Source organism: Streptomyces sp. DSM 42067 (assembly GCF_055792885.1).
In genome coordinates, this window is record NZ_CM147706.1 from 7,760,805 (window position 1) to 7,991,490 (window position 230,686).

Here is a 230,686-nt window from a genome sequence, read left to right on the forward strand (position 1 = left end):
CGTGCTCGACGGCTCGGACGGAGCGCCCTGACGCCCATCCGTCGCTCCGGTACGCCGCTCCGCACCGCCGATGACGCCGGTGCGGAGCGGCGGCCGACGGGTCGGGCGTCCGGCACAGTCAGTGGGCCGAGACCTGTGCGCGGCGCACATGGCTGCCCCCCGGAAGTTGTCTAAGGTGCCGCCACCCTCGATGCGAGGGGTGAGCGTAGCCGTGGCGAGGCCCCTGGAGGACAGTCGATGAGCGTGATACGAGGAGCGGTGCCAGGTGCAGAAGCAGGCCCTCGTGCGCAGCGCAGCGTCGGGCTGATCCGAATCATGGCCTGACAAGCACCGGGGGCCAGGTCCCGGCGGCCTCCCTCGGCGACCATGCCCAGCCCACCGGTCTGCTCGCCCTCGGCACCCTCGACCACCCCGACAACTCCCCGCCGTGGGCGCACTTGGCCGCCGTTGCCGGGTTGCGGCCGAGGTGGGTTGGCGGCGGTTGCCGGCTGAAGGGCGCCGAGGACGTTCCTGTGGGTGACGATGAGCACCGGCACCGACGGCTTCAAGCCTGAACGAGTGCGGTGATGCGGGTGGTGCCGCACCGCTTCGGTGGCGAGAAAACCAGTCGCGCCGCGTGAGGTGAGCCGTTAACTTCCCCCCGATCGCGGCGAGTACGAGCTGCGACCGCGAAGGGAGCCAGGCATGGAGATCGAGCGCGCGCGGACCGACCGTTTGGGCTTACTGCTCGACCAGTTCGACAAAGCCAGGGAGGCGGCCCAGGTGCGGCTGACGGGGCTCAGCGACGAGGAGTACCTGTGGGAGCCGGTGCCCGGTTGCTGGTCGATGCGGCGCCGGGGCGAGGCGGTGACGCCCAGGGCGTTCGGGCCGGGCGAGTGGGTGCTCGACTTGGGTGCCCCGGACATCCCGGCCAGCGAGTACGCCGAGGTTGCCCGGCAGGCCGCCGACGGCATGACCGTCGCCAAGATTGCCGAGGACTGGAGCGTGAGCGTCGAGCGGGTCGAGCAGGTCCTCGCCCACACCGGTGAGCCGGAGCCCGACGAAACGTCGGTCACGACCATCGCGTGGCGGCTGGGACACCTGCACTACCAATTCGCGGGCGAATGGGAGTGGACCTTCGGTGAGCGGCGGCGGGACCCCAAACAGCTGGTCGACTTCACCCCCTCCGCCGCCTTGGCACTCGAGCAATTCTGGGCGGTGATCGACCGCTGGCGCGACAGCGTGGCTGCCGTCACCGAGGAGCAGCTCGACACGGTCGGCTTCTCCCAGTACCCGTACGGCTCCGCCCCCGACGACCCGTATGTCTCGGTGCTGTGGGGGTCCAACCTCGAATTCATCCACCACATGGCCGAGATCGCGTTGCTCCGCGACCTGTGGCAGGCCCGCTTCACCACTCCCGGGTAGGCACGGGTGCGCGGCGACATCCCCGTCGCTGTCCTGCCGTATCTGAACTCGGCCCAGGCAGCCCACCCCGCGTACCGCCAGGTGGAGCTGCCCGGGCTGCGCGCGAGGGAGCGATGGAGCTGGGTCCCTATGCGAGCGCAAGGCCGCACTCTCACGCAAGGCCGCACTCTCACCGCCCCCCGGGACTGCCGTCGCAGCGTGGTGCCGAGCGCGCTGCGCTCGGAAACCGCACGCCACGGCACACGACGGCGGAAGATGTCTTCCCGCTCACCCCTGCCGCGGGCTCGGCTTGAGTACCGCGAAGACCGCACCGGCGGTGTCCGCCAGCCACGCGATCGTGCCGACTTCCGGTACGTCCTCCGCCGGCATCAGGACCGAGCCGCCGTTCTCCTCCGTCTTCCTGACGGTCTCGTCGGCGTCCGCGACCGCGAAGTACGGCACCCAGCTCGGCCCGCGACCGCCCTCCTGGAGCGCGGCCACCCCGCCGAAGGACGTGTCCTGCTGGTCCCCGTGCTCGAGGCTGAGCACCCGGTACGTCATTCCGGGCGCCTGCATCTCCTGCGAGCGCCAGCCGAACAGGCCGTGGTAGAAGCCGATCCCGGCCACCGGGTCGGGTACGTGGAGCTCCACCCACACCAGAGTGCCGTCCTCGGACGCCTTCTCCAGCCCTCCCTGCGTCGTGCCCGGCTGCAACACCGCGAACTGCGCCCCCTGCTGGTCGGTGAACTGGGCCATCCACCCCTCGCCCATGACCTGCATGGGCGCCACCCGCACCGTGCCGCCGCCCTGCTCGGCGGCCTTGGTCGTGGCCTGGACGTCATCGGTCCGGAAGTACACCGTCCAGGCGCTCGTCGCGCCCTCCTCGGTGAGCTGCCCCAGTGCGGCGACGGTCTTGCCGTCCTTCTGGAAGAACCCGTACCCGCCGGCCTCGGGCCCGGCAGAGAGGAACTGCCAGCCGAAGACGCCGCCGTAGAAGGCGGCCGCCCGGGTGGTGTCCGGACTGCCGAGGTCGATCCAGATGGGTGATCCGTGGGTGAAGTCTGTGCCGAGCATGCGCGCCCTCCATCGGCTCCGCGGGACCACCGCTCCGCGGCCCCGTATGACCCCGGCAACGATGCCCATGTCCGCCCGTCCCACCCTGGCACCCGGCGCGGCGGGCAGCCGGATTCACACTTTGGGGTGACGCGCAACCAGAAGCCAACTCGCAGGCGAGCAGGCGTCAGCGGTCCTTCAAGGCCTGACGAGCCGCCGACCGGAGAAGCCGCGCAACACCGAGTGCGTACCGGGGCCGTGAGGTCGCAAATTCGTTGGACAACGCGCACACCCATGGTGATCGTTGGCGGCATGGATCAGGAGCAGATCTGGGACGTCGATGCCGCCCAGCGCTATGACACGCCGGGCACAGGCATGTTCGCGCCGGAGGTCTTGGGGCCGACCGTAGACCGCCTCGCTGAACTCGCAGGCGACGGGCGGGCGCTCGAGTTCGCCATCGGAACCGGGCGCGTGGCCGTTCCGCTCGCGGAGCGAGGGGTCGCCGTGACCGGTATCGAGATGTCACTCCCGATGATCGACCGGCTGCGAACGAAGGCGGATGAAGCGACGATCCCATTGATCGTCGGTGACATGGCGACTGCCCTCGCCCCGGGCAAGTACACGCTCGTGTATCTCGTCTACAACACCATCTCCAACCTGCTCACCCAAGCCGAGCAGGTCGCGTGCTTCCGCAATGCAGCCCGCCACCTCACACCCGGCGGTCGGTTCGTGATCGAGCTCTGGGTGCCTGACCTGCGCAGGCTCCCACCGGGTCAGCAAGCGACGGTCTGGGGTTCCGAGCCCGGCTACATCGGCTTGGACACGTACGACGTTCTGCGGCAGCACGTCGTATCGCACCACTTCAGGTTCGATGAGAGCCGGCAAGCTCAGCTGTTCCGCAGCCCACACCGCTACATCTGGCCGGCCGAGCTCGACCTCATGGCTCAGTTGGCCGGGTTCGAGCTGGAGACCAGGCACGCGGACTGGACCGGATCCGACTTCACTGTCGAGTCGCGTTCCCACGTTTCCGTTTACCGGATCCCGCCGGATCAGTAGGCAGTTTCGTTTGGATCACCGGGCGGAGCAGAGACAAGGGCCCGGGCGTGTAGTCGGGCCCGAACGGTCGCCCGTAGATGCCGCGACATCGGGCAGCATTGCCGGATGTGGCCGTGTCCCACGCGCGTCAACACCGACGCCACTGGGCGGGTACGGGAGCAGGCGGTGGCGCTGTTGGCGTCGGGCACCGTGTTACAGCAACGAGCAGCGTGACGACGATCCCGCCGGCCACGACGAACAGCGTGGTGCGGATCCCGTCTGCGGTTGCGATCCGCAGGCGCTCGCCGGTGAGGTCATCGAGACCCGCGGTGGCTACCAGGACAAGGATGGCGAGGCCCACCGCGGCTCCGACCCCGGAGCCCGTGGAGGCGACCCCTGAGGCGATGCCCTGGTCCCGGTCCGACACTCCAGTCGCGGCGGTGATGAACATGGTGGTGAACACCACGCCGTCACCGATGCTGAGCGCCACGAGTCCTGGGATCAGTTCGACGTACGAGCCGTCCGGCGAGATCGCCAGGCCGAGCGCCACGGCGCCGACCGCCCCTATGCCAAGTGCGGCCACCAGCGTGGCTCTGAGTCCCATGCGCGTCACAATCTGGCCCGCCATCGTTGAGCCTGCCACCACCACCGCTGTGGGGATCAAGAATCCGGCGCCGGTTTGCAGGGCGTCGTAGCCGAGGATCTCTTGAAAGTAGAGCGACAGGAAGTAGAGAACAGAGCCGAAGGTCGCCATGAACATGAATGCGATGACGACGCCAGTGATGAGATTTCGGTTCGAGAGCAGCCGAGGGGGCATCAGAGGGTCGGAGCTGCGGCGCTCGATTACCGCGAAGGCTCCGACGAGTAGCAGACCGGCCACTGCGCTGATGAGAATGCCAGGCGAAAGCCAGCCCAGCCCGGGTCCTTGAACCAGAGCGAATACGAGCAAGGTGACGCCCAGAGTGACACTCAGCGCGCCAGGCAGATCGAACTTGCGGCCCTTCTCGCGTTCACCGTCGGGCGGAATCAGTACGAACGCAAGCAGCAGCGCCGGACCCGCCAAGGCGACGTTGACCAGGAAGACCGCTTCCCAGCCGAAAGCCCGAGTCAGTAGTCCACCGAGCAACACGCCGATCACAAGGCCGGCCGCGCCCGCACCGCCCCAGATACCCAACGCACGGTTGCGCACCTGACCTTCCGGGAACGTGGTGTTGACAAGCGCCAGAGTGGTGGGGAAAACCAAGGCTCCACCAAGTCCTTGAATCGCGCGGGCAGCGAGCAACACGCCCGGCCCGGTGGCGAGCCCACCCGCAAGTGACGCTCCGGCATAGAGAACAAGCCCGGTCGCCAGGATCCTGCGCCGCCCGAGCAGGTCCGCCGCACGACCGCCGAACAGCAGGAAGCCGGCCGAGGCCACCGAGTAAGCGCTGATCACCGTTTGGAGCGTTTGCGCTGAGTAGCCCAAATCGCGTGCGATGTCAGGCAGCGCCACCACCACGATGTACTGGTCCAGCGAGACGATCAGCATCGCGAAGGACAGCAGCGCCAGTGTCGCGGTCTCACGGTTCCAGCCAAGACTGCCCGGCGCTGATGAGGCTTCGGTAGATGGCAAGGCGGCACTCCTGATTGACCGAGCACGTACGTTCCTGCCCCGGCTTCGGACATTCGGCCGAGCGGGCACCTACCACTTCTGGGGCGGTGCCCAACGAGCACGAGCACCAAGACCATAAGGACCGTGGGTACCAGTTGAGTCAGCGACACCCCATGTGAACCAAATCGGCCACGCAGGTCCGTAGGGGCTCCGAGCGGTTCCAGCGCCTGCGCGGTCGCGGTGCGCGGCGGCGGCGGGCGTCGCTTCGTCGTCCGCCGCGAGCGCCGTCAGCTGATGTCGGACCCGTACACGTGGTCGACCGTCATCGTGATGAGCACCCTGCGGTCGGACACCATCACCGACCGATGCTCGGCGTCATCCCTTGACAACCCCCAGCGGGAGCAGACGGGCGACCAGCCGGGCCAGCCCCGCGCCTTCGGTGGCGATGGCGACCGCGTCGACGTCCTTGTAAGCGCCGGGTGCCTCTTCGGCCAGTCCCCGCCAGGAGGACGGTCGTACCGCGATGCCCTGCGACTCCAGCTCGCTGCGGAGTTCCTCACCGCGGACTCGGCGCAGTGCCTGGTGGCGGCTCCACACCCGCCCCGCGCCGTGGCAGGCCGACAGGAACGCGTCGTTCCCGGGGGTGCCGACCATCACGTACGAGGCGGTGCCCATGGTGCCCGGGACCAGTACGGGCTGTCCGGCGCCTGCAAGATCCTCCGGCAGGCTCGGGTCGCCGGGCGGCAGCGCCCGCGTCGCGCCCTTGCGGTGGACGCAGAGCCGGCGCTGCACGCCGTCCACCTCATGGGTTTCGATCTTCGCGGTGTTGTGGGAGATGTCGTACACCAGGTCCACGTCCACCCCCGCCGCGACGGCGAAGGCATGGCGTGCGGCCTCGGCGAGCAGCTGACGGTTGGCGCGCCCGTAGTTGGCGGCCGCTGCCATCGCCCCGAGATACGCACGGCCGGGCGGCGAGACGACCGGCACGCAGGCCAGCTGCCGGTCCGGGATACGGATGCCGTAGGCCCGCAGCGACTGGTCCATGACGCGGACGTGGTCGGTGCACACCTGGTGCCCCAGGCCCCGCGAGCCGCAGTGGATCATCACACAGACCTGGTCGGGCCGAAGGCCGAAGGCGGCCGCCGCCTCGGCGTCGTACACCCGCTCCACGGCCTGCACCTCCAGGAAGTGGTTGCCCGAGCCCAGGCTCCCCACCTGCTGAAGCCCCCGCTCCACCGCCCGCTGCCCGACCTGTGACGGATCGGCCCCGTCCAGCACTCCGTAGTCCTCGCAGCGCACCAGGTCGCGCGGCACACCGTGGCCGCTCTCGACCGCGTACCGGGCGCCGCCGACCAGCAGCTCCTCCATCTGCGGACGGCCCTTGAGCTTCCACAGCCCGCCGCGTCCCATGCCGCGCGGGATCGTGTCGCCGAGGATGTCCATCAGCGTCCGCATGTTCGGGGCCAGCGGATCACGCTCGATGTCGGCGGCGAGCAGCCGGACGCCGCAGGAGATGTCGAATCCCACCCCGCCCGGCGACACCACCCCGGCGTCGTCGATGTCCGTGGCGGCCACACCGCCGATCGGGAAGCCGTAACCCCAGTGCACGTCCGGCATGGCGAAGGAGGCCCGGACGATGCCGGGCAGCGTCGCCACGTTCGCCACCTGCTCCAGCGCCTTGTCCCCGGCGGCCTGCGGCAACAGGTCGCGCGTGGCGAAGACGACCCCGGGCACCCGCATCGGATCCTGCTGGTCGATACGGAAACGGAACGGGCCGTCCTGGACCAGCGTGATGTCCATACGTCGAGCGTACGTGCGACGCTGTCGCCGAAGCACCCGTTGGATCAGGGAAAGCCGTACCGCCCCCGCAGACGTACAAAACGGGCCGCCGTCAGCAGCCGCCCCTCGTCCAGCCCGCAAGCCGTGCGCCGGAACGACATGACCTCCTCATCGCCGCCGTGACCGATGGGCTGCACGAGGCGGCCCCCGAGCCGCAACTGTTCGATCAGCGGCGCGGGGACCTCGGGGAAAGCGGCGGACACGATGACGGCGTCGTACGGAGCACGGTCGGGCACGCCGCCGCTGCCGTCCCCGACCCGCAGTTCCACGTTCCGGATGCCCTGGCCTGCCAGGTTGCGCTCGGCCTGGGCAGCGACGTCCGGCCACATCTCGATGCTCACCACGTCGGCGGCCAACCGGGCGAGCAGCGCGGTCTGGAAGCCGAGACCGGTACCGACCTCCAGTACGTGCTCGTCCCCACCCAGCTCGAGGCTCTCGATCATCATGGCCGACAGCGACGGCTGCGTGGTCACCTGCTCATGACCGATCGATACGGGTACGTCGTCGTAGGCCGCAGCCGCACGGCCGCTGGGGACGAAATACTCTCGCGGCGTCGTACGCACGGCCTCGAGCAGACGTTCATCAGTGATCCCTGCCGCGCGGAGGGCCCGTACGAGATCCTCCGGAGTACGAGCAGGATCCCGCGAGTGCACTGGGGGGCGGACCGGGATCAGGCGTGATCGACCAGCTGCGAGAACCCCTGCTGGCGGGCGCAGTGCGCGCAGCAGAAGAACTGCCCGTCGCTCTGCAGCCCGTGACCGAGGATGCGGCACTGACAGTTCACGCACGTCGGGGCCATCCGTTGGGCCGCGCACTCGATGCTGTCGAAGACGTGGACGGCTCCCTGCGCCCGTACCTCGAACGACATCTCGTAGTCGTTGTTGCAGACCTCGCACACTGCCATGAAGGTTCACTCCTTGATGTACTGCGGTCATCGGGCCGCACTCGGCTCGCCCGGGCTCGGCTCCCGCTCGGAAAAGGTTGCTCGCGATCCGTCTTCCACGGGCCAGGAGTGCGGATGCGCTCCGTGCTCAGGGATCACACGGCTGGGGCGGCAGATGCCACCGTGCGCAGGGCTCAGGGCACTCATACGTCGAGCGGGCACTCACACGTCGAGCGGGCCCTCACACGTCGAGCGTCACGGAGCAGGTCCAGCCTTCGGGGCCGTGAGCGAAGTCCAGGTCGTGCAGCGTGACCGCCTTGGGAGCCGCGCCCGTCACGGGAAGTGATGAGGCGTCAGCCATATGCAGACAGGCTCGCAGACCGTCGGCCGTCTCGGTGAGCTCCACGTCGACCGGTACCTCGTCGGCGGTGTCGAGCCAGTACACGACCTCCTCCAGCAGGGCCACCAGCAGGTCCGCGTCACTGTCCGCCCGCACCACCACGTCCCGCCTGCGGACACCGGTCGCGCCCGCCCCCGACAGATCCAGGAACGACTCGCAGACACCCCGCACCGCGTGCGCCAGACACTCCTCGCGGGTCGGGGCCCACGCCTCCACCCGCAGGTCCGCGGTGTGCGGCACACCGCGGTGTCCGGCGCGCCGTGCGCCGTCTTCCGGATGCATCACCCAGCTCCCCGCCACGATTGCCTGCTCTGTACCTCCCATCGTCGCCCCTTCACCGGGATGTCACACTCGCCGCCCGGCAGGCCCTCTTGGACGGCGAAGACACCCCAGAACTGAGAGGAAAGCCAGTGAAGCTCGTCGTTTTCGGAGCGAATGGTCCGACCGGACGGCAGGTCGCCCAACAGGCCATCGCCGAAGGACACACGGTCACCGCCGTCACACGCCGGCCCGACGCCTTCCCGCTGGAGGACCCGCGCCTGCACGTGGTACGCGCGGACGTGCTCGATCCGGCTGCGGTCGAACGGGCCGTGGCCGGTCAGGACGCGATGATCTCGGCCCTCGGCGTCCCCTACAGCCGGGACCCCGTCACGGTGTACTCGGAAGGCATCACCCACATCACGCAGGCGATGACGAAACAGGGCGTCCGGCGCCTGGTCTGCGTGACGTCGACCGTGCTGTTCGGCGTCGCAGCGCCCGGGGAAGGCTTCTTCTTCCGCAAGGTGCTGGAGCCGTTCATCGTGCGCTTTCCCGGGCGCACGGTGTACGACGACATGCGGCGCATGGAGGAGATCGTGCGCGACTGCGACTGCGACCGCGACTGGACGGTCATCCGTCCCGCCGGTCTCTTCGACACGACCGCCGTCAGCGACTACCAGGTCGCCGACGCGCGCCTTCCCGGCCGGTTCACCTCGCGTGCGGATCTCGCGAACGCGCTGCTGCGCCGGGCAGTGGACGGCGGTCATGTGCGTACGTTCATCGATGTGCGCACCACGGAAGGGACACCGAGCCTCCTCGACCTTCTCCGGAAGGAGGCGGTCGGCGGCAGGAAGAAGGAGGCGGAAGCCGGCAGGAAGAAGGAGGCGGTCGGCGGCAAGAAGTAGGTGCGCCGACGCTGCTCAGAGGCCGTCCACTGAACGTCGGAACAGCCGAGGCAGACTGCCCGCCAGCGGCAGATGGATCCATCCCTCGATCTCGGCGGCGGTCCGGTCCTCGCCCTCGGGCAGCGCGGTGAGTCCGAGCGCGGCGGCCCGCGCCACCAGTGCCGCGATCAGCGCGTCGAAGGCGTGCTCGCTGCGGTCGTACAGCTCCCGGACGCCCGGATCGCACCGGAGCTGCGGTACCGCACCCAGCAGGACCTCCATGGAGCGTGGGCTGCCGAGACCCCAGCGGAGCCGGGCAGCGGCGGGGTAGACCTCCACGACGCTGCCCGCGCCTGTCCGCTCCACCTCCAGCCCCCGGGCGGCGAGCGCGTCGGCAAGGTGCGCCCAGCGGGCGGTGGTGGCGCCGAGCCGGTCGAAGGACACGGACAGCGGCGGACGGGCCCCGGCTCCCAGTGCCCGGTGGGTCAACAGGTCGGTACGGCGAAGGCGCAGCGTGGCCCGGTGCGTGGTGCTGTCGGTGCCGCGCCCCGGCCACGGCCTCCCGGCGGCATGAGCCGAGACGGCCTCCACGAAGGGGATCGGCCAGCCGAAGGGACAGTCGACCCCCGCACGGTCACCAGGCTGGAGCCCGCCGAGGAGCCCGAGCAGATCCTCGTCGGTGCACCGCAGCCGCGGAGGCTCGACGACGGCGGTCGACCCTTCCCAGACGACCACGGCGGCCGCGGTGGTCCGGGGGCCGGCGGCGAGGTCGATGCCGAGGGTTCGCACGAGGTCATCATGACGGAGACTACGGTCGGTGTGGCGGGCTGGCAGGGTCCTCATCCGGCCGGGCAGCGGGGCGCTTGCCGAGTGACGTGGCGGCCCGGCGGGTTACGGGCGGTTGTTGGGCGGTCGGGTGGTCGGCCGGTCTGAGTGTTCGTCCACTGTTCATCTGTGCCAGCAGCAGGGGCTCAGGGTTCGTCGACGATGCTTGTCTCGAGTTTCTTGCGGTCAACTCGATGCGCGTCGCACTCAATGTAGTGGAATCCGCTGTTCCATGTTCCCTTCGGTGGAGCCACACTCAGCATGTTGACGGTTGTGGTGCTGTAATCGGGAAATCTTGGCGCGCAAAAATCCTCCTTTGGGTTCAGCGCGGTTTCATGGCTCATTTCAGGTGGAAGTTTGACGAATCCGACGTTCTGAGAATCATGTGGAGCGTCACAATCCGCAAGATATGAAACGATCTTCTTTTCCGTCTCCTTCGTGTTGTAGCAGTCCCCGATTGATGAATTCATCGGGCTGACTCGATCGCCGGTCTTACGAAACTCCGCAACAGGCCCTGAAAGCGATGTCGACTCGTTGAAAAGCAAGCATGCAATGTCGTAAACGCCCTTTTCCCAACCTTGCTGGGTGGGTGGCAGCGCGTACGAGCGGGCATCCGCCATTGCGTCCACCGTGTCTGTCGACGCGGATGCGCAGCGATCTTCGCCGTTGATCCGGGCGTCCCCCGGGGAGGTTGCTGCCTCGGATCTGATGACCTGACCGTCAGGGTTCGGCGAGCAGCCGACGGTTTGCAGGTGTGGCGTGTTCTCGAACTTCTCTCCGCTCCAGGAAGCCGCTACGCAATCGCCGGGCCGAAGTTCCTCGGTGAGGCCAACAGCGCCTCCGTAGGGCATCACTTGGCGAGTTGCCGTCGTGTGCGGGGTGGGCTTGAGGGAGGGTTCGGTGGGGGGCATTTCTGGGCCGACGAGACCGGTCACTGCGGCCCACGCGCCGATGCCGGCCAGCACTGCTGCGGCCACGGTCAAAGCGATGCGCTGCTTGGACAGATGAGGTCGAGGGAGTTTGTGAGTCGTTGTTCCAGAAAGCCCTGTGATTGCGCTGGGGAGCTTGGGGGCTGTGGCCTTGCGGGTCCGTGGCGGTTGGGGCTGTCGCCGATGGGGCTTCTGAGTTCGAGGAGGGGGAGGAGATTCTGCAACGGGCGGCTGCTTGACGGGCGGCCGCTGCATATCCGTGAGAGTCGTCTGCCGCGACCGAGGACGGGCTTCTCGTGCGAGCGGGATGAGTATTTGCTTAGCCGCTTCGGCGCTGATTCTGTATGCCGGATCCTTGTCCAGCAGTCTCCACAGAATCGGTGTGAGATCACGTGCTCGCCGGGGTGGTGTGGGATCTTCGGTGAGTAGCGCGGTGAAAACGGATTGATCAGAGGGACGATCGAAGGGGCCGTGTCCTTCGACCGCGTAATAGAGAGTGGCGCCCAGCGAGAAGAGGTCTGACGCTTCCGTGGGACTCTGGTCACGTGCCCGTTCGGGGGCCAGGTAACCCGGAGTGCCGAGGAGTCCGGACTGTGTGGTGAGCCGTGGCTCATCGGCGTCTTGTTGGATCGAGATGCCGTAATCGGTGAGCAGCACTCGTTCGGTGCCCGGATGTTGGGAATCCCGGGCCTCGGGGCTCGCCAGGAGGACGTTGGAGGGTTTGACGTCCCGGTGCAGAATCCCCAGTTGGTGGCCGGCGGTGAGCGCGTCGAGGAGAGCGACCCCGATCTTTGCCGTTGCGGCCGGGGACAGGGTTCCTCCTTCGCGTACGACTTCCTCCAGGTTCCGCGCTCCGGGAACGTATTCCATGACGATCCACGGAAGACCCTCGTCGACGACCAGGTCGTAGACCGTCATCACGTGTGGGTGGCTGCGCAACCGGGCGGTATGCCGTGCCTCCCTGCGGGCTCTGGCAATGCGTCGGTTCCGTTGACGCTCCGAAAGGTGTGCCGGCATGGCGAGCTCCTTGAGCGCGACGGGGCATTCCAGCACCTCGTCATGGGCGAGCCAGACGCGGCCCATACCACCGGACCCGAGACTGCGCACCAACCGGTAGCGGCCGGCGACAACACGCCCACTGGCATCATCCGGCCCTGCCACGACGGCCTCCCTCCCGGGCAAGTTCAGGTTCATGTCGAACCAAACGTCGAAGGCTCGGAGCCATGAAGAGCGCGATCACCATCGCAGGACTAACCGAACCCTCAAGTTTAGCCAGCATGAGCACGCCGGAGGCGGTGTCGTGATCACGCGTCCGGCGTCACGGGCGGGGGGAGGGGGACCGGCGGTGGCTGCCGGGCTCCCGAACACTCCGGTCCCCCGGCGGCACCTTCGCGGCCTCTTATCCGACGCCCCCGGCACCGTCAAGTCCCGAGTTCTCGGCGCGTGACACTGCTGTGCCCATCAGACCTACTGGACGTGCGGGCCTCACCGGATAAGGACACGAGGCCGCACGGCGAAGCGGAAATCCGCAGCGAGGATTCTCTCTCACCAATCCGCCGGCCATCCCGGCACGGTGGTACCGGTCGTAACCGATCCACCGCCCCCACCCCGCACTCCCGAGGCCGGGCAGAAAACCCCCTCGGTATCGAATCAAAAGGAAAAGACCCATGATCCACGATGTCCACACCCGCACCGCAGGCCAGCCCAAGCGGCAGGTCACCCGCATCGCGATGGTCGTCGCCTCGGCCGCGCTGATCTCCGGGGGCGTCATCCTTCCGGCATCCGCCGCGACCTCGGCCCCGAACCACCCCACGGCGGCCGCGCCGACTGTCGTCACCGACGACGACGAATACAACGAAGGCGACTACACCGATGACGCCGTTACTGACGGCGGCGCCGACCCCTTCGGCCCCGGCGACGACGAATACACCGAAGGCGACTACACCGATGACGCCGTCACCGCCCCCGGCGACGACGAAGATGTTGACAGCCTCATCGACGACGAGCTCTGACCACCCCACGCCGGGCCCGGATCAGCTTCCCGGCGGCGGGCCCGTCGAGGACGGCGTCACAGCCGCGCCACACGGCGCCCATGCCGTCCTGCCTGAGCTCCTCGCAGGTTCGTAACGTCCAGCGATCGCCTGCAACGACAGCGCCTGACAATGAGAGTGCCCCGGCTGCTGCCGCTGATCGCCGCAGCAGCCGGGGCACACCCCGGTTCGTTTCACCAGCAGTGCGGTCGGATCAGCTGGCCCCATCCGGTGCACTCCACGGGCTGCACCGGCATCTCCGCCGGCTTCGCCTGCTTGATCCGTTCAGCAGTTCAGTGCTCCAGGATCTCTTCACGGGATGCGTCCTGGTGGTCGGCCGTCAAACTCACCGGCACCGAGCGCCCCGGCGAAGGTGTCGTACCGCGTTCCGTCGAGGAAGTCCGGGCGGCGCTGCTCAGGTTCCGCTGCTCGGGTTCAACGGGCCGGACGTGCCGTACGTCGTACGCGACGGCGACTCTGAGGGCGCCGACCTGGTGGCGGAGTGGCGGATCCGGGAGCCTGCCTGGCATACCTTCTTCGCCCGGACCCGGCTGAGCCGGGCCCTTCAGGTCGCAAGCGATCGTCTGCCTCACCTGTCGGTGATCCTGGAGAGCCAAGCCTCGTCGTCCGGGCCCGGCTCGTCAGGGCTGGTCTCGGGGAGCCGACGCACGTCGCCCGTGCGCAGGGCGACCGTGGCCCGCGGCCGCATCGGCCCGTCGCCCCTGCGCGACAGCAGGACGAGCTCCCAGACCGTCGCCGTCATGGCGTCGAGCCGGGCAGCACAGTCGGCGGTGACTTGCCGCGGATCCCGGGTACGGCCCAGGGACAGGTGCGGGGTGAAGCCCTTCGCGGGCCCGCGACAGCGCGGAAACCGCTGCTGCAGCGAGTGGTACAGGTTTGCCCACGGCGCGTCCCCGGCCGCCGCAGGGTCGAGCCACACGGTGGAGTACGGCCGGTGCCGGAACGTGCGCACCCCGTCCAGCCGCGCGGTGAAGACCGGCGTCTCGGCCGCCGCCGCGGCGAGCAGCGGGGCCGTCCGCTCGAAGTCGGACTCCGGCACGAAACCGAAGAGCACATTGACGTGCGGCGGCCAACGGTGGATCTGCGGATCGTAATCCCGGCGGATGTCCTGGATCGGCGGCCACAGCTCAGCAGGCGGGATCCAGGCCACCGCCGTGCGGGCCGTCGGGGGCACCTCGAGGACGGCGGTGGGCTCGCTCCGCCCGAAGCTCGGTTCGCAGCTCAGGTCGGCTTCCACACTGCAATGATCCGATGGGTACCAGCCCTCCGGGGCCTGCAGGCGGCGCGGGCCCCGCACCCGGCCGGCGTTCGACGTGTCGATGCGGTCCACACCCGTGGCCCGGTCCCAGACCACCTCGCCGTCCGCCTCGATGAACATCACTCGGTGCCATGGGATGTCGCCCCCGGGTACGAAGGAGGTCAGCGCGATGCGCTTGGGGGCGTCCCCGCGCTGGCTGATTCCCAGCACGAACCGGGCCGGGTCGAACCGCGGGTCCCAGCGGACCCGGTGATAGATCTCGTCGCTGGTCCGCATCACGCCTCCTCTCCCGCCCACACACCTTCTTTTCCTCCAGAGTGCCGTCCCCACCGTCTCCCCGGTGCCGTCGCCGCCCGGCTCACGCTCCGCCGGTGCCCGCGCGGCCCCGAAGGTTGCCGTACCCGCCGTCCGTACTCGGCTGTCTTCCCCATCTCGGCGCCCTGTCGTTCCGGGCCCGGCATGCCTGCCTTGGCCGGTAACGTGGGCAGCGGAGACGGAGCCCTGCGAAAGGCCAGAGCGGGAAACCATGCGGATGATCTTCAATCCCGCGGAGGAGAACGAGTACGAGGCGGCCTGTGGTCTCCTTGTCCATCGGTTCGACCGATGGGCCAGGGAGAACGGCATCGACGCCGATCCGTTCGCCGCCGAAGCCGCGCTGGAATACCGCCATCTCGGCACGCCGGACGGCAGGCTGGGACTGTGGGACCAGCGGCACATCGAGGAGTTCCTGCTCGACTGGGTCCCGCGGACGGTGACCGTACTTCCCGACGAGGAGCCCGTCGACGCGCCGGGAACTCTGCGGGCCCTGCTGCGGTATCTGGACGCCGTCCACCTCGCGGATCCTCGAGGGGCGTCCCTGGCCGAGGGGCTGGAGACCGTCGACGCGACGGCGCCCCGCTATGAGCAGGCGATGGCCGACCGCAGCCGCTGGGGCCTGGCGAAGTTCTGGATCACCACCGCAGCGGAGCAGGGCGTCGACGTCCACGACGAGCAGGCGTTGCAGGACTTCGTGGGGCGGGCACAGCGCGAAGAGGTGCCCTTCGACTCCGAGGTGCTTCAGGCCATCGTGGAGCGGCAGATGCGGAGTTCCGGGCCTGTACGGTCCGAGCCGCAGCTCCCGGTCGCGCTCCCGGGCGACGACGTCCTGCGGGAGCAGGCCGACCGCTCACCGCTCCTGCGGCAGCTGCGAGACCTGGCCGAGTGGGCGGGGCGCGACGGCCGGACGCTCACCGGTTCAGGGAGGCTGCGCCTGTCCGACGCCCGGGAACTCGTAGAGCGGCTGAACACCGGAGACGGCACCGACTCGGTTCGCTCGTCCGCGGACCTGCCGCGCCTCGGCCTCGTACTGGAGTGGGCGAAGACGGCCAGGCTGGTACGGGTCGCCAAGGGACGGCTGTATGCGGTGGCCAAGGCCGAGCCGCTGCTGAGGGACCCCCTCGCACTGTGGCGGCGTGCTTTCGAAGCGCTCTTGGAACTGCGCAGGCCACTGATCGGCCCGCGCAGCGGTTGGCATGTGGAATCCATGCTCTTCGACGCCTACGACGACGTCCTGCCCGATGTCCTGGCCACCCTCTACAGCCTGCCGCACCCCATGCCGTGGCCCCGGCTGCGGGACTCCGTGCACCTCGCCTACCGGACGGGCTTCCAGCTGGGCGGCTTCGGCGGGCACTCGATATGGTCCGAACACGCCGACCGCGATCTGCGGACGGTGCTGGCAGCACTGGAGGACCTGGGAGCCGTCGCACGCCACCGGGACATGGCCGACCCGGTGTTCCTGGACGTGTCGCTGGACGTGCCTCTGGACGAGGAGATCCCCGAGCTGCCGCCCGCCGGGATGCCGCTGGAGCTCGCGCAGCTACTCGGCGCCGCCGCCCCGGACGAGGGTGCCGCTGCCGAGCAGGCCGAGGAGTTGAAAGCCGAACTGACCGCGGGGCCGGTCGAGTTGATTCAGCTCACCGAGCTCGGAACGGAATCCGTACGCCGGCGGCTGCTGGCGGAAGGGCGGGACGCCCCGCTGGTCGGAGAACTCACTCAGGCGCCCGCGGCGGGTCTGCTGGGCGTCCTCGTCGACCACTACGACCCTGAATCGGCCCGCGCGGAGCTAGCCGCGTGGATCGCGGCCCACTGCGACTCTCAGGCAGCGGGCGACTCGCAGGCAGCGGGAGATCCGCGTGCAGCGGGGGGTCCACAGGCAGCGGGGGGTCCACGCGCAGCGGGCGATCCACGTGCAACAGCGGTGGAGCAGCTCACCGATGCGGTACGGGCCATGCCGTTCCGCACCCGCGCCGAAGCCATGCTGGACGCCCTCGTCGAGGCGCTCGACGACGGCGAGACCCTGCTGCGAAGCCTGCGTACGGATCCGTCGCTGGCCCCCACCGCACTGAGCGTCCTGGTACGCCGGGACATCCTCGACGCAGAGGACCTGACCGAGCCGGAGGCGCGGCTCATGGTCGCCGAGAGCCTGCTCCAGCTCCTTGAAGCGGCCGGTCCCGACGGGGTGACCGAGATGCTGCGCAGCCAGGGCCCACAGGCCCGGGACACTCTCGAGGCAGCCCTGGCCGCCGGCCATCCGGACGGGGTGGGCATAGCGGAACTCAGGGCCGTCGCCGGCCGCGCGCTGCGCAAGCCGAGTGCACACATCGGCCGCATGGTCCAGCAGGGGCCGCACGGCAGGGGCCGGGGGGCACGAAAAGGGGGCAGGAGGCGCCGTTGACCGGCCGAGTGGGCCACCGTTGGTTGCTGGGAGGGGCGGGAGCCGACGAATTTCCGGCAGGCGTCAGCACACTCCGCCCATGCGACCTGAATCCCGGGCGCCCTTTGCCTCACCTGTCGGTGCTACCTGACCGGCGCCCGGTTGGCCGAGGCGATCGAGGCCGCTGCCGAAGCCGCAGGGTGCGAGTCGGCGGACCTGTTAGCCGGCAAGCCGAAGCAGGCCAAGAAGTACGCGACGCTGGTGCCGATGGTGCATCAGAAGGGCGAGCGGCATCGGCTGCAGGTCCACTCCCTGCACCGCATCGCCCACGCGGCCGGGCTTGCCGTCGCCCGGGAGGCCGGTGCGTCAACAGGGGCCCGGGGTGCTGTACGAGGCCGTGTTCCAGCCGCCGTCGGTGACGCCGTCGCTCGCGACGCGGCGGAACTGGTAGGCGCCGTTGGACTTCACCCGCAGGAACTGCACGGTGTGGGCCCGGCCCCGGTACTCGACGAGCTGGGTGGCGGTGTTGTAGTCGCCGATAAGGACGAGGTTGTTGTCGGCGCGGCCGAGCGTGAGGGGGCCGACGTAGCCGTCGGCCTCCAGGCCCCAGCGGTTCTGCAGGTCCTGGGTGGCGATCCGCGTGCCGGAGCCGAAGTCGCAGTCGATCCACTGCTTCTGGAACGGCGTGACGATCGAGCCGGCGCCGCCGACAGGGTAGTAGGCGCCCTCCGCGTACAGGATGCGCTGCCACAGCCCGACGGCGTAGGTGGTCCGGTAGTTGTACATGGACAGTGTGCCCTCGTTGTACCAGTCGTCGGTCACCGTGCCGGAGCCGCTGATGTAGCCCTGGGACGGGGTGGCGGAGGCGGGGGTGGTGCAGGTGGCGGCGGTGACGACGGCGAGGGCGGCTGCCGTGAGGGACCTGCGGAGGGCGTGCTTGAGCGTAGACACCGTTCTCCCTTAGGAATGCCGGGGCCTGACTCCGCGAGGCGGATGAGCGGGAGGCCTGTGGCTGCTGAGTGCGAATCCTATGGACGTGAGCTGATCAGCTGTCAAGGTCTGTACCTGAGTGATCGGTTGCGACTGGCGTGCCGCGGCGTCCGGCAGCTTGCTGCGGGACCGTTGGCAGGATGCTGCCGGGGCGCGCCCTCTTTTACGGCGGCTGCCGGGGCGGCAGACCTTGTTCCGGAACGGCGTCCCGGAACGGCTCCCTCCGAGGTCAGCGGCGCTTGCCGCCAGCGCCACGTTCATCGCGTCTGCGAGCCCCACTCCCTCACCGCGGTGCACCCGCGTACCCGGGCATGGGAACAAGCCGCCCCGTTCCCAGACCACGTTCAAGGCCATCCGCCGGGCACCCCAACGGCAGCCGACATGCCGACCCGCCGAAGCCGGACCCCGAGTAGCCTCGGACGCGGACCGGCGGCCGAGAGCCCGGTACCCATGCCCGATGCGGACCGCCAGCCGAGAGCCCCGCACCTATGCCCGATGCAGACCGGCAAGGCGTTCGGCCAGGAACTCGCGCTCAGCGTCGTTCCCGGTCAACTCCAGCGCCTGGCGGTAGGCGATCGAGGCCTCCTCCGAGCGGCCGAGCCGGTGCAGGAGGTCGGCCTTGACCGCCGGTAGGTACTGGTATCTCGCGAGCCGGCCGTCCTTCTCCAACTCCGCGACCTCTGCCAGTGCCTGCGCCGGACCGGAGACCATCGACACCGCCACCGTGCGGTTCAACGCCACCACCGGTGACGGCCACACCGACAGCAGCTCGTCGTACAGGGTCACGATCTGTGGCCAATCCGTCTGGTCGTAGGACGGCGCCTCGGCGTAGAGCGAGGCGATCGCTGCCTGCAGGACATAGCGCCCCGGGCGCCCGCCGCGCAGCCCGTCCACGATCAGGTCGTGCGCCTCGGCCATCGCCGAACGGTCCCAGAGCGACCGGTCCTGGTCCTCCAGTCGCAGCAGGCGACCGTCGGCGTCGACCCGGGTGGCGCGCCGGGCGTCGGTGACCAGCAGCAGGGCGAGCAGTCCCCGCACCTCCCGCTCGTCGGGCATCAGCTCCCGCAGCATTCGGGCCAGCCTCAGCGACTGGTCCACCAGGTCCGTACGCACCAGCGATGCGCCGGACGGCGCGGTGTGCCCGGCGGTGAACAGCAGGTGGATCACGCCGAGCACCGCACGCAGTCGATCCGGCAGCTCAGCCGCTCCCGGCAGCCGGAAGGGGATCCGCGCAGCGGAGATCTTCTTCTTCGCCCGGGTCATCCGGGCGGCCATCGTCGGCTCCGACACCAGCAGCGCCCGGGCGATATCGGCGGTTGCCACCCCGCACACCAGCCGCAGCGTGAGTGCCAGCTGCGCCTCCTGCGCCAGTGCCGGATGGCAGCACATGAAGATCAGTCGCAACCGCTCGTCCGGTACCACGTCCTCCGGCTCGACGGAGGCCGGTTCGACCGGTTCGTCGATGGCCACCTCGTCCTCCGTCTCCTCGGGCTCCACCAGCAACGGGAGTTTCGAGCGGAACGTCTGCTCGCGCCGAAGCGCGTCCATCGCGCGGCGCTTGGCCGCGGTGGTGAGCCAGGCGTCCGGGTTGTCCGGGATGCCGTCGCGGGCCCAGCTCGTCAGGGCCGCGGCATACGCCTCCTGCACGCACTCCTCGGCCAGGTCCAGGTCGCGCGCGACGCGCGCCGTCGCGGCGAGCACCAGGGCCCACCCGCGACGGTGCGCGTCAGCGACCGCCGTCTCGACGTCTGCCGGGGGCGTCATGCCGCGGCGGGCCGATCCGCGATGAAGCCGCCTTCGACGGGCCGCACCTCGACACCGCCGCCCTGCTGGGTGGCGGGATTGGCCCGAGCGATCTTCAAAGCGGCGTCCAGGTCGGGCGCCTCGATGATGGCGAACCCGGCGATGACCTCCTTGGCATCGACGAACGGTCCGTCCGTCACCACGTCGCCGCGGATCGAGGTCGCCGTGTCGGCGGCGGGCTGCAGCGCGAACGCCGCGACCAGGGCACCGGACTCCACCATGTCCTCGAAGTGGCGGTCATGGGCCTCCCGTGCCCCGGGAATCACCTCGGCCTCGTCGACGTGAGCCTTGGCGTAGATGAGGATGGCGTACTGAGCCATGGTGGCTGTCCTTCCAGGCGGTTGTTGTTGCCTTACACCCCTACGTCGAACGGTCGGCCCGGATTCGACAGCCCTCCTCGACATTTCTTCGGCCGATACCGCCCAACGTGACGATCACATCCTGGGGCCTGGCCTTCCCCGGCCGAGCACCGGTCGTCAGTGATCGGCCACATTCGCTGGGCACTGGGGACGCACGCCCCCGATCATCGATGCCGGGCCCTGTCACCCCCCTCCCGCTCGGATGCCCCAACACGGATTCGTGTCAGGGACATTGACTCGGCATTGGAAACGTTTTAATTTCCTCTCGCTCCGAGTCACGCGAATAGGGGGACCGGTGGACGTCGCGTTGCACGAACGCAGAGATCAGCGAGCAGAGCAGCCTGCGAAGGATCCTGAGAAGCCTGCTCGACCGGCACGAAAACGTTTTAACGGCTGGGCGTTGGCCCTGCTCATGCTGCCCGGCCTCGCCTACTTCCTGCTCTTTCACTACGGCGCCCTCGTCGGCAACGTCATCGCCTTCAAGGACTACGTGCCCTTCGACGGCATGTGGGGCAGTCAGTGGACCGGCCTCGCGAACTTCCAACGGATGTTCGGCGACAGTGACTTCTGGGCGGCCGTCCTCAACACGCTCTGGATCTCGGTCCTCCAGCTCGTCTTCTACTTCCCCGTGCCGCTCGCCCTTGCCGTGCTGCTGCACACCCTGACCTGGAGCACCGTCCGGCGGTTCGTGCAGTCGGTCGCGTATCTGCCGCACTTCATCTCTTGGGTGATCGTCGTCGCCCTCTTCCAGCAGGTTCTCGGCGACACCGGCCTGGTCAACGGCTATCTCGGCGACGCCGGCCTGCACAGCGTCGACATCATCGGCAACCCCGACGCGTTCAAGCCGCTCGTCGTCGCCCAGGTGATCTGGAAGGACGCCGGCTGGGGCACGATCATCTTCCTCGCCGCGCTCTCCCAGGTGGACGAGCAGCAGTACGAGGCCGCCGCCATCGATGGCGCGGGGCCCTGGCGGCGCTTCTGGCACGTCACGTTGCCGGCCATCCGGCCCGTCGTCATCCTTCTGCTGATCATGCGGCTCGGCGACATCCTCTCCGTCGGGTTCGAGCAGATGCTGCTGCAGCGCGACGCCGTCGGCCCCGAGGCCGCGGAGATCATCGACACCTTCGTGTACTACCAGGGCATCGTCGGCGGCGACTACGGATTCGCCGCGGCCGCGGGCCTGTTCAAGGGCGTCATCGGGGCGCTCCTCGTCTACGCGGCTAACAAGGTCGCCCACCGCCTCGGTGAACAGGGGGTCTACAAGTGACGGCGACACGAGCGGCACTGGCAGCACGAGCGACGCGTGCGCCACGCCCCGCCTGGATGGAGAAGCCCCGACCCCTCACCCAGGCCGCCAAAGCCCTGGCCCTCGTCACCGTCGTCCTTCTCGTCTGCGTGCCGTTCCTCGTCATCCTCTCGACGTCCCTCGCCTCGACCGACGAGGTCGTCGCCAACGGCGGCTGGGTGCTGTGGCCCGAGGAGCCCACCCTCAAGGCGTACCGGGACATCCTCGACGGCGGCATCGTCCCCCACGCCCTCGGCGTCAGCGCGGGCGTGACCGTCATCGGCACGCTGCTCAGCCTCGCCTGCACCATCGGACTCGCCTACGCCCTTTCGCGCCCCAGGACCTTCGGCCGCAAGCCCGTCCTGCTGCTCGTCCTCTTCACGTTCCTCTTCCCGCCCGGCATGATCCCCAGCTTTCTGCTGGTCAAGGGGCTGGGCCTGCTGGACACCTACGCCTCGCTGATCCTCCCCGTACTGATCAACGTCTTCAATCTGGTGGTCCTGCGCGGCTTCTTCCAGTCGGTACCCGAGGAGTTGTACGAGGCGGCGCGGCTGGACGGGGCCGGTGAGTGGCGGGTGCTCGTGTCGGTCGTGCTGCCGCTGTCCAAGGCGGCGCTCGCCGTCGTCGGGCTGTTCTACGCGGTGGCGTACTGGAACTCCTGGTTCTACGCCTCTCTCTACCTGGAGAGCGACCACTGGCCGCTCCAGCAGGTGCTCCGCACCTATGTCGTGGCCGGGTCGGGGCTCACCGACATCACCACCGGCGAGGGCACGGTCACCGCGCCGCAGACCGTGCAGATGGCGGTCCTGGTGATCGCCACCGTGCCGATCCTGCTCGTCTACCCCTTCCTCCAGAAGTACTTCACCAAGGGCGTCCTCACCGGCGCCATCAAGAGCTAGTCAGCCGCCATCAAGAGCTAGTCAGCACAACACAGCTCAGCGCAGTCAGTCAGCACGCCCGTCAACCAAGACCAGTCCCCAAACACCTGGGAGTCCCCGCATGTCCGGTTCCTCAATGTCGAGGCGCACCCTCCTGCGGTCCATCGCCGTCGGCGGCGCCGCCCTCGCCGCCCCCTCCGTCCTGACGGCCTGCTCCTCCTCCGACTCCGGCGGCGGCGGGGTCTCCAACGCCGGCAAGAAGCTGGCGCCCTGGCCCTCGTACGTGCCCTTCTCCGGGCCGAAGCCCGACCTCGCGCCCACCGAGCAGGGCGTGCAGGCCGGTTACACCGCCTACCCGTCCGACCTGGTGAAGTCGGTCGCCGACACCCCAGGTGACGGCTCCACCATCCAGGTGATGTCGGTGTCCTTCGGCACGCCGCCCAAGGCCGCCTCTTCGAACAAGTTCTGGCAGGCCGTGGAGAAGGCGCTCGGCGTGAAGATCGACTACACGGTCATCTCGCAGACCGACTACCAGAAGAAGATGGCCACCGTGATGACCGGCGAGGCGGGTGAACTGCCCGACATCATCAACATCTTCTCCGGGTTCACGCTGCCCCGCGAAGCCCAGTTCGTGCAGCGCCGTGCCGAGGACCTCACCCCGTATCTCTCCGGCGACGCGGTCAAGGAATACCCGAACCTCGCGAACATCCCCACTCACGCCTGGCGTGACATGGGCCGGATCGGCGGCCGTATCTACGGCATCCCCCTGGAGCGGCCGCTGCCCGGTTCCACGCTCTGGCTCAACCAGGACTACTTCGAGGCCGCCGGGATGACGGTGGGCGATGCCTGGACGTCGGAGGAGTTCGCCGCGGTCGCGAAGAAGGGAACCAGCGGCAAGAAGTACGCGCTCGGGGCTGCCGTCGGGTCGCTCTTCGGCAACGCCGTGCACTCCGCGGCCCACGGTGCCCCGCAGGGCTGGGCCGTCGACAAGGACGGCACCTTCCTGCCGGGCGCAGCCGACGAGCGCTACAAGGCGGCCATCGCCTACCAGCTCCAGCTGCGCAAGGCGGGCTCCTACCACCCCGACGCCACCTCGATCTCGCAGCCCGACCTCTACGGCCTCTACCTCGGCGGAACCGTCGGCTCCATGCAGGACGGCTTCGGCGCCTACCTGCCCAAGTACCTCGACTCGGAAGGCAAGTTCACGCCCGCCGCGGCCCTCCCGTACAGCGTCGGCGGGACACCGGGCGGGATCGTCGCGGCCCGCCGGTCCTTCGGCTACACCGTGCTGAAGAAGGCCAAGAAGGAGCGCATCCAGCTGCTGCTGCGCGTGCTCGACTACCTGGCCGCGCCGTTCGGCACCGAGGAGTGGGAGCTCGTCCACTACGGCGTCGAAGGCACCCACTTCACCCGCGGCAAGGACGGCTCACCCGTACCCAACGACCTCGGCAAGGTCGAGAACAACACCAACCTGCCGTTGAAGTACCTCGCCGAAGGACCACAGGTGCTGTTCGTGCCGAACATGCCCGATGCCGTACGCGCCCTGCATGCGTGGCAGCAGAAGGTGGTGCCCGTCGCCATCCGTAACGCGTCGTACGGGCTGCAGTCCGAGACGCAGACCGCGCAGGGGACCACCCTCAAGGCCATGCTCGACGACACGGTCACCGGCATCATCGCGGGCCGGACCCCGTTGTCCGAGTGGGACGCGGCGGTGAAGAAGTGGCGCAGCCGGGGTGGCGACAGAATTGCCGAGGAGCTGGCCAAGGACTACGCCGCCAACCACTGATCAGCGACCGGGAAACCACTGACGGGGGCGGCACGAAGGAGAGCGGACGGGGATGGGGAAGAACACGGGGGCCGAGGCCGCCGGTCAGGGACGTCGGGTCACTATTCGCGAGGTCGCCGACCGCGCGGGGGTGTCCATCGCGACCGTCTCGCGCGTCCTGAGCGGCAACTACGAGACCCCCGCGGCCACCAGAGCCCGCGTGCTCCGGGCGGCCCGCGAGCTCGACTACGTGGCCAACGCGCACGCGCGGGCGCTGGTCGGGGCCGGACGCAAGATGGTCGCCGTGGTCGTACGGCAGGTGACCAGCCCGTTCTATGCGCAGGTCGCCGAGGGGGTGGAGGCGGAAGCTGCCACCCACGGGTGGCTCTGCCTCGTTGCCGCCACCGGGGGCGACGCACAGCGGGAGCTGGAGATAGTGCAGCTCATGCGGGAGGAAGGGGCCCGGCTGGTCGTCCTCGTCGGCGGTGTCGTCGAGGACGAGGCATACCGGGAACGGGTGGCGCACTATGCGCAGGCCCTCGATGCGTCCGGGGCGCGCCTGGTGCTGTGCGGGCGCCCGGCCCCCGTTCCGGACATCCCGGCCCTCGTCGTGGAGTTCGACAACGAGACGGGAGCCCACGCGATCACCTCGCACCTGCTGTCGGCCGGGCACCGCCGGATCGTGTTCGTCGGGGCGCTGCCCGGCAACACCGCCCTGGACGCCCGCGTCGCGGGCTACCGGGCGGCGCTCGCCGAACACGGACTGCCGCCCGAGGCCGCCCACATCGTCGACTGCGGTCTCGGCCGGTCGGCCGGACTGCGGGCCATGACCGCCCTGTTGAAGGAGAGCGGCGGCGCCCCGGACTTCACAGCCGTCTTCGCCGGGGACGACATGGTCGCCGCCGGTGTCCTGCGGGCCGTCGCCGACGCGGGGCTGCGCGTTCCCGAGGACATCTCCGTCGTCGGCTACAACGACGTACCGCTCGCCGAGGACTTCGACCCGCCCCTCACCACGGTCCGCACCCCCGCCGAGGAACTCGGGCGGGCCGCCGTACGGCTGGCCCTGCGCGACCCCGAGCACGCCGCCGGCACCCATCACCTGCTCGGCACCCACATCGTCGTACGCGACAGCGTTCAGCCACCCCCGCCGGGGCCCGCCCCCGCACTGCCCGACGGAGGATCTCCCACCGCATGACCGCACGCACCGCATCCCATCTGCCGAACCCGCCCGCCGTCAGCAACCTGCCGGGCCTTCCGCCCGAGGACCGCCTCCGTTCGCCCGTCACCGGCTGGACCCGGGCGCACTGGGAGGCCGTCGCCGACCGGCTCCTCGACGCCCTCGTCCCGTACGCAACCCCCGGCTTCGCCCAGTACCGGCTGCCCGGACCGGCCAGCCACTCCGGTCCACTCTCCGACGGCCTCGAGGGCTACGCCCGCTCCTTCATGCTGGCCGCCTTCCGGATCGCGGGCGCGGGCGGCGAGGCGGACGCGTCCCTCATCGAGCGGTACGCCGCAGGACTTGCCGCAGGCACCGATCCCTACGGCCCCGAGGCGTGGCCGCCCATCGAGGACCGGGCCCAGCCGATGGTCGAGGCCGCGTCCATCGCCATCGCCCTGCACGAGACCCGCCCCTGGCTCTGGGACCGGCTGGACGACGCGGTGCGCGCCCGCGTCGCCGACTGGCTCGGCGGATTCGTCGGCAAGCAGGCGAACGACTCCAACTGGCGCCTGTTCCAGGTCGTCACGGAGGAGTTCCTGGCCTCGGTCGGGGCCCCGCACTCCCGCGCGGAGATCGACGGCGGGCTCGACCGGATCGAGGACTGGTACCGGGGCGGCGGCTGGTACAGCGACGGCGACGGCCGCAAGTTCGACTACTACAACGGCTGGGCGATGCACCTGTACCCGCTGCTGTGGGCACGCATCGCAGGCCCGCGCGCCGACCCCTCCCGCGTCGCCTCCTACCGCGCCCGCCTGCGCGAATTCCTCACCACCTACCAGTACTTCTTCGGCTCCGACGGCGCACCCGTGCACCAGGGCCGCTCCCTCACCTACCGCTTCGCCACGGCCGCACCCCTGTGGGCGGGTGCCCTGGCCGACGCCACACCACTGCCTCCGGGCCGTACCCGCCGCATCGCCTCCGGCGCGCTCCGCCACTTCGCCGAGCGCGGCGTCCCCGACGAACGCGGGCTGCTGACGCTCGGCTGGTACGGCGCGTTCGAGCCGGTCACGCAGCGGTACTCCGGACCCGCGTCGCCGTACTGGGCGAGCAAGGCGTTCCTCGGCCTGCTGCTGCCCGAGGACCATCCCGCGTGGACGGCCGTCGAGGAGCCGAGCCCGGTCGACACCGCCGACGCGTGCCTGGCCCTGCCCGAACCGGGCTGGCTGCTGCACTCCACGGCCGCCGACGGGATCGTACGGCTGGTCAACCACGGCAGCGACCGGCTCCGCCCGTTGCCGGCCAAGGCCGAGGACAACCCGCACTACGCGAAGTTCGGGTACGCGACGGCGGCCGCGCCGGACACGGGAGAGGCGGCCTGGGCGGCGGGCATCGACAACCACATCGCGCTTGTCGACGCGCACGGAGTCCCCACCCGGCGGGGCCGCATCCATCCGCTGGGGACAGCCGGGCGGCGCGCCGCGTCCTGGCACGCCCCCGCCGAAGGCAGCCGTATCGAGACGACGAGTGTGGTGCACGGCCCCTGGGAGGTGCGCGTGCACCGTGTCGAAGGGGCGGCGGGTGAGGGCATACGGGAGGGCGGATGGGCGCTGGCCGACGCCGACGTCCCTGTCACCGACTCGGGTCCCGGCTGGGCCCTGGCCCGCCGCGCGGACGGTCTGACCAGCGCGATCGTCGGTCTGCACGGCTGGGACTCCGCGACCGGCGCGGTCGTCCACGGGACGGACGCGAACGCCTACGGCCGCCACTCGGCGACCCCGTATCTCTCCCTGCCCGTGCTCGGGGGCGGCAGCGGGCCGTTCGGGCCCATACCTGCGCGCACCAGTGGGCTGTTCGTCTCCCTGGTCGTGCTGACCCGCGACGACACCGACGGGCCGAGCACCGCGGAGTCCCTACGAGCCGCAGTGACGGCACACGTCACGGATCACGGTGAGGGCAACGGCACTGTCGTCGTCGTGCGCTTCCGTGACGGGACGAAGGAGGAGGTGGTGGTCTGACCGGCTGCAGCCGCCGAGGCACATCGCCACGGTTCGGGGCGCCCTCGCTCCCCACAGCCACCTGATGTCGCGTGCAAAGGACCAGGTGAGCAGGGACAGGGCCGCGAGGACCACCGCGAAGGCCGGAACGGCGGGAAGGATTCCGGCGCCGGCCACGAGTAGGACGATGCCCTGCAACGCCGCTACCGCCTTCCGTGCCGTACTCGTAGGCAACTCCCCCCGCAGCCAAGGCAGCACCCACGCCGCCGCCACGAACGCGTACCGCATCGCGCCGATCAGCAGTACCCACGCACCCAGTGACATGGCGACGTACACACTCAGCACCAGGATGAGGAAGGCGTCGACCTCCATGTCGAAGCGGGCGCCCAGTGGGGTCGCCGTGCCTGTGCGGCGGGCCACCTTGCCGTCCACCGCGTCCAGGATCAGGGCGACTGCCGTGAGGGTGACCAGGGTGGTGACCGGGGGCGGGCTCTCGAAGGAGTCCGCCACCAGGGCGGTTACGCCGCCGACGAGCGTCGCCCTGCCGAGAGTGACGCGGTTGGCAGGCCCGAACGACCGCGGGCGCGACCGGTGCAGGGCCCTGGTCAGCACCGCCCACGTGGCGACCGCGAAGGCCAGGCCCGTCAGCCAGCCTGCCGGGCCCAGGCCGATCGCCGTGCCGAGCAGGGTCAGCAGGAGGACCTGCGCGCCGGCTCCGACCGCGGTCTCCTGCCGCACCAACCTCATGTCGTACGTGCTGTTCAGGGCCACCGTGCACCTTCCGGCTGTCTGGCGTGTAGCGCTGTTTGGCGTGTGACGCTGTCTGTCGTGTTGCGCTGCTTGACGTGTGACGCTGTATGGCGGCGTCGAACAGGGCCACGTACGGTGTTCGCGGCCTCCAGTGATCAATACGTGTGTCGCCTTCCGGTTGTTCAGCCCGATTTTTCATGCCTTCAGGAGCTCGCTGATGAAGCATGCCGCCCACGCCTTTTGGCTCAACTCTCCCGGTCACGGTGAGATACGAGAGGTCACCCTGTCCGAGCCCGCCTCCGACGAGGTCCTGGTGCGTTCCCTCTTCTCCGGGGTGAGCCGCGGGACGGAGACGCTCGTCTTCCGCGGTGGCGTACCGGAGAGTCAGTACGCCGCCATGCGGGCGCCGTTCCAGGACGGCGAGTTCCCCGGGCCCGTCAAGTACGGCTATCTCAGCGTCGGCGTCGTCGAGGACGGTCCGGTGTCGTTGCTCGGGCGTACCGTCTTCTGCCTCTATCCGCATCAGACCCGGTACGTCGTCCCGGCGAGCGCCGTGACACCTGTGCCCGACTCCGTTCCCGCCGCGCGTGCCGTGCTGGCCGGGACCGTCGAGACCGCCGTGAACGCTCTGTGGGACGCCGCGCCGCTGATCGGCGACCGGATCGCCGTGGTCGGTGCGGGGATGGTGGGATCCTCCGTCGCGGCCCTGCTCGCCCGCTATCCGGCCGTCCGCGTACAGCTCGTCGACGCCGATCCCGCGCGCGCATGCATCGCCGCCGCGCTCGGCGTCGACTTCGCGTTGCCCGAGGACGCCCTCGGCGACTGCGACCTCGTCGTGCATGCCAGTGCCACCGACGGCGGACTCGCGCGCTCACTGGAACTCCTCGCTCCGGAGGGGATGGTTCTCGAGATGAGCTGGTACGGCGACCGGCGGGTCAGCGTGCCGTTGGGGGAGGCGTTTCACTCGCGCCGCCTCGTCGTGCGCAGCAGTCAGGTGGGGGCCGTGTCCCCGGCGCGGCGTTCCCGGCGGACCTTCGCCGATCGGCTCGCTCTCGCGCTCGAGTTGCTCGCCGATCCCGCCTTCGACGCGCTTGTCACCAGCGAATGCGCCTTCGAGGAGCTGCCGGACGCGATGCCCAGGATCGCCGCCGGCGAACTCCCCGGGTTGTGCCATCGCGTCGCCTACTCATCCGATTGAACGAGATCAGCCGACCGCTCGTACTACACGGCAAGCCCCGGCCGAGGGGCCCGACGCCGCACCTGGAGGGTCGCCGTTGTTCAGCATCACCGTCCGCGAACACCTCATGATCGCTCACAGCTTCCGTGGAGAGGTCTTCGGGCCCGCGCAGCGCCTGCACGGAGCGACATACCTGGTGGACGCCACCTTCCGGCGCGCCGAGCTGGACGCCGACAACATCGTCGTCGACATCGGTCTTGCCACCCAGGAACTCAAGGAGGTGGTGGGGGAGTTCACCTACCGTAATCTCGACGACGAACCGGACTTCGCCGGGATCAACACCTCCACGGAGTTCCTCGCCAAGGTGATCGCCGACCGCCTCGCCGCGCGCGTGCAGGCCGGGAAGCTGGGCGAGGGCGCCCGCGGCCTGGCCGGTATCACCGTCACACTCCACGAGTCGCACATCGCGTGGGCGAGTTACGAGCGTGCCCTGTGAACCGCGTAGCCGATGTCGATGCCGATGCCGATGCCGATGCCGATGTGGATTCCGAGAGCATTTCGAGGACGGTCCCGAGGACCGTTCCGGGGATCATCCCGATGTCCCTGAGCTCGGTGCACTTCGTCATGCCCGGCGGCGTCGACGATCCCGCCGCACCGAGCGGCGGCAACACCTACGACCGCCGGGTCTCACTGGATCTGCGCGCCTTCGGCTGGCACGTGCACAAGCACGCCGTGGCGGGCACCTGGCCGCAGCCCGAAGCAGCCGCCCGCACGGAACTTGCCCGGCTGCTCAGCGGGTTGGCGGACGACAGCGTCGTCCTCCTCGACGGACTCGTCGCCTGCGCCGTGCCCGACGTCGTCGTTCCCGCGGCAGAGCGGCTGCGGCTGGCGGTGCTGGTGCACCTGCCGCTGGGCGACGAGACGGGACTCGCCCCGGGACCGGCCGCGGAACTGGACGCACGTGAGCGAACGACGCTGCGCGCCGTCCCGGCGGTCGTCGCGACCAGCGACTGGGCGGCGCGCAGGCTCGTGGACCACCACGGCCTCGCCCCCGCACGGGTCCATGTCGCCGCGCCCGGCGCCGACATCGCGCCGCTGGCGTCCGGGACCGACGGCGCCTCGCGGTTGCTCTGTGTCGCCTCGGTGACCCCGCGCAAGGGCCAGCACCTGCTCGTGGACGCTCTTGCGGCCGTCGCCGACGGGCCGTGGGAATGCCTGTGCGTCGGTGGGCTGAGCCAGAATCCCCGTTATGTGGCCCGGCTACGGGAGCAGATCGGTGTGGCAGTCCTGGACGACCGGCTGAGGCTCGCGGGCCCGCAGGCCGGTGCGGACCTGGACGCGAGCTACGCCGCCGCCGACCTCATGGTGCTCCCCTCGTACGCCGAGACCTACGGCATGGCCGTGACCGAGGCGCTCGCCCGTGGAATTCCCGTACTGGCAACGAATGCCGGGGGACTCCCCGAAGCGGTCGGACGCACGCCCGACGGTGACGTGCCCGGCATCCTCGTACCGCCGGGAGACCGGGCGGCACTCACGGCGGCTCTGCGCGGTTGGTTCCGCGACCCCGACCTGCGCCGCCGGCTGAGGTCGGCCGCACGACGTCGGCGGGGCGCACTCGACGGATGGGCGACGACGGCGCGGAGTCTCGCCGGGGTGCTGGGAGGGCTCGGCCGGGAGCCCGGGAGGGCCACATGACGACGACGGACGCGCCTCGTTACGCCCCCGAGTGGCTGGCCCTGCGCGAGGGCGCGGACGCCGCCGCCCGCGCACCGGAACTCGTCGACCGGCTGCTGCGCCGGCCGGCTGATCTGCCGCGGCGCCGCGGCACGGGACTTGTGATCCGTGACCTCGGGTGCGGCAGCGGCTCCATGGGGCGCTGGCTCGCCCCCCGGCTCGCGTCCCGCGTCGCCGGCGCACAGCACTGGGTCCTGCACGACCGCGACCCGGAACTGCTCGCCCTGGCCTCCGCCAGCATGCTCCGCATGGCCGGCTTGCCACGCATGCCCGGCGTGCCCGGCATGCTGCCCCGCACGGCCGACGCGGCCGCGCAGCCGGGCGTGGCTGGGCGCGCCGATACGGGTGACGGCAGCGCCATCACAGTCGCCACCGTACGCGGAGACATCACCAGGGTGACCGCAGCCGACCTCGCGCTCACCTCGCTGGTCACGGCCTCCGCCCTGCTGGACCTGCTCACCCGCGAGGAGGTGGACCGGCTCGCCGCGGCCTGCACCGAAGCCGGCTGCCCTGCGCTGCTGGCCCTGTCGGTGGTGGGGCGCGTCGAGATCACCCCGGCCGACCCGCTCGACGCCGCGATCGCCGACGCGTTCAACGCCCATCAGCGCCGCAGCGACCGGGGGCGCCGCCTGCTCGGGCCCGACGCCGTCACGGCGGCCTGCGAGGCCTTCGCCCGCCGGGGTGCGACCGTACTGGTTCACCCCAGCCCCTGGCGGCTGGGCCCCGACGACTCCGCACTCAGCGCGGAGTGGTTGCGGGGGTGGGTAGGCGCGGCGTGCGAACAGAGGCCGGAGCTCGCGCCGCGCGCCGACGCCTATCTGCGGGGGCGCTTGGCGGCGTGCGCGGCGGGGGAGTTGCGGGTGGTGGTGCACCACAGCGATGTGCTGGCGGTGCCCAGGAACGGGAACGGGAACGGGGATAGGTACGGGTACGAGGACGGGGACGGGGGCGAGGCCCCATGACGGCGCCCGCGGCACGAAAGCAGCTCCCCGTACTCGCCGGAGCCGGCATCCTCGCTCTGCTGATGTGGCGGCTCGGCACGGGCCCCTTCCTGGACGGGTTCCACCGGATCGACGGCCTCACCCTCCTGGCCGCCCTCGCCATCGGACTGCTCACCACCGTCCTCAGCGCCTGGCGCTGGTGCCTGGTTGCCCGTGGCCTGGGCATCCGGCTGCCGCTGGGCCGCGCCGTCGCCGACTACTACCGCGCCCTGTTCCTCAACGCGGCGCTGCCCGGCGGCGTACTCGGTGATGTGCATCGCGCCGTACGGCACGGTCAGAGCGCCGGTGACATCGGCCGGGGCGTCCGCGCGGTCGTTCTCGAGCGGGTCGCGGGTCAGGTGGTTCTCGTCGTGGCCGGGGTGGCGATCCTGTGCGCGCGGCCGATATCAGGGCTCCCTGCGCTCCCGGGGCTCGGACGTACGGCCCATCTGTCCATGACGCCGGGCGCCGCCCTGGGACTATCCCTGTCGTTGGCCCTGTTCGTGCTTTCCGGGCTCATGATCGCGGTCGCCGTCCGTCCTCGACGCCGACCTCGCCGGGAGCCGGCCCCCGGCCCATCACGATGGCACCGTGCGCTCCGCGCCACACTCGCCGAGGCACGCTCCGCGCTGTTCGCGCGCGGTGTCTGGCCGGGCGTGGCCGTCTCGTCGGCCCTCGTGGTGGCAGGGCACGTGGCCATGTTCCTGGTCGCCGCCCGAGCCACGGGCGCGACGGCGCCGACCGCCGACTTGGTGCCCCTGGCCGTGCTGGCACTGATCGCCATGGCCCTGCCGCTGAACGTCGGAGGCTGGGGGCCCAGGGAAGGCGTCACCGCCTGGGCCTTCGGCGCCGCGGGCCTAGGCGCGACCCAGGGGCTGACTGTCGCCGTGGTGTACGGAGTGCTCGCCTTCGCGGCCGGTCTTCCCGGTGCCGGGGTGCTCCTCGGCAGGTGGCTCGCCGGAGTGGGTACGCCCCGGTCGCTCGCCGCAGCACGCATTCGCCGACCGTTCGGCAGGCCGCTCAACAACCGTCCGTTCGCCGGAGCAGTGCTCGTCGGCCGCCGTCGGCTCGCCCGACTGCGGCGTGCCCAGGTCGAGTTCGTACAGCGTGTCCTCGCCGAGGACCGTACGTCGGACGGGCGGACGGAGTGCGTCCCGCATCACCACAGGGCCGGGGAAGCGGAGCCCCGGGACGCCGTCGCCGAGGAGGACCGGTGCCACCGTGACGTAGAGCCGGTGCAGCGCGTGCTCGTGCAGGAAGCGCGACACGGTGACGCCTCCGCCCTCGATCAGCAGACGGCCCAGGCCGCGTCGCGCGAAGGTCTGCACAAGGCGCGCGGGAGCGAAGGCGTCACGGTCGGGCAGGCTGAGTATGTCGACCCCGTCCGGAACGGCGGATCGCTCGCGGTCGTGGCCGGCGCCCACCACCCACAGGGTGGGGGCTGATCCGTCCATGAACACGCGTCGCTTCAGCGGAACCCGGCCCTGCGGATCCAGGACGATACGCACGGGGTTGCGCCCCGCGCAGGCACGCACCGTCAGCTGCGGGTCGTCCGCGACGGCGGTGCCGGCCCCGACGACCACCGCGTCCGCGAGCGCCCGCAGGCGGTGCAGATGACGGCGGTCGTCCTCGCCCGTGACGTAGTCGGCGTCGCCGGTACGGGTCGCTATGAAACCGTCCAGACTCTGCCCGAGCTGCGCGAACGTGACGTGTGGGCCGACCAGGCACAGCGGCACGTAGAAGTCGGCGAGTCGGTCTGCTTCGGGTGTTGCGTCCTGCCGCCACTGCCACGCAGGGCCGGCTTTCGCACCGCCGACCACGAGTCCGGCGGCCTCGGCGTCCGCCCAGGACCGTATGGCGAGCAGCCGCTCCCAAGCCTCTGCCGCGTCCAGTACGTGGTGGTCCGGCTTCCGTTCGGCACGGGCCGTCATCGGGTCCCCCTCGCATTCGGTGTGTTCGGTGTAACGACAGAGACGTACTCGGCGAACGAATCGACCAGTCCGGCGAGCAGTTCCTTACCCTTCACGGCGGACGCCAATGAAGGAGTGCCGATGACACCGGACTCCGTATAAGCCGGCATACCCAGAGTGAGGAGATGCCGACGGTCATCGGCAAGAAAATCGGCGGATTCATATCCGGGGCGGACCAGTTCCGGATGGGCGTGCAGCAGGATGGAGGTCTCCACCTCGCCCGCATGCATATCGCTGTGTGAGGAGGTCCGTACTCCGGCCCTTGCGCGGGCAGCGTCCCAGTCCGCCGTCCCCGGAAATAGCGCCATGCGCGTACCAGTCCCTTCGGATTCCTGAACCACGTTGCGGAGTACGTAATTTCCGCCGTGGCCGTTCACCAGAATGAGGGCCGAGATGCCGGACCTGCGGAGCGATTCGGCGATGTCCCGTACGACGGCGTACAGGGTGACCGCGGAAATGCTGACCGTGCCCGGCCAGGCGGCGTGCTCGTGCGAGCAGGAGATCGTCAGCGGTGGGAGGAGAAGTACGGGATGAGCTGCGGCGATCTCCCGGGCGATGGTGCAGGCGACGACCGTGTCGGTCACCAGGGGGAGAAAAGCGCCGTGTTGCTCGAAGCTGCCGATGGGCAGGACGGCGACATCGGCCTGTTGTGCCTTCACGTCCTCTGTCGTGTTCAACGGCAGGACGCCGTAGGGAGTCGCTTGTGTTTCCGCACCGCTCATGTCTTTCCTCTCCGCCTCCGCGCCTTTCGAACCCGGCGATTTCGGCAGTCCGTTGATGCTGGTTCGTCATTTTCGCGCACACCGCGGTCACATACCAGCTAGGGTCGGTCCATGGCAGAAAGTGACTGGACGTTCGACGGCGGCCAGGCCCGCCCGTCAGGTGTCGAACGAGTGGTGAATGTCCACCTGTCCACGGTGTACGGCGATTTTCTCGCCGTCGGCTACCTGGACCGCAATCGCGGTGACGAACAAATGGCGCTGATCTACGGCGTGACAGAAGGCGACATCGGTGACGGCGACATCGGTGACAGTGGCATCGGTGACGGCGACATCCGTGATGGCGGCATTGGTGATAGCGACATGGGTGATGGCGAACTCGTTCAAGGTGGCCCCGGTGACGGCGTCGGCGGTGACGGAATGCTCACCCGCGTCCATTCGGAGTGTCTGACCGGTGACGCCTTCGGCTCCAAGCACTGCGAGTGCGGAGAGCAACTGTCCGCGGCACTGCACGCCATCGCGAGCGAAGGACGCGGCGTTCTGCTCTACCTCCGCGGTCACGAAGGGCGCGGAATAGGTCTGCTGGGCAAACTCCGGGCGATGAAGCTCCAGCAGGAGGGGCTTGACACGGTCGAGGCGAATCTCGCCCTGGGCTTCCCGGCCGACGCCCGCGACTACGAGGTCGCGGCGGACATCCTGCACGACCTGGGCGTGCGATCGGTGCGGCTGCTGTCCAACAACCCGCGCAAGAGCGAGGCGCTCATGCGGCACGGGATCAAGGTCACCGAACATGTCCCCCTGTTGACACCGCCGCGCCCGGAGAACATCACGTATCTGCGGACCAAGCGCGAACGCCTCGACCATCACCTGCCGCACCTGGATCGCGGTCCTGACCGAGACCCCGAGCTGGCCATGGATCTGCATGGCGCGGCCGACTGGTCGTAAAGGGCTGTCCCACCATCTCGGGCCGCCTGTTCCCGAGGGCTAGTCACGAGTGCGGCGCGCACGCTGGCCGGACCGGCGAGTTCCCCTGCGTGCGGGGCGGAAATCAGCCCGGCATCACGGTCCTGGACAGCTCCGGTCACCGGCAGGGACCCCCGTTGCTTCGGCAGGCTGGTCGCGATGGTCGCGATGGTCCGCGACGAAGGCGTCGATGTGAGACGTCGGCTTGCGTTTGCGACGGGTACGCCGCAGCGCCTTCGGAGAGAATCAGAGACACTTGCTCTCGCCTGTCAGCAGGAGTCGCCTATGTCCATCCGCCGGGTCAGGCCCGACATCCGATCAGAGGCCATGGAGGAGAGCCGGGACTTCTACGGCCTCCTGGGGTTCGAGGAGGTCATGAACCTTGGCTGGGTCATGACGCTCGCCTCTCCTTCCAACCCCACGGCGCAAGTCACCTTCATGAGCTACGACAAGACCGCGCCAGTCGTTCCCGACATGAGCGTCGAGGTGGACGATGTGGATGCGGCCTATGCAGTGATGCAAGAGAGCGGCGCGGAGATCGTGCACCCCTTGCAGGACGAGGAGTGGGGAGTGCGCCGGTTCTTCGTCCGTGACCCCAACGGCCGGGTGATCAACGTGCTGAGCCACCGATGACCCCCCTCTTGTCGAATGTCGGCGGCCGACCGCCGCGGGAGCTGGAACCTTGCGGTTGCGGGACTGATCGACCTCGTCCGGGATGGTGCAGCGGATGCCGCGTCTCTGGTTTGACGTGTTTGCGTCCACCGCTGTGATGAGGGCCGAGGCCGCGCCACAGCGAGGACCCTCGTTATGCTGCACGAATGGACGGGGAGGCGATGAGCGAGGCGCAGGAGCACCAGGAGAATCCCGAGGCGGGGGAGCGGGCCGAGCATGGTCCGGCCGCGCGGGAGATCGATCAGCCCGCGCCCATCGAGGGTGCCCTGGAGCGGGCGATCGCGGTGCAGGTGCGTCGGTATCGCCAGGCCATCGGGCTGACCGTCGGTGACATGGCGACGCGCGCCGGGATCTCCAAGGCGATGCTGTCGAAGATCGAGAACGCCCAGACCTCCTGCAGCCTCACCACGCTGGCCCGGCTCGCCGCCGCCCTGGATGTGCCGGTGACGGCCTTGTTCCGGGGCGCCGACGCCGAGCGGGAGGCGGTGTTCACCCCGGCGGGGTCAGGGGCCCGCATCGTGCAGCGTGGGACACGGGTCGGCCATGACTACACGCTCCTCGGAGCCCTGCGCGGACCGCACAAGCGGATGGAGGCCCACCTCGTCACGCTGACCGAGCAGAGCGAGGTGTTCCCGCTCTTCCAGCACCCCGGCACCGAGCTCATCTTCATGCTTGAGGGCGAGATGGTGTACGGGCACAGCGACTCCAGCTACCGGATGCACCCCGGCGACGCCCTCCAGCTCGACGGCGAGGGTGTGCACGGCCCGCAGGAGCTGGTGAAGCTGCCGATCCGCTTCCTCTCCGTGGTGGCATACGGAGACATCGAGCCCTGACGCCACCGCGAGGTGACACAGTGGCAGATGGTGCTCCCTCCCGCCTTGCCGTGGGGCAACACGTTCTTTATCCAGCGCACCGCGTCCCGTAACACCGATCGTCCACTGTCTCTCAACATTGGTTCTCTTCAGGAGACAGGACGGCAGGCGGCACCGGCCGTCGCCCGATCTGGAGGACGACGACAGCATGGACGCAGCAAGTACCGCATGGATTCTCGCCTCCTTCACGGCGGTGAGCCTGATGGTGCCCGGCCTCGCGCTCTTCTACGGCGGCATGGTCGGCTCCAGGAGCATGCTCAACATGATCATGATGGTGTTCGGCGCCGTTGCCGCCGGAGCCGTCGTCTGGACCCTGTACGGCTACTCCGCGGTGTTCGGTGACTCCTACGGCGGCCTCGGCCTCCTCGGTGACATCACCGAACACGCGGGGCTCACAGACGTACTCAAGGGGGACGAGGAAGCGGCCATTCCCCCTGCCCTGTTCGCGGCGTTCCAGGCGCTGTTCGCGGCGCTCACAGTGGGGATCATCGCCGGCGCACTCGTCGACCGCGTCCGCTTCGGGGCGTGGCTGGTGTTCTCGGCCCTGTGGGTCACCCTCGTCTATCTGCCCATCGGTCACTGGGTGTTCTCACTCAGCGCCGAGGACGGCTCAACCGTGGGCGGGTGGATCCTCAACGAGCTCGGCGCCGTCGACTTCGCGGGCGGAACCGCCGTGCACATCAACTCCGGTGTCGCCGGTCTCGCCGCCGTACTGGCCCTCGGGGCCCGGCGAGGATGGCCGCGGCAGCCGCGCCCGAACAGCATCCCGTTCACCGTGTTGGGCGGCGGCATCCTGTTCTTCGGCTGGTTCGGCTTCAACGGTGGCTCGGCGCTCGCATCGGGCAACAGCGCCTCGGTGGTCGTCCTCGTCACGATGAACGCCGCCTTCGCCGCCATGCTGGCCTGGTGCCTCGTCGAAGGGATCATGGACAAGCACGCCACCGCACTGGGCGCGGTCTCGGGCCTCATCGCCGGTCTCGTCGCGATCACTCCAGCCTGCGGCGCCGTGTCCCCGATGGGCTCGCTCGCGGTCGGTGCGATCGCGGGTGTCCTGTGCCCGCTCGCCATCCGGCTCAAGTACAAGCTTGGATACGACGACTCGCTCGACGTCGTCGGCGTCCACCTGGTCGGCGGCATCGCCGGAACCCTCCTGGTGGGACTCCTCGCGACGCCGGACGGACCGAGCGCGGCGACCGGCCTGTTCTACGGCGGCGGCTTCCGTCTGCTCGGCGTCCAGACCGTGGCGGCGCTGGCGGTCCTCACATACTCATTCATCGTCACCTGGCTCCTCGTCAAGGCGATCGACAAGACGATGGGCATGCGGCTGGAGGCGGAAGCCGAGGAGAACGGCGTCGACGTGACCGTCCACGGCGAGGTCGCCTGGGATCTGGAGGGCGCCATGTACGGACCCGCGCCCAAGCTTGACGAACGCAGCCGCGAGGTCGTCGAGTCCGCGGAGGCGCTGACCTCGGCGGCGGCCGACGGAGGCAAGGGCTGAGGCCACCCCACCGCACCACTCCCGCCTTCCCGGCACTCGACCGGGACCGAACCCGGCTCCGTACCCCAACGGCGCCGGGTTCGCCGCGAGTTGGCCAGGTGGCAGTCGTAACAGGCTTTAACGGCTGGTTAACCACTGCTTGTTTCCTCTGGGGATACGGTATTTCACCGTAGGACATCGGAAGGTGGGTCCGTATGGCACTGTCTCCGTCACCGTCCCGATCCCGACTGTCTCTGCCCGGACTCATCCCACGCGAGCGGGGACTTGAGACCTACTGGGTACGCCCGGGCGGCGTCACCGGCATACGACTACGTCCGGGCGACCGGATCGATGTGATCGACCGGCACGGCAGGCAACCGGCCGAACTGACCGTCCTGGACCGGGCGGGCTGCAGCGGCTCCGCCCTCGGGATCACCCTGGACTCCCCGGCGACCGTACTGCGTGGGACCGACGTACCGGCGGCCACCTCCACCGTTCCGGTCGCCTCCACCCTCCCGGCCGAGTACGGCGTCGATCCGGAACAGGCCATGGCCGTAAGGCTGTTCGATGGTGTCTGGTCGCCCGCCGGGGCCCGCGAGTCCTTCTCCGCCACCTGCGACGCCGTCGTTCTGGTCGCGGCCCCCGCCGTACCGATGAGCGTGGACGACGAGGCGGCCAACCCGCCATCCGATCTGCTCCTCGAGATCCGCCGCGCCGCGCCTCGCCCCGCACAGGAACCCCGGCTTCCGGAGCCGCTGGCCGAGCCCGCACTCGATCTGCGGATCGACGCGGCGACGGCCCGCAGCTACGAGGTCAAGAAGGGCCAGTACATCCAGGTGATCGACGTGGAAGGCCGGCAGTGTTCCGACTATCTCGCCTTCGACGCCCGGCGGTTGCACAACGGCATCGAGCGCGGCCTGGACGCGACCACCACCCGCTACTTCACGGGCCGCGCCTATCCGCAGCCGGGGCTGCACGGGAAGTTCTACGACCAGGACGCCCAGCCGCTGGTGGAGATCGTCCGCGACACCGTCGGGCGGCACGACACCTTCGGGCCCGCCTGCAACGCCAAGTACTACGAGGACATGGGCTATCCGGGCCACGCCAACTGCACGGACAACTTCAACGCCCAGCTGGACGGTTACGGCATCGCCGCCCGCACGGCCTGGCCCGCGCTGAACCTCTTCTACAACACGGTTTTCGACGACTCCCAGCTTCTCGTCTTCGACGAGCCCTGGTCGCGGCCCGGCGACTACGTCCTGATGCGGGCCATGACGGACCTCGTCTGCGCCTCCTCCGCGTGCCCCGACGACATCGACCCGTCCAACGCCTGGGTGCCCACGGACATCCACATCCGCGTGTACGACGCGAGGAGGACCTTCTCCATGGCCATGGCCCACCGGGTCACTCCGGACGCCGAGCCGACACTGACCAAGCCGACCGCGTTCGCGCACCGGACCGAGAAGCTGACCCGCCAGTTCACCGAGTACCGCGGGTACTGGCTGCCGGACAGCTACGACAACCACGGCCCGCAGGAGGAGTACTGGGCCTGCCGCGAGCGCGCCGCGGTCATGGACCTGTCCCCGCTGCGCAAGTTCGAGGTGCTCGGACCTGACGCGGAAGCCCTCCTCCAGGCCACCCTCACCCGCAACGTCCGCAAGCTGTCGCACGGCCAGGTCGTCTATTCGGCCCTGTGCAACGAGACCGGCGGCATGATCGACGACTGCACCGTCTTCCGGCTCGGCGACACCAACTTCCGCTTCGTCGGCGGTGACGATTACGACGGCATATGGCTGCGCGAGCAGGCTGAGCGGCTCGGCCTGGACCGGGTCTTGGTCAAGCCGTCGACCGACCAGTTGCACAACATCGCCGTTCAGGGTCCCGCCAGCCGCGATCTGCTCGCGGAGATCATCTGGACCCCGTCCACCCAGCCCGCCTTCACCGAACTCGGCTGGTTCCGCTTCGCGATCGGCCGGCTCGGCGGCCACCAGGGCACCCCGCTGCTGGTCTCCCGTACGGGCTACTCGGGCGAGCTCGGCTACGAGATATGGGTCCACCCGCAGCACGCGACGGCGCTGTGGGACGCGGTGTGGGAGGCGGGCAAGCCGTACGGCCTGACGCCACTCGGCCTGGCCGCGCTCGACATGCTCCGCATCGAGGCCGGACTGGTCTTCGCCGGATACGACTTCTCCGACCAGACCGACCCCTTCGAGGCGGGCATCGGCTTCACCGTGCCGTTGAAGACGAAGCAGGACGACTTCGTGGGCCGGGAGGCACTCCTCGCCCGCAAGGCCAGTCCTCAGCGGACGCTCGTCGGCCTGGAACTGGAGGGCAACGAACCCGCCCGGCACGGTGACTGCGTCCACGTCGGCCGCTCCCAGGTCGGCGTGGTGACGAGCGCGACGCGCTCGCCGCTCCTGCGCAAGAACATCGCGCTGTGCCGGATCGCCGTCCAGTACGCCGATCCCGGCACGTACGTCGAGGTCGGCAAGCTCGACGGTCACCTCAAGCGCATCCCGGCGCAGGTCGTGCGCTTCCCGTTCTACGACCCGGACAAGACCCGTCCGCGTTCCTGAACCACCACCCCACCGCGTTCCGCCCTACCTACAGGAGGATCCCCATGCCCCGTGTCGCCGTCGTCGGAGCCGGTCCCAGCGGACTCGCCCAGCTGCACGCCTTCGAACAGGCCAGGCTGGCCGGCGCCGACGTCCCCGAGGTCGTCTGTTTCGAGAAGCAGAGCGACTGGGGCGGTCTATGGAACTACACCTGGCGCACCGGCCTGGACGAGCACGGCGAGCCCGTGCACGGCAGCATGTACCGCTATCTGTGGTCGAACGGCCCCAAGGAGTGCCTGGAGTTCGCCGACTACACCTTCGACGAGCACTTCGGCGGGGCGATCCCGTCGTTCCCGCCCCGCGAGGTGCTCTACGACTACATCACCGGCCGGGCGAAGAAGAGCGGCGTCCGGCAGTACATCCACTTCGACACGGCCGTGCGCTGGATCGCGTACCACGAGGCCCGCGGGCTGTTCGAGGTGACGGTGGAGTCGCGTGCCGACGGGACCACGCGGACCGAGGAGTTCGACTGGGTGATCGTGGGCACGGGGCACTTCTCGACGCCGAACTTCCCCGAGTACCCGGGCTTTTCGACCTTCCCCGGACGCGTACTGCACTCCCACGACTTCCGTGACGCGGGCGAGTTCACGGGCAAGAAACTGCTGATCCTCGGCAGCAGCTACTCCGCCGAGGACATAGCGCTGCAGTCGCTCAAGTACGGCGCCGAGTCGGTCACCATCTCGTACCGGACCAGCCCGATGGGCTTCGGCTGGCCCGAGGGGATCAGCGAGGTGCCGGGGCTCGACCGGGTCGAGGGGCGGACCGCGCACTTCGCCGACGGATCGTCGCGCGACGTCGAGGCGATCGTGCTGTGCACCGGCTACCAGCACCACTTCCCCTTCATCGAGGAGGCGCTGCGGCTGCGTACGGGCAACCAGCTGTACCCGGAGAAGCTCTACAAGGGCGTCGTCTGGACGCCCAACCCGAAGCTGATGTACCTGGCGATGCAGGACCAGTACTACACCTTCTCGATGTTCGACGCGCAGGCGTTCTATGTGCGCGATGTGATCCTCGGGCGGATCGCGCTGCCCGAGCCGGACGCGATGGAGGCCGACATCGCCTCCTGGCGCGCCCGCCAGGACACCCTCGCCGGACCGATGGACGACATCGGCTTCCAGACCGACTACCTGCGCGACCTGATGAAGCCGACCGACTACCCGGCCTTCGATCTCGAGCTGGCGCGGCAGCACTTCGCGACCTGGGAGCACCACAAGGAGGAGAGCATCACCGGCTACCGGGACCGCTCCTTCGCGTCGTCCTGCACCGGCACAGTGGCCCCGCTGCACCACACCCCGTGGTGGGAGGAGCTCGACGACTCGCTGGCCACGTTCCTCGGTTCCGGGCGCGACAGCGGCGACGTCAACTGATGTGCCCGTAACACGCGTTCACGGCTGCGTAACCTACCGAGAGTTTCCTCGTATGACACTGGATTTCACGATAGGATACGAGCAAGGAGGGCGAGGATGACCACGACCGAAGGCGCGATCCTCAAAGTGCAGGACGGTGCCGCCAACCTCCCGAGCATGAACGTCGAGGGCTCCAAGGCGTTCATCGGCGACGCGTTCGCCAACCCCGGCGGTGCGGTGATCTGCTCGGGGTTCTTCGAGCTCTTCCACTCCGAGCCGCTCGTCTACGAGTACACCTACGACGAGACCAAGTTCGTCGTCGAGGGGGAGTTCACGCTCACCGACATGGCGACCGGCCAGGTCGTCCACGCGGCCAAGGGGGACGTGCTGTTCTTCCCCAAGGGCACCACCGTCAAGTTCGAGACGCCGGACCACGCCGTCGGCTTCTACGCCGGCCACCGCAGCTTCGCTCCCTGACATGGGTCTCCAGCACACGAGTGTTCCGCGCTGGCCGACGGCCGATCCGGGTGTGGACCGGACCGGCCGCGCGTATGCGGTGATGTCCTTCGGGCCGGATGCGGCCCCCGTCGCGGCGGGCTGGCGGCGCGAGCTGTACGCCATCGGACGGCCGGTGTGGTCATGGCACGGCGAGGCGGCCACCGACGAGGGCCTTGTCGCGATCCGCCGGCAGGTCGAGTCCGCCACCGTCGGATGGCGGCTGATGCTGGTCGGTCCGCAGTGCGACGTACTGCGGGCGCACGCCGAGGCGCTCGCCGGCGGAGTGCTGGAGGCCGAGGTCACCGTGCTGGTCACCGACCAGTCGGGCACCCGCGTGTGGTGCGCCCACTGCGGGGCGACGACTCTCGCCGACGAGGCCATAGGCGAGGTCACCGGGTGCTCGGGGTGCGGACGGTCCCTGTACGTCTACCACCACGTGTCCCGGCGTAGCGGCACCCACCTGGGGTTCATGGTCGACGCGGAGGAGCTGGGATGACGGAGGAGCGGTCATGACGGAGGCGCCGGCATGACGCTGAAGCTTGTTGTCCGGCGCAGCACGGAGATCGCCGAGGGTATCCGCGAGATCGTCATGAGTCGGCCCGACGATGGACCACTGCCCGCTCATCCGCCGGGCAGCCATGTCGTCGTCCACTGCGGCGCACAGCGCAACGCCTATTCGCTGACGAACTGCGGTATCGACCCGTACGAGTACACCGTCGCCGTCCTGCGCCGCCCGACCGCGGACGGCGGCCGAGGCGGCTCCGAGCAGATGCACCGATTCCAGCCCGGCGAGCGGGCCGCCGTGTCGACGCCGCGGAGCGCCTTTGCGCCGGTGTCCACCGCGCGCCGGCATCTGCTGATCGGGGGCGGCATCGGCATCACGCCCATGCTCAGCCATGCCCGCAACGCGATGCGCTGGGGAGGGGACGTACGGCTGCTGTATGTGCACCGCTCGGGGGCTGGGGCGTACGCCGGTGAGCTCGCCGAACTGCTCGGCGAGCGCATGCAACGCACCACGAGCAGAGGGGAGTTCGGTGTGCTACTGCAGCAGGCGCTGGTCTCTCAGCCGATGGGAAGCCATCTGTACGTCTGCGGCCCGGCGACGTTGATGGACCGGGTGGTGGAGGAGGCCGCGGCGGCCGGGTGGCCACCGCAGCGGGTGCATCTGGAGCGGTTCACGCCCGCCGAGCTCGATGCGGGGCAGCCGTTCACGGCGCGGCTCGGACGCTCGGGGCGCCAGGTGGCCGTACCGGCGGGGACGAGTCTGCTCGACGCGCTGGAGAAGGCTGGTGTCCAGGTTCCGAACATGTGCCGACAGGGGGTGTGCGGCGAATGCCGGGTTCCTGTGCTCGCCGGACGGCCGATGCACCGCGACGAGTACCTGTCCGAGGACGAGCGGGCGGCGGGCGACAGCGTCATGTGCTGTGTCTCCCGCAGTGAGACCGAGACCCTGGAGGTGGACCTGTGACGACTGCTGCCGCACTGCCCTCTGCCGCGACGCCCTCGCGGATCGCCGGCTTCCCCTTCCCCTTCCGCGCCGACACCTACCGCTACTCCACCAACGTCGAGCCCGCCCGGGTGCCGGTCGCCACCGAGGCCGGGAGCTGGGGCGTCGGCATCCTCGACATCGACGGCGAGTACGCGTCCGAACTGGCCGAGCGGCAGCGGATCCTGGCTGCCGATCCGACCCGGCTCACCGTCCTGCCTCACATGCGCCCGGCTTGCTGGGACGCGCTGCGCACGCTGCTGCGCGAGCTCGCCGCACAGCACCCGGAGGTGATGGAGCTACGCCGGGACGGCGACGAACTGATCTGGCGCAACGACCTGCTGGGCATCGAACAGCGCTTGCGGGACGGCGACGACGACAGCCTGCCCGGCGGCCCGCTCGGGTTCCTCGGCAGCCAGATCCAGGACGACATCGTGCTGCTCGACCAGCGCGAGGGCTCGCTGTGGGCCGACGCCGGTCTGGTTACCTTCGCCGCCGACTGGTCGCTGCGCTTCGACGTCGGCATGCGCTTCCTCGAAGTGCACGGTCCCGTGCCGCGTGTCCACGAGGAGGGCGTCATCACGCGTGCCGAGCGGTTCCTGATGCGGCTGCAGCCGGGCCAGGAGTACCGGCGCACGAACTGGACCATGTCGGTGGACCGGCGGCTCGACCAGTCGACCGAGGTCTACCCGTTGTGGGGCAGGGACCGACGGCTGATCGCCGAGGCGCCGGCGGACGAGCTCGCGGAGCGGCTGCAGCTGCGCGTCGAGGTCCAGCACCTCATCCGGCTCGGTGCCTCGGGTGCCGTGCTGTTCCTCATCCGCACCTATCTGCTGTCGCTCGCCGAACTGGCGCAGGTACCGGCCTGGCGGACACGGTTCGGCCGCGTGCTGGCCGAACTGCCCGACGACATGGCCGAGTACAAGGGCCTGACCCGGTTCCGCCGGGCCGCGGCGGACTGGCTGCTCACCGACTCCTCACCCACTTCAGCCCTGTCTCCTCAGATCTCCTCCTGACCGACTCCTGCCCTGTCTCCTCGGACGTCCCTCCTGGCCGACTTCTGCCTTGCCTCGCATCACATCTCCTCCTGACCACCGCCCGACCCGGAATCTGGAGCCCCCATGACCGTTGATGTCTCCACGCCACCAGCCGAAGCCGCCCAGGACGAGGCCCTTCTGGACCTCGCCACGCGCGCCCGTGCCGACGGTGTGAGGTTCCTGCTGGCCCTCTTCGTCGATCTGACGGGCAAGCCGTGCGCCAAGCTCGTCCCGGTCGAGGCCGCTGACGAACTCCAGCACGAGGGCGTCGGATTCGCGGGCTACGCCGTGGGGGCGATGGGGCAGCAGCCCAGCGACCCCGACCTCATCGCGCTCCCGGACCTCGCCTCGTACGCCCCGCTGCCCTGGGTGCGGGAGGGGCTGGCGCTCGTGCACTGCGACCCGCACGTCGAGGGCAAGCCGTGGCCGTACGCGCCGCGCGTGATCCTCAAGACGCTGCTGGAGCGCGCCCGGGCGCAGCAGCTGGAGCTGTTCGCGGGCGCGGAGGTCGAGTACTTCCTCGTCTCGCGCGACGCCGACGGCCGGATCGCACCCGCGGACGCCAAGGACACCAGCGCCCAGCCGTGTTACGACGCACGCGGGCTGACCCGGATGTACGAGCACCTCACCGCCGTCTCGACGGCGATGAACGCCCTCGGCTGGGCCAACTACGCCAACGACCACGAGGACGGAAACGGGCAGTTCGAGCAGAACTTCGCCTACGCGGACGCGCTGACCACCGCCGATCGCGTCATCACCGCCCGCTATCTCATCTCCGTGCTCGCCGAACAGCGCGGCATGACGGCCACGTTCATGCCGAAGCCGTTCAGCGACCGCACCGGAAGCGGCATGCATCTGCATCTGTCGCTGTGGCGGGACGGTGCCGCGCTGTTCCCCGACAGCGCCGACGAGCGTGCGCTCGGGCTGTCGGAGGTCGCGTACTCGTTCCTGGCCGGGATCCTCGAACATGCGCCGGGGCTGCAGGCCGTGTTGGCCCCGACCGTCAACTCGTACAAGCGCACAGGCGCGGTCTCGACTCGCTCGGGCGCCACCTGGTCGCCCCGGCACGCAAGCTACGGGGGTAACGACCGTACGCACTTCATACGTGTCCCGGACGGCAACCGCATCGAGATGCGTGGCGGCGACGGCTCCGCGAACCCGTACCTTGCGCTGGCCGCCGCGCTGGCCGCGGGCCTCGACGGGATCGAGCGCGGCCTGGACCCGGGTTCGCCCGGAGCGGACGACGGGACGAAGCGCCCCGAACTGCCGCTGACCCTGCTGCACGCGGTGGACGCACTGGCCACCGACCCCGTGGTGGGCGGGGCTCTGGACGCCGCCGGGCCGGGGGTCTGCGACTACTTCGCCGGGCTGAAGCGCGAGGAGTTCTTCGCCTGGCACAACACGGTCGGCTCGTGGGAGGTCGACCGCTACCTCACCGCTTTCTGAACCTCGAACGCTGCACGACCAATGAGCTGCACGAACGAAAGGGGATGTGCCGATGTGCGGGATCGTCGGTCTTCATCTGCGTGACTCCGGACTGCATCCGCAGCTGGGCACCCTGCTGGAAGCCATGCTTGGCCAGATCGTCGAACGCGGCCCGGACTCGGCCGGTGTCGCCGTCTACGGCGACCGGCGCCGCTGCCCGGAGGGCCATGCCGCGGTGTCGGTCATCGGAGCACTGCCGGACGCATTCCCCGGCCTGCCCGAGGTCTTGGTGACCAAAGCGGGCGACACCACGATCGTCGCCGCGCCGGTCGCACCCGACGTACTGGCGGCGGCCGTCCGTAAGGCCGCGCCGGACGCCTTGATCGTCGGCACCGGCACCGATCTGACCGTCTACAAGGGCACCGGGAACCCGCGGGACCTCGCCGCGACCTACGGTCTGGCAGAAGCCCACGGCTGGCAGGGCCTCGCCCACACCCGCATGGCGACCGAGTCGGCCGTCACCCCGGAAGGCTGCCACCCCTTCTCCGTGGGCGACGACCAGTGCCTCGTGCACAACGGATCGTTCGCCAACCACGCCACCATCCGCCGGGAACTGGCCGCTGAGGGCGTGGAGTTCGACAGTGAGAACGACTCGGAGGTCGGCGCCCGCTTCGTCGCCGCGCGGCTCGCGCAGGGCGAGGACCTGGAGAAGGCGCTGCGCGCGTTGTGCGAGCGCTTCGACGGCTTCTACACGTTGCTCGTCACGAACGGCGAGGGGTTCGCCGTCGTCCGCGACGCCATCGCCTGCAAGCCCGCGATCATCGCCGAGACGGACGCCTGGGTGGCGATGGCCTCGGAGTTCCGCGCCCTGGCCGTGCTGCCGGGCATCGACACCGCCCGTATCTACGAGCCCGAGCCGGAGAGGGTCTACGCATGGAGCCGCTGACGACAGATCCGGTGACCACACAACCGCTGACCACGCGTATCGACCTGGACACCAGCCCCGTGCGCGACCTCAACGCGAAGCTGCACACCGGCTCCGTCGAGGCCTGCGAGGTGCTCAACCCACAAGGCAAGCACGCCCTCGCGGTCGGCCTGCGCCACCCGGTGACCGTCGACGTGCGCGGCCACGCCGGCTACTACTGCGCGGGCATGAACGACGGCGGCACGGTGACCGTCCACGGCAGCGCCGGGGTCGGCGTCGCCGAGAACATGATGTCCGGGACCGTCCGCGTGAAGGGCGACGCCTCGCAGTCGGCCGGTGCCACCGGGCGCGGCGGGCTGCTGGTGATCGAGGGCAGCGCCTCCATGCGCTGCGGCATCTCGATGAAGGGCATCGACATCGTCGTGGGCGGCGACATCGGGCCGATGAGCGCGTTCATGGCGCAGGCGGGCCGGCTGGTGGTGTGCGGTGACGCGGGCGAGGCGCTCGGCGACTCGGTCTACGAGGCCCGCCTGTACGTACGCGGCTCGGTGGCGTCGCTCGGCGCGGACTGCGTCGAGAAGCCGATGCGCGACGAACACCGCGCCGAACTCGCCGAGTTGCTGGCCGCTGCCGGGCTCGACCACGACCCGGCCGATTTCCGCCGCTACGGCTCCGCCCGCACCCTGTACCACTTCGCGGCCGCCAACTCCGCCGCGTACTGAGGAGGACTTCTGCCATGACCACCGAACATCTGCGGGAGTCCGCCACCTTCGACCGGGCCACCATCGCCGCGATCCAGCGCGCCGCCGAGACCGGCGTGTACGACATCCGCGGCTGGGGCGCCAAGCGGCCGCTCCCGCACTTCGACGACCTGCTGTTCCTCGGCGCGAGCATGTCGCGCTACCCGCTGGAGGGCTACCGCGAGAAGTGCGGCACCGACGTCGTGCTGGGCGACCGCCACGCCGCATTCCCGCTCCACCTCGACATCCCCGTCACCGTCGCCGGCATGAGCTTCGGAGCGCTCTCAGCACAGGCCAAGGAGGCGCTGGGGCGCGGTGCCAGCGAGGTCGGTACGTCCACGACCACGGGCGACGGCGGCATGACGCCGGAGGAGCGCGGCCAGTCCAAACACCTCGTCTACCAGTACCTTCCGTCGCGCTACGGCATGAACCTCGAGGACCTCCTCAAGGCAGACGCCATCGAGATCGTGCTCGGCCAGGGCGCCAAGCCGGGCGGCGGCGGCATGCTGCTCGGCCAGAAGATCAGCGACCGGGTGGCCGGGATGCGGACGCTCCCGCCCGGCATCGACCAGCGCAGCGCCTGCCGCCACCCGGACTGGACCGGCCCCGACGACCTCGCCATCAAGATCCTCGAACTGCGCGAGATCACCGACTGGGAGAAGCCGGTCTACGTCAAGGTCGGCGCCACACGGACGTATTACGACGTGAAGCTCGCCGTCGCGGCCGGCGCGGACGTGGTCGTGGTGGACGGCATGCAGGGCGGCACCGCCGCCACGCAGGACGTGTTCATCGAACACGTCGGCATCCCGACCCTGGCCGCGATCCCGCAGGCCGTCCTGGCCCTTCAGGAACTGGGCCTGCACCGCAAGGTCCAACTGATCGTCTCCGGAGGCATCCGCACCGGCGCCGACGTGGCGAAGGCGATGGCGCTCGGTGCCGACGCGGTCGCGATCGGCACCGCCGCGCTCATCGCGCTGGGCGACAACCATCCGCGGTACGCGGGGGAGTACGAGCAGCTCGGCTCCGCCGCCGGGTTCTACGACGACTTCCAGGACGGCCGCGACCCGGCCGGGATCACCACGCAGGACCCCGAACTGGCCGCGCGGCTCGACCCGGTGGAGGGCGGCCGCCGTATAGCCAACTACCTGCGCGTCCTCACGATGGAGGCGCAGACCCTGGCCCGCGCCTGCGGCAAGGCGCACCTGCGCCACCTCGAGCCGGAGGACCTGGTGGCGCTGACGATCGAGGCGGCGGCGATGGCGCGGGTGCCGCTGGCCGGTACGTCCTGGATCCCCGGGGGTGGGCTGTGACGGGCACCGCTGATGTGGTCATCGTCGGCGGCGGCATAGAAGGAGCCGCCACGGCCTGGGCGCTGGCCCGGCGCGGCGTCACGGACGTCGTCGTCTGCGAGCGCGACACCGTCGGCTCAGGCGGGACCGGCAAGTCCAGCGGAGTGGTGCGCTGCCACTACGGCGTGCCCTCGCTGGCGGCGATGGCCTGGAAGGGCCTGCACCTCTTCGAGAACGCCGAGGACGTCCTGGGCGAGGACATCGGCTTCCACCAGACCGGCTATGTGGTCGGGGTCGGCGAGCAGAACGTCGACGCGCTGGAGGCCAACCTCAAGGCGCAGCGCGCCCTCGGCATCGAGACGGGGACGATCTCCCGCGAAGAGGTGGCCGAGCTGTGGCCCGTCGCCGAACTGGGGGACTTCGCGGCGTTCGGCTGGGAGCCCCGGGGCGGGTACGGGGACGCGTACCGGACGGCCCAGGCCTTCGCCGCGGCGGCCCGCCGGGACGGCGTACGGATCCGGCAGGGGACCGCGGTCGCTGACGTGCTCGCCGGGGACGGCGGGGTACGCGGGGTCCGGCTGGCGGACGGGGAGGAGATCGCCACCCGCTCGGTGGTGGTCGCGGCCGGGCCGTGGTCGGTGGGGCTGCTCGCGCCACTGGGTGTCGACCTGCCCATCACTGTGCACCGCGAGCAGATCGTGCTCATATCCCCAGGCCAAGGGGTGGATCCCTTCTTCGACGCCGCCAAGGTCCCGGTCTTCTCCGACCTGGTGTCGCTGCAGTACATACGGGCCGAGACGGCAGGCGAACTCCTCTTCGGCAACAGCGATCTGAGCCGGCCCGAACCCGCCGACCCCGACCGCTACGCCAACCACGCCGACCCGGACTTCCTCGAGGCCGCGGTCACCAAGATCGCGCATCGACTGCCCGGCCTGCCGGACGCCGCGGTGTCCAGCACCTACGCGGGCTGCTACGACGTGACCCCCGACTTCAACCCGGTCATCGGCTCCACTGGCATCGAGGGGCTCATCGTCGCCGCCGGTTTCAGCGGCCACGGCTTCAAGATCTCTCCAGCCGTGGGAGAACTGCTCGCTGACCTCGTCATCGACGGCCGCTCGAACGACCCGGCCGTCCCGGCGGACGACTTCCGGCTCAGCCGCTTCGCCGAACAGCAGCCACTCGTCAGCCCACACCCGTACATCGGAGCGGGCGAGATGCGCTGAGCGAGCCACCGTGCGGCCGCGGCGAGCTCACACCACACCATCCCGGCGCAGGGCCTCCGCGTCCTGCTCCGGGATGCCGAGCTCGGCGAGGATCTTCGCCGTGTGCTCGCCCACGTCCGGGACGGGGTCCATCCGCGGCGAGGGATCGACGAGCCCCGGAGGGGCGAGTGCCGGAAGCGGTCCGGCCGGTGAGCCCACGTTGTGCCACCGGCCGCGGGCGGCGAGCTGGGGGTGGTTCCATACATCGGCCAGGGTGTTGACGCGGGCATGCGCGACGGGAACGGCCTCGAGGAGCGCGCTCGCCTCGTCGCCGGTCAGTACCGCGAACCGCTCGGCGATGATCCGGCCGAGCGCCTCACGGTGGGTGTTGCGGTTCGCGTTGCCCGCGTAGTCCGGGTGCTCGGCGAGGTCGGGCCGACCGAGGAACCGGTCGCAGAAGCCCCGCCACTCCCGCTCGTTCTGGATGCTCATCATGACGACCTTGCCGTCGCCCGCCTCGAACGGGCCGTAGGGGTAGATCGTCGCGTGGGCCGCCCCGGCCCGCGGCGGCGGCTCGGCGCCGTCGTACGCGTAGTACAGAGGGAAGCCCATCCACTCGACGGTCGCCTCGAGCATCGACACATCGACATGGGCGCCCTTGCCGGTGGTGGACCGTTCGAGCAGCGCGGCGAGGATCGAGCTGTAGGCGTACATCCCGGCGGCGATGTCGGAGACCGCGATGCCGACCTTGGCCATGTCGTCACCGGACCCGGTGACGGACAGCAGCCCCGCCTCGCTCTGCACCAACGCGTCGTACGCCTTCATCGACTCGTAGGGGCCGCCCTGCCCGTACCCGGAGATGTCGCACACGATCAGCCGGGGGTGAGCCGCCTGCAGCTCGGCGGCGCTCAGGCCCATGCGGGCGGTCGCGCCCGGTGCCAGGTTCTGGAGGAAGACGTCGGCGGTCGAGAGCAGCCGGCGCAGGACGGCCAGGCCGCGGGGGTCCTTGATGTCGAGGGTGAGCGACTCCTTGTTGCGGTTGACCCAGACGAAGTGCGAGCTCAGGCCCTTGACGCGGGTGTCGTAATGGCGCGCGAAGTCGCCCGCCCCCGGCCGCTCGACCTTGATCACGCGGGCCCCGAGGTCGGCGAGCTGCCGGCTGGCGTACGGCCCCGCGATGGCCTGCTCGAGGGACACGACGGTCAGTCCGCGGAGGGGTTGCACGGGTTCTCCTTGCGTCGGGCGGTCGGCGGTTCCGGTGGCCGGCGGTTCCGTGTCTATCAGCCGACGGTGGCTGCGTATACGAGGGCCCTGGCCCGTAGGGCGGTGGATGTGGGCCGGCTGTGGGCATGCGAGGGCGGGCGGCGACGGAAACCGGCTGTTTCGTACGGCTGTCTCGTACCGCGGTGTTGACGAGCTCGCGGGCGCGCATGGACTGTAATGAACATGGCGAAGATGGGCTTGCGTCGTCTCATCGGTGTCCTCGCGCTGATCGGCGGGTTCCTGACCGCGGCAGGTGTCCCGCCCTCCGCAGGGGAGGCCGTCGCCGCCGACGCCCTCCCCGGCTCCCTCTGGTTCGACGGGCCGGCCGCCGCCACGCTCACGGCGGACGACGGCCGTTTCGCCGACGGCCTCGGCCGCGAGGTCGTGCTGCGTGGCTACAACGTCTCGGGCGAGACCAAGCTGGCGGAGAACGGCGGCCTGCCGTTCGCGTCCGTCGCCGACGCCCGGAAGTCCGCGGTCGCGCTGCGGGCGCTCGGCGGCGGCAACACCGTGCGCTTCCTGCTGTCCTGGGCGTACGCCGAACCCGTCCGCGGCCAGGTCGACACCGCGTATCTCGCCGCCGCCACCGACCAGATGCAGGCCTTCCTCGACGCCGGGATCCGCGTCTTCCCCGACTTCCACCAAGATCTCCACTCGCGCTATCTCTTCGACAAGGACAGCTGGTACACGGGGGACGGTGCACCGAAGTGGGTCGTGGAGGCGGGCGACTACCCGGACGAGTTCTGCGGGATCTGCCTCTTCTGGGGTCAGAACATCACCCAGAACGATGCGGTGAAGCAGGCGTCGTACGACTTCTGGCACAACGCGGGCGGCGTCCAGGACGCGTTCCTCGGCACCGCACAGACCACGATGACCTACCTCGCCCAGCACCTCACCGCCGACCAGTTCGCCCGCGTCGCGGGATTCGACCCGTACAACGAGCCGCACGCCGGCACATACGACTCCGGGCAGACCAGCCGCACGTGGGAGCGCGACGTGCTGTGGCCGTTCTACGTGAAGTTCCGCGACCGCATGGACAAGGCCGGGTGGCAGGACAAGCCGGCCTTCGTCGAGCCGAACCTCTTCTGGAACGCCAACCTCGCCTTCCAGAAGCAGGAGGGCGGTCTCCTCGACGCGGGAACGCTCGGTCCGCGCTACGTCTTCAACACCCACTTCTACGACCAGAGAGCGATCTCAGGCGTCTTCATGCCCGGCAAGGCGGGCGACGGCCAGTACGCCACCGACTTCGCCGCCGTCCGCGACCGTGCCGATGCCACCGGTACGGCGGCGGTCGTCAGCGAGTTCGGCCACCCGCTGTCCGGAGCCGTCTCCGACAAGGCGCCGACCGTCCTCAAGGCCATGTACCAGGCGCTCGACTCCCGTCTGCCCGGCGCCGACTGGTGGTCTCGGCCCACCGACTCGGGAGCGGTTCTGTCCGGCACGCAGTGGCAGTGGGACATCTACAACGGGCGGCACCACGAGCTGAAGAACGGCAACCCCGACAAGGTGCTCACCGACGGCGACGCCTGGAACGACGAAGACCTGTCCGCGGTCCACCTCGACGACTCGGGCACGGCGGTGCTGCGCCAGGACGCCCGTCTGCTGGACCGCCTCTACCCGAGCGCCACCGCGGGCCGCACCGTGGCCTTCGCCTACGAGGACCGCTCCCGCGACGGCTCCACCACCCTGACCTGGAACCCGGTACCGGATTCCCTTCCCCACGTCGCCGAGCTGGTGGGCTCGGGCCAGTACGGCCTGCTGCTCTGGCGCTCGGACGGCGACCGCGCACCCACGGAGCTGCACCTCCCGGCGTCCTTCCCCACCTCCGCCACCACCGTCGTCTCCGACCTGGGCACGGTGACCGGCCCGCCCGCCTACGCAGAGAGCGCTCCCATCGCCGTCGCCCCCGAACCGGGCGGCACCGGAAGCCGCCGTCTCCTGCTCACCGCCCCGGACTCGGGCACCCTGCACTACGCGCTGATCACCAACGGCACGACGGCCCCGCCCGCCGCCCTGCTGGCCGCGGCCCGGGCCGAACTGGCCTCCTGGGCCGCGGCTCACGCCTGACGCGCCCGGCCACCCGGGGTCGCCCAGCCACCGGGGTCGCCCAGCCACCCCGGGTCGCCGCCATCTTGGGTGTCAGGCGATCTCGAACCCGTCCCACAAGCGCCCGCCCGCGCTCTCCAGCACCTCGTCGACCAGGGCGACCAGCGCGTCTGGGCGGGCCTCGAGAGCGTCGCGCACCGCCGGATCAAGGCGCTCGGCGAGGCCGGGCTCGGCGGCCTGCAGGCGTCGGGCCAGCCACTTCCCGCCGCCGAGCCAGCGCCCGCGGACGAGCAGCGCCAGTTCGGCGGCGCGCTGCGCCAGCGCCGTGACGATGAAGAGGCGCTCGGCCGGATCGGCGCAACCGGCGAGATCATCGAGGAGATCAGTCAGGACGTACCGGCGGTGCTCCAGCTCCTCCGGGACGGCCGGCGGTGGGCCGGCCGCGAGCCGCTCCCTGGCCTCCGCGGCGAGCCGGGCCCCCGAGCCGTCGTGGTCGAGGAGCAATTCACCGTGGGCGCACATGAAGAGCAGCGGCGAGCTTCGACCGGCCGTCTCGCGCTCCACGAAGTCGTGCCAGGTCTCGTCGGTGTGCACGAACATCTCCACCGGCCAGCCGGCTTCGACGAAGCTGCTGCGGTAGGGGGCGGGCGCGCCGTCCAGCATCACCACGAGGTCGAGGTCCGAGTACGCGGTGCGGTGCTCGGTGAGCACGCTTCCGCAGACGAAGGCGGCCAGGGCCTCCGGGTGGCGCTGTCGCGCGATCCGTCGTGCGGCTTCCACGGGTCCGAGTCTGGTCATGCCTCGTCATCTTCGCGGAGCGCACCGGCCGAGGCACGCGCATTTGTTCTCGTGCCCGGGAAGCGCCCTGCCGGGGACGCGAGGGACAATGCCCGGATGACGGACTCCGCGGCTCCCGCGTCCTCCAACGGGCGAATCTCCAGCAGAGGTAGCGAGAGAACCCCGCTGCGCGACTTCCTGAGGACGGAGACCGGCAGCGCCGTGGTGCTGCTGGCCGCCACCCTCGTCGCCCTGGTGTGGGCCAACATCGCGCACACCTCGTACGAGAGTTTCTGGCACACCCGGCTGTCGATCACGGTCGGGGACCAGGGCGTTGCGCTGCCGCTGCGGGAGTGGGTGAACGCCGGGCTGATGACGTTGTTCTTCTTCGTCGTCGGTCTTGAGGCGCGCCGCGAGTTCGACATGGGGGAGCTGCGTGACCGGCGGGCGCTGTCGCTGCCGGCGATCGCGGGACTGTGCGGCATGATCGTGCCGATCGTGGTCTACCTCGCCATCAACGCCGGCCGCTCCTCGGTGCACGGCTGGGGCGCCGCGATGTCCACGGACACCGCGTTCGCCCTCGGCATGCTCGCCCTGCTCGGTTCGCGGTTCCCGGACCGCCTGCGCACCTTCATCCTCACGGTGGCGGTCGTCGACGACTTCCTCGCGCTCGTGGTGATCGCGGTTTTCTACAGTGAGGACATCGACCTGCCCGCGCTGCTCGCCGCCCTGGGCATCTTCGGCGTGATCCTCCTGGTGCGCGCGGCTGGGGTGCGCCACGGCTGGGCGTACGCGCTGCTCGGCGCTGCCGCCTGGGTGGCGGCGGTGAAGTCCGGCGTGGACCCGGTAGTGGTGGGCCTGGCACTCGGACTGCTCACGTACGCGTACCCTGCGTCGCGCAGCGAGCTGGAACGGGCCACCGGCCTGTTCCGGGCCTTCCGCGAACAGCCGACGCCCGAACTTGAGCGGTCGGTACGCCAGGGGCTCAGATCGGCGATGTCGCCCAACGACCGGCTGTTGCAGATGCACCACCCCTGGAGCAGCTATGTGATCGTGCCGCTGTTCGCGCTGGCGAACATGGGCATCGCCATCAGCGGCGACCTGCTGGCCCGCGCCTATACCTCCCCGGTGACGCTGGGCATCCTGTGCGGCTTCGTGCTGGGCAAACCGATCGGCATCGTCGGCGCCGCGTGGCTGGCCAACCGCCTCAGCCGCGGCCGTATGAGGCCGCAGGTCGGCTGGGGGTCCGTGGTGGGCGGCGGCACGATCGCCGGTGTCGGCTTCACGGTGTCCCTGCTGATCGTCACCCTCGCCTTCGAAGGCGACCAGCTCGAGGAGGCGAAGATCGGCATTCTCAGCGCGGTCGTCGGCGCCTTCGCCGCCACCTGGGTGGTCGCCCTGGTCATCAGGGCCCTCCCTCCACGCCGCCGGGCGCGGGCCCTGCTCGGTACTGCCGAGACGATGATCGACCTCGCCGTCCCGGTCGACCCGGATCGCGACCATGTGCGAGGGCCCGCCGAGGCGCCGGTGACCATCGTCGAGTACGGCGACTTCGAGTGCCCCTACTGCGGGCAGGCCGAACCGGTCGTCCGCGAGCTCCTCGCCGGCCACGCGTCCGTGCGGTACGTCTGGCGGCACCTGCCGCTGACCGACGTCCACCCGCATGCCCAGCTGGCCGCCGAGGCAGCTGAGTGCGCGGCCCAGCAAGGCGCCTTCTGGGAGATGCACGACCTGCTCTTCGACCATCAGGGCGCTCTGGAAGTCCGCGACCTCGTGCGTTACGCGGAGCAGCTCGGCCTGGACACGGAGCTCTTCCGGCAGGCCCTGCGCGAGCGTGCCGGGGCCGCCAGGGTGGCGGAGGACGTCGAGTCCGCGGACCTGAGCGGCGTCTCCGGCACACCCACCTTCTTCATCAACGACCGCCGCCACCTGGGTGCCTACGACATCGATGCCCTCTCCGCCGCCGTACGCGCGGCGAAGACGCGCGCGGTGCTCAGGGCGGGGTGACGGGCTGCGCCGCCCGCTCGAGCCGCAGCATCTCAAGCAGCAGCAGCAGCCGTCGGCGGACGCCGCACCGCGAACCCGGTGACGCGGAAGTGGCTCCATACCGTGCGGAAGGCGAAGTGGCCGCTCGTGTACGGCTCCGGGTCCGTGTAGTCGAAGACCAGCCGGCCGTTGTTCCACCACTGCACCGTCGAGCCGTCCGAGACGATCCGCACGTGGTTCGGCTCGTTCGCGACGAGCAGCGGCTCCGTGTAGTCGTGGATCAGCGGGCGGACGCCCGGCTCACCGACGTAGCGCCGCAGGCGTGTCGTGGTGTTGTAGTTGGCGCCGTAGCCCGCGTAGTACGTCGTGAGGTAGTCGTACTCGGCGAGGGTGCCGCCCCGCTGCGTGGCGAAGAGGTCGTCGGGGGAGCGGACGTCGGTCGCGTTCCAGAAGTTGTTGAGGTCGGAGACACGGTCGTTGGCGCCGCCCGCCGAGACCGGTGTCGCGGTGTACTCGAGGACGTAGGGGCCGTGGAGCCTCTCCCGGAACCAGACGGTCGCACCGCCCGGCACGTCGATGTCGAGCACGCCGCGCTCGGCGGTGACGCTGCCGCCGCTCTCCAGCTCGACCGCCCACTTGCCGAGGCCGTGGCGGAAGTCGTCGTGAGCGATGCGGCGTCCGTGGCGCGGACGTGCCGCGGCGGTCGTCGTCGGCAGGAGGCCGGACAGAGCAACTCCGGTGGCCAGAGCGGCGAAAGCTCTCCGTGACGGCGTCATGAGGTGAGGGCTCCCTGCTGGTGCGTAGGTCGTCTGGAACGATTCAACGGCCCACACCTTCCCTTGTGCGCGACACAAGCGCAAGGTTCCGCACACGTTCCAACAGGTGCACCTCGTGGGTGAGTTCGGGGTCAGGCGCCGTAGAAGGCGAAGGCCCCCCATGCCGCGGCGCTGGGGAACACCCGCTGAAGGTAGCCGTCGCCAGCCGAGGCCAGGTGCCGTTGCCCCCACCAGTCGGAGGCCTGGCCTTCCGGTGTCGTCCCCTCGACGCCGCCGGAGTGGGCGGACCAGCGGTCGTACTCTCCGTGGTTGCCCGCCCTGCGGTGGGCGAAGGCCAGTGCGGCGAAGCTCAGACGGTCGGTGTCGGCGGACCGTCCGGGCGACTCCAGCCGGGAGCACGCCCAGTCGATCAGGTCGGCGGCGGTCCACGAGGCCATCCGGCGCTGGGCACCGGCCAGCGAGCCCGCGACGGTGTCCGCGTCCCAGGCCGGTTCGGAGGCCAGCGCCTCGTAGAACAGCGACATCAGGATCGCCGCGTCACGGTCCACCACCGGCCACATGCTCACGACCAGCCCGCGCGCCCCGGCGGACAGGAGCGCGCGCCCGAGCCCGACCAGCTCGTCCCGCTGCCGCACCTGGTGGCGGCCGCTGCTGCAGGCGCTCAGGGTGACCAGCGCGCCCGTCCAGTCCATGGCGGCCAGGCGTTCGGTCCGCACGACCTCGGTCGTGGCGGATCCGGCGGTTCCGGCGGGTCCGGCGAGGAACAACCCGCTGCGTTCGGGCCGCTGCTCGTCGAACATGCCGTGACAGGCGAGATGGACCAGGGAGAGCCGGTCCGCCGAATTGACCGCCGTCTCCAGCCAGTCGGCGGTGGCCGCCTCGTCGAACTGCGCGGTGCCGCCGAGCCGGTCGACGACCTCGGCGCATTCGCCGCGGTAGTACGTGAGCTTCCTGGAGCCGGTCCCCGGAAAGCCCCCGGCCAGAACCGTTCCGTCCCGGTGCCACGCGCCACCGCCGGTCCTGAGCAGGGACGCGGACGGGAGGTATCGCGTGGGCCGGCTCCGCCGGTCCGGCCCGGGCTGCGTCTCCTGGGCGTTCGACGGCAGATGCAGCGGCACCGTGTGCAGCAGACCGTGGGGAACGACCAGAACCGGGGTGCCTGGGCCGCCCGCGTCCTCCACCACGTCCCGCACCGCCCTGTGCAGCGGACTGCGCACGATCGTGTCGAGGGCCGCCGACTGGTCCTCCACCGAGCTCGCCCCGAGCAGAGCGCGTACCTCGTCGGCGTACTGCTGTCGGCCCAGCGCCTCGTGGCCGCCCAGCGACACCAGCACGGGCTCGGTCCGTCCCGCCTCCAGCACGAACGCGTACAGCGCCTCGTGGCCGACCCAGAACTCGACCAGTGCGGAGGCACCGGAGCGGCCGAGCAGGCGCACCGCCTCCGCCGCGGTGATCGGCTCGGCCATCCGGTGGACGCGCACTTCCGGGTACTCGGCAGACAGCCGCTCCCAGAGCCCTGTGAGCTCCTGACGCACCTCCTCCAGGCGCTGTTCCCATCCGACCAGGCGCCGTACCCGAGCCTCGGTGTCCTCGCCCGCGGGACGCGCCGACAGTTCCGCGCGCAGCGCGCGCTGCCTCTGCCACAGCTCCTGCTCCCGGGCAAGCAAGCCGTGGTCGCTGCTGTCGACGGCGGCCGCCGATTCGGTGTGCCGTACGGCGTCCAGCAGCGACCGGCCCTTCGCCCGTTCCACCAGGTCGAACGCCTGGACGACGTGGCCGAGCGCAAGGGCGGTCTCGACCGCCTCCGCGTACGGCGGGGACAGGAACGTGCGGAAGTCGGCCAGCGGACCGAGGTCGAGGGCCCTCCGGCGCAGTTCTTCGTACGCGTCGCACGCCGCCACCAGGTGGTCGAGCAGAGCGGGGCTGCGCTCCCCGGTCTCGAACCGGTACCAGCCGATCGCCGTGTGCGTCGTCATCAGCGTCTGGTCGTCCGGCCGGCGGTCACCGAGCGCGGCGAGCCGCTCCATGGTCTCGGCCGCGGCCTCGGTCCGTCCGGTCTCCTTGAGGATCCGCAGCCGGACGGCCAGCCGGACCGCGAGCCGGTGCGAGAAGCGCTCCTCTGCCCGTTCGGCGGCGGCCAGGGCGCGCTCGCTGTAGGTGTCGGCGAGCTCCCAGGCTCCGTAATCAGCGCATATCTGGGCGAGCTTGCCGTCGATCACTCCGCCGTCGATCAGGATCCCGCCGTCAGGAAGGGCCTCGTCCGGCAGATCCGGGGCGACCTGTGCGAGCCGTCGCCGCGCCGCGAATCCGCTCAGCGCACGCGCCCGCAGGAGCAGACCGAGCTCCTCCTCCTCACCGAGCCCGAACCGGCTTCTGACCATGGCCAGATGCCTCAGCGCGAAGCACTCCCGCATGGCATCGCCGAGGGCGTGGGCCAGATGCCGGGAGCGGGAGAGTACCGACAGTGCGTGGTCGGGCGCTCCCGCGTAGAGGTGGACCAGGCCCAGCAGATTCCACACCTGGGGCATGCAGTGCGCCGCCCGCAACTGCTCCCAGTGGCTCTCTGCACGGAGCAGCAGCGCCTCCGCGGCGGCCAGGTCGCCCTCCTCGAACCGCTGTTCCGCCGTGTCGACGAGCCGGCGCCCCATGGTCGCGTTGAGGCCGATCTCCAGGGCGAGGTCGGCTTCCGAGGAGATCTGCTCACGCAGGTGGGTCTCGGTGAGCGCCTCGATCTGCGCGATCCGTTCGTCGTGCAGACGCCCGTAGTGCTCGCCGTCGACGTGGTCATGGATCCGCTTGAGCAGGTCGTGGGCGTGGGTGAAGGCCCTCCCGCTCTCGGCCTCGCGGCCTGCTTGCCGGCTGATGTCCGCCAGATGTCTCCACGCCTTGACGGCGTCCAGTTCGGCGCCCGCGTCGGTGAGTGTCCGCGCCGCCTGGGCCGCCAGTTCCGCGGCTTCGTCGAGCCGGCCCTGGCGGGCGAGTTCGTGCGCGAGATTGTCGGTGATGACGCCACGCAGGGAAGCGCTGATCCCCTGTACGGCCAGGGCGCGGCGCAGCGGTTCCTCGGCGCCTTCGAGACCGTGGGCGGTGACGATGTTGGCGTGGTTCTGCAGTACTGCCGCGTAGCCCGCGGAGTCTCCGGCGGCGTGGGCCGCCTCGGCCGCGTCCCCGAACAGGCGAACGGCTCGCTTCAGTCTGCCCTCCGCCGCAGCCGTCAGGGCAAGTCCCTCCAGCGCGGCACTTTTCAGGGCCTCGTTGTCCGCGATCTCCCGGCATTTCTCGTAGTGGGCGGTCGCGTCGGCCAGGCGGCCCTCCGAGCGTGCCGTCTGGCCGAGCAGCCGATGGAGCATGAAGTGCAGTTGGACGTCGGCGACATGCGCGGACGCTGCTTCCACTGCGAGGAGCACACGCTGGGCTTCCGACAATCGGCCCTGGGCCAGAAGCCCATGGGCGTACATCAATCCCTCTAAGAGGCCCGCGAGTTCCGCGTCGTCGGACATCGTCCCTCCCCCTGTTCCCGGACCCCGGAATGCTACCCATACACCGGGTCACGCCAGACATACTGGAGCGCATGGACACCTCCGACAACGCCGAGCCCGCGATCGGTGCCACGCGCATCGGCAGCGACGGCGCACTGCAGCACTGGGACGGCCGTCAGTGGCTTCCGTACAAGCGGCAGGTCGAGGCCGAGGAACACACGTTCCGTCACGAAGAGGACCCGGAAGACTGTTGACCTCCTTCCTCCCCTCACCTCCTCAGGAGCCCGCCGACCCCGTCGCCACCGGGCCCGCAGACGCGGTCGCCGATCTCCGCACCACCGCCCGCTGGACGATCGCCGCCGTCGCGGGGGTGGGCGCGCTCCTGGTCGGGGGCGGCCCGTTGACCGCCGTCGGCAGGATCGACGACTGGGGCGACACCTTCGCCGCGTTCGGCGGGCTGGCGTTGACGGTGCTGGGTGTCGGCTGGGCCATCTGGCAGACGGGTGAGGCGCTGACCCCGTGTCTGGCCACGCTCGACGACCTCGACGCGCCGGAGATGGGCTCCCTGCGGGCGGCGATCGCGCGCAACCCGGCCGCGTACTACGGCCCCTACCGTTCCCTACGCGAACTGCGCACGCAGCGCCGCCTGCACGAGGCGGTCGTCGCGGACCTCGCGGTGAAGCTCGCGCGCGAACAGGACCCGGTGCGGACCAAGCTCTTCGAACAGGGCCTCGCGGACGCCCGCGCCAACGCCGAGGAGGCTCGTCGGCTGCAGCACCGGCTCCTCACGCTGATCCACGCCTGGTCCGTGCGCCACGCCGTACGCCGAGCCCGGCTGCACACCCTCGCGGCGTTCGGGCTCGTCGCCTTGGGGGCGGTCCTCTTTCTCACCGCGACCGGCGACAAGGCCGCCGATCCGCCTGCCAAACAGGCGGGTTCGGCATCCGCTGCCCCGCATGGCGCTGGTCTCGCACAGACGGCAGACCGACCAACGGAGAACCGACCGGGCCGCTGAGCGGGCACGGACGCGGGCCGATTGCGCTGCCGCTGTCCGGTAGAGAACCGCGCCGCTACCCCATCATCTGCCGTCGCACCAGCTCATGGAGCCGCCCGCCAGTGTCGGCGAGCAGCTCCGCGGGCGGCCCCTGCTGCACGATCCGGCCCTCCGCCATCACGATCACGCGGTCGGCGTCCATGACCGTGGACAGCCGGTGGGCGATCACGATGCGGGTGGCCTGCAGACGGCGGGTGCTCTCGATCACCGTGCGCTGGGTCTCGTTGTCCAGCGCGCTCGTGGCCTCGTCGAAGAACAGGATCCGCGGACGGCGTATGAGGGCTTGGGCGATCATCAGGCGCTGGCGCTGCCCGCCCGAGACGGAACTGCCGCCGGCGACGATGGTGTGCATGCCCATGGGCATGCGCTTGATGTCCTCGGCCAGGCCCGCCAGTTCGGCCGCCTCCCACGCCTCCTCCAACGTGAACGGCTCGGCGCCGCAGATGCAGTCCAGGATCGAGCCGGTAAGGGGCTGCGCGTGCTGCAGGACGACGCCGCACTGGCGGCGGACCGCGGCCTGATCCAGGGCGGCCAGGTCCTGACCGTCGTACAGCACACTGCCCGAGACCGGCTTGTCGAAGCCGATGAGCAGCCTCAGCAGCGTCGACTTGCCGCAGCCGCTCGGGCCGACGACCGCCACGAACTCGCCGGGCCGCACCTCGAAGGTCACGTCGTCGAGGACCAGCGGCCCGTCGTCGGTGTAGCGGAAGGACAGCTTGCGGGCCTCGATGCCTCCCGACAGGACGCCGGGCTGGGTACTGGCACCACGCACCTCCGGGGTCGCATCGAGGACCGGCTTGATCTCCTCGAACATCGGCAGCGCGGCGGCGGCCGAGACCAGCGCGCCCGTGAGCTGGGTGGCCGAGGTCAGCATCATGGTCATCGCGGTGTTGAACGTCAGGAACGCGCTGGCCGACAGGGAGCCGCGGGCCGGGCCCGCCAGCAGCATGAACATGATGAGGGAGCAGAGCGGCAGATAGACCGCACCGAGCACCGTCGTCAGGTTCTTGATACGGCCGACGCGCTGCTGCAGCTCCCGGCTGCGCGCGAACTCCTTGGCCCAGGACGCGTACGCGTAGTTCTCGGCCGCCGCGACCCGCAGCTTGGGCAGGCCGCGCAGGGTCTGGAACGCCTGGTTGTTGAGCTTGTTGCTGAGCACGACCAGCCGACGCTGCCAGCGCACCTGCCACAGCCCCATGCCGAGGAAGACGGCCGCGATCACCAGCAGCAGCCCCATGGCCGCGAGCGCCAGCGGCACGCTGTAGAGAAGCAGCAGGACGAGGTTCATCGCACCGACCGTGCCCGCCTGGACGACGACCGGGCCCACGCCCGCCAGCAGCCGGCGGATGGCGCTGATCCCCATCGCCGCACTGGCCAGCTCGCCGGTGGAGCGGCCGGTGAAGAACTTCGTCGGCAGCCGCAGCAACCGGTCCCAGACGGCCGGCTGCAGCGTGGCCTCGATCCGCCCCTCCATCCGCAGGATGGTCAGGTTCTGCATCAGCATGAACGCGGCCGAGACGATGCTGGCGACCATGATCGCCAGGCACACCTGGACGATCAGGCTCTTCTCGGCGTCCGGTACGAAGGAACCGAGCACCTGGCCGGTCGCGATCGGCACCAGCGCGCCGAGCAGGACCGTCACCAATCCGCTGAGTAGCAGGTTGCGCATGTCGCCGTTCGTGCCGCGCAGACTGAACCGCATCAGCCGCAGCGGGCTCATCGAGCGCTCCGGCAGCGGACGGTAGAACATGATCGCGCGCGGCTCGAACTCCTCCGCGTTGTCCTCGTCGACGCGGATGCTGCTGCCGGTCGCGGGGTTCCGCGCCACGTACCCGCCGCGCCGCCACAACAGCGCGACTGGCGCGCCGGACGCGGCCCGATAACCCACCAGCGGGCCGGTGTTCTCCCGCCACCAGCGCCCGTCGAGCCGGACCGGGCGGGTACGGATCCGCGAGGCCACGGCGATGCGCTCGACCGGGTCGAGCCGCTCGTTCTGCGCGCCGCTCTTCGACGGCTCCGTCAACGTGATACCGGCCGCCCCGGCCACCACGCCGCAGACGGCGTACGTGGCGTCGTCACCCCCGGCAGTGGTGCGGGAGGACTTCGAGGAGCGGCGGCGCATGGAGTCGAGCAGCGCCTGATCGGCCTCGGCACGGACGGCCTCACCAGCCTTGATACCGGCCGCCGTCCGGTCCTCGTGAGAGCGCTCCAGCTGCTCGATCCAGCGGTCGAGCGAGGACAGCAGCCGGTACTGCTGGTCGACCATCCCCTGCCACACGGCCGGATCGATGAGCAGGTCGGCCGCCGCATCGGCGCTCACCGATGCGCCGTACTGCACGCTGCCCGGCGGCACCTGCATCCACAGGATGTCGTCGTCGGCCGCCATCCCGGCGTCCGCGGTCCGGCCGTCCAGCGGCGCCTGGAAGAGGATGCCCATGCTGCGCCCCACACCGAGCGCGAACGCGTACTCCAGCGGGCTCGGGGCGGCCTGGGCCTGCGCCTGGTAGTCGTACGACTGGACGCCCGTGTCGTACATGCCGGCGCCGTAAGGGTCGGTGGCGTACGGGTCGTGCGACCACGTGTCGGTGAACTCCGGCCGGTACAGCTGCCGCAGCGGGATCCGCCGCAGCACGCACTCCCGCAGCGGCCGGCCGACGAGGGTGTGCTGCGGTCCTTCCACGGGGCCGAGCAGCAGCGATCCCGCTTCGAGGCGGCCGAGGAAGTGCCAGTGACCCTCCTGCACCGCGTCGACCGCGAACAGGTCCATGGCGCCCGCCGCGACGAGCCACAGCACGTGCGGCCCCTCCAGCGGAAGACGGGTCAGACCGCTGCAGTCGAGCGGCGTCCCGAGGCCCCCGAGGGCGCCGAGCACGAGGTCGCCCTCTGCGGCACCGGTGGCGGCGTGCTGATGGACGGAGGTCATCTCAACGCTCCTTGACCAGTTCGGCGTACGGGCCTCCGGAGGCGACCAGCACGTCATGGCGCCCGCGCTCGACGACCGTGCCGTGGTGCAGCACCACGATCTCGTCGCTGTCGCGGACTGTGCTCAGCCGGTGGGCGATCACGACGCAGGCGCAGCCGCGCCGCCGCAGATTGTCGATGATGACCTGCTCGGTCTCCGCGTCGAGCGCACTGGTCACCTCGTCGAGTACCAGGATGCTGGGCTTGCGGACCAACGCGCGGGCGATCTCGAGGCGTTGGCGCTGGCCACCGGAGAAGTTGCGCCCGTCCTGTTCGACCCGGCTGTGGATGCCGCCGGGGCGGCGCACCACCACGTCGTACAGCGCCGCGTCCTGCAGCGCGGCGATCACCGCGTCGTCCGGGATCGACGGGTCCCACAGCGCCACGTTGTCCCGCACCGTGCCTTCGAAGAGGAAGACGTCCTGGTCGACGAAGGACACGGACGCGGCCAGTGCACCCCGCGGAATGTCCTCCAGCCGCTGCCCGTCGATGCGGATCACGCCCTCCCACGGCGCGTACAGCCCGGATATCAGCCGGGACACCGTGGACTTGCCGCTGCCGGATCCGCCGACCAGCGCCACCTGCTGACCCGGGCCCACCGACAGCGAGAACCCGGTGAGCAGCGGCTTGTCGAGCGGGCTGTAGCCGAACGTGATGTTCTCCAGCGTCACATGGCCCTTGAGCCTGCGCGTGCTCGACGCCCCGTCGGGGCGGGCGTAGAGGGAGTCCGCCGGGAAGTTCTCGACGTCCTTCAGGCGCGCCACGTCGGCGGCGAAGTCCTGGATGCGGCCGGTGACACCGTTGAGCCGGGTGATCGGCGCGGTGAAGCGGGTCACCAGCGCCTGGAAGGCGACCAGCAGACCGATCGAGATATGACCGTCCACCGCACGCAGACCACCGATCCACAGGATCAGCGCGCTGTTCAGCGTGGCCAGCGTCGGCGCGACGACACCGAGCCACGCGGCCGGCACGCCGAGCCGCTGCTGCTCCTCCAGCGTCGTCGCATGCTGCCCGGCCCAGCGGCGGAAGTAACCGTTCTCCCCACCGGTGGCCTTCAGCGTCTCGATCATCTGCAGACCGGTGTACGCGGTGGTGGTCAGCCGGGCGTTGTCGGCGCGCAGCTTCTGCGTACGGGTGGCCCGCAGGCGCACCACCACCCGCATCGCCACGACGTTGAGCAGCGCGACCAGCACACCGATGACGGTCAGCTGAGGGTCGTACGACCAGAGCAGGACCGCGTAAAGGATCACGACGACCGCGTCGACACCGGCCGCGGCGAGGTCGCGGGCCAGCGTCTCCGCCACCGCGTCGTTGGACTGCAGCCGCTGCACGAGGTCGGCGGGGCTGCGCTGGGCGAAGAACGTGACCGGCAGCCGCAGCAGATGCCGCAGGAACCTGGCGCTGCTGAGCGTCGACGAGATGATGCGGCCGTGCAGCAGGTTCGACTGCTGCAGCCAGGTCAGCACGGCCGTGAGCAGCACCGTGGCGCCCATCGACGCGAACAGGACCCCGAGCAGCGAGGTCTGGCCGCCGATCAGGAACATGTCGATGTACGTACGGCTGAGGGCGGGCACGGCCGCGCCGACGGCGACCAGCATCAGGCTGGCGAGCACAGCGGCCGGCATCGTGCCCGACGTGCCGCGCAGGCGCGCGGGCATGGCGCCGAGGACGCCCGGCTTGCGTCCGCCGCGCCGGAAGCCCTCACCGGGCTCGAAGACCAGCACGACACCGGTGAAGCTGGTGTCGAAGTCCTCCATCGGAATGAAACGGCGGCCCTTGCCCGGGTCGTTGATGTACACACCGCGCCGTCCGAGACGGCGCCCTATGCCGTCGTAGACGACGTAGTGGTTGAACTCCCAGAACAGGATGGCCGGTCCGGGCACGCCTTCGAGGGCCGCCAGATCCATCTGCATGCCCTTGGCCTGCAGACCGTAACTGCGTGCCGCCTTGAGGAGGTTGCTGGCCCGCGAGCCGTCACGGGAGACACCGCAGGCGATCCGGAGCTCCTCCAGCGGCACATGCTTGCCGTAGTGGCCGAGGACCATGGCCAGCGAGGCGGCGCCGCACTCCACGGCCTCCATCTGCAGCACGGTGGGGCTGCGGACGGTCTTCGGCTTCTTGACCTTCGGCTTCGACCTCGACTTGGACCTTGGGTTGGAGCGCGGGTTCGACCGGGGGTTCGACTTCGACTCGGGCCGGTGCCGGCGGCGGACCGGCGGCGGTGGTAGCTCTGTCACGGAAGCAGCCAATCGATCGGGCGCTGCTCGGCCAGCCGGATGGCGCCGTTGGCCTGAGTCATGGAGTCGAGTGCGTACGGCGGGCCGTCGGCGGTGGACCACCTGTAGCCGGACTTCGTGGCGGAGGACCGGTCGAGACGCACCAGCACCGCCACCGGCCGGCCCTGCTGCGAGAACTGCGCGCCGAGCTGGCTGTCGCCGAGGAACGCGGTGATCTGCTGCTGCGTCTCCGCAGTCCGGCCGACGGCCTTCACACGACCGCGCAACACGCCGTACTCATCCTTGGGCACCGATTGGACGGTGAGGTCGACGGACGCACCCACCGGTACGGTCGACGCGCTGTCGGCCGACACGTACACCACCGCCATCAGGGGATCGGACGCGTCATCAGTCCGCTCGAGAGTTGCGACGTTCGCTCCGGTGGTGACGACCGCGCCGATCGTGGCCAGCAGGGTGGTCACACGGCCAGCGGCGATGGTGCGGACGATCTGGTCGCCCTGCTGCGTACGGACCTTCAGCAGGGGGGAGTTGGCGTCAAGCCGTTCGCCCTCCTTGGCGAGGACGGCGGTGACCTGGCCCGCGACGGGGCTCTGCAGGACGTAACTGCCCTGCGCGTGCGTCAGGATCGCGGAGGCCTTCAGCGTGGACGACACGCTGCCGGTCACGGCCCAGAAGGAGGCCGCCGCCATGACGACCACGGTGACGATCAGGACCAGACGGCCCTGCGGCCGGGCGAAGCGCACCGGCAGATCGAGCTCTTCGGGCGACTGCAGCTTGGAAAGGGCCTTCTGGCGGAACTGCACGGGACTCTTCCCTCAACTGCGAAACGTGATGGTAGGGGCAGGCCGGGGCCGGGTGGCGGCTGATAGCCGGTCAAGAAGGCCAGCCTAGTGGCCGGGAGCCGGGAGCCGGGAGCCGGGAGCCGGATGGTCGGCGGCTGGGGGCCTGCGGGCACCCGTGAGTCCCGGAACCGGCTGGTTCCGGGACTCACGGAGCAAGAAGCCTCAGAGGCCGGCGGTCAGGCCCGACACGGCGCCGGTGACCGGGGCGGTGCTGATGCCGGTGGTGGCCTCAACGGTGCTCACCAGGCCGGACACGGTGCCGGTGACCGGGTAGATGGAGTCAACGGTGCCCGTGACGTTGGAGACCAGCTCGCCGACGAGGCCGCCGGAAACGTTGTCCAGGTCGGCGTCGGAAATCTCGAGGGTCTCAACCTGGGGGGTGAAGTTCATGATGTGAGCTTCCCTTTCCTGTGGATATTTCTTCAAAGTGGCGGCCGGCGCTGCTGGCATGCGGACAGGCCGTCCCGCGGGTGTCTGACGCTTGAACGAGAACGTTCGTGCAACTCCCGCAGTGCGCAGGATCAAAGCACGTCAGCGCTCCACGCAGCCAATCCTCCGAGCATCGGTTCGACTCTGTTCGACGCCTCAACTGCCTTTGCGTGCAGGCCCGTCCACGGCTTGGTGGCCGCTTCTTCACAAGATCCTCCAGGGGTGTTCCCCTGCTTCGATTCAGCCGTGAGAGCCAAATAGGACACTCCCGCACCAATGGCAGGACAAGGTGTCAGTCCTGCCGCACCCGTGTGGCGTGCCGTGCCTGGGCTGGGTAATCGGTGTGCAGATTTGCTGAAGGCGCGATTCGAGCCCGGCCTTATGAACGCGCGGTAACCGGACATTGCAGAGCGCATTCGGATGACGTTTCTTCATGGAGGAACGGGACATTACTGCTGTCGCTGCGGTATTCGGGGATATATATCGCGGGCATCCGGTCATGAAAGCGCGCCACGCGGCACGTACAGCACGAAGGCCGGCCCGTGAGGGGCCGGCCTTCGGTCGTTCGGTACGCGCTGCTGTGCGCGCCTCGCTTACTTGCGGAGCAGCAGGATCACTCCGGCGACCACGGCGCCGAGTACGACGGCGGCGATCCCGTAGCCGAGCCGGTGCGCACGCAGGCCGGGGAGGAGCCGGTCGAACGCGTAGCGGCCCGGGCCGGTCAGGGCGAGGGACGCCGCCGCGACGGTCAGCACGAGTTCGTACTCCACGCCGTCGGGGGCGAAGAAGCCGCCACCCCACTTCACCGCGAGAGCGTTGATCATGGTGCCGAAGACGGCGGCGCCGGCCAGCGGGGTGAGCAGACCGAGTGCGAGGCCCAGACCGCCGAGGGTCTCGGTGAGGCCGGCCACGGCCGCCATGGTCTTGCCGGACGGGTAGCCGCTCATCGTGAAGAACTGGCCGGTGCCCTCGAGGCCCCCGCCGCCGAACCAGCCGAAGAGCTTCTGGGTGCCGTGGGCGGCCATGGTGAGGCCGACAGCCAGGCGGAGCAGGAGGAGGCCGACGTCGTAGGCGTGCAGGGAGGGCTGCCGGGTGGTGTCGGGCGAGGTGAAACGGGTGGTCGTAGAGGTGGTCACGAGCGTTCTCTCCTGTGTAGGGGTTCGGGCCAGCTTTGCCACAGGCCGCCCAGGAAGATGCTTGAGCTTTCAAGCTCGGGGGTCCCTATGCTACCCCTGATGCTTGAGGTTTCAACATTTGGAGCTGGTCCTGCGGGCGGGTCTGCGGGCGAGCTTTGCGGGCCAGGTCCACTGGACCCGGCCCGTTCCCGCCGAGGCGACGGGCACTTCCCGCCGGGTCGGTCCCCGCCGGCGGGGGCCGTGGGGACCCCTCAGCTGCCGTCCGCGGCCGGTGCCTCGTCGTCGTACGGATTGCTCGGCTCGTGGATCTTCCGGACGGCGCTCGCGTCGAGGGCCGGCTCCGCCGCCTCGGAGCCTGGCGCCCCGGTCGGGCGCCAGACGCCGGTCACGGTCACCCACGTGTGGGCGTCGAGTGCCGTCACCCCGTGGATCTCCACCTTGAACACCTGCGCGTCGGCCGCACAGCAGCCGACCACGAGGCGGCTGAGATACCAGGTGCCTCGTCACCGCCGTCACCCGGCGATACGAATCCCGTCAGCAGGACGGTCCGGTGCTTGAGGGCAGCCAGCCGACGCGAGGGCCGTGGGAGTGCGCGTGACCCCGCTCATGCACCGCGTCTTCGGTGTGACCCTCCGCGTGCCCCGTAGCTGACGGGTCTGCAAGGCGGCGCGGCAAGGGCTGACAACGACGTATGTCGAAAACCCCGCTGAATGCCGTGCATCAAAGAGGAAAAGGATGCACCACGGGGTGTCGGCCCGATGTTCGGGCCGGCACCCCGTGACGGGAACTCAGTGCCCCCGGGCGATCCACTCCTCCAAGTGCGGCGCCTCGTCCCCGATCGTCGTCGACTCGCCGTGTCCGGTGAGCACGCGCGTGTCGGCGGGCAGGGTCAGCAGCCGGTCCCGGATGGAGTCGATGATGGTGCCGAAATCGCTGAAGGACCGGCCCGTGGCGCCGGGGCCGCCGTGGAAGAGGGTGTCGCCGGTGAACACCGTCTCCAGCTCGGGTGCGTAGAAGCACACCGCGCCGGGGGCGTGGCCCGGTGTGTGCAGGACCTGAAGGTCGGTGCCCGCGACGGTGAACACGTCGCCGTCCTTCAACTCCCGCTCCGGGGAACGGTCCCTGTGGGTCAGCCGCCATACGGGCAGGTCGTCGGCGTGCAGCAGAATCGGTGCGCCGAAGCGGTCGGCCAGCTCCGGGGCGACCCGTACATGGTCGTCGTGCGCGTGCGTCGCGAGGACGGCAAGCAGCCGGCGCTCGCCGATCGCGTCCGCGATCACCGACGCGTCGTGCGGGGCGTCGATCACGACGCACTCACTGTCGTCGCCGACGATCCACACGTTGTTGTCGACGTCGAAGGTCTGGCCGTCCAGGCTGAACGTGCCCGAGGTGACCAGATGATCGATACGCGCCGTCATCACGCACCCGCCTTGTCCAGCACGACCACCGAGCGCAGCACATCGCCGTGGTGCATCTTCGTGAACGCGCTCTCGACCTCGTCCAGGCCGATCGTCTCCGACACGAAGCCGTCGAGGTCGAACCTGCCCTGCCGGTAGAGGTCGATGAGCATCGGGAAGTCGCGGCTCGGCAGACAGTCGCCGTACCAGGACGACTTGAGCGCGCCGCCGCGGCCGAAGATCTCGATCAGCGGCAACGTCACCTTCATGTCCGGTGTCGGCACGCCGACCAGGACCACCGTGCCCGCCAGGTCCCGGGCGTAGAAGGCCTGTTCATACGTCTCGGGACGGCCGACCGCCTCCACCACGACGTCCGCGCCGAAGCCGCCGGTCAGCTCGCGCACCCGCTCCACGACGTCCTCGGTGCGCCCGTTGACCGTGTGTGTGGCGCCGAAGCCGCGTGCCCACTCCAGCTTCCGGTCGTCGACGTCCACGGCGATCACCTTGGACGCCCCGGCCAGCACCGCACCGGCGATGGCGGCGTTGCCGACGCCGCCGCAGCCGATCACCGCCACGGAGTCGCCGCGGGACACCCCGCCGGTGTTGACCGCGGCACCGAAGCCCGCCATCACTCCGCAGCCCAGCAGTCCGGCCGCGGCGGCCGGCGCCTCCGGGTCGACCTTGGTGCACTGCCCGGAGTGGACCAGCGTCTTCTCCGCGAACGCGCCGATGCCCAGGGCCGGGGACAGCTCCGTGCCGTCGGCGAGGGTCATCTTCTGTGCGGCGTTGTGCGTGTTGAAGCAGTACCAGGGCTTGCCCTTGGCGCATGCGCGGCACTGTCCGCACACCGCCCGCCAGTTGAGGATCACGAAGTCGCCCGGCGCCACGTTCGTGACGCCCTCGCCGACCTCGGAAACGATCCCGGCCGCCTCGTGCCCGAGCAGGAACGGGAACTCGTCGTTGATCCCGCCCTCGCGGTAGTGCAGATCGGTGTGGCACACCCCGCACGCCTGTACGTCCACGACGGCCTCGCCGGGGCCCGGGTCGGGCACCACCACATCCGTAAGCTCCACCGGGGCACCCTTGGCCCTGGCGACAACGCCCTTCACCGTGTGCGGCATCTTCCCACCTCCGGATCGTCCTGACCGCCACCCTAACCGTGGAGGTGGATCAACGAGAGGGGCACGGCGACAGGTGGGTCATCCTCGGATGCGAGGCGGGTGCCGTGGGTACGACCTCACGCCCAGGGCCGGTACGGCTCGTCCATGAGCTGGAACAACGGCTCCCTGCGGACCGGGTCCTCGGCCCTGGAGAGCTGCACCCGGTCACCGGGGTGGATCGCGGCGGGCGGGCCGAGCACCCGGCCCCGCACGGTGAACCCCTCGGCCATCTCGATGAGCGACTCGTTGCGGGCCGACGGGGTGCCCCGGTGGAGCACCGTGGTACGGCGCACGACCCCCCTGCCCTCGCTGCGCTCGGTCCGCAGGTCGCTGGAGGCGCAGACCGGGCAGAGCAGGCGGTGGAAGGAGGGGGTGCCGCACCATTCGCAGCGCTGGAAGCACAGGCCGTCGAAGGCCGGGGCGTCGATGGGTGCGGTGGTGCCGTTCTCAGCCGTGGAAGCGTCGAGCACGCTCTCGGCGATCGCTGTCAACCCTGTCCCTGGGTGAAACACGATGTCATCTCCCTGCACTCGTGCCGGAATCTGATGTGCTCGGAGCGCCGTGCACGAAGCCAGAGTATGGCACTCAGTGTCATGAGTAAAGGCACTCCGTACCCTGAATCGGCAAAGAGCCTCCGCGGGGGCGAGCCTCAGTCGTGCCGGAGAGTGGATTCGATCTCCCGGACCACGCGCCACATCGGCGTTCCCCGCTTCGAGATGACGACGACCACGTCCTCCGGTTCCTCCGGCGCGGGAGCGGCGATGCCGGTTCCCTTCGCGCCGAAGGTGTCACGGACATGGCCGAGCGCATGGTCGACCGCGGCGGCCGCGTCGCCCTGTCCGTCCGAACGGAGCCAGGAGCGAAGACCGTTGTTGTGCGCGGCCACCACCGCCGCGGCGATCACGTCCGCGTGCAGGGTGCCGTCACGGCGCCCCACGAAGCGCACACGCAGATACTCGGCGAGGGCGCGCTCGTACCGCCACACCACCGACAGTTCGTACGCGCGCAGCCCGGGGACCTTCCGCGTGAGGCGGTAGCGCTGCACGGAGAACGTCGGGTTCTCGGCGTACATGCGCAGCACGAGCCGGGCGGCGTCGCAGACCCGCTCCACCGGGTCGTCCTCGTCCGTGCCCGAGCTCAGGAACTCCGTCATGTCGGCCAGGCAGCGCTCGTGGTCCGGGAAGACCACGTCCTCCTTGGACGGGAAGTACCGGAAGAACGACCGGCGTCCGACCCCCGCCAGCGTCACGATGTCGTCGACCGTGGTCTGCTCGTACCCGTGCTCGAGGAAGAGCTGGAAGGCCGCCGCGACGAGGGAGTCCCGTATGGGCGGCTTCGGGGGTGTCGCATCGGATGCCGGGCCGCGACGGGGTGCCTCGCTCATGAGGGCGAACCTAGCATCGGGCAGAGGAAATGGCACTCAGTGTGCATACTGGAGGGTACTGAGTGCCATGAGCGCAGTATCCGTTCGGCGTCATCCCGTTCGGCGTTCGGCATCATCCCTGTTCAAGCGGACTGGAGCCCCCGACCGATGAATCAGCATTTCGATCTGTACCGGCCGTCGGAAGAGCACGACATGCTCCGGGAGACGGTGCGTTCGCTCGCCGAGGCGAAGATCGCCCCGTATGCGGCGGCGGTGGACGAGGAGGCGCGGTTCCCGCAGGAGGCGCTGGATGCGCTGGTGGCCTCGGAGCTGGGCGCGGTGCACGTGCCGGAGGAGTACGGGGGTGCGGGTGCGGACGCGCTGGCCACGGTGATCGTGATCGAGGAGGTGGCGCGGGTGTGCGCGTCCTCGTCGCTGATCCCGGCGGTGAACAAGCTGGGCTCGCTGCCGGTGATCCTGTCCGGCTCGGAGGAGCTGAAGAAGAAGTACCTGGGCCCGCTGGCCAAGGGTGACGCGATGTTCTCGTACTGCCTGTCGGAGCCGGACGCGGGTTCGGACGCGGCGGGGATGAAGACCAAGGCGGTCCGGGACGGTGACCACTTCGTGCTGAACGGTGTGAAGCGGTGGATCACCAACGCGGGTGTGTCGGAGTACTACACGGTGATGGCCGTCACGGATCCGGAGAAGCGGTCGAAGGGCATCTCCGCGTTCGTGGTGGAGAAGTCGGACGAGGGTGTGTCGTTCGGTGCGCCGGAGAAGAAGCTGGGCATCAAGGGCTCGCCGACCCGTGAGGTGTACCTGGACAACGTGCGGATCCCGGCCGACCGGATGATCGGTGCGGAGGGTACCGGGTTCGCGACGGCGATGCGGACCCTGGACCACACGCGGATCACGATCGCCGCGCAGGCGCTGGGCATCGCGCAGGGTGCGCTGGACTATGCCAAGGGCTATGTCCAGGAGCGCAAGCAGTTCGGCAAGCCGATCGCGGACTTCCAGGGCATCCAGTTCATGCTGGCGGACATGGCGATGAAGATCGAGGCGGCCCGTCAGCTGACGTATGCGGCGGCGGCGAAGTCGGAGCGGGGCGATGGCGACCTGACCTTCCAGGGCGCGGCCGCGAAGTGCTTCGCCTCGGACGTGGCGATGGAGGTCACCACGGACGCGGTGCAGCTGCTTGGCGGGTACGGCTACACCCGTGACTACCCGGTCGAGCGGATGATGCGCGACGCGAAGATCACCCAGATCTACGAGGGCACCAACCAGGTCCAGCGCATCGTGATGGCCCGCAACCTGCCGTAAACCGACGTCCTGCCTGACTGGGCGACCCGGTCAGGCAGGACAGCGCCGTAGTCCACGCCTCAGCCCAGGCGCAGAACCACCTCGCCCGTACCCTCCACCGAGGCACCACCCGGCACCTCCACACGGAACGCCCTGTCCGTGCCATGCGCGGTGACCCGCAGCACCTCGCCCTCCCGCACGGCGCGGTACGTCGCCGCAGGGGCCCCGGTGTGGTCGGGCACCGTGACCTCGGCCTCGTACGCGGGGGAGCCGGCGGGGTGGACGCGCAGGGTCAGGCCGTCCAGCCAGTCGCCGTCCGGGCGCTGGTCGTCCGCACCGAGCGGAAGTACGGCTCCCTCGCGCACGTACAGCGGCAGGCTGTCGAAGCCGTGCTTCTCGCTGCGCCACACAGGGCCGGTGACGGTCTCGCCGGTCAGCAGATGCGTCCACGTGCCTGCCGGCAGGTAGTACTCGACATCGCCCTCCGCGGTGAAGACCGGCGCCACCAGCAGATCCGGGCCGAGCATGTACTGGCGGTCCAGGGCGCGGCACGTCGGGTCCTGCGGGAACTCCAGCAGCATCGGCCGCATCATGGGGACGCCGGTGCGGTGCGCCTCGCCAGCGGCACCGTACAGATACGGCATCAGCCGGTGCTTCAGCAGCGTGAACTGCCGCGCCACGTCGACCGCTTCGTCACCGAACGCCCACGGCACCCGGTACGACGACGACCCGTGCAGCCGGCTGTGCGAGGACAGCAGACCGAACGCCAGCCAGCGCTTGAAGACCTCCGGATCCGGCGTGCCCTCGAACCCGCCGATGTCGTGGCTCCAGAAACCGAAGCCCGACAGGCCCAGCGACAGGCCGCCGCGCAGCGACTCGGCCATGGCTTCGAAGGAGGCCCAGCAGTCGCCGCCCCAATGGACGGGGAACTGCTGTCCGCCGGCCGTGGCGGAGCGGGCGAAGAGGACGGCCTCGCCCTGGCCGCGCTCCTTCTCCAGGAGTTCGAAGACGGTGCGGTTGTAGAGCTGGGTGTAGTAGTTGTGCATGCGCTCCGGGTCGGAGCCGTCGTGCCACACCACATCGGTGGGGATGCGCTCGCCGAAGTCCGTCTTGAACCCGTCGACGCCCTGGTCGAGAAGCACCTTCAGCTTCGACTGGAACCAGGCGCAGGCCTCCGGGTTGGTGAAGTCCACGAGGCCCATGCCGGCCTGCCACAGGTCCCACTGCCAGATGTCGCCGTCGGCGGTGCGCACCAGATAGCCCTTCTCGGCGGCCTCGTCGAAGAGCGCGGACTTCTGTGCGATGTACGGATTGATCCAGAGGCAGATCCGCAGGCCGCGCTCCTTGAGCCGCGCGAGCATCCCGGCCGGGTCGGGGAAGACCTCCGGGTCCCACTCGAAGTCGGACCACTGGTACTCGCGCATCCAGAAGCAGTCGAAGTGGAACACGGTCAGCGGGATGCCGCGCTCGGCCATGCCGTCCACGAAGGACGTGACCGTCTCCTCGTCGTACGACGTGGTGAACGAGGTCGTCAGCCACAGCCCGAACGACCAGGCCGGCGGCAGCGCGGCGCGGCCGGTGAGCGCCGTGTACCGGCTGAGCACGTCCTTCGGTGACGGCCCGGCGACGACGTAGTACTCGAGCGACTGGTCCTCGACGCTGAACTGCACCTGGCCGACGGACTCGGAGCCGACCTCGAAGGAGACCTTCCCCGGGTGGTTGACGAAGACGCCGTAGCCGCGCGAGGAGAGGTAGAAGGGGATGTTCTTGTACGCCTGCTCGCTGCTGGTGCCGCCGTCGGCCTGCCACATGTCGACGACCTGGCCGTTCTTCACATACGGGGTGAAGCGCTCGCCGAGGCCGTAGACGTTCTCTCCGACACCCAGGGCGAGCTGGGCCAGCATGTGGTGGGAGCCGTCGCCGGTGGTGGCGAAGCCGGTGCCCCGGTGACCGGCGGAGGTCAGTTCGCGGCCGTCCTCGCCGAGGAAGGTGAGGGCCCAGGGTGCCGCCGTGTCCAGCCGCAGGGTGAGAGGGCCGCTGACGAGCTCGGTCACCGATCCGTCGCGCTGCACCCGTCCCGCGGCCCCGTCCGTGTCCGCTCCGGGCAGCTCGAAGTCCGGTCCGCGATGACGCCGTCCGGCGTGGTGCGTGACGCGTACCCCGATCACGCCCTCGGCCGGTGAGAAGCAGTCGACGGTGATCAGGGCCGAGTTGAGGGTGTCGCCCCGGCGCTGCACCCGCTTGACGGAGGCGTACGCCGTGAAACGGTCGGCGGTGGCGCGCACGTCGCGCACCTCGGTGGCGTATGAGGCGCGGACGCCGTCACGCATGAGCCAGAAGCCGTCGGTGAACTTCATGATCGTCCTCGGTTGGGCGTGGCAGGTGCGGCCGAGGAGGGATACGGCGCTCGCTTTTCGGTGGCGTGGTGGCGTACCCGGACTTCCTGCCAACGGGTTTGGTCGTGCTCAGAAAAATCGCAGGGCAATGCAGGGCAATGCTCAGAACAAATCGCAGGGCGATGGACAGTCTTTGGCCCTGGTCGCGGATCACAGGCAGCGTGCCCTGACTGCGGGCGACGCTATCAGCGTCGGAGTCTTCTGTCGAAGCGCTTCGATTCTGTCTCTGCTCCTCTATCACAAGGCAGCGTGTCTGACTGTGACGACGGTATCAGCGTTGGGGTCTGGTGTCGAAGCGCTTCGATGACCTATTAGTAATCGATGTAAACAAACGAAGAACCGGCTGGATCGGTCGCCTGCCCGTTCTTCGCCGCCCCCCATCCGTCGACCCAGCGCCGTGCGGAACTGCCGGAGCCGCACGCGCGCAGACACCCACCCGCCGGGACACGGGCGTCCCCGCAGGCCGGCACTCCTCCCACGCAAGGGCACCACCGTGACAGCACACCCTCAGGCCGCCGCGCGCCCACCGCAGCGGCGTTCCAGGCGGGCTCTGGTCCCGCTCACCGTCGTCTCCGCGCTCGTCGCCACCGCCGCGCTCACCGGCTGCGGACAGCAACGGGACGACAACGTCTACACGCTTCTGAACTCGTCGACCGACGAGTCGTACCACCGCTGGGACGGCGACACGCTCGCCCGCTGCAGCAAACAGCTCGGCGTGACCATCGAGCAGCAGAGCGTCCCGGCCCCTCAGGTCATGACGAAGGCGCTGCGCATGGCGTCCTCGAAGTCGCTGCCGGACATCGTCCAGTTCGACGGCTCCGAAATGCCCACCTTCGCCGAGACCGGCGGGCTGATGGACCTCGAGAAGCTCGGTGTGTCCACCGAGGACATCCCGCAGGGCATCGTCGACTACGGCTCGTACGACGGCACCTACTACGGCGCCGCGCGCACGGTGAACACCCTTGCGCTGTTCTACAACAAGGACATCCTCGACAAGGCCGGCCTCGAGGTGCCCACCACGTGGGACGAGATGCGGGAGACCGCCAAGAAGCTCACTCAGGGCAGCCAGTACGGCATCGCGCTGAGCGCGGGCGGCGCGGAGGACGGCGTCTACCAGTTCACGCCGTTCATGTGGTCCAACGGCGGCGACGAGACCGACCTGGACAGCCCCGAGGTGATCCAGGCGCTGGACTACTGGAAGGCCCTGATCGGGGACGGTTCGCTGTCCAAGTCCACGGTCAACTGGACCCAGGCGGACGTCAACGACCAGTTCATGGCCGGCAACGCCGCCATGATGATCAACGGCCCGTGGCAGGTCGAGACCCTCAACACCAAGAAGGACCTGAACTGGGGCATCGCCCAGATCCCGGTCCCGCAGAAGGGCGACGACTCCGTGGGGCCGCTGGGCGGCGGCATGCTGACCATCCCCAACATCGGTGACACCGAGCGGGAGAAGATGTCCGCCCGGATCATCACCTGCATGACCAGTGAGCAGGAGGAGATCACCTACGCGCTGAACAGCTGGATGATCCCGGCCAACCAGAAGGCCGCCGACACCTGGCGCGAGAAGGTCCCCGAGCTGAGCTCCCTGGCCGACCAGGTGGCCACTGCGCGGTCGCGCACCGCCAAGCTCGGCGCCGGCTGGTCCTCCGTGTCGCTCGCGCTGCAGAGCGCTTTCCAGGGGGCCCTCACCGGCCAGGACAGCGAAGCCGTCCTGAAGAAGGCCCAGCAGCGTGTCGAGAGCGGGAACTGAGGTACGTACAGATGTCGACCACCACTGCTGCTGCCCGACCCGTCGCTTCCGCGCCGGAGACCACCGACCGGAAAATCAGGCCCGCGAGCGTCAAGCGCCGCCGGACGATCGCCCAGTGGGGGTTCGTCGCCCCCGCGGTGATCTTCATGGTGCTGTTCTTCGGGTATCCGCTCGTCCGCAACATCGTGATGAGCTTCCAGGACTACTCCCCGTCCACGTTCTTCACAGGTGAGGCTCCCTTCAACGGGTTCGACAACTGGAAGAACGTCTTCCAGGACGATCTCTTCGGCAAGGCCCTCTGGCAGACCATCGCCTTCACGATCGGCTCGCTGCTCGGCCAGTTCTGCATCGGCCTGGCTCTCGCCGTCTTCTTCAACCGCCACTTCCCGCTCGGTGGCCTGCTGCGCTCGCTGATCCTGTTGCCGTGGCTGGTCCCCATGGTCGTCTCCGGCATCGTCTGGCGGCGCATCCTCGACCAGGACACCGGCGTCCTCAACTCGTTCCTCGGCCTGTTCGGACTGGGGGACACGCCCTGGCTGACCAGCACGAGTGTGGCGCTGGTCGCGGTCGTCCTGGTCAACATCTGGATCGGTATCCCGTTCAACATGGTGATCCTCTACGGCGGCCTCCAGGAGATCCCGAAGGAGCTCTACGAGGCGGCCTCGCTGGACGGGGCTTCCGCCTGGCGGACCTTCCGCTCCATCACCCTGCCGCTGCTGAAGCCCGTCATCACCGTGGTCCTGGTGCTCGGCTTCATGTCGACGGTCAAGATCCTCGACCTGATCCTCGCCCTCACCGACGGCGGCCCCGCCGACTCCACCCAGACCCTGGGCACGCTCACGTACCAGAACTCCTTCGTCCAGCTGGACTTCGGAGCCGGTGCCGTGGTCGGCAACGTCCTGATCCTGATCTCCGCCGTCTTCGCGGTGTTCTACCTGCGGGCCAACCGCAACGAGGGGAAGTGACCGGCATGGCGACCATCACCCGCACCCCCGCCGTCCCGCCCACGGCCGTCAACAAGCCGAAGCGCCGCTGGGGCGCCACCGCGTTCGGCGTCGTCGTGCTGTGCGTGATGCTGTTCCCGCTGTACTGGATGGTCAACACCGCGCTGCAGCCCGAGGCCGGACTGCTCGAAGTGGATCCGTTCCCGGGCGGCCTGGACCTGTCCGGCTTCAGCTCCGCCATCACCGAGCAGGGCACCAACCTGCTGACCTCGCTCGCCGTCGCACTCGGCGCCGTCGCCATCTGCCTGGCGATCTCCGCGCCCGCCGCCTACGGACTCGCCCAGTTCCGGCTGCCCGGCACCAAGGCGATCGTCTTCGGCACGCTCATCACTCAGATGGTGCCGGGCATCGTCATCGCCAACGCGCTCTACAGCGCGTACGTCGACCTCGGCCTTGTCAACTCGTACTTCGGTCTGATGCTGGCGGACGCCTCGCTGGGCATCCCGTTCGCGATCGTGCTGATGCGGTCCTTCATGGTGGCCATCCCCAGGGAGATCATCGAGGCCGCGCAGGTCGACGGTGCCGGCCGGCTCCGCACCTTCGTCCAGGTGGTGCTGCCGATGAGCCGCAACTCCCTGATCACCGCAGGCCTGTTCTCCTTCCTGTACGCGTGGAGCGACTTCATGTTCGCCCTGACGCTGAACACCACGGACGACGTGAAGCCGATCACGCTGGGCATCTACCAGTACATCGGCGCCCACGTCGGCGACTGGGGCTCGGTCATGGCGGCATCCGTGCTGTCGGCCGTCCCGGCCGCGATCCTGCTCGTCCTCGCCCAGAAGTACATCGCAGCCGGCATCACCGGCGGATCCGTCAAGTAAAGGCAGACATGAGCGATTTCCCCGACGCCCCCGGCCTCCCCGCGTTCCCCAGCTTCCCGCCCGGTTTCGTGTTCGGCGCCGCCACCGCCTCGTACCAGATCGAGGGCGCGGCGAACGAGGACGGTCGAGGCGCCTCCATCTGGGACACCTACAGCCACACGCCGGGCCGCACCGACCGTGGTGACACCGGAGACGTGGCCTGCGACCACTACCACCGCTACCCGGAGGACGTGGCGCTGCTGCGCGAGCTCGGCGTGGACTCTTACCGGTTCTCCATCGCCTGGCCGCGCATCCAGCCCGACGGCTCGGGCCCGGCCAACCCCAAGGGCCTGGACTTCTACTCCCGCCTCGTGGACACGCTCCTGGAGGCGGGCATCGAACCGGCCGCCACCCTCTACCACTGGGACCTGCCCCAGGCCCTCGAAACTGCATCTACCAGCGGCTCCGCCGCGGGGGGCGGCTGGCGGGTGCGCGAGACCGCCGAGCGGTTCGCCGAGTACACGGCGATCGTCGCCGAGCACCTCGGCGACCGCGTACCGCGCTGGATCACCCTCAACGAGCCCTGGTGCAGCGCCTTCCTCGGCTACTCGGTCGGGCGGCACGCGCCCGGCGCCCAGGAAGGCACGGGCGCGCTGGCCGCCGCCCACCATCTGCTGGTCGGCCACGGCCTCGCGGTCAAGGCGCTGCGCGCTGCGGGCGTACGCGAGGTGGGGATCACCCTCAACCCCGACTGGAACGTCCCCGCCACCGAGTCGGACGCCGACCTCGCCGCCGTCGTCCGCGCCGACACCCAGCACAACCTGGTGTGGACAGAGCCGCTGTTCGCCGGCCGATACCCGGCCACCGAGGAGGAGACCTGGGGTGAGCTGATCACCGGCCAGGACTTCCGCCGCGAGGGCGACCTTGAGCTGATCGGGCAGCCGCTCGACTTCCTGGGCGTCAACTACTACCGGCCCATCGTGGTCGCGGCGGCCCCGCACCGGGAGGCCGACCCGGCCAGGCGCGTCGCCACCGACAACCGGTACACGGAGGTCGGCTACCCCGGCGTCCGGCACACAGCGATGAACTGGCCGGTCGTGCCCGAGACCTTCACCGACCTGCTGGTCGCGATGAAGCAGCGTTACGGCGACGCCCTGCCGCCCGTCCACATCACCGAGAACGGCTCCGCCGAACACGACACGGTCGACGCGGACGGCGCGGTGCACGACACGGACCGGGTCGAGTACCTCAGCAGTCATCTCACCGCGCTCAAGGCGGCCATGGACGCCGGGGTCGACGTGCGCGGCTACTACGTCTGGTCGCTCCTCGACAACTTCGAGTGGGCCCTGGGCTACGCCAAGCGGTTCGGCATCATCCGGGTCGACTACGACACCCTCGAGCGCACGCCGAAGGACAGCTACCGCTGGTACCAGCAGCTGATCGCGGCCCATCGGGGCTGATCAACCCGTTTCAGTGCGCGGGGCGGGCGTTCCCTTCCGCCCCGCGCAGCCGACTCCGTCACTCGGTCGCTGTCACGCTGTCACGCGGTCGGCGCCGTCACTCGGTCGCTGTCACGCGGTCGGCGCCGTCACGCCGTGGCTGTCACGCTGTGCCGCGGTCGGCGCCGTCACGCCGTCGCCGTCCCGTGCTCCGCGTACGCCGCCGGATCGGCCAGCACCTCGCGTACGACAAGAGCGGCCGCGCCTCGTGCTGCGTCCCCCGACGAGGAAGCGGCGCGCAGCCGTCCTCCCCCAGCTACCGCTGGGCGGTGCCCCCAGCCCTGCTCCCACAGGCCCGACACGACGCGCGCGGTCAGCTCGCGGTCGACGGCAGGCGCCAGCCACGGCATCAGCTCGCGGTAGATGCCGCCGAGCACGACGGCATCCGGATCGAACAGGTTCACCGCGCCGGACAGCACCAGCCCCAGCTTCTGTCCGGCCTGTTCGAGTGCCCTCACGGCCCGCTCTTCGCCGCGCCGAGCCCGGCGCGCCAGCTCGGCCATCCCCGGCCCGCCGGCCACGTCGTCCAGGCCCGCCGCCCTCAGCAGGGCCGCCTGGCCCGCGTACTGCTCCAGGCAGCCGTGCGCACCGCAGCGGCACAGGGGGCCGATCTGGTCCACCGCCACGTGCCCGATCTCACCGGCGAAGCCATGGGCGCCACGCAGCAGTTCACCGCCCAGTACCAGAGCGCCACCGATACCGATCTCGCCGCTCACATAGAGGAAGGTGCGGACGGCCTCAGGCCCGCCGCCGAACCACAGCTCGGCCAACGCCGCCACGTTCGCCTCGTTGTCGGCGGTGACCGGCAGGGCGCGCTCGGTGGGCCGCAGCGTGGACAGCGCCTGGGCGAAAAGTCCCTCGACGGCGACGCGCTTCCAGCCGAGGTTGGGCGCCTGACGGACGGTGCCACCGGAGATCAGCCCGGGCAGGGCCAGCTCAACGCCCACCGGACGCAGGTTCTGTTCGGCAGCCGACTCCAGCGCGCGCGCCGCGATCCGGGCCGCGTGGGCGAGCACTTCGGCGGCCGGTACGCCCCGGTTGTCGAGCCGTTCGACGAGCCGTACCCGGTCGGTACCGGCGAGGTCCACGACGCACACCGCGACATAGTCGACGTTGATCTCGACGCCCAGTCCGGCGGGCCCGGTGTGGGCCACCTTGAGCACGGTTCCGGGCCGCCCTGCCTGACCGCTGAACGTCTTGCCCGACTCCGTGAGGAACCCGCACTCCATCAGCTGTTCCACCAGCGAGGAGACGGCCGCCCTGGTCAGCCCCACATGCGAGGCGACACCGGCCCGGGTCGCCTCGCCCGCGTCGTGGACGGCCCGCAGCACGAGGCTCAGATTGTGCCGCCGCACCGTGGCCTTGTCGGCCTTGGGCTCCAGGGGAGTCAGGTTGTTCTTCATCGTGGAGCCGACCCTATGCGACCGTGTTCGTGGCCGTGGCGGAGCGTACGGCCCGCCCTGGGGACAGGCCGAGCGTCGGCGCGAAGGACATGCCGGAGCGGGCCAGGGACCCGGTCACGTCCTGGGAGGTGTGGCCGAGGTGGGTCTCCTTCTGGCGGCGCCCGCAGCGGCCCGTGCCGGCCGATGTGCTCCACGCGCGGCCAGCCGCGCAGCGGCCCGTGCCGGCCGATGTGCTCCACGCGCGGCCAGCCGCGCAGCGACTCGGCCTTGGGACCGGTGTGGTCGCCTTGAGGTGGCGCGTACTCGCGGCTGACGACCGCAGCTCAATGACGCAGACTGAGCAGTCAAGGGTGTCGACCAGACGTTCCCACCGGCCGGGCGCAGGGGCCAGGCGCCCAGCGTCGACGGCATCTACCGCGCGCTCGTCCGCACTCCTGGCCGTGGGACCGTCGGTGCTCCCCGTCAGGCCGAACGGCACTGGTCGCCGGAGCGGGGCGGTGCTGTCATGGGGAGAGGAGACGGCGTGGACGAGCCGGTCAGGGCCGCGGAGGCCGGCGCGCGGCGCGTCGTCCGCCCGGGCGGTCCGACCGCGGCCGCCCTGTCGCACAGCGGAGGAGGCCGATGCCATGCTGCACCGCCGCACGGTCGGTGACGTGATGACCGAGGAGGTCGTCACCCTCCGCCCCAGCACACCGTTCCAGGAGGTCGCCGCCCTGCTGGACGCGCACGACATCGCCGCGGCCCCGGTCGTCGACGACGACGGCGCCCCCGTCGGCGTCGTGACCGCGTCCGACGTGCTGCGGCACGAGACAGGCATGCCCGATCCGCAGGGGCGTGACGGGAACGAGGAGCGCGCCTGGGGCAAGGCCCGGGCCCGGACCGCGGGCGCGCTCATGAGCAGCCCCGTCTTCACGGCCCGCGCCGACTGGACCATCCCCCGGGCCGCACGGGAACTCCGCAGGCGGCACGTCAAGCAACTGCCGGTGGTCGGCGACGACGGGCTCCTCACCGGCATCGTCAGCCGCAGCGACCTGCTCGACGCCTTCATCCGCTCCGACGTCGAGATCCGCGGCGAGGTCGAGCAGGACGTTCTGGGGCGCATCCTCGGCCTGGACGAGGGCACCGTCGCGGTCGAGGTCCGGGACGGGGTCGTCACCCTGCGGGGTCACGTCCCGGAACCGAGCCTCGTCCCGGTGGTCGTGGGCCTCTGCCAGGGCATCGACGGTGTCGTCGTTGTGGACGCCCACCTCGCCGCCCGGGCGGGCTAAGCGGCCGCGATGAAGTTCAGGCACGTCCCCACGCCTGCCACTCACCGGCTGTTGACACAAGCCGCTGCCGCGGCGGGCGCGGGAACGCACCCGCACTTCCCCGGACCCGCTTACGCCCCGGGGCCGACTCTGGACCTGCTGAGGACGCCTCTGCTGGCGTCGCGTAGTCCGCCGCGACGTTGAACCTGCTGTCACCGAACGTACGGCCTGCCTGGGAATCACCGGGGAATCAGGCGCTTCGCCTCCGGGCCCTCCGGTGGTCTCACAAGCCAGGGCCGTCGCCGTCGCGGCGGTCGCCCTCTCCCCGCCCACGCCGAGGGTGGCGGGGGTGGCCGTGTTCGGTGATCTCGTCGCCCAGCATCGCCGTCACCGCGTCCCGCAAGCCGTGCAGGGCGTGCCGTGGGGGCCCGGCCCCCGGATCCTCGCGCAGCTCGGAGATCAGCGCCCAGCACAGCATCAGCATCACGAGCACGAACGGCAGCGCCACCAGGATCGTCGCCGTCTGCAGCGAGTCGAGCCCGCCCGCGATCAGCAGCACCGCCGCCACCGCGGCCATCAGCACGCCCCACAGGACGACCAGCCAAGTACGAGGGTGCAGCGCTCCCCGGCTGGTCAGCGAGCCCATCACGATGGACGCGGAGTCGGCGCTCGTCACGAAGTACATCATCACCAGCACGATCGCGACCCACGACGTCAGCGTGGACAGCGGCAGGTTGTCAAGGAGCCCGAACAGCGAGGCCTCCGCGCCTTCCTGAACCGTTTCGGCGAGGTCCGCCTGCCCGGTCGCGTCCATCCGGATCGCGCTGCCGCCCATGACGGAGAACCAGACCATGGTCGCGGCGCTGGGCACCAGCAGCACCCCGACGAGGAACTCGCGGATCGTCCGGCCGCGCGAGATGCGGGCCAGGAAGGTGCCGACGAACGGCGCCCACGACAGCCACCACGCCCAGTAGAAGATCGTCCACCGGCCGGTCCACTCCGGATCCGTGAAGACGCCGGTCCGGGAGGCCATGGGGAGCAACTCGCTGAAGTACCCGCCCACGCTCGCCGGGATGCTGTCCAGCACGTACACGGTCGGGCCGACCACGAACACGAACAGCATCAGCAGCGCTGCCAGCACGATGTTGATGGTGCTCAGCCACTTCACGCCCCGGTGGAGACCGGAGAAGGCCGAGACCACGAAGGCCGCGGACAGCGCCACGATGATGATCAACTCGAGCGTCATGGACTCGCGCACCCCCGCCGTCAGATCGAGGCCCTTGGCGACCTGGAGAGTGCCGAGGCCGAGGCTGGTGGCCGTGCCGAAGACGGTCGCGAAGACCGCCAGCAGATCGACCGCCTTGCCGGGCCAGCCGTTCGCCCGCCGCTCGCCGATCAGGGGCACGAAGGCCGAGCTCAGCCGGTTGCCACGGGACTTGCGGAAACCCGCGTACGCGAGGGCGAGACCGGCCACCCCGTAGATCGCCCACGGGGTGAGCGTCCAGTGGAAGAACGAGTACTCCATGGCCGTCAGGGCCGCGCCCGGGGACTTGGGCTCCGTGCCGGTGCCGGGCGGAGGCGACACATAGTGCTGCAGCGGCTCGCCCACGCCGTAGAACATCAGGCCGATGCCCATTCCGGCGCTGAACATCATCGCGATCCACGAGGTGTTGGTGAATTCCGGTTCCGCGTCGTCCCGTCCCAGACGGATCATCCCGAACCGGCTGAAGGCGAGGATCACGCACAGCACCAGGAAGAAATCGGCGGCCACCACGAAGAGCCAGCCGAAATTGCTCAGGACCCAGTTCAGGGCGGTGTCCGACACATCGGCGAAGTTGTCCTTGCCGATGGCCGCCCACGCCACGACCATCAGCACCGCCACCACGCCGATGGTCACGATCGCCGGGTCTGGAGGCTGGTCCTTCGGCTGCTGGTCGAGGCCGGCCGGGGCCGTGGAGTCCGTGCTCATGGCATCCCACTATGGTGCGATAAGACAGGATTCATGGGCTGGCACGCCGTTCGTCGGCGACTCCGACCAGGGGCAGGGGCCGGCACCTCCTGATAAGGCCACAGGGGTGCGCGACTTCTTGTTCGAAGGCAAGGGGCAGGAAGTGGCTGAAAGCCTGTCCTGGACATCTGGAGACTGAGTCGTGTGAGCCCGGAGCAAGCAGTGCCAGGGCCTTGCCGGCGGACCAGGAGCGCATCGACGGGTATCCGGCCGACCTGCCCGGCGACACGCTCCTCGTCATCATGTGTGGTCATGTGTGGTCATGTGTGAGGCGGAGCGGCGAGGCAGCGGCGGCCGCCGTTCCGGACCGTCGTGAGAGACGCGGCCGGTGAGCCGCAGCCGGTTCTCTCACTCCGCCTGTCCGGGGGCCTTCTCCGTCAACAGGACGAGCAGGCAAGCCGGTTCCCGCGGCAGCTCAACGGCGAGCTCGGACCGGTCGGCATGCCAGGTCGCGGTGGCCAGGGGCGATGACGTGTGCAGGATCTCGGCACGCACCTCACGGCCCGCCAGGTGCGGCACGCGCAGCGTCCGGCCCGCCGCACCACCTCTCCGCCACACCGACACATACGTCGCGTCGTCCCCGCGCAGCCCCAGCGCCACCCACTCGTCGTCCCAGCCCGGCAGCCCGAGCGGCCAGAACGGAACGGCACGCGGCAGGTCGTGACGCAGCGACTTGTACGTATCCAATGCCTCCCGGACCAGGGAGAGTTGAGCTGGCGACATGCGGTTGAGGTAGCCCGACAGATGGATCCGGCCCAGCAGCGCACCGCCGAGCGTGAAGGCGATCTCCTCGTCGGTGAACTCCGGCTGCGGGTACGCCCACACCGCACCCTGCTCCGGCGGCACCGCGGTGGGTGCGGCGGCCGCGATCGGCGGGTAGCGGAGGGGGTCCTGCTGGTCGCTGGTGGACTGCAGCTGGGTGACGGCGAGCGAGGCGCCGTCCATACGCATGCCGCCGGACGCGCAGTTCTCGATCACCAGGCCGGGATGGCGGTCGAGAAGGGACGACAGCCAGTCCAGCCAGGCGCGGGCATGGCCGAGCAGCGGGCCGCCGGGGGACACCGTGATGTTGTAGTCGAGCTTGAGATAACCCACGCCCCACTCCGCCACGATCCGGTCGACCGTCGCGTCGAGATGGGCGCGGGCGGCCGGGTGGCGGAGATCCAGCTGGTGGCGGCCGTGCTCGGTGACACGGATGCCGTCCTGGCAGACGAAGGCATCGTCGGGGAGAGACCGGGCGACCGGGCTGCGTACGCCCACCACCTCGGGCTCCAGCCACAGGCCCGGCACCATGCCACGGCTGCGGATGTGGTCCAGGACGGCCTGGATGCCACCGCCCGGGAAGCGCCGCTCGGAGGGCAGCCACTCGCCGACGCTGTCCCACCAGCCCTGCGCGTCGTCGTACCAGCCCGAGTCGATGCAGAAGTACTCGGCGCCGACCGACGCCGCCGCGTCGATCAGCGGCAGCAGCTTCTCCGTCGTCGGGTCGCCCATCAGCGTGTTCATGTAGTCGTTGAAGACGACGGGCAGGGTGGTGAGGTCGGGGTGCCGTCGGCGCCCGGCACGGCGGTACGCGGTAAGGGCGGCCAGTGCGTCCTCAAAGCCGGAGCCGAGGGCGAGGGCCGCCGCTTCGGTCGTGAACTCGGCCCCCGGGGCGAGGTGTTCCCGCCACTGGTGCTCGGCATCCGTAGGTCCGCCGAGCGCCAGATACGTACCGCCCCCGCACTTGCCCGTGTCCCAGCGCCAGGCCACCGCCGACTCGATCTGCCACAGCCAGGTCCGGCCGTCCGTACGGTCGGAGAGCGCTCCCATCGCCAGATGGCCGTCGGTGGGCCAGCTGCCCCGGCTGCTCACCGCCAGGCAGGCTCGGCTGTCGTGCTCATGAAACTCCCGGCCGATGTCGGCCACATGGGCGCGCAGCGGCTCGGTGAACCAGCGGCACTCGGCCAGCCAGTCGTTGCGCGCGCGGTGCACGTCCAGAACGTCGGGCGAGGGCAACGCGCCGAGCAGAAGGCTGGAGACGGACCGCAGCACGAGCGGCTCGGCTCCCTCGTTGCGCAGCCGGACCTCGGAACGTATGACCGGGATGCCGTCAGGAGAGGAGAACACCACCTCGGCCGCCAACCCGGTCGCTTCGTCGAAGAGTTCGACATACAGCCGGTGCCAGACGCCGTCCCGTTCGGACCGGTGGCCACGGTGCCGCATCCGCCCGCCGAGCGCCGAGTCGATGAACCTCGGCCCCGACCAGCCGTTACCGTGTCCCAGCGCGGTGATCTCCACCAGAGGCAGTGCCGACTCGGGGCCGACGGGCGACAGGGTGGCCGCGTTCGGCCGCGCCAGGCGGGTGATCCTCAGCGCCCCGTTCGAGCCGGTGGCGAACTCGGCCTCAAGTCCCGCGTGACCCCAAGTGAACTTCTCCTGAGGGATGTTGGCTGGGCTGGTGGCTGCCTCACCGGTCAACGCGGACCCTCCTGATTCCCTGTGTCCGTCGCTTCCGACGGTGTGCGTCCGACGTATGAATCCGTCGTTACGGTCTCTTGACGACGTAATTGTGACCGGTCACAATCCCGGCATGAATGTGACCGGTCACACAAGCAGGACGGCGAGCATCAGGGACGTCGCCGCCGCGGCGAACGTCTCGTACCAGACCGTCTCCCGCGTGATCAACGGCCACCCCAGCGTGAAGCAGTCGACCCGAGAGCGCGTACTCGCCGCCATCGACGAGCTGGGGTTCCGGCGCAGCGCCACCGCGCACGCGCTGGCCAGCGGCCGTTCCCGATCGGTCACCGTCCTGACGGCCAACACCACCCACCACGGCTACGCGAGCATCCTGCAGGGCATCGAGGAGGCGGCCCGCTCGGCTTCGTACACCATGGCCATAGGCGTGCTCGAGTCGGCCGACGAGACCGCGGTGCGGGCCGAGGTGCAGCGCGCCGCCGACGCCGGCGGCGGGCTGATCGTCATCGCGTACGATCCGGCCGGCGTACGGGCCCTGGAGGAAGTACCCGCAGGAATCCCCGTCGTGGGCGTCGTCGAGACCCCCGCGCGGACACCCGGCGGCGACCGCCCCTGGGTGTGGACCGACGACCGCGTGGCGGCCTACGAGGCCACCCGCCATCTGCTGTCGCTCGGCCACGAGACCGTGCACTACGTCGCCATCCCCTCGAGCACACGGCGCACCGCGGCGCGTACGGCGGGCTGGCGCGCCGCGCTGCGCGAGGCGGGAGCCCCCGAACCCCGGCCCGTGCAGGGCACTTGGGGCCCGGCAGGTGGTCACGCCGCGGGCCGCAAACTGGCCGCCGACCCGTCCGTCACCTCGATCCTGTGCGGCAACGACGACCTTGCGCTGGGGGTGATGCGGGCGCTGCACGAGGCGGGGCGCTCCATCCCCGGCGAGGTGAGCGTGGCCGGTTTCGACGACGCCCCGCACGCCGCGTATCTCACCCCGTCACTCACCACCGTACGACTGGACTTCACCGGCCTCGGGCGGGCGGCCTTCGGGCTGCTGCACGGCGTCGTCGAACAGTCCGCTCCCGTGGCCCCGCACCCCGTCTCCGTACCGGAACTTGTGGTCAGGGAGAGCTCAGGTCCTCCGCCGGTCATCTCCTGACCCAGAGTCAGACGACATCCTCTCGAGCCCCACTCAAGCCCTTTCGACCCCTTCATGCCCGTCCACGCAGCAAAGGCAGAACCCCGATGAAGCGAGTTCTCCCAGCCCTGGTGCTGATATGTGCCACCGCCCTGACCGCCACCGCCTGCAGCGACCCGACCGCGGGCAACGGCGACGCGGACTCCGCGCCCCAGACGAAGGTCGACCCCACGGCGAAGCTCGACGGCGTGAAGCTGACCATGTGGACCGCGCAGAACACTGTCAACGCCCCCAAACAGGTCATCGACGCCTTCGAGAAGGCCACCGGCGCCGAGGTCGACACCCAGGCGATCCCCGACCTGTACGAGCAGAACGTGCCGACGAAGCTCGCCTCGGGCGACAAGCCGGACCTGATGTTCTGGCAGCCGTCCATCTCGACGCTGCCGTTCATCCAGCCGCAGCAGAACCTGCTCACCCTCGACAACGAGCCCTGGGTGAACAAGCTCGGTGACACCGAGAAGTCCCTCGGCGTCATCGACGGCAAGCGCTATGCCGCGATCGTCACCACCCCCGCCATGCTCGGCGTCTACTACAACAAGGACGTCTTCAAGAAGGCGGGCATCACCGAGGACCAGTTCCCCAAGAGCTACGACGAGTTGCTCGCCCTCGGCCACAAGATCAAGGACAAGACGGACGCGGCCGCCTTCTACGAGTCCGGCGGCGACAAGTGGCCCCTGCAGTGGCAGATGCAGGTGCAGCTCACCGACCTCGACAAGCAGTGGTGGGCGGACCTCAACAAGAACAAGGAGAAGTGGACCGACCCGGTCGTCGTCAAGGCCATCACCACGTACAAGGAGAAGCTGCTCGACGCCGGGCTCGCGCAGAAGAACTACAAGACCGGCACCTTCACCGGCTCCGCGGACGCGCTGTGGAACGGCGACGCCGGCATGGTCCTCAACGTCACCTCCTTCCAGTCACAGATCCAGGCCAAGCACAGCACCGAGGAGATCGACAAGAAGCTGGGCTGGTTCCCGATCTCCAACTCCGACGCCACCGGCATGTACTCGCCGGACCAGACGAACGGCGTCGTCGCCTTCAAGACCGGTGACGAGAAGCGGCAGAACGCCGCCCGCCAGTTCCTGGCCTTCTGGCTCGACACGGACTATGCCGCGTACATCAAGGCGATGAAGATCCCCTCGGTGCAGCCCGGAGTGCCCAGTCCCGACGGGCTCCCGGACACCTCGAAGGCGCAGATGGAGGCGCTGCCGACGGCGAACGGCGTCTTCCAGGCCAAGGCCATCGTCGCCCCGGACACACACCTCTATCTCGCCGACATGCTCTACGGCAAGAAGACCCCGGAGCAGGTGGCCCAGGCGATCCAGGACCAGTTCGCACAGGTGGCCAAGGCCCAGGGCGCGCCAGGCTTCTGACCGCCCGGCTTCTGACCGCCCGGTTGCTGATCTGAGCCGTTCAGCGCCCAGAGCGAGGGATTCCCGTCGTGGCCGACACAGCCATACGTATGGACAAGGCGGCACCGTCCGTCCGCAGGAGCAGGAAGCAGCAGAAGAACGTGGGACGGCTGCCGCGCGCGGCCGTCCACCACCCCTGGTGGTTCGCGCTGCCGGCGGTCGTGGTCTTCGTGGCCTTCTTCCTGGTGCCCAACCTGCTCAACTTCTACTATCCGTTCACCAACTGGTCCTCGTACCACGCTGACGTGGCCTTCACCGGCCTCGACAACTTCAAGACGGTCGTGGACGACGGCTCGCTGCTGAGGGCCATCAGGACGACGCTCGTGTACGCGGCCCTGGCCGCCCTCTTCCAGAACGGCTTCGGGCTCGGCCTTGCGCTGCTCCTGGAGGAGGACACGGGCTTCAACCGCTTCTTCCGCGCCGTCTTCTTCCTGCCCGTCCTCATCTCGGCGCTCGCCGTCGGATACGTGTTCCAGGCGCTCCTGGACCAGGACGGCGCGGTCAACTCCGTGTTCGGCGCGAACGTTCCATGGCTCGGCTCGACCACCTGGACGCTCGTCCTGGTCTCCGTCATCCACGGCTGGAAGTGGATGGGCCTGTCGATGCTGATCTATCTCGCCGGGCTCAAGGGCATTCCGGGCGACATGCTCGAGGCCGCGAAGATCGACGGTGCAGGGCCGTGGCGGACCTTCCGGTCCGTGCGCTGGCCGATGCTCGCACCCGCCGTCACCTTCAACGTGACCACGGCACTGATCGGTTCGATGAACACCTTCGACATCGTGCAGGCCACCACGGGCGGCGGCCCGGCAGCGTCCACCGAGGTCTTCAACATCTACATGTTCCGGGTCTTCGGACAGGGCCTGTACGCGCAGGCGTCCACGATGAGCCTCGTCCTCTTCCTGATCGTGGTCGCCATCGCGATCCCCCTGGTCATCGGGTTGCGCCGAAGGGAGCAGATGCTGTGAGCGCGCTCTCAGCGATGTCTGGAACCGGGCTTTCAGGAGCCCGTGTCTGGCGCTTCGGGCGCCCCGCCCTCGTGCTGCTGCTCGCCGGCCTCGCCGTCGGTGTGCCGCTGTGGCTGGTCCTCGTCACCTCGGCCAAGCCCCAGGGCGAGGCGGTCAAACCGAACCTCGACCTGCCGCGGCACTGGCAGCCCGCCGACAACTACGCGGACGCCGTGAGCCAGGGCGAGATGCTGCGCGGCCTGCTCAACTCCCTCGCGGTCGTCGTGCCTTCGGTGGTGCTCGTTCTGATCCTCGGTGCGGGCGCGGCCTGGGTCTTCGCCCGCCGCAAGTCGAGGCTGGTCTCGGCGGCGTACGCCCTCACCATCAGCGGACTGCTGCTGCCGCCCGCGGTGATCACCATCGTCATGGAGCTGCGGCAGTTGGGCCTGGCCGGCACCAGGCCCGGCATGATCGCCGTCTACACCGGGATGTACCTGTCCACGTCGATCTTCTTCATGACGGGCTTCATCCGCTCCATCCCCGCCGAGCTGGAGGAAGCCGCCCGAATGGACGGAGCGAAGCCGCTGCGGATCTTCCTGCGCATCATCCTGCCGCTGCTGCGGCCCGTCATCGCCACCGCGACGATCATGGTGATGCTCTACGCCTGGAGCGACATCTTCTATGCCTTCTTCGTCCTAGGCGGCGGAGACGCGGCGACCCTGCCGATCAACCTCTACCAGGTCGCCAGCGCCCAGCTCTACCTCAACAACTGGCATCTCATCTTCGCGTACGTCGTGGTGATGAGCCTGCCCATGGTCGCCGTGTTCCTGGTGGCCCAGCGAAAGATCGTGTCCGGAATCACCAGTGGAGCCGTCAAGTAACCGGAGGTCTACGTGAGCAGCACGAGCCGCACGCCACGCATGCCCGGCAAGAGAAGAAGACGGACGACAACCGCACTCACCGCAGTGTTGATGGGAGCAGCAGCAATGGCCGGCACCCTGCCCGCCGCCCAGCCGGCCCGGGCGGCAGCCGCCCAGACCGTCACCGTCGACCTCGGCGCCCCCGAGGGCGAGGTCATGCTCGGGGCGAACGGCGCCCTGTACGGACTAGGCGACGACGGCGTCCCGAGCGACGCCGCCCTCGCCCCCCTGAAGCTCACGTCCATCTCGCAGAAACCGGACGGCGGACTGCAGCACCCGAACGGCGACGCGATCGCCGTCTCGAAGTCCTTCTTCCGCAACGGCGGCGGCGACGTCAACGTGATGATGCAGGACATCTACCAGAAGTGGCCGTACGAGGACCTGGGTCTCGCCGACTACCTCACCAAGGTCGACTCGATCGTCGAGAAGGTCAACGCCGCCGAGCACAGCGACCGCTTCGTCTACGTCCCCTTCAACGAGCCCGACTGGATCTGGTACGGCCTCAACACGAAGGACCCGGCGGCGTACGAGAAGAACCGCGACCGCTTCCTCGCCGACTGGAAGACCGTCTACCAGCGCATCCGCTCCCAGGACCCGGACGCCCGGATCGCCGGCCCCAACGAGGCGTACTACGACAAGCGGCTGCTGCCCGACTTCCTCGCCTACGCCAAGGCCAACGACGTCCTGCCCGACGTGATGACGTGGCACGAGCTGTCGCCGGACTCGCTCAGGTACTTCCAGTCCAACTACGACCACTACCGCGCCCTGGAGAAGTCCCTCGGCATCTCCCCGCTCCCCGTCAACATCGACGAGTACGCCAACCGCCGCGACCTGTCCGTGCCGGGCCAGCTGGTGCAGTGGGTCTCGATGTTCGAGCGGAACAAGGTCCTCGCCAACCAGGCCTACTGGGACGCTGCAGGCAACCTCAGCGGCAACGTCGTACGCACCAACATCCCCAACGGCGGCTGGTGGCTCTTCCGCTGGTACGCGGGGATGACCGGACAGACGGTGAAGGTCACCCCGCCGTCGCCGAACACGATCGACACGCTCCAGGGCCTGGCCTCGCTCGACACCTCGCGCAAGCAGGCCCAGGTGCTGGTCGGCGGCGCTTCCGGTGATGCGGACGTCGCCGTGCAGCACGTCGACCCGAAGGTCTTCGGCACCTCGGTCACGGCCACCGTCGCCGAGGCCGCCTGGTCCGGCTACGAGGGACAGCACGTCGCGCCGCGCGTCCTGTCGCGCACGAAGGTCAGCGTCGGGTCGGACGGCAGCGTGACCGTCCCCCTCAAGGGCATGAAGAAGATGTCCGCGTACCGCATCGTGCTCACCCCGGCCGGCTCCGGCACCCCGGCCGCCGCCACCGTCCCCTGGTCCGCCTCATACGAGGCAGAGGACGCGCAGATCACGGGCGGCCAGGTCTACACCCAGGGCACGGTGAGCAACGCCAACGGCTACGCCGCCTCCGGCACCAAGGACGTCGGCTCGCTCAACACCGCCAGTAGCAAGGTCGACTTCACCGTCTCCGTTCCGAGCACCGGCACCTACGACCTGTCGATCCTCTACGGCAACCAGTCCGGCGCCCCGTCCACCCAGAAGCTGTCCGTCGACGGCGGCCCGGCGACCACGGTCACGTATCCGTCCACGGAGAACTGGACCTACCGCGCCAAGAAGGACGTGACCGTCGACCTCACCGCCGGGACGCATACGCTCACCCTGGCCCATGACACCAACGAGGTCACCCTCGACCGCATCGACCTCACCGCGCACACGGTGCCGACCACCTCGTACGAGGCCACGCTCGCGGACATCTCGGGCAACGTGTCGTACGACTACGCCGACTCGTCAGGGACAGGCACGGGCGCGCTGGTCCTCGGCTCCGGCGGCAAGGCGGTCTTCGACGTCTACGCGCCGCGCGACGGCTACTTCACCGTCACGCCCCGTGCGTCGGCGGCCGTGCAGCTGTCCCTGCACGGCGAGACGGTGGCGGCAGCCCCGAACCGGCCGCTGAAGCTGTACCTCGTCTCGGGCAACAACCGCATCACGGCCACCGGGCACGCGGCGCTGCGCTCCCTCGACGTGGCAGGCTCGGGCTCGGCGAACGGCACGCTCACCTATGAGGGTGCGCAGGCGACGCTGGCGGGTGGCGCCCGGCTTGTGGACAGCGCGTACGCCTCGTCGGGCACGTACATCGGCTGGCTCGGCAACAGCGCCTCCAGCACTGCCACCTTCACCGTCGACGCGCCGCGCACAGGCAAGTACGTCCTGGTCGTCCAGTACGCCCACAACGATCGGCGCGACAACGGCCACGCGTACAACACCGACATCATGTCCCGCACCGCGGACATCACGGTCGGCGGCAGGACGCAGACGGTGACCTTCAAGAACACCTGGAGCTGGGACGACTACTGGACCCTGGGCGTCCCAGTGGAACTGAAGGAGGGCTCGAACACCGTCACATTCGGCAACGCGTCCGCGTGGGCGCCGAACATCGACCGGATACAGGTGGCCGCGGTGCGCGACTGACGTAGGCGGAACCCGCCGGAACCAGACCCACGCCAAGCGACCGCGAAGACTCCGGTCGCTTGGCGTGGGCATGTCCGCAGGATGTCCTCCACACTCAGCCCGGGACCATTGCGATAGGCCGGATTGTTGGGCCGCAGCGGCCGGAACCGGGTCAGCTCCGCCGCCGTGCGAGTAGAAGCGCCACGTCGTCGTCAGATTCCCGGTGCAGTGCGCCGAGCACCGTGTCGCAGATCTCCTCCAACGGGCGTCGGTTGCCCTCCAGCAGCCGTAGCAGGTCCTGCAGTCCGACCTCTATGGACTCCCCGCGATGCTCCACCAGGCCGTCCGTGAACAACGCGAGCAGCGTCCCCTCCGCCAGTTCCCGCTCCTCGGCGCTGAAGGGCACCCCACCGACCCCCAAGGGCACGCCGCTGGGTATGTCGAGGTATTCGGCCGTGCCGTCGGGGCGCACCAGCACCGGCGGCAGATGGCCTGCGCTGGAGAGTTCGCATCGGCCGTGCTGGGGGTCGCAGACGGCGTAGATGCAGGTGGCTATCGACTCGCCGAGCGAGCCGGCGATGTCGTCGAGGTGGGACAGCAGCTCGGCGGGAGGCAGGTCGAGCCGGGCGAGGGCGCGGGTGGCCGTACGAAGCTGGCCCATGATTGCTGCGGCGTGCACGCCCCTGCCCATCACATCGCCGACGACCAGGCCGATCTTGCCCCCTTTGAGCGGCAGAACGTCGAACCAGTCCCCGCCGACCTCGCTGACCGCGGGAAGATAGCGGGAGGCGATCTCGATGCCGTCGTAGTCCGGTGGCGGGTGGGTCAGCAGGCTGCGCTGGAGGGTGAGCGCGATGGTGCGCTCGCGCCCGTACAGCCGGGCGTTGTCGACGCAGATGGCGGCGCGCGCGGCCAGCTCGGTGGCGAGCGTGAGGTCCTGGTCGTCGAACGGCAAGGCGTTGACCGTGCGGTACAGGCTGAGCGTGCCCAGCACCTCTCCGCGGGCTATCAGCGGGGCGGCCAGATAGGAATGGACCCCGGCCTTGCGGAGCACCTCGGCGGCGGCCGCGTCCCTGGCGATGTGTGGCATCGTCGCACCACTCACCCGCTCGACCAGGATCGGCCGCGCCCCTCGTACGCTCTGGGTGATCAGCCGTGACGAGCTGTACGACGCCAGTTCGCCGACCGGGTCCGCGGCCCGGATGGCATCGGTCGGGTAACCCGCCGCGACCGCCAGGGCCCGGAAGTCGGCGTGGCCCTCCGTCCGGGCTGCGGCTGCGTCGCCATGGCTGACCACCGAGTCGAGTAGGTCGACAGCCGCGAGGTCGGCGAGCTGCGGCACGGCCATCTCGGCCAGTTCACGGGCGGTCTGGTGCAGATCCAGGGTGGTGCCGATACGGACACTGGCGTCCGCGATCACCGCGAGCCGCTCGCGTGCCTTCGCGACCTCGGCGGCCGCCAGCTGTCGCGCGGAGACATCGATGACTGCGATCGCCAGGCCCAGCACGCGTCCGCTGGGGTCCTCGATCCGGTGGTACGACTCCGAGTAGGCGTGATCCCTGGCATCCGCGGCCGTCCGGCCCACGGTCTGCTGATCCAGCAGTGGCTCGCCGGTCTCCAGGACGTGTCGCATGCGCGACTCTATGGCCTCTACGTCCAGCGACGGCAGCGCCTCGCTGACACGGCGGCCCAGCACGGCCTCCTCAGGCAGGCCGTTGATCCGCTCCAGTGACGGATTGACGCGGACCCACCGCAAATCGGTGTCGAACACCGCGATGCCCACGGGGGTCTGGTTGATCAGGCTGTGGGACAGGGCCAGGTCCCTCTCCACGTTCCGCAGGGTCTCGGCGTCGGCGGCCAGGCCCAGGGCATGGACGCCGCCATGCGTGTCGCTCAGCCGCATGGTGCGGAACTCCACCTGCCGCGTCGAGCCATCCTTGTGCAGGACCGGGAACACTCCCGCCCAGCTCGTGCCAGCCCGTACGCGTTCGAACAACTCCCGAGCTCGCCAACGATTCTCCTGGGACACCAGCAGCCCGGCGCTCCGGCCCAATGCTTCGGTGGCCGAGTAGCCGAGCAACAGCTCAGCCTCGGGGCTCCACAGCACGATCCGGCCGTCGCCGTCCACGACCAGGGCGGCGACCCGCAGCAAATCGAACAGCCCTCCAGGCGCAGCGGTGACACCGTCCTCCCAGCCGTCCCCGCTCCGGGCCTCATGCCCACGCATACCAGCCGCTCCCTCCGGCGGCAGTGCCGGAACCGCCAGGGACCGCTCCATGGATCTTCTCGTTACGTCATACCTCTTCCCGGGGGACATCGCACGCCGTGATCCCATCCGGGCAGTGCACGGCAAGAACGCCGAGCGCGACGAGCTGTGGAAGGCCGCCCGCGGGTGTCGACAGTCACGTAATCGCAATTCCCCACGTCCGACGACTTGCGCGTCACGCGATTACCCAGGCGGAACCGCATCTTCGAATACGCCTGACGCCGGAGCGAGCAGGCGCCGTAGCGCCGTCGGTGTGCGGCCCAGGTACTGGCGCATGATGCTGCACAGGTGTGCCTGGTCGGCGAAGCCGAGGTCTGCGGCGAGGGCGCCGAGGCTGCCCTCTCCCTCCTCCAAGCGGTCGAGGTGCCCGGCCGATGCGGAGGCGATTGCGGTAGTGGGTCACTGACACCCCCAGTTCACGGGTGAAGGACCGGCTCAAGCGGTACGGCGAGAAGCCCAGCAGTTCTGCGAGCGGAAGCAGTCGGTCTGAGGCCGGGTGGTCTTCGGTGATCACCTGGCGGGCTGCCGTGACGAGAGCCGCTTCGTTTCTAGGAGCTTGTGTGCCGAGCGGCCGTGGCGGCTGTACCGGGACCCGCTGCGGCGGTTCCCGCGGCGCTCACGGCCAGCGTGGCGGCTGTGTGCGTGCTGTGGGTTCAGCAAAGTGATGGCCCGTCAAGTTGCTTGTGAGGCACGGCAGTTATCGAATCACATTCGATGGTTGAGTGACGGGAGGGGTTGTGTAAACCGTTGACGCGAACGTGGTTCGACTCTACGGTCCCGTTCGAAGTGAGGGCCAACGTTCGATATTGCGAACACGCTCATGGGTTTGCTCGCTTCCTGTGATTCCTTCTGCCCCCACCAAGGAGGGTCCGTGTGAGCCGCACCTCCCGTAGAACCGCCCTGCTGGCCGTCCCGGCGGCTGTTCTGCTCGCCCTTGTACCGAGCAGCGCGTCCGCGTATCCGAACCCGGGCACCGTCACGGGTTCGACAGTCGTCCACGACCCGACGATGATCCGCTCCTCATCGGGCCAGTACCTGCTGTACGCCACCGGCGGCGGGCTCGCCTCCAAGACCTCCAACGACCGGATCGCGTTCACCGCCGGCAGCGACGCGTTCACGACCAGGCCGAGCTGGTGGTCGAACTACTCGTCCGTCCCGGAGGCCTGGGCGCCCGACATCTCGTACCACGGCGGCAAGTACCTGATGTACTACTCCGTCTCGAAGTTCGGCTCGAACACCTCGGCCATCGGGCTCGCCGGCTCGACGACCGGTCAGCCCGGCAGCTGGACGGACTACGGCATCGTCTACACGTCGAGCTCGTCCAGCGACTACAACGCCATCGACCCGAACCTCTTCGTGGACGACAACGGCACGTGGTGGCTGTCCTTCGGCTCCTGGTGGACCGGGATCAAGATGATCCAGATCAACCCGTCGACCGGGAAGCAGCTCTCCACGAACACCACCCGCTACTCGCTCGCGTCCCGGCCGACCGGCACCAAGGCCGTCGAGGCGCCGTACATCGTCAAGCGGAACGGCTACTACTACCTCTTCGCCTCGTACGACGTGTGCTGCTCGGGCACCAGCTCGACGTACAAGATCAAGGTGGGCCGCGCCACCAGCGTCACCGGGCCGTACTACGACAAGAGCGGCGTCGCCATGATGAACAACGGCGGCACGCCCGTGCTCGAGTCGCACGGCAGCATCATCGGCCCCGGCGGCCAGTCGATCATGAACGATGTGGACGGCGACCTGATCGTGTACCACTACTACGACGGCAACGACAACGGCACCCCGAAGCTGGGGATCAACCTTCTGAACTGGAGCAGCGGATGGCCCGTCGCCTACTGACGCTGCTGGCCGCGCTGATCCTCGCCCTGTCCCTGGGACAGTCGTCGGCGAGCGCCGCCTCGTTCACGAACCCGGTCAAGACCCAGAAGGGCGCCGACCCCTGGATCTCGTACCACGACGGCAACTACTACCTGGTGACGACGAGTTGGACCGACGTCATCACCATGCGCAAGTCGCCGACGCTGGCCGGGCTGGCCACCGCGCCCAGCGTGCAGGTGTGGCAGGGCGACGCGGCCTCCCGCTGCTGCAACATCTGGGCGCCCGAGCTGCACTACTCCGGGGGCCGCTGGTACCTGTACTACGTCGCGGGACAGAACATCTCCGACTACATCCCCACCCAGCGCGTCCACGTCCTCGAGAGCGCCGGCAGTGATCCGCTCGGTCCGTACTCGTACAAGAACCAGTTGAACAGCGCCTGGATGCTTGACCCAAGCGTGCTCACCGTGAACGGCAGCATGTATCTGCTGGGCAGCGCGAGCGGCGGTGGCACACAGAACCTCGTCATCGCGCCGATGTCCAACCCCTATACGGTCAGCGGTTCCTTCTCGACGATCTCCACACCGACGTACGACTGGGAGAAGTCCGGCGGGACGGTGAACGAGGGTCCGGAGGTGCTGCAGCGGGGCGGCAGGACGTTCGTCATCTACTCGGCGAGCGGCTGCTGGACGCCCGACTACAAGCTCGGCCAGCTGGAGCTGACCGGCTCCAACCCGCTCTCGGCGTCCTCCTGGACGAAGAAGTCCACGCCCGTCTTCCAGCGGAACGACTCGGCCGGGGTCTACGGACCCGGACACAACGGCTTCTTCACCTCGCCCGACGGCACCGAGAGCTGGATCGTCTACCACGCCAACGACAGCGCGAGCGAGGGCTGCGACAACGGGCGGACGACCCGCGCGCAGAAGTTCACCTGGAACTCGGACGGCACCCCGAACTTCGGGTCACCGGTCGCGCTCGGTACGTCGCTCCCCGGGCCGTCGGGAGAGCCGTCGACCGCCTCGACGACGTACACCATCGTCAACCGCAACAGCGGCAAGTGCCTTGATCTGGCGGGTAGTTCGACGGCGGACGGGGCAAATGTCCAGCAGTGGACGTGCAGCGGCGGCAACAACCAGAAGTGGCGCATCGAGGACCTCGGCGACGACACCAGCCGCCTCGTCAACGTCGCGTCCGGCAAGGTCCTCGACACCGCCGACTGCTCGACGGCCGACGGCGCGGACCTACGCCAGTGGTCCTGGCTGAACAACACCTGCCAGCGGTTCCGGTTCGTCACCACTGCATCGGGCGGCTGGGTGCGGATCGTCAACCAGTCCACCGGCAAGGTCGCCGACGTAGCGAACTGCTCGACGGCTGACGGAGCGGACGTACGGCAGTGGTCGTGGCTGAGCAACACCTGCCAGCAGTGGCAGCTCAAGCCGGCGTGAGCGCGGCGGAGACCGTGTGAACAACACTTCGGGGGCCGGCCCCACCGGGCCGGCCCCCGAAGTGCGCCACGCCAGAGATCAGGCGGCCACGGTCTCCCGGCCGGTCGCCTCCTGCGGCTCCCGCAGACCGAGCTGCTCCGTCGGCACCTTGTGCGTCTCGCGAGCGGTGATCGCGGCGAGCACCGGCGGGACGCAGAGCACCGCCGTGAACAGGGCCACGGCCGACCAGTCGTCACCGTTCGGGCCGGCGATCTCGGCCGCGAACGTCACGGCGAACCCGGCGACGGCGAACCCGATCTGCGTGCCGATGGCCATGCCCGACAGGCGGACTCGCGTGGAGAACATCTCGCCGTAGAAGGACGGCCAGATGCCGTTGGCGGCGCTGTAGACGATGCCGAAGGTGACGATGCCGAGGATCAGCACCAGCGGGTACGAGCCGGTGGAGATGGCCCAGAGGTAGGCGAACATCATGACCGCGCTGCCGGCCGCGCCGGTCAGGAACACCGGCCTGCGGCCGATGCGGTCGGAGAGCTTGGCCCACAGCGGGATGGCGCCGAGGGCGACCAGGTTGGCGAGCGCGCCCACCCACAGCATGCTCGAGCGGTCCATGCCGACCGAGTCGCTCGTCGCGTACGCCAGGGCCCAGACGGTGAAGATCGTGCTGACCGACGCGACCAGGGCACCGGCGATCACACGCAGCACGTCCGCCCAGTGCTCGCGGAACAGCACCAGCAGCGGAAGCTTGGCCACGCCCTCGGTCTCTGCCTGCTGGGTGAAGGCGGGGGTTTCCTCGAGCGTGCGGCGGATGACGTACCCGACCACGGCGACGGCGACGCTGAGCCAGAACGGGATGCGCCAGCCCCAGGAGAGCAGCTGGTCCTCGGGGAGGGCGGCGATCGGGATGAAGGCGAGGGTGGCGAGGAGCTGGCCCGCCTGGGTGCCGTTGAGTGTGAAGCTCGTGAAGTAGCCGCGGCGGTGTGGCGGTGCGTGTTCCAGCGTCATGGAGTTGGCGCTCGCCTGCTCGCCCGCCGCGGAGATGCCCTGCAGGACGCGGCACAGCACGAGGAGCACCGGGGCGAGCGTGCCGACCTGCTCCCTTGTCGGCAGACAGCCGATGAGGAACGTGGACAGGCCCATCAGGATCAGCGTGAAGACCATGATCTTCTTGCGGCCCAGGCGGTCTCCGAAGTGGCCAAGGAAGAGCGCACCGATCGGACGTGCCGCGTACGCGACACCGAAGGTGGCCAGCGACAGCAGGGTCGCGGTGGCCGGGTCCGACTCGTCGAAGAAGACCTTCGGGAAGATCAGCGCGGCGGCGCTGCCGTAGATGAAGAAGTCGTAGTACTCCAGGGCGCTGCCGATCCAGGCAGCGAGCGCTGCCTTACGCGGCTGGCCCTGGTGGGCGTCGGGGACGGTCACGGCGGCTCCTTGGGGACTTCCGGAGAAGGGTAGAGCGGGTGAGGGGGAAAGTGCCGGGCCCTGAGGGTCGGGGGATCGGCTGTCACCGGCGCTCCGGTCGGAAGGCGGGTGATTAACTCACTGGATAGTTAATAGCGAGTGGCTACGGATGTTGCAGCCACGTATCCCACCTGTCAAGAGGTCGCGCAGAAACCGGTCCGACGCACATTCCGTGATCAGTCCGCGAGCGGTCCGCCGGGACCCTGTGTTCAGTCCGCCGAGCGGTCCGCCGTGAGGTAGGCGATGACCATGTCGCCGAGCATGTTCCGGTAGTGCTCCCGCTGGTCCGATGCGACCAGGTCGCGGCCGAAGAGGGCGCCGAACGTGTGCCGGTTGGCGACCCGGAAGAAGCAGAACGAACTGATCATCGCGTGCAGGTCCACCGCGTCGACATCGGCCGTGAACAGGCCCGATGCCCGGCCCGCCTCGAGGATCCGCCGGATCACCTCGATCGCGGGCGAGCTGAGCTTGCCGAGCACCTCGGATGCGGCGATGTGCTCCGCCTCGTGGATGTTCTCGATGCTGACCAGCCGAATGAAGTCGGGGTGTGCCTCATGGTGGTCGAAGGTGAGCTCGGCCAGCCGGCGGATGGCCGCCACCGGGTCGAGATGCTCGACGTCGAGCTCCTGCTCGGCCTGGCGGATCACGGAGTACGCGCGCTCCAGGACGGCCGTGAAGAGCTGTTCCTTGCCGCCGAAGTAGTAGTAGATCATCCGCTTCGTGGTACGGGTGCGGGCCGCGATCTCGTCGACGCGGGCACCCATGTACCCGGCGCGGGCGAACTCCTGCGTCGCCACGTCGAGGATCTCGGCCTTGGTGCGGGCGGCGTCGCGGATGCGTCCGCCGGGTCGGGCCGGTTCTTCGACGGTGGTCATCCGTTGGTTCCTTCTGGGTGAGGCGCTGGTGCGGGGCGGGGAACTTCGGGCGGGTGCGGGGCGGGGACCTTCGGGCGAGCTGCTGGTGCGGGGCGGGGCTTGGACCGTCCGATGCTGGCGATTGTAGAAGCCGGTCCCGCTCGTGGATCCCGGTAGATCAACGGTCCGCGGGATTCCCGGAGTTTCCGGCGAGGTCTTCCTGTCGAGGCGACCCGCCTGATATGACTAACGAACCAGTTCGTACATTACGCACAATGCGGCGAGAGGCAGCGATGGCATCCAGGACCCAGGACTCCTTCCTCATCGGCCTGATCGGCGCCGGCATCGGGCCCTCGCTCAGCCCGGCGCTCCATGAGCGCGAGGCCGACCGCCAAGGCCTGCGCTACCTCTACCGGCTGATCGACATCGATGTCCTCGGTGTCACGGCCGACGAGGTCGGCGACCTGCTCCGGGCCGCCCGCGACCTGGGCTACGACGGGCTGAACATCACCCACCCGTGCAAGCAGCTCGTCATCGAGCACCTCGACGCGATCGCCCCGGGCGCCGAGGCCCTCGGCGCTGTCAACACCGTCGTCTTCGAGGACGGCCGGGCCGTCGGTCACAACACCGACGTCACGGGCTTCGCCGCCTCGTTCGCCCGTGGCCTGCCGGACGCCTCGCTCGACCAGGTCGTGCAGCTCGGCGCGGGAGGCGCGGGCGCCGCGGTGGCGCACGCCCTGCTCACCCTGGGCGCCGGGCGGCTCACCGTCGTCGACGCGCTGCCGGAGCGGGCGGCCGCTCTCGCCGCCTCCCTCAACCGCCACTTCGGCGACGGACGGGCAACGCCCGCCACTCCGGGCGCACTCCGGGACCTCATCGCGGGCGCCGACGGCATCGTGCACGCCACGCCCACCGGCATGGCCGCGCACCCCGGACTCCCGTTCCCCGCCGAGCTGCTCCACCCGGACCTGTGGATCGCCGAGGTGGTCTACCGGCCGCTGGAGACCGAGCTGCTGCGCACGGCCCGTGCGCTCGGCTGCGCCACGCTCGACGGCGGCGGCATGGCCGTCTTCCAGGCCGTCGACGCGTTCCGCCTGTTCACCGGCAGGGAGCCCGACAGCACCCGAATGCTCGCCGACATCGCGGAGCTGGCGGGCGCCGCCGGAGCCCACGCCTGACCGGTCTCCGAGCCGGACTCGGTCTCCGCGCCGGACTCGGTGTCCGAGCCGGACCGGGTCTCCGCGCCGGACTCGGTGTCCGAGCCGGACTCGGTGTCCGAGCCGGACCGGGTCTCCGAGCCGGACTCGGTCTCCGCGCCGGACTCGGTGTCCGAGCCGGACCGGGTCTCCGAGCCGGACTCGGTCTCCGCGCCGGAACCGGTCTCCGCGCCGGAACCGGTCTCCGAACCTGACACGGCTCCCGAGTCTGGCCTGGCCTCCGAGGCAGATCGGCCCGAGCCCGTCCCGGCCTCCGCCGCTGACCCGGCTTCCGAGCCAACCCGGCCTCCGAGCCGGACCCGGCTTCCGAGCCGGACCCGGCTTCCGAGCCAACCCGGCCTCCGAGCCGGACCCGGCCTCCGAGGCAGATCGGCCCGAGCCCGGCCCGTCCTCCGAGCCAGACCGGCCCGAGCCTGTCCCGTCCTCCGAGCCACCCCCCGACACAGCACCGACCCCGAAGGAGCACCGCCGTGCGTACGTCCATCGCCACCGTCTCGCTCAGCGGCCCCCTCACCGAGAAACTCACCGCGGCGGCACGGGCCGGCTTCGACGGCGTGGAGATCTTCGAGAACGATCTCCTCGCCAGCCCCCTCACCCCGGAGGAGATCCGCGCCCGCACCGCCGACCTCGGCCTCACCATCGACCTCTACCAGCCGATGCGCGACATCGAGGCCGTCCCGGAGGACGAGTTCGCCCGCAATCTGCGCCGGGCCGAGCACAAGTTCCGGCTGATGCGGCGGCTGGGCGCCGACACGGTGCTCGTGTGCTCCAGCGTCTCGCCGCTCGCCGTGGACGACGACGCACTCGCCGCCGCGCAACTGCGCCGGCTCGCCGAGCTGGCGCAGGATTACGGCATCCGCGTCGCCTACGAGGCGCTCGCGTGGGGCCGGCACGTCAACACGTACGACCACGCCTGGCGCATCGTCGAGGCCGCCGACCACCCGGCGCTCGGCACCTGCCTGGACAGCTTCCACATCCTCGCTCGCGGCTCCGACCCCAAGGGCATCGAGGACATCCCCGGAGACAAGATCTTCTTCCTGCAGCTGGCCGACGCCCCGTTGATGGCCATGGACGTGCTGCAGTGGAGCCGCCACCACCGCTGCTTCCCGGGGCAGGGCGGCTTCGACGTCGCCGGGCTCCTCGGCCACGTCGTACGCGCCGGCTATCAGGGCCGCTCTCGCTCGAGGTCTTCAACGACGTCTTCCGCCAGGCCGACGCGCGCCCGACCGCCGTCGACGCCCAGCGCTCACTGATCGTCCTGCAGGAGGCAACCGGCCTGGCCACCCCGCCGGCCCCGGTCGTACCCACCGGCGTCGCCTTCGCCGAACTCGTCACACCCGACGCCGAACCGGCCTCCGCGCTGCTCGGCGCGCTCGGCTTCGCCCGCACCGCCAGGCACCGCAGCAAGCCGGTGGAGCTGTGGCAGCAGGGCGACGCCCGCGTCCTGCTCAACACCGGTCCGGTCGACAGGCGCGATGCCCTCTCCCTCGCCGCCATCGGCCTGGAGTCCCCGGACCCGGCCGTCGCCGCCCGGCGCGCCGAGGCCCTCCTCGCCCCCGTGCTGCCGCGCCGCCGTGCCCCTGAAGACGCGCCGCTCGACGCCGTGGCCGCCCCCGACGGCACGCAGCTGTTCTTCTGCGCCTCCCCCAAGCTCTCGGCTTCGGGCGAGCAGGGAGGTACCCCCATCCAACCCGAACTCGCCAGCTGGACCGGCGACTTCACGCCCGTCGACCACACCCCCGCAGCGGGCACCGGCGTCCGCGGCATCGACCACCTGGCGCTCACCCAGCCCTGGCACCAGTTCGACGAGGCCGCCCTCTTCCACCGCAGTGTGCTCGGGCTCCAGGCGCAGGAGAGTGTGGATGTCGCCGACCCGTACGGACTGCTGCGCAGCCGCGCCGTCACCAACCCCGACGGCAGCGTGCGGATCGCGCTGAGCGTCGGACCCGCCCCGACCGACGAGGGCGGCCGCGCACAGCACATCGCTTTCGGCGTCGACGACCTCGTCACCGCCGTCCGCCGGGTGAGGGAGGCCGGCGGCCGGCTCCTGCCGGTGCCCGCCAACTACTACGACGACCTGGCCGCCCGCTACGAGTTCGCCCCCGGCGAGTTGGAGACCTACCGCGAACTCGGCATCCTCTACGACCGCGACGAGCACGGCGAGTTCCGCCACTGCTACACCGAGACCGTCGGGCGCGTCTTCTTCGAGCTCGTCCAGCGCGACGGGGGCTACCGCGGCTACGGCGCCCAGAACGCCCCCGTACGCCTGGCCGCGCAGCACGCCCTGCGGCCGGGGCGCTGACTCAGGCGATCGGCAGATCCGCATCCGCGGGCATAGGGAGCGGAAGAGGGCTCCCACGGCGCGTTCCGCTGGTGCGGCCTAAGGACCGGGCGCGACTGAGGCAGCCGGCGAGACGGAGGCAGCCGGTGCGATGGCGGCAGCCTGCGCCGCCGAGGCAGCCGGTGCCACGCCTGCGGCGGCAGCCGGTGCCACCGCTGCTGCGGACGCCGGTGCCGCCTCGGGAACCGGTCCCGAGGAGGGCGCCGGTACGAGCGGCAGGGAGTCCGTCCGCTGCTGAGGGAGCGTCACCGGACGCACCGGCCGGGGCCCCGCGACCACCGCGTAGTCCGGGCCCAGGAAGTCCGGTGTCAGATCGCCGGGGTCCTCGCCGAGTGCCAGGCGGACGGCGGACCACGGGACGTTCAGCCCGCACTGGGAGAGCTGGTGGAGGCCGCCCGCCGGGCGGGTGTTGACGTCCATGAGGACCGGTTCGCCGTCATGGAGGCGGTACTGGATGTTGGTGAGCCAGTGCAGCCCGAAGGTCTCGGCGAGGCGGCGGGACGGCTCGGTCCAGGACGGGTGGAGCGTGAACCCGCGGCGGCGGCCGTGCTTGGTGCGGCCCACCGCCATACGGACCCGGCCGTCCGGCCCGGTGAGGCAGTCCACGGACACCTCCGGCTCGTCCAGCCGCGGCATGACCAGCCAGTCCACGGGCTCGTCGGCGTCGCACAGGGCGTCGACGACCAGGTTCAACGGGACGTACGGGCTGGGGAAGCCGGTCAGGTGCATCAGCGAGAAGGCGGAGCGCGTGACGACGCGGAAGCCGACACCGCCCGCCCCGGCCGCGGGCTTGAAGCACGCCTTGTGGCCCGTGGCCTCGATCGCCTCGACGGCCGCGACCAGCTCGTCCGCGGTGCGCACCCGCCACCACGGCGGCACCGGAACCCCGGCGGTCGCCGCCGCTTCATAGGCGGCGGCCTTGTCCTGGAAGGTGGCGATGGCCTCGGCCGGCGGGGCCAGCAGTACGGTGCCGAGGGCGGCGAAGTCCTCGCGGTGCGCCGCGATGACTCCCTGGTGCAGCACCGGCACGAAGACGTCGATCGCGAGCTGGGCGCACTGCGCCAGCGCGTATTCGACGTATGCGGCGGGGGACAGGCCCTCGGGCTCCAGCGCCGCGGTGTCCGCGGCGGCCAGGACCGGCGAGTCGGGATCACCGTGGGTGGCATGGATCTCGACCCGGGCGCCATGGGGATTGGACCGTAGCTGATCCATGAAGAAGACGTTCTCCGCGTACGTGCGGTTGAGCCAGACGCGTACGCGAGAGACCATTCAGGCCGCCTTCCAAGGGTCGGGCAGGGTACGGCGCAGCGGGCCGAACCCGGCCAGGGGGAGATGAGGGACACGGAGCCGTTGTGCGCATGCGAGGTGTCGCGGCGGCCCGTGTGTTGGGGCGATCATAAGGGCCAGGCGGCTGTCGTGCTGCTACGTGCATGTTAAGAAATCACTGGCCACGGCCCTTGCTGCCGACTGCATACCGGAGCCCCCGGCTCCGATCTTCCCGAGGCACCGGTTCGGTGGCGAGCGGAGTCACCGAATCCGGGATACTCCGTCACCGGTTCCCGGACCGGGAGTTACCGGTTCCGGGACCGGAGGTCACTGGATTACCGGTTCCGGGACCGGAGGTCACTGGTTCCGGGCCCCGGAGTCACCGGCTCCGGGCATAAAGGGCGTCGATCTCCCGCTTGAACGCGGTCACGATCGCGCTGCGCCGGAGCTTCAGGGACGGCGTCATGAACCCGTTGGACGTACTGAACTCCTGCGGCAGGATGCGGAACGCGCGGATGGACTCGGCCCGCGAAACACCGGTGTTGACGCGCGTCACCGTCCGCTGGATCAGGGCCCGGAGGTCGTCGTCGTCCGTCACCTCCTCGGGACTCGCCTGCGGCTTGCCCATCATCTTCCGCCAGTTGACGACAGCCGTGGGGTCCAGCGTGATGAGGGCCGCGACGTAGGGCTGGTTGTCGCCGACCACCAGGCACTGCGAGACCATCGGGTCCTCGCGCAGCTGCTCCTCGAGGGCCAGCGGGGCCACGCTCTTGCCGCCGCTGGTGATGATGATGTCCTTCTTCCGGCCCGTGATGACGAGATAGCCGTCGTCGTCGAGGCACCCGACGTCGCCGGTCGCGAACCAGCCGTCGCGGAGCACCTGGTCGGTGGCCTCGCGGTTGTTGAGATAGCCGAGGAAGACGACGTCGCCGCGCACCCACACCTCGCCGTCCGGCGCGATGTGCACCGTGTTGCCCGGCAGCGGCTTGCCGACCGTGCCGAACTTGACCCGGTGCACCGGTTGAGCGGTCACCGCGGCGGACGTCTCGGTGAGGCCGTAGCCGTCGTAGACCGTGATGCCGGCGCCGGCGAAGAACAGGCCCAGGTGGCGGCGCAGCGTCGAACCGCCGGACACCGCGTACCGCACGCGCCCGCCGAGAACGGCTCTCATCCGCGCGTAGACCGCGTGCTCGTACACCGCGTGCTGCATTCTCAGTGCCGGGCCGGGACCGTGCCCCTTGCCGTGGGTCTGCCGCTCCAGCGCCTCCGCATAGCGCACCGCGACGTCCACGGCCTTGTCGAACGCGGCGAGCTTGCCCGTCTCCTCGGCGGCGAGCCGGGCGCGTTGGAAGATCTTCTCGAAGATGTACGGGACGGCGAACAGGAACGTCGGGCGGAACGAGTCGAGCGCGGCCAGCAGCGCGTCGGGCGTCATGTCGGGCTGGTGGCCGAGCCGGATCCCGCCGCGCAGACAGCAGACCACCACGATGAGCCCGTAGCAGTGCGCGACCGGCAGGAAGGTGAGGATCGACGGCTCATCGCCGGGTTCGGCGACGAGCTCGCGCCAGCCCGAGATGAGCGTGTCGCACTCGGCGGCCAGGCTCGCATGGGTGAGCAGGCAGCCCCGGGGGCGTCCCGTGGTACCGGAGGTGTAGAGGACCGCGGCGATCTGCTGCGGCTGGACCGACGCGAGCTGCCGGGTGACCGCGTCGTCCGGCACGTCCTGGCCGGCCTCGACCAGCTGGCGCACACCTCCGGAGTCCAGCTGCCACATGTGGGCCAGCAGTGGCATGGAGCCGCAGATCGCACCGACCGTCATCGCATGGTCCTCGTGCTCGACCACGATCGCCGCGGCCTGGGTGTCGTCCAGGATCCAGCGCACCTGTTCCGACGACGACGTCGGGTAGACGGGCACGACGCGGGCGCCGACGGACCACAGGGCGTACGCCAGCAGCGTCCACTCGTAGCGCGTACGGGACATCAGGGCGACCCGGTCGCCGAACCGGATGCCGCTGGCGAGGAACCCCTTCGCGACGGCCAGCACCTCGTCGCGGAACTCGGCCGCCGTCACCGGATACCACTCGTTCGGCTGCCTCTCCGAGCGGCGGGACAACTGCACGAACCCCGGGGTCTGCTGGGCCACTTGGAAGACGGAGTCCGCGAGCCCGCCCGAGCGCAGCGGCTCCACCAGACGCGAAAGGCTGACCTCCTGCACCCGCCCGCCTCCTTCCCGCGCACAGCAACCGCCGTGCGTCAGACCCCCGCACGGCGGCGCCGTGCGTCAGACGACAGGCAGCACACAACCCCCGCTACGCGCGTGGCTGCCCAGAGGAAGAATACGGTCCGCACTGGCGCGGTCACTCACATCGCGCCCGAATCGATAGGGAAGACCCAAAGAGAGCCCGGGAAGGACGAGTTCGGCGGCTCAGGGCTCAATGGGGCATGGCGTCAAGAGATGTCGCGATCGTGGTGACCGCGGAAGGCTCCGCGACGAGCAGAGCCACGCTGCGGTGCGGAAGGTCGGCATCGGTCACGTGCCGGAACCCGCCGGCCTCGAAGTCGCCCACAGCCGCTGCGTCCTCCACATCGACGGCCGCCGTCACCCTCCGGCAGCGCGGATCCGACGCGAAAAGGGCCGAGGTCAGCTCGGGCAGAAGGCGCGCGATCAGCTGCCGGCCGGCGGACCGGGGGACGCCGGGGACGAGTTCGAGCGCGAGGTCGTGGGCGCCCACGGGGTAGCAGGCGCGCAGGGGATGGTGGAGGACCCGGTGCACCTCCAGATAGATCACGGGCTGGCCGTCGAGGCTGACGATGCAGGGCCGTGCGGCCCGTCCCGCCAGTTGCGCGCGGATCTCGTCCTGGAGGACATCACGGGACCGGTCGACGCCGGATGCGGCGAACCATCCGTGGACGAGCCCGAGATCCGCGACCGGATCTGCCGGACGCAGCGTCCAACCGTCGGCGAGGGGCGGTGTCGGGGGCGGCGGTACCGTCCCGGTGGTGAGGGCGGTCATGGGCGTGGAGCCTTCGTCGGCTCGGGCTCGGGCTCGGGCTCGGCCTCGCGCTCCGGCTCCGGCTCTTGGGCGGTCTGCTGGTCGACCCACGCCCGCAGCTCTGCCTTCGCGAGCTTGCCGCTGCCGTTGCGGGGCAGTTCGTCGATGGTCAGGATCCTGGTGGGCAGCTTGTAGCGGGCGAGATGCCGCCCGCCGAACTCCCGTATCTCCTCCAGGGTGGGCTCGACGCCCGGCTTGCACGTGAGGACGGCCAGCACGGTCTCGCCCCACTTGGCGTGTGGCACGCCTATGACGGCCACCTCCATCACGCCCGGGAAGTCGGCGAGGACCCGCTCCACCTCCGCCGGATACACGTTCTCGCCACCGCTGATGATCATGTCCTTGATGCGGTCGACGACGTAGTAGAACCCGTCGCTGTCCCGGTAGCCGATGTCGCCGGAGTGGAACCATCCGGCGTCGTCGAAGGCCTTGCCGGTGGCGGACGGGTTGTTCCAGTAGCCGGGTGTGACATTGGGGCCCCGGACGCAGATCTCGCCGCGTACCTCGGGTGCGGTGATCTTCGAGCCGCTGCCGGGGGCGAGCAGGCACACCTCGGTGTACGGCATGGGGGCACCGGCAGAGCCGGCCTTGTCCAGGGTCAGCCCGGGCGGCAGATAGGTGGCGAACGGGGAGGTCTCGGTCAGCCCCCACGCCTGCTGGAGGTGTACGCCGTGCTGGGTCGCGTAATCGCGGATGAGCTGCGGCGGCACCGGGGCACCGGCGACGACGACCGCCCGCAGGTTGCTGAGGTCGGCTTCGGCGAAGCCGGGGGTGTGGGCGAGGGCCGTGAACATCGCCGGTACGGCGAAGAAGCTGGTCACGCGGTGGCGGACCAGGTCGTCGAGGCACTGCGCCGGATTGAAGGTGCGGCGCACCACGACCCTGCCGCCGCGCAGGAGCGCACGCAGGGTGAGGGCGTTGAGGCCGCCGATGTGGAACAACGGCGCCACAGCCAGATTGATGTCGTCGGGCCGGGTCTCCACCACGCTGTCGACGTTCACGGCGTTCCACCAGACGTTGCCGTGGGTCAGCATCACTCCCTTCGGCCGTCCCGTGGTGCCGGAGGTGTACATCAGCATCGCGAGGTCGTCGTCGTACAGCGCCACCGGGGCCAGCCCTTCGTCGGCGGAACCCAGCAGCTCCGACAGCGGGGTCCACACGGCGGGCGGCGTGACTGGGGGAGGAGCCGAGAGCTTGGGGGAGGCCGGGCAGGCCGGGTCGGTGTCCACCAGCACATGGCGGCGGGCCGGCACCTCCGTCAGGACCGACTCGACCAGAGGCCGGTGGCCCTCCTCGACGACCAGGGTGTGGGCGCCGCAGTCGGTCAGGATGTGGCGGACCTCGTCGGCCGCGAGCCGGTGGTTCACGGGCACGAAGACCGCCCCGAGGTGCGCGGCGGCGAGCAGGGTCTGGAGGAGGACCGCGCTGTTGAGCCCCAGGTACGCGATGCGGTCGCCGCGGCGGAGGCCGTGCGAGGCCAGGCCCGTGGCCAGTTCGTGGACGACCGTGCCGAGTTCGGCCGACGAGATCTCGGTGCCCTCGTAGAGCAGAGCGGTGCTGCTGCCGGCATAGCGGGCTCTGCGATGCACGGCGGAGGCGGGGCTGATGTCGACTGCTGCCATGACGGCTCCTTCGGCTCACGGCAAGTGGATCATTTGGGGACGTGGGCTTGCTCAGGGGGTCTGTCTCTAGGGGCTTGTTCAAAGGTCTGCGGTTTGTGGGGCTTGTTCACAGGTCTGCGGCCTGTGGGGGCTTGTTCAGAGGTCTGCGCCGCCGGCCGAGCTGCGGAAGCCGCGTACGGCGATGCCTCCGTCCACCGGGACGACGGCACCCGTGATGTTGCCGCTGTTCCGGCGGGAGGCGAGCAGCACATACGTGCCGGTGAAATCCTCAGGTTCGACGCTCGCCTCGTACAGAGGTATGTGCGGTCTTTCTCCGGCGCCCTCGTTCCGGGCGAAGGAGTCCGCGATGACCCGCCGCTCCAGGCCCAGGCTCTCCGGGCCGCGCAACTGGGTGCGCATGCCTCCGCAGGCCACGCCGTTGACGCGGACCTTGGGCGCCAGCTCGTAGGCGAACTCGCGGACGAGCCCGAGGCAGGCGTGCTTGCTCGCCGTGTAGACCGGGCCGCCGCCGTTGGTGTGGAACGACGAGTTGGACAGGGTCATGATGATGCTGCCGCGGGTGGCCACCAGTTCCCGCCAGGCGGCCTCGACGGCGAGCAGATAACCCTTGACGTTCACGGCGAACACCTCGTCGAAGGCCTCCGCCAGCTCATGGCCCGACAGCCGGGTGACGCTGCGGTGGTAGTCCCAGATCCCGGCGTTGGGGACGAGGATGTCGAGCTTGCCGAAGCGGTCGACGGCGGCCTTGACCGCCGCGTGCAGATCGTCGGGGGAGCGTACGTCGCCCGTGACGGGCAGGACCCGGTCGGCGAGTTCACCGGCCGCGGTCACGACGGCGTCCAGCCGGTCTCGGTCGCGGTCCAGGACGGCGACGCTCGCCCCCTCGGCGAGATAGCGCAGCGCGACGGCGCGGCCGAGGCCGGAGGCGCCACCGGTGATCAGGGCGACATCGCCCTCGAGCCAGCCCATCGGTTCACCTGTTCCCATCGCTTCCGCTGTCCCCATCGCTTCCGCTGTCCCCATCGGTTCAGCTCTCCCTGAGGAAGCCGGTCACCAGGCGCTCGAACTCCGCCTGGCGCTCCAGCTGGACCCAGTGGCCGCAGCCGCCGAAGACGTGGAGCTGCACGTCGCGGATCTGCTTGAGCATGAGCTGCGCGCCGTCGAGGGTGATGGTGCGGTCGTCGCGGCCCCACAGCAGCAGCGTCGGCGCCTTGATCTTGTGGACGCGCTGCCAGAGGGGGTCCATGCCGTGGCGCTTGGCGAAGGCCGCGTTGTACGCGTGGTAGAAGGCGATGTGCGACTCGTCGAGGGAGGCCTCGTAGCGGGCCTGGACGGTGTCCTCCCAGCGCTTCGGCTCGGCGGTCATGACGCGGATGAAGTCCCGCATCTTCTTCACCGTGGGGCCTTCGCCGTTGTAGTAGCGGAACATCGCCTTCTGGCCCTCGGTCGGGGTGGGGCCGAAGGGGAGCCAGCCGCCGCCGGGCGCCATCAGCACCAGCTTCTCCACGCGTTCCGGGACTTCGAGCGCGGTGGCGATGGCGGCCGCGCCGCCCAGGCTGTTGCCCAGCAGGTGGAAGCGGTCGATGCCCAGGGCGTCCAGGGTCTGCAGCAGCGCGTCGACGGTGATCTCGGTGATGCTGCGGGTTTCCAGGTCCGCCTGGGTGGGGCGGTAACTGCGGCCGAAACCGGGCTGGTCGGGCAGGACCACACGGAAGTGCGGGGCCAGGGCGGCGAGGTTCTGCCGGTAGTTGGCGACTCCGCTCGCGCCCGGACCGCCGCCGTGCAGCATCACCAGTACGGGGCCCTCGCCGGCGTCGCTGACCGAGATCGGGCCGAGGGTGGTCCGCACGGTGTGCTCGACGAGCTTCGGCTCGGCGGGGCTGACGGGTTCGGTGGCAGTGGTCACGTCGGGACTCCGGTTCACAGGAAGGTGCTGATGTTCTTGGCGAGCAGGACGTTCTGGTCGAGGAGGATCGTGCGGCGGGCGATCAGCAGACCGCCGTCCGTGCCGCGGCGCAGGACGTCGGTGCGGCAGCCGGCGTAGATGTCGACCTCGCGTTCCAGGCGGTTGCGGTAGCAGAGGAACGCCGACTCGGCGACGTACTGCCCCGGTTCGTCGTCAGGGCGCACGATGACGTTGGTGATCAGATGACGCGTACGCGATGGCGGGTCCTCGGCCCAGGCCATGCCGGAGTCGAATCGCCGGATGCGCCACGCCAGGCTCGCCTTGGTCTCGTCGAAGATCGCCACCTCGCCGGGGGCGCCGTCGGCGAGGCTCTGCTGGCGGCGCAGCCGGTTGGTGCGTACCGGCGCCCAGTAGTGCAGGTCGTCTGCGAGAAGCTCCAGCCAGTCGGCGTACCGGTGCTGGTCGAGCAACTGTGCCTCGAGGTGGTAGAGGCGCTGCACCTCGAAGTGGAGCAGCATGTCGTCGAGGGCTGCGGCCGGTGCTGCCGAGCTGGGTGCGGCTTCCTGGGCCGGTGCGCCGGGTTCCAGGGCCGATCCGGTGGACGTGGCGGCTGTGGGCTCCTCGGTTCGGATGCTCATGGGGTCCTTCCTTGCGGGGCCGCGCTGCTGTGAGCCATCCCAGCGCGGAGCGGCGGGATGGGGGAGCCGGTGTGCCGAGGAGCGGCACACCGGGTGCGCGGCGGGGTCGGGCGCGGGCGGAACGGGGCTGTCGGCGGCGGCGTACGAGGCGGATGGCGGACGGGACAGGCCAGGCGGATCGGACGGGACAGGCCAGGCAGATCGGACGGCCGTTGCACAGCGTCGGCCGCCCGTGGCGCACGGCGCACGGCGCCCGCCGCCCGGCCGCCGTGCGGTCAGCCGCGCAACAGCGTGCGCAAGTCCGCCGACTCGTCGGCGAGGCGTGTGGCGTCGACCGCGACGCCCCGGTCGATGAGTCGCTGGGCGGCCTTGATGTCGCGCCCGCGATCGATCGCAGCGGCCGCGACGACCCGGTCCGCGCGCAGCCCGAAGGCCGTGAAGGCGCCGCCGTCGAGCGAGCCGCGCAGCACGGTCCGGTCGGCCAGGGCCATCGTGCCGACGGCCTCAAGGCGGCTGCCATGCCGGTCCGACCAGAACCAGAGTGCCTGCTCAGCGGGCGCCGGCCGTCCCAGCAGACCCGCCGCCGCGGCCTGTCCGCCGCGCTGCGCGGCATCCCAGTGCTCATGGCGTACGGCGTGGCCGTCGCGGCCCGCCACGTCGCCGACGGCGAAGACGTTCGGCTGCGAGGTGCGCTGCTCATCGTCGACGACGATGCCGTTGTCGACCACGAGGTCGGCCGATTCTGCGAGTTCCGTCGCCGGACGGATGCCGATGCCGACCACGACCGTGTCGGCGGGCACCGGCTGCGCGAGCCCGCTGATGTGCAGCAGCACCTCGTCGGCTCCGGCCGGGCGCTCGATCCGCTCCACACCGCCGGTGACGACCCGGATGCCCTCGGCCGTGTGCCGTCGGTGCAGCGCCTCGGCGATCTCGCTGCCCACTGCGGCGACGAGTGGCACCGGCACCGGGTCGATCAGCGTGACCCGGCAGCCGAGCGCGACCGCGACCGCGGCCGTCTCGGCGCCGATCAGTCCCGCGCCGACGACGGCCACCCGCGCGCCGGGCAGCAGCCGCTCCCGCAGCCGTTCCGACTCCTCCCAGGTACGCAGGAGATGCACGGCCGGGTCGTCGCCGCCGGGTACGGGCAGGGCGCGCGGCGTACCGCCGGTGGCCAGCACGATCCGGTCGGCGGACACCGCCGAGCCGCCGGACAGCTCCACGGCGCCCTCGGCCGGGCGTATCCCGCTGACGGTGGTGCCCGGCCACAGCTCCACGCCCTGCTGCTCGTACCACTCGGCGGGGCGCAGCAGGATGTCCTCGCGCCGGGCCTTGCCCAGCAGTACGTCCTTGCTGAGCGGCGGACGGTCGTACGGCAGGCCCTCCTCGGCCGAGAACAGCACCAGTTCGCCGTCGTAGCCCCCTGAGCGCAGCGCGTCGCAGGTGGAGACGGCGGCCAGGCCCGCCCCGACGATGGCGATGCGCCTCATACGGTGGGCTCCTCGCCGGGGTGCAGCCAGATCTCGCCGTCGCGGACGTCGACCCGGTGCGCACGGGCGCCGACGGTCGCGGGCATGCACTGGACCTCGCCGGTCTTCAGGCAGAAGCGGGCGCTGTGCAGCGGGCACTCGACCTCGCCGCCCTCGATCCAGCCCTCGGCGAGGGAGGCCTGGCCGTGGGTGCAGGTGTCGTCGAGCGCGTAGTAGGCGCCCTCGTCGTGGAAGACGGCGATCGCGTCGCCGTGGCCGGTCTGCTCGGCCGGGACCTTGATCGCTTCTCCCTCGGCGATGTCCCCGGCCACGGCGACGCGGATTCCCGTGCTGGTACCGGTGTTGCTCATGGGGTGTCCTTCTCGTGATCCGTCTCGTGGACCTTCTCGTGATCCGTCTCGTGCCAGGCAGGGGTGTTCATCAGGTCGCGCCAGCGGGCGTAGAAGCCGCGGGCGGCGCCGTCGGAGTACAGGTGTCCGGTCGTGCCGGGGTGGGTGCCGTCCTCGGTCTCACTGCCCAGGCCCATCTGGTAGTTGAGGGCCATGGAGCCCGCCATGAAGCCGTGGGCGGTGGCCTGGCACTCGCTCCAGTTCTCGCCGTCGTCCTGCTCGAAGATGCCGGTCGGTCCGAAGGTGCGCAGGTTGTACAGGCGTTGGGCGTTCTTGACCTCGTCGGGCATCGACTTGTCGACGAGTGTCCAGGCCCAGACCTCCATCCTGTCCGGGCCCTTGGGGTGCCAGACGCGGATGGAGCCGTTGACGGGCAGGTACGAGAAGTTGGGGAAGACCGTGGCGTGACCGGTGGTCATCGGCCCCTCGACCCGTGTGTCGCCGAGGCGCTCGCGCAGGTTCTCGTAGTCGTAGTACTGGTGCACGACACGGTCGTCGAAGCGGCTCTTGGGGTGCGTCGGGAAGCCGGCGCCGTGCCCGTTCGGGTCGGTGTACTGGCGGCCCGGCGTCTGCACGATCTCCGCCTTCGGGCCCTTGCCGGACGGCGACATGACCATCAGGGCCGAGGCATGCGAGATGTTGACGTGGTACCAGTCGGAGGCGAACTGCTCGGCGGCGAGCTTCCAGTTGCCCTCAAGGACCCACTTGTGGACGCCGCCGACCACCTCGGTGCCCTCCGGGTCCCGGTCGAGCATGGCGTCCATGTACCAGGTCATGTCGCCCAGTGCCTCGCGCAGCGGCGGGGCCTCGGGGTTCCAGGTGGCGAAGATCAGGCCCTTGTAGGTGTCCAGCTGGGCGACCTCGGTCAGGCCCCACTTGTCCTGGTCGAACCCGGCCGGGTAGCCGTCCCGGTTGGGTACGTTGATCAGCTTCCCGGACGTGTCGTAGGACCAGCCGTGGTAGCTGCAGGTGAACGCCTTGGTGGCACCGGCGTCCGCACGGCACACGCGCATGCCCCGGTGGCGGCAGGCGTTCAGGAACGCCCGGATACGCCGGTCGCGACCCATGGTGACGATGACCGGATCCTCACCCATGTACGTGGTGAAGAAGTCGCCCGGCTTGTTGAACTGGCTCTCGTGCGCGAGGAACAGCCAGCTCGGCGCGAAGACCCGGCGCAGCTCCTGCCGGTACAGCGTCTCGTCGCTGAAGATCGAGCGGTCGATCAGTCCCTGGCCGAGGTCGAAGAGGGGGCTGACATCAGCGGCGGCAGCGGCGGTACGGGGCAGGGCGCTCACGCCTGGGCTCCTTCCGCGGCGGCCTGCGCCGGCCTGGGCGGGCGGCGGTGCCCCCACAGGCTGGTCCCGTCGACCCGGGTGGCGACCCAGGGGTCGGATACCGTGATCGCGCCATAGCCGTACTCGACCTCGAAGCCGGACGGCGTGACCGCGTAGAACGACAGCATCTTGTCGTTGCTGTGCCGCCCGATCGTGAGCGCGATGGGGGCGCCGCCGTCCAGGCACCTGTCGTACGCGTACCCGACGGTGTCGTAGTCGTCGACCTCCAGCATGAAGTGGAACAGCTCGCCCGGGTCGATGTCCTTCTTCGGCTTGCGCTCGGGGTCGATCACCAGGCCGGCGAAGGCCAGGCTGTGGTGGCGCGGGTTGGTGTGCAGGAAGGCGATGCGCTTGCGGCCGAGGTCGCAGAAGTCGCTGACCCTGAAGCCGAGCAGCTCGGTGTAGAAACGGTACGTCGCCTCGAAGTCGTCCACGTTGAACACCACGTGTCCCAGGCCCTGGTCGCCGGTGACGAACCGTGCGCCGGTGGGGGAGACGAACGGGGTGGTCGCTGTGCGGGCGCCGTGGAACAGCTCGACGCGGATGCCGTTCGGGTCCTCGAGGTGGACCAGGCCCAGCACGTCACGCTCGCGCAGCAGCGCCTCGTCGGCGCGCTTGACCACGACACCGGCGGCCTCCAACTCCGCTGCGGCCGCGTCCAGTTCGGCCGGTCCTGGCAGCTCCCAGCCGACGTACGCGAACTCCTCGGCGTCGCTCTGGTGGAGCGCGATCCGCCAGTCGCGGTCGTCCACGCGCATCCGCAGCCCGTCCTCGGTGGTCCGGGACTGCAGGCCGAGGACGTCCTCGGCGAAGGTGCGCCATTCATCGATCCGCCGGGTGCGGAGTCCGAAGTATCCGAGTCCGCTGAGTTGCATCGCGGATCCCTTCTGGCTGGGGGCGTACGAGGTGCTGTGTCGTGTCCGGTGTCGGTCCACCGGACGGTCGCGGTCAGCGAAGGCAGCCGGTCCGAGGGGACGGAACGTTCCTGGTGGTGTCGCAGGTGACGTGTTGCTGCATGCCCACAGGACATCTCGATGCCGCCGCCGGACCCAGCCGATGTGCCGTTCTGCGGCACGCGGCGTCCGTGAGGAACCGGCGTGCCGCATGGCGGCACACGCGCATGCGTCCCGCCGCCCGCACCCCCAGCATGCGTCGGCACCAGTCCCCACTTTGTCCTGGATCACTCCGGATCCTGGGCACATCGGAGGTGAGCCGCTCCATGTCCGACATCGCCAAGCCACTCACACCACCCGGCATCGGTACGAGCGATACGAGCAGTGACAAGAGCAAGGTGTCGAGGATCGCCGTCGCGAGCCTCATCGGCACCACGATCGAGTACTACGACTTCGCCGTGTACGGCACCGCTGCCGCGCTGGTCCTGGGCCCCGCCTTCTTCCCGTCCGGGAGCTCCACGGTGCAGACGCTCGCGGCGTTCCTGACCTTCGCCGTCGCGTTCCTGGCCCGGCCTCTCGGTGTGGTGCTGTTCGGGACCATCGGCGACCGGCTCGGCCGCAAGCGGGCCCTGGTGGCCTCGCTCGTGGTGATGGGTGTGGCGACGGTCGGGGTCGGGCTGCTGCCGACGTACGAGACCGCCGGACTCCTGGCGCCGGTCCTGCTGGTGACGCTCCGTCTGCTCCAGGGAGTGAGCATGGGCGGCGAGTGGGGCGGTGCCGTGCTGCTCGCGGCCGAACACGCGCCGCCCGGGCGCCGGGCGTTGTACGCGTCCGTCCCGCAGGCCGGCCCGCCGCTGGGCTTCCTGCTGTCCAGTGCCGTGATCCTGCCCACCCTCGCGATCGCGGGCCGGGACGGGTTCGCGGCCGGAGCCTGGCGTGTCCCGTTCCTCCTCAGCACGGTGCTCATCGTCATCGGGCTGTGGGTCCGCGGCCGGGTCACCGAGTCCCCGGTCTTCGACCGGCCGGCGGCCGACCGCTCGGTTCCCAGGTTCCCGCTCGGCACCCTCGTCAAGGAGCACCCGGGCCGACTGCTGCTCGGCATCGGCACGGCGATCGGCGGCTCGGCCGTCTACTACCTGACCATCGTCTACAGCCTGTCGTACGGGCCCAAGGCGCTCGGCATCCCGCAGAACACGATGCTGATCGCCGCGAGCACCGCGGCGGCCTGCGGCGCGGCGGCGACCGTCCCGGCCGCCCGGCTGGCCGACCGGGTGGGCAGGCGGCCGGTCATCCTGACCGGAGCCGTCGGGTGCGCGGTGTGGGCGATGCCCATGTTCGGCGCCATGCAGACGGGCGACGTGTGGATCATCACGGGGGCGTTCAGCCTCGGGCTGGTGCTGTTCACGCTGATGTTCTCGCCGGTGGCCGCCTTCCTGCCCGAGCTCTTCCCCGCACGCTTGCGCTACACCGGCGCCTCGGCGACCTTCATCCTCGCCAACACCCTCGGCGGCGGCTTCGCCCCGCTCGTCGCCACCTGGCTGAACACCCACTGGAAGTCACCGCTCGTGCTCGGCGTCTACGCGGGTGTGCTCTGTCTGATCAGCCTCGCCTGTGCGCTGGCACTGCCGGAGACCCGTGACAAGGAGTTCGACGCCTGACGACCGCGTCTCTTCCGACTGCTGACGTCCCACTGCTCCACCGGCCGTGCCGCGACCCGGCACGGCCGGTGGAGCACCCGCGCCGCTCCGGGAAGGGTCGTCACCCAGCCATGCCATCCCGACAGGTGACGACAGGGCATGCCGTCCCGGCAGGCAACGACAAGGCATGCCAGCCCGACAGGTACGACAAGGAGTGCACTCATGCTTGCAGCCGTGGCCGTGCGCCAAGACCCCGACGATCCGCTGAGCGGCCTGGAGTTGCGAGAGGTGCCCAAGCCGACGGTTCCGCCCGGCTGGGCGCTCGTGCGCGTGGCCGCCGCCGCCCTCAACCACCACGACATCTGGACGCTGCGCGGCGTCGGACACCCGGCCGAGCGGCTGCCCATGGTGCTCGGCTGCGATGCGGCAGGCATCGACGAGGACGGCAACCCGGTCGTCGTCCACCCCGTCATCGGCGACCCCGAGGCGGGCGGCGGTGACGAGACGCTCGACCCCGGCCGCGCGCTGCTGTCCGAGCAACACGACGGCGCCTTCGCGGAACTGCTCTGTGTGCCGCGCCGCAACCTGGTTCCGAAGCCGGCCTCGCTCTCCTTCGAGGAGGCCGCCTGTCTGCCGGTGGCGTGGCTGACCGCCTACCGGATGCTGTTCACCCAGGCCCGGATCCGTCCCGGTGACCGGGTGCTGGTGCAGGGGGCGGGCGGTGGCGTCGCCACCGCCGCCATCGCACTGGCCCGTGCCGCCGGGGCCACCGTCTACGCCACCAGCCGCTCCGAGGCCAAGCTGGCGGCCGCCCTTGAAATGGGCGCCCACGAGGCGGTGCCGTCCGGTACCCGTCTGCCGGAGAAGGTCGACGTGGTCGTCGAGACCGTCGGGCAGGCCACCTGGGAGCACTCGCTGAAGTCGCTCAGGGCCGGTGGCGCGGTGGTGGTGGCGGGTGCGACCAGCGGCGCCAACCCCCCGGCCGACCTGAACCGCATCTTCTACCTCCAACAGCGCGTGCTCGGATCCACCGGCGGCACTCGTCAGGAGTTCGTCTCGCTGCTGCGGTTCATGGAGAACGCCGGGATCAAGCCGCGCATCGACCGGGTGCTCCCCCTGACCGAGATCCACTCCGGTTTCCGGGCGGTGATCGACGGCGAAGTGACCGGCAAGGTCGTCGTCCGCCCCAACTGAGGGCAGGAACGCAGTCCGACCACAGGTGGCCTCCGTGGACCGCCCCGTACGGGCCGCGGCGGTCTGCCCTGATCAGCGCGGTGCTGTGCCTTCTCGTTCCGAAGGCACAGCACCGCGCATTTTCGTGCACCTGCCACGCATACGTGTGTCAGGGCACAGTCCCTTCGCAGGCCTTTGCAGACTGCCCCGGGTCACCTAAAGTGGACGCACGTCCACTTCGATGGTCGGGTCTGATCCGCCGCACCGGAGGCCACACACATGCTTGACCACACCACCACCGCGAAGCCGGCCACACGTCCCAGCGAGGCCGACGCGGATCAGCAGACGGCCGTGGACAAGGCCCTCATGCTGCTGAAATCGATGGCCGAGTACGACGACGGGATCGGTGTCAGTGAGCTGGCCCGGCGTACCCAGCTGACCAAGTCGACGGCGTTCCGGCTGCTCGGCATCCTGCAGCGCAACGATGTGGTCGAGCGCGTCGGCAGCAACTACCGGCTGGGCTCCCGGCTCTTCGACATCGGCACCCGCGTTTACGGTCCCTCGTCGCTCGTACTGCGCGAACGCCTGCTGCCCTACCTCGCGGACCTCTACGAGCTGACGCACGAGACCGTGCACCTCGCCGTGCTTCACGACACCGAGATCGTGTACGTCAACAAGATCCAGGGCCACCGCCCGACCCGGTCCCCGTCAAGGATCGGCGCCCGGCTGCCGGCGTACTGCACGGGCGTGGGCAAGGCCCTGCTCGCCTTCGATCACGACGCGGCCGAGCGAGCCATCGCCGAAGGCCTGGCGGCCTGTACGGCGGGAACCATCACAGACCCCGACCTCTTCCGTGCCGAGCTGCGCCGTATCAGGCAGGACGGGATCGCGTACGACCGCGAGGAGGCCGTGCCCGGCCTGGCGTGCGTCGCCGTACCCGTCATGGGGACCGCGGGGCGCCCGGTGGCCGCGCTCTCCGTGGCGGGCGCCGCCCACCGCTTCGAGGCGCACCACTTCGCCCCCGCCCTGCGCCGCGTCGCCTACGAGGCGGCCCGGGCGCTGGCGGGATCGAAGGCGGCGGACAAGGCCCGCACCGCGTACAGCCGGGTGGAAGGGCAGCGCTCTGCCGTGTAGCGGTGTTCCCGTCCGCGGGCCGGGCCGTCTGATGCCGGGACATGCCTGATGCCGGGCCGTCTGATGCCGGGCCGTCTGATGCCGGGCCGGCCTGACCGGCGGGACGCCGACGAACCGTCCGCGGGTCGGGCTGGGGCCGGGCTCCGGCCTGACCGCGGGCAATTGTGAGGAACCGTCAGTCGCTTCGTGCCTGGGCTGAGTCCCGCGGCGGCGGCATCGGCACCTCGATCAGCTGACGCCGAGGAGCCATGTTCCACCCCGACGCAATCGGCGGTCCATCGCCCGTTCCGGCCGGCGGCACGGCATCCTCGGCGGCTCGCGTAACGGCTGGACTGACGGGCCCACCGCTCCTTCTCCCGCCCCCTTTTGCTGGTCGGTCTTACCGCCGACGGCTCACCGTCGATGGCTTCCCGCGACGCCGTTCCCTCCGGTGCCGGGCTGCACACGGGGCACACTGACCACGACGTGCACAAGGCTCTCTTCGTCCAGCGACTCGTAGAGGTGCGGCCGGTCGCCGGGATAGCGGACGAAGTCACCGGCGGCGAGTTCGACGGGGCTGTCGACCGGGCCCACCCGCACCCGGCCGCTGATCACATACAGATGCTCCAGCGTGCCCACGGGATGGGCCTCTGAACGGCCGCTCGATCCACCGTGACCGGCACCGATGCGCAAAAGGTAGTTCTCGATCACACCGGAGCCGTAGATGTGGTCCAGGGAGCGGCTCTCGTATCCGGCGTGCTCCTGCCAGACCACGGCGTCGGCCCGCTGCACCGTCATGACCTGCTCGCGCTCGGCGACCAGCCGCGTCACGGGCACGCCGAGGGCGCCGGCGATGGAGAACAGTGTGTCGACGGTGGGGTTTCCGGTGCCCTGCTCCAGCTTCGACAGCGTCTGCTTGGCCAGGCCGGCCTGACGGGCCAGCTCGGCGAGCGAGAGACCACGCTGTTCTCTGAGGATGCGCACGTTGCGTGCGACCACGGCGTTTCCGGATGGCACGGCACCACTCTAGGCCAGCGCCTTGGGCGACGAAGATCGAGATCCCCCTGTCCAGGGCGGGCGCGAGAGGGAGCGACGGAGCAGAGACACGAGCCGTACCGGCTCAGTCACCCAACTCGCGCCCGAACCCGGCAGACAGGGCGAGAGCGTTCTCCGGCAGGGTCAGCTCGCCTGCAGCCCTGCGGTCCTTCAAGTAGCCATAGACCTGGAGGACTTGAGACCACAGGTGCTCGCCCGCCACCAGGCCCGGTCGGGCAGGCCGGTCGGGGGTGACGAAGCGCGGCAGCGGCTCGACCCGTGTGTGGTAGTCGACGTTGAAGAAGAGCGGGAAGGAGTAACGCTCCTCGCTGACCCGTCGCACCCGGTGGGTCGTGGAGACGAACTCGCCGTTGGTCCACAGCTCCAGCATGTCGCCGATGTTGACGACGAACGCGTCACCGAGCGGCGGTACGTCGATCCACTCGCCGGCGCCATTGAGCACCTCGAGGCCGGGTCCCGTCGGCCGCAGCAGTGTGAAGCACTCGTAGTCCGTGTGCGCGCCGATGCCCGGCCGGTCCAGGGCGTCCGCGTCGTACGGGTAGTGGATCAGCCGCAGCCCGCTGGGCGCCTTGGTGGCGTACCGGCTGAAGGTGTCCGGCTCCTCGCCGAGCGCCACCGCGAACGCCCGGAACAACAGCTGCCCGAAGGCCAGCACCGCTTCGTAGTACGCCGTCGTGGCCTCGCGGAAGCCGTCGAGCTCCGGCCATACGTTGGGGCCGAGAAGCGGGGTGCCCGCCCGGACGTCGGGATCGTCGAGCGGCAGGTCCAGGGCCAGTCCGAAGACTTCTTTGCGGTCGGCGGTGCCCTGCGCGAAGACCTCCTCGCCCTCCGGGACGAAACCGCGGTGGTTGCGGGAACGGCCGATCCAGCTGCGCATCTTCTCCTCGTGGGGGAGGGCGAAGAAGCGGCGGGCCGCGTCGAGCAGGCCGTCGAAGAGTTCCGGGGCGATGCCGTGCCCCGAGACGTACATGAAGCCGACCTCGCTGGCGGCGCGGCCGAGCTGTTCGGCGACCTCGCGCTGCGCCTCGGGTCCGCCGTGCAGCAGTCCTGACGCGTCGACGACGGGCAGTTCGGTGAAGTCCTTGGACGCTGTCATGGGTTTCCCAGTTCGTGTCATGGGGCTTCTCAGTTCTTGTAGTCGGGGGCGACACGGTCCAGCAGGCGCAGCAGCGCCGCCCAGGCCAGGTCGTACGCGTCGTCGTCCGCGAAGTCGGCGACGTTCTCCCCGGCCAGCTGCCGCGCGGTGTACTCGCACACGTCAGGCGGCGGCATGACCAGCGGCCCGCCCGACTGCGCCGTCGTCTGGATCTCGCAGGCCTTCTCCAGGTAGTACATGCGCAGGAACGCCTGGGCGGCGGTGGCGCCGACGGTCAGCAGGCCGTGGTTGCGCAGGATCATCACCGGCCGGTCGCCGAGGTCGTCCACCAGGCGCTTCTGTTCCCCGAGATTGAGCGCGACGCCCTCGTAGTCGTGGTAGGCGACCCGGCCGTAGAACTCCATGGCCATCTGGCTGACCGGCAGCAGCCCGCCGGCCTGTGCGGCGACCGCGCACCCCGCCTTGGTGTGGGTGTGCAGGACGCACCGGGCGTCGGGGCGCGCGGCGTGGACGGCGCTGTGGATGACGAAGCCGGCCGGGTTCACCCGGTACGGAGTCTCCTCCACGGGTCGGCCCTCGAGGTCGATCTTCACCAGCGACGAGGCGGTGATCTCGTCGAAGAGCAGGCCGTAGGGGTTGATCAGGAAGTGGTGCTCCGGGCCCGGCACTCGTAGCGAGATATGCGTGAAGATGAGGTCGGTCATCCGGAAGTGGGCCACCAGGCGGTAGACGGCGGCCAGTTGGCGGCGCAGCTCGTGTTCTTCGGCGCTCTGCTCGGCGTCCATGTCAGGGGCCCTCCTTCGCCGGGGCGTTCGACACTGTGGCGGGGACGCCCTTCGCCAGGGCGTCGGCGATCAGGTGCTGGAAGCGGGCGGTGATCTGGTCCCAGTGGGGAACGAGGTGGTTCCGGTCCGCGGCGGGGGAGTGGCGGCCCTGCTGGAGCGCGCGCAGCACGGGCAGGTCCTGGTCGTTGACCTCGAAGAGCACGTCGCAGAGGTTCTTGCGGGCCGTGTCGTACGACGCGTCGGCGGCCTCCGCCGCCACGAACACCGCCATGTGCTCCACTGTCCGGTCGGGCGCCACCGGCTCCAGGGCGATGACCTGGTAGAAGTCGGGCTCGATGAACACGAGTGCGTTCGGGAAGACACAGAAGATGTCTTGCCGGTCCCGCAGCCCTTCCGGGATATCGCCGAGCAGTGGGAGCGCCGTTCCGCCTCCGCCTCCGCCGCCCGCCGCCGTCTGCCCGGACGCCTTGGCGCTCGCCCCCCGCGGGTAATAGCCGCCGATGACCGCCTCCGACAGCACCTGGTCCTCGATGTCGAGGAGTGTCGCCGCCGGCCCGACCTGGGGATGGACGAACGGCAGGTGGTAGAAGTCCAGGAAGTTCTCCACCACCAGCTTCCAGTTGGCGTCGACGTCGTAGCGCCGCTCCTCGGCGAGGTGCAGCGAGGTGAGGTCGTAGGGCGCCCACCGCTGGGCCAGCGGGGCGAGCAACTCCTCGGCGGAACCGGTGGGTTCGCCGAGATGCACGAAGACCATCCCTGCCCACTCGCTGTGCGGCACGGGCAGCAGGCCGAGCCGGTCCCGCACCTCCGGTTCCGGGCCCGACCCCTTCGTACGGTCCCAGTACGGCGTTCCGCACAGAGAACCGTCCAGATTGAACGTCCAGAAGTGGTACGGACAGCGCAGCCGCCCCCGGGTGCTCGGCTGTTCGGACAGCACGATGCCGCGGTGCCGGCAGATGTTGTGGAAGACCCGCAGGGTGCCCTCGCGGTCACGGACCAGCAGGAGGGGACGGCCCGCCACGCTGACCGGCCGGGAGCTGCCCGGTTCGGCCACCCAGTGCGTGAAACCGGCCCATACCCACCGGCTTTCGAAGATCTGCTGCCGTTCGGTGTCGAAGACCTTCTGGTCGGTGTAGGCGGAGGCGGGGAGGATGCTGCTGCCCACGGGCCGTCCGTCGAGGGGGCCCGATGCCTCGCGTACGTTCACGATGCCTCCTCGGCCGAGGTGGTCTCGGAAGCCGAGGCCGCGAACAGCTCCTCCGCCCACGCCTTCAGCAGCAGCGCCTCACGCCAGCGGTCGGACAGCTCCTCGCCGTCCGCGCCAGTGATGGCGTACGGAGTGGTGCCGAGCTCGCAGAGGAAGACCAGGTCGGCGGCGTCTGCCGCGCGTGTTCGCCAGGAGCGCATGGCCTCCAGCCACCAGCCGCGGAACCGCTCCACCGGCGCGGCGTGCTGCGCGAACTCCAGCGGGACCTGCACCTGTTCACGGGTGGCGACACGGCCCTGCAATGAGGCGCCGAGGCTCAGCAGGCGACCGATCATGCCGTCCACGCGCGCGTCGGACGTGTCCGGCAGTTCGTTGCCGACGACGTAGTGCGACAGGTCCAGGGAGAGCCCGACATCCGGCAGCTCCGCTGCGAGGCGGTGGGTGAAGGCGAGATCGTTGGTGAGCGTGTAGCGGTGTGTCTCCAGATGGAAGGCGAAGCCCGCGGCCTCCGTCTCCTTCCGCCATCCGCGTACGAGCTCGGCGGCCTCGGCCGGCTCGTCGGGGAACACCTGGCCGCAGACCACGACGAGTTCGGCGCCTGCCTCGGCCGCGTACTCCAGGCTCGCAGCGAGTGGTGTCCGGTCGTTGACGAACGCGGTGACCAGGGAACGCAGGCCCGCCGAGCGCAGGAGGGGAGCCACCTCGGAAGCGGCCGGTGCCTCACGTGCGTACAGGTCGAGGCCCACACCCGCGAAACCGGCCTCCGCTGTTCGCTCGATGCGCTCCTCGAGGGTCCAGGGCCGCGGGGCGCGCCAGGGGAGGCCTTCCATCGCCCACAGCGACTGGAAGACGGACAGTGTCTGGGTCACAGGGCGGCCCCGGGAGCGGCGGATACCGGCTCGTTCGGGGACTTCGAGGGATCGGTGATCGGGGGCGGCTCGCTGAGTGCGCGCGCCCCGCCGCCGCAGTACCGTAGGCCGACCGCGTCACCCGTACCGGGCACCTCGGTACCGGCCGGGACCGTCACCACCAGGGGCTCCGCGCACCCGGGCACCGTCACCGTGACCCGGCTGCGCGGCCCCTGGAAGACCACGCCGTCCACCGTCGCCGGCACCGCACCCGCCGCGTCGGGATCACCCGTGAGCGCCAGGTCCTCCGGCCGGACCACCGTGAAGCCGTCGGATGCGCCCTCCACGGGCAGCGCGAGCGCCTCGACGCGTCCGCCGCTGACCGGCAGCAGATTCGCCTCTCCCAGGAACTGCGCCACGAACGGCGTCGCCGGACGGTGGTAGACCTCCTCGGGTGTGCCGATCTGCTCGATGCGGCCGCCGTTCATGATGGCGACCAGGTCGGACATCGACAGTGCCTCCGTCTGGTCGTGCGTCACGGCCACCGTCGTGGTGCCGGTCTCGCGCTGGATGCGCCCCAGTTCGTACTGCATGGCCTCGCGCAGCTGCTTGTCGAGCGCGGCCAGCGGCTCGTCGAGGAGCAGCAGCGCCGGCTCGTACACCAGCGCGCGGGCCAGTGCGATGCGCTGCTGCTGGCCGCCGCTGAGCGACTGCACCCGGCGCCCGCCGACCTCGGGCAGGCGCACCAGCTCCAGTGCCGTCGCCACCCGCTCGCGCCGCTGCTCCTTGGGCATCTTGCGGGCGAGCAGCGGGAATTCGACGTTCTGCGCCACGGTCCGGTGCGGGAACAGCGCGTAGTTCTGGAACACCACGCCGATGTCGCGCTTCTCGGGCGGTACGCCGGTCAGTGGCCGGCCGCCGAGCAGCGCGCTGCCCGAGGTGGGCTCGGTGAACCCGGCCAGCACGTTCAGTGTCGTCGTCTTGCCGCTGCCGCTGGGTCCGAGCAGCGTGACGAACGACCCGGCGGGCACGGTGAGGGTGACGTCGCGCAGGATCGGGGCGCCCCCCAGGTGCACGTTCAGGGCGTCGATCTCGACGGACACGCTCATGACATCCTCCTCGAACTCCTCGGACTCTTCGTGCTCCTCGCGGTCCTGCCACTTCGCGTACCTGTCAGCAGCACCATGAGGCCGAGCAGCGCCACGGCCATGCCCATCACCAGCGTGCTGACGGCGGCGATGGCGGGCGACGCCTGCTGGCCCGCCTCCAGCCACAGCAGCGTGGGCAGGGTCTCCTCGCCCGGTGGGCTCAGGTAGTAGGACAGGACGGACTCGTCGAAGCAGAGCCCGAAGGACAGCACTGCGGACCCCGCGACGCTCCGTGCCACCAACGGCAGTTCGACCCGCAGCAGCACGGACGGCCAGCTGTGGCCCAGGCTCCGGGCGGCGCGCGACAGCGCCGGATCGACCTTGGCGAGCCCTGCTGACACGGACAGGCAGACCAGCGGTGCGGCCAGGGTGGCCTGGCCCAGGATCAGGGTGCGGATACCCGCGCTGCCGCCCAGGTCGTCGATCGCCAGATACAGGCCGAGGGCCAGGACCAGCGGCGGTACGACCATCGGGGCCAGCATGGCGGTCCGCAGCAGTCGCGCACCGCGGCGCATGCGGGGCATCGCCAGTGCGGCGCCGGTGCCCGCCACCACGGCGATCACCGTTGCCGTTCCCGCGGTGGAGAGCGACTGTGTGAACGCGGCCTGCCAGTCGGGGCTGGTGAACACCTCCGTCAGCCAGCGCATCGACAGGCCGGACGGCGGAAAGGTCAGATAGCGGTCCGCGCTGAACGCGATCGGGAGGATCGCGAGGAGAGGGGCGATCAGGAAGAGTGCGATGAGTACTCCGGCCGCGTTCACCCACGGCGACAGGCGGCGGAAGGCGGTGCGCAGTTCGTCGTCCGTCACACCCGCTCCCACTGTTCGCTGATTTTGAGGAACCGATCGGCCACGAGATACAGCCCCAGCGTCGCCACCAGCAGCACCACCCCCATCGCGGCAGCCCCGCCGAGGCTCTGCATCCGGCCGAACTCCGTGCCGATGACGGTCGCCGTCACCTGGCTGCCCGGACCGCCGAGGAAGGCGGGCGTCACATAGAAGCCCAGCGACATCACGAAGACGATGACCGCTCCGGCCGCCGCCCCGGGACGCAGCGCGGGCAGCACCACCGTGCGCATGACGAGCCACTCGCCCGCGCCCAGGCTGCGTGCGGCCCGCAGCTGCGCGGGATCGAGCGAGCGCAGGCCCGCGTACACGGGCAGCACCATGTACGGCAGCATGATGTGGACCATCGCCGGGATCAGGCCGGGCAGGGTCTGGTAGAGGCCGAGGCCGTCCTCCGACAGCCCGAGCGTCTTCGCCAGCCCGTCCAGGGCGCCCTGAGGCTGGAGCATCAGCACCCAGCCGTACGTCCTGACGAGCAGCGATATCCAGAAGGTCAGGAAGAGCACGCCGAACAGGACATGGCTCAGCGCCTTGCGAGCCAGGCCCAGCGCGAGGGCGTACAGCACGCCGAGTACGCCGGTGCACAGGGTCACGAGCGCGGCCATCCACAGCGTGCGCCAGGCCGCGCGCAGGAACAGGGCGCTGCGGAACGGCTCGGTGAACATCCCGGCGGGGCCGTGGTCCTCGCTGCCCGCGACGACCACGGCGACCAGCGGACCGGCTAGCCCGAGCAGCAGCAGGGCGAGCGGCGGCAGGAAGAGCCAGCGTGCACCGCTGCCGCCCCGTGCACCACGCGCGCGTGGGCGTGCGGTGCCTGGGGAAGCCGACGGCTGGGGCGGCTTGTCGAGTACGGCGGTCATGCGCCCACCCAGCTCGTGAACTTCTCCACGTACTCGGCGTCCGACTTGCCGAGGTACTCGACGTCGACGCTGAGTTGCTTGGCCACGTTGTCCGGGGCACTCGGGGTGAGCGCGAGCTCCTTGTCGGAGAGCAGATCGAGGGCCTTGGAGACGACCGGGCCGAGATAGATCTTCTTCGACATCAGGGCCTGCTGCTCGGGTGTCGACATGTAGTCGAGCAGGGCGTTGGCGGCGTCCGCGTGCTGCGGCTTCTGCGGCATCGTGAACGAGCTCCAGGGGTACAGCATCGCGTCCTGGAACGTGAAGTCGACCGGCTTGCCGTCGTTCTTCAGCTGGATCATGCGGGCGCTGGAGGTGGCGATCATCGACGTGCTGCCCTGCGCCATGTACTGCTGGCCCTGCGCGTAGGTGTCGTAGAAGACCATGTGCGGCTTGAGCTCGTTCAGCTTGGCGATGGCGCGCTCGAAGTCGAGCGGATAGATCTTGTCCTTGGGCACGCCGTCCGCGAGCAGGGCCAGTTCGAAGACGCCCATGTAGAGGGACTTGGGGAAGGCGCGCTTGCCGGGGAACTTCTTGGTGTCGAAGAAGTCCGCCCAACTGGTCGGCGCGGAGTCGAGCTTGGTCGACCAGCCGAGGACCTGGCTCCATGCGTAGCCGCCCGCGCAGTAGTCCTGGTAGGCCTTGGGCACCAGGTCGCAGCGGCGCACCCAGTCGGCCAGCTTGCCCGGCGCCTTCCCGGAGGCGATCAGGCCGGCCACGGAGTATCCGTCGAAGTCGATCAGATCCCACTCGGGGCTCGAACTCTCCAGCATCGACAGGAACTTGCCGTAGTCCCAGGCGGCCTGGACCACCCGTGCGCCCGCGACCTCGGAGTACGGGTCGAAACACTCCTTCTGCCGTATCTCGTACGTCTCACCGCCGAAGCCCGAGACGACGACCTGACGCGATCTGATGCGGGGCCACTTGGCGTCGACGTCCGCGGGGGCGGACTTCGAGCCCGACTTGCTGCCGCCGGTGGTGCTCTCCGAACCACAGGCGGTGAGCAGCGCGGGCGCCGCCAGCGCACCGCCCGCGGCCCAGAAGGCCCGGGAGATGATCTGGCGCCGTGAGAAGGGGACGGGCGGGCGTGACATGAGGCCTCCGACGGACGATCGCTCCAGGGGCCGGCTGCACCACACCTGGGTGCCAATTCGCTTTCAGGAGCGGATTCTTGCAGCCGATGCGTAAGCACAGTAGGAGGTGAACTTCCGATGTTGCGGTGATGAAATAATTCAGCCGCAGATCCTTACGTGGGTGAAACATGAGTGCCTGAAAGATGTAGACCCGTCCCCGACCAGCCACCGAGGCGACGCGGGCCCCAGGAACCGGGCGGCCGAATCAGGTGAGGACCGAATGACGCAGTTCGAGCTCGACGACACCGACCAGGCGCTGCTGGCAGAGGTCCGCAGGGACGGCCGGGCCACTTATGAGGCGCTCTCGCTGGCGCTCGGGCTCTCCCGGCCGGCTGCCCGTGCCCGGCTGCAGCGGCTGCTGGACGCCCAGGTCCTGAGCATCGCCGGCGTCGTGCACCCTTCCGTCTTCGGTCTCGCCGCGTACGCCCATGTCGCGGTAGCCGTCGACGGCCCCGTGCTGCCGGTCGCCGAGCAGGTGTGCGCCATGCGTGACGCCGTCTATGTCTCGGCCGTCGCAGGGCGCTTCCCGCTCGTCGCCGAGCTGCGCAGCGCCGATCAGGACGCACTCGCCGACGCGGTACGCCGGATCGCCGCGCTGCCCGGCGTCCGAGAGGCCCGCACCGCCGTCTACACCGAAATCCTCCAGCACGCCCACTTCCCCCCGGGCCCGTACCAGCCGGCAGCCATCGACGACACCGACCGCGCCCTGCTGGAGCGCCTGCAGCGCGACGGGCGCACGCCGTTCGCCGAACTCGGCGCCACCGTCGGCCTGTCCACGAGCGCCACACGCACCCGCGTCCTGCGGCTCCTCGAATCGGGTGCCGTGCACATCGGTGCGCTCGTCCAGCCCGATGCGCTCGGCGCCACCCGTATGTGCGGCTTCCAGCTCACGCTCGACGGTCAGCTGGCGGACAAGGCGCTCGCTGCCGTACGCGACCTGCGTGAGGTGGAGTACCTCGCCAGCAGCATCGGGCGCTGCGACGCCATCGGCACCGCCGCGAGTCCGTCGGCCGACGGCGAACTGCGCTTCCTGGAGACCCTGCGGGCCGTCCCGGGCGTGCGGTCCGTCGAGTCGTGGGCGCATCTGCGGCTGCTGAAGGAGGACTATTCTCCAGCAGCCGCTGTCTCACGGCGAATGGATGACGGTACGTCAGTTCAAGGGTGACGGCTCGTCAGCCATCCTCGGTGCACCAGCCGCGCACCAGCGCGAAGAACGCCTCCTCGTTGCCCGCCAGCCCGGCCAGTGCCAGGGCGCGGTCGGCGTCGGCGAGCGCGGCCTCCGGCACGATCACCGGGCGCGGCGTGGTCGCCGACGTGTCGAGAGTGGCGCGGACGGTGTGCAGCAGGCGCAGGTACGCCTGGACTGCGGTGCGCTCGTGCCCGGTCAGGACGGCGGTGGGCATCTGCATGGGTCGGCTCTCCCCGAATCGCGTTGCTTTCGGCCGTGCGCCGCCGAGGCGACGTACCGCAGGGGCGGCGGTGACGTACCGAAGCGGCGCACAGCGCTCTGTCACCGCCCAGCTTGCCCTGCGCCACTGACAATCCCCGGAAACGCCTGGTGACCAGCCTGTTCCCTTACACCTTCCAGCCGACCCGGCCCGTAGAAAGCGCTGCCGTTTATCCGAGGCGAAACCTCACTGAAATCCCTTGTGCGGCAAGGCTTCTAGGCTCGAAGGAAGCGGGCGGAGGACCACCGTCCGCAGAACAGAACGGCGTTTTCGGGGACTTGCAAGGGAACGGAGGCGAGCCCGTGTTCGGCGAACCAGGCCCGGGCCCGCAGCACCGCGCGGGGCGGCTGCGCTCCGTGGACGAGGAAGACATGCGGCTGCACCATCGCGTCGTACACGGCTACCGCCGCGCGTACCGGATCGCAGGCGAAGGCCCCGCGATACTGCTCATCCACGGAATAGGCGACTCATCCGCCACTTGGGCGGAGGTCATCCCCGGCCTGGCGCGTCGCCATACCGTCATCGCCCCCGATCTCCTCGGCCACGGCGCGTCGGACAAGCCGCGCGCGGACTATTCGGTGGCGGCCTACGCGAACGGCATGCGGGATCTCCTCGGCGTACTCGGAATCGAACGGGCCACGCTCGTCGGGCACTCGCTCGGCGGCGGCGTGGCGATGCAGTTCGCCTACCAGTTCCCCGAGCGCACCGACCGGCTCATCCTCGTCAGCGCGGGCGGCGTCGGCCGCGAGGTCAACCCCGTGCTGCGGGCGGTGTCCCTGCCGGGTGCGGATCTGCTGCTGTCGACGCTTCGGCTGCCCGGTATGCGGCTGCAGGCGGGGCTCTTCGCCCGTCTCATGCGGCTCCTTGACACCGATCTGGGGCAGGACGCCTCGGAGTTGTTCAAGCTCGTCGACGCGCTGCCCGACGCCACGTCGCGCAGCGCGTTCATCCGCACGTTGCGCGCCGTCGTCGACTGGCGCGGACAGGTCGTGACCATGCTCGACCGCTGCTATCTGACCGAGGGCATGCCCACGATGCTCATGTGGGGGTCGCGGGACAGTGTGGTGCCGGTGGGGCATGCGTACGGGGCGCATGCCGCGATGCCGGGGAGCCGGCTGGAGATCTTCGAGGGGGCGGGGCACTTTCCGTTTCACGCCGATCCTGTGCGGTTTCTTTCGCTTGTCGAGGACTTCATGGCGACGACGCGGCCGGCGGACTGGAGCCGGGAGCGATGGCGGGAGCTGTTGCGAGACGGCTTGCCCGTCGCGGAAGGACCGGCGGATTTCGGCGTGTCCCCGGACGTGGAGCGGGATTTGCGGGAGGCGAGTGAGCGAAGCGCGACATGAGGTCGCACCGCGCCGTGCACCGCTGCCATGCCCGCGCTGCCGCCCCGCTCGCCACCGCATCGCCCGAGCTGTGGCGAGAACCAGTCGTCAACAGGCCGTAAATGTCACGATAGTTGACATGGTCGTGCCGGGGTAGCAGGATCGCCGAGCGGCGTGAAGGCCCTGGGGCCGCATTCGCAAGAGGGGTGACCTTCCGATGCCATATCACGCCGGAGGGCTGCGGCCCGCACCCGAGCCCGAACCTGCGAGCCTCGAAGCGCAGGCGTATCTGCAGGACTACGCCGTGCTGCTGGAAGCGGTCCCCCACCCCTCCCTTGTCTTCGACCACCGGTGGGACGTCGTATTCGCCAACTCGGCTTTCGACACGCTGTTCCGCGGCGTCCGCCCGCATCCCACGGCCATGCCGCGCCACAACTTCCTGCGGTTCGTCCTGTTCCATCCGGACGCCGCCACGGTGCTCGCCGAACACGAGTCGAGCTGGTGCCTGCCGATGCTGGCCGGCTTCGCGGCCGCCGTCGAACGGTACGGCCAGGACGGCGTTCTGCAGTCCATCCGCCGGGACATCGCGCAGGACCCGATCATGGACGCCGCGTACCAGCAGGGACTGCCGCGCTGGATCCGGCAGGCGGGCGAGGAGGCCGTGCACCACGATGGTGCGGTACGGCCGCTGAATCACCCCGATCCGCGGTGGGGCCGCACCGACTGCCGGATCGTCGGCGAGACACCGAGGACCCTGCAGAATCTGGGCTATTCGCGTATGACACTGGTGTTGAGGGAGCCACGCCGCGCCCCCCGCGCGCGGACGCGCGGAGGGCGGCACGCCGGGGGAAGCGGCGCGCATCTGCGGGCGGTGCCGGCGGCCGATGCGTAGGAGCACGCCCGCCGCCTGGTGAGCCCACGCCTGGTCGGTGCAGCTTGCTGGCCCGCGCACGCCGGACGGCGCCCCTGATGGCCCGCGCACGCCGGACGGCGCGCCTGATGGCCCGCGTATCCAGGCCTGGTCAGCCCTCCACATCCACGAAGACCGGGTTCGTGTAGAACCACGTGTCCAGCCACGGGTTGCCGTTGCCCGGCTCGTGCGTCAGCGGGCCGTGCGGGTCGATCGCGGCGCCCAGGTATCCCGCGCCGTTGCGGTTGCCGTCGCTGCCGCGCAGCCGCAGGTAGAAGGACTCCTCGGCCGCGCCGATCGGCAGCGTGAGGGTGTACGTGCCCGTACGCCCCGACACATCCCAGGTGTGCGTCACCCTGGTGTCGGGCGCCCGCCACTCGTCGCGGTCCGCGACAGGGCCACGCACCGCGCCTCGGACCACGTCGACGTGGGCGAGCTCGGGCAGGATGTCGTACGGGTTGCGGCGCGAGGCCGTCGTCACGGTCACGGACAGGGTGATCTTCTCGCCGCGCCGCACATGTAGCCGCCCGCCCAGCGTGGCACCCCGGCCCCGGCCGTCCGCACCCCGCACCCGTACGTCGATGCCGTCCACGAGGTGGCCGTGGTCGACCCACACCCGGCCCGCCCGCAGACCGGCCATCACACTGCGGTAGCCGTAGCGCGTCACGCCCACGTGGGTCCGGCTGAACTGACCGGGCCAGAAGTCGGAACCCGGCTGCGGCTCGGTCGTGTTCACCGGGTCGGGGAGGCGGCCGGTGTTGTCGAAGTTCTGGCCTGGCAGCCAGTCGCCGTTCTTCCAGGTGTCGAACACGACGCGGTGCACGTCGGAGTTGGACGTGATCGTGAACAGCCTGCCCTCGGCGAGCATCGCGTCCCACAGGCCGCCGACCGTCGCCGTCGCCCAGTCGAAACCGCCGTAGGTGAGATAGGCGGCGCGCGGATAGCCCGCCCAGGAGTTGGCCGAGGGAGCGTTCTCGTACTCGCCGCGGATGCTGGTCGCTCCCCGCCAGCCCGGCAGCGCCGCGCCCTGGGCACCGGGTGCGCCCTCCATGCCGATCATGATGCCGGGGGCCGCGTCGCGCCAGTTGCGCATCTCGTGCGGGGAGTCGATGCCCAGCCGCATCGGGTGGTTGGCGAGGACGAGCACGTCGTCGACGTAGCCGGTACGGCGCTGTTCGGCGAGCCACTTGAGGGCCGCGACGGCGTGCGCCTCGTTGCGGGCCGTGTTGGGGTCGTCCGGCGAGCCCGCGGCGTAGCCGAGCAGCTTGCCGTCGTACTCCGTCTCGAAGCGGGTCAGTACGCCGACCTCGTTCGGGCCCGGCGGGGTGAAGACGGTGCAGTGCTCGGCGCCCGGGATGTACCACTCCAGGCCCTGGAAGATCAGCTGCCGGGGGTTGTCGGCGCGGGCCTGGAGGATCTGGTCGTGCTCCAGCCGCGCGCCGTACTTCGCGTGTCCGACGTTGCTGTGCTCGGTGAACACCAGCCAGTCCAGGCCGTATTCGGCACCGGCCGCGGCGATCTGGGAGAACGTGTACTTGGCGTCGTGGCTGTAGACCGTGTGGTTGTGGTGGTCGCCCACCAGATAGACCAGCTCGGGGTCGTTCCCGCCCGTGGTGGCGTACGCCTGGCCCGCGGGCAGCGCCGCGCCGGCCGCGAACGCGGCGCTGAACAGCCCTGCCCGGCGCAGCAGTCCGCGTCGGCTGAGGCCCTGGGCGTCGAGCGATGTCGCGGACACCCGCGGGTCGGCCCATACGGGCAGGGGTCTGGACATGGCGGAGCTCCTTCGGCGAGGCGGATGCCGCGCACGGTAACGGGTGACCCAGAGCGGTCGGGCGAAGCGGAGGTGAACAGTCAGGGCGCGGCGGTGGGCCGAGGTCGTATCGCTTGCCCGGAAGCGGAGCGCCACTGTGGGCCTCCGGGCACGAGTCCCGACTCCGCTGCTCGACGCGACCCTCATCGCTGTGCTCGCTTCGGACTCCTGACACCTCCTCGTTCCCGGGTGTAAGCCTGTGCGACAGCGGCCCCGCGTACCTCTCTGCTTGACACTGCGCGGGCGTCCGCCGCTCCCGTACGCGTATTCAGCCACCCCCCGAACGGCAGATCGGAGTCGGCCATGTGCCGAGAGCACCAGGGACCGGGTCCGCGCCCGGGGTTCAACCGACGTATGTTCCTCTCCGCCACGGCACTCGCCGGTGCGGCCACCGCAGTGCCGGCCGCACCCGCCCAGGCGGCCACCGAGAGATGGGGTCCCGACCCGGACAGTCCCAGATTCACGGTCGCCGTCATGCCGGACACGCAGTACCTCTTCGACGGCCCGAGCATCCAGGCCACCCCCGTCGAGGCGTCGCTGCGCTACCTGCTCCAGCGCGGCCGTGACGAGAACATCGTGTTCCTCTCCCACCTGGGCGACCTCACGCAGAACGGGAGCCCGGAGGAGTTCGCCGCGATCGGCAACGCGTTCGAGCTGCTGGACGACCGGCGCGTCGGCTACAGCGTGCTGGCCGGCAACCACGACATCCGCTCCAGCACCGACGACCAGCGCGGCGACAGCCCGTATCTCGACACGTTCGGCCCGGACCGCTTCGCCTCGTCGCCCGCCTTCCGCGGTGCGACCCCCGACGGCTACAACACGTACCACGTGTTCCGGGCCGCCGGACGCGAGTGGCTGGTCCTCGCACTGGACTGGCGGCCGTCGTCCGGGGCGTACGACTGGGCGAAGAAGGTCCTGGCCGACCACCCCAGGACGCCGGTCATCCTCACGACCCACCAGCTTGTGGAGGGTGACGGTGGACTCAGCGCGCACGGACAGGAGGTGTGGGACGGGCTCATCGAATCCCACGACCAGATCTTCCTGACCCTCAACGGCCACGACTGGCCCGCCGCCCGCACCGTGCGCGAGAACGCTGCCGGACGCGAGGTCCATCTGCACCTCACCAACTACCAGAACCGCTACTACGGCGGCTCCGCGATGATCCGCCTGTACCACTTCGACGTCGCCCGCGGCACGATCGACGTCGAGACGTTCTCGCCCTGGCTGCTCAGCAAGGCCGCCGACGAACTGAACGAGCTCGAACGCGAAGAGATCGAACTCACCGGTCCCGACGACCGGTTCTCCCTCGCGATCGACTTCGAGCAGCGCTTCTCGGGCTTCGCCCCGGTGCCCGCGCGCCCCGCCCGCCCGGCCTCCGCCCTGCTGATACCGGGCACGGTCGCGTACTGGCGCTTCGACACCGGCGAGGAGGGCGCGGCGCTCGCCGACGGCGCCCGTGTCCTCGATCTGTCCGGGCACGGCAACGACCTGAGCGCCGTTCGTGTGTCCGGCAGCCCGTCCGGCGCCCTCACCTGGTCGAGCGCGCACCACCCGGACCAGCCTGCCCACGGCAGCCTGCGCCTGGACGGCGGCAAGCCGCCGCTGCGGGGCGGATACCTGCGTAGCGCCGACGACGCTCCGCTGAACCGGGCCACCTTCCCGCGCGGCTACACCATCGAGGCCTTCTTCCGGCTCCCGGCCGACTGGGACGCCTCACGCAACGCCTGGTCCGCGATCCTCGGCAGGTCGGGCGCCGCCGAGGGCTCCGAGGAACCCCCGGCCACCCTCTCGCTGTCCAACGACCGCGAAACACAGTGGGCGGTCTTCCCGCCCACCGGCGGCGACGTGATCACCAACTGGGGCCACGAGACACCGCTCGGACGGTGGCAGCATGTGGCGGTCGTCAACGACGGGCGGCACACCACGATGTACATCGAGAGCTGCCCGGTGGTGCGCAACCCGACGGCGGTGTCCACGGGTGTCGCCACGCGGGGCCTGCCCTGGCTGCTGGGCGGTTACGAGTACGCGGGCGTCCTCGACCAACTGCTCAACGCGTGGGTCGGGGACGTCAGGATCGTCGACCGCGCGCTGGCCGTACGGGAGTTCATGAGCGCGTAGGTGCGGCCGCGGGGACTCGGAGGTGCGGCGGTCAGTCGTGCGGCGGTGCGCCCGTCACCAGGTGGTCGGCGTGGTTGAGCGCCTCGGTGACCAGCCGCCGTAGATGCCCGTCGTGCAGGGCGTAGACCGAACGCCGCCCCTCCTTGCGCATCTGTACGAGACCGGTGAGCCGCAGCTTCGCCAGATGCTGGCTCACCGCGGGGCGGGCGGCGCCGCTGGCCGCCGTCAGCGTGTTGACGTCCGCCTCGCCCTGGGCGAGCGTCCACACGAGGTGCAGCCGGGTCGGGTCGGAGAGCATCCCGAAGACGTTCGCAGCGGCGGTGAACTGGGCGGCGCCGCTGGGGTGCACCTGCTCCCGCATCTGCGTCTTGTGTGCAGGTGCGGGACGGTCCTCGGTGGCTGTCATGGAGCCATCGTAGGACGCGGTCAACAGATGCCAAGCCCCCGATGGGTGCATTAGTATGCACACGTGAACGGTCGCCACGCGCACAGCCATGAGCACGACCATGAGCACGCCCACAGCCACGAGCACGCGCGCCGCTATGAGCACGGACACAGCCATGAGCACGCAGGCCGCTATGAGCACGGACATAGCCATGAGCACGCAGGCCGCTATGAGCACGGACATAGCCATGAACACGGGCACAGCGATGAGCACGCGCGCCGCCACGAGCACGGCGGTGCCCGATGGGCCCGACTCCGCCATCGCCTCGCTCACTTGGTCACCCCGCACTCCCACGAGGCGGCCGACAAGGTCGACAGCGCCATGGAGAGCTCCGCGGCCGGAATGCGTACGCTCTGGATCTCGCTCGCCGTGCTGGGCGCCACCGCATGCCTTCAGGGAGTGGTCGTCGCGCTCTCCGGTTCGGTTGCGCTGCTGGGCGACACTCTGCACAACGCGGGCGACGCCCTGACCTCCGTACCGCTGGCGATCGCCTTCGTGCTCGGCCGGCGCGCCGCCAACCGCCGCTTCACCTACGGCTACGGCCGTGCCGAGGACCTGGCCGGACTCGTCATCGTGCTGACCATCGGGCTCTCGGCCGCCTTCGCGGCCTGGACCGCCGTGGACCGGCTGCTGCACCCGCGCGACGTCGAGCATCTGCCGGCCGTCGCCGCGGCCGCGCTGATCGGCTTCCTCGGCAACGAATGGGTGGCCCGCTACCGCATCCGCACCGGCCGCCGGATCGGTTCCGCGGCCCTGGTCGCCGACGGTCTGCACGCCCGGACGGACGGATTCACCTCGCTCGCAGTGCTGGTGGGCGCGGGCGGCGTGGCCGCCGGGCTGCCGGTGGCGGACCCGGTGGTCGGCCTGCTGATCACCGTCGCCATCCTGTTCGCCCTGCGCGACGCGGCCCGGGAGGTGTTCCGGCGCATGATGGACGCCGTCGACCCGGCGCTGGTGGACGCGGCCGAACTCGCGCTGCGCGAGGTGCCGGGCGTACGCGACGTCGGCGAGCTGCGGCTGCGCTGGATCGGCCACCGGCTGCGCGCCGAGGTGGCCGTCGTGGTCGACGGCGAGCTCACCGCGCGGGCGGCCCACGAGGTGGCGGTGGCCGCCGAACACGCCCTGCTGCACGCGGTACCCCGGCTGTCCGCCGCCCTGGTCCACGCCGACCCGGCCCCCGCGGGCGCACCGGACACGGATGACGACCCGCACGCCGCGCTGGCGCACCACCGGGCGTCGTACTGACAGGAGAGGGTCGTCCTGGCGGGACACCGTCATACGGCATTCAGTCGTCGGAGACCAGCAAGACCAACGGCACCCCGTCGCACGGGTACACCCGCTGCCCGCCGAACCGGCCGGGCTCTGACGGGCCGGCCACCAGAGCCGCGAAGTCGGGGCCCTTGGTGAGCGAGCCGACCAGGTGGTGCGGATCGGTCGATGCGGCCACCCGGCCGCGGGCGTTGACCAGGTGGGCGGAGCCCGGCAGTCGCTTCAGGAGCGGCATCACGGCCGCCTCGAAGTGCCGCAGGTACACGTCCGCGGCGGCCACGCCGGCGAACCGGCCGCCCACGGTCACGGGTGCGGACAGGGTGAGGGAGTACTCGTCGGAGCAGAGGTAGTCGACGTAGGGCCCGGCGACCGCGCGCTGTCCGGTGTCGCGGGGCAGGGTGAACCAGTCCCAGTGGGTGTAGTCCGAGTACGCGGAGTGCTCCGGATCGAGATCGAGCAGCAGCGGGCGCACCGTTCCGTCGGTGCCGGCCTGCCACCACTCCAGCCAGGCCGGTACGTCGGTCAGCAGGCCCGGGGCGGCGACGAAGCCGACCCCCGAGACGAGCGCGCGGGCCGCGAGCCTGGCGTGCAGCCCCGGGCGGAGAGCGGCCAGGTCGGCTGTGACCGGGCCGTGCTCACCGACGGACACCCCTTCGAGCAGCGCCACGATGTCCACGCGTGTCTCCGCCACCGTGTCGAAGACGTCCTCGAGCGTGTCCCGGACACGCGCAGCGACGGCCTCACCTGTCACCACCGCCGTCGCCTCAGGCGGGGTGTCCGCTGCGCCGACGAGACCGGTACTCCTGCCGCCCATGGGTGCCCTCCTCGGGTCCGGGACCGTGCGCCGCGCTCGTGGCGCCCAGCCGGAGTTCGATCAACCGCGTCATCGACGCCTGCACACAACGCTCGGCCAGCGATCTGGCCCGGTCTTCCGCCTCATCCTGCACGGCCGAGATCACGGCTCGGTGACGGGCCGTCACCTCCTTGAGGTAGGAGGTGTCCGTGAGGACGAGACACAGCAGCGCCCCGACCTCCGTCTGGAGCGCGACCTCTTCCCTTGTAAGCCGCGGGGACTGGGCGGCCGCCGCCAGCTCCACATGGAAGCGCCCGTAGACCCGGCTGCGTGCGGTGGGGTCGTCGGCCTGCGCCAACTCGTCCACACTTCGGATGAGTTGGCGCAGGTCGCCATGGTCTGTGCGCTGAGCCGCGAGCCAGGCGGCCGCACCCGAGACCGCGGCCCAGTGATCGCCCAGGTCCCGCAGCTCCTCGGTGGACCAGTCGGTCAGCCGCGCGAACAGCCGGTCCTCGGCAGGGCCTTCGGGCAGCGTCACGAAGCTGCCGCCGCCGCGTCCGCGTCGGGTGGTGACCAGCCCTCGCTGCCGCAGGGCCATGAGTGCCTCGCGCAGCGTCACCGTGGAGACGCCGAGCTGCGCCGCGAGCTCGCTCTCGCCAGGCAGCTGCTCACCGTCGGAGAGCAGGCCGAGCTCGATGGCGTCGCCGAGTCGGCGCACGACCGCGTCGACCCGGGCCCGGGTGTCGACCGGGGTGAAGACGGCTCTACGGGCGCCGCCTGCACCTTTCTCGTCTCGTCGCACGGGGTTCACGCACAACCACCCTGTAGAGCTTGTGTGTTGACCCATCCTTTGCCGCAAGGGGGCCTTGAGATTTGAACTATGGCTTCATATGTTTTAGCGCGGCGCTCGTTCAACGCACGACCGCATCAGAAAGGTTCCCGCCCATGCAGGGAATGGCGATCCGGCTGCAGGGACTGAGCAAGACGTACGGCCGGACCGAGGCAGTGTCCGGGGTCGACCTGGAGATAGCCGACGGCGAGTTCTTCTCGATGCTGGGCCCCTCGGGCTCGGGCAAGACCACCGTGCTGCGGATGATCGCCGGATTCGAGGCGCCGACCTCGGGCACCGTCGCACTCGCAGGCCGCGACGTCACCCGTCTCGCCCCCTTCGAACGCGATGTGCACACCGTGTTCCAGGACTACGCGCTGTTCCCGCACATGACGGTCGAGCAGAACGTCGCCTACGCCCTCAAGGTCCGCAAGGTGCCGAAGGCCGAGCGTCGGGACCGGGTCCGCGAGGCCCTGGCACGCGTCCGCCTCGACGGTTTCGGCGCGCGCCGGCCCTCGCAGCTCTCCGGCGGCCAGCGTCAGCGCGTGGCGCTCGCTCGCGCCCTGGTCGGCCGCCCCAGGGTGCTGCTCCTCGACGAACCGCTCGGCGCGCTCGACCTCAAGCTCCGCGAGCAGATGCAGATCGAGCTCAAGGGGATCCAGCGGGAGGTCGGCATCACGTTCGTGTTCGTCACGCACGACCAGGAGGAGGCCCTGACGATGAGCGACCGCCTCGCAGTGTTCCAGCAAGGTCGTATCGAACAGACCGGCACCCCCGCCGAGATCTACGAGCGGCCCGCGACCCCGTTCGTCGCCGGCTTCGTCGGCACCTCCAACCTGCTCGAGGGCCAGGCCGCCGAACAGGTCGTCGGAAGCCCCGGCACGTACAGCATCAGGCCCGAGAAGATCCGTGTGCTCAAGGAGTCCGCCACGGCGGACGAGCCGGAGCACTCCACCGCGACCGGAACCGTCGCCGAGGTCGTCTACCTCGGCGACGCCACCCGGTTCCTGGTGGACCTCGACGCCGGAGGGCGCCTCACCGCCCTCCAGCAGAACCTGGAGACCTCCTCCGAGGACGTCGCTGCCTATCGCGGCGCCCGGGTCAGGCTGCTGTGGCACGACCGCCACACCTTCCGGGTTCCCGCACCGCGGTAGCCGCCAGGTTCCAGGAAGCACGGCAACCGCACCGTCCGCACGTACCGTCCCGCTCCATCCCCCCATCGACAGGGAGTACTTCGTGCGACCGTACCGATCCCTCAAGGCAGCCGCCGCCATCGGCGCGCTGCTGCTCGTCACCGCCTGCGGCTCCACGGACTCGGACGACTCCGCGTCCTCCTCCTCGGGGCTCAACCCGCCGGATCTCAAGGCGCAGTCGGAGCTCGGAAAGACCGAGGGCGAGGTCAATCTGATCGCCTGGGCGGGCTATGTCGAGGACGGCTCCAACGACCCGAAGGTCGACTGGGTGAGCGACTTCGAGGAGCAGACGGGCTGCCAGGTCAACACCAAGACGGCCGCCACATCGGACGAGATGGTCAGCCTCATGAAGACCGGCGACTACGACGCGGTATCCGCCTCCGGCGATGCCTCGCTGCGCCTCATCGCCTCAGGCGACGCGGCGCCCGTCAACACCAAGCTCGTCCCCAACTACGCCGACGTCTTCAAGGGCCTGAAGAACCAGGACTGGAACTCGGTGGACGGCGTCTCGTACGGCATCCCGCACGGCCGCGGCGCCAACCTCCTCATGTACAACACCGAGCAGGTCAAGCCCGCCCCCGACTCCTGGTCCGCCGTCTTCGACCAGGCGTCCGCGCACAAGGGCAAGGTCACCGCGTACGACTCGCCGATCTACATCGCCGATGCCGCGCTGTATCTGATGGCCACCCAGCCGGACCTCGGAATCAAGAACCCGTACGCCCTCGACCAGAAGCAGTTCGACGCGGCCGTCGAGCTCCTGAAGCAGCAGAACGCGAACATCGGTGAGTACTGGAGCGACTACCTCAAGGAGATCTCCGCGTTCAAGAGCGGTGACTCCGTGGTCGGCACCACCTGGCAGGTGATCGCCAACCTCGCCCAGGCCGAGGGCGCCAAGGTCGAGGCGGTCCTGCCCAAGGAGGGAGCCACCGGCTGGTCCGACACCTGGATGATCGCCGCCAAGGCCAAGCACCCCGACTGCGCCTACAAGTGGTTCGACTGGATCATCTCGCCCGAGGTGAACGCGCAGGTCGCCGAGTACTTCGGCGAGGCGCCGTCCAACGCGAAGGCCTGCGACGAGACGGCCGACAAGAACCACTGCGCCACCTTCCACGCCACCGACGAGGCGTACTGGAAGAACGTCCACTACTGGACCACGCCCATCGAGCAGTGCATCGACGGCCGCACGGACGTCAAGTGCGTGCCGTACGCGAAGTGGGTGCAGGCCTGGAACGAGATCAAGGGCTGAACCGGCCGGTGACGAGACAGAAGGCTGAGCCGACCGGTGACGAGATCAAGGGCTGACACATGACCGATGCCGTCGCAGCCGCCGGATCCCTCCGGCGGCTCGCCGGGACCCTGCACCGCCGACCCCGGCTGCGGCTGTCCCTGCTCCTCTCCGGGCCGCTGCTGTGGCTCGTCCTCGCTTATCTGGGCTCGCTGGCCGCGCTGTTCCTGTCGGCCTTCTGGACCACGGACTCCTTCACGTCGGAGGTCGTGAAGGTGTGGTCCACCGACAACTTCGAGGCGCTGCTCACCGAACCCCTCTACCGGCAGGTGGCGCTGCGCAGCGTCGGCGTCGCGCTCGCCGTCACCGCCCTGTGTGCCGTGATCGCCTTCCCGATCGCCTTCTACACGGCGCGCGTCGCGAGTCCGAGATGGCGGCCGCTCCTGGTGGTCGCGATCCTCACGCCTCTGTGGGCGAGCTATCTGGTGAAGGTGTACGCCTGGCGGCTCATGCTCTCCGAGGGCGGACCGCTCGACTGGGCCCTGAGGCCGTTCGGGCTCAGCGGGCCCGGCTACGGCCTGACCGCCACCGTCCTCGTGCTGACGTACCTCTGGCTGCCGTACATGATCCTGCCGATCCACGCGGGGCTCGAGCAGCTTCCCGACGAACTTCTCGACGCCTCCGCCGATCTCGGTGCCGGCACCGGGCGTACCTTCCGCTCCGTCGTACTGCCCCTGGTCCTCCCGTCGGTCGCGGCCGGATCGGTCTTCACCTTCTCGCTCAGCCTGGGTGACTACATCACGGTGCAGATCGTCGGCGGCAAGACCCAGCTGATCGGCAACCTCGTGTACTCCAACGTGACGCTGAACCTCCCGCTGGCGGCGGCGGTCGGCACCGTCCCGGTCGTCGTCATCGTGCTTTATCTGCTCGCGGTGCGCCGCACCGGGGCGTTGAGAAGCCTCTGACGCCCTGAACGCCTCTGAAGCTCTTGACCAGCGGCCCTCGAGGAGGAGCCCACGCCATGCACCTGTCCCGCCCCGCACGCATCGCGCTGCGCACCGCCGCCGCGCTCGGTTTCGCGGTCATCTACCTTCCGCTGCTGCTCGTCCTCGTCAACTCTCTGAACCCCGACCGAAGTTCCAGCTGGCCGCCACCGGGCCTCACCCTCGACTGGTGGTCCGTCGCGTGGCGCAACGACGGTGCGCGGGCCGCCCTGTGGACCTCCGTCGAGGCCGGGCTCGCCGCCACGGCCATCGCACTGGTGCTCGGCACACTCATCGCCTTCGCCGTGCAGCGGCACGCCTTCTTCGGCCGCGAGGCGATCTCCTTCGCGGTCGTCCTGCCCATCGCGCTGCCCGGCATCGTCACCGGAATCGCTCTCAACTCCGCCTTCAACATGGTCCTGGAGCCGCTCGGAGTAGGCCTCGGCCTGTTCACGGTCGTCGTCGGACACGCCACGTTCTGCATCGTCGTGGTCTTCAACAACGTCGCGGCCCGGCTGCGGCGCCTTCCGGGCGGCTATGACGAAGCCGCCATGGACCTCGGCGCGCACTCCTTCCGGGCCTTCGTCGACGTCACGTTCCCGCTGATGCGATCGGCGCTGCTGGCCGGCGGACTGCTGGCGTTCGCGCTCTCCTTCGACGAGATCGTGGTGACCACTTTCACCGCGGGACCCGGCGTCCAGACGCTCCCCATCTGGATCTTCAACAACATGACCCGCCCCCAGCAGGCCCCGGTCGTCAATGTCGTCGCCGCGCTTCTGGTCCTGCTGTCCGTCATCCCGATCTACGTCGCTCAGCGGCTGTCATCGGACACGGCGTCAGCCAGCAGGATCTGAAACCCGGGAACCGCGCTTCGCCGCCTGGATCTGCTCGTACACATGCGTACGCAGCTCCGCGAAGCGCGGCGCGACCCGCGTGTGCAACTGGTCCCGTTCAGCGGGAAGATCGATCTTCAGCTGCTCCTGTACGACGGTCGGGGACGCCGACAGGACCAGCACCCGCTCTCCGAGGTAGACGGCCTCGTCGATGTCGTGGGTCACGAACAGGATCGTCATGCCCCGCTCCCGCCACAGCCGCCGCACCAGGTCCTCCAGGTCCGCGCGGGTCTGGGCGTCCACAGCGGCGAACGGCTCGTCCATCAGCAGCACGTCGGGCTCGTACGCGAGCGCACGGGCGATGGCGACGCGCTGCTGCATACCGCCCGAGAGCTGCCACGGATAGGCGCCGGCGGCGTCCGCGAGGCCGACGGACTCCAGGGCCTCGGCGACGAGTTCGCGACGGCGTGCCCTGCTGAGCGAACTCTTCTGCTTCAGCGGCAGCTCGACGTTGTCCCGTACCCGCATCCAGGGGAAGAGGCTGCGGCCGTACTCCTGGAACACGACGGCCATTCCGGGCGGTGGGCCATCTACCCGGCGGCCCTCGAGCAGGACCTCACCGCCGGTGGGCGCGAGCAGTCCGGCCACGCACTTCAGCAGCGTGGTCTTGCCGCATCCGGACGGGCCGACGAGGCAGACGAGTTCGCCCCGCTCGACGCTGAAGGTCAGATCCCGCACCGCCTCCACCCGGCGTCCTGAGCCTTCGTAGACCTTCCGCAGGCCGGACACGGCGAGCAGGGACTGCATGGAGCGTCCTTTCGCAAGGGACTTCGTAACGGACTTCGCAGGGGACTTCTCAGATACATCTGAAACGGTCACGGCGACCGGCGGGACGACGCGCGCAGCCCGCGGTACCAGCCGAGTGCCCGCCGCTCGACCAGCTGGAACAGGAGGGACAGCAGTACGCCGAGCAGCCCGAGCAGCAGGATCCCCGTCCACATGTCGGGGATGGCGAAGCTGCGTTGGAACTGGACGATGGTGAAGCCGAGGCCGTTGCTCGCGGCGAACATCTCGCTGATGACCATCAAGATGATGCCGATCGACAGAGCCTGGCGCAGACCCGCGAAGATCTGGGGGCTCGCCGAGCGCAGCACCACATGGCGCAGCCGCGCGGCACCCGCGATGCCGTACGAGCGGGCCGTCTCGGACATCACGGAGTCCACCGCCCGGACTCCTTCGACGGTGTTGAGCAGGATCGGCCATACGCAGCCGCTCGCGATCACGGCGATCTTCATGGTGTCGCCGATGCCCGCGAACAGCATGATCACCGGGACCAGGACGGGCGGCGGCACCGCCCGCAGGAACTCCAGCACCGGCTCGCAGGCGGCCCGCACCCGTCGGTACGAGCCGATGACCGTGCCGAATGCGATGCCGGCCATGGCAGCCGACGCATAGCCGGCCGACAGCCGCAGCACGCTGGGGAGTACGTCGTCACGTAGCCGTTCGCCCGTCCAGACGTCGGGGAACGCGGTGAGGATCGTCCGCAGCGGCGGCCAGTACACGTCGGTGCTGTCGGCCGACGCCAACCACCAGCCGGCCACCAGCACAGCGGGCAGCGCGAGGGCGAAGAACAGGCGGAGCCCCAGGTGCTTCACACCGCCACCTCCCCGCGCACCGACTGGTGCCAGGCGAGCGCCCGGCGCTCCACCGTGCGCGCGCCCACGTTGATCAGCAGCCCGAGCAGGCCGGTGACCACCACCAGGGCGTACATCTCGGGCACGGCCCCCGAGGTCTGGGCGACGGCGATGCGCGAGCCCAACCCCGGTGCACCGATGACGAGTTCGGCGGTCACGGCCAGGATGAGGGCGACCGCGGCGGCGAGGCGGACGCCTGTCATGACATACGGCAGGGCAGTGGGCCACAGCACGTGACGGACCCGTGCCCAGGCGCCGAGGCCGTAACTGCGGGCCGTCTCCTCGGCGACCGGGTCGACGTCCTGGACGCCGTACAGCGTCTGGATCAGGATCTGCCAGAAGGACGCGTACACCACCAGGAGGAGGACCGAGCGGAGTTCCGTGCCGAAGAGGAGGACCGCGAGAGGGATCAGGGCGACCGAGGGGATCGGGCGCAGGAACTCGATCGTGGAGGCGGTGGCCTGGCGGAGGTACGGGACGACCGAGAGGACGACTCCCGCCAGGATTCCGGCGGTCACCGCGATCGCGAGCCCCAGCGCCCAGCCGGTGAGCGTGTCCCCGAGCGCCGTCCAGAACGCCTCGTCGCCCAGCTCGGTGACGAAGGCGCCGGCGATGCGGCTGGTCGGCGGGAAGAAGTCCGCGGAGACGATGCCGAGCCGCGGCACCGCCTCGCACAGGGCGAGGAAGGCCGCGAGCCCGGCGCCGCCCAGCACGGCGTTCGTCAGTCCTGGCCGGGGGCCGCCGGGCCGCTCGCCCTTCGTGAGGCCGACGACCGGTCCCGATCCTGGCGCCGGACCCGGACCCGGACCCGGACCCGGTCCCGGTCCCGGACCTGTTCCCGGTTCTGGCCGGGCGTCGCTGAGGGGCGTCTCCCCGCCGAGTCGCCTCTCCTTCACGGCAGCAACTTGTCCAGATCCGGTGTGGACTTGAAGAGGCCGTCCTTCTCGCCGAGAGCGGCGAGCGCCTCGATGGAGGCGCGGTTGGGCTCGGCGGGCCACGTCGGCAGGGTCACCTTCTCCAGCGTCGCCGCCGGGATCTTCGTGTACGTGGTGACGATCTCGCGGACCTCGTCGGGGTGTTCGCTCGCGTAGGCGAGGGACTCCGCCGTTGCCTCCTGGAACTTCTTCACCAGCTCCGGGTTCTGCTGCGTGTACTGCGTCGACGTGAAGTACATCGCGACGGTGAGGCCCTTGGCGACGTCGACCAGGGAGGAGGCGATCTCGCTGCCGCCCTGGCCCTTGATGGTGGCGAGCGCGGGCTCGACGACCATGGCGGCGTCGATCTGGCCCTTGTCGAGGGCGGCGGGCATCTGGTCGAAGGCGAGCTCGACGATCTTCACCTTGTCCGGGTCGCCGCCGGCCTTGCGCACCGACTCGCGCACCGCCGTCTCGTTGATGTTCTTCAGCGTGTTGACGGCGACCTTCTTGCCCTCCAGGTCCTTCGCCGTCTTGATGGCGCTGCCCTTCTTCACGGTGATCGCGCCGAAGTCCTCGCCCTCCACGCCCGTCGAGGCGACGCCGTTGGCGACGGCCTTCACGGGCATGTTGTTGGTCTGGGCGATCATCAGCGAGGTCATGTTGGAGAACCCGAACTGGAACTGGCCGCTGACCACGCCCGGCACGATCGCCGCACCGCCCTGGGCGGGGGTGAGCTCCAGCTTGAGGCCCCGCTTGCTGTAGAAGCCCTTCTCCTGCCCGAGGTAGAGGGGCGCGACGTCGACGATCGGGATGACGCCGACCTTGACGGTGGTGATACCACCCGCCGACTCCTTGCCGGACCCGGACGCCCCGGACGACCCGGGGGACTCGGACGAGCCGCACGCCGTCGTGGCGGCCAGGAACGCGCCGACGGCGAGGCCGATGAGCAGGCGACGCATGAATCCCCCTTGTGGGACCGGTTGGACATCGCTCGGAGAGAGTGTGTGCGCAGGTCGCACAGTGGTGCTGAGGGGGAACGTAGAGGCGGCGCAGGCGAGGGGTCAATGGCCGTGCGGAAACTGTAGGTTGCCTTTGAGACAAGGGAGTTGGAGCAGGTGCCCGTGCCGTCGGAGGCGGCGCTGTCACGTCCGTTGACACCCGCCGAAACGCCCTCCTAGCGTGCGCAGAGCGAACCTTCGTCACTTCCGGGAGGCAAGGATGGGCGCCGGAGTACGGGAACCGCACTTCGTGCAGTCCTTCGAACGGGGACTGGCCGTCATCCGCGCCTTCAACGCCGACCACCCCGAACTGACGCTCAGCGAAGTGGCGCGCAACTGCGGTCTCACCAGGGCGGCGGCCCGCCGCTTTCTGCTCACGCTCGCCGACCTGGGATACGTACGCACCGACGGCCGGCTGTTCCGGCTCAGCCCGCGCGTGCTGGAACTCGGCTACGCCTATCTCTCCAGCTTCTCGCTCCCGGACATCGCCGAACCGCACCTGGAGCAACTGGTCTCGCACGTACGCGAGTCCTCCTCGCTGTGCGTGCTCGACGGCGACGACATCGTGTACGTCGCGCGGGTGCCCACCAGCCGCATCATGACCGCGACGATCACGGTCGGCACCCGTTTCCCGGCCCATGTGACGTCCGTGGGCCGGGTGATGCTCGCGCATCTGCCGGACGAGGACATCGACGCCCGGCTCGCACGCGCCGAACTGCGCGCGCTGACCGGCCGCACCATCGTCTCCACCGACCTGCTGCGCGCCGAGCTGCGACGGGTGCGCCGCCAGGGTTACGCCATCGTCGACCAGGAGCTTGAGGAAGGCCTCCGCTCGGTGGCCGCCCCGGTGCGGGACCGGAACGGCGACGTCGTGGCGGCCGTCAACATCCCGGTCCACGCCAGCAGGAACTCGGTCGAGTCGGTACGCCGCGACCTGCTGCCCCATCTGCTCGCCACGGTCGCCCGTATCGAGGCCGACGTGCACGTGGTGGCGCCGCGCCTCCGGCTTGCCGAAGGGGCCGGAGAACGGGTCAGAGGTCGAGGACCAGACGCGGTCCCCGGCAGCGCGACACGCAGATCATCATCGTCTCGCCCGCATCCCGCTCCTCGTCGCTGAGCACCGAGTCCCGGTGATCCGGTGTCCCCTCGAGGACATCGGTCTCACACGTGCCGCAGGTGCCCTCCGCACAGGAGTACAGCACCTCGACACCCGCCGACCGCACGGCGTCAAGCACCGAGACGCCCTCGGGCACCGTCACCGTCTTCCCTGAACGGGACAACTCCACCTCGAAGGAGGTGTCCGGGCCCGTCTCCTGCTCCTTCGGCTGGAACCGCTCGATGTGCAGCAGCCCGCCCGGGCACCGCTCCTCGACCGCGTCCAGCAGCGCCCCGGGACCGCAGCAGTAGACGAGTGTGCCCTCGGGAACGTCGTCGAGCACGGAGGCGAGATCCAGCAGCCCCGCCTCGTCCTGCGGAGCGATCGTGACCCTGTCCCCGTACGCGCCCAGCTCATCGGTGAACGCCATGGAACCGCGCGTCCGGCCGCCGTACAGCAGCGTCCACTCCGCGCCCGCCGCCTCGGCCGCGGCCAGCATCGGCAGGATCGGGGTGATGCCGATGCCGCCCGCGATGAAGCGGTAGCGCGGGGCGGGTTCGAGTGCGAAGTGGTTGCGCGGGCCGCGCACGCGGACCTTGTCGCCCTGCCCCAACTCACCGTGAACATACGCGGAACCACCGCGCCCGTCGGGTTCGCGCAGGACGGCGATCCGCCAGACGCTCCGGTCCGTCGGGTCCCCGCACAGCGAGTACTGCCGCTCCAGGCCGGGACCGAGCAGTACGTCGATGTGCGCTCCCGGCTCCCAGGCCGGGAGCTGTTCGCCCAGCGGGTGGCGGAGGGTGAGGGCGAGCACGCTGTCGGCCGCGGACTCCCTGCGGTCGACGACGAGTTCGGCTTCGTACGAGGTCATGAGCTGGTTCCTTGCGGCTCGTGTCCTTGCGGGTGGGCGAGCATCCACTCCCACATCTCGATCGGGTCCTGCGCGGTGTGCTCGCGGCCGCAGTGACAGGTGCCGTGCAGGACGTCCGTGCCCGGCAGCCAGTCGATGCGGTAGACCTCGCCGGTCGGTGAGGTCACTGGACCTTCTCCATCGGCTTCGCGCCCTCCTCGACCAGCCGGGCGAGGATGCGGCGGGCGGCGAGACCGCCGGTGTCGATGTTGATGCTGAGCTCCTGGTAGCCGGCGGGCTCGGCGTCCAGGGTCTTCTGCAGCAGGTTCAGCGCGTCCACGTCCTGCATGACGACCGTGTGGTTGTTGCCCCGCAGGAACTCGGTGACCTCTTCATCATCCGTCGCCCAGTCGCGCGAGACCATCCAGAAGTCGTACACCTTGCCGTCGGCGGACGGCGTGATGGCGTACGTGATCTCGGAGTGGAAGCCGTTCGGGTCGCTGCCGTCCGGCTCGGGCAGCACGCCGACCGGGGCGATACGGCTGTGCAGCAGATACAGGCACGGCGCGTGGTACTCGATGTCCTGCCAACGGGTGATGCGGCCCTCGATGCCGGTGGAGCGGGCATAGAACGGCGGGCACTCGGCGTCGTCCATGTGCCGGCTCACGCGCACGATGCCCGCGCCCTCGTCGACCTCGGTGGTGATCGGCGTCTCGGCGACCTCGGGCGTGCCGATGTAACCGCCGTGCAGATACGTCTCGTGGGAGAGGTCGAGGAGGTTGTCGACCAGGAGCCCGTAGTCGCAGTCGATGGGCTCCATGCCGCGGACGGTGACCCAGCCGGGGGAGTCGAGGTGCCTGGCCCGCGGGATGGCCTGAGGGTCGGCCAGCGCCGGGTCGCCGATCCACACCCAGATCAGCGCGTCCTGCTCGACCACCGGGTACGAGGCGACGCGCGCCGTCCGCGGGATGCGCTTCTGGCCGGGCACGTACACACAGGTGCCCGTCGTGTCGTACGTGAAGCCGTGGTAGCCGCACACGATCCGGTCGCCGTCGAGACGGGTCGGGCTCTCCGACAGCGGGAAGCGGCGGTGCACGCACCGGTTGTGCAGGGCGACGGGCGTCCCGTCCTCCTCGGTGCGGTAGAAGACGAGGGGCTCGCCGAGGATCGTACGTCCGAGCAGTTCGCGTCCCACCTCGTGCGCGTAGGCGGCGACGTACCACTGGTTCCTGGCGAAGGCGGTCATGGCTGTCATGGCATCCCGTCCCTGAGAAGCGGGGCGTCCTTGCCCCTTGGTGCCGTGGTGTGTGCCATCAGATTCGTGACGGCTGTCCGCGGCGGCAACAGCGCTTCCGTCTGACGGAAGGGAGAGCTGCGGATCGGGCGAACGTGCAGGAACATGTGGCTACTTGCGCCAGATCTTCCGGTACGCCTCGCGGTAGCCGGACGGGTCCCAGGTCGTGGCTCCCTTGCTGTTGGCGGCCGTGGCGATGTGGACGGGGGCGACATAGCCGCTGGCGGGCCGGCCGGCGAAGGCGCGGTTGAACTCGTCGACGATCTGCCAGCCCTGCTGGGACAGAGGCTCGGGCACGGTGGCGGCCTGGAAGCGCTCGCTGTTGATGCGCTGGAAGGCCGACGCGTCGCCGTCGCCCGCGCCGATGTTGAACGGGGGGCCTGAACCCTGCTTGCCGGCCGCGCTCAGGGCGGGTGCGGCATCGGCGAAGTACAGGTCGTTGATCGCGGCGGAGTGCGTCCATTCGTCGCCGAAGCGGGAGAGGAGGGAGGAGACCGCCTGGGGCGTGCGGCTGCTCGCGTCCGGGATCGGGATGTTCTCGTATGCCAGCAGCTTCACGCCCGAGCAGGTGGCCAGCTGCTTCTTGATCAGTTCGGACTTGTGCTTGGCGAAGGGGATCGAGGCGTCCGTGAAGATGACGGCTCCCGCGTTGCCGCCCGAGTGCGCGATGATCCAGTCGGCGCTGATCTCGGCGACGTCCTCCACCTGGGTGGTGATGTTGCTGAAGAGCTTGGGGCGCGCGCTCGGCCCCGGGGATGCGACCGCGTGCCAGCCGATGAGCGGGATGTCCGCCTCATTGGCCTGCGCGACCTGCTGCGATGTCGCGTCGGGGTCGAAGCCGCCGATGACGATTCCCGAGGGTCTGAGGGCGATGGCCTGGCTGAATGCCGCCTGGATGCCGGCCGGTGTGCCTCCTCCGTCGATCACGCGGACGTTCCAGCCGATGACCTTCGCGGCTTCGGTCATTCCGTTCGCGGCGCCCGCGACGCCGGGGTTGGTCATGGTCTGCGCGACATAGATGACGGTCTTGCCGGGAACCGCCGCGGGGCCGCTGGTGGGGCCGTTCCAGGGGGTGTCCGCCTCGGCCTTGCGCACAGCCGCCTTCGCCTCCTCGAGAGCGGCGGGGCAACCGGCCGGCGAAGTCTCTGTGGAGGAGGTGCCCGCGCCTGGCCCGCAGCCGGCGATGAGGGCGGCGCCCAGCGCCGTCAGCGCTGCCGCTGTGGGGGCGGTCCTGCGGTTCGAGAACACGGGGTGCTCCTTGCGGTCGTGAGGACAGCGCGGGGACGCCGGCCACAGGTCAAGGAGGTGACGACGGGCGGGTTTCGGAACGTCCTCCCGAGATGCCCGCCGATCGCCGCCGCCCGCGGGTCGTGGTGGCGGCGGATCGCAGCCGGCGGCGGGCGGAGTAGCCGGCCAGGCCGACGGCGAGAAGCAGGGTGGCGCCGTTGAACAGCGGTGTGGCCCAGAACTCCGCACCGAGCTGCTGAATTCCGGCGAGGCCCACGGCGAGGACCGCGACGGCGACGAGGGTTCCCAGGGCGTTGGCGCGACCGGGCTTGATCGCTGTGGAGCCGAGCAGGGCGCCCACGAAAGCGGGCAGCAGGTATTCGAGCCCGACACTGGGGTTGCCGATCTGCTGCTGTGCGGCCAGCAGGACGCCGGCGAATCCGACCACCAGACCGGAACCGGCGAAGGCGTAGACCGAGTACTTGCGGGTGGGGATGCCGACGAGGTCGGCAGCACGGGGGTTGGAGCCGATGACGTACAGATACCGGCCGAGCGGCAGCCGTTCCAGCAGCAGCCACAGAGCAACGGCCAGGGCGAGGACGTAGAAGGCCGGTGCGGGCAGGCCCAGGAAGGTCGAGCCGTAGATGCCGGTGAAGGCCGGGGGCAGCCCCTCCGGGCCTGGGACGATACGGGCGCCGTCGGTGATCCAGCCCGTGACGGCGTACATCATGCTGCCGGTGCCGAGCGTGGCGATGAACGAGTCGATCTGCGCGAACTCGACGATGACGCCGTTGAGCGCGCCGACGACCCCGCCTCCGAGGATCACGACGAGGCAGGCGAAGGGCCAGGGCCAGCCGCCGCCCACGAGCAGGTGCATCACCATGACGTGCGCCAGGCCGAGGCCGTAGCCGATGGACAGGTCGAACTTGCCCGTGACGATCGGGATCATCGCGCCGAGCGCGAGGATCGCGGGGATCGACTGGGCGGACAGGACCGAGGAGAGGTTGGCCAGCGTGGGAAAGGTGTTCGGCAGAGCGAGCGAGAAGACCAGGATCAGCAGGGCGGTGAGGGCCAGCAGGCCGTAGGTGCCGATGAGGTGCCCGCGCATTCGGCTCAGCGCGGACCGGGACGAGGAGGGCTGCGGCGTCGGTGGCGTCGGTGGCGTCGGTGTCATCGGGCCGTCGCCGTTCCGGTGAGGGGTGGCATGGCCGACGCGGTGTGGGTGAGTTCGGTGACGGTGAGCGCCGCGCCGGTCAGCTCGGCCGCCACGGTCCCGCGGACGAATACCAGAGCGCGGTGGCACACGCCTGCGACCTCCTCGAAGTCCGTGGAGATGAGCAGAACGGCGAGTCCGGCGGCCAGCGCCTCGTCGAGCAGCCGGTAGATCTCGGCCTTGGCGCCGATGTCCACGCCGGCCGTCGGCTCCTCGAGGATCAGCAGGCGCCGGCTCATCCCGAGCCACCGGCCGACCATGATCTTCTGCTGGTTTCCGCCGGACAGGGTGCCGATCGGGGCCTCGGTGTCGCGGGGGCGCACCCGAAAGCGTTCGACGAGGGCCGCGGCCTCGGTGCGCTCACGCCGTGGGCTGATCCAGTGCGGCGTCGGCACGCCGCCCGCCCTGGGGTTGGCCAGGAAGTTCTCCCGCACGGTCAGTTCGGCGGCACAGCCCTCTTCGAGGCGGTTGCTGGACACGAAACCCACACCACGGTCGACGGCGGCGGCGACGGTACGCGGGTGGTACGGCCGGCCGTCGAGCAGCGCCCGGCCGTCGTGGATCGGCCGGGAACCGATCAGCGCCCGGCCCAGTTCCATGTGTCCGGCGCCGGTGAGTCCCACCAGGCCGAGGATTTCGCCGGCGCGCAGTTCGAGGCTGACCGGTCCCGAGTTTCCGGTCCGCGCATCCTGGAGGCTGAGTACGGCCGGGCCGGCGGGGGCGGTGGCGGGCCGGTACTCGCCCGGTTCGCGGCCCACGATGTCGTGTACCAGGCGGGCCGGGCTGTGGCCGGCGAGCGGGCCCCGGCTGACGATCCGGCCGTCGCGCAGGACGGCGAAGGTGTCGGCGACCCGGTACACCTCGTCGAGCCGGTGGGTGACGTAGACGACGCCGTGGCCGCGGTCGCGCAGCCTGTGCAGGACGGCGAAGAGGCGGGCGCAGTCGGCGGCGGGGAGGCTGGCGGTGGGCTCGTCCAGCACGATGAGTTCGGCACGGGTCGACAGGGCGCGGGCGATGGCGGCCAGCGAGCGCTCGGCGCGGGTGAGGTCGGCGATGCGGGCGTCGGGGTGCAGATGGCCGGCGACGATCTCCAGGGCCTCGGCACAGCGCTCCCGTGCCTGCCGCCAGGAGATCAGTCCGCGTCTGCGCGGGTAGCCGGTGCCGAGCGCGATGTTCTCGGCGACCGTCATCCACTCGACGAGACCGAGATCCTGGTGGATGAAGGACATACGCCGTGAGGCCGCGTCCGTGCCGAGCGGGTGACCGGCTACCGTCACGTCGCCCTCGTCGGCGTGGTGAACGCCGGCGAGGACCTTGATGAGCGTCGACTTTCCGGCACCGTTGGGGCCGAGAAGAGCGAGGATGCTGCCGCGATGGATGTCGAGGTCGACGTCGTCCAACGCGAGGGTGCCGCCGAACCGCTTGCTGAGACCGCGGATGCGCACGACAGGTTCCCGGCCGCGGCGCGCGGACGGGCTCATCGAGGTGTCGGGCGCGTCATGCACAGGGTTTCTCCCGATTTGCCCAGCGACGTCGCTTGAGTTACGTGAGTCATTCGATGCCGGGAATTTCCTCCCAATCTATCCCGATCATGGCCTCGGCCCCGGCTGCGGCGGGCACACCTCCGGCGCTGTCCAGTGCGCACTCGGCCCAGATCACCTTGCCGTCCCTGGTGTAACGCGTGCCCCAGGCCTGAGTGAGCTGTGCGACGAGGAACAGCCCGCGGCCGCCCTCGTCGGTCGCGGCTGCGTGGCGCAGGTGCGGGGCGGTGCTGCTGGTGTCGGAGACCTCGCAGATCAGGGACCGGTCGTGGATCAGGCGTACCTGGATGGGCCCACTGCCGTGGCGGATCGCGTTGGTGACCAACTCGCTGAGCACCAGTTCGGCGGCGAACGAGACCTCGTCCAGCCCCCAGTCGGCCAGCCGGCGGGTGACGGCGGCGCGGATGCCGGAGACACGGGCCGGCTCCGCGGGCAGCTCCCAGGTGGCGATCCGGCCGGGGTCCATGGCGCGGGTGCGGGCGACGAGCAGCGCGATGTCGTCGCTGGGGTGTTCGGGCACGACGGCGTCCAGGACCGCCTCGCACGTGGCCTCGGGTGAGCGGTCGGAGTGGGTCAGGGCGCGATGCAGCTGGTCGAGGACCTTGTCGATGTCGCGGTGACGGTCATGGACGAGCCCATCGGTGTAGAGGACCAGCTCGCTGCCTTCGGGCAGCTGGAATTCGGCGGTCTCGAAGGGCAGGCCGCCGAGTCCGAGAGGCGGTCCGGCGGGCAGGTCGGGGAACGCCACGGTGCCGTCGGGGTGGACCAGCGCGGGTGGCAGATGTCCTGCGCGGGCCATCGCGCACTGGTGCGTGGTCGGGTCGTAGATGGCGTACAGGCAGGTGGCGCCGATGATGCCCGGTCCGGCGGCGGACTCGCCGCCGCCCTCGTCACGGTCGAGGCGGGCCACGAGGTTGTCGAGCTGGGTGAGTACTTCGTCGGGGGCGAAGTCCAGCTCGGCGAAGTTGCGGGCGGCCGTGCGCAGCCGGGCCATGGTGACGGCGGCATGCAGGCCCTGGCCGACGACGTCGCCGACGAGGAGCGCGACGCGGGTGCCGGAGAGGGGGATGATGTCGAACCAGTCACCGCCGACTCCGGACGTGGCGTGCAGGTAGCGATGGGCGACCTCGACGGCGCCCTGCTCAGGCGTGCCGTGCGGCAGCAGACTGCGCTGCAGCGCCAGGACCATGGTGTGTTCGCGGGTGTAGCGGCGGGCGTTGTCGATGCAGATGGCGGCGCGCGTCGCGAGTTCCTGGGCCAGCGAGCGATCGTCGTCCCCGAAGGGCGCGGGGTCCTCCGAGCGGTAGAAGCTGGCGATGCCCAGGACCACACCGCGGGCCAGCAGCGGAACGGTGATGAGGGAGTGCACGTTGTGCGCGAGAAGCCGCTCGCTGTGCTGGGGGTCCTGGCCGAGCCAGCCGGCGGCAACCTTCAGATCGGGTTCCAGCACCGCCCGCCCGGTGGCCAGGCAGCGGAGATGGGGAGTGGTCGTGCGAGGGACGACTCGCACGCCGACAGGATAGAAGGGGCAGTCGTCGCGGATGCCGTGGACCACCGTGCGTCGCAGGTCGGTGCGGGGATCGGGGGACTCCTCGCCCCGCAGTACGGCGTCGGGGAGGTCGATGGTGACGAAGTCCGCCAGGCGTGGGACGGCCATCTCGGCAAGCTCTTGGGCGGTGCGGCTCACGTCCAGGGTGGTGCCGATGCGAGTGCTGGCCTCGGACAGCAGCTCCAGGCGGTGCCGTGCCGCGACGGCATGCTTGCCCACTTCCGGCTCACCGACCAGCACCAGCCCCCGCTCGGCGGCCTCATCAGCGCTGCCATCGGGGGTGTCGGTGGCGTCGGTGGTTGCCGGTGCGGTGGCTGTGCGGCCGCGGCCGGTCGTGGGCTCCGTACCGGCGGCCGAGACGGGTGCAGGACTGACGGCCGAGAAGGGTGCAGGACTGACGGCCGAGAAGGGTGCAGGACTGACGGCCGGGACCGGCGTCGAACCGGCGGCCGCGACGGGTGCCAGGCCGGGAAGGTGCCCGAGCAGTTGGACGGCGGATGGTGGTGCGGCAGACTCCGGCAGGAGTGCGGCAGGCTCCGCCAAGAGGCTGAGCGGCACGTCGGCGGGCGTGGAGACGGCGAGCCCATGGTGCGGCGAGTCGTTGTGGAGCACCGCCTCGACTGCCACACCCTCCACACCGGAGGGGCTGATCACCACATGGCTCAGGAGGGTGACCCGTCGGCCGTGGGACAGAGGCACCTCGACGCCCGCCCGCTGGGCGGAAGAGATCAGTTCGGCGGCCTTCTCCATCAGGAGCATCTGATCGCGCCGGTCCAGCCCGCTCCGGATCAGCTCGTGCACTCCGGTCGGCCGCCCCTCCCCGATTGCCGCCCCGCTGACGATCCGCGTACGGCTCCTGGCGTCGAGATACGCCCGCAGCAGGCCGCGCTCCCGTGCCGAGCTCTGCTCCAGCAGCCGCCGTTCAATGGCGTGGGCCGCCTCACGTATCACGGTGTCCATCACGGGGTCCGCGTCGGTACGCGGACATCCGAGCGAGAGGATGCCCTCGATACGTCCGCTGAGCAGGTCACGGACAGGAATCGCCGAGCAGGCGTTTGACTGAGAGCGTTCTGCGAAGTGCTCTGCCCCGTAGACCTGGCAGTGCCGCCGTTCGGCGAGCGCGATGCCGATGCCGTTGGTTCCGGCGACCTGCTCGGCGAACACAAACCCTGGAACGCTCTGGATCGGGGCAAGCTGGCCGGCCATGGAGGCCTCGCCGAAACGGCGCTGCACCACCGTCCCGCTCCCGTCCGCGAGGCCCACGTTCATCCGGCTGCCCGCGAATACGGACTGCAGCCAGTCGAGCACCGGCTCGGCCGCACGAACGAGCCGGGTGTCCGGATCGACGTCCTCGCGGTAGGGAAGCTCAGTTTGATCCGGCGAGAGCCCCAGCAGCCGGCAGCGCTGCCAGGAACTAAGGATCAGCCCTCGCACGCCCCCCTCGATCAACTCGCCTTGGAGGAACCGCTCACGGGCGCGCGAGGGACTGATGGCATCCCCCGGGAGCCCCATCTGGATCACTTCCCTCACCGGAGCGTGGCCATGTTGGCAATCCTCCTCAGGTTAGATATTAGAACTTTGTTCAGAAAAAGGCGGTATCGGTGGTGCGGGATCGGCCGGTATCGGTGGTGCCGGGATCGGCCGGTCAAGCTCCTCGGGCCTCCGGCCGCGTACGGTCGGCGCTGCCGGTGCGGCGGGCGCTCACGGCCCTACCGGGCGCTGCCGGTGCGGCGGTCGCTACCGGCGCTGCCGGGCGCTACCGGCCCATCGGCGCTACGAGCCGTCCCGCTGCTCCGGCAGGTCCAGCCGCTCGGCGCTACGAGCGGTCCCGCTGCTCCGGCAGCTCCGGCCGCTCCGGGTGCCAGCCGAGCGCCCGGGAGATGCCGCGCGCCGCCAGCCGCACGGACGGGATCAGCGCGGGGATATGGGCATCCCGTACGGGCACCACGACCGAGGCTGCCGCGACGACCGTCCCGTCCACACCCCGCACGGGTGCGGCCACGGACAAGGCGTCCTCGGTGACCTGCCGGGTGCTGACCGCGCAGCCGGTGCGCCGGATGTCGGCCAGGACCCGGCGCAGCCGGGCCGGGTCCGTGATGGTGTGGGGGGTGAACGCGGCCAGCGGCTCGGCGCAGTACGCCGCCTGGAACTCCGCGTCGGTGTTGGCGAGAAGTGCCAGGCCTACGCCCGTGGCGTGCAGGGGCCAGCGGGCGCCCACTTTGATGCGTACCCCCACCGCCGAACGCCCCGAGATCCACTCGATGTAGACGACCTCGTTGCCGTCCCGCACCGCCAACTGCACGTTCTCGTGGGTCGCTTCGTACAGGTCCTCCAGGTAGGGCAGCGCCACCTGGCGCAGCGCCAGCCCGCGCGGTGCCAGCGCCGCGATCTCCCACAGTCGCAGCCCGACGTGGTAGACCCCGGACGGATCGCGCTCCAGGGCACCCCATTCGGTGAGCGCGCCGACGAGCCGGTGCGCGGTGGTCAGCGACAGCCCGGCACGCCGGCTGATGTCCGTCAGGGACAGCGCCGGGTGGGCGTGGTCGAAGGCGCCGAGGATCGCCAGCAGCCGGTCGGGCGCGGAGCGCGGGGTCGTCTCAGCGTGCCCAGCGTGCTGCGGGGTCGTCCCGGCCGCCCCGCGGGGTCGTCCCAGCCGGCTTGCGAGGTCGTCGCGGCCGGTCTGCGGGATCATCCCGGCCGTCCTGAGCTCGTTCGGCCGTCCTGCCGAGTCATCCGAGCCGTCCTGTGGGGTCCTCCCGGCCGGTCTGGAGATCATCTCTGCGTCCCTCGGGCGTTCGTCGCCGTGCTCAGGCGAGGCCCGGCTCCGCTATGCGGAGCAGGAGAGCGTGCAGCGTCTCCCGCTCGGCCGGATCGAGCGGCTGGACGAGGTCGTTCGTGACGTGCAGGCCGGCCTCGTCGGTGTCGCGCAGGAACGCCCTGCCGTCGTCGGTGAGGCCGACGATGCGGCTGCGGCGGTCGTCGGGGGAGGGGCGGCGCTCCACGAACCCGGCGCGTTCGAGGTCGTCGACGAGGCCGACGATCGCGCTCGGGTCGTAGCCGAGCCGGGCGCTCAGCTCCCGCTGGAGTGCGCCTTCGGAGGTGGCGAGGAAGCGCAGCAGTGCGTAGTGGCGCAGACGCAGGCCCGACTCCTGGAGGAAGCCGTTGAAGAGCTGCCCGGAGCGCAGGCCCAGCCGGTAGAGCAGATATCCGGTGTCGGCGTGCAGACCGCGCATCCATGGCTCCTGGGCGTCGATGGTCCCCCTGCCACGGGCCGCGGTGGTGGACGCCTCCGCGGCCGGGGACGGGCGGGCGGCCGTGGTCGTGGTGGGAGAGGAGCTGGCGGCGAGGCGCTTCCCGGAGATGGCGGACTCCCTGGTCAAGGGCCCCGGGCGGGGCGGTGTTCCATCAGTGCGGACCAAGCATCTCGCAGATCCGCTACGGCAACAACTATTGACGTCGACAATTATTGTCCTTAGCTTCGATCTCGGCGGCGGAGCTCTCCTCGTCCGCCGCCCCTCTTTCTCGCAATCCAGCACTCCCGCCCCTGATGAAGGGACTCACGTCGTGTCCAGCATTGATCTCACCGGCAAAGTCGCCGTGGTCACCGGCAGCGGCCGCGGTCTCGGCCTCGCCTACGCGCAGGCCCTGGCCGCCGCGGGTGCCTCCGTCGTCGTCAACGACGTGGACGAGGCCGTCGCCGAGCAGGCCGTCAAGTCCATCGAGGAGGCGGGCGGCAGGGCCGTGGCCGAGGCCGTCGCGGTGGGCACGACCGAGGCCGCCGACCGTCTGGTCGCCCGGGCCGTCGCGGAGTTCGGCCGGCTGGACATCATGGTCACCAACGCCGGCGTGCTGCGCGACAAGGTGCTGTGGAAGATGACGGACGACGACTTCGACACCGTCATCGGCGTCCATCTGAAGGGCACCTTCACCTGCGCCCGCGCCGCCGCGGTACGGATGCGCGAGCAGGGCGAGGGCGGCAGACTGATCCTGGTCGGCTCGCCCGCCGGACAGCGCGGCAACTTCGGCCAGACCAACTACGCGGCTGCCAAGGCAGGGATCGCCGCCATGACCCGCACCTGGTCCATGGAGCTCGCCCGCGCCGGTATCACGGTCAACGCGATCGTCCCGGTGGCGGCCACGGCGATGACCGAGACCATCCCCGTCTTCGCCCCCTACGTCGAGGCCATGCGGGGCGGCGAGACCCTGCCGGACTTCCTGCGCAAGGGCGAGGGCTTCGGCTCGGCCGAGGACTGCGCCGCACTCATCCCCTTCCTCGCCTCGGCGGCCGCCGCGGACGTGACCGGCCAGTGCATCGGCATCGGCGGCGACAAGCTGGCCCTGTGGTCGCACCCCCAGGAGACCTCCGTCGCCTACGCCGACGGCGGCTGGAGCCCCGAGACGATCGCCGACGTCTGGCACACCTCGGTCGGCCGCGAGCCGCAGACCGTCGGCATCCCGGCGCCCAAGTTCCCGGAAGGCCAAGGGGCATGAGCGCCATGACCGTCACGACCGCCGTTCATCCCCACCGCCACGAGGGCCGCCCATGACCGCCATGAACGTCGACGAGCTCGTCGCGATCGATGTCCACACCCACGCCGAGGTCTCCTCCAAGGGGAACGCCTCGCTGGACGACGACCTGCACGAGGCCTCGAGCGCCTACTTCAAGGTCGAGGGCAAGCGGAAGCCGACCCTGGAGGAGACCGCCGGGTACTACCGCGAGCGGAAGATGGCCGCCGTCATCTTCACCGTCGACGCCGAGCACGCAACCGGCACCGAGCCCGTGCCCAACGAGGAGGTCGCGGAGGCCGCGGCCGCCAACCCGGACGTGCTGATCCCCTTCGCCTCGATCGACCCCTTCCGCGGCAAGGCCGGCGTCAGGCAGGCCCGCAGGCTCGTCGAGGAGTACGGGGTGAAGGGCTTCAAGTTCCACCCGAGCATCCAGGGATTCTTCCCCAACGACCGGGAGATCGCCTACGCGCTGTACGAGGTGATCGAGGAGACCGGCACCATCGCGCTGTTCCACACCGGCCAGACCGGTATCGGCGCGGGCGTCCCGGGCGGCGGCGGTATTCGCCTGAAGTACTCCAACCCCCTGTACGTCGACGACGTCGCCGCCGACTTCCCCCATCTGAAGATCATCCTCGCTCACCCCTCCTTCCCCTGGCAGGACGAGGCCCTCGCCGTGGCCACGCACAAACCTGGCGTCCACATCGATCTGTCCGGCTGGTCGCCGAAGTACTTCCCGCCGCAGCTCGTCCAGTACGCCAACTCCCTGCTGAAGGACAAGGTCCTCTTCGGCTCCGACTACCCCGTCCTGACCCCCGACCGCTGGCTCGCCGACTTCGACAAGCTGCCCATCAAGGACGAGGTGCGACCGAAGATCCTCAAGGAGAACGCCGCCCGCCTCCTCGGGCTCACCGCGACGGACACCCCGGGCACTTCCGGTACGTCGGGACCATCAGGTACATCAGGTTCGACAGGTACGTGAAAGGGGGCACCACCCCATGCGCAACGAGGGAATCGGGTCCTGGCCCGCACGCCGTGCCCGCAAGACCCCCCATCGCACCGCCCTGATCCACCAGCAGCAGACCTTCAGCTACGCCGAGCTGTACCAGCGCACCAACCGGCTCGCCCACGCCCTGCGCGCGGCCGGCGTCCGGCGCGGCGACCGCGTCGCCTATCTCGGCGCCAACCACCCCTCCTTCCTGGAGACCCTCTTCGCCACCGGTCTCCTCGGCGCCGTCTTCGTCCCCCTCAACACCCGCCTCGCCGCACCCGAGATCGGCTACCAGCTGGCCGACTCGGGAGCGCGCACCCTCATCCACGACCCAAGTCTGTACGACCCCACTGACAACGGCGGTGGCAGTAATAGCGGCGGTGGCAGCAATGGCGACGGCGGAGCATCCCCGGCCGAAGCATCCCCTTCCGTCAAGCACCGCATCGAGCTCGGCGACCCCTACGAGCAGGTGCTCGCCGCGGCGCCCGATACCCCGATCGACGAGCCCGTCGGCCCCGACGACATCTGCATGATCATGTACACCTCGGGGACCACCGGTCGTGCCAAGGGCGCGATGCTCACCCACGGCAACCTCACCTGGAACGCGATCAACGTCCTCATCGACCAGGACATCGCCGCCGACGAGGTCGCTCTCGTCTCCGCACCCCTGTTCCACACGGCCGGCCTGAACATGATCACGCTGCCCGTATTCCTCAAGGGCGGCACCTGCGTCCTGGTCGGCGCATTCGACCCGGCGGGCACCCTCGATCTCATCGAACGCCACCGGATCACCTTCATGTTCGGGGTGCCCGCGATGTTCGACCAGATCGCCCGCCAGGCGCGCTGGGCCGAAGCCGACCTGTCGTCGGTACGCCAGCTCACGTGTGGCGGCGCCCCCGTCCCCACCCCGCTCATCGCGACGTACCAGAGCCGCGGCCTCAACTTCCAGCAGGGCTACGGCATGACGGAGGCCGCGCCCGGCACGCTCTTCCTGGCCGCCGAGCACGCAGTGAGCAAGGCAGGCTCCGCCGGTGTCCCGCACTTCTTCACCGACGTACGCGTGACGGGCCCCGATCTGTCGCCCGTCGCCGTCGGCGAGCCCGGCGAGATCGTGGTGCGCGGACCCCATGTGATGGCCGGCTACTGGGGCCTTCCGGAGGAGACGGCGGCGGCCTTCGTCGACGGCTGGTTCCGCAGCGGCGACCTCGCACGGGTCGACGAGGACGGCTTCGTCACCATCGTCGACCGGCTCAAGGACATGATCATCTCCGGCGGTGAGAACGTCTACCCGGCCGAAGTCGAGGACGTCCTGCTCGGCCATCCCGCCATCGTGGAGTGCGCCGTCATCGGCGTACCCGACGAGAAATGGGGCGAGGTGCCCAGGGCCGTGGTCGTGGCCCAGGAGGGCGCCCGGCTCGACCCCGACGAGGTCATCGCGTTCCTCAGCGGACGCCTCGCCAAGTACAAGATCCCCAAGTCCGTCGTGGTGGCCGAGACCCTGCCGCGCACCGCCTCGGGGAAGCTCCTCAAGTCCCGCGTCCGCGCCCGCTTCGGGGCGGGCCCGCAGTCCGGCACCACCGAAAGGAACCCTTCATGAGCATCACCGTCAGCGGCCTGGACGAACTGAAGAAGCTCGCGGGCGGCGACCTCGGCACCAGCGAGTGGATCACCGTCTCGCAGGAGCGCATCAACACTTTCGCCGACGCCACCGGCGACCACCAGTGGATCCACACCGACCCCGAGCGGGCCAAGGAAGGCCCCTTCGGCGGCCCGATCGCCCACGGCTATCTGACGCTGTCGCTCTTCATCCCGCTCTTCACCGAGCTCCTCGAGGTCGAGGGTGTCACCACGAAGGTGAACTACGGTCTCAACAAGGTCCGTTTCCCCTCACCGGTGCCCGCCGGTTCGCGCATCCGCCTGGTCGCGCGGCTCGCCGAGGTCGAGGAGATCGGGGGCGGTGTGCAGGTCACCGTCGACGGCACCATCGAGATCGAGGGCGGTACGAAGCCCGCGTGCGTACTGCAGAGCGTGTCGCGGTTCTACGCCTGAGCCAGGGGTTCCACGCCTCAGCCATGAGCTTCTACCGCATAAGCCAGGGGTTCTACGCCTGAGCCGTAACCGACGCTCGTCCCGCCGGCACACCGCCGGAGGGACGGGCGTCTCTGCTGCGCGCTGTGACGAGCGTTTTCCTTGCATGCCGGATGGAGGAAGTGTCCACTCCATGGCCCGGCAGATGGATGGATCGGCCACTGGTGAGGGATGCGGGGCAGCCGTAACGTGCCTCGCAATCTCCGTGCGCCTGCACGGATGCGCGCCATGGATCGCACCCCCGATCCGGCCGCCCCGATTCGCACCGCCAAGCCCTTCGCAGGAGTCCCGATGGCCGAGCAGCCGCCCTCCGTGGCGCCACCGTCCCCCGTCGCGCCACGGCCGTCCCCCGCCGCGGCACCGTCCGTCACCGAGGTGGAGACCCATGGCGTGGAACACATCCCCGACGGGGAGCGCACCGCCTCATCCCTCGATCTCTTCCGGCTGGCGTTCGGCGGAGCCAACACCTTCTCCACCTGCGTCCTCGGAGCCTTCCCGGTCCTCTTCGGGCTCTCCTTCCAGCAGGGGCTCGCGGCCGTTCTCCTCGGCGTCGCCATCGGCGCGCTGATCCTGTGCCCGATGGCGGTCTTCGGACCGGTCAACGGCACCAACAACGCCGTCTCCTCCTCCGCGCACCTCGGCGTCCACGGGCGGGTCGTCGGATCGTTCCTCTCCCTCCTCACGGCCGTCGCCTTCTTCTCCATCTCGGTGTGGAGCTCCGGTGACGCGCTGGTCGGCGGCGCACACCGGCTGTTCGGACTGGACCGCTCCAACCTGTCGTACGCGGTCGCCTATGCGCTCTTCGCCGTGCTCGTCCTCGTGGTGTGCATCTACGGCTTCCGCTTCATGCTGCTGGTCAACAAGGTAGCCGTCACGGCCGCGACCGTGCTGTTCCTGGTCGGAATCCTCGCCTTCGCCGGTGACTTCGACCCGTCGTACGCCGGTATCTACGGGGCGGGTGCCGACGCCGAGACGAAGGCGCTGTTCTGGCCGTCCTTCATCGGCGCCACGCTCATCGTGCTGTCCAACCCCGTCTCCTTCGGCGCGTTCCTCGGCGACTGGTCCCGGTACATACCGGCCGCAACGCCGCACCGCCGCGTCATGGGGGCCGCGTTCCTCTCGCAGATCGCGACGCTCCTGCCGTTCTGCTTCGGTCTCGCGACCGCGAGCATCATCGCCGCGAAGGCCCCCGACTACGTCGACCCGGCCGCGCCCGACTTCGTCGGCGGACTGCTCGCCATCTCGCCAGGCTGGTACTTCCTCCCCATCTGCCTGCTCGCCCTGATCGGCGGTATGTCCACGGGCACCACCGCGCTCTACGGCACCGGCCTCGACTTCTCCAGCGTCTTCACCCGGCTGTCCCGGGTGCAGGCCACCGTCCTGGTCGGCACCCTCGCCATCGCCTTCATCTTCATCGGCCGCTTCGCGCTCGACATCGTCCAGTCGATCTCCACCTTCGCCACGATGATCATCACCTGCACCACGCCGTGGATGGTCGTCATGATGCTCGGCTTCTTCGTCCGGCGCGGCTGGTACGACCCCGAGGCCCTGCAGGTCTTCAACCGGCGCCAGCGCGGCGGCCGCTACTGGTTCAACCACGGGTGGAACTGGCGAGGCATGACCGCGTGGTGGGTTGCCGCGCTGATCGGCATTCTCTTCACGAACATCCCGGGCCAGTTCGTCGGGCCGTTCGGGGACCTCGCGGGGGGCGTCGACATCAGCCTGCCGTTGTCGCTCGCTGTCGCGGCTGTGCTGTATCTCGCGCTGCTGAGCGCGTTCCCTGAGCCGCGCGGTGCCTACGGGCCGGACGGTGCGCGGCTTGTCCGTACCGCCGATACGCCGGTGCCGCCGATCACCGGTGTCGGGGCGGCGCCCAGCTCCCTCGGGAACTGAGAGCTCCGCCCCCGGGCCCCGTTTGGTCGCCCTTCGGGCTCGTCCTCAAACGCCGGACGGGCTGGATCGTCGCCCTTCGTGCTCGTCCTCAAGCGCCGGACTGGCTGAATCTTTCAGCCGGTCCGGCGCTAGAGCGTGGGGTCCCAGTGGCGGCGCCCGCCGTGGTGTTCGCATCGCCGACCCCCGGTTTTCACACGCGCGCCACGAAAGCCTTCCGTGAACGTTCGCCGGCCCTTGGAACACTCCTGTCACTCTGTTCCACCCCCTGCGCTCGTCTTACCGGACAAGAGGTCACCCAGCCATGCCTCACATCGATCGGCGCCGTTTCATCCAACTGGCCGGCGGCACCGCCGCCTTCACCGCCCTGTCGAACAGCATCGCCAAGGCCGCGGCGATCCCCGCGCAGCGGCGTTCCGGAACGATCGACGATGTCGAGCACATTGTCGTGCTGATGCAGGAGAACCGGTCCTTCGACCACTACTTCGGTGCCATGAGGGGCGTGCGCGGCTTCGGTGACCCGCGCCCTGTGACGCTGGCCAGCGGCAAGTCGGTGTGGCACCAGGAGCAGGACGGCCAGGAGGTGCTGCCCTTCCACCCGGACGCCGACGACCTCGGCATGCAGTTCCTGGAGGGCCTGCCGCACGGCTGGACCGACGGCCAGGCCGCCTACAACGGGGGCAAGTACGACAAGTGGCTGCCCGCGAAGGGCACCACGACCATGGCGTACCTGACCCGCGAGGACATCCCCTTCCACTATGCGCTCGCCGACGCCTTCACCGTCTGCGACGCCTACCACTGCTCGTTCATCGGCTCCACCGACCCGAACCGCTATTACATGTGGTCCGGTTACACGGGCAACGACGGCCAGGGCGGCGGCCCGGTCCTCGGCAACGACGAGCTCGGCTACGACTGGACGACCTACCCCGAGCGCCTGGAGAAGGCCGGAATCTCCTGGAAGATCTACCAGGACATCGGCGACGGCCTGGACGCGGCCGGCTCCTGGGGCTGGATCGAGGACGCCTACCGCGGTAACTACGGCGACAACTCGCTGCTGTACTTCAACAAGTACCGGAACGCCGAGCCCGGTTCGCCCTGGTACGACAAGGCCCGCACCGGCACCGACGTCAAGAACGGCGACGGCTACTTCGACCGGCTGCGGGCCGACGTCAAGGCCGGCAAGCTGCCGCAGATCTCGTGGATCGCAGCCCCCGAGGCCTTCTCCGAGCACTCCAACTGGCCCTCCAACTACGGCGCCTGGTACATCGCGCAGGTCCTGGACGCGCTCACCTCCAACCCGCAGGTCTGGGCGAAGACGGCCCTGTTCGTCACCTACGACGAGAACGACGGCTTCTTCGACCACGTGGTGCCGCCGCTCCCGCCGAAGTCCGCCGCGCAGGGCAAGTCCACGGCCGACGTCTCCCTCGACCTCTACCCGGGCGACAGCAAGCGCCCGGCCGGACCGTACGGCCTCGGCCCGCGTGTGCCGATGCTGGTCGTCTCGCCCTGGAGCAAGGGCGGTTACGTATGCTCCGAGACCCTTGACCACACCTCGATCGTCCAGTTCATGGAGCGCCGCTTCGGCATCCAGGAGCCCAACATCTCGCCCTGGCGACGCGCGATCTGCGGTGACCTGACCTCCGCCTTCGACTTCTCCCACAAGGACGGCCGGTCGGCCGCGCTGCCCGACACCGACGGCTACGAGCCGCAGGACCGCGAACGCCACCCCGACTACCGCCCGACGCCGCCGGCGGACCCGCGCATGCCCAAGCAGGAGCCGGGTCTTCGCCCGGCCCGCCCGCTGCGCTACGCCCCCTTCACCGACGGCGAGGCGGCCCCCGCCGACGGAACCTTCACCCTCACCTTCAGCGGCGGGCGTCACGCCGGTGCCGCCTTCCACGTCACGTCCGGAACCCCCACGTACGGCCCGTGGATGTACACGACCGAGGCGGGCAAGACCGTCGCGGGCACCTGGGACACCGCCTCTTCGAAGGGCGCCTACGACCTGTCCGTGCACGGACCGAACGGCTTCCTGCGCACGTTCAGAGGCTCCGTGAAGACGGCGGGCCCCGAGGCCACCGCGCGCCACGACGCCGCATCCGGCACCGTGAAGCTCACCTTCCAGAACGCGGGCACGACCGCTGTCACCCTGACCCTCACCAACGCGTACGGCGGCCGCCCCCAGACCTTCAAGCTGCGCGCCGGCGCCACCGTGACGCACACGGTGGATCTGCGGGCGAGCAGGCGCTGGTACGACCTGACCGTCGTGTCCGACGCGGACCCCGGTTTCCGCCGCCGCTTCGCCGGACACGTCGAGACGGGCGAGCCGGGCGTGAGCGACCCGGCGATCATCACGGACTAGCTTCCGCTGGCCGCTGTAGTGCGCCCGCCCGCGCGAAAAATGAGTGATCGCGCGGGCGGGCGCCTGGCTAGCATGTCGGGGCATGACCTTCACCCATCGCCGCAACGGCGCCCCCGACAAGCCCGCCCTCGACGGGCTGGAAGAGAAATGGTCCGGGCGATGGGACGAGCTGGGCGTATTCGTGTTCGACCGCTCCAAGACGCGTGACGAGATCTTCTCGATCGACACCCCGCCGCTCACCGCGAGCGGTTCGCTGCACATCGGGCACGTCTTCTCCTACACGCACACCGACACGGTCGCCCGCTTCCAGCGCATGCGCGGCAAGGAAGTCTTCTATCCGATGGGCTGGGACGACAACGGCCTGCCCAGCGAGCGCCGCGTCCAGAACCACTACGGCGTCCGCTGCGACCCGTCGCTGCCGTACGACCCGGACTTCAGGCCTCCTCAGACGCCCGGAAAGCAACAGATCCCCGTCTCCCGCCGCACCTTCGTCGAGCTCTGCGACCGGCTGACCGCCGATGACGAGAAGGCGTACGAGCAGGTGTGGCGGAGGCTGGGGCTGTCGGTCGACTGGACGCGGCCGTACCGGACGATCGACGCCGAGGCGCGCGCCACCTCGCAGTTGGCCTTCCTGCGGAATCTCGAGCGGGGTGAGGCCTATCTTGCCGAGGCGCCCACGCTGTGGGACGTCACGTTCCGTACGGCGGTCGCCCAGGCGGAGCTCGAGGACCGTGAGCGGCCGGCCGCGTACCACCGGCTCGCCTTCCACGGCGCCGACGGCAACCGGATCATGATCGAGACGACGCGCCCCGAGCTGCTGCCCGCGTGCGTCGCGCTGGTCGCCCACCCCGACGACGAGCGGTACAGGGGCCTGTTCGGCACGACGGTCCGTACGCCCCTCTTCGGCGTCGAGGTGCCGGTCCACGCGCACCACCTGGCGACTCCCGACAAGGGGTCCGGGATCGCCATGGTCTGCACGTTCGGTGACACGACCGATGTCACGTGGTGGCGCGAACTGCGGCTCGCCACGCGGCCGGTGATCGGCTGGGACGGCCGGTTCGTCGCGGAGCCGCCCGCCGGTGTCGCATCGCTTCAGGCGCGCGAGGCGTACGCAGGGCTGGCAGGGGCCACCGCGCACACCGCACGCGAGCGCATCGTCGCACTGCTGCGGGAGAGCGGCGAGATGGAGGGGGAACCGCGGCCGGTCACCCACGCGGTCAAGTTCTTCGAGAAGGGCGACAAGCCGCTGGAGATCGTCACCACCCGCCAGTGGTACCTGCGCAACGGCGGGCGCGACCACGAGCTCCGCGAGCAACTCCTGTGGCGCGGCAGCGAGTTGGAGTGGCACCCGCCGCACATGCGCAGGCGCTACGAGAACTGGGTCAGCGGGCTCAACGGCGACTGGCTGATCAGCCGCCAGCGGTTCTTCGGCGTGCCGATCCCCGTCTGGTACCCGCTCGACGGGGACGGACAGCCCGACTACGACCGGCCGATCGCCCCGGACGCGGCGGCCCTCCCGGTCGACCCGAGCGCCGAGGCCCCCGCGGGATACCGCGAGGAACAGCGCGGCGAGCCGGGCGGGTTCGTCGGCGACCCGGACGTCATGGACACCTGGGCGACCTCCTCGCTCACCCCGCAGATCGCCGGGCGGTGGATGGCCGACCCGGATTTGTTCGCGCGGGTCTTCCCGATGGACGTCCGGCCGCAGGCCCACGAGATCATCCGGACCTGGCTGTTCTCCACTGTGGTGCGCGCCCACACCGAACACGGCACGCTGCCATGGCGGCATGCCACGATCTCCGGCTGGATCCTGGACCCCGACCGCAAGAAGATGTCGAAGTCCAAGGGCAATGTCGTCACTCCGGTCGACCTGCTCGAGCAGTACGGCTCGGATGCGGTCCGTTACTGGGCCGCCGGCGCACGGCCCGGCACGGACACGGCTTTCGACATCGGGCAGATGAAGATCGGGCGGCGGCTCGCGACGAAGATCCTCAACGTGGGCAGGTTCGTGCTCGGTTTCGGCGACGCCGAACCGGACGCCTCCGTCACCGAGCCGCTCGACCGCGCCATGCTCGCGGGTCTTGCGGGCGCTGTCGAGGAAGCCACCGTCGCCTTCGAGGAGTTCGACTACGCCCGCGCCCTCGAACGCACGGAGCAGTACTTCTGGCGGTTCTGCGACGACTATGTCGAGCTCGTCAAGGCCCGTGCGTACGGCGACCAGGGCGACATCGCCGGCGCGCAGTCCGCTCGCGCGGCGCTGCGGACGGCACTGGACACCTTTCTGCGCCTGTTCGCTCCCGTCCTCCCCTTCGTCACGGAGGAGGTCTGGTCGTGGTGGGCGGAGGGGTCCGTGCACCGTGCCGCCTGGCCCGACGCGGACCGGCTGCGCGGACTGGCCGCGGGCGTGGACGAGACGCTGCTCGGCACGGCCTCGGACGTCATCGCGTCGGTCCGCAAGGCCAAGTCGGAGGCGCAGGTGTCGATGCGTACGGAGGTCACCAAGGCAGTGGTGACGGCGTCCCGTTCGGATCTCGACCGCTTCGCGGAGGTCGCCCAGGACGTCCGCGCGGCCGGGCACATCGGGGTCGTGGAACTGCGGGAGGGGAGCGGGCCGCCGGCGATTCGGGTGAGCCTGTAGCCCAGCGCCGGCGGCCGGCCGCTCGGTTGTGCCGCGACTGCCGGTTCGTAGGCAGCGAGCGGTTCGAAGGCACGGCCGAGCCGGTACGCGGCGGCGGTCGCGTTGCCGACGACGGCAGCCCCCTTCGGGGCTGCCGCGACATCAGCGGGCGCGGGTCCGTGCGACGGGACCCCTTCGCCGACACGCACGGGCGCGAATGCCAAGCACTGCGATGCCGCGGGCGCGTCGGCGACGAGGCCGGCGCCCGGTGGGGACCGGTTCGTCGGCGGACTCAGGCCCGTACGACGGGCGCCCACGCGGGCTGTCATGCACCGCGGGTCCGAGGGGGTCGGGCACCCTGCCGAACGGCACGGCGCCGTACGGTGGGGGCGCCCCATGGGACAAGGCGGGCTCGTGTGACCCGGGGGTCCTGTCCGAGTCGTGGCCTCCGCCAGAGCCATAGCCGCCGTCAGAGGCGCGGCCCCCTTCCACGACGCGGTGCTCGTACGAGGCGTGGCCCCCGTCCGAGGGGTGCCCCTCGTTCAAGGCGCGGCCCCCTCCCCAGGGGCGTCCCACATCCAAGGTGTGGCCGTCGTCCCAGGCCCGGCGCTCGTACGAGGCGTGACGCTCGTCCAACGCACCCGCCCCACCACCGTGACCGGTGAAGTCCAACGCGCCCGCCCCATCACCGTGACCACCGACGGTCGGCGCGCCCAGCGGCTGCCGCGCCTGGGATTGGTTCTCGGAGTGCTGCGCGAGGACTACCACGCCCCGTGCGGCCGTCGCCGCCCCCGCAAAGGCGAGGAGCAGGCCGGCGAGGCCGCCCTGGAAGCGCTCTCCGAGCAGGGTGAGGCCGATGGCGGCGGCGGCGATCGGGTTGGCCAGGGTGACGACGGCGAGGGGTGCGCCGAGGCCGCCCCGGTAGGCGGTCTGCGCCAGGAGGAGCCCGCCCACCGCGAAGGCCGCGACCAGCAGCGCCACCACGATCACCCGGACTTCGAGCAGCGGACCCGAGTGCTCCGTGACCGCCACGGTCACGGTCTGGGTGAGGGCCGACGCGACGCCCGACGCGATGCCGGACGCGGAAGCGTGCCGCAGTCCGGGACGGGTGCCGGGCCGCGAGAGCACACCGATCAGCAGCATCGTCGCGGCCGCGACGCCCACCGCCTGAGCCGACGAGAGGGTGTCGTCGGGGGCCGGCCCCGACGTGGTGAGCAGAAGGGCGCCCAGACCGAGGAGGGTGAGCCCCGTGCCGCGCCACTCGACACGGCTGACGCGCCGCCCGGCGAGCCGTGCGCCCAGCGGCACGGCGGCGACCAGAGTGAGCGCTCCCAACGGCTGTACGAGGGTCAGCGGCCCGTACCTCAGGGCTACCACGTGCAGCAGCGCCGCGGACGCGTTCAGCGCCACCGACCCCCACCAAGCCCCGCTGCGGAACAGCCGCAGCAAGCCGGTGTCCGGTTCCCGGTTCCTCGCGGCAAGACGTTCCTGCGCCACAGCGGCGACCGCGTACGCGATCGCGGACAGCAGCGACAGCACCAGGGCGACGAGTGTGGCGCTCATCGGCCCGCCCTAGCCCGTGCCATGGAGCCGGCTCCGGCCGGGGCGGCACCGCCCCGCGCCACCACCAGCGAGCGGCGAGGCCGCAGCAGGTCCCCCGCATGAGACATGCGGACGACTGCCAGGGCCGCGCCCAGCAGAACCGCGGCCGCGATCGCGTCGAGCCAGTAGTGGTTGGCCGTGCCGACCACCACGAGCAGGGTGAGCAGCGGATGGAGCAGCCATAGCCACCGCCACCGTGACCGGGTCGCGGCCATGAGGCCGACGGCGACCATCAGGGCCCAGCCGAAGTGCAGGGACGGCATCGCGGCGAACTGGTTCGCCATGGAGTCGGTCGCCGGCGTCGCACCGTAGACCGAGGGCCCGTACATCTGCGCGGTGTCCACGAGATGCGCCGCGTCGAGCAGGCGCGGCGGGGCGAGCGGAAACGCCAGGTGCAGGACGAGCGCGGCCGCCGTGAGGGTGGCCAGCACCCGGCGGCTCCACACGTAGTGCCGCGGCCGTCGCAGATACAGCCAGGTCAGGAAGAGGGCGGTCGCAGGGAAGTGCACGGCCACGTAATAGGTGTTGGCGAGATGGATGAGCGCCTCGCTGTTCAGCAGCGGCTGCTGTACGGCGCCCTCGCCCGGCAGATGCAGGGCCCGCTCGAGGCTCCATATTCGGTGGGCGTTGTCGAAGGCCTCGTCGGTGTGGCCGTTCGCCAGCTGTCTGCCGAATTTGTAGACGAGGAAGAGACCGGCGACGAGTAGCAGTTCACGGAGTAGCGGGGGCCGGACAGCGGCGGGCGCAGGCCCGTGTCTCTCTGGCTCGGGCTCCGGATCGGGCTCCGGATCGGGCTCTGGTTCTGCTTCCGCAGGCTCGGTCTGGGATGGCATACCGGCCCCTTTACTGGCGACTTGTCTCTTTGTTCCGCTGTGAGCAGGGCTAGCCGCTCTCGTGGAGGGACAGCTCAGCGCTCATCGATACGGAAGTGTACCGATACGCTGCCGTACCGGTACGCTGTCGTATCGATAAGGTGAGGAAGACCACCCGACGAGGAGAAGAGCCAGGAGCGGGACCATGACGTCGCAGTCGGCAGATGCAGTGAGTTCTTCGCGCCGCTCCAAGATCACGCCGGAGCGCGAGCAGGAGTTCTACGACGCCGTGTGCGAGCAGCTCCGGGAGCACGGCTATGGCTCCCTGACCATGGAGGGCGTCGCTGCCAGGAGCCGCTGCAGCAAGTCGACGCTCTACCGGCAGTGGAAGACCAAGCCCCAGCTGGTCGCCGCCGCGTTGCGCGCCTACAGCCGTACGGGGCTCGGGGACATCGACACGGGCAGCCTGGCCGATGACCTGCGTGCGGTGATGCGGTTCGCGGGTGAGCGCTCCGGCAGGGACACCCAGCTCATGCAGGCGCTCGGCCACGCCGTCCTGCAGGACGAGGAGCTGCGGCGCGCACTGCGCGAGGCGGTCGTCGATCCGGAGATCGGCGTGATCGAGGAGATGGTGCGACGCGCCGTGCAGCGTGGCGAGATCCCGGAGGACCATCCGGCCGCGGAGTTCGTCAGCGCACAGCTGCTGGGCGTGTTGCGTGCCCGTCCTCTCCTGGAGGGGTGTGACGCGGACACGCCGTATCTCATGCGCTTCCTGGAGGCCTGCGTGCTGCCCGCGCTAGGACTGGCCCGGAACGCCTGATCGTCAGGCCGCCGCCCCCGGATGGCAGGGCGGCGGTCTGCCCGCGCCGCACCGTGGGGACGGGGGCGGCGCGCACCCCCGGCCGGGCGGAGTCCCTCCTGAGCGGAGAGGGACCCCGCCCGGCCTCTCAAGCGCCGCGGCCCTGCGCCCTGCGAGAGACCGGACAGTGCCCAGGCCCTTCGGGAGCGCTCAGACCTCCCGCCCGTTGCCGCCGCCTCCGGATGCGGCCTTGATCCCCTTCGTGATCTCGTCGATCACCGACACCTTCGGGGCCTCGTCGCTGACGTCGATTCCGAAGCGCACGACGACGAGCGTGTCCTTGTCGGCCGGTGACGGGAACGCGAGGGACTCGACATAGCCGTCGTCGCCCTTGGCCGTGACGACCTTCCAGCGGACCTGATAACCCTTCTGGCCCGCCACGGTCACCGCCTTCGACACCAGCTCGTCGTGCGAGGTGACCTTGCCGTAGATCTTCCCGCCGTAGGACTCCTCGGCGTTCTTCTCGATGTCGGCCTTGGCAGCCGCCTCCGCGGTGGTCGCCTTGATGTCCAGTGCCGCCGCCGGCACGGAGAACGCCCCGCCGCGCACGCACGACTCCGACGTGTCGCCCGGGCACTTGTACGTCCCCGTCGTCACCCCGGCGCCGACCGCCCCGGACTGACCGTTCCAGCCGTCCGGAACGGGAAGGCTGATACCGCTCGCCAGGTCGGTCGCAAAGCCGTCCTCGGTCTGAGGGCCGCCGGACGGACCGCCGGACTCGGGCGCCCGCGGCGCACCGCTCTCTCCGCCCGGCCCGCCACCCGGCCCGCCCGGCAGCGACGGCGCGCCGGAAGGCGCCGAGTCCGCCCGGTCGCGGCCGCCTCCAGCGTCGTCGGACGTGAGGGCGTAGACACCGCCGACGATGCCCGCCAGCACCGCGAGAGCCACACCGGCGCCGATGGCCGTACGCAGGCCGCGGCGCGGGGACTTGGCCGGATACACCGGGTACGCCGGATACGGCGGGGCCCCGGACGGCAGCGTCGGGGGACCCCAGGCACCGGCGGATCCCACGGGACGTGTCTGGTCCGTCCACACACTGCCGTCCCACCACCGTTCGGTGCGGGGGCCGTCACTTGTCTGCCCGGGGTCGGGGTACCAACCCGGAGGAGGAGTCACCTGCGTCATGGACGCCACAGTATGAGCCCCGCCTGAAATCCCCATGAGAGGGACGCCGATCGGCGCGAAGAAGGGACGGTGAGCGCCATGATGCGCGGGCGAACCCAGGACGTCGGTCTGGACAAGTCCACCTGTCGACAAGACGTTTGCCCTGATGCGGCGGAAGGTGCCCCGACCCCCTCACCTCAGGGGCGGTCCTCCCGCTAGGCTCGATTCCCGAACGTCGACTCACCGGGTTTCAGGGGGTAGCGGAATGACGCAGGGCCGGTCTGGACGGTTCGTCCCAGCCCCGCTCTGGGAGCGCGACTCCGAAATCGCCGAGGCCGCGCAGACGGTCGACGCGCTCCACTCCGGCGCGACATCCGGCAGCCTCCTCGTCTACAGCGGCGAAGCGGGCATCGGCAAGACCGCGCTGCTCACCGAGATCGGCCGTATCGCCGAGGGCCGCTGCACCGTATGGTCCGCGCGCGGCGGCGAGACCGTCACCTCCGTCCCCTTCTACGTCCTGCGCCAGCTGCTGCAGCCCGCTCTCGTCGCACTCTCCGAGGGAGCGGCGCGCGAGTACCTCGGCGACTGGTACGACATCGCCGGGCCCGCCCTCGGCATCGCCCAGCCGACGGGCCGACAGGCCGACCCGCAGGGCGTGTTGAACGGCCTCGTCGCCGTGGCCCGCCGCCTCGCCCGGCTCCACTGGCCACTCGTGCTGCTGATAGACGACGCGCACTGGGCCGACCAGGAGACACTCCAGTGGCTCGCCGCGTTCGCCGAGCGCCTCGACGACCTGTCCGTGCTCGTCGTGGTCGCCCACCGGCAGCGGGACACCGCCGACGAGAACGCCCGCCAACTGGAGCGGATCGGCGCGGCAGCCCGCCCGCGCACCAGCCTGCGCGCCCTCACACCCGACGCGACGACGGGCCTCACCCGCGCCACACTCGGCGAGCACGCCGACGCCCCGTTCTGCCGCGAGGTCTGGGCGGTCACGGGCGGAAACCCGTACGAGACGGTGGAGCTGCTCGCGAAGGTGCAGGACAGCGAGTTGGAGCCCGTCGAGGCCTCCGCGGCCGAGCTGCGTACGCTCAACCGCTCGGCACGTGGCCGCGGCCTTATCGACCGGCTCGAGGCACTGGGCACCGACGTCACCCGGTTCGCCCGGGCCGCCGCGATCCTCGGCACCAGCATCGCGCTCGAGCTCGCGGCCTCGCTCGCCGGGATGAGGCACGACGAGGCCCGACGCTGCGCGGAGGTACTGCGGACCGCCCGTATCCTCACCGGCGGCGAGGACGAGGACGGCAGCGAACTGCTGGAGTTCGTGCACCCGCTGATCGCCAGTACGGTCTACCGGTCCATCCCGCCGGCGACCCGTACCGCGCTGCACGGCCACGCCGCATGGGCCGTCACCCAGTCGGGCCGGGGCGCCGCTGCCGCCGCCCGCCACCTCCTCGAAGTACACCCGGACGACGACCCGGAGCTCGTCGAGCAGATGCGCGAAGCCGCCCGCGAGCACCTCGCGGTGGGCGCCCCGGACGCCGCCCGCCGCTGTCTGGAGCGAGCCCTGCGGGAGCCGCCGCTGCCGGACGTCCACGCGCGCGTGCTCTACGAACTGGGCTGCGCCACCTTCCTCACCTCGCCCGCCACCACCATCGGCCACCTGCGCGAGGCGCTGGCCGTGCCCGGCCTGGAAGGTCATCTGCGGGTGGACGCCGTGTGCCGCCTCTCGCAGGCGCTCGTCCACAACGACCAGCTGGAAGAGGCCGTCCGCATCGTCGACGACGAGGCCGCACGCCTGGAACCGGGGCCCGCGCGGATGCGGCTGCTCGCCATGCACTACCTGTGGGAGGGCATCCATGCCGGCGAGCAGGACTCGCCCGGCCGCTCCCGCAGCCTCGCCGAGCTGGCCGGACCCCTCACCGGCCGCGACAACTCCGAACGCGCCCTGCTGATCCTGCGCGCCTTCGACGCGATGGCGCGCGGCGAGAACGCCGAGGAAGTCGTCGAGTTCTGCGACCGGGCGCTCGTCAACGGCAGCCTCGCCCCCGGCCTCGGCTGGACCGACACCGAATGGGGCTTCGAACTCCTCCTGATGCTCGGCGTCTCCTACCTGTTCGCGGACCGCGTCGACCGCGCCCACAGCCTGTTCACCGAGGGGCTGCGCGCCTACGAGACCGCCGGGTGGAGCGGCGGCCACCTCGCCTTTGCACATGCCAGCGTCGGCTATGTGCACCGCATACGCGGAAAACTCACGGAAGCCGAGGCGTATCTGCGCGAGAGCCTGCGCCTCGCCGACCGTGTCGGGCGCGGCCTGCCCATGCACTGGGACGCGGCCTGCATGCTCATCGACACCCTGCTGGCCCGCGGCCACGTCGACCAGGCACAGGAGATCGCCGACCGCTACGGCTTCGCACCGCCCTACCCGTCCACGATCGTCGTGCCGGACGCCCATTCCGTACGCGGCCGGCTGCTGATCGCCTCGGGACGCATCAAGGAGGGCGTGACCGAACTGGAGGCGGCCGAGAACGCGGCCGCGGCCCGCGGCGGATACAACCCGATCATGGCGCCATGGGCCGGCGACCTCGTCCGCGCGCTCGCCGCGGACGACCCGGGGCGCGCGGCCGGCATCGCCGCCGCTGCCCGGCGCCAGGCCGAGCGGTTCGGCACGGACACCGCGATCGGCGAGGCCCTGCGCTGCGCCGCGGCCCTGGAGAGGGGACCGCGGTCCGTCACCCTGTACGCCAAGGCCGCCGCCCACCTCGAGGCATCGCCCTGCGCCTACGAACACGCCGTGGCCCGCGTCGAGTACGGCATAGCGGCCCGCTCGGTCGCCGAACTGACCCGCGGCCTCACCCTGGCCCGCTCCTGCGGCGCCGACGGCTTGGCGGCCCGGGCGCAGGAAGTGCTGGATACGGGTCGGGGGCTGCACTGAGGCGGCCCACTCGGCCTGACCCGAGTGGGCCTCCACGGCCCGCGCTCAGCCGACGGCGGTGGCGTTCGTGCACGCCGGGAGGGGCTTCGGAGCTTGTCCTGCGGCTTCACGGGTCGCGTTGACGGTGACCGCGGTGCGTACACGTGAGCGGGGTCCGTCGCTTGCACCTTGTGGCTCGGACGCTGCGCTGAGGCGAGCCGTCGCGGCGTCCGCCGACGCCGGTGCAGCCTCGGCGGGCGCCACAGCGTGGGGAGTTCCTCCGCTACGACGGACCGGTGTGCTGCGCGCCGTGCGCTGTGCTGTGGATGACGGGTGGCCCTGGGCCCTGTCGTCAAGCTCCCTCCCCCAGCTACCGCTGGGAGGTGCCCCCAGCCCCGCGACGCCTGATGCGGCTCCGGCGTGGGAGGTACCCCCAGCGGCGTCCGGCGCCCGGGCGCTGCACTCGCGCACTCTAGCCACGCGGACGATGTCCGGCCTTGTCCGACGATGACCCGGCTGTGCCTATGTCTCGCAGGCGCACCGTCATCGCCCGTGCACGGCCCTGTCCGTCACGCGCCATGATTGTTCTCCCGCAGGCCATGCCCTCGTCCGGCCGGACGTCCGTCAGGACTCCGCCGCCTCCTCCTCGGCCAGCACCCGCTGGGCCACCGCGAACGCCGAGTTGGCCGCCGGGACACCGCAGTACACGGCGGTCTGCAGCAGCACCGCGCCGATCTCCTCGGGCGTCAGACCATTGCGCCGGGCCGCTCGCACATGCATGGCCAGCTCGTCGTAGTGGCCGTGCGCGACCAGCGCCGTCAGGGTGATCATGCTGCGCTCGCGGCGCGCCAGGGTGGGGTCCGTCCAGATCTCGCCCCATGCGTAGCGCGAGATGAAGTCCTGGAAGCGGGCGGTGAAGCCGGTCGTCCGCGACTGGGCACGGTCCACGTGCACGTCGCCGAGCACCTCGCGGCGGACGCGCACGCCCCGCTCGGCGTCGCCGTCGAAGTGCGCGCGCAGCGCCGTGAGTACGGCCTCGGGCCGCTCCGCGGGAGCGAGATGCGAGGCACCGGGGAGCTCGACGAGCATGGAGCCGGGCACCGCGTCGGCGATCTCCCTCAGATGGGCGGGCGGAGTCGCCGGGTCCTCACGGCCCGCTATCAGCAGGGTCGGGGCGCTGATCGAGGACAGCTCGTCCCGGATGTCGAAGGCGGCCAGCGCGTCACAGCATGCCGCGTACGCCTCCGGGGCCGCGCTGCGGTGGTCCTCCACCAGGCCGGGCACCGTGAAGCCGGGCGTGAACCAGCGGGTCGGCGCGTTGTCCGCGAGCGCGCCCAGCCCCTCGCGGCGTACGAGCGCGGCACGCTCCTCCCAGGGCGCCCGCCCGTTGAAGTGGGAGGAGGAGCAGATCACGGCCAGGCTCGTCAGTCGCTCCGGGTGGTGCACGGCCAGGTGCAGGCCGACGGCCCCGCCGAGCGAGACCCCGGCGTACGCGAAGCGGTCGATGCCGAGCGAGTCGGCGAGGGAGAGGACGAGTTCCGCCAGTTCGTCGACCGTGGCGCCCGGGCCGATCAGGTCGGCTGGGGATCCGCCGTGGCCGGGCAGATCCCAGCGTACGACCCGGTGGGTGACGGCCAATTCGGGCGCGACGGCGTCCCACAGGGCGGTGGAGGTGCCGAGCGAGGGGCCGAGGATCAGCGGGGGAGCGGTGGCAGGACCCTCGGTGCGGTGGTGCAGCAGCTTGCCGGTGGGCTTGGTGTTCAACGTCGCTCCAGGGCACGGTCGGTGAGGACTCCGGCGGAGCCGGTGTAGCGGGTGGGGTCGGTGAGTTCGGTGAGATCCAGGCCGGCGAGATCCGGTGCCTCGGCGAGGATGTCTGAGAGCGCTCTGCCCTCGCTCCGGGTGCGCTTGGCGGCATCGGTGAGCAGCGCCTTCGCGCGGGCCCGGCCCAGATGCGGGGTGAGCTCGGCGGCCAGCCGCTCCGAGACGATCAACCCGTGGGTCATGTCCAGGTGTTCGCGCATCGCCTCCGAGTGCACCTGGAGGCCCTCGGCGAGCTCGGCGGCATCACGCGCCGCACCGCCGGTCAGCCGGAGCAGGTCGCGCAGCGGCTCCCACTCGGCGTGCCAGGCGCCCGCCGGGCGCTCGTCCTCGGCGGCGAGCGACCCGTACAGCGTGGCGGCGAGGTGCGGGGCGCGGCGTGCGGCCGCCGCGATCAGCGTGGAGCGAACCGGGTTCGCCTTGTGCGGCATCGCGGAGGAGCCACCGCCGGTCCCTTCCGAGAGCTCGCCGATCTCCGTACGCGAGAGGGTGAGGACGTCGGCCGCCGGCTTGCCGAGAGCGCTCGCTGTGAAGGCGAGAGCGGACGCGAGGTCGGCGATGGGAGTACGGAGGGTGTGCCAGGGCAGTTGCGGCTCGGCGAGGCGGAGTTCGCTGGCGTAGGCGGTGACCAGGGCTTCCACGTCGGGAAGGCCGGCACCGAACGCCGAGAAGGCGGCCAGGGTGCCCGCAGCGCCGCCGAGTTGGGCGGGCAGTCCGTCCCGCACCGCCCGCACCCGGTCCCGTGCGTCCAGCACCAGCGAGCGCCAGCCCGCCGTCTTCAGGCCGAACGTCGTCGGAACCGCGTGCTGGGTGAGGGTGCGGCCCGGCATCACCGTGTCGCGGTGGGCCGCGGCCAGCCGGGTCAGGGCCTGCTCCGTGCGGGCCAGGTCGGTCAGGACCACGTCCAGCGTCCGCGAGGCGACCAGCATCATGGCGGTGTCCATGATGTCCTGGCTCGTCGCGCCCCGGTGCACATACGGCGCGTACTCCGCGGGCACGGCGGCGGTGAGGTCGCCGACCAGCGGGATCACCGGGTTGCCGCCGCCCCGCGCGCGCAGCGCGATGTCGCGTGCGTCGAAGTGGGCGGCGTCGGCCGCTGCGGTCACCGCGTCGGCGGCATCAGCCGGGGCAAGACCGGTGGCCGCCTGGGCGCGGGTGAGTGCGGCCTCCGCGTCGAGCAGCGCCTGGAGGAAGGCGGAGTCGCTGGTAGCGCTCTCAGCGGGGGAGCCTGCCCGCCCGGGGGCGAGCAGGCCGGCGTCGTGATCGACGGATGTCACTGGAACTCCAGGAAGACCGTTTCGCCTTCGCCCTGAAGGCGGATGTCGAAACGGTACGTCCGGTTCTGCTCCTCGGCAGCGACCAGCGTGGCCCGGCGATCCGCTGACAACGCGTCCAGCAGCGGGTCGGCGCCGTCCGTCAGGTATGCCCGCGTGTACAGGTGGTGCAGCAGACCGCGCGCGAACACGCACACGCTGATGTACGGCAGGCCCGCGTTGCCGGGCGGAAGCGTGTACAGCGCGTAGTGCCCGTCGGCGTCCGTGGCGACCCGGCCGAAGCCGGTGAAGTCGATGCCGTTGCGGCCCAGGAACCCGCCGGTCACCGGGTCGCGCCGCAGCGAGCCGGGCGCGCCGTTCAGCGAACCGTCCGGACCGGCCTGCCAGAACTCGAGTATCGCGTCCGGCACGGGATTGCCCTCACCGTCCAGCACGTACCCGTGCAGGGCGATCGTGTCGGGGTGGCCCTTGGGCGCGACCTGCTCGCCCTCGGGGAACGGGAGCGCGTAGCCGTAGAAGGGGCCGACGGTGTGGGACGGGGTGGGCAGCAGCGCCGTCTCGCTCGTGTTGCTCGTCGTCTCGCTCATGGTGCTTATCGGCCTTCCTCGATCCAGGTGGCGGAGGGACCGTCCAGGACGATGTCCCATTCGTAGCCGAGCGAGAACTCGGGCTGCGACAGGTCGTGGTTGTACGTCGCGACCAGGCGGTCGCGGGCCGACTCGTCCGTCACCGACCGCAGGATCGGGTCGTAGCGGAACAGCGGGTCGTTCGGGAAGTACATCTGCGTCACGAGGCGCTGTGTGAACGCGGAGCCGAACAGCGAGAAGTGGATGTGGGCGGGGCGCCACGCGTTGGTGTGGTTGCGCCACGGGTACGCGCCCGGCTTGATCGTGGTGAACGAGTACCGGCCCTCGTCGTCCGTGAGGGTGCGGCCGACACCGGTGAAGTTCGGGTCGAGCGGCGCCGGGTGCTGGTCGCGCAGATGCGCGTACCGGCCGGAGGCGTTGGCCTGCCAGATCTCGACGAGCTGGCCGCGCACCGGACGCCCGCTGCGGTCGAGCAGCCGGCCCGAGACCGTGATGCGCTCGCCGAGCGGCTCGCCCTGGTGCTGGATGGTCAGGTCGTTGTCGATGTCGGTGATGTCGGTCGGTCCGAACACCGGTCCCGACAGCTCGACCGTCTCCGGGTCGCCGCCGTTCACGGCGACCAGCGGCTGCTTGGGGTGGCGCAGCAGGGAGCTGCGGTAGGGGGCGTAGTCGCGCGGCGGGTGGTTCTGCGCCGGAGCACCGGCGGCCACTGCCTTGTCGTACGCGGTCTGGAGGTCGTTGACCTCGATGTCGATGTCCGACTGAGTGAGAGCCATGGGATTCCTGGGCTTCCTGCCGTACGGGGGACGGGGGTCAGCGTTCGAGGACGAGGGCGAGGCCCTGACCGACGCCGATGCAGAGGGTGGCCACGCCGGTGCCGCTGCCCGCGGCGGCCAGCTGGTGCGCGACGGTGCCGGCGAGGCGGGCACCGGAGGCGCCCAGCGGGTGGCCGATGGCGATGGCGCCGCCGCGCGGGTTGAGGATCGTCGGGTCGAACTCGGGCCACTCGGCGACACAGCCCAGCACCTGGGCGGCGAACGCCTCGTTCAGCTCGAGCGTGGTCAGGTCGCCGAAGGTCTTGCCCGCCTTCGCGAGGGCCCTGTTGACCGCCTCGACGGGAGCGAGACCGAAGTAGTGCGGGTCGATCGCGGAGACGCCGCTCGCGCTCACCCGGGCCAGCGGCTCACGGCCGGTGGCCTTCAGGCCCTCCTCGTCGACCAGCAGAAGGGCGGCCGCACCGTCGTTGAGGGGGGAGGCGTTGCCCGCGGTCACCGTGCCGTTCTCCTTACGGAAGGACGGCTTCAGCTTGGCCATGGCCGCGAGTGACGCTTCGGGGCGCACGCACTCGTCGCGGCCGAAGACGACCGGCTCGCCCTTGCGCTGCGGGATCGACACGGAAGCGATCTCGCCGTCGAACAGGCCCGCGGCCTGCGCGGCAGCGGCCTTCTGGTGCGACGCGAGGGCGAACTCGTCCTGCTGTTCCCGGCTGATCTTGTGCTTCTCGGCGATGAGCTCGGCCGACTCGCCCAGCGGGATGGTCCACTGCGGGTCCATCTTCGGGTTGACCATGCGCCAGCCCAGCGTGGTCGAGTACAGCTCGGTGTGCCCGGCCGGGAAGGGCTTGTCGCTCTTGGGCAGGACGTAGGGGGCACGGGTCATCGACTCGACGCCGCCGGCCAGGGCGATGGAGGCGTCGCCGAGCGCGATGGCCCGTGCGGCTTGGATGACGGCCTCGAGGCCGGAGGCGCACAGCCGGTTCACGGTCACGCCCGGAACCGAGGTGGGCAGCCCCGCGAGCAGTCCGGCCATGCGGGCCACGTTGCGGTTCTCCTCGCCGGCGCCGTTGGCGTTGCCGAAGAACACGTCCCCGATACGGGCGGGGTCCAACTCGGGCGTACGGGCGAGGAGTTCACGGATGGCGTGGGCGGCCAGGTCGTCCGGGCGGACGCTCGCCAGGCCCCCGTTGTACTTGCCGACCGGCGTACGGACGGCGTCGACGATGTAGACGTCCCGCAGGCTCATCACTCGGTCCCTTCGGTGAGCTCTTCGGCGATGCGGACCTTGGCCGCGGTCTTGGCGGCGATCTCCTCGGCCGACACCCCGGGAGCGCTCTCAACGAGCACGAGACCCTCGCCGGTCACGTCCAGTACCCCGAGGTCGGTGATGATGCGGCCCACGCACGCCTTGCCGGTGAGCGGCAGGTCGCACTCCTCGACGATCTTCGGGGAACCGTCCTTGGCGGTGTGGGTCATGACGACGATGACCTTGCGGGCGCCGTGCACCAGGTCCATCGCCCCGCCGATCCCCGTGATCATCTTGCCGGGGATGGCCCAGTTGGCGAGGTCGCCGCCCGCGGAGACCTGCATGGCGCCGAGTACCGCGACGTCGATGTGCCCGCCGCGGATCATGCCGAACGACAGCGAGGAGTCGAAGTAGGAGGCGCCGGGCAGGACCGTGACGGTCTCCTTGCCGGCGTTGATCAGATCCGGGTCGACCTCGTCCTCGGTCGGGTACGGGCCGACGCCCAGGATGCCGTTCTCTGACTCCAGGACCACCTCCACGCCCTCCGGGAGGTAGTTCGGGATCAGCGTCGGCAGTCCGATGCCGAGGTTGACGTACTGGCCGTCCTCGAGCTCGCGCGCCGCACGCGCGGCCATCTCCTCGCGCGTCCAGGCCATTACTCGCTCACCGTCTCTCGTGCCGCAGGCGCGGAAACCGTGCGCCGTTCGATGCCCTTGTCGGCGGCCTGCTCGGGCGTGAGAGCGATCACGCGCTGCACGAAGATGCCCGGCAGATGCACCTCGTCCGGGTCGATCTCGCCCGGCTCGACCAGCTCCTCCACCTCGGCGATGGTGACCTTGCCCGCCATGGCCGCGAGCGGGTTGAAGTTGCGGGTGGACTTGTTGAAGACCAGGTTCCCGTGCCGGTCACCCTTGGCCGCCCGCACCAGGGCGAAGTCAGTACGGATGCCGTGCTCGAGGACGTACTCCACGCCGTCGAACTCGCGGACTTCCTTCGGCGGCGACGCCAGCGCGACGCCGCCCTGGCCGTCGTAGCGCCACGGCAGACCGCCGTCCGCGACCTGCGTGCCCACGCCCGCCGGGGTGTAGAAGGCGGGGATGCCGCAGCCGCCGGCCCGCAGCCGCTCCGCGAGCGTGCCCTGCGGGATCATCTCGACCTCGAGCTCGCCGCCCAGGTACTGGCGGGCGAACTCCTTGTTGGCGCCGATGTAGGAGCCTGTCACCCGGGAGATGCGGCCCGCGGCCAGCAGGATCGCAAGGCCCGAGTCCATCGCGCCGCAGTTGTTGGACACCACGCCGAGGCCCGAGACCCCGAGGTCGTACAGCGCCTTGATCAGTACGTTGGGCACGCCGCTCAGGCCGAACCCGCCGACGGCGAGTGTCGCGCCGTCGGGCACGTCGGCCACGGCCGCAGCGGCTGTGGCGACCACCTTGTCCATCCGTGAAGCCTCATCTCTTCGAGCGCTCAGTGCCCTGGCACGGCATAATTAATCAGGGCACTGACTATTTCCGCGAGGTTTCACACAAGCTGCCATCCGATCGTTGAACCGTCAAGGCCCCAGGAGAAGGGCCTTCAGTAGCTCGACAGGGGATGGGCTGGGGTTGAGTATTGTTCAGTGCACGAACGGAATCGGACGACGGACAGACCTGGTGGAGGAACGCATATGGCTGCCGCGGTGGACCTGACCACCCATCCCGGGCACCTGGCCCGACGGCTGCAGCAGGCCCACTACCTGCTGTGGAACTCGATGGTCTCCGAGGAGATCACCTCGCCGCAGTTCGCCGTCCTGAACGCGCTCGTCGCCGAGCCGGGGCTCGACCAGCGCACCGTGGGCACGCGCGTGGGCCTGGACCGCTCCACCATCGCTGAGGTCATCAGCCGGCTCATCCGCCGCGGCCTGCTCGACAAGGTGCGCGACCCGCAGGACGGCCGCCGCTATCTGCTGCGGCTGACCGACGACGGTGTGCGGACGCACCGCAAACTGATCCTGCGCACGGCCCGTATGAACCAGGTGTTCCTCGCCCCGCTCTCCGCCGATGAGCAGACCGTGTTCTTCGACCTGATCCGGCGCGTCGCCGACTCCGCGGAGGGGCTGCGAAATCCCGGGGAGCCGCTGGTGGCGCAGTCCTGAGGGGTGCCGCTCGAGGCCGGTGCGGGCGCAGGTCCGGCTGTGGGGACGCGAGCGCTCACGCCTTCACGAATACGACCCACACCTGGCCGGGAGCGAACGACATCCGCTTTCCCTCCGTCGTGGTGAACTCCGTCCCGTCCTCGGCCGAAGAGCGCTCCCAGCGAGTGTCGTAGGCACGGCCGTCACGGAGTACGGTCGCCGACCCCTCGCCCACCGTCTCCGAGAACGGGGACACATTGCCCCAGCGGTCGTGGAACCGGGAGTCCCGCACGGCGACGTACTGGACGACGACGGTGGAGGCGGCGAGCCGCTTCCCCTCGGCCGTACGGGCGGCGGTTCCGTCCATGGCAACCAGCCACTTCTTCTGGTCCGCGGACCAGGTGAAGGTGAAGCGGGCGGCAGGCAAGCGGACCGTCCGCTCCCTGGTCACCGTGCCGCCCTCCGGCGCCGCACCGAACTCGAACCCGGTACTCGCGAGCCCACCCGGCTTCGGCGCCGGATTCAGCGCTGCCGGGCGTAGATAGAGGTTGTACGGTGCGACCCGGTCCGCGCCCCGGAAGTAGGCGCCCGACGGGGCCTTGCCGGGAGCCATGGCGCTCAGTGGCGCCGCATCGATCAGCGGTTGCAGCTTCGACTGCGCGCCCGAGTAGGCGAGCGTCGGACGGTCGAACTGCCGCAGCAACTCCAAGTCCGTCTCGCGTGCACTGCGCACCGGCCCCACGACGGACGGAAGCCGCGTCGCGTACACGGCCATCAGCCTGCTCAGCCCGCCCTCCACCTGCTCGACGTACACGACGTCGGCCGCGTCAAGGCCGGTCTGCGGACGCGCCTGACGCACGTTGTCGATCTTCACTGCCAGGACGGGGCCATCGCGATCGCCATCGCCATCGCCGCCGGGCTCGGAACTCTCGGGCGCCGGCGTCCGCTCACCGGGACGCGAGCCCTCGTCCGGACCGCCACCTGTCGTGCAGCCCACGGCCAGCGTGGTCAGTACCGCCACCGTTGCCGTCCAGCGACGTATTCGCGTCAGCGCTCCACTGTCCACACCGGCCCCCGTGTCCGCGTCCTCGGTTCTTCTGCCGATGGACATACCCCCTTTGGGTGGACATACCCCGATGCCGGTCGGCCGGGTGTAACGCCCGCATGGCAGAAGTACAAAGGCGGTATTGCGGCATGGCGTAAAGCAGGAAGGGCTCTTGACCGTTCCTTGGGTCATGGATAACTTCGGCGGCATGTGGATATTTCAGTGCTTCACGCAGCGGCGCGCTGTCGATCTGATGCGCGTCTCCGGCGCCCTGTGTCGCTGACCTTCGTAGGTCTCAGTCCGTTGCTCTGCGGACGCTCTTGGCCACGCCCATAATCCGCATTTCCCAGCGCTCCCAGCGCTTCCTTTCCATGCCTTCGTGCAACTTCCCGCAGAACTCCGTGAGGCCCGTACCGAACTCCGTGAGGCTCGTACAGACTTCGAGGCTCGTACGGACCTCCGTGAGGCTCCTGCCGATCTCCTTGAAGGTCCTGAAGAACCGGGGAACACGCCCATGTCCGTACGCACACGGGTCGCGCTCAGCGCTGCCCTGATCGCTCCACTGCTGCTGGCCGGCTGCGCCGGCACAACGGCATCCACCGCCGAGTCGAAAAACGTCGCCGACGTCAAGATTCCGGAAAAGGTGGATCCCGACACGACACTCACTATCGGGTCGCCCGAAATCCATGTCGCCCTGAAACTCTCCGGTGAGATAGACAAGCTGCCCTTCAAGGCGAAATGGGCCAATCTCAGTGGCGGACCCCAGTGCTCCGAGGCATTCAGGGCGCATTCACTGGACGTCTGCTCAGCTGCGGAAATCCCTTCGATTCACGCTCACTGGACGGGTCTCGATACGAAGCTGGTGGCCGCCGAATTCCGCAAGGACCCGATCGACCACCCTACGTACGAACTCGGCATCGCCCCCGGTGCCGATATCGACACCCTGAAGGACCTGCGCGGAAAGAAGATCGCCTACAGCCCCGGGCAGGCCCAGGGCGCCCTCGTCCTGCGCATCCTCGCCAAGGCCGGGCTGACCAAGGAGGACGTGGAACTCGTCGAGCTGCCCAGCACCGGCGACGTGTATCCGACCGCTCTCGGCAGCCGCCAGGTCGATGCCGCCCCGCTCGGCAGCGTCAACATCAAGCGCTATCCCGCGAAGTACGGCAAGGACGGCGCAAAGACCATTCCGCACGGACTTCGCGACGATCCCGGCCATCTGTGGGTGCCCACGGAGGCAGTGAGCGATCCCGAAAAGGCGGCCGCGATACGGGAGTTCGTCAAGTTCTGGGCGCGCGCACAGGTATGGATCGACCAGCACCCGGACGAGTGGATCGAGGGCTACTACGTCAAGGACCAGGGACTGACGCGCGAGGACGGCGAGTATCTCGTCAAGCAGAACGGGCACCCCGACATCCCCGCCGACTGGACCTCGGCCATCGAGCGCCAGCAGGGGACCATCGACCTGCTCGCGAAGGAGACCGGCAAGGAGACCTTCGACGCGGAGACGCTCTTCGACCGGCGCTACGAGTCCGTCGCGGCCGACGCCATCAAGTCCGATGCGGAGGACGGCTCATGAGCGCTCACGCACCCACTCTGACGAAGACCCCCGTGACGGCCGCGGAGGCCGCGTCCACCGCCGCCGCTCCCGGTGGTCCGCGCCGCCGCCGTCTCGGCCCTGGCCGGCCGATCCGCTACGGCTGGGCGCTCGGCCCCGCGCTGCTGCTCGCCGTCTGGACGGCCGGCTCCGCGTCCGGGCTCATCGACCCGCGCAACCTCTCCGCGCCCTGGACCGTGGTCTCCACGGCCGGGGACCTCATCGCCGACGGACGCCTCCAGTCGAACCTCGCCACCTCCGCGCAACGCGCCCTGCTCGGGCTGCTGTTCGGCGTCGCCGCCGGGCTCGCCCTGGCCGTCGTCTCCGGGCTCAGCCGGCTCGGCGAAGGCGTCATCGACGGTCCCGTGCAGATCAAGAGGGCCATCCCGTCGCTCGCCCTCATCCCGCTGCTGATCCTCTGGTTCGGCATCGGCGAGTCGATGAAGGTCATCACCATCGCTCTCGGAGTGTTCGTGCCCATCTACATCCACACCCACAACGGGCTGCGCACCATCGACAACCGCTACGCCGAACTTGCCGAGACGGTGCGCCTCAGCCGCCCGCAGTTCCTGCGCCACGTCGTCCTCCCGGGCGCCCTGCCGGGCTTCCTGCTCGGCATGCGGTTCGCGGTCACCGCCGCCTGGCTGGCGCTCGTCGTCGTCGAGCAGGTCAACGCCACCAGCGGCATCGGCTACATGATGGAACTCGCCCGCACCTACGGGCAGACCGACATCATCATCGTCGGCCTCGTCGTCTACGGCCTCCTCGGCCTGGTCTCGGACGGACTCGTCCGGCTCGTGGAGAGGAGGGCCCTGTCATGGCGGCGCACACTGGCGGGCTGAGCACCGGCACGGCCCCGGGCGCGAAGAACACCGGCTCGGGCTCGGGCGTGGGGCTCACCACCGGTACGGCCGGGGGAGTGGTTCGTATCGCCGGTCTCGTACGCGCCTTCGGTGACCGAAAGGTCCTCGACGGCCTCGAACTCTCCATTGCCGCAGGCGAGTTCGTCGCCCTGCTGGGCCGTAGCGGCTCGGGCAAGTCCACGCTGCTGCGTGCCCTGGGCGGGCTCGACCACGAGGTCACCGGCACCGGCGAGATCATCGCCCCGGCCGAGGTCTCCGTCGTCTTCCAGGACGCCCGGCTGCTGCCGTGGAAACGCGTCCTCGACAACGTGGTGCTGGGACTGACCGGCCCCGACGCCCTCGACCGCGGACGCGCGGCACTCGCCGAGGTGGGCCTCCAAGGCCGCGAGAAGGCCTGGCCCGTGGAGCTCTCCGGCGGCGAACAGCAGCGCGTCTCGCTCGCCCGCTCCCTGGTCCGCGAACCCGAACTGCTCCTGGCGGACGAGCCGTTCGGCGCCCTCGACGCGCTCACCCGCATCCGTATGCACACCCTGCTCAGGCGACTGTGCGAACGGCACCGACCCGCCGTACTGCTCGTCACGCACGACGTCGACGAGGCCATCGTCCTCGCCGACCGGGTCGTCGTCCTGGACGAGGGCCGCATCGCCGCCGACGTTCCCGTCGGGCCGGCCGTGGCGCGCCGCCACGGCAGCCCGGAGTACGCGGCGCTGCGCGACGAACTGCTGGCGCGGCTGGGGGTCGACCCGGTGGCCGAGGAGAGCGGGCATGAGCCGCCGTCACCTTCTCGGCCGTGAGCGGCCGAGCTTGTGTGCCCGGTCGTTCACACCTTGTCGCGCTCCCGACTGCCCCCTACGACAGGGCGGTCACGGGTCGCATCTCCCGCTTTCCGGCTAGGCCGGTGGCGGGACGGGCATGGTGACGAATGCCCACGCCGAGCGTGCGCGGTCGCGCACGTTGACCCCGGCGACGTGGTCGGTAGGCCCAGCGAGGCCGCACCGACGACAGCGGAAGTTGTCCCGGTCGGGCCGGTTGGCCCGCTCGGTGTGTCCGCAGCGCGGGCAGCGCTGCGAGGTGTAGGCCGCATCCACCTCGAGGAAGGGCACCCCGTCCCTTTGGGCCTTGTAGGCGAGGTGCCGTCCGAGCTGGTGGAACGGCCATGAGGAGAGCGTGGCCCGCTGGTCGCGGTGTAGCCGTACCCGCTCACGGATCCCATCGAGTTGCTCGATGGCGATACCGCGACCGGTGCGTTGTGCGACGGACACGATCTCCTTGCTGATCCGGTGGTTCACATGGGTGGCATGACGCTGCTCCTTGCGTGAGCGGCTGGCCAGGCGCCTCCTGGCCGATCGGGTGTTCTTCTTTTGCAGTTCGGTGCGTTTGCGCGCCTGCCAGCGCCGGTACCGGTTCAGGCGCCGTCCCTGGTGGTTGGTGCCGTCGGAGGTGGTGGCGAGGTTGACGATGCCCCTGTCGACCCCGATCCAGTCGGCCGGCACGTAAACTTGCGGATCCGGGATGTCGCAGGTGGCGATCAGGAACCACTTTCCGCCCCGGCACACGAGATCACTCTCGCCCTTGCGGTACTGGTGGAGGGTCTTGAGGTGGTCGGGCGAGCCGGTGTAACGGATCCCTTTCATCCGCCCGTCCACGGTCCAGATGGAGACGGTCCGCGCGTCGTACTGCCATGACAGACAGCGGTCGTCGAACGGCTGGGCCGCTTCCGGGCGGAAGGCTATCGGGGTGCTGATTGCCTTGCGGTACCGCTTGGAGGTGGATGGGCCCAGATTCCCGGCGCGTAGATTGGCCTTCAGGGTCGTGTAGGCGTCGACGACTTTCTTTACCGCCCGCACGGCCGGCTGCGCGGACAGCCCGAAGGTGGCCTTCAGGTCCGCGTACACCGCTTTCTGCAGGCCGTTGCGGTCCTTCAGGTCGTGGGCGAAGGCGACGGCGGAGGCGTGGGTGGCGGCCCGGTTGCAGGCACGCAGGGTCGCCTCCAGCGCCGACGCCTGCAGGGGCGTCGGCAGCAGCTTCACCTGAACCACCAGCTTCACAACCCGGACCGTAGTACGACACCCGCACACACGACCGCCATTCACCCGGCGATCACCACCACGAGTGACCCAGAGGAAAGCTGTTGACATTCCTGGCTTCGCCGGGCAGCCGTGCGGGCGCTCCGCGCCCGGGAGCCCGGAGCATGCTCGAGGTCTGCTGCTGCGCCGGCTCGCCGGGCCCGCTCAGCTCCGGGGCTTCAGGATCTCCGACAGCTCGTACCGGACCGGCTCCTCCAACTGCGCATACGTGCAGCTCTCGGGGGTCCGGTCCGGGCGCCAGCGGCGGAACCGCGCCGTGTGCCGGAAGCGGGCCCCGGCCTCCATGTGGTCGTACGCGACCTCGCACACCCGCTCCGGCCGCAGCGGCACCCACGACAGGTCCTTCTTGCCGGACCAGCGGCTGGGGGCGCCCGGCAGCCGGGCCGTCTCGTGCGCGGCCTCCTCCGTCCAGGCCGCCCACGGATGGCCTTCCGGCGACTCCATACGCAGCGGCTGGAGCTCCTCGACCAGCTCCGCGCGCCGCTTCATCGAGAAGGCGGCGCTGACCCCGACGTGCTGGAGGGCGCCCTTGTCGTCGTAGAGCCCGAGCAACAGCGAACCGACCACCGGGCCGCTCTTGTGGAAGCGGTATCCCGCGACCACGCAGTCCGCCGTCCGCTCGTGCTTGATCTTGAACATCAGGCGTTCGTCGGGGCGGTAGCGCAGATCCAGGGGCTTGGCGATGACCCCGTCGAGGCCCGCGCCCTCGAATTCCTCGAACCACTGCTTTGCGACCTCGATGTCCGTGGTCGCCGGGGCGAGGTGGACGGGCGCCGTGACGCCGGAGAGCGCTCCCACCAGGCGTTCCCGGCGCTCGACCAGCCCGGTGTCCAGCAGCGACTCGTCGTCGACCGCCAGCAGGTCGAAGGCCACGAACGACGCCGGATTCCGCTCCGCGAGCGTCCGGACACGCGACTGCGCGGGATGAATCCGCTCCGTGAGCGCGTCGAAGTCCAGGTGGTCGCCCAGGGCGATCACGATCTCGCCGTCCATCACGCAGCGCTGCGGCAGCCGGTCCCGCATGGCCTCCACCAGCTCGGGAAAGTAGCGGGTCAGCGGCTTGCCCGTACGGCTGTCCAGCTCGATCTCGTCCCCGTCACGGAAGACGATCGCACGGAACCCGTCCCACTTCGCCTCGTAGTGCATGCCAGGAGGGATCTTCGCCACGGACTTGGCGAGCATCGGAAGGACGGGGCGCTTCACCGGCAGGTCCATGGTTCGATTCTGCGGCGTGCGGGGCCGTTGCGCCCGGTTTTCTTCGGTCCGCGCTGAATAGAGGTGTGTCCTTCCAGGGCGGATGCGTATGCGGGGCATGCCCCGGAGGCCTACCGTGGCTCCCATGGGTGATGCGGTGGAGCTCGAGGTGGGGCAGCGGACGCTGCGCCTGTCCAGCCCGGGCAAGATCTACTTCCCTGAGCGCGGCTTCACCAAGCTGGACCTGGCGCGGTACTACATCGCCGTCGCCGACGGCATCCTGCGCGCGCTGCGCGACCGCCCCACCACCCTGGAGCGCTATCCCGACGGCGTGACCGGCGAGTCCTTCTTCCAGAAACGCGCTCCCAAGAACCTCCCCGACTGGATCCCCACCAGCCGTATCGCCTTCCCCAGTGGACGGTACGCCGACGAGATCTGCCCGACGGAACCCGCCGCCGTCGTGTGGGCGGCCCAGCTCGGCACCATCACCTTCCACCCGTGGCCGGTGCGGCGCGACGACACCGACCGTCCCGACGAGCTCCGCCTCGACCTCGACCCGCAGCCCGGCACCGACTACGCCGACGCCGTCCGCGCCGCCCACGAACTACGCGCCGTCCTCGACGAGTTCGGTCTGCGCGGCTGGCCGAAGACCTCCGGCGGACGGGGACTGCACGTGTTCGTGCCGATCGAGCCGCGCTGGACGTTCACCGAGGTGCGCCGCGCCGCCATCGCCTGCGGCCGCGAGCTCGAGCGGCGCATGCCCGGCCGGGTGACGACGGCCTGGTGGAAGGAGGAACGCGGCGAACGCATCTTCCTCGACTACAACCAGACCGCGCGCGACCGGACCATCGCGAGCGCGTACTCGGTCCGCCCCCGCCCGAACGCGCCCGTCTCCGCACCCCTGCGCTGGGACGAGATCGACGACGCCGTGCCGCAGGACTTCGACCTGGCCACGATGCCGGGGCGCTTCGCCGAAGTCGGGGATGTGCACGCGGACATGGACGACCACGCGTACCGCCTCGACGGACTGCTGGAACTCGCCGACCGCATGGAGCGCGAACAAGGCCTCGGCGACATGCCGTACCCGCCGGACCACCCCAAGGTGCCGGGCGAGCCGAAGCGCGTGCAGCCGAGCCGGGCCCGACGGGATGACGCATCCTCGTAAGACCGACCGGCACATGGGGGCGGCGGCTGTCAGTGGGAGCCGACGGACATGGAGACCGTGGGCCGCCTCGCCAAACTCACGGATCCGTACGGCGCGCGCTTCGCCGTGATCAAGAGCACGCATGCGCAGGGCTGAGCGGGCACCGGAAGGCTGAGCGAGGGCCAGGGAGGTGGGTTGCGGCGGACGTGTCGCAGAAGCGGCCCGGCGCGCCGTCGTGCGGGGCACCCTGGGCTGAGCCAGGATCACAATCGCCGGGCCCCGCGCCTCACGGACCTGTGTCACTGCCGGGGACCCTATGCCACTGCCCGGGACCGAGGCGCGTTGATGAATCGTTGATCGCTTGTTTTGCCGTGCCCGGCACGATCGCCGGCATGTACATCGACATCAGCCAACAGGACCTCGCCTGGCAGGAGCAGGCGCTGTGCGCGCAGACCGGGGGCGACTTCTTCTTTCCCGAACCCGGGAGTTCCGTACGCGAGGCGAAACGCATCTGCCGTCTGTGCGAGACCCGCGCCGTCTGTCTTGAGTACGCGCTCGACAACGACGAACGGTTCGGTGTCTGGGGCGGCCTCTCCGAGAAGGAGCGGCAGCGTCTGCGCCGCATCAGAGGCGACTGAAGGCGAGTCGAACGACCCGGCCCGACACCGCGTCGGCCGGGTCATCCGCACTGCCGCCATGCTCACCGGCGGGGCCGCCCGACGGCGTCAGCCAGCGGCGCGTGCCGCCATCCGGGCCTTGCGGGCCGCGAGCTTCTCGTCGAACTTCCGGGCCTCGCTGTCCAGCCCGTCCATGTACAGACCGAGCTCCTCCTGGGCGCGGGCGCCCTCGGGGCCGAGGCCGTCGATCTCCATGAACTTCAGGAAGCGCAGCACGGGCTGCAGTACGTCGTCGTGGTGGATGCGGAGGTTGTACACCTCACCGATCGCCATCTGCGCGGCGGCGCGCTCGAAGCCGGGCATGCCGTGGCCGGGCATACGGAAGTTGACCACGACGTCCCGCACCGCCTCCATCGTCAGGTCCGGGGCGAGCTCGAAGGCGGCCTTCAGCAGGTTGCGGTAGAAGACCATGTGCAGGTTCTCGTCGGTGGCGATGCGCGCCAGCATCCGGTCGCAGACCGGGTCGCCGGACTGGTGGCCGGTGTTGCGGTGCGAGATACGCGTGGCCAGCTCCTGGAAGGCGACGTACGCGACGGAGTGCAGCATCGAGTGACGGTTGTCGGACTCGAAGCCCTCGCTCATGTGCGCCATGCGGAACTGCTCGAGCTTGTCGGGGTCGACGGCGCGCGAGGTGAGCAGATAGTCGCGCATCACGATGCCGTGCCGGCCCTCCTCGGCGGTCCAGCGGTGCACCCAGGTCCCCCAGGCGCCGTCCCGGCCGAAGAGCGAAGCGATCTCGTGGTGGTAGCTGGGCAGGTTGTCCTCGGTCAGGAGGTTGACGACCAGGGCGATGCGGCCGATTTCGGTGACCTTCGACTGGTCCTTCTCCCAGGCCTGTCCGTCCTCGAAGAAGCCGGGGAAGTTCCGGCCGTCCGACCAGGGCACGTACTCGTGCGGCATCCAGTCCTTGGCCACATGCAGATGGCGGTTGAGTTCCTTCTCCACCACTTCCTCCAGGGCGTACAGCAACCGGGCGTCGGTCCAGGTGTCCGGGCTGCCGAGATGCGGAGTGGTGATCGTCACGAGGTCTCCAGGGGACGGGAGTGCTTGCGGGGACGCTACCTACGGCTTCGTAGGCTACGAAACCGTAGGTTACGTATCCGTAGGTTAAGCGCTCCGTAAAGAGGGTCCGCCACCGGGGGTACCGAACAGGCCATTTGGGTGCCCCGACTTTGGCCGTAGGTAGCGAGCACAGGCCTCACGAGTCCCTCAGCTCCTCAGCGGTACAGCTCACGAAGCCGTACCGAGAGACATGTCACACAGCCCTCGAGCTTCTCGAACTCGCTGATGTCGACCAGGACCGGTTCGTATCCCAGATCCGCGAACAGCTCCGCGGTCTTCGGTGCGCTCGCGGCCATCAGCAGCTTCCCGCCGCCGAGGAGCACCACATGCGCCCCCGACTCCTCCGGGACCGGCAGGAATCGCGGAAACAGCGAGGGGTTGTCCACGAGCGGCTCGTGACCGATGACCGTGCCGTCGGGCAGCGCCGTCACCGCCGACTTGAGATGGAGCACCTTGCTCACGGGTACGGCTACCACGCGCGCTCCGAGCGGCTCGAAGACCGACCGCAACTGCTGCACTCCGGCCGCGTTGGTACGCCCGCCGCGTCCCACGTACACGGTTTCGCCGATCTTGAGGATGTCACCGCCTTCCAGAGTGCCCGGCTCCCACACCCAGTTCACCGAGCAGCCGAGCCGCGCCACCGCCTCCTCCACACCGGCCGTCTCCGCCCGGCGCGACTCGGCGCCCGGGCGGGTGATCAGTGCGACGTTGCGGAAGACGACCACAGCGTCCTCGACGAAGACCGAGTCGGGACAGTCGTCGGCGGGCTCCACCTCGAGGGTCTCCCAGCCGTGCGTCCGCAGGGCCTCGGTGTACGCCTCCCACTGCTCGACCGCGAGCCCGGCGTCGACCGGTTGGCGCTCGACATGGGTGACGAGCCCTTCGGCGAGGCGGGAGCTGGGGCGGCGGACGAGGGCCTTCTGGCTGGGCACGTGCTCTTCTCCGTCTCGGATGGGCGCGCCGGGGCCCGACCGGGCTCGGGCGGGACCCGACGCGGGTGCTGTCCGGCCACATCATGCAACTGCCCGCCCGATCGACGACAGTCCCCGTCCGCCGCTGGGGTGGCGACGACTGACGGCCTCACCTGTGGTTCTGACCGGCCACACCGCGATCCGGCCGTCAGCGGGCGACGTGACGGCGGCCGGTCGACGGCGTGCGCCGGAGATGGGGTAGCGGATGGTCCTGACAGCCCGACCCCGACCCCCGATACTCAAACCGGCAACAACGCCCACGAGTTGGAGGGTCAGGATGAGGCGCACGGGTACTGGTGTCCGAAAGGCGTGTGTGGTGTCGGGGTGCGTGGCCGCGCTGGCCGTCGGGCCCTCCAGCGCGCTCGCGACCCCCGGCAGCGGGGTCTCCGGCACGATCCTCGCCACCGGCACCTCGGAGGGCACCCTGAAGGTCAAGGCTCCCAGAGGGCAGGCGGACGTGGTCGTCCGCACCATCACCATCGAGCCGGGCGGCTCCACCGGATGGCACTACCACGCCGGCCAGCTCATCGCCGTCGTCAAGGCCGGCACCCTCACCCGCACGATGGACGACTGCTCCGTCGAGTCCACCTCCGCCGGGAGCGCTTTCATCGAACCGTCCGGTCCGGGCCATGTGCACATCGGACGCAATCTCGGTACGGAACCGGTCGTCCTCTACGTCACCTACCTGCTCCCCAAGGGCAGCCCGCTCTCGATCGACGCGGACGCGCCGGAGTGCGCGACGGCGCAGGCGCGGTGACATGCAGTGACCTCGAACTGAGGTCACTGCACTCGGCGCCGTCGACGCACTCGACGACCGTGCCGTCCTGAGTCGTCGGCTTAGACCGACCGGCAATCGGAGGGAGGGGTCCAATTGCCGGTCGGTGTTACCCGACGGCCTCTTCTGCTGTGATCTCCCGCAGTTCGCCGTCCAGCAGCAGGCGGCGGGTGATGCCGATCGACTCCAGGAACGGCAGGTCGTGACTGGCCACGATCAGCGCTCCCTCGTACGACTCCAGGGCCGTCGTCAGCTGCCGGACGCTCGCCATGTCCAGGTTGTTCGTGGGCTCGTCGAGCATGAGCAGCTGTGGTGCGGGCTCGGCCAGCATCAGTGCGGCCAGTGCCGCCCGGAAGCGCTCTCCGCCAGAGAGCGTCGCCGCCCGCTGGTCGGCCCGCGCCCCCTTGAACAGGAAGCGGGCCAGACGTGCCCTGATCCGGTTGTTGGTGGCCTCGGGTGCGAAGCGCGCCACGTTCTCGGCGACGGTGAGCTCCTCGTCGAGCACGTCGAGCCGCTGCGGCAGAAAGCGCAGCGGCACGTGCGCCCTCGCGTCGCCCGACACCGGCTCCAGCTCTCCGGCGATCGTCCGCAGCAGGGTCGTCTTCCCCGCCCCGTTCCTGCCGATCAAGGCGACCCGCTCCGGGCCCCGCAGCTCGAACTCGCCGCCCACCCGCGCGCCGTACTTCAGCTCCAGCTCGCGCAGCGTCAGTACGGTGCGACCGGGCGGGACCGCGGTGTACGGCAGCTCGACGCGGATCTCGTCGTCGTCCCGCACCGCGTCCACCGCCTCGTCGAGACGCTCCTTCGCCTCGGCGAGCCGCTCTTCGTGCATGATGCGGTGCTTCCCGGCCGACTCCTGGGCGGCCCTTTTGCGCGCGCCCATGACGATCTTGGGTTCGCGTTTCTGGTCCCACATCTTCTGTCCGTACCGTTTGCGGCGAGCCAACTTGACCTGGGCGTCGGCGAGCTCACGCTTCTGACGGCGCAGATCGGTCTCGGCGGCGCGCACCATGCGTTCGGCCGCTTCCTGCTCGACGGAGAGCGCTCTCTCGTAGGCGGAGTACGGCCCTCCGTACCAGGTGATCTCGCCCGCATGCAGATCGGCGATCTGGTCGACCAGTTCGAGGAGTTCACGGTCGTGGCTGACCACGACCATGACCCCCGACCAGGCCGCCACCGTGTCGTGGAGCCGCCTGCGCGCCCACAGGTCGAGATTGTTGGTGGGCTCGTCGAGAAGCAGCACGTCGGGACGGCGCAGCAGCAGTGCGGCCAGCCGCAGCAGCACCGACTCGCCGCCGGAGACCTCGCCGATGGTCCGGTCGAGGCCGATGTGGCCGAGCCCGAGCCCGTCGAGGGTCGCGACGGCGCGCTCCTCGACGTCCCAGTCGTCGCCGACGGCCGTGAAGTGCTCCTCCCGTACGTCGCCCGCCTCGATGGCGTGCAGAGCGGCACGCGTGCCGGCGATTCCCAGGACCTCGTCGACGCGCAGTCCGGTGTCGAGCGTGACGTTCTGCGGGAGGTAGCCGACCTCTCCGGCCACGCGGATCGTGCCGTCCGTCGGGGTGAGTTCGCCCGCGATCAGCTTCAGCAGCGTTGATTTCCCGGACCCGTTGAGCCCGATGAGGCCGGTCCTGCCGGGCCCGAAGGCGACCTGCAGATCGTCGAAGACGCCGGTCCCGTCCGGCCAGCCGAAGGACAGGGACGTGCAGGTGATGGATGTGGGGGATGAGGACATACGGGCCTCCGCGGTTGCTGGGAGCGGTGACCGGGCAGCGCGATCGTCGTGACCGGAGGAATACGGTCAGTCGCGAACGCGGCCCCGTGTCACTGGCACATGGGGTGAGGGGCAACGCGTTCGGGACACCGCCGGGCGACGACGGCGGGATGATCAACCTGGAGGCGGAAGCCCGTCAGGCGCAAGCCGGAGGGCTCGAGGCCGGACGGCGGGGAGAAGAGTCCCGCGCCGGAGGACGGCTCGTACGCCGAGGTCGCACGCTGCGCACACAGCAACACAGGGGCTGTGTGACACGGTGTCCCAAGACCTCAGACGAGCAACGTCCTTCTCCAATCGACGGCAACAGGGCGCTTCAAAACGTACGAGACCGCTGTATCGGCGTCAAATGTATTTACCGACGACCGCACGCTACGGCCCTCGGACGACTGTTTCAGCAGGCGCCGCCCATCAGCTCGGCAAGGCCGTGGTCCAGGTCGAGATGGAGGTGCTCCTTGCCCAGGGGGACGAGCGCGACGGTGCGCGCAAGGAAGCGGCGCAGTTCTCCCGTGCGGACATGGACCACCGCGATGCCCTCCCGGGCGTGGAACTCCAGGACCGTGCGGTCGTAGCCGTACGGCCGCAACTTCACGTCGCCCTCGCCCACCGGGGACTCCGTGCCGGTGCTGAGCAGCTCGCGTGCGAACGTCCAGCAGACCTCGACACCTTCCAGGGTCGCCGGTGCCGGGAAGGTGATGCGCACGGCGAAGGGATCACGCCGGTCGTAGTGCAGGGTGGCGGGGATGGTGAGCATCCGCGGCACGGCCGCGACGAGGCGGGCCTCTACGGCTTGTTCGATGACGATGGACAACGCCTGCTCCCTTGTGACGGCTGATCGAAGGCTGGGCTGATGGCGCCGGACTCTTGAATAGACGGCAGAACGAGCGAATGCGTGCATGCCCCGGGCGAGTGACCTCTGTCACCTGCTTTCAATCCCTGCTGCCCATCGCGGTGACAGACGTCACGGAGACCCGTGTGGCGTCGGCATGCCTGGTTCGGCTCAGAGTCAGGGACCTGAGGCGGTCGTGGACGGTGCTCCACGCGCGCGTACCCCTCCGGACGAGGGTTGACCTGGACGGCCCCATGGCCGACGTCCGGGCTGGGACCATCTGCGGTGCGGTGGTGCGGAACTCATGCTTGCCTGATTCGGGGGCCGTTGTCACAGAGTGAGGAGCACGACCATGCCACGCGGCTCTAACCCCAAACGGGAACGCCAGTACGAGCACATCAAGGAGAGCCAGCTCGAGCGCGGTGAGAGCAAGAAGCGCGCCGAGGAGATCGCCGCGAGGACGGTGAACAAGGAGCGGGCGCGACAGGGCGAGTCGAAGACCGCGAGCCGCACCTCGGTCGACGACATGTCGTCCGGCCGCCGCGGCGGCCTCCGCTCCGGTCAGGGATCGCAGGGTCCGACGTACGACCAGCTGTACGAAGAGGCCAAGAGCCGCAACATCCAAGGCCGTTCTAAGATGAACAAGGACCAGCTGTCCCGCGCCCTGGGCCGTTGACCGCGCCCACGGAGGGCCGGGACGGCGCCCCCGCCCCGGCCCACTGCTCGTCAGTCGGGCAACTGCTGCCGGTGGGCGGCCGGCTCGGGCGCCGTCTTCGTCGCAATGAACGTGAGAACAGTGAGCATCCCTGGGGACTGGCCCACCACCGAAGCGCAAGCCCGGACGATCCAGGACGAGTTGCGGAGCCGCGTTGTGCTCGACGAGCCCGGGCCGGCGCCGGGCACCGGGCATGTCACGGGGGTCGACGTCGCGTACGACGACGAGCGGGACCTGGTGGCGGCCGCAGCCGTGGTCCTCGATGCGGCGACGCTGGAGGTCGTCGAGGAGGCGACCGCCGTCGGCCGGGTCTCCTTCCCGTACGTCCCGGGGCTGCTCGCCTTCCGTGAGATCCCCACCGTGCTGGCCGCCCTCGACTCACTCCGTGCCGACCCCGGAACGGTCGTCTGCGACGGTTACGGCCGTGCCCATCCGCGCCGCTTCGGGCTCGCGAGCCACCTCGGCGTTCTCACCGGCCTGCCGTCGATCGGCGTCGCCAAGAACCCCTTCACTTTCTCGTACGAGGAGCCGGGAGCCCCGCGCGGCTCGTTTTCGCCGCTCGTCGAGGGGGACGAGGAGGTGGGCAGGGCGGTACGCACCCAGGGCGGCGTCAAGCCCGTCTTCGTCTCCGTGGGACACCGGGTCAGCCTGGACAACGCATGCGCCCACACGCTCCGCCTGACTCCGCGTTACCGCCTTCCGGAATCCACGCGGCGGGCGGACGCCCTGTGCCGCCGGGCACTGCGTGAGGCGACCGTGCGAGGGCTCCCCGAGTAGCCACCCGGGAACTCCTGTCCGGGGAGTTCCCGCTCAACCACCGGGGAACTCCCTGAGTATGGAGCCTCCTTGGGCGGTCGGCTCCTGGGTAGTCGACCCCCTCGAGAGCTGCGTCGGCTGAGTATCCGTACGGATGTCCCTTGCGCATCCGTACGGATCTCCGGTGGCGCCGCGGTCGGCAGGCTGTTCCGCATGACTTCGCACCGCGCCCCGAAGGCCGCCGCCGCACCTCTCCACCCGCTCGAGCGCACCGTGACCGCCGCCCTGGTCCTCGCCGTGATCGCCGGACTCGCCTGGATCGGCGGGATGATCTACACGCTCATATCGTGGTGATGCCGGGAGTGAGCCCGGGAGGCCGACTCACATCTCTGCCGCCACCCGGAACGTGATCCCCGCCGTGCGCAGACGCTCCATGAGGGCGTCGCCCATCGCGACCGCGGTCGTGACCTGGCCCGACGTCTCGGGCAGGTCGTCGAGCGCGAGCGACAGCGCCGACTCGGCGAACATCTTCGCCGTCTCGCCGTAGCCGGGATCGCCGCCCGCGACCTCGGTGAACACCCGTCGGCCCCCGCCCTCGCCCACGAACCGCACCGAGAACCAGCTCCGCGCGCGCCGCTGCTCGTCCGGACCCTCACCCGGCCTGAGACGGCTCGACAGCCAGCGCCGGGCGGGCGGCAGCTGGGCCGACGCATACAGCGCACCCGCCGCGGCCACGCCGCCCACGGCGAACGGCAGCCGCTTGACGGCCGCGTAGTGCCGGTAGCGGAAGTCCGGCCCGTACCGCTCGAGGGCGCGAGCCGAGCGCTGGACGATCTGCGGATCGATCGTCGGCAGCGGCAGCGCCCAGGCGGCCACCTCCTTGGCGTACCGCGGCGGGCTCACCGGCGCGTACGCCCGACGGCCCAGCAGGCGCGGCTCGTGTCGGCGCCGGTCGCGCGCGGCCGCCAGCATCTGCGGACCGCGCGAGAACTGGTTCAGGGCGGACGCGAACGTGCCGCCCGAGAACATCGCGTCGGACCGCACGAAGCCGTCGATGCGCAGCGGCACGCCCTCTGGCAGCTGCAGCACCGTGAAGTACGCGCCCAGGTCGTGCGGTACCGAGTCGAACCCGCACGCGTGCACCAGCCTGGCGCCGGTCTCACGCGCGCGTGCGTCGTGCCTGACGTAGGTGAGATCCACGAACTCGGGCTCACCCGCGAGGTCGGCGTAGTCGGTACCGGCGTCGGCGCAGGCGGCGACCAGGTCCTGCCCGTACCTGAGATACGGGCCGACTGTCGTGGCCACCACGCGCGCGTGCTCCGCCATCTCGCGCAGCGACGCCGGGTCGGCCACGTCGGCCCGGAGCAGGGCGGGTTCCGGACGCCCCGGCGCGAGGGCGGCGAGCCGTTCGCGCAGCTGCTCCAGCTTCGTCGTGCTGCGGCCCGCGATCGCCCAGCGCATCCCGTCGGGCGCATGGACGGCCAGATACTCCGCCGTCAGCCGCCCCACGAACCCGGTCGCGCCGAACAGCACGACGTCAACCGCGCGATCGGACCTCTTCTGCCTGCTCATGGCACCCCTCAGCCGTGCGTCCGGGCCGTTGTCGGTGGCCGAGGCTAGCGTGAGAGCACATGAGCTGACCCAGCACCCCGCTGACTCAGCACCCCGGAAGGTGGGACCGTGGCGGTTTCGAAGAGCGCGCTGAAGACATGGCAGAGCGTGCACGGGTTCGCGCTCGGCCTGCCGGGTGCCGTCGAGGACTTCCCCTGGGGCGACACCGTCGCGAAGGTCAACAAGAAGGTGTTCGTCTTCCTCGGCGTCGACGACGGCAGCTATCCGCTGGGCATCACCGTCAAGCTGAAGGACGAAGAGACCCACGCGCACGCGCTGGCCGCTCCGGGCGCGGAGCCCGCCGGGTACGGCCTGGGCAGACACGGCTGGGTGAACATACCCCTGGAGCCGAAGGGCGCGCCGAACGCGGAGCTGCTGTGCGAATGGGCCGAGGAGAGCTACCGCGCCATCGCCCCGAAACGGCTGATCGCGGAGCTGGACGCCGGCCGCTGAGGCGGTAGCCGCACCCTCCACCGGCCCGCGACCCCAAGAAACTGCTGGTCCTGCCAGCCGCCGCTGAACTGCGACTGGCGGGCGCGGAACGGCCTCCGGGACGCAGCTTGCCCCGGGCCCGGTGGCCGCGCCGCTCATGCGCTGGACGCCTGTGGACCCCACAATTGGCTAAGCGCTTGCTCGCCCAAGGTCTTGTGGGGAGTGGAACGCGTTCTTAACATCGCTGGTGTTACAGCAGTCATGTCACAGTGCTGGGGGCGCGATGGCGGAAGCACAGACCGCGGTGCAGGGTCCGCTCGCCGGCGTGCGCGTCGTGGAGCTGGCGGGCATCGGGCCGGGCCCGTTCGCCGCCATGCTCCTCGCCGACCTCGGCGCCGATGTCGTACGCGTCGACCGCCCCGGAGGCGGCGGACTCGTGATCGACCCCGAGTACGACATCACCAACCGCAACAAGCGCTCCGTACTGATCGACCTCAAGGCGGACAACGGACCCGCCCGCGTCCTCGACCTGGTAGAGCGCGCGGACATCCTCATCGAGGGCTACCGGCCGGGCGTCGCCGAGCGCCTCGGTATCGGCCCGGACGCCTGCCGGGCCCGCAATCCGCGGCTCGTCTACGGACGGATGACGGGCTGGGGCCAGGACGGCCCGCTCTCCCAGCGCGCCGGGCACGACATCGCGTACATCGCACTCACCGGCACCCTCGGCATGATCGGCAAGCCCGGCGAACCGCCCGCCGTTCCCGTGAACCTGGTCGGCGACTTCGCGGGCGGCTCCCTCTACCTCGTCGTCGGCGTCCTTGCGGCGCTCCAGCACGCCCGTGCGACCGGCGCCGGACAGGTCGTGGACGCCGCGATCGTCGACGGCGCCTCGCATCTCGCCGCGATGATCCACGCCATGCTGGCGGCGGGCAGCTGGCAGGACCGCCGCGGCGCGAACCTGCTGGACGGCGGCTGCCCCTTCTACGGCTGCTACGAGACGGCGGACGGCCAGTACATGGCGGTCGGCGCCCTCGAGCAGCAGTTCTACGACGAGTTCGTCGAGCTCCTCGGCATCCGCGATGAGACTCCGGCCCGCTGGGACCTGGCGCGCTGGGGCGAGCTGCGCGAGGCCGTCGCCGCCCGCTTCAAGACCCGCACGCGCGACGAGTGGACCGCGGTCTTCGAGAACTCGGACGCATGCGTGGCACCCGTGCTCTCGCTGCGCGAGGCACCGGCCCATCCCCATCTCGCCGCGCGCGGCACGTTCACCGACCACGGCGGCATCACCCAGCCCGCGCCCGCGCCCCGCTTCTCCGGCACGCCCACCACCGTGCGCAGCGGCCCCGCGCAGCCGGGCGCCGACACCGCGGACGTGGCCCGCGACTGGGACGTTCCGAACCTGATCCCGAACAGCTCCACCCCGACGCCGGGCGCCCCGAACCCGACACAGCACACCCCGAAGGACGGCGACTGACCGATGACCACCGAAGCGTATGTCTACGACGCGATCCGCACCCCGCGCGGGCGCGGCAAGGCGGGCGGCGCCCTGCACGGCACCAAGCCCATCGACCTCGTGGTCGGTCTGATCCACGAGATCCGCGCCCGATTCCCCGACCTGGACCCCGCCGCGATCGACGACATCGTGCTCGGAGTCGTCAGCCCGGTCGGCGACCAGGGCTCCGACATCGCGCGCACCGCCGCCATCGCCGCGGGCCTGCCCGACACGGTCGCCGGCGTCCAGGAGAACCGCTTCTGTGCCTCGGGCCTGGAGGCCGTCAACCTGGCGGCGGCCAAGGTGCGTTCGGGCTGGGAGGACCTCGTGCTCGCGGGCGGCGTCGAGTCGATGTCGCGCGTGCCGATGGCCTCGGACGGCGGCGCCTGGTTCAACGACCCGATGACCAACCTGGCCGTCAACTTCGTACCGCAGGGCATCGGCGCCGACCTCATCGCCACGATCGAGGGATTCTCGCGGCGCGACGTCGACGAGTACGCGGCGCTGTCGCAGGAGCGCGCAGCGGCCGCCTGGAAGGACGGCCGGTTCGACAGGTCCGTCGTGCCCGTCCGCGACCGCAGCGGCCTCGTCGTCCTCGACCACGACGAGCACCTGCGCCCCGGGACCACCGCCGACTCGCTCGCCAAGCTCAAGGCGTCGTTTGCCGACATCGGCGACCTGGGCGGCTTCGACGCCGTGGCGCTGCAGAAGTACCACTGGGTCGAGAAGATCGACCACGTGCACCACGCGGGCAACTCGTCCGGCATCGTCGACGGTGCCTCGCTGGTCGCCATCGGCTCGAAGGAGGCCGGAGAGCGCTACGGCCTGCGCCCGCGCGCCCGTATCGTCTCGGCCGCCGTCTCCGGCTCCGAGCCCACCATCATGCTCACCGGGCCCGCTCCCGCGACCCGCAAGGCCCTCGCCAAGGCCGGGCTGACCATCGACGACATCGACCTCGTCGAGATCAACGAGGCGTTCGCGGCCGTCGTGCTGCGCTTCGTGAAGGACATGGGCCTGTCCCTGGACAAGGTCAACGTCAACGGCGGCGCGATCGCGCTCGGCCATCCGCTGGGCGCCACCGGCGCGATGATCCTCGGCACCCTCGTCGACGAACTCGAGCGCCAGGACAAGCGCTACGGCCTCGCCACGCTCTGCGTGGGCGGCGGCATGGGCATCGCCACGATCGTCGAGCGCCTCTGACGTCCTGTCCCCACCCAGCCCCAGTCTTTCCGACTCTTACGGAGCACCGCAGATGAGCACCGAGCCCACCACCATCCGCTGGGAACAGGACGAGACCGGCGTCGTCACCCTCGTCCTCGACGATCCGAACCAGTCCGCGAACACCATGAACAAGGCCTTCCAGGCCTCCATCGCCGCGATCGCCGACCGCGCCGAGGCCGAGAAGGACTCCATCCGCGGCATCATCTACACGTCCGCCAAGAAGACGTTCTTCGCGGGCGGCGACCTCAAGGACATGATCCAGGCCGGCCCCGAGCAGGCCCAGCAGGTCTTCGAGATGAGCACCGGCATCAAGAACTCGCTGCGCCGCATCGAGACCCTGGGCAAGCCGGTCGTCGCGGCCATCAACGGCGCGGCGCTCGGCGGCGGTTACGAGATCGCGCTCGCCAGCCACCACCGGATCGCGCTGGACGCGCCCGGATCCAAGATCGGCCTCCCCGAGGTCACCCTGGGCCTGCTCCCCGGGGGCGGCGGCGTGACCCGCACCGTACGGCTGATGGGCATCGCGGACGCGCTGCTCAAGGTGCTGCTCCAGGGCACCCAGTACTCCCCGCGGCGTGCCCTGGAGAACGGCCTCGTCCACGAAGTGGCGTCCTCCCCCGAGGAGATGATCGCCAAGGCCCGCGCGTTCATCGACACCCACCCCGAGTCCCGGCAGCCCTGGGACGTTCCGGGCTACCGCATCCCCGGCGGTACCCCCTCGAACCCCAAGTTCGCCGCCAACCTCCCCGCGTTCCCCGCCAACCTGAGGAAGCAGCTGAACGGCGCGCCCTACCCGGCGCCGCGCAACATCCTCGCGGCGGCCGTCGAGGGCTCCCAGGTCGACTTCGAGACCGCTCTCACCATCGAGGCCCGGTACTTCACCGAGCTGGTCACAGGCCAGACCGCGAAGAACATGATCCAGGCGTTCTTCTTCGACCTCCAGGCGGTGAACGCGGGCAGGAGCCGGCCGACGGGCATCGAGCCGCGCCAGGTCCGCAAGGTCGCGGTGCTCGGCGCCGGGATGATGGGCGCGGGCATCGCGTACTCGTGCGCCCGCGCGGGCATCGACGTCGTCCTCAAGGACGTCTCGGCGGACGCCGCCGAGCGCGGCAAGGGCTACTCCGAGAACCTCTGCGCCAAGGCCGTCGCCAAGGGACGTACCAGCCAGGAGAAGGCGGACGAGCTGCTCGCGCGCATCACCCCGACCGCCGACCCCGCCGACCTGGCGGGCTGCGACGCGGTGATCGAGGCAGTCTTCGAGGACCCGGCGCTCAAGCACAAGGTGTTCCAGGAGATCCAGAACATCGTCGAGCCGGACGCGCTGCTGTGCTCCAACACCTCGACTCTGCCCATCACGGTGCTGGCCGAGGGCGTCGAGCGGCCCGAGGACTTCATCGGGCTGCACTTCTTCTCGCCCGTCGACAAGATGCCGCTCGTCGAGATCATCAAGGGCGAGCGGACCGGCGACGAGGCCATTGCACGCGCCTTCGACCTGGTCCGGCAGATCCGGAAGACCCCGATCGTCGTCAACGACTCGCGCGGCTTCTTCACCTCGCGCGTCATCGGGCACTTCATCAACGAGGGCGTCGCCATGGTCGGCGAGGGCATCGAGCCCGCGTCGGTCGAGCAGGCGGCGGCCCAGGCCGGATACCCGGCGAAGGTGCTGTCGCTGATGGACGAGCTCACCCTCACGCTGCCGCGGAAGATCCGCCGCGAGACGCAGCGGGCCGTCGAGGAGGCGGGCGGCACCTGGACCCCGCACCCTGCCGACGCGGTCATCGACCGCATGGTCGACGAGTTCGGCCGCACCGGCAGGAGTGGGGGCGCGGGCTTCTACGAGTACGTGGACGGCAAGCGGGCTCGGCTGTGGCCGGGGCTGCGGGAGCATTTCGGGGGTTCCGGGGGTCGCCCCCCGGGCAAGCACAGCACGAAGCCGGGATACGAGATCCCGTTCCGGGACATGCAGGAACGCATGCTGTTCTCCGAGGCGCTCGACACCGTCCGGCTCCTGGAGGAGGGCGTGCTGACGTCCGTCGCCGACGCCAACATCGGCTCGATCTTCGGCATCGGCTTCCCCGGCTGGACCGGCGGTGTCCTCCAGTACATCAACGGCTACGAGGGAGGCCTGCCCGGATTCGTAGCACGCGCGCGTGAACTCGCCGAGCGCTACGGAGAGCGGTTCCAGCCGCCCGCGCTCCTCGTCGAGAAGGCCGAGAAGGGCGAGACGTTCAGCGACGGCTGAGCCTCCGGCAGCCCGGGGCCGGACGCTGACCGGCGACCATCCGGCCCCGGGCCTGCGGCCTCACCTCAGGCCTGGAACGCGTCCCTCAACTCCTCGCGGAGCGACCGCTGGAAAGCTGTCACCAGGGCCTGCACCACGATCGGCTGCATATCGGCTGAGAGCGATTTCATCGCGGCGACATGGTCCGGATCGGACTGCCGCTCGCGGTCCGCGTCCCACACCTCGTCGCGGAACAGTTGCGTCAGCTCGTGCGCGACCGCTCTGGCGTGCTCCAGCAGGACCGTCCGCGCGGCGAGGATCGTCTCGTGCGCGATCGGTACGTCCAGCAGCTGGACGCCGAGCCGCAGCAGGCTCGGGTCGAGGCGGAAGACGCCAACGTCCTGTGCGGTGTCTGTGTCGGGTGCCTCGCCGACGTCATCGGTGCCGGGTGCTTCGGCGGCAGCGGCCGTGGAGGCGTCGGCGGCAGCGGCCGCGTCGGCGGCTGCGGAGGCGTCCGCGGCTACGGATGCCTCGTCGGCTCCGGATGCCTCGTCGGCGCCGGGGGAGCCCGACTGGGCGTAGCCGGTCGGGCCGGAATCGCCACGGGGTCTGGAGCCGGAGCGGGCGATCACGCCCATCGCCGCCAGCCGGTCGATGTCCTCGTCGGACAGCCGGCGCCCGGCCCGGCGCTCCAGCTCCACGCGGGTGGCTTGGTCCGGGGGGCCCGGTGCCCAGGTGGCCACCACGGCTCGGTGGATGGCGAGCTCGTGGGCGCTCAGTCCGGCCGGCAGCTGCTCCAGATACCGCTCGATCGCCGACAGCGTCATGCCCTGCCGTTGCAGCTCCTCGATCAGCCCCAGCCTGGACAGGTGCTCGGGCCCGTAGTGCCCGACCCGGCGCGGACCGATGACCGGGGGCGGCAGCAGGCCCTTGGAACCGTAGAAGCGGATCGTGCGGACGGTGACGCCCGCACGCGCGGCAAGCTCGTCGACGGTGAGTGCCGGCTCGGCGGTGTCCGTCGGCATGGGATCCCCTCGCTTCCCCGGAGCGGCGCAGATGGTGCAGCACTGGTGCAACAGTATTGCTGTCTCACTGCTCCTGTGAAAGCCCTCTCGCCGCCCCGTGGCACTCGAATTCCGCCTGCAACCTGCGGTCCCGCAGCGAGCAGCAATCACGCCGGCACCGGCTTGTACACCCCCTGACCAGCATGTGAGAAGTTCCGCTCTGTGATCTACGACACCGCGTGACCGGCGATCCATGGGGGAAGGTGTCGCGTCGGTCGTGCCGCACACAGCGATGGCGCGGTCGGCATCACCACCACACCGGACACCATCCGGAGCACCACCACAACCACACCGGAACACATCCGGAGCTCGAAGACGACACCGGACAACATCCGGGTGCACCAGAAGGCAGAACCACCTGTGAGCAAGGACGCCGTAGAAACGGCCGCGGTCGCATCCCCCGCGGACGCGACCCGGACTCCCGCGGACGCGGGCGACGCCGGGTACAGCAAGGACCTCAAGGCGCGCCACGTCAACATGATCGCCATCGGCGGCGCGATCGGAACCGGACTCTTCCTCGGCGCCGGCGGACGCCTCCAGTCCGCGGGTCCCGCACTGGCCCTCGCCTACCTGGTGTGCGGCATCTTCGCCTTCTTCGTCGTGCGCGCCCTCGGTGAGCTGGTCCTCTACCGGCCCTCGTCCGGATCCTTCGTGTCGTACGCGCGCGAGTTCCTCGGCGAGAAGGGCGCCTACGTCGCCGGCTGGATGTACTTCCTGAACTGGTCGACGACCGGCATCGCCGACATCACGGCGATCGCGCTCTACACGCACTACTGGAGCTTCTTCACCGACATCCCCCAGTGGGTGCTGGCGCTGATCGCGCTCGCGGTCGTCCTCGTGGTGAACCTGATCTCGGTGAAGATCTTCGGCGAGCTGGAGTTCTGGTTCGCGATCATCAAGGTCGCGGCGCTGGTCGCGTTCATGTTCGTCGGCATCTTCCTGCTGGTCACGCAGCACGAGGTGGGCGGCCAGACCCCGGGCCTGCACGTCATCACGGACAACGGCGGCTTCCTGCCGCACGGCTTGATGCCCGTCGTGATCGTCATGCAGGGTGTCGTCTTCGCGTACGCCTCGCTGGAGCTGGTCGGCGTCGCCGCGGGCGAGACTGCCGAGCCGCACAAGGTCGTGCCGCGCGCGGTCAACTCGATCATGTGGCGCGTGGGCCTCTTCTACGTCGGCTCGGTCGTCCTGCTGGCGCTGCTGCTGCCCGGCTCCGTGTACTCGGCGGGTGAGAGCCCGTTCGTGACGGTCCTGTCCAAGATCGGTGTCCCGGCGGCCGGCGACGTGATGAACCTCGTCGTGCTGACCGCCGCCATGTCCAGCCTGAACTCGGGCCTCTACTCCACGGGCCGCATCCTGCGCTCCATGGCGATGGCGGGCTCGGCGCCCCGGTTCACCGCGAAGATGAACCGCAGCCAGGTCCCGTACGGCGGCATCATGCTGACTGCCGCGGTGTGCGTGCTCGGTGTCGGCCTGAACTTCCTGATGCCCAGCCAGGCCTTCGAGATCGTTCTCAACGTCGCGTCGCTCGGCATCATCAGCACCTGGGTGATCATCATGATCTGCCACCTGGCCTTCGTTCGCCGCGCCAAGGAAGGCCTGGTCACGCGCCCGAAGTTCCGCCTGCCCGGCAGCCCGGTCACCGAGATCGCCACGATCGCCTTCCTGCTGGCCGTGCTCGGCCTGATGTGGAAGGACCCCGAGATCGGCCGCAAGACGCTCTACCTCATCCCGCTCATCGCGCTCGCGCTCGTCGGCGGCTGGTACGGGGTGCGGCGGCGGATCTCCCGGACGGTCGACCAGGAGATGGGCGAGCTCACCAAGTAGCAGCCGAGCTGAGGCGAGGGGCGGGCGCGCCGGAGTGCGCTCGCCCCTCGCCTTTTGCCCTGGGAATGGTACGTTTCGGCCAACTCTGGCGTAGACGCGCGTTGTTTCGCACGGATGAGCGGGTAGGCCGTGGTTATGTATCTCGTTCCCACGGACATAGGCCCGCTCAATCCGAAGGTCGAGGAACTCGCGGTCGCCCTCCCGCTGTTCGCCGCGGTCTTCTTCCTCATCGCGCGTGTTCTGCCGCGGATCAACCGCGTCATCGCCCAGCGTGAGGACGCGATCCAGGGTGGGGCCGAGCGGGCGGAGGCGGTGCGCCTCCGGGCGGAGAACGAGCGCGCCAAGACGGAGAAGGTGCTGGCCGAAGCCCGGCATGACGCGGCACGCACCCGGCAGCGGGCCGCCGAGGAGGGTGCTGCGCTGATCGCTGCCGCCCGGCAGGACGGCCGGCGCGAACGCGACTCGATCATCGAGGAGGGGAAGGCCAGGATCGATGCCGAGCGCGCGGCCGCGGAGACGGAACTGCGGATCAGCGTCTCCGAGCTGGCGTCGAACCTGGCGAGCCGCATCGTGGGCGAGCCGCTCCCGGCTCGGACGGTGGTGGATCCGCGCGGCTGAACTTCGCGCGGCGCCGGGCCCAGCGGGCTCCCGGCACGGTATGCGGCCGTACTGCGCGTCGGCATGCGACGCCGATCTGGCAGGCCTGGTCCACTGTGCGCTGGGCGCAGCGGGCTCCGGGCGTCGCATGCCGCCGTACTGCTGTCGGCATGCGACGCCCGCCCGGCACACACCCGACCCGGCATACCGTGCGTGTACACCGCGCCGGCACAGTCGGTCGGCGCGGCGCCCCGGTGCCCTGATCGCATACTGGATGCGTAGGAGCTGGAGGGACACGGGACCGGGGGCGGAAGCCGTGTAGCTGGGCTTCCGGCGCCCGGCCCCACGTCCCGGCCACCTTGCCAGCCCTGCACCGCAGGGCCCGGCAGAGGAGCGCATCCCATGGCCGAAGACCGGCGGGGCGTGGACCGGCGGGGCGTGGACTGGCAGGGTGCGGGCCGGCCTCGCCCACCCCGCGAGACGGAGAAGCCCGAGCCGGCCCCGCCCGGCAACCTGGCGCCCCCCTCCGGCAACCTGGCGTCTCCTCCCCGCAACCTGCCGCCCCCGCCCGGCGGCATCCTCTGGGACGTCACGGGGGAGATCCGCACGCTCCTCACCCTGCCGCCCGCGCTCGCCCTACAGGTGGCGCACCCCGCTGTCGGCGCGGGCGTCGATGAGCACTCGGTGTTCCGTACCGACCCATGGGGACGCGGCGAGCGGTCGCTGCGGTCTCTGCATCTGTGGGTCTACGGAGGTCAGGCCGCCGCCGAGGAAGCACGGCGGCTCAGGCGGCTGCACCGCACGATCCGGGGCACGGACGCGCACGGCCGCCCGTACCACGCCCTCATGCCCGAGGCCTACGTGTGGGTGCACGCGACCGGGTTCCCGGTGATGCGGCACGCTCGGCAGTACCTCGGCCGGCGCCCTTACACCGATGCCGAGGAGCGGCAGCTGTACGCCGAGTGGCTCCAGGTCGGCCGGGTCCTCGGCATCCGCGACCGGGACATGCCGCAGACCATCGAGGAGTTCTGGCCGTACTACCGAAAGATGCTCGCCGAGGAACTGGAACTGACGACGGTGGCCCGGGAACTCGTCGCCGTGGACGGCCACGTCCCGCCACCCGACCACGTGCCACTCCCGCTGCGCCTGGCATTGCGCGCCCTGTGGCCCGTGCTGCTGCCCCCCTTCGTACGTCTCCGGCGTTTCGTCACGATCGGGCTGATGCCGCCCGGCGCCCGTGAGGCGATCGGCCTGCCCTGGACGCCGGTTCAGGAGCGCCGCCTACGCCGCTTCGGCCGCGTGGTCCGCACGGTCGTCCCCCTCCTACCGGAGCGGTTCCGCTACTTCCCGCTGGCCCGACGGGCCCGAGCCGCCCACCGAGCCGCCATCGCCCCTCGAACAGGGCGGTAGTCAACTGAAAGGGCGGGTGGGAAAGACCGCCGGCCCGCGGGCCAGGGGCTCTCAGGGCAACCCACTGTCACATGGAGAACGCTCGAGGGTGCGCCCCGCCGCGCCAGGCCCACCGCATCCCGGGAGGCATCCACTGATGAACCTCCGTAACCGCGCCCGCGCCTGGCCGCGACAGCGGCCGCCGTCCTCGTGACCGAGGAGCTTGTCCGTCCACAGCGGACGACAAAAGGCAAAGGCAGGGAGAAAAGGCAAAGGCAAGGAGGGTCACCCACTCCTTGCCACTCTCAACGTATAGCGCACTGGGGGCCTTGCGGCAAGACCCGGGTCGTGCTGCAGAATCTCCAGCCGAAGCCAGAACCTGCGGAAATCGGGGATCCACGAAGTACGTGTGCTTTGTCGACGTGTGGGTCTCGCGGAACGTCGAACCGCCGGGGGGAACTCGCGGTGCGGTTGCGGGCACTCGGCGCGGAGGTGCGGGTGTGCGCGCCGCCGGACTACGCGGAGCAGCTGGCCGACATGCAAGCTTGGTGAATGGGGGGTTTTCATGTTTGACGTGATCGTTGCCGGCGGCGGACCGACCGGCTTGATGCTGGCCGGCGAGTTGCGGCTGCACGGCGTGCACGTGCTCGTGCTGGAGAAGGAGGCGGAGCCGACCGAGTATGTCCGTGCGCTCGGCCTGCACGTGCGCAGCATCGAGGTGATGGGCCAGCGCGGCCTGCTGGAGCGGTTCCTGGCGCACGGTCGGCAGTACCCGGTCGGCGGTTTCTTCGCCGCCATCGCCAAGCCCGCGCCCGACCGGCTGGACACCGCGCATCCCTACATCCTCGGCATCCCGCAGCCCACCACCGATCGCCTGCTGGCCGAGCGCGCCACCGAGCTCGGCGTCGAGATCCGGCGCGGCTGCGAACTGGTCGGGCTGAGCCAGGACGACCACGGGGTGACCGTCGAGCTGGCCAGTGGGGGTACCCCCGCCAATGAGGGCGTAGCCGGCGGGGGAGGCACGCGGCTGCGCTCGCGCTACCTCGTCGGCTGCGACGGCGGCCGCAGCACGGTGCGCAAGCTGCTCGGCGTCGGCTTCCCCGGCGAGCCCTCCACGGTCGAGACGCTGCTGGGCGAGATGGAGGTGGCCGTACCACCGGAGACGCTGGCCGCCGCGGTGGCCGAAGTCAACAAGACCCAGAAGCGGTTCGGCGCCACGCCCTTCGGAGATGGGGTGTACCGCGTCGTCGTGCCCGCCGAGGGGGTGGCCGAGGACCGCGCGGTCCCGCCGACCCTCGAGGAGTTCAAGCAACAGCTGCGGGCGTTCGCCGGCACCGACTTCGGCGTGCACTCACCGCGCTGGCTGTCCCGCTTCGGCAACGCCACCCGGCAGGCCGAGCGCTACCGGGTCGGCCGGGTACTGCTGGCCGGCGACGCGGCGCACATCCACCCGCCGACCGGCGGGCAGGGCCTCAACCTCGGTGTCCAGGACGCGTTCAACCTCGGCTGGAAGCTGGCCGCCGAGGTGAACGGCTGGGCACCGGAGGGGCTGCTGGACAGCTACCACACCGAACGGCACCCGGTGGCAGCCGACGTGCTGTACAACACCCGCGCGCAGATGGAGCTGATGTCCACCGAGCCGGGGCCCCAGGCGGTGCGCCGGCTGGTGTCGGAACTGATGGACTTCGAGGAGGTGAACCGGTACCTCATCGAGAAGATCACCGCGATCGGGGTCCGCTACGACTTCGGCGAGGGGCACGAACTGCTCGGCCGGCGGATGCGGGACGTGGAGCTGAAGCGGGGGCGCCTCTACGAGCTGACGCACGGCGGCCGCGGGCTGCTGCTCGACCAGACCGGCCGGCTCTCGGTGGCGGGCTGGGCAGACCGGGTCGACCACGTCGTCGACGTCAGCGAGGAACTGGACGTGCCCGCGGTGCTGCTGCGGCCGGACGGCCATGTGGCGTGGGTCGGTGAAGACCAGCAGGATCTGCTCACCCAACTGCCCACGTGGTTCGGCGCTGCCGTCAGCTGAGTGCGCAGCTGTGGCTCGAAAGGGTGTGACCCCGTGTGACCCGTCTCCGGCCGGGTTCGGCGTGGTCTGGTGCCGTACTCGGTCAGGATCGGGGGCCATCACCGGTGGGGGCGGTTCGGCGTCGCGGTCGACTCCTCTGGCGGCGGTCTCGGATCGTCGTCAGGCAGGCCTCGCGCCCCGACGGCTCGTCACCGTGCCGGCTGCAGATCAAGCCGTGCCGCCTCCTCCGCACATCCCCATGCGACGGTGACGCCCGCACCACCGTGCCCGTAGTTGTGCACCAGCACCCCGCCGCCCGGCAGAATCTCCCGCTCCAGCCGCACGGCGTCACGCGCCGGCCGCAGGCCCACCCGGTGCTCCAGCACCCTCGCCTCCGCGATCTCGGGACGCACCTGCGCACACCGCTTCACGATCTCCTCGGCCACCGTCGGATCAGGCTCCAGCGACCAGTCGTCGTCGTCCGCGGTGCCGCCGAGGACGAGGCCGTACGGCTGCGGAAAGAAGTACGTCGTGGTGTGCGACGCCGGGTCCGCGGCCGTGAACCATGTGGTGATCCCCGGGTTCTCGACGACGACCAACTGACCCCGGACGGGACGCACGGCGGGATCCGGCACGAGCTCCCGGGCGCCGAGACCCGAGCAGTTGACCACCACGGCCGCCTGATCGGTCGCCTCGGAAAGGTGCCTGACACGGCGCTCCACGACGGCGCCACCAGCCGCCGACAGCCGTGCGCTCAGCCACCTGAGATGCGTGGGCATGTCGATCAGCGGCAGCCGCGCCCACAGGCCCTCCCCGTCGAAGGCCCCCGCCTCGCCGGCCCTCGCAGCCCGCAACCCCGGCACCTGGGCGGCCCAGGCGCCCAGCCCGTCGAGGTGCGTGTCGGCGTGCACGCCCTCCACCATGCGTACGCCCGTATCGCCGGACCGCGCCGCCAACTCCTCGTAGACCTGCAGCGATCGCAGCGACCAGTCACCGACCTGAGCCTCCGGCTCGATCCGGTAGGGCCACCACAGCGCCCCCGCGACCGCCGAAGTGGTGCGCCCGGCGGGTTCGCGGCTCCAGACCCGTACCGTCCGCCCCTGCTCGGCCAGCACAATCGCCGTCGTCAACCCTATGACGCCGCTGCCCACCACGATCACGTCCCTGTTCATGCCCGGACGGTAGCGGAATGGGCGATGCCGTGCTCACATCAGGTTCCAGGTGGGGATACTCAGGACATGTGTGCCGAGTACGCGACTTTCGGTCTGGCCCCGGCTATGCGTGCCGGCGGGGTCCGCGCCAATGGTGACTACCAACTGCACCGGGATTTCGTCGACTTCATCGTCGACGGCAGACCGCTGCTCTTCCAACTATCCGATCTCGACGCCGTCTCCCCGCTCGCCTCCGACATCCCGCCCGCGATCTTCACCGCCCAGGTGCGTGCGCTGCTGCTGGAGGCGGAGGCTCCGCTGCCCGGTGGGCGGTACGTCATCTACGGCTGCCCCGAGTGCGAGGGCATCGAGTGCGGCGCGGTCACCGCGGCCATCGACAAGGCCGACGACGGCAGCGACGACTTCGTCTGGCGGGACTTCGCCTGGCAGACGGACGAGCACGCCGATCTCGAGCTCAACGGCTACCACGGCATAGGGCCGTTCCGCTTCCGCGGCGCCGAGTACCGCAGCGCACTGCAAAGCCTGCTCGACCGGCAGGAGCCGGCGCCACGCCGCGTCCTGCTGATCGGCGCCCGTGTCGCCGTCCTCGCCAAGCTCGCCGCGGCTCTGCGCACCATCGGCATCGGCGCCGAGATCACGACGGACGCGGCAGACGTCCCCGCCGACGAACTGCGCACATACGGAGCCGTCGCCTTCGGCCGCGCCGTCAGTGCACAGGAACGAGCCGCCGTACGGGCCGCGTTCGAACGCGCCGGTGCGGACGTCGCGTACGTCGACGGGCTGGCGCCGATCATCCCGCTTCTGGTCGCCCAGATAGAGCACGCCCTCGATCGCAGCCCGGTGGAGCAGCGCCGTCTCGCGCGCCTGGTCGCCGCCGACGGCGAGGCGGGGATCGAGGTCACCTCCACCTGCCGCGTCCAGCTCACCGCGTACCGTCTCGACCGGCTCTACCGCGCCCACACCCATGAGGTTTTCGACGACATCCTCGACACCGGCAAGCACCGAATCTCACTGGACGCGAAGGCGACCAAGGGGGAATCCTTCATCGTGGCGCGCACGACGGACAGCGTGCTGGTCGCGCCCATGGCGCGATGACCCATCGACCGGCCCGGGGCGAGCCGTAAGTCGCCCCACGACGATGACTTCTGCGAAGAGCTGGAGGTACGCCTCCGTGGCGCGGTGAGCGCCCGGAAGAGCGGACCGTCGATCCGTACGCGCACTCCCGGCGAACTGCGCCGCGCGCGCCGTCCCCGCTCCCATTCCTGCTGGGACCATCTCTACGTGGCTCCCCTGTGGCCGCTGCACGGTGTGAACCTGGGTACCCTCGCTCGCACCTGCGACGCGACCGGGGCATGCCTGACCGTGCCGCGCTTCCCCTGGGTGCCGGAGGCGCTGGCCCGTGGGAACACGCTGCGCAAGCCGCCGTGTGTGCACTGGACGGGCGACCCGGTGGGCTGGCTGGAGCGTCAGCGCGAGCGCGGGACGCGCATCGTCGGCGTGGAACTGGCCGACGAGGCGATCCGCCTCGCCGACCTTCCGCCCGCCAGGGAGCGCACCGTGATCGTGCTCGGACACGAGCAGCAGGGCATACCTCCCGAGGCGCTGCACCTGCTGGACGTGTGCGTGGAGATCCCCATGGTCGGGACGGGTGCGAGCCTGAACGTGGCCGTTGCGGGATCACTGGTGCTGTACAAGCTGGCGGGTCTGCTGTGACCGCGTGAGCGGGGACGGGCGGCCTCGCTGTGGTCGGTCCGCCCCTCGCGCACGCTGTTACGTGTCCGTCTCTCGCTCATGCTGTGGTCGGTGCCGCCCGTCGCTCACAACCCTCGTTAGGATCTACGGCCTGATGACTGCCACCCTCGTCGCCAAGAATTTCGCCGCCGGCCACGGCGACCGCTCTCTCTTCACCGGGCTCGACCTCGTCGTCGCACCGGGGGACGTGATCGGACTCGTCGGTGCCAACGGCGCCGGAAAGTCCACACTGCTGCGCCTGCTGGCCGGGCTCGATGCCCCCGAGCAGGGGGAACTGCGCCTGTCGCCGCCCTCCGCGACCGTGGGGCATCTGCCGCAGGAGCCCGACCGGTGCCCCGGCGAGACCGTACGGGAGTTCCTCGCCCGGCGCACCGGGGTGGCCGAGGCGCAGCGGATCATGGACGCGGCCACCCAGGCGCTCGTCGACGGTGCGCCGGGCGCCGACGACGCCTACGCGGAGAGCCTGGAGCGGTGGCTGGGCCTCGGTGGTGCCGACCTGGACGAGCGCGCTGAGGAGGTCGCCGACTCGCTCGGGCTGCGCGTCGGGCTGGACCAGCCCATGACGTCGCTGTCGGGCGGGCAGGCCGCGCGTGCCGGTCTGGCATCCCTGCTGCTGTCCCGCTACGACGTGTTCCTGCTGGACGAGCCGACGAACGACCTGGACCTTGACGGACTGGAGCGCCTGGAGCGGTTCGTCACCGGTCTGCGCGCCGGAACCATCGTCGTCAGCCACGACCGGGAGTTCCTCGCCCGCACTGTGACCAAGGTCCTCGAACTCGACCTCGCCCAGCGGCAGATCAATCTCTACGGCGGTGGATACGAGGCGTATCTGGAGGAGCGTGAGACCGCGCGCCGGCACGCTCGCGAGGACTTCGACGAGTACGCCGACAAGAAGGCCGCCCTCCAGGACCGCGCGCAGATGCAGCGGTCGTGGATGGACAAGGGCGTGAAGAACGCCCGGCGCAAGGCGGGCAACGACAACGACAAGATCGGCCGGAAGTTCCGCAGCGAGGCCAGCGAGAAGCAGGCCGCGAAGGCCCGGCAGACCCAGCGCATGATCGAGCGGCTGGACGTCGTCGAGGAGCCCCGCAAGGAGTGGGAGCTGCGGATGGAGATCGCCGCGGCGCCGCGCTCCGGCGCGGTCGTCGCATCCCTGCGCGACGCCGAGGTACGGCGCGACGGCTTCGTACTGGGGCCGGTGACGCTGCAGATCGACTGGGCCGACCGGGTCGCCGTCACCGGCGCCAACGGCGCGGGCAAGTCCACGCTCCTCGCCGCCCTCCTCGGCCGCGTACCGCTCGACGCGGGCCACGCGGCGCTCGGGTCCGGTGTCGTCGTCGGCGAGGTGGACCAAGCTCGCGCGCTGTTCCACGGACCGGAGTCACTGCTGGACGCGTTCTGCGCGGCCGTCCCCGACACCGAGCCCGGCGAGGTACGCACCCTGCTGGCCAAGTTCGGGCTCAAGTCCCACCATGTGCTGCGCCCGGCGGCGAGCCTCTCCCCCGGCGAACGCACCCGCGCGGCCCTGGCGCTGCTCCAGGGCCGCGGCGTCAACCTCCTCGTATTGGACGAGCCGACCAACCACCTCGACCTGCCCGCGATCGAACAACTCGAGTCCGCACTCGACTCCTACACGGGCACCTTGCTCCTCGTCACCCACGACCGCCGCATGCTGGACGCGGTACGAACGACGCGGCGGCTGGAGGTGGCGGAGGGCAAGGTGACGGAGCGCTGACCGGATGGCGCGGCGCCCCCGTTGTGGGCAATCGCTCCGCACCGCTGTGGGCAGGCGTTCCGCAGGGCTGGGGGCACCTCCCAGCCGTAGCTGGGGGAGGGTGGGCACAACCCCGGCGGCGGTCAGTCGACCTGAGACCTCGCTCCCGAACGCCGGGGCAATCGCTAGCCCCGACCCCGCCCGGGGTCAACCAACCCGGCCCGCCGAAGCGCATCGGCCATAGCACTGTTGGCGGGGGCCGGCGCCTGCCGAGCGCCCCCGCCCCCGCCTCCTCCGCGGCCCTGCCGCTGTTGCTGCCCACGCTGCTGAGGCGGCCGCCCCCCACGCTGCGGCCGCCCACCCCCGGCAGAAGAGGAAGACGCAGGCGCAGCCTCGTCGTCCAACCGCAGCGTCAACGAGATCCGCTTACGCGGAATGTCGACATCCAGCACCTTCACCTTGACGATGTCGCCCGGCTTCACCACATCCCGCGGGTCCTTGACGAACGTCTTGGACATCGCGGACACATGCACAAGACCGTCCTGATGGACACCGACGTCCACGAACGCACCGAACGCGGCGACATTCGTGACCACGCCCTCCAGGACCATCCCGGACGACAGATCGGAGATCTTCTCGACGCCCTCCTTGAACGTGGCCGTCTTGAACGCCGGACGCGGATCCCGCCCCGGCTTCTCCAGCTCGCGCAGGATGTCCGTCACGGTCGGCAGACCGAAGGTCTCGTCCACGAACTCGTCGGCGCGGAGCGAGCGCAGCACCCCCGTATTGCCGATCAGCGACGCGACATCGCTGCCCGTGGTCTTCACCATGCGGCGTACCACCGGGTACGCCTCGGGGTGCACGCTGGAGGAGTCCAGCGGGTCGTCGCCGCCGCGGATCCGCAGGAAGCCCGCGCACTGCTCGTACGCCTTCGGGCCAAGGCGCGCCACGTCCTTGAGCGCCTGCCGCGAACGGAACGGGCCGTTCGAGTCCCGGTGGGCGACGATGTTCTCGGCGAGACCGCCGCTGATGCCGGAGACCCGGGCCAGCAGCGGCGCGGAGGCCGTGTTGACGTCCACGCCGACGCCGTTCACACAGTCCTCGACGACCGCGTCGAGCGACCGCGACAGCTTCACCTCGGAGAGGTCGTGCTGGTACTGGCCGACACCGATCGATTTCGGGTCGATCTTGACCAGCTCTGCCAGCGGGTCCTGCAGACGGCGGGCGATGGAGACGGCGCCGCGCAGCGACACGTCCATGCCGGGCAGCTCCTGCGATGCGAAGGCCGAGGCCGAGTACACCGAGGCGCCCGCCTCGGACACCATCACCTTGGTCAGCTTCAACTCGGGGTGCTTCGTGATCAGTTCACCGGCCAGCTTGTCCGTCTCGCGCGACGCCGTGCCGTTGCCGATCGCGATCAGCTCGACCGCGTGCTCCTTGGCGAGCCGCGCGAGCTTGGCGATGGCCTCGTCCCACTTGTTCTGCGGGACGTGCGGGTAGATCACGTCCGTCGCGACGACCTTGCCGGTCGCGTCGACCACGGCCACCTTCACGCCCGTACGGAATCCGGGGTCCAGCCCCAGCGTCGCGCGCGTGCCCGCAGGGGCGGCCAGCAGCAGGTCGCGCAGGTTCGCGGCGAAGACCTGCACCGCCTCGTCCTCCGCGGCCGTACGCAGCCGCAGCCTCAGGTCGATGCCCAGGTGCACCAGGATGCGCGTGCGCCAGGCCCAGCGCACCGTGTCCACCAGCCACTTGTCGGCGGGACGGCCGCGCTCGGCCACCCCGAAGCGGCTGGCGATGATCCCCTCGTACGAGGAGGGGCCGGGCTCGTCCCTGGGCTCCTCCGGCTCCAGAACGAGGTCCAGGACCTCCTCCTTCTCACCGCGCAGCATCGCCAGGATCCGGTGGGAGGGCAGCTCGGTGAAGGGCTCGGCGAAGTCGAAGTAGTCGGCGAACTTGGCGCCCGCCTCCTCCTTGCCCTCCCGCACCTTGGCGGCCAGCCGCCCGCGGGTCCACATGCGCTCGCGCAGCTCGCCGATGAGGTCGGCGTCCTCCGAGAACCGTTCGGTGAGGATGGCGCGGGCGCCGTCCAGAGCCGCCTGCGGGTCCGCGACGCCCTTGTCGGCGTCCACGAAGGCCGCAGCGGCGGCCAGCGGATCGACCGACGGATCGCCGAGAAGCCCCTCGGCGAGCGGCTCGAGACCCGCCTCGCGCGCGATCTGCGCCTTCGTGCGCCGCTTCGGCTTGAACGGCAGGTAGATGTCCTCGAGCCGCGCCTTGGTCTCGGCACCGCGGATCCGCGCCTCCAGCTCCTCGGTGAGCTTGCCCTGCTCGCGCACCGAGTCGAGGATCGCCGTCCGCCGCTCCTCCAGCTCCCGCAGATACCGCAGCCGCTCCTCGAGCGTGCGCAGCTGCGCGTCGTCGAGCATCTCGGTCGCTTCCTTGCGGTAGCGGGCGATGAAGGGCACCGTCGAACCGCCGTCGAGCAGCTCCACGGCAGCCTTGACCTGCCGCTCCCGTACGCCGAGCTCCTCGGCGATCCTGCCTTCGATGGACCCTACGAGGGGTGTCGTCACGATCCCGTACCGCCTTCTCCACTGAGGTTGCGCCGCAATTGTGGCAGGCCCCACCGACAACCGGGCACGTGGGCGCGACGAGGCGAGGGTGACAGTCAAAGCGACAAGGGAGGGGAGGAAGGCGGAAGCGCCGGTGCCCGACGCGGCTTCCGGCACGGCTACGACCTGCGGGAGCTGACGGTCGCGGCCTGCCGGACGGAGGGGTTCGAGCCGGACGGCCGGTCCGGCGCATCGCCCGCGCCGGGCCGGCGCCCACCGGGTCACACCCGGCGAGCCCGCCCCGTGCGGCGCGTCGAGTGGGCGGCGCCGCCGAACAGCCGTGCAAGGGCCCGGAAGGGCAGCCTCACCACGGTGGCGACGGCGGCCCCGATCTGGCGCAGCACATCTGCAAGGGCACGGAACACGTCTTCCCCTTTCGTCCTCCGGCCGCGTACGACCCGGAACGGCCCGGATCGGCCGGAGACACACGGGTACCTCGGCTCGCGCAGGCCATGCAGTCGGCCGCGGTCGGCTGACGTCAACTGCGGCCACGGTCATGCGGTCTGCTCGATCAGCCGACCTCGGCTGTCACCACCCGGCCTCGGCTGCCACCAGCCGGCCTCGGCTGCCACCAGCCGGCCTCGGCTGCCACCAGCCGGCCTCGGCTGCCACCAGCCGGCCTCGGCCCCAAGGAGAAGCGATCCGCTGGGGTCAGTTCTTGCCGATCATCCCGGCCGGAAAGGCGCCCGCCGCCACAGCCGCCCCAAGAAAACCCGCCGCAAGTCCGGTGAGCCGCTCGACGCCCGCCGCGCCCAGGTGTTCGTACGGCGCACGGTCGAGCCGGTCCGTCTCCGTCTCGAGATCCCGCCGAAGCGCGACCCCCGCGTCCGTCAACTCGCCGTCGGCGTCGAGCAGTCCGCGCGAGCGCAGTCGCTCCGTCGCCGCTTCCCAGTCCTGCCGGGACCATCCGCGCGTGCCCAGGACCCACCTCGGTGACATGCCCTTGCCGGTCGCGGTGTGGGTCACCAGGGCCTCCAGCGGGTCGAGTTCCGCGTCCAGCAGGACGGCGAGGTGCCCGTCGCCGCGGTGTTCGCGCAGGAGGGTCGCGGCGTGCCAGTACGCGAGGTGCGGCTCCTCCGGTACGGGCAGGTCGGCGTGGGCGGCGTACAGCGGGCGTGCCGTCCTGCTGCACGCCTCGGTGGCGCGCAGGGCGAGCCCTGCCGCCTCGGCCATCTCCTTCGAGGCGAGCGCCTCCTTCCCGAGGAGCCGGTGCAGCGTCGCGTCGACTGCACGCGCGCGTGCCGCGAGGACCGTCTCCGGAGAGGCGATCCGCCACACCGCGGGGACGTGCTGCGCCACGAGCTCGTGCTTGAAGTTGTAGAACGTGGCCGTCACCGCGCCCGCACCGACCGGCCCCATGGCAGCCGCCCGGGCGGCGAAGTACGCGGCGTTGCGGTCCTCGATGCCGATCGCGGCCAGCTCTGTCCGAAGGTCCGGCGAGAAGTAGTGGGTCGAGTGCAGCGGGTTGATCACGTTGTGGCATCGGCGCCCGGCGCGTTCCGGCAGGGGTGAGTTCATGCCGCGCAGATTACCGACTGGTTGGTATGCCGTGAAGGTGGAATCTTCACTGCCCGATTCCATGGCAGGATTGGTGGGGAACTCGACATTGCGGCCATCACTCGCGCGTCCAAGAATCGAGTCATGGCGCAGCACCGAACCGTTCTCGTCGTCCTCTTCGACGACGTCCAGAGCCTGGACGTCACCGGTCCCGTGGAGGTGTTCACGGGCGCCGCCAGGTCCTCGGGGGACCCGGACGCGTACCGGATCCGCACCGCATCGCTCGACGGCGGGCCCGTCCGCACCTCCAGCGGGCTCACCCTCGTCCCCGACGGGGCTCTCCACGGCGCGCCCGACCCGCACACCCTTGTCGTCCCCGGAGGCCAGGGCACCAGGCAGCCCGACCCGCGCCTGATCGACTGGCTGCGCGAGAGGGCCCCCAGAGCCGAGCGTCTGGTCTCCGTGTGCAGCGGGGCGCTGCTGCTGGCCGAGGCCGGACTCCTTGACGGCCGCCGGGCCACCACACACTGGAACGTGTGCGACCGGCTCGCCCGTAACCATCCGGCTGTCGAGGTCGACCCGGACCCGATCTTCGTACGCGACGGACACGTCGCGACGTCCGCCGGGGTCACCTCCGGCATCGACCTCGCCCTCGCGCTCGTCGAGGAGGACCTCGGCCGTGAAGCGGCGCTCACCGTCGCGCGGCATCTCGTCGTCTTCCTCCGCCGCCCCGGCAACCAGGCCCAGTTCAGCGCCCAGCTCGCCGCGCAGACCGCGCAGCGCGAACCGTTGCGCGACGTCCAGCAGTGGATCACCGAGCATCCCGACGGCGACCTCTCCGTCGAGTCGCTCGCCGCACGCGCCAGGCTCTCGCCGCGCCACTTCGCCCGCGCCTTCCGGGCCGAGACCGGCACGACACCGGGCCGGTACGTCGACCGGGTACGCATCGAACACGCGCGCCGACTCCTGGAGGACACCTCCGACGGGATCGAGGAGATCTCACGCGCCTGCGGCTACGGCACCCCCGAGGCGATGCGCCGCGCCTTCCTCAAGGCACTCGGCTCGGCACCCGCCGAATACCGCCGCCGCTTCCACGCACCAGTCCCTCAGTAAGCGGCACCAGTCCGTCAGTGCACGCTGACGCTCACTGAAAGGCAGACCCATGCAGATCGCCATCGTCCTCTTCGACCGTTTCACCGCCCTCGACGCAGTCGGCCCGTACGAGACACTCGGCCGCCTCCCCGGCGCCGAGTTGGTCTTCGTCGCCGAACAGACCGGCCCCGTCCGCACCGACCGCGGAACACTCGCGATCACCGCGGACAAGACCCTGGCCGAGGTCACCCGCCCCGACATCGTCGTCGTCCCCGGCGGCCCCGGCCAGACCCCGCAGATGGAGAACGAGACGTTGCTCGACTGGCTGCGCACCGCCGACGCGACCAGCACCTGGACGACGTCCGTGTGCACCGGCTCGCTGCTGCTGGCGGCCGCGGGCCTGCTCAAGGGCCGCCGCGCCACCTCACACTGGCTGGCCCTGGACTACATGAAGCAGTTCGGCGTCGAGCCGACGGGGGAGCGGGTCGTGATCGACGGAAAGTACGTGACGGCGGCA

General features: G+C 70.2%; 191 protein-coding genes and 4 pseudogenes (2 of these 195 only partly in view). 97 read left to right on the forward strand and 98 right to left on the reverse strand.

Annotated elements, in window-relative coordinates; all coding sequences use genetic code 11:
- Positions 1-31: the end of an FtsK/SpoIIIE domain-containing protein gene (locus ACSMXV_RS34790; protein WP_473175083.1), read on the forward strand. The gene continues 4,601 nt to the left of window position 1, outside the view; only the last 31 of its 4,632 coding nucleotides appear in the window; the start codon falls outside the window, past its left edge; it ends in the stop codon at positions 29-31.
- A 653-nt stretch (positions 32-684) separates the two neighbouring features.
- The gene (locus ACSMXV_RS34795; RefSeq protein WP_473175084.1) at positions 685-1,404 is read left to right on the forward strand and encodes a DinB family protein; all 720 of its coding nucleotides are present in this window, start codon (positions 685-687) and stop codon (positions 1,402-1,404) included.
- A 267-nt stretch (positions 1,405-1,671) separates the two neighbouring features.
- Here ACSMXV_RS34795 and ACSMXV_RS34800 read toward each other — a convergent pair whose 3' ends face one another.
- Positions 1,672-2,457, reverse strand: a complete 786-nt coding sequence (locus ACSMXV_RS34800; protein WP_473175085.1) for a VOC family protein — start codon at positions 2,455-2,457, stop codon at positions 1,672-1,674.
- A 291-nt stretch (positions 2,458-2,748) separates the two neighbouring features.
- Here ACSMXV_RS34800 and ACSMXV_RS34805 point away from each other — a divergent pair, with 291 nt between their 5' ends.
- Complete coding sequence (locus ACSMXV_RS34805) at positions 2,749-3,492, forward strand: class I SAM-dependent methyltransferase (RefSeq protein WP_473175086.1); 744 nt, start codon at positions 2,749-2,751, stop codon at positions 3,490-3,492.
- Between the two features lie 127 nt (positions 3,493-3,619).
- Here ACSMXV_RS34805 and ACSMXV_RS34810 read toward each other — a convergent pair whose 3' ends face one another.
- The 5 genes from ACSMXV_RS34810 to ACSMXV_RS34830 form a co-directional block, all read right to left on the reverse strand.
- Positions 3,620-5,083, reverse strand: coding sequence for an MFS transporter (locus tag ACSMXV_RS34810; RefSeq protein WP_473175087.1), 1,464 nt, complete (start codon positions 5,081-5,083; stop codon positions 3,620-3,622).
- Between the two features lie 354 nt (positions 5,084-5,437).
- On the reverse strand, positions 5,438-6,862 hold the full coding sequence (locus tag ACSMXV_RS34815; protein WP_473175088.1) for an RtcB family protein: 1,425 nt from the start codon (positions 6,860-6,862) through the stop codon (positions 5,438-5,440).
- Positions 6,863-6,906: 44 nt separating this feature from the next.
- The gene (locus tag ACSMXV_RS34820) at positions 6,907-7,554 is read right to left on the reverse strand and encodes a protein-L-isoaspartate(D-aspartate) O-methyltransferase (RefSeq protein WP_473175089.1); all 648 of its coding nucleotides are present in this window, start codon (positions 7,552-7,554) and stop codon (positions 6,907-6,909) included.
- A 17-nt stretch (positions 7,555-7,571) separates the two neighbouring features.
- Complete coding sequence (locus ACSMXV_RS34825; RefSeq protein WP_473175090.1) at positions 7,572-7,805, reverse strand: hypothetical protein; 234 nt, start codon at positions 7,803-7,805, stop codon at positions 7,572-7,574.
- A 220-nt stretch (positions 7,806-8,025) separates the two neighbouring features.
- A complete protein-coding gene (locus ACSMXV_RS34830) occupies positions 8,026-8,466 on the reverse strand; it encodes an archease (RefSeq protein ID WP_473175091.1) in 441 nt (146 codons plus the stop codon).
- A gap of 128 nt (positions 8,467-8,594) precedes the next feature.
- Here ACSMXV_RS34830 and ACSMXV_RS34835 point away from each other — a divergent pair, with 128 nt between their 5' ends.
- On the forward strand, positions 8,595-9,347 hold the full coding sequence (locus ACSMXV_RS34835; protein WP_473175092.1) for an NAD(P)-dependent oxidoreductase: 753 nt from the start codon (positions 8,595-8,597) through the stop codon (positions 9,345-9,347).
- Between the two features lie 15 nt (positions 9,348-9,362).
- On the opposite strand, the gene ACSMXV_RS34840 is transcribed toward ACSMXV_RS34835, so the two are convergent.
- Together ACSMXV_RS34840 and ACSMXV_RS34845 are read right to left on the reverse strand one after the other, a co-directional pair.
- Positions 9,363-10,115, reverse strand: a complete 753-nt coding sequence (locus tag ACSMXV_RS34840) for a DUF429 domain-containing protein (protein WP_473175093.1) — start codon at positions 10,113-10,115, stop codon at positions 9,363-9,365.
- A gap of 182 nt (positions 10,116-10,297) precedes the next feature.
- Complete coding sequence (locus tag ACSMXV_RS34845) at positions 10,298-12,241, reverse strand: serine/threonine-protein kinase (protein WP_473175094.1); 1,944 nt, start codon at positions 12,239-12,241, stop codon at positions 10,298-10,300.
- 506 nt (positions 12,242-12,747) lie between these two features.
- Here ACSMXV_RS34845 and ACSMXV_RS34850 point away from each other — a divergent pair.
- A complete protein-coding gene (locus ACSMXV_RS34850) occupies positions 12,748-13,092 on the forward strand; it encodes a hypothetical protein (RefSeq protein WP_473175095.1) in 345 nt (114 codons plus the stop codon).
- Between the two features lie 607 nt (positions 13,093-13,699).
- Here ACSMXV_RS34850 and ACSMXV_RS34855 read toward each other — a convergent pair.
- Entirely contained in the window at positions 13,700-14,665 is a 966-nt protein-coding gene (locus ACSMXV_RS34855) for an RNA repair domain-containing protein (protein WP_473175096.1), read from the reverse strand.
- A 256-nt stretch (positions 14,666-14,921) separates the two neighbouring features.
- Between ACSMXV_RS34855 and ACSMXV_RS34860 the strand changes: the two genes are divergently transcribed.
- Positions 14,922-17,102: a hypothetical protein gene (locus ACSMXV_RS34860; RefSeq protein ID WP_473175097.1), complete on the forward strand. Its 2,181-nt coding sequence runs from the start codon at positions 14,922-14,924 to the stop codon at positions 17,100-17,102.
- A gap of 345 nt (positions 17,103-17,447) precedes the next feature.
- Here the strand turns inward: ACSMXV_RS34860 and ACSMXV_RS34865 are convergent, their stop codons facing one another.
- The 3 genes from ACSMXV_RS34865 to ACSMXV_RS34875 all read right to left on the reverse strand — a co-directional run bounded on the left by ACSMXV_RS34865 (position 17,448) and on the right by ACSMXV_RS34875 (position 20,194).
- Entirely contained in the window at positions 17,448-18,032 is a 585-nt protein-coding gene (locus tag ACSMXV_RS34865; RefSeq protein WP_473175098.1) for a peptidoglycan-binding domain-containing protein, read from the reverse strand.
- 525 nt (positions 18,033-18,557) lie between these two features.
- Complete coding sequence (locus ACSMXV_RS34870) at positions 18,558-19,835, reverse strand: RNA polymerase sigma factor (protein WP_473175099.1); 1,278 nt, start codon at positions 19,833-19,835, stop codon at positions 18,558-18,560.
- Positions 19,832-20,194, reverse strand: a complete 363-nt coding sequence (locus ACSMXV_RS34875; protein WP_473175100.1) for a YciI family protein — start codon at positions 20,192-20,194, stop codon at positions 19,832-19,834. Before ACSMXV_RS34875 ends, ACSMXV_RS34870 begins: the two co-directional genes overlap by 4 nt.
- Positions 20,195-20,645: 451 nt before the next feature.
- On the opposite strand from ACSMXV_RS34875, the gene ACSMXV_RS34880 reads away from it, so the two are divergent.
- From ACSMXV_RS34880 to ACSMXV_RS34900, 5 genes are all read left to right on the forward strand, one after another.
- Positions 20,646-21,500 (forward strand): ABC transporter permease, encoded by an 855-nt coding sequence (locus ACSMXV_RS34880; protein ID WP_473179161.1) that lies wholly within the window; start codon positions 20,646-20,648, stop codon positions 21,498-21,500.
- Between the two features lie 56 nt (positions 21,501-21,556).
- Entirely contained in the window at positions 21,557-22,417 is an 861-nt protein-coding gene (locus tag ACSMXV_RS34885; RefSeq protein WP_473175101.1) for a carbohydrate ABC transporter permease, read from the forward strand.
- 100 nt (positions 22,418-22,517) lie between these two features.
- Positions 22,518-24,182: a type 2 periplasmic-binding domain-containing protein gene (locus ACSMXV_RS34890; protein ID WP_473175102.1), complete on the forward strand. Its 1,665-nt coding sequence runs from the start codon at positions 22,518-22,520 to the stop codon at positions 24,180-24,182.
- Between the two features lie 52 nt (positions 24,183-24,234).
- Positions 24,235-25,356 carry a LacI family DNA-binding transcriptional regulator gene (locus tag ACSMXV_RS34895; RefSeq protein ID WP_473175103.1) on the forward strand — a complete coding sequence of 374 codons (1,122 nt, stop codon included), beginning with the start codon at positions 24,235-24,237 and terminating at the stop codon, positions 25,354-25,356.
- Entirely contained in the window at positions 25,353-27,335 is a 1,983-nt protein-coding gene (locus ACSMXV_RS34900; protein WP_473175104.1) for a DUF2264 domain-containing protein, read from the forward strand. Before ACSMXV_RS34895 ends, ACSMXV_RS34900 begins: the two co-directional genes overlap by 4 nt.
- Here the strand turns inward: ACSMXV_RS34900 and ACSMXV_RS34905 are convergent.
- Positions 27,231-28,085: a CDP-alcohol phosphatidyltransferase family protein gene (locus ACSMXV_RS34905; RefSeq protein WP_473175105.1), complete on the reverse strand. Its 855-nt coding sequence runs from the start codon at positions 28,083-28,085 to the stop codon at positions 27,231-27,233. The two genes, ACSMXV_RS34900 and ACSMXV_RS34905, sit on opposite strands and share 105 nt — an antisense overlap.
- A 196-nt stretch (positions 28,086-28,281) precedes the next feature.
- On the opposite strand from ACSMXV_RS34905, the gene ACSMXV_RS34910 reads away from it, so the two are divergent.
- The 5 genes and pseudogenes from ACSMXV_RS34910 to ACSMXV_RS34930 form a co-directional block, all read left to right on the forward strand.
- Complete coding sequence (locus ACSMXV_RS34910) at positions 28,282-29,262, forward strand: zinc-dependent alcohol dehydrogenase (protein ID WP_473175106.1); 981 nt, start codon at positions 28,282-28,284, stop codon at positions 29,260-29,262.
- A gap of 76 nt (positions 29,263-29,338) precedes the next feature.
- On the forward strand, positions 29,339-29,737 hold the full coding sequence (locus tag ACSMXV_RS34915) for a 6-pyruvoyl trahydropterin synthase family protein (protein WP_473175107.1): 399 nt from the start codon (positions 29,339-29,341) through the stop codon (positions 29,735-29,737).
- A gap of 44 nt (positions 29,738-29,781) precedes the next feature.
- Positions 29,782-30,936 carry a glycosyltransferase family 4 protein gene (locus ACSMXV_RS34920; protein WP_473179162.1) on the forward strand — a complete coding sequence of 385 codons (1,155 nt, stop codon included), beginning with the start codon at positions 29,782-29,784 and terminating at the stop codon, positions 30,934-30,936.
- On the forward strand, positions 30,933-31,937 hold the full coding sequence (locus ACSMXV_RS34925) for a hypothetical protein (RefSeq protein ID WP_473175108.1): 1,005 nt from the start codon (positions 30,933-30,935) through the stop codon (positions 31,935-31,937). The genes ACSMXV_RS34920 and ACSMXV_RS34925 overlap by 4 nt, the downstream gene beginning before the upstream one ends.
- Positions 31,934-32,908 (forward strand): annotated as a pseudogene (locus ACSMXV_RS34930) (lysylphosphatidylglycerol synthase transmembrane domain-containing protein); the annotation flags it as partial. The gene ACSMXV_RS34925 and the pseudogene ACSMXV_RS34930, both read left to right, overlap by 4 nt.
- On the opposite strand, the gene ACSMXV_RS34935 reads toward ACSMXV_RS34930, so the two are convergent.
- Entirely contained in the window at positions 32,813-33,886 is a 1,074-nt protein-coding gene (locus ACSMXV_RS34935; protein ID WP_473179163.1) for a RibD family protein, read from the reverse strand. The pseudogene ACSMXV_RS34930 and the gene ACSMXV_RS34935 sit on opposite strands and share 96 nt — an antisense overlap.
- A complete protein-coding gene (locus ACSMXV_RS34940; protein ID WP_473175109.1) occupies positions 33,883-34,647 on the reverse strand; it encodes a creatininase family protein in 765 nt (254 codons plus the stop codon). The genes ACSMXV_RS34935 and ACSMXV_RS34940 overlap by 4 nt, the downstream gene beginning before the upstream one ends.
- A 111-nt stretch (positions 34,648-34,758) precedes the next feature.
- Between ACSMXV_RS34940 and ACSMXV_RS34945 the strand changes: the two genes are divergently transcribed.
- The 15 genes from ACSMXV_RS34945 (at position 34,759) to ACSMXV_RS35015 (ending at position 51,212) form a co-directional block, all read left to right on the forward strand.
- Complete coding sequence (locus tag ACSMXV_RS34945; protein ID WP_473175110.1) at positions 34,759-35,589, forward strand: GTP cyclohydrolase II; 831 nt, start codon at positions 34,759-34,761, stop codon at positions 35,587-35,589.
- Positions 35,590-35,892: 303 nt separating this feature from the next.
- Positions 35,893-36,240, forward strand: a complete 348-nt coding sequence (locus tag ACSMXV_RS34950) for a VOC family protein (RefSeq protein WP_473175111.1) — start codon at positions 35,893-35,895, stop codon at positions 36,238-36,240.
- Between the two features lie 185 nt (positions 36,241-36,425).
- On the forward strand, positions 36,426-37,112 hold the full coding sequence (locus ACSMXV_RS34955) for a helix-turn-helix domain-containing protein (RefSeq protein WP_473175112.1): 687 nt from the start codon (positions 36,426-36,428) through the stop codon (positions 37,110-37,112).
- A 187-nt stretch (positions 37,113-37,299) separates the two neighbouring features.
- On the forward strand, positions 37,300-38,649 hold the full coding sequence (locus tag ACSMXV_RS34960) for an ammonium transporter (RefSeq protein WP_473175113.1): 1,350 nt from the start codon (positions 37,300-37,302) through the stop codon (positions 38,647-38,649).
- A gap of 194 nt (positions 38,650-38,843) precedes the next feature.
- Entirely contained in the window at positions 38,844-41,204 is a 2,361-nt protein-coding gene (locus ACSMXV_RS34965) for a DUF1989 domain-containing protein (RefSeq protein WP_473175114.1), read from the forward strand.
- 44 nt (positions 41,205-41,248) lie between these two features.
- The gene (locus ACSMXV_RS34970; RefSeq protein WP_473175115.1) at positions 41,249-42,610 is read left to right on the forward strand and encodes an NAD(P)-binding domain-containing protein; all 1,362 of its coding nucleotides are present in this window, start codon (positions 41,249-41,251) and stop codon (positions 42,608-42,610) included.
- 96 nt (positions 42,611-42,706) lie between these two features.
- Positions 42,707-43,066: a cupin domain-containing protein gene (locus ACSMXV_RS34975; protein WP_181662487.1), complete on the forward strand. Its 360-nt coding sequence runs from the start codon at positions 42,707-42,709 to the stop codon at positions 43,064-43,066.
- A 1-nt stretch (position 43,067) separates the two neighbouring features.
- Positions 43,068-43,583, forward strand: a complete 516-nt coding sequence (locus tag ACSMXV_RS34980; RefSeq protein WP_473175116.1) for a dimethylamine monooxygenase subunit DmmA family protein — start codon at positions 43,068-43,070, stop codon at positions 43,581-43,583.
- A gap of 30 nt (positions 43,584-43,613) precedes the next feature.
- Positions 43,614-44,555 carry a PDR/VanB family oxidoreductase gene (locus tag ACSMXV_RS34985; RefSeq protein WP_473175117.1) on the forward strand — a complete coding sequence of 314 codons (942 nt, stop codon included), beginning with the start codon at positions 43,614-43,616 and terminating at the stop codon, positions 44,553-44,555.
- Positions 44,552-45,589, forward strand: coding sequence for a heme-dependent oxidative N-demethylase family protein (locus ACSMXV_RS34990; protein WP_473175118.1), 1,038 nt, complete (start codon positions 44,552-44,554; stop codon positions 45,587-45,589). The genes ACSMXV_RS34985 and ACSMXV_RS34990 overlap by 4 nt, the downstream gene beginning before the upstream one ends.
- Positions 45,590-45,694: 105 nt before the next feature.
- Positions 45,695-47,056 carry a type III glutamate--ammonia ligase gene (gene glnT / locus ACSMXV_RS34995; RefSeq protein WP_473175119.1) on the forward strand — a complete coding sequence of 454 codons (1,362 nt, stop codon included), beginning with the start codon at positions 45,695-45,697 and terminating at the stop codon, positions 47,054-47,056.
- A gap of 52 nt (positions 47,057-47,108) precedes the next feature.
- The gene (locus tag ACSMXV_RS35000; protein WP_473175120.1) at positions 47,109-47,981 is read left to right on the forward strand and encodes a class II glutamine amidotransferase domain-containing protein; all 873 of its coding nucleotides are present in this window, start codon (positions 47,109-47,111) and stop codon (positions 47,979-47,981) included.
- Complete coding sequence (locus tag ACSMXV_RS35005) at positions 47,969-48,682, forward strand: glutamate synthase (RefSeq protein ID WP_473175121.1); 714 nt, start codon at positions 47,969-47,971, stop codon at positions 48,680-48,682. Before ACSMXV_RS35000 ends, ACSMXV_RS35005 begins: the two co-directional genes overlap by 13 nt.
- A 14-nt stretch (positions 48,683-48,696) precedes the next feature.
- Positions 48,697-50,010, forward strand: coding sequence for an FMN-binding glutamate synthase family protein (locus tag ACSMXV_RS35010; RefSeq protein WP_473175122.1), 1,314 nt, complete (start codon positions 48,697-48,699; stop codon positions 50,008-50,010).
- Positions 50,007-51,212 carry an NAD(P)/FAD-dependent oxidoreductase gene (locus tag ACSMXV_RS35015; protein WP_473175123.1) on the forward strand — a complete coding sequence of 402 codons (1,206 nt, stop codon included), beginning with the start codon at positions 50,007-50,009 and terminating at the stop codon, positions 51,210-51,212. Before ACSMXV_RS35010 ends, ACSMXV_RS35015 begins: the two co-directional genes overlap by 4 nt.
- 27 nt (positions 51,213-51,239) lie before the next feature.
- Here the strand turns inward: ACSMXV_RS35015 and ACSMXV_RS35020 are convergent, their stop codons facing one another.
- Complete coding sequence (locus ACSMXV_RS35020; RefSeq protein WP_473175124.1) at positions 51,240-52,415, reverse strand: CaiB/BaiF CoA transferase family protein; 1,176 nt, start codon at positions 52,413-52,415, stop codon at positions 51,240-51,242.
- Positions 52,416-52,637: 222 nt separating this feature from the next.
- On the opposite strand from ACSMXV_RS35020, the gene ACSMXV_RS35025 reads away from it, so the two are divergent.
- A complete protein-coding gene (locus ACSMXV_RS35025) occupies positions 52,638-54,521 on the forward strand; it encodes a cellulase family glycosylhydrolase (protein ID WP_473175125.1) in 1,884 nt (627 codons plus the stop codon).
- 72 nt (positions 54,522-54,593) lie between these two features.
- Here the strand turns inward: ACSMXV_RS35025 and ACSMXV_RS35030 are convergent, their stop codons facing one another.
- Entirely contained in the window at positions 54,594-55,298 is a 705-nt protein-coding gene (locus ACSMXV_RS35030) for a nucleotidyltransferase domain-containing protein (protein WP_473175126.1), read from the reverse strand.
- A 96-nt stretch (positions 55,299-55,394) separates the two neighbouring features.
- On the opposite strand from ACSMXV_RS35030, the gene nhaA reads away from it, so the two are divergent.
- Entirely contained in the window at positions 55,395-57,284 is a 1,890-nt protein-coding gene (gene nhaA / locus ACSMXV_RS35035; RefSeq protein ID WP_473175127.1) for a Na+/H+ antiporter NhaA, read from the forward strand.
- Positions 57,285-57,316: 32 nt separating this feature from the next.
- Here nhaA and ACSMXV_RS35040 read toward each other — a convergent pair whose 3' ends face one another.
- Complete coding sequence (locus tag ACSMXV_RS35040; RefSeq protein ID WP_473175128.1) at positions 57,317-58,039, reverse strand: DUF6250 domain-containing protein; 723 nt, start codon at positions 58,037-58,039, stop codon at positions 57,317-57,319.
- Between the two features lie 131 nt (positions 58,040-58,170).
- On the reverse strand, positions 58,171-61,539 hold the full coding sequence (locus tag ACSMXV_RS35045; protein ID WP_473175129.1) for a CHAT domain-containing protein: 3,369 nt from the start codon (positions 61,537-61,539) through the stop codon (positions 58,171-58,173).
- Positions 61,540-61,610: 71 nt separating this feature from the next.
- Between ACSMXV_RS35045 and ACSMXV_RS35050 the strand changes: the two genes are divergently transcribed.
- Positions 61,611-61,772, forward strand: coding sequence for a hypothetical protein (locus ACSMXV_RS35050; protein ID WP_473175130.1), 162 nt, complete (start codon positions 61,611-61,613; stop codon positions 61,770-61,772).
- Entirely contained in the window at positions 61,769-62,533 is a 765-nt protein-coding gene (locus ACSMXV_RS35055; RefSeq protein ID WP_473175131.1) for a hypothetical protein, read from the forward strand. The genes ACSMXV_RS35050 and ACSMXV_RS35055 overlap by 4 nt, the downstream gene beginning before the upstream one ends.
- A gap of 55 nt (positions 62,534-62,588) precedes the next feature.
- Here the strand turns inward: ACSMXV_RS35055 and ACSMXV_RS35060 are convergent, their stop codons facing one another.
- The 10 genes from ACSMXV_RS35060 to ACSMXV_RS35105 all read right to left on the reverse strand — a co-directional run bounded on the left by ACSMXV_RS35060 (position 62,589) and on the right by ACSMXV_RS35105 (position 74,118).
- Positions 62,589-65,495 carry an NHLP bacteriocin export ABC transporter permease/ATPase subunit gene (locus ACSMXV_RS35060; RefSeq protein WP_473175132.1) on the reverse strand — a complete coding sequence of 969 codons (2,907 nt, stop codon included), beginning with the start codon at positions 65,493-65,495 and terminating at the stop codon, positions 62,589-62,591.
- Position 65,496: 1 nt separating this feature from the next.
- Positions 65,497-67,614: an NHLP family bacteriocin export ABC transporter peptidase/permease/ATPase subunit gene (locus ACSMXV_RS35065; RefSeq protein ID WP_473179164.1), complete on the reverse strand. Its 2,118-nt coding sequence runs from the start codon at positions 67,612-67,614 to the stop codon at positions 65,497-65,499.
- A gap of 152 nt (positions 67,615-67,766) precedes the next feature.
- Complete coding sequence (locus ACSMXV_RS35070; protein ID WP_473175133.1) at positions 67,767-68,573, reverse strand: hypothetical protein; 807 nt, start codon at positions 68,571-68,573, stop codon at positions 67,767-67,769.
- Between the two features lie 201 nt (positions 68,574-68,774).
- A complete protein-coding gene (locus ACSMXV_RS35075; protein WP_473175134.1) occupies positions 68,775-69,002 on the reverse strand; it encodes a type A2 lantipeptide in 228 nt (75 codons plus the stop codon).
- A 632-nt stretch (positions 69,003-69,634) separates the two neighbouring features.
- The gene (locus tag ACSMXV_RS35080; protein WP_473175135.1) at positions 69,635-70,177 is read right to left on the reverse strand and encodes a DoxX family protein; all 543 of its coding nucleotides are present in this window, start codon (positions 70,175-70,177) and stop codon (positions 69,635-69,637) included.
- A 251-nt stretch (positions 70,178-70,428) separates the two neighbouring features.
- Positions 70,429-70,614: a hypothetical protein gene (locus ACSMXV_RS35085; RefSeq protein WP_473175136.1), complete on the reverse strand. Its 186-nt coding sequence runs from the start codon at positions 70,612-70,614 to the stop codon at positions 70,429-70,431.
- 351 nt (positions 70,615-70,965) lie between these two features.
- Positions 70,966-71,595, reverse strand: a complete 630-nt coding sequence (locus ACSMXV_RS35090) for an MBL fold metallo-hydrolase (RefSeq protein ID WP_473175137.1) — start codon at positions 71,593-71,595, stop codon at positions 70,966-70,968.
- Positions 71,595-72,695 carry an S-(hydroxymethyl)mycothiol dehydrogenase gene (locus ACSMXV_RS35095; RefSeq protein ID WP_473175138.1) on the reverse strand — a complete coding sequence of 367 codons (1,101 nt, stop codon included), beginning with the start codon at positions 72,693-72,695 and terminating at the stop codon, positions 71,595-71,597. The genes ACSMXV_RS35090 and ACSMXV_RS35095 overlap by 1 nt, the downstream gene beginning before the upstream one ends.
- A 116-nt stretch (positions 72,696-72,811) precedes the next feature.
- Positions 72,812-73,162 (reverse strand): Zn-ribbon domain-containing OB-fold protein, encoded by a 351-nt coding sequence (locus ACSMXV_RS35100; RefSeq protein ID WP_473179165.1) that lies wholly within the window; start codon positions 73,160-73,162, stop codon positions 72,812-72,814.
- 221 nt (positions 73,163-73,383) lie between these two features.
- On the reverse strand, positions 73,384-74,118 hold the full coding sequence (locus ACSMXV_RS35105) for a TetR family transcriptional regulator (RefSeq protein ID WP_473175139.1): 735 nt from the start codon (positions 74,116-74,118) through the stop codon (positions 73,384-73,386).
- Between the two features lie 147 nt (positions 74,119-74,265).
- Here ACSMXV_RS35105 and ACSMXV_RS35110 point away from each other — a divergent pair, with 147 nt between their 5' ends.
- Positions 74,266-75,417: an acyl-CoA dehydrogenase gene (locus ACSMXV_RS35110; RefSeq protein WP_473175140.1), complete on the forward strand. Its 1,152-nt coding sequence runs from the start codon at positions 74,266-74,268 to the stop codon at positions 75,415-75,417.
- A 59-nt stretch (positions 75,418-75,476) separates the two neighbouring features.
- On the opposite strand, the gene yicI is transcribed toward ACSMXV_RS35110, so the two are convergent.
- On the reverse strand, positions 75,477-77,753 hold the full coding sequence (gene yicI, locus ACSMXV_RS35115) for an alpha-xylosidase (RefSeq protein ID WP_473175141.1): 2,277 nt from the start codon (positions 77,751-77,753) through the stop codon (positions 75,477-75,479).
- Between the two features lie 532 nt (positions 77,754-78,285).
- On the opposite strand from yicI, the gene ACSMXV_RS35120 reads away from it, so the two are divergent.
- From ACSMXV_RS35120 to ACSMXV_RS35135, 4 genes are read left to right on the forward strand one after another with little or no spacing between them, the layout of a single operon-like run.
- A complete protein-coding gene (locus tag ACSMXV_RS35120) occupies positions 78,286-79,545 on the forward strand; it encodes an ABC transporter substrate-binding protein (protein ID WP_473175142.1) in 1,260 nt (419 codons plus the stop codon).
- A gap of 11 nt (positions 79,546-79,556) precedes the next feature.
- On the forward strand, positions 79,557-80,510 hold the full coding sequence (locus ACSMXV_RS35125; protein ID WP_473175143.1) for a carbohydrate ABC transporter permease: 954 nt from the start codon (positions 79,557-79,559) through the stop codon (positions 80,508-80,510).
- Between the two features lie 5 nt (positions 80,511-80,515).
- Entirely contained in the window at positions 80,516-81,370 is an 855-nt protein-coding gene (locus tag ACSMXV_RS35130; protein ID WP_473175144.1) for a carbohydrate ABC transporter permease, read from the forward strand.
- An 8-nt stretch (positions 81,371-81,378) separates the two neighbouring features.
- A complete protein-coding gene (locus ACSMXV_RS35135) occupies positions 81,379-82,809 on the forward strand; it encodes a GH1 family beta-glucosidase (protein WP_473175145.1) in 1,431 nt (476 codons plus the stop codon).
- A 167-nt stretch (positions 82,810-82,976) separates the two neighbouring features.
- Here the strand turns inward: ACSMXV_RS35135 and ACSMXV_RS35140 are convergent, their stop codons facing one another.
- Positions 82,977-84,251, reverse strand: a complete 1,275-nt coding sequence (locus ACSMXV_RS35140) for an ROK family protein (protein WP_473175146.1) — start codon at positions 84,249-84,251, stop codon at positions 82,977-82,979.
- A gap of 626 nt (positions 84,252-84,877) precedes the next feature.
- Here ACSMXV_RS35140 and ACSMXV_RS35145 point away from each other — a divergent pair.
- The gene (locus ACSMXV_RS35145) at positions 84,878-85,519 is read left to right on the forward strand and encodes a CBS domain-containing protein (protein ID WP_473175147.1); all 642 of its coding nucleotides are present in this window, start codon (positions 84,878-84,880) and stop codon (positions 85,517-85,519) included.
- A gap of 262 nt (positions 85,520-85,781) precedes the next feature.
- Here ACSMXV_RS35145 and ACSMXV_RS35150 read toward each other — a convergent pair whose 3' ends face one another.
- Together ACSMXV_RS35150 and ACSMXV_RS35155 are read right to left on the reverse strand one after the other, a co-directional pair.
- The gene (locus tag ACSMXV_RS35150) at positions 85,782-87,467 is read right to left on the reverse strand and encodes a BCCT family transporter (protein WP_473175148.1); all 1,686 of its coding nucleotides are present in this window, start codon (positions 87,465-87,467) and stop codon (positions 85,782-85,784) included.
- A gap of 387 nt (positions 87,468-87,854) precedes the next feature.
- On the reverse strand, positions 87,855-89,966 hold the full coding sequence (locus ACSMXV_RS35155) for a glycoside hydrolase family 36 protein (RefSeq protein ID WP_473175149.1): 2,112 nt from the start codon (positions 89,964-89,966) through the stop codon (positions 87,855-87,857).
- Between the two features lie 112 nt (positions 89,967-90,078).
- On the opposite strand from ACSMXV_RS35155, the gene ACSMXV_RS35160 reads away from it, so the two are divergent.
- From ACSMXV_RS35160 to ACSMXV_RS35180, 5 genes are all read left to right on the forward strand, one after another.
- Positions 90,079-91,116 (forward strand): LacI family DNA-binding transcriptional regulator, encoded by a 1,038-nt coding sequence (locus ACSMXV_RS35160; RefSeq protein ID WP_473175150.1) that lies wholly within the window; start codon positions 90,079-90,081, stop codon positions 91,114-91,116.
- A gap of 86 nt (positions 91,117-91,202) precedes the next feature.
- Positions 91,203-92,525, forward strand: coding sequence for an ABC transporter substrate-binding protein (locus ACSMXV_RS35165; RefSeq protein ID WP_473175151.1), 1,323 nt, complete (start codon positions 91,203-91,205; stop codon positions 92,523-92,525).
- Positions 92,526-92,593: 68 nt separating this feature from the next.
- Positions 92,594-93,529, forward strand: a complete 936-nt coding sequence (locus ACSMXV_RS35170; RefSeq protein ID WP_473175152.1) for a carbohydrate ABC transporter permease — start codon at positions 92,594-92,596, stop codon at positions 93,527-93,529.
- A gap of 14 nt (positions 93,530-93,543) precedes the next feature.
- Positions 93,544-94,389 (forward strand): carbohydrate ABC transporter permease, encoded by an 846-nt coding sequence (locus ACSMXV_RS35175; protein WP_473179166.1) that lies wholly within the window; start codon positions 93,544-93,546, stop codon positions 94,387-94,389.
- Positions 94,390-94,494: 105 nt separating this feature from the next.
- Entirely contained in the window at positions 94,495-96,951 is a 2,457-nt protein-coding gene (locus ACSMXV_RS35180) for a CBM35 domain-containing protein (protein WP_473179167.1), read from the forward strand.
- 151 nt (positions 96,952-97,102) lie between these two features.
- Here ACSMXV_RS35180 and ACSMXV_RS35185 read toward each other — a convergent pair whose 3' ends face one another.
- Positions 97,103-99,157, reverse strand: coding sequence for a SpoIIE family protein phosphatase (locus ACSMXV_RS35185; RefSeq protein WP_473175153.1), 2,055 nt, complete (start codon positions 99,155-99,157; stop codon positions 97,103-97,105).
- A gap of 222 nt (positions 99,158-99,379) precedes the next feature.
- A complete protein-coding gene (locus tag ACSMXV_RS35190; RefSeq protein WP_473175154.1) occupies positions 99,380-99,550 on the reverse strand; it encodes an AraC family transcriptional regulator in 171 nt (56 codons plus the stop codon).
- A 519-nt stretch (positions 99,551-100,069) separates the two neighbouring features.
- Between ACSMXV_RS35190 and ACSMXV_RS35195 the strand changes: the two genes are divergently transcribed.
- A complete protein-coding gene (locus tag ACSMXV_RS35195) occupies positions 100,070-101,044 on the forward strand; it encodes an arabinan endo-1,5-alpha-L-arabinosidase (protein ID WP_473175155.1) in 975 nt (324 codons plus the stop codon).
- Entirely contained in the window at positions 101,026-102,465 is a 1,440-nt protein-coding gene (locus tag ACSMXV_RS35200; RefSeq protein ID WP_473175156.1) for a family 43 glycosylhydrolase, read from the forward strand. Before ACSMXV_RS35195 ends, ACSMXV_RS35200 begins: the two co-directional genes overlap by 19 nt.
- 78 nt (positions 102,466-102,543) lie before the next feature.
- On the opposite strand, the gene ACSMXV_RS35205 is transcribed toward ACSMXV_RS35200, so the two are convergent.
- Both ACSMXV_RS35205 and ACSMXV_RS35210 read right to left on the reverse strand, forming a co-directional pair.
- Positions 102,544-103,884 (reverse strand): MFS transporter, encoded by a 1,341-nt coding sequence (locus ACSMXV_RS35205; protein ID WP_473175157.1) that lies wholly within the window; start codon positions 103,882-103,884, stop codon positions 102,544-102,546.
- A gap of 248 nt (positions 103,885-104,132) precedes the next feature.
- Positions 104,133-104,798, reverse strand: coding sequence for a TetR/AcrR family transcriptional regulator (locus ACSMXV_RS35210; RefSeq protein WP_473175158.1), 666 nt, complete (start codon positions 104,796-104,798; stop codon positions 104,133-104,135).
- A gap of 272 nt (positions 104,799-105,070) precedes the next feature.
- On the opposite strand from ACSMXV_RS35210, the gene ACSMXV_RS35215 reads away from it, so the two are divergent.
- On the forward strand, positions 105,071-105,955 hold the full coding sequence (locus ACSMXV_RS35215; protein WP_473175159.1) for a shikimate dehydrogenase: 885 nt from the start codon (positions 105,071-105,073) through the stop codon (positions 105,953-105,955).
- Between the two features lie 509 nt (positions 105,956-106,464).
- Positions 106,465-108,296 (forward strand): annotated as a pseudogene (locus ACSMXV_RS35220) (bifunctional sugar phosphate isomerase/epimerase/4-hydroxyphenylpyruvate dioxygenase family protein).
- Between the two features lie 78 nt (positions 108,297-108,374).
- Here ACSMXV_RS35220 and ACSMXV_RS35225 read toward each other — a convergent pair.
- The 11 genes from ACSMXV_RS35225 to ACSMXV_RS35275 all read right to left on the reverse strand — a co-directional run bounded on the left by ACSMXV_RS35225 (position 108,375) and on the right by ACSMXV_RS35275 (position 120,905).
- Positions 108,375-109,604, reverse strand: a complete 1,230-nt coding sequence (locus tag ACSMXV_RS35225; protein ID WP_473175160.1) for an ATP-grasp domain-containing protein — start codon at positions 109,602-109,604, stop codon at positions 108,375-108,377.
- A 376-nt stretch (positions 109,605-109,980) separates the two neighbouring features.
- On the reverse strand, positions 109,981-111,816 hold the full coding sequence (locus ACSMXV_RS35230; protein ID WP_473175161.1) for an AMP-dependent synthetase/ligase: 1,836 nt from the start codon (positions 111,814-111,816) through the stop codon (positions 109,981-109,983).
- Between the two features lie 217 nt (positions 111,817-112,033).
- Complete coding sequence (locus tag ACSMXV_RS35235) at positions 112,034-112,615, reverse strand: GNAT family N-acetyltransferase (protein WP_473175162.1); 582 nt, start codon at positions 112,613-112,615, stop codon at positions 112,034-112,036.
- On the reverse strand, positions 112,612-114,276 hold the full coding sequence (locus ACSMXV_RS35240; protein WP_473175163.1) for an acyl-CoA synthetase: 1,665 nt from the start codon (positions 114,274-114,276) through the stop codon (positions 112,612-112,614). The genes ACSMXV_RS35235 and ACSMXV_RS35240 overlap by 4 nt, the downstream gene beginning before the upstream one ends.
- 135 nt (positions 114,277-114,411) lie before the next feature.
- Complete coding sequence (gene hcaB / locus ACSMXV_RS35245; protein WP_473175164.1) at positions 114,412-115,245, reverse strand: 3-(cis-5,6-dihydroxycyclohexa-1,3-dien-1-yl)propanoate dehydrogenase; 834 nt, start codon at positions 115,243-115,245, stop codon at positions 114,412-114,414.
- A 58-nt stretch (positions 115,246-115,303) separates the two neighbouring features.
- Positions 115,304-116,182 carry an alpha/beta fold hydrolase gene (locus tag ACSMXV_RS35250; RefSeq protein WP_473175165.1) on the reverse strand — a complete coding sequence of 293 codons (879 nt, stop codon included), beginning with the start codon at positions 116,180-116,182 and terminating at the stop codon, positions 115,304-115,306.
- Positions 116,183-116,196: 14 nt separating this feature from the next.
- Positions 116,197-116,820 carry a 3-phenylpropionate/cinnamic acid dioxygenase subunit beta gene (locus ACSMXV_RS35255; protein ID WP_473175166.1) on the reverse strand — a complete coding sequence of 208 codons (624 nt, stop codon included), beginning with the start codon at positions 116,818-116,820 and terminating at the stop codon, positions 116,197-116,199.
- Positions 116,821-117,095: 275 nt separating this feature from the next.
- Positions 117,096-118,307, reverse strand: a complete 1,212-nt coding sequence (locus ACSMXV_RS35260; RefSeq protein ID WP_473175167.1) for an NAD(P)/FAD-dependent oxidoreductase — start codon at positions 118,305-118,307, stop codon at positions 117,096-117,098.
- Complete coding sequence (locus ACSMXV_RS35265; RefSeq protein ID WP_473175168.1) at positions 118,304-118,657, reverse strand: bifunctional 3-phenylpropionate/cinnamic acid dioxygenase ferredoxin subunit; 354 nt, start codon at positions 118,655-118,657, stop codon at positions 118,304-118,306. The genes ACSMXV_RS35260 and ACSMXV_RS35265 overlap by 4 nt, the downstream gene beginning before the upstream one ends.
- Positions 118,654-119,991 carry an aromatic ring-hydroxylating dioxygenase subunit alpha gene (locus ACSMXV_RS35270; RefSeq protein ID WP_473175169.1) on the reverse strand — a complete coding sequence of 446 codons (1,338 nt, stop codon included), beginning with the start codon at positions 119,989-119,991 and terminating at the stop codon, positions 118,654-118,656. The genes ACSMXV_RS35265 and ACSMXV_RS35270 overlap by 4 nt, the downstream gene beginning before the upstream one ends.
- Positions 119,988-120,905, reverse strand: a complete 918-nt coding sequence (locus ACSMXV_RS35275) for a VOC family protein (protein ID WP_473175170.1) — start codon at positions 120,903-120,905, stop codon at positions 119,988-119,990. Before ACSMXV_RS35275 ends, ACSMXV_RS35270 begins: the two co-directional genes overlap by 4 nt.
- Positions 120,906-121,249: 344 nt before the next feature.
- Here ACSMXV_RS35275 and ACSMXV_RS35280 point away from each other — a divergent pair, with 344 nt between their 5' ends.
- The 3 genes from ACSMXV_RS35280 (at position 121,250) to ACSMXV_RS35290 (ending at position 124,867) form a co-directional block, all read left to right on the forward strand.
- Entirely contained in the window at positions 121,250-122,581 is a 1,332-nt protein-coding gene (locus tag ACSMXV_RS35280) for an MFS transporter (protein ID WP_473175171.1), read from the forward strand.
- 201 nt (positions 122,582-122,782) lie between these two features.
- Positions 122,783-123,754: a zinc-binding dehydrogenase gene (locus tag ACSMXV_RS35285; protein WP_473175172.1), complete on the forward strand. Its 972-nt coding sequence runs from the start codon at positions 122,783-122,785 to the stop codon at positions 123,752-123,754.
- A 258-nt stretch (positions 123,755-124,012) separates the two neighbouring features.
- Entirely contained in the window at positions 124,013-124,867 is an 855-nt protein-coding gene (locus ACSMXV_RS35290; protein WP_473175173.1) for an IclR family transcriptional regulator, read from the forward strand.
- A gap of 393 nt (positions 124,868-125,260) precedes the next feature.
- On the opposite strand, the gene ACSMXV_RS35295 is transcribed toward ACSMXV_RS35290, so the two are convergent.
- From ACSMXV_RS35295 to ACSMXV_RS35335, 9 genes are all read right to left on the reverse strand, one after another.
- Positions 125,261-125,863: a helix-turn-helix domain-containing protein gene (locus ACSMXV_RS35295; protein ID WP_473175174.1), complete on the reverse strand. Its 603-nt coding sequence runs from the start codon at positions 125,861-125,863 to the stop codon at positions 125,261-125,263.
- Between the two features lie 103 nt (positions 125,864-125,966).
- On the reverse strand, positions 125,967-126,998 hold the full coding sequence (locus tag ACSMXV_RS35300; RefSeq protein WP_473175175.1) for an isopenicillin N synthase family dioxygenase: 1,032 nt from the start codon (positions 126,996-126,998) through the stop codon (positions 125,967-125,969).
- Positions 126,999-127,027: 29 nt separating this feature from the next.
- Positions 127,028-127,783 carry a class II aldolase/adducin family protein gene (locus tag ACSMXV_RS35305; protein WP_473175176.1) on the reverse strand — a complete coding sequence of 252 codons (756 nt, stop codon included), beginning with the start codon at positions 127,781-127,783 and terminating at the stop codon, positions 127,028-127,030.
- Between the two features lies 1 nt (position 127,784).
- Positions 127,785-128,990 carry an aromatic ring-hydroxylating oxygenase subunit alpha gene (locus tag ACSMXV_RS35310; protein ID WP_473175177.1) on the reverse strand — a complete coding sequence of 402 codons (1,206 nt, stop codon included), beginning with the start codon at positions 128,988-128,990 and terminating at the stop codon, positions 127,785-127,787.
- Positions 128,987-129,859 carry a sugar phosphate isomerase/epimerase family protein gene (locus tag ACSMXV_RS35315; RefSeq protein ID WP_473175178.1) on the reverse strand — a complete coding sequence of 291 codons (873 nt, stop codon included), beginning with the start codon at positions 129,857-129,859 and terminating at the stop codon, positions 128,987-128,989. The genes ACSMXV_RS35310 and ACSMXV_RS35315 overlap by 4 nt, the downstream gene beginning before the upstream one ends.
- A complete protein-coding gene (locus tag ACSMXV_RS35320; protein ID WP_473175179.1) occupies positions 129,856-130,947 on the reverse strand; it encodes an ABC transporter ATP-binding protein in 1,092 nt (363 codons plus the stop codon). The genes ACSMXV_RS35315 and ACSMXV_RS35320 overlap by 4 nt, the downstream gene beginning before the upstream one ends.
- Positions 130,944-131,795 (reverse strand): ABC transporter permease, encoded by an 852-nt coding sequence (locus tag ACSMXV_RS35325; RefSeq protein WP_473175180.1) that lies wholly within the window; start codon positions 131,793-131,795, stop codon positions 130,944-130,946. Before ACSMXV_RS35325 ends, ACSMXV_RS35320 begins: the two co-directional genes overlap by 4 nt.
- A complete protein-coding gene (locus ACSMXV_RS35330; RefSeq protein ID WP_473175181.1) occupies positions 131,792-132,691 on the reverse strand; it encodes an ABC transporter permease in 900 nt (299 codons plus the stop codon). Before ACSMXV_RS35330 ends, ACSMXV_RS35325 begins: the two co-directional genes overlap by 4 nt.
- A complete protein-coding gene (locus ACSMXV_RS35335; protein ID WP_473175182.1) occupies positions 132,688-133,824 on the reverse strand; it encodes an extracellular solute-binding protein in 1,137 nt (378 codons plus the stop codon). Before ACSMXV_RS35335 ends, ACSMXV_RS35330 begins: the two co-directional genes overlap by 4 nt.
- Before the next feature lie 259 nt (positions 133,825-134,083).
- Between ACSMXV_RS35335 and ACSMXV_RS35340 the strand changes: the two genes are divergently transcribed.
- Positions 134,084-135,028, forward strand: a complete 945-nt coding sequence (locus ACSMXV_RS35340) for an Lrp/AsnC family transcriptional regulator (RefSeq protein ID WP_473175183.1) — start codon at positions 134,084-134,086, stop codon at positions 135,026-135,028.
- 7 nt (positions 135,029-135,035) lie between these two features.
- On the opposite strand, the gene ACSMXV_RS35345 is transcribed toward ACSMXV_RS35340, so the two are convergent.
- Positions 135,036-135,266 carry a hypothetical protein gene (locus ACSMXV_RS35345; protein WP_181660374.1) on the reverse strand — a complete coding sequence of 77 codons (231 nt, stop codon included), beginning with the start codon at positions 135,264-135,266 and terminating at the stop codon, positions 135,036-135,038.
- Between the two features lie 416 nt (positions 135,267-135,682).
- Between ACSMXV_RS35345 and ACSMXV_RS35350 the strand changes: the two genes are divergently transcribed.
- Positions 135,683-136,657, forward strand: coding sequence for an alpha/beta fold hydrolase (locus ACSMXV_RS35350; protein WP_473179168.1), 975 nt, complete (start codon positions 135,683-135,685; stop codon positions 136,655-136,657).
- A gap of 196 nt (positions 136,658-136,853) precedes the next feature.
- Complete coding sequence (locus ACSMXV_RS35355; RefSeq protein WP_473175184.1) at positions 136,854-137,528, forward strand: MmyB family transcriptional regulator; 675 nt, start codon at positions 136,854-136,856, stop codon at positions 137,526-137,528.
- A gap of 130 nt (positions 137,529-137,658) precedes the next feature.
- On the opposite strand, the gene ACSMXV_RS35360 is transcribed toward ACSMXV_RS35355, so the two are convergent.
- Entirely contained in the window at positions 137,659-139,317 is a 1,659-nt protein-coding gene (locus ACSMXV_RS35360) for a CehA/McbA family metallohydrolase domain-containing protein (RefSeq protein WP_473175185.1), read from the reverse strand.
- A 342-nt stretch (positions 139,318-139,659) separates the two neighbouring features.
- On the opposite strand from ACSMXV_RS35360, the gene ACSMXV_RS35365 reads away from it, so the two are divergent.
- Entirely contained in the window at positions 139,660-141,474 is a 1,815-nt protein-coding gene (locus ACSMXV_RS35365) for a LamG-like jellyroll fold domain-containing protein (protein ID WP_473175186.1), read from the forward strand.
- A 31-nt stretch (positions 141,475-141,505) separates the two neighbouring features.
- On the opposite strand, the gene ACSMXV_RS35370 is transcribed toward ACSMXV_RS35365, so the two are convergent.
- Positions 141,506-141,835 (reverse strand): ArsR/SmtB family transcription factor, encoded by a 330-nt coding sequence (locus ACSMXV_RS35370; protein WP_473179169.1) that lies wholly within the window; start codon positions 141,833-141,835, stop codon positions 141,506-141,508.
- Positions 141,836-141,943: 108 nt separating this feature from the next.
- Between ACSMXV_RS35370 and ACSMXV_RS35375 the strand changes: the two genes are divergently transcribed.
- Positions 141,944-143,164 (forward strand): cation diffusion facilitator family transporter, encoded by a 1,221-nt coding sequence (locus ACSMXV_RS35375; RefSeq protein ID WP_473175187.1) that lies wholly within the window; start codon positions 141,944-141,946, stop codon positions 143,162-143,164.
- Between the two features lie 40 nt (positions 143,165-143,204).
- Here the strand turns inward: ACSMXV_RS35375 and ACSMXV_RS35380 are convergent, their stop codons facing one another.
- Both ACSMXV_RS35380 and ACSMXV_RS35385 read right to left on the reverse strand, forming a co-directional pair.
- Positions 143,205-144,002, reverse strand: coding sequence for a PDC sensor domain-containing protein (locus tag ACSMXV_RS35380; protein WP_473175188.1), 798 nt, complete (start codon positions 144,000-144,002; stop codon positions 143,205-143,207).
- Positions 143,953-144,783, reverse strand: a complete 831-nt coding sequence (locus tag ACSMXV_RS35385) for a FadR/GntR family transcriptional regulator (protein ID WP_473179170.1) — start codon at positions 144,781-144,783, stop codon at positions 143,953-143,955. Before ACSMXV_RS35385 ends, ACSMXV_RS35380 begins: the two co-directional genes overlap by 50 nt.
- Positions 144,784-144,926: 143 nt before the next feature.
- On the opposite strand from ACSMXV_RS35385, the gene ACSMXV_RS35390 reads away from it, so the two are divergent.
- The 4 genes from ACSMXV_RS35390 (at position 144,927) to ACSMXV_RS35405 (ending at position 149,065) form a co-directional block, all read left to right on the forward strand.
- Positions 144,927-145,964 (forward strand): ABC transporter ATP-binding protein, encoded by a 1,038-nt coding sequence (locus tag ACSMXV_RS35390; RefSeq protein WP_473175189.1) that lies wholly within the window; start codon positions 144,927-144,929, stop codon positions 145,962-145,964.
- An 82-nt stretch (positions 145,965-146,046) separates the two neighbouring features.
- The gene (locus tag ACSMXV_RS35395; RefSeq protein ID WP_473175190.1) at positions 146,047-147,249 is read left to right on the forward strand and encodes an ABC transporter substrate-binding protein; all 1,203 of its coding nucleotides are present in this window, start codon (positions 146,047-146,049) and stop codon (positions 147,247-147,249) included.
- A 59-nt stretch (positions 147,250-147,308) separates the two neighbouring features.
- The gene (locus tag ACSMXV_RS35400; RefSeq protein ID WP_473175191.1) at positions 147,309-148,193 is read left to right on the forward strand and encodes an ABC transporter permease; all 885 of its coding nucleotides are present in this window, start codon (positions 147,309-147,311) and stop codon (positions 148,191-148,193) included.
- 56 nt (positions 148,194-148,249) lie between these two features.
- Positions 148,250-149,065: an ABC transporter permease gene (locus tag ACSMXV_RS35405; protein WP_473175192.1), complete on the forward strand. Its 816-nt coding sequence runs from the start codon at positions 148,250-148,252 to the stop codon at positions 149,063-149,065.
- Here ACSMXV_RS35405 and ACSMXV_RS35410 read toward each other — a convergent pair.
- The 4 genes from ACSMXV_RS35410 to ACSMXV_RS35425 form a co-directional block, all read right to left on the reverse strand.
- On the reverse strand, positions 149,048-149,851 hold the full coding sequence (locus tag ACSMXV_RS35410; RefSeq protein WP_473175193.1) for an ABC transporter ATP-binding protein: 804 nt from the start codon (positions 149,849-149,851) through the stop codon (positions 149,048-149,050). The two genes, ACSMXV_RS35405 and ACSMXV_RS35410, sit on opposite strands and share 18 nt — an antisense overlap.
- A 68-nt stretch (positions 149,852-149,919) precedes the next feature.
- Positions 149,920-150,699, reverse strand: coding sequence for an ABC transporter permease (locus ACSMXV_RS35415; RefSeq protein WP_473175194.1), 780 nt, complete (start codon positions 150,697-150,699; stop codon positions 149,920-149,922).
- A complete protein-coding gene (locus tag ACSMXV_RS35420; RefSeq protein ID WP_473175195.1) occupies positions 150,696-151,451 on the reverse strand; it encodes an ABC transporter permease in 756 nt (251 codons plus the stop codon). Before ACSMXV_RS35420 ends, ACSMXV_RS35415 begins: the two co-directional genes overlap by 4 nt.
- Positions 151,452-151,630: 179 nt before the next feature.
- On the reverse strand, positions 151,631-152,614 hold the full coding sequence (locus ACSMXV_RS35425; RefSeq protein WP_473175196.1) for an ABC transporter substrate-binding protein: 984 nt from the start codon (positions 152,612-152,614) through the stop codon (positions 151,631-151,633).
- Positions 152,615-152,873: 259 nt separating this feature from the next.
- Here ACSMXV_RS35425 and ACSMXV_RS35430 point away from each other — a divergent pair, with 259 nt between their 5' ends.
- Positions 152,874-153,770, forward strand: a complete 897-nt coding sequence (locus ACSMXV_RS35430) for an IclR family transcriptional regulator domain-containing protein (RefSeq protein ID WP_473175197.1) — start codon at positions 152,874-152,876, stop codon at positions 153,768-153,770.
- Here ACSMXV_RS35430 and ACSMXV_RS35435 read toward each other — a convergent pair.
- From ACSMXV_RS35435 to ACSMXV_RS35475, 9 genes are all read right to left on the reverse strand, one after another.
- Positions 153,685-154,620 (reverse strand): PDR/VanB family oxidoreductase, encoded by a 936-nt coding sequence (locus ACSMXV_RS35435; protein ID WP_473175198.1) that lies wholly within the window; start codon positions 154,618-154,620, stop codon positions 153,685-153,687. The two genes, ACSMXV_RS35430 and ACSMXV_RS35435, sit on opposite strands and share 86 nt — an antisense overlap.
- A complete protein-coding gene (locus ACSMXV_RS35440; protein ID WP_181660305.1) occupies positions 154,617-154,787 on the reverse strand; it encodes a hypothetical protein in 171 nt (56 codons plus the stop codon). The genes ACSMXV_RS35435 and ACSMXV_RS35440 overlap by 4 nt, the downstream gene beginning before the upstream one ends.
- Entirely contained in the window at positions 154,784-155,854 is a 1,071-nt protein-coding gene (locus tag ACSMXV_RS35445; RefSeq protein ID WP_473175199.1) for a Rieske 2Fe-2S domain-containing protein, read from the reverse strand. The genes ACSMXV_RS35440 and ACSMXV_RS35445 overlap by 4 nt, the downstream gene beginning before the upstream one ends.
- Before the next feature lie 150 nt (positions 155,855-156,004).
- Positions 156,005-157,141: a substrate-binding domain-containing protein gene (locus ACSMXV_RS35450; protein WP_473175200.1), complete on the reverse strand. Its 1,137-nt coding sequence runs from the start codon at positions 157,139-157,141 to the stop codon at positions 156,005-156,007.
- 49 nt (positions 157,142-157,190) lie between these two features.
- Positions 157,191-158,294, reverse strand: coding sequence for an ABC transporter permease (locus ACSMXV_RS35455; RefSeq protein ID WP_473175201.1), 1,104 nt, complete (start codon positions 158,292-158,294; stop codon positions 157,191-157,193).
- Positions 158,291-159,838, reverse strand: coding sequence for a sugar ABC transporter ATP-binding protein (locus ACSMXV_RS35460; protein ID WP_473175202.1), 1,548 nt, complete (start codon positions 159,836-159,838; stop codon positions 158,291-158,293). The genes ACSMXV_RS35455 and ACSMXV_RS35460 overlap by 4 nt, the downstream gene beginning before the upstream one ends.
- Positions 159,839-159,884: 46 nt before the next feature.
- Positions 159,885-162,935 carry a SpoIIE family protein phosphatase gene (locus ACSMXV_RS35465; protein WP_473175203.1) on the reverse strand — a complete coding sequence of 1,017 codons (3,051 nt, stop codon included), beginning with the start codon at positions 162,933-162,935 and terminating at the stop codon, positions 159,885-159,887.
- A 304-nt stretch (positions 162,936-163,239) separates the two neighbouring features.
- Complete coding sequence (locus ACSMXV_RS35470; protein WP_473175204.1) at positions 163,240-164,115, reverse strand: IclR family transcriptional regulator; 876 nt, start codon at positions 164,113-164,115, stop codon at positions 163,240-163,242.
- A gap of 115 nt (positions 164,116-164,230) precedes the next feature.
- A complete protein-coding gene (locus tag ACSMXV_RS35475) occupies positions 164,231-164,656 on the reverse strand; it encodes a MarR family winged helix-turn-helix transcriptional regulator (protein WP_473179171.1) in 426 nt (141 codons plus the stop codon).
- 331 nt (positions 164,657-164,987) lie between these two features.
- Between ACSMXV_RS35475 and ACSMXV_RS35480 the strand changes: the two genes are divergently transcribed.
- The 7 genes from ACSMXV_RS35480 (at position 164,988) to valS (ending at position 175,898) form a co-directional block, all read left to right on the forward strand.
- The gene (locus ACSMXV_RS35480; protein WP_473175205.1) at positions 164,988-165,914 is read left to right on the forward strand and encodes an SDR family NAD(P)-dependent oxidoreductase; all 927 of its coding nucleotides are present in this window, start codon (positions 164,988-164,990) and stop codon (positions 165,912-165,914) included.
- A gap of 61 nt (positions 165,915-165,975) precedes the next feature.
- On the forward strand, positions 165,976-166,911 hold the full coding sequence (locus ACSMXV_RS35485) for an amidohydrolase family protein (RefSeq protein ID WP_473179172.1): 936 nt from the start codon (positions 165,976-165,978) through the stop codon (positions 166,909-166,911).
- Between the two features lie 16 nt (positions 166,912-166,927).
- The gene (locus tag ACSMXV_RS35490; protein ID WP_473175206.1) at positions 166,928-168,517 is read left to right on the forward strand and encodes an acyl-CoA synthetase; all 1,590 of its coding nucleotides are present in this window, start codon (positions 166,928-166,930) and stop codon (positions 168,515-168,517) included.
- Complete coding sequence (locus ACSMXV_RS35495) at positions 168,514-168,969, forward strand: MaoC family dehydratase (RefSeq protein ID WP_181660299.1); 456 nt, start codon at positions 168,514-168,516, stop codon at positions 168,967-168,969. Before ACSMXV_RS35490 ends, ACSMXV_RS35495 begins: the two co-directional genes overlap by 4 nt.
- A 330-nt stretch (positions 168,970-169,299) precedes the next feature.
- On the forward strand, positions 169,300-170,901 hold the full coding sequence (locus tag ACSMXV_RS35500) for a purine-cytosine permease family protein (RefSeq protein ID WP_473179173.1): 1,602 nt from the start codon (positions 169,300-169,302) through the stop codon (positions 170,899-170,901).
- Between the two features lie 301 nt (positions 170,902-171,202).
- The gene (locus ACSMXV_RS35505; RefSeq protein WP_473175207.1) at positions 171,203-173,260 is read left to right on the forward strand and encodes a phosphocholine-specific phospholipase C; all 2,058 of its coding nucleotides are present in this window, start codon (positions 171,203-171,205) and stop codon (positions 173,258-173,260) included.
- Positions 173,261-173,342: 82 nt separating this feature from the next.
- Positions 173,343-175,898 (forward strand): valine--tRNA ligase, encoded by a 2,556-nt coding sequence (valS, locus tag ACSMXV_RS35510; RefSeq protein WP_473175208.1) that lies wholly within the window; start codon positions 173,343-173,345, stop codon positions 175,896-175,898.
- Positions 175,899-176,632: 734 nt separating this feature from the next.
- Here valS and ACSMXV_RS35515 read toward each other — a convergent pair.
- Positions 176,633-177,440, reverse strand: a pseudogene (locus ACSMXV_RS35515) (DMT family transporter); the annotation flags it as partial.
- The gene (locus ACSMXV_RS35520) at positions 177,437-178,312 is read right to left on the reverse strand and encodes a phosphatase PAP2 family protein (protein WP_473175209.1); all 876 of its coding nucleotides are present in this window, start codon (positions 178,310-178,312) and stop codon (positions 177,437-177,439) included. The pseudogene ACSMXV_RS35515 and the gene ACSMXV_RS35520, both read right to left, overlap by 4 nt.
- Positions 178,313-178,496: 184 nt before the next feature.
- On the opposite strand from ACSMXV_RS35520, the gene ACSMXV_RS35525 reads away from it, so the two are divergent.
- Positions 178,497-179,111 (forward strand): TetR/AcrR family transcriptional regulator, encoded by a 615-nt coding sequence (locus tag ACSMXV_RS35525; RefSeq protein ID WP_473175210.1) that lies wholly within the window; start codon positions 178,497-178,499, stop codon positions 179,109-179,111.
- A 189-nt stretch (positions 179,112-179,300) separates the two neighbouring features.
- Here the strand turns inward: ACSMXV_RS35525 and ACSMXV_RS35530 are convergent, their stop codons facing one another.
- The gene (locus ACSMXV_RS35530) at positions 179,301-180,275 is read right to left on the reverse strand and encodes a DUF2510 domain-containing protein (RefSeq protein WP_473175211.1); all 975 of its coding nucleotides are present in this window, start codon (positions 180,273-180,275) and stop codon (positions 179,301-179,303) included.
- Positions 180,276-180,519: 244 nt separating this feature from the next.
- Between ACSMXV_RS35530 and ACSMXV_RS35535 the strand changes: the two genes are divergently transcribed.
- A complete protein-coding gene (locus tag ACSMXV_RS35535) occupies positions 180,520-183,186 on the forward strand; it encodes an ATP-binding protein (RefSeq protein WP_473175212.1) in 2,667 nt (888 codons plus the stop codon).
- A gap of 603 nt (positions 183,187-183,789) precedes the next feature.
- On the opposite strand, the gene pcaDC is transcribed toward ACSMXV_RS35535, so the two are convergent.
- From pcaDC to ACSMXV_RS35570, 7 genes are read right to left on the reverse strand one after another with little or no spacing between them, the layout of a single operon-like run.
- The gene (pcaDC, locus tag ACSMXV_RS35540; RefSeq protein ID WP_473175213.1) at positions 183,790-184,929 is read right to left on the reverse strand and encodes a bifunctional 3-oxoadipate enol-lactonase/4-carboxymuconolactone decarboxylase PcaDC; all 1,140 of its coding nucleotides are present in this window, start codon (positions 184,927-184,929) and stop codon (positions 183,790-183,792) included.
- Positions 184,926-186,263, reverse strand: coding sequence for a 3-carboxy-cis,cis-muconate cycloisomerase (pcaB, locus tag ACSMXV_RS35545; protein WP_473175214.1), 1,338 nt, complete (start codon positions 186,261-186,263; stop codon positions 184,926-184,928). The genes pcaDC and pcaB overlap by 4 nt, the downstream gene beginning before the upstream one ends.
- Positions 186,260-186,847, reverse strand: coding sequence for a protocatechuate 3,4-dioxygenase subunit alpha (gene pcaG / locus ACSMXV_RS35550; protein ID WP_473175215.1), 588 nt, complete (start codon positions 186,845-186,847; stop codon positions 186,260-186,262). Before pcaG ends, pcaB begins: the two co-directional genes overlap by 4 nt.
- A gap of 5 nt (positions 186,848-186,852) precedes the next feature.
- Positions 186,853-187,623 (reverse strand): protocatechuate 3,4-dioxygenase subunit beta, encoded by a 771-nt coding sequence (pcaH, locus tag ACSMXV_RS35555; protein WP_473175216.1) that lies wholly within the window; start codon positions 187,621-187,623, stop codon positions 186,853-186,855.
- Positions 187,624-187,660: 37 nt separating this feature from the next.
- Positions 187,661-188,863 carry a thiolase family protein gene (locus tag ACSMXV_RS35560; RefSeq protein WP_473179174.1) on the reverse strand — a complete coding sequence of 401 codons (1,203 nt, stop codon included), beginning with the start codon at positions 188,861-188,863 and terminating at the stop codon, positions 187,661-187,663.
- 5 nt (positions 188,864-188,868) lie between these two features.
- Positions 188,869-189,525, reverse strand: coding sequence for a CoA transferase subunit B (locus tag ACSMXV_RS35565; protein WP_473175217.1), 657 nt, complete (start codon positions 189,523-189,525; stop codon positions 188,869-188,871).
- Positions 189,525-190,307, reverse strand: coding sequence for a CoA transferase subunit A (locus ACSMXV_RS35570; RefSeq protein WP_181660287.1), 783 nt, complete (start codon positions 190,305-190,307; stop codon positions 189,525-189,527). Before ACSMXV_RS35570 ends, ACSMXV_RS35565 begins: the two co-directional genes overlap by 1 nt.
- 225 nt (positions 190,308-190,532) lie before the next feature.
- Here ACSMXV_RS35570 and ACSMXV_RS35575 point away from each other — a divergent pair, with 225 nt between their 5' ends.
- A complete protein-coding gene (locus ACSMXV_RS35575; protein ID WP_473175218.1) occupies positions 190,533-191,000 on the forward strand; it encodes a MarR family winged helix-turn-helix transcriptional regulator in 468 nt (155 codons plus the stop codon).
- A gap of 55 nt (positions 191,001-191,055) precedes the next feature.
- Here the strand turns inward: ACSMXV_RS35575 and ACSMXV_RS35580 are convergent, their stop codons facing one another.
- The gene (locus ACSMXV_RS35580; RefSeq protein ID WP_473175219.1) at positions 191,056-192,090 is read right to left on the reverse strand and encodes a DUF3048 domain-containing protein; all 1,035 of its coding nucleotides are present in this window, start codon (positions 192,088-192,090) and stop codon (positions 191,056-191,058) included.
- Positions 192,091-192,232: 142 nt separating this feature from the next.
- On the opposite strand from ACSMXV_RS35580, the gene ACSMXV_RS35585 reads away from it, so the two are divergent.
- The 4 genes from ACSMXV_RS35585 (at position 192,233) to ACSMXV_RS35600 (ending at position 195,275) form a co-directional block, all read left to right on the forward strand.
- A complete protein-coding gene (locus ACSMXV_RS35585) occupies positions 192,233-192,307 on the forward strand; it encodes a putative leader peptide (protein ID WP_473179175.1) in 75 nt (24 codons plus the stop codon).
- A gap of 231 nt (positions 192,308-192,538) precedes the next feature.
- Positions 192,539-193,600: an ABC transporter substrate-binding protein gene (locus ACSMXV_RS35590; RefSeq protein WP_473175220.1), complete on the forward strand. Its 1,062-nt coding sequence runs from the start codon at positions 192,539-192,541 to the stop codon at positions 193,598-193,600.
- Positions 193,597-194,460 (forward strand): ABC transporter permease, encoded by an 864-nt coding sequence (locus tag ACSMXV_RS35595; protein ID WP_473175221.1) that lies wholly within the window; start codon positions 193,597-193,599, stop codon positions 194,458-194,460. The genes ACSMXV_RS35590 and ACSMXV_RS35595 overlap by 4 nt, the downstream gene beginning before the upstream one ends.
- The gene (locus ACSMXV_RS35600; protein ID WP_473175222.1) at positions 194,436-195,275 is read left to right on the forward strand and encodes an ABC transporter ATP-binding protein; all 840 of its coding nucleotides are present in this window, start codon (positions 194,436-194,438) and stop codon (positions 195,273-195,275) included. The genes ACSMXV_RS35595 and ACSMXV_RS35600 overlap by 25 nt, the downstream gene beginning before the upstream one ends.
- A gap of 96 nt (positions 195,276-195,371) precedes the next feature.
- Here the strand turns inward: ACSMXV_RS35600 and ACSMXV_RS35605 are convergent, their stop codons facing one another.
- Together ACSMXV_RS35605 and ACSMXV_RS35610 are read right to left on the reverse strand one after the other, a co-directional pair.
- Positions 195,372-196,529 (reverse strand): RNA-guided endonuclease InsQ/TnpB family protein, encoded by a 1,158-nt coding sequence (locus tag ACSMXV_RS35605; protein WP_473175223.1) that lies wholly within the window; start codon positions 196,527-196,529, stop codon positions 195,372-195,374.
- A gap of 183 nt (positions 196,530-196,712) precedes the next feature.
- Complete coding sequence (locus tag ACSMXV_RS35610) at positions 196,713-197,783, reverse strand: ATP-dependent DNA ligase (protein ID WP_473175224.1); 1,071 nt, start codon at positions 197,781-197,783, stop codon at positions 196,713-196,715.
- A 124-nt stretch (positions 197,784-197,907) separates the two neighbouring features.
- Between ACSMXV_RS35610 and ligD the strand changes: the two genes are divergently transcribed.
- From ligD to ACSMXV_RS35625, 3 genes and pseudogenes are all read left to right on the forward strand, one after another.
- Positions 197,908-198,927, forward strand: coding sequence for a non-homologous end-joining DNA ligase (gene ligD, locus ACSMXV_RS35615; RefSeq protein WP_473175225.1), 1,020 nt, complete (start codon positions 197,908-197,910; stop codon positions 198,925-198,927).
- Positions 198,928-198,945: 18 nt separating this feature from the next.
- Positions 198,946-199,062, forward strand: a pseudogene (locus ACSMXV_RS35620) (VOC family protein); the annotation flags it as partial.
- A 236-nt stretch (positions 199,063-199,298) separates the two neighbouring features.
- Complete coding sequence (locus tag ACSMXV_RS35625; RefSeq protein ID WP_473175226.1) at positions 199,299-199,544, forward strand: WhiB family transcriptional regulator; 246 nt, start codon at positions 199,299-199,301, stop codon at positions 199,542-199,544.
- Between the two features lie 87 nt (positions 199,545-199,631).
- Here the strand turns inward: ACSMXV_RS35625 and ACSMXV_RS35630 are convergent, their stop codons facing one another.
- Together ACSMXV_RS35630 and ddaH are read right to left on the reverse strand one after the other, a co-directional pair.
- Positions 199,632-200,606 carry an acyl-ACP desaturase gene (locus ACSMXV_RS35630; protein ID WP_473175227.1) on the reverse strand — a complete coding sequence of 325 codons (975 nt, stop codon included), beginning with the start codon at positions 200,604-200,606 and terminating at the stop codon, positions 199,632-199,634.
- Between the two features lie 194 nt (positions 200,607-200,800).
- Positions 200,801-201,577 carry a dimethylargininase gene (ddaH, locus tag ACSMXV_RS35635; RefSeq protein ID WP_473175228.1) on the reverse strand — a complete coding sequence of 259 codons (777 nt, stop codon included), beginning with the start codon at positions 201,575-201,577 and terminating at the stop codon, positions 200,801-200,803.
- A 316-nt stretch (positions 201,578-201,893) separates the two neighbouring features.
- Between ddaH and ACSMXV_RS35640 the strand changes: the two genes are divergently transcribed.
- A complete protein-coding gene (locus tag ACSMXV_RS35640; protein ID WP_473175229.1) occupies positions 201,894-202,373 on the forward strand; it encodes a cupin domain-containing protein in 480 nt (159 codons plus the stop codon).
- A 127-nt stretch (positions 202,374-202,500) separates the two neighbouring features.
- Here ACSMXV_RS35640 and ACSMXV_RS35645 read toward each other — a convergent pair whose 3' ends face one another.
- Complete coding sequence (locus ACSMXV_RS35645; RefSeq protein WP_473175230.1) at positions 202,501-204,126, reverse strand: ABC-F family ATP-binding cassette domain-containing protein; 1,626 nt, start codon at positions 204,124-204,126, stop codon at positions 202,501-202,503.
- Between the two features lie 430 nt (positions 204,127-204,556).
- Entirely contained in the window at positions 204,557-204,973 is a 417-nt protein-coding gene (ssgD, locus tag ACSMXV_RS35650) for a spore wall synthesis regulator SsgD (RefSeq protein WP_181866670.1), read from the reverse strand.
- A 370-nt stretch (positions 204,974-205,343) separates the two neighbouring features.
- Between ssgD and ACSMXV_RS35655 the strand changes: the two genes are divergently transcribed.
- The 3 genes from ACSMXV_RS35655 to mmpA all read left to right on the forward strand — a co-directional run bounded on the left by ACSMXV_RS35655 (position 205,344) and on the right by mmpA (position 206,816).
- Positions 205,344-205,667 carry a plasmid stabilization protein gene (locus tag ACSMXV_RS35655; protein ID WP_473175231.1) on the forward strand — a complete coding sequence of 108 codons (324 nt, stop codon included), beginning with the start codon at positions 205,344-205,346 and terminating at the stop codon, positions 205,665-205,667.
- 111 nt (positions 205,668-205,778) lie between these two features.
- Positions 205,779-206,483 carry an endonuclease V gene (locus tag ACSMXV_RS35660; RefSeq protein ID WP_473179176.1) on the forward strand — a complete coding sequence of 235 codons (705 nt, stop codon included), beginning with the start codon at positions 205,779-205,781 and terminating at the stop codon, positions 206,481-206,483.
- Between the two features lie 192 nt (positions 206,484-206,675).
- Positions 206,676-206,816 (forward strand): morphogenic membrane protein MmpA, encoded by a 141-nt coding sequence (mmpA, locus tag ACSMXV_RS35665; protein WP_473175232.1) that lies wholly within the window; start codon positions 206,676-206,678, stop codon positions 206,814-206,816.
- A gap of 27 nt (positions 206,817-206,843) precedes the next feature.
- Here mmpA and ACSMXV_RS35670 read toward each other — a convergent pair whose 3' ends face one another.
- Positions 206,844-208,034: a saccharopine dehydrogenase family protein gene (locus tag ACSMXV_RS35670; RefSeq protein ID WP_473175233.1), complete on the reverse strand. Its 1,191-nt coding sequence runs from the start codon at positions 208,032-208,034 to the stop codon at positions 206,844-206,846.
- Positions 208,035-208,142: 108 nt separating this feature from the next.
- Between ACSMXV_RS35670 and ACSMXV_RS35675 the strand changes: the two genes are divergently transcribed.
- The 4 genes from ACSMXV_RS35675 (at position 208,143) to ACSMXV_RS35690 (ending at position 213,460) form a co-directional block, all read left to right on the forward strand.
- On the forward strand, positions 208,143-208,526 hold the full coding sequence (locus ACSMXV_RS35675) for an MmcQ/YjbR family DNA-binding protein (RefSeq protein WP_473175234.1): 384 nt from the start codon (positions 208,143-208,145) through the stop codon (positions 208,524-208,526).
- 262 nt (positions 208,527-208,788) lie between these two features.
- Positions 208,789-209,979, forward strand: coding sequence for a CaiB/BaiF CoA transferase family protein (locus ACSMXV_RS35680; RefSeq protein ID WP_473175235.1), 1,191 nt, complete (start codon positions 208,789-208,791; stop codon positions 209,977-209,979).
- A 3-nt stretch (positions 209,980-209,982) separates the two neighbouring features.
- A complete protein-coding gene (locus ACSMXV_RS35685) occupies positions 209,983-211,197 on the forward strand; it encodes an acetyl-CoA C-acetyltransferase (protein ID WP_473175236.1) in 1,215 nt (404 codons plus the stop codon).
- A 52-nt stretch (positions 211,198-211,249) separates the two neighbouring features.
- A complete protein-coding gene (locus tag ACSMXV_RS35690; RefSeq protein ID WP_473175237.1) occupies positions 211,250-213,460 on the forward strand; it encodes a 3-hydroxyacyl-CoA dehydrogenase NAD-binding domain-containing protein in 2,211 nt (736 codons plus the stop codon).
- 65 nt (positions 213,461-213,525) lie between these two features.
- Here the strand turns inward: ACSMXV_RS35690 and ACSMXV_RS35695 are convergent, their stop codons facing one another.
- Positions 213,526-214,464 carry a MerR family transcriptional regulator gene (locus tag ACSMXV_RS35695; RefSeq protein ID WP_473175238.1) on the reverse strand — a complete coding sequence of 313 codons (939 nt, stop codon included), beginning with the start codon at positions 214,462-214,464 and terminating at the stop codon, positions 213,526-213,528.
- A 399-nt stretch (positions 214,465-214,863) separates the two neighbouring features.
- On the opposite strand from ACSMXV_RS35695, the gene ACSMXV_RS35700 reads away from it, so the two are divergent.
- The 4 genes from ACSMXV_RS35700 to rox all read left to right on the forward strand — a co-directional run bounded on the left by ACSMXV_RS35700 (position 214,864) and on the right by rox (position 220,348).
- Entirely contained in the window at positions 214,864-216,330 is a 1,467-nt protein-coding gene (locus ACSMXV_RS35700; protein WP_473175239.1) for an amino acid permease, read from the forward strand.
- A 135-nt stretch (positions 216,331-216,465) separates the two neighbouring features.
- Positions 216,466-216,948, forward strand: coding sequence for a F0F1 ATP synthase subunit B family protein (locus ACSMXV_RS35705; protein ID WP_473175240.1), 483 nt, complete (start codon positions 216,466-216,468; stop codon positions 216,946-216,948).
- A gap of 381 nt (positions 216,949-217,329) precedes the next feature.
- A complete protein-coding gene (locus tag ACSMXV_RS35710) occupies positions 217,330-218,337 on the forward strand; it encodes an oxygenase MpaB family protein (RefSeq protein WP_473175241.1) in 1,008 nt (335 codons plus the stop codon).
- A 544-nt stretch (positions 218,338-218,881) separates the two neighbouring features.
- Complete coding sequence (rox, locus tag ACSMXV_RS35715; protein WP_473175242.1) at positions 218,882-220,348, forward strand: rifampin monooxygenase; 1,467 nt, start codon at positions 218,882-218,884, stop codon at positions 220,346-220,348.
- Between the two features lie 188 nt (positions 220,349-220,536).
- Here the strand turns inward: rox and ACSMXV_RS35720 are convergent, their stop codons facing one another.
- On the reverse strand, positions 220,537-221,499 hold the full coding sequence (locus ACSMXV_RS35720) for an FAD-dependent oxidoreductase (protein WP_473175243.1): 963 nt from the start codon (positions 221,497-221,499) through the stop codon (positions 220,537-220,539).
- Positions 221,500-221,565: 66 nt separating this feature from the next.
- Here ACSMXV_RS35720 and ACSMXV_RS35725 point away from each other — a divergent pair, with 66 nt between their 5' ends.
- The 3 genes from ACSMXV_RS35725 (at position 221,566) to ACSMXV_RS35735 (ending at position 224,986) form a co-directional block, all read left to right on the forward strand.
- The gene (locus ACSMXV_RS35725; RefSeq protein WP_473175244.1) at positions 221,566-222,594 is read left to right on the forward strand and encodes an oxidoreductase; all 1,029 of its coding nucleotides are present in this window, start codon (positions 221,566-221,568) and stop codon (positions 222,592-222,594) included.
- An 84-nt stretch (positions 222,595-222,678) separates the two neighbouring features.
- Complete coding sequence (locus ACSMXV_RS35730; protein WP_473175245.1) at positions 222,679-223,212, forward strand: TrmH family RNA methyltransferase; 534 nt, start codon at positions 222,679-222,681, stop codon at positions 223,210-223,212.
- A gap of 133 nt (positions 223,213-223,345) precedes the next feature.
- Positions 223,346-224,986: an ABC-F family ATP-binding cassette domain-containing protein gene (locus tag ACSMXV_RS35735; RefSeq protein ID WP_473175246.1), complete on the forward strand. Its 1,641-nt coding sequence runs from the start codon at positions 223,346-223,348 to the stop codon at positions 224,984-224,986.
- A gap of 164 nt (positions 224,987-225,150) precedes the next feature.
- Here the strand turns inward: ACSMXV_RS35735 and ACSMXV_RS35740 are convergent, their stop codons facing one another.
- The 3 genes from ACSMXV_RS35740 to ACSMXV_RS35750 all read right to left on the reverse strand — a co-directional run bounded on the left by ACSMXV_RS35740 (position 225,151) and on the right by ACSMXV_RS35750 (position 229,098).
- Positions 225,151-227,541 (reverse strand): Tex family protein, encoded by a 2,391-nt coding sequence (locus tag ACSMXV_RS35740; RefSeq protein ID WP_473175247.1) that lies wholly within the window; start codon positions 227,539-227,541, stop codon positions 225,151-225,153.
- A gap of 260 nt (positions 227,542-227,801) precedes the next feature.
- Positions 227,802-227,945, reverse strand: a complete 144-nt coding sequence (locus ACSMXV_RS35745; protein ID WP_473175248.1) for an LPFR motif small protein — start codon at positions 227,943-227,945, stop codon at positions 227,802-227,804.
- A gap of 286 nt (positions 227,946-228,231) precedes the next feature.
- Positions 228,232-229,098: an SCO6745 family protein gene (locus ACSMXV_RS35750; RefSeq protein WP_473175249.1), complete on the reverse strand. Its 867-nt coding sequence runs from the start codon at positions 229,096-229,098 to the stop codon at positions 228,232-228,234.
- Between the two features lie 123 nt (positions 229,099-229,221).
- Here ACSMXV_RS35750 and ACSMXV_RS35755 point away from each other — a divergent pair, with 123 nt between their 5' ends.
- Both ACSMXV_RS35755 and ACSMXV_RS35760 read left to right on the forward strand, forming a co-directional pair.
- Positions 229,222-230,190, forward strand: a complete 969-nt coding sequence (locus tag ACSMXV_RS35755) for a GlxA family transcriptional regulator (protein WP_473175250.1) — start codon at positions 229,222-229,224, stop codon at positions 230,188-230,190.
- A gap of 49 nt (positions 230,191-230,239) precedes the next feature.
- A protein-coding gene (locus ACSMXV_RS35760; protein WP_473175251.1) for a DJ-1/PfpI family protein crosses the window boundary here: on the forward strand, positions 230,240-230,686 show its 5' portion. 189 nt of this gene lie beyond the right edge of the window; only the first 447 of its 636 coding nucleotides appear in the window; its start codon is at positions 230,240-230,242; its stop codon lies beyond the right edge, outside the window.

Bases quoted from the DNA above. Each gene is read 5' to 3' on its own strand.
- ACSMXV_RS34795 (WP_473175084.1), top strand. From the start codon at position 685: ATGGAGATCGAGCGCGCGCGGACCGACCGTTTGGGCTTACTGCTCGAC.
- ACSMXV_RS34800 (WP_473175085.1), bottom strand. From the start codon at position 2,457: ATGCTCGGCACAGACTTCACCCACGGATCACCCATCTGGATCGACCTC.
- ACSMXV_RS34805 (WP_473175086.1), top strand. From the start codon at position 2,749: ATGGATCAGGAGCAGATCTGGGACGTCGATGCCGCCCAGCGCTATGAC.
- ACSMXV_RS34815 (WP_473175088.1), bottom strand. From the start codon at position 6,862: ATGGACATCACGCTGGTCCAGGACGGCCCGTTCCGTTTCCGTATCGAC.
- ACSMXV_RS34825 (WP_473175090.1), bottom strand. From the start codon at position 7,805: ATGGCAGTGTGCGAGGTCTGCAACAACGACTACGAGATGTCGTTCGAG.
- ACSMXV_RS34830 (WP_473175091.1), bottom strand. From the start codon at position 8,466: ATGCATCCGGAAGACGGCGCACGGCGCGCCGGACACCGCGGTGTGCCG.
- ACSMXV_RS34850 (WP_473175095.1), top strand. From the start codon at position 12,748: ATGATCCACGATGTCCACACCCGCACCGCAGGCCAGCCCAAGCGGCAG.
- ACSMXV_RS34855 (WP_473175096.1), bottom strand. From the start codon at position 14,665: ATGCGGACCAGCGACGAGATCTATCACCGGGTCCGCTGGGACCCGCGG.
- ACSMXV_RS34860 (WP_473175097.1), top strand. From the start codon at position 14,922: ATGATCTTCAATCCCGCGGAGGAGAACGAGTACGAGGCGGCCTGTGGT.
- ACSMXV_RS34870 (WP_473175099.1), bottom strand. From the start codon at position 19,835: ATGACGCCCCCGGCAGACGTCGAGACGGCGGTCGCTGACGCGCACCGT.
- ACSMXV_RS34875 (WP_473175100.1), bottom strand. From the start codon at position 20,194: ATGGCTCAGTACGCCATCCTCATCTACGCCAAGGCTCACGTCGACGAG.
- ACSMXV_RS34880 (WP_473179161.1), top strand. From the start codon at position 20,646: ATGCTGCCCGGCCTCGCCTACTTCCTGCTCTTTCACTACGGCGCCCTC.
- ACSMXV_RS34885 (WP_473175101.1), top strand. From the start codon at position 21,557: ATGGAGAAGCCCCGACCCCTCACCCAGGCCGCCAAAGCCCTGGCCCTC.
- ACSMXV_RS34890 (WP_473175102.1), top strand. From the start codon at position 22,518: ATGTCCGGTTCCTCAATGTCGAGGCGCACCCTCCTGCGGTCCATCGCC.
- ACSMXV_RS34895 (WP_473175103.1), top strand. From the start codon at position 24,235: ATGGGGAAGAACACGGGGGCCGAGGCCGCCGGTCAGGGACGTCGGGTC.
- ACSMXV_RS34900 (WP_473175104.1), top strand. From the start codon at position 25,353: ATGACCGCACGCACCGCATCCCATCTGCCGAACCCGCCCGCCGTCAGC.
- ACSMXV_RS34910 (WP_473175106.1), top strand. From the start codon at position 28,282: ATGAAGCATGCCGCCCACGCCTTTTGGCTCAACTCTCCCGGTCACGGT.
- ACSMXV_RS34925 (WP_473175108.1), top strand. From the start codon at position 30,933: ATGACGACGACGGACGCGCCTCGTTACGCCCCCGAGTGGCTGGCCCTG.
- ACSMXV_RS34935 (WP_473179163.1), bottom strand. From the start codon at position 33,886: ATGACGGCCCGTGCCGAACGGAAGCCGGACCACCACGTACTGGACGCG.
- ACSMXV_RS34940 (WP_473175109.1), bottom strand. From the start codon at position 34,647: ATGAGCGGTGCGGAAACACAAGCGACTCCCTACGGCGTCCTGCCGTTG.
- ACSMXV_RS34945 (WP_473175110.1), top strand. From the start codon at position 34,759: ATGGCAGAAAGTGACTGGACGTTCGACGGCGGCCAGGCCCGCCCGTCA.
- ACSMXV_RS34950 (WP_473175111.1), top strand. From the start codon at position 35,893: ATGTCCATCCGCCGGGTCAGGCCCGACATCCGATCAGAGGCCATGGAG.
- ACSMXV_RS34955 (WP_473175112.1), top strand. From the start codon at position 36,426: ATGGACGGGGAGGCGATGAGCGAGGCGCAGGAGCACCAGGAGAATCCC.
- ACSMXV_RS34960 (WP_473175113.1), top strand. From the start codon at position 37,300: ATGGACGCAGCAAGTACCGCATGGATTCTCGCCTCCTTCACGGCGGTG.
- ACSMXV_RS34965 (WP_473175114.1), top strand. From the start codon at position 38,844: ATGGCACTGTCTCCGTCACCGTCCCGATCCCGACTGTCTCTGCCCGGA.
- ACSMXV_RS34970 (WP_473175115.1), top strand. From the start codon at position 41,249: ATGCCCCGTGTCGCCGTCGTCGGAGCCGGTCCCAGCGGACTCGCCCAG.
- ACSMXV_RS34975 (WP_181662487.1), top strand. From the start codon at position 42,707: ATGACCACGACCGAAGGCGCGATCCTCAAAGTGCAGGACGGTGCCGCC.
- ACSMXV_RS34980 (WP_473175116.1), top strand. From the start codon at position 43,068: ATGGGTCTCCAGCACACGAGTGTTCCGCGCTGGCCGACGGCCGATCCG.
- ACSMXV_RS34985 (WP_473175117.1), top strand. From the start codon at position 43,614: ATGACGCTGAAGCTTGTTGTCCGGCGCAGCACGGAGATCGCCGAGGGT.
- glnT (WP_473175119.1), top strand. From the start codon at position 45,695: ATGACCGTTGATGTCTCCACGCCACCAGCCGAAGCCGCCCAGGACGAG.
- ACSMXV_RS35000 (WP_473175120.1), top strand. From the start codon at position 47,109: ATGTGCGGGATCGTCGGTCTTCATCTGCGTGACTCCGGACTGCATCCG.
- ACSMXV_RS35005 (WP_473175121.1), top strand. From the start codon at position 47,969: ATGGAGCCGCTGACGACAGATCCGGTGACCACACAACCGCTGACCACG.
- ACSMXV_RS35010 (WP_473175122.1), top strand. From the start codon at position 48,697: ATGACCACCGAACATCTGCGGGAGTCCGCCACCTTCGACCGGGCCACC.
- ACSMXV_RS35025 (WP_473175125.1), top strand. From the start codon at position 52,638: ATGGCGAAGATGGGCTTGCGTCGTCTCATCGGTGTCCTCGCGCTGATC.
- ACSMXV_RS35030 (WP_473175126.1), bottom strand. From the start codon at position 55,298: ATGACCAGACTCGGACCCGTGGAAGCCGCACGACGGATCGCGCGACAG.
- nhaA (WP_473175127.1), top strand. From the start codon at position 55,395: ATGACGGACTCCGCGGCTCCCGCGTCCTCCAACGGGCGAATCTCCAGC.
- ACSMXV_RS35040 (WP_473175128.1), bottom strand. From the start codon at position 58,039: ATGACGCCGTCACGGAGAGCTTTCGCCGCTCTGGCCACCGGAGTTGCT.
- ACSMXV_RS35045 (WP_473175129.1), bottom strand. From the start codon at position 61,539: ATGTCCGACGACGCGGAACTCGCGGGCCTCTTAGAGGGATTGATGTAC.
- ACSMXV_RS35050 (WP_473175130.1), top strand. From the start codon at position 61,611: ATGGACACCTCCGACAACGCCGAGCCCGCGATCGGTGCCACGCGCATC.
- ACSMXV_RS35060 (WP_473175132.1), bottom strand. From the start codon at position 65,495: ATGACCTCCGTCCATCAGCACGCCGCCACCGGTGCCGCAGAGGGCGAC.
- ACSMXV_RS35065 (WP_473179164.1), bottom strand. From the start codon at position 67,614: ATGGAGGCCGTGGAGTGCGGCGCCGCCTCGCTGGCCATGGTCCTCGGC.
- ACSMXV_RS35075 (WP_473175134.1), bottom strand. From the start codon at position 69,002: ATGAACTTCACCCCCCAGGTTGAGACCCTCGAGATTTCCGACGCCGAC.
- ACSMXV_RS35090 (WP_473175137.1), bottom strand. From the start codon at position 71,595: ATGACGGCGCGTATCGATCATCTGGTCACCTCGGGCACGTTCAGCCTG.
- ACSMXV_RS35095 (WP_473175138.1), bottom strand. From the start codon at position 72,695: ATGCCGCACACGGTGAAGGGCGTTGTCGCCAGGGCCAAGGGTGCCCCG.
- ACSMXV_RS35105 (WP_473175139.1), bottom strand. From the start codon at position 74,118: ATGAGCGAGGCACCCCGTCGCGGCCCGGCATCCGATGCGACACCCCCG.
- ACSMXV_RS35110 (WP_473175140.1), top strand. From the start codon at position 74,266: ATGAATCAGCATTTCGATCTGTACCGGCCGTCGGAAGAGCACGACATG.
- yicI (WP_473175141.1), bottom strand. From the start codon at position 77,753: ATGAAGTTCACCGACGGCTTCTGGCTCATGCGTGACGGCGTCCGCGCC.
- ACSMXV_RS35125 (WP_473175143.1), top strand. From the start codon at position 79,557: ATGTCGACCACCACTGCTGCTGCCCGACCCGTCGCTTCCGCGCCGGAG.
- ACSMXV_RS35130 (WP_473175144.1), top strand. From the start codon at position 80,516: ATGGCGACCATCACCCGCACCCCCGCCGTCCCGCCCACGGCCGTCAAC.
- ACSMXV_RS35135 (WP_473175145.1), top strand. From the start codon at position 81,379: ATGAGCGATTTCCCCGACGCCCCCGGCCTCCCCGCGTTCCCCAGCTTC.
- ACSMXV_RS35140 (WP_473175146.1), bottom strand. From the start codon at position 84,251: ATGAAGAACAACCTGACTCCCCTGGAGCCCAAGGCCGACAAGGCCACG.
- ACSMXV_RS35145 (WP_473175147.1), top strand. From the start codon at position 84,878: ATGCTGCACCGCCGCACGGTCGGTGACGTGATGACCGAGGAGGTCGTC.
- ACSMXV_RS35150 (WP_473175148.1), bottom strand. From the start codon at position 87,467: ATGAGCACGGACTCCACGGCCCCGGCCGGCCTCGACCAGCAGCCGAAG.
- ACSMXV_RS35160 (WP_473175150.1), top strand. From the start codon at position 90,079: ATGAATGTGACCGGTCACACAAGCAGGACGGCGAGCATCAGGGACGTC.
- ACSMXV_RS35165 (WP_473175151.1), top strand. From the start codon at position 91,203: ATGAAGCGAGTTCTCCCAGCCCTGGTGCTGATATGTGCCACCGCCCTG.
- ACSMXV_RS35175 (WP_473179166.1), top strand. From the start codon at position 93,544: ATGTCTGGAACCGGGCTTTCAGGAGCCCGTGTCTGGCGCTTCGGGCGC.
- ACSMXV_RS35180 (WP_473179167.1), top strand. From the start codon at position 94,495: ATGGCCGGCACCCTGCCCGCCGCCCAGCCGGCCCGGGCGGCAGCCGCC.
- ACSMXV_RS35185 (WP_473175153.1), bottom strand. From the start codon at position 99,157: ATGCGTGGGCATGAGGCCCGGAGCGGGGACGGCTGGGAGGACGGTGTC.
- ACSMXV_RS35200 (WP_473175156.1), top strand. From the start codon at position 101,026: ATGGCCCGTCGCCTACTGACGCTGCTGGCCGCGCTGATCCTCGCCCTG.
- ACSMXV_RS35210 (WP_473175158.1), bottom strand. From the start codon at position 104,798: ATGACCACCGTCGAAGAACCGGCCCGACCCGGCGGACGCATCCGCGAC.
- ACSMXV_RS35215 (WP_473175159.1), top strand. From the start codon at position 105,071: ATGGCATCCAGGACCCAGGACTCCTTCCTCATCGGCCTGATCGGCGCC.
- ACSMXV_RS35225 (WP_473175160.1), bottom strand. From the start codon at position 109,604: ATGGTCTCTCGCGTACGCGTCTGGCTCAACCGCACGTACGCGGAGAAC.
- ACSMXV_RS35235 (WP_473175162.1), bottom strand. From the start codon at position 112,615: ATGACCGCCCTCACCACCGGGACGGTACCGCCGCCCCCGACACCGCCC.
- ACSMXV_RS35240 (WP_473175163.1), bottom strand. From the start codon at position 114,276: ATGGCAGCAGTCGACATCAGCCCCGCCTCCGCCGTGCATCGCAGAGCC.
- hcaB (WP_473175164.1), bottom strand. From the start codon at position 115,245: ATGGGCTGGCTCGAGGGCGATGTCGCCCTGATCACCGGTGGCGCCTCC.
- ACSMXV_RS35255 (WP_473175166.1), bottom strand. From the start codon at position 116,820: ATGAGCATCCGAACCGAGGAGCCCACAGCCGCCACGTCCACCGGATCG.
- ACSMXV_RS35260 (WP_473175167.1), bottom strand. From the start codon at position 118,307: ATGAGGCGCATCGCCATCGTCGGGGCGGGCCTGGCCGCCGTCTCCACC.
- ACSMXV_RS35265 (WP_473175168.1), bottom strand. From the start codon at position 118,657: ATGAGCAACACCGGTACCAGCACGGGAATCCGCGTCGCCGTGGCCGGG.
- ACSMXV_RS35275 (WP_473175170.1), bottom strand. From the start codon at position 120,905: ATGCAACTCAGCGGACTCGGATACTTCGGACTCCGCACCCGGCGGATC.
- ACSMXV_RS35280 (WP_473175171.1), top strand. From the start codon at position 121,250: ATGTCCGACATCGCCAAGCCACTCACACCACCCGGCATCGGTACGAGC.
- ACSMXV_RS35285 (WP_473175172.1), top strand. From the start codon at position 122,783: ATGCTTGCAGCCGTGGCCGTGCGCCAAGACCCCGACGATCCGCTGAGC.
- ACSMXV_RS35290 (WP_473175173.1), top strand. From the start codon at position 124,013: ATGCTTGACCACACCACCACCGCGAAGCCGGCCACACGTCCCAGCGAG.
- ACSMXV_RS35300 (WP_473175175.1), bottom strand. From the start codon at position 126,998: ATGACAGCGTCCAAGGACTTCACCGAACTGCCCGTCGTCGACGCGTCA.
- ACSMXV_RS35305 (WP_473175176.1), bottom strand. From the start codon at position 127,783: ATGGACGCCGAGCAGAGCGCCGAAGAACACGAGCTGCGCCGCCAACTG.
- ACSMXV_RS35320 (WP_473175179.1), bottom strand. From the start codon at position 130,947: ATGAGCGTGTCCGTCGAGATCGACGCCCTGAACGTGCACCTGGGGGGC.
- ACSMXV_RS35330 (WP_473175181.1), bottom strand. From the start codon at position 132,691: ATGACCGCCGTACTCGACAAGCCGCCCCAGCCGTCGGCTTCCCCAGGC.
- ACSMXV_RS35335 (WP_473175182.1), bottom strand. From the start codon at position 133,824: ATGTCACGCCCGCCCGTCCCCTTCTCACGGCGCCAGATCATCTCCCGG.
- ACSMXV_RS35340 (WP_473175183.1), top strand. From the start codon at position 134,084: ATGACGCAGTTCGAGCTCGACGACACCGACCAGGCGCTGCTGGCAGAG.
- ACSMXV_RS35345 (WP_181660374.1), bottom strand. From the start codon at position 135,266: ATGCCCACCGCCGTCCTGACCGGGCACGAGCGCACCGCAGTCCAGGCG.
- ACSMXV_RS35350 (WP_473179168.1), top strand. From the start codon at position 135,683: ATGCGGCTGCACCATCGCGTCGTACACGGCTACCGCCGCGCGTACCGG.
- ACSMXV_RS35355 (WP_473175184.1), top strand. From the start codon at position 136,854: ATGCCATATCACGCCGGAGGGCTGCGGCCCGCACCCGAGCCCGAACCT.
- ACSMXV_RS35360 (WP_473175185.1), bottom strand. From the start codon at position 139,317: ATGTCCAGACCCCTGCCCGTATGGGCCGACCCGCGGGTGTCCGCGACA.
- ACSMXV_RS35365 (WP_473175186.1), top strand. From the start codon at position 139,660: ATGTGCCGAGAGCACCAGGGACCGGGTCCGCGCCCGGGGTTCAACCGA.
- ACSMXV_RS35370 (WP_473179169.1), bottom strand. From the start codon at position 141,835: ATGCGGGAGCAGGTGCACCCCAGCGGCGCCGCCCAGTTCACCGCCGCT.
- ACSMXV_RS35380 (WP_473175188.1), bottom strand. From the start codon at position 144,002: ATGGGCGGCAGGAGTACCGGTCTCGTCGGCGCAGCGGACACCCCGCCT.
- ACSMXV_RS35390 (WP_473175189.1), top strand. From the start codon at position 144,927: ATGCAGGGAATGGCGATCCGGCTGCAGGGACTGAGCAAGACGTACGGC.
- ACSMXV_RS35400 (WP_473175191.1), top strand. From the start codon at position 147,309: ATGACCGATGCCGTCGCAGCCGCCGGATCCCTCCGGCGGCTCGCCGGG.
- ACSMXV_RS35405 (WP_473175192.1), top strand. From the start codon at position 148,250: ATGCACCTGTCCCGCCCCGCACGCATCGCGCTGCGCACCGCCGCCGCG.
- ACSMXV_RS35410 (WP_473175193.1), bottom strand. From the start codon at position 149,851: ATGCAGTCCCTGCTCGCCGTGTCCGGCCTGCGGAAGGTCTACGAAGGC.
- ACSMXV_RS35425 (WP_473175196.1), bottom strand. From the start codon at position 152,614: ATGCGTCGCCTGCTCATCGGCCTCGCCGTCGGCGCGTTCCTGGCCGCC.
- ACSMXV_RS35430 (WP_473175197.1), top strand. From the start codon at position 152,874: ATGGGCGCCGGAGTACGGGAACCGCACTTCGTGCAGTCCTTCGAACGG.
- ACSMXV_RS35435 (WP_473175198.1), bottom strand. From the start codon at position 154,620: ATGACCTCGTACGAAGCCGAACTCGTCGTCGACCGCAGGGAGTCCGCG.
- ACSMXV_RS35445 (WP_473175199.1), bottom strand. From the start codon at position 155,854: ATGACAGCCATGACCGCCTTCGCCAGGAACCAGTGGTACGTCGCCGCC.
- ACSMXV_RS35455 (WP_473175201.1), bottom strand. From the start codon at position 158,294: ATGACACCGACGCCACCGACGCCACCGACGCCGCAGCCCTCCTCGTCC.
- ACSMXV_RS35465 (WP_473175203.1), bottom strand. From the start codon at position 162,935: ATGGGGCTCCCGGGGGATGCCATCAGTCCCTCGCGCGCCCGTGAGCGG.
- ACSMXV_RS35470 (WP_473175204.1), bottom strand. From the start codon at position 164,115: ATGATCCCGCAGACCGGCCGCGACGACCTCGCAAGCCGGCTGGGACGA.
- ACSMXV_RS35475 (WP_473179171.1), bottom strand. From the start codon at position 164,656: ATGCGCGGTCTGCACGCCGACACCGGATATCTGCTCTACCGGCTGGGC.
- ACSMXV_RS35485 (WP_473179172.1), top strand. From the start codon at position 165,976: ATGAACGTCGACGAGCTCGTCGCGATCGATGTCCACACCCACGCCGAG.
- ACSMXV_RS35490 (WP_473175206.1), top strand. From the start codon at position 166,928: ATGCGCAACGAGGGAATCGGGTCCTGGCCCGCACGCCGTGCCCGCAAG.
- ACSMXV_RS35495 (WP_181660299.1), top strand. From the start codon at position 168,514: ATGAGCATCACCGTCAGCGGCCTGGACGAACTGAAGAAGCTCGCGGGC.
- ACSMXV_RS35500 (WP_473179173.1), top strand. From the start codon at position 169,300: ATGGCCGAGCAGCCGCCCTCCGTGGCGCCACCGTCCCCCGTCGCGCCA.
- ACSMXV_RS35505 (WP_473175207.1), top strand. From the start codon at position 171,203: ATGCCTCACATCGATCGGCGCCGTTTCATCCAACTGGCCGGCGGCACC.
- valS (WP_473175208.1), top strand. From the start codon at position 173,343: ATGACCTTCACCCATCGCCGCAACGGCGCCCCCGACAAGCCCGCCCTC.
- ACSMXV_RS35520 (WP_473175209.1), bottom strand. From the start codon at position 178,312: ATGCCATCCCAGACCGAGCCTGCGGAAGCAGAACCAGAGCCCGATCCG.
- ACSMXV_RS35525 (WP_473175210.1), top strand. From the start codon at position 178,497: ATGACGTCGCAGTCGGCAGATGCAGTGAGTTCTTCGCGCCGCTCCAAG.
- ACSMXV_RS35530 (WP_473175211.1), bottom strand. From the start codon at position 180,275: ATGACGCAGGTGACTCCTCCTCCGGGTTGGTACCCCGACCCCGGGCAG.
- ACSMXV_RS35535 (WP_473175212.1), top strand. From the start codon at position 180,520: ATGACGCAGGGCCGGTCTGGACGGTTCGTCCCAGCCCCGCTCTGGGAG.
- pcaG (WP_473175215.1), bottom strand. From the start codon at position 186,847: ATGAGCGAGACGACGAGCAACACGAGCGAGACGGCGCTGCTGCCCACC.
- pcaH (WP_473175216.1), bottom strand. From the start codon at position 187,623: ATGGCTCTCACTCAGTCGGACATCGACATCGAGGTCAACGACCTCCAG.
- ACSMXV_RS35565 (WP_473175217.1), bottom strand. From the start codon at position 189,525: ATGGCCTGGACGCGCGAGGAGATGGCCGCGCGTGCGGCGCGCGAGCTC.
- ACSMXV_RS35570 (WP_181660287.1), bottom strand. From the start codon at position 190,307: ATGGACAAGGTGGTCGCCACAGCCGCTGCGGCCGTGGCCGACGTGCCC.
- ACSMXV_RS35575 (WP_473175218.1), top strand. From the start codon at position 190,533: ATGGCTGCCGCGGTGGACCTGACCACCCATCCCGGGCACCTGGCCCGA.
- ACSMXV_RS35580 (WP_473175219.1), bottom strand. From the start codon at position 192,090: ATGTCCATCGGCAGAAGAACCGAGGACGCGGACACGGGGGCCGGTGTG.
- ACSMXV_RS35590 (WP_473175220.1), top strand. From the start codon at position 192,539: ATGTCCGTACGCACACGGGTCGCGCTCAGCGCTGCCCTGATCGCTCCA.
- ACSMXV_RS35595 (WP_473175221.1), top strand. From the start codon at position 193,597: ATGAGCGCTCACGCACCCACTCTGACGAAGACCCCCGTGACGGCCGCG.
- ACSMXV_RS35600 (WP_473175222.1), top strand. From the start codon at position 194,436: ATGGCGGCGCACACTGGCGGGCTGAGCACCGGCACGGCCCCGGGCGCG.
- ACSMXV_RS35610 (WP_473175224.1), bottom strand. From the start codon at position 197,783: ATGGACCTGCCGGTGAAGCGCCCCGTCCTTCCGATGCTCGCCAAGTCC.
- ligD (WP_473175225.1), top strand. From the start codon at position 197,908: ATGGGTGATGCGGTGGAGCTCGAGGTGGGGCAGCGGACGCTGCGCCTG.
- ACSMXV_RS35625 (WP_473175226.1), top strand. From the start codon at position 199,299: ATGTACATCGACATCAGCCAACAGGACCTCGCCTGGCAGGAGCAGGCG.
- ACSMXV_RS35640 (WP_473175229.1), top strand. From the start codon at position 201,894: ATGAGGCGCACGGGTACTGGTGTCCGAAAGGCGTGTGTGGTGTCGGGG.
- ACSMXV_RS35645 (WP_473175230.1), bottom strand. From the start codon at position 204,126: ATGTCCTCATCCCCCACATCCATCACCTGCACGTCCCTGTCCTTCGGC.
- ACSMXV_RS35655 (WP_473175231.1), top strand. From the start codon at position 205,344: ATGCCACGCGGCTCTAACCCCAAACGGGAACGCCAGTACGAGCACATC.
- mmpA (WP_473175232.1), top strand. From the start codon at position 206,676: ATGACTTCGCACCGCGCCCCGAAGGCCGCCGCCGCACCTCTCCACCCG.
- ACSMXV_RS35670 (WP_473175233.1), bottom strand. From the start codon at position 208,034: ATGAGCAGGCAGAAGAGGTCCGATCGCGCGGTTGACGTCGTGCTGTTC.
- ACSMXV_RS35680 (WP_473175235.1), top strand. From the start codon at position 208,789: ATGGCGGAAGCACAGACCGCGGTGCAGGGTCCGCTCGCCGGCGTGCGC.
- ACSMXV_RS35685 (WP_473175236.1), top strand. From the start codon at position 209,983: ATGACCACCGAAGCGTATGTCTACGACGCGATCCGCACCCCGCGCGGG.
- ACSMXV_RS35690 (WP_473175237.1), top strand. From the start codon at position 211,250: ATGAGCACCGAGCCCACCACCATCCGCTGGGAACAGGACGAGACCGGC.
- ACSMXV_RS35695 (WP_473175238.1), bottom strand. From the start codon at position 214,464: ATGCCGACGGACACCGCCGAGCCGGCACTCACCGTCGACGAGCTTGCC.
- ACSMXV_RS35705 (WP_473175240.1), top strand. From the start codon at position 216,466: ATGTATCTCGTTCCCACGGACATAGGCCCGCTCAATCCGAAGGTCGAG.
- ACSMXV_RS35710 (WP_473175241.1), top strand. From the start codon at position 217,330: ATGGCCGAAGACCGGCGGGGCGTGGACCGGCGGGGCGTGGACTGGCAG.
- rox (WP_473175242.1), top strand. From the start codon at position 218,882: ATGTTTGACGTGATCGTTGCCGGCGGCGGACCGACCGGCTTGATGCTG.
- ACSMXV_RS35720 (WP_473175243.1), bottom strand. From the start codon at position 221,499: ATGAACAGGGACGTGATCGTGGTGGGCAGCGGCGTCATAGGGTTGACG.
- ACSMXV_RS35725 (WP_473175244.1), top strand. From the start codon at position 221,566: ATGTGTGCCGAGTACGCGACTTTCGGTCTGGCCCCGGCTATGCGTGCC.
- ACSMXV_RS35735 (WP_473175246.1), top strand. From the start codon at position 223,346: ATGACTGCCACCCTCGTCGCCAAGAATTTCGCCGCCGGCCACGGCGAC.
- ACSMXV_RS35750 (WP_473175249.1), bottom strand. From the start codon at position 229,098: ATGAACTCACCCCTGCCGGAACGCGCCGGGCGCCGATGCCACAACGTG.
- ACSMXV_RS35755 (WP_473175250.1), top strand. From the start codon at position 229,222: ATGGCGCAGCACCGAACCGTTCTCGTCGTCCTCTTCGACGACGTCCAG.